This is a genomic window from Microbacterium sp. NPDC056044, from assembly GCF_042267145.1.
In the GTDB taxonomy this organism is placed as follows: domain Bacteria; phylum Actinomycetota; class Actinomycetes; order Actinomycetales; family Microbacteriaceae; genus Microbacterium.
Genome location: NZ_JBHJWZ010000002.1, coordinates 55,748 through 286,433, shown reverse-complemented (window position 1 = coordinate 286,433; position 230,686 = coordinate 55,748). Strand labels below are relative to the sequence as shown.

Annotated in this window: 195 protein-coding genes and 4 pseudogenes (2 of these 199 cut by a window edge); 104 read left to right on the top strand and 95 right to left on the bottom strand. The window is 70.3% G+C overall.

Features of this window, described 5'->3' with window-relative positions:
- Positions 1–866, bottom strand: the 5' portion of a protein-coding gene (locus ACFC1I_RS06370; RefSeq protein WP_376007134.1) for a uracil-xanthine permease family protein. Its footprint begins 481 nt before the window's first position; 866 of the gene's 1,347 nt are visible here — the first part of the coding sequence; its start codon is at positions 864–866; its stop codon lies beyond the left edge, outside the window.
- Between the two features lie 150 nt (positions 867–1,016).
- Here ACFC1I_RS06370 and ACFC1I_RS06365 point away from each other — a divergent pair, with 150 nt between their 5' ends.
- Positions 1,017–1,781, top strand: coding sequence for an ABC transporter ATP-binding protein (locus tag ACFC1I_RS06365; protein WP_376008005.1), 765 nt, complete (start codon positions 1,017–1,019; stop codon positions 1,779–1,781).
- Complete coding sequence (locus tag ACFC1I_RS06360) at positions 1,763–3,340, top strand: hypothetical protein (protein WP_376007132.1); 1,578 nt, start codon at positions 1,763–1,765, stop codon at positions 3,338–3,340. The genes ACFC1I_RS06365 and ACFC1I_RS06360 overlap by 19 nt, the downstream gene beginning before the upstream one ends.
- 314 nt (positions 3,341–3,654) lie before the next feature.
- On the opposite strand, the gene ACFC1I_RS06355 is transcribed toward ACFC1I_RS06360, so the two are convergent.
- Complete coding sequence (locus ACFC1I_RS06355) at positions 3,655–4,635, bottom strand: phosphoribosylaminoimidazolesuccinocarboxamide synthase (protein ID WP_376007130.1); 981 nt, start codon at positions 4,633–4,635, stop codon at positions 3,655–3,657.
- 39 nt (positions 4,636–4,674) lie between these two features.
- On the opposite strand from ACFC1I_RS06355, the gene ACFC1I_RS06350 reads away from it, so the two are divergent.
- Entirely contained in the window at positions 4,675–6,462 is a 1,788-nt protein-coding gene (locus ACFC1I_RS06350; RefSeq protein ID WP_376007128.1) for a BCCT family transporter, read from the top strand.
- A 6-nt stretch (positions 6,463–6,468) separates the two neighbouring features.
- Here ACFC1I_RS06350 and ACFC1I_RS06345 read toward each other — a convergent pair whose 3' ends face one another.
- On the bottom strand, positions 6,469–6,822 hold the full coding sequence (locus ACFC1I_RS06345; RefSeq protein ID WP_376007126.1) for a hypothetical protein: 354 nt from the start codon (positions 6,820–6,822) through the stop codon (positions 6,469–6,471).
- Positions 6,823–6,914: 92 nt separating this feature from the next.
- Here ACFC1I_RS06345 and ACFC1I_RS06340 point away from each other — a divergent pair, with 92 nt between their 5' ends.
- The 3 genes from ACFC1I_RS06340 (at position 6,915) to ACFC1I_RS06330 (ending at position 9,336) form a co-directional block, all read left to right on the top strand.
- Positions 6,915–7,544: a PadR family transcriptional regulator gene (locus tag ACFC1I_RS06340; protein WP_376007124.1), complete on the top strand. Its 630-nt coding sequence runs from the start codon at positions 6,915–6,917 to the stop codon at positions 7,542–7,544.
- Between the two features lie 149 nt (positions 7,545–7,693).
- Positions 7,694–9,115, top strand: a complete 1,422-nt coding sequence (locus ACFC1I_RS06335; protein ID WP_376008003.1) for a DHA2 family efflux MFS transporter permease subunit — start codon at positions 7,694–7,696, stop codon at positions 9,113–9,115.
- 62 nt (positions 9,116–9,177) lie between these two features.
- Positions 9,178–9,336: a hypothetical protein gene (locus ACFC1I_RS06330; protein ID WP_169583593.1), complete on the top strand. Its 159-nt coding sequence runs from the start codon at positions 9,178–9,180 to the stop codon at positions 9,334–9,336.
- A 176-nt stretch (positions 9,337–9,512) separates the two neighbouring features.
- Here the strand turns inward: ACFC1I_RS06330 and ACFC1I_RS06325 are convergent, their stop codons facing one another.
- The 6 genes from ACFC1I_RS06325 to purD form a co-directional block, all read right to left on the bottom strand.
- Entirely contained in the window at positions 9,513–10,166 is a 654-nt protein-coding gene (locus ACFC1I_RS06325) for a response regulator (protein ID WP_376007122.1), read from the bottom strand.
- Positions 10,163–11,293, bottom strand: coding sequence for a sensor histidine kinase (locus ACFC1I_RS06320; protein ID WP_376007119.1), 1,131 nt, complete (start codon positions 11,291–11,293; stop codon positions 10,163–10,165). The genes ACFC1I_RS06325 and ACFC1I_RS06320 overlap by 4 nt, the downstream gene beginning before the upstream one ends.
- Before the next feature lie 4 nt (positions 11,294–11,297).
- Positions 11,298–11,987 (bottom strand): DUF2306 domain-containing protein, encoded by a 690-nt coding sequence (locus ACFC1I_RS06315; protein WP_376007117.1) that lies wholly within the window; start codon positions 11,985–11,987, stop codon positions 11,298–11,300.
- 91 nt (positions 11,988–12,078) lie between these two features.
- Positions 12,079–13,287: an L-2-hydroxyglutarate oxidase gene (lhgO, locus tag ACFC1I_RS06310; protein ID WP_376007115.1), complete on the bottom strand. Its 1,209-nt coding sequence runs from the start codon at positions 13,285–13,287 to the stop codon at positions 12,079–12,081.
- A gap of 70 nt (positions 13,288–13,357) precedes the next feature.
- Positions 13,358–13,744 carry a hypothetical protein gene (locus ACFC1I_RS06305; protein WP_376007113.1) on the bottom strand — a complete coding sequence of 129 codons (387 nt, stop codon included), beginning with the start codon at positions 13,742–13,744 and terminating at the stop codon, positions 13,358–13,360.
- Between the two features lie 3 nt (positions 13,745–13,747).
- Positions 13,748–15,022, bottom strand: a complete 1,275-nt coding sequence (purD, locus tag ACFC1I_RS06300; protein WP_376007111.1) for a phosphoribosylamine--glycine ligase — start codon at positions 15,020–15,022, stop codon at positions 13,748–13,750.
- Positions 15,023–15,216: 194 nt separating this feature from the next.
- Here purD and ACFC1I_RS06295 point away from each other — a divergent pair, with 194 nt between their 5' ends.
- Positions 15,217–15,585, top strand: a complete 369-nt coding sequence (locus ACFC1I_RS06295; protein WP_376007109.1) for a sterol carrier family protein — start codon at positions 15,217–15,219, stop codon at positions 15,583–15,585.
- Between the two features lie 10 nt (positions 15,586–15,595).
- On the opposite strand, the gene ACFC1I_RS06290 is transcribed toward ACFC1I_RS06295, so the two are convergent.
- The 3 genes from ACFC1I_RS06290 to ACFC1I_RS06280 are packed head-to-tail and all read right to left on the bottom strand — an operon-like array spanning position 15,596 to position 18,701.
- Positions 15,596–16,411, bottom strand: coding sequence for a heme ABC transporter ATP-binding protein (locus ACFC1I_RS06290; RefSeq protein ID WP_376007107.1), 816 nt, complete (start codon positions 16,409–16,411; stop codon positions 15,596–15,598).
- 5 nt (positions 16,412–16,416) lie between these two features.
- On the bottom strand, positions 16,417–17,523 hold the full coding sequence (locus ACFC1I_RS06285) for a FecCD family ABC transporter permease (RefSeq protein ID WP_376007105.1): 1,107 nt from the start codon (positions 17,521–17,523) through the stop codon (positions 16,417–16,419).
- Positions 17,524–17,531: 8 nt separating this feature from the next.
- Positions 17,532–18,701 (bottom strand): hemin ABC transporter substrate-binding protein, encoded by a 1,170-nt coding sequence (locus ACFC1I_RS06280; protein WP_376007103.1) that lies wholly within the window; start codon positions 18,699–18,701, stop codon positions 17,532–17,534.
- Positions 18,702–18,867: 166 nt separating this feature from the next.
- Here ACFC1I_RS06280 and ACFC1I_RS06275 point away from each other — a divergent pair, with 166 nt between their 5' ends.
- Both ACFC1I_RS06275 and ACFC1I_RS06270 read left to right on the top strand, forming a co-directional pair.
- Positions 18,868–22,929 (top strand): HtaA domain-containing protein, encoded by a 4,062-nt coding sequence (locus ACFC1I_RS06275; protein WP_376007101.1) that lies wholly within the window; start codon positions 18,868–18,870, stop codon positions 22,927–22,929.
- Between the two features lie 134 nt (positions 22,930–23,063).
- On the top strand, positions 23,064–23,417 hold the full coding sequence (locus ACFC1I_RS06270; protein ID WP_376007099.1) for a potassium transporter Trk: 354 nt from the start codon (positions 23,064–23,066) through the stop codon (positions 23,415–23,417).
- Between the two features lie 42 nt (positions 23,418–23,459).
- Here ACFC1I_RS06270 and ACFC1I_RS06265 read toward each other — a convergent pair whose 3' ends face one another.
- Complete coding sequence (locus ACFC1I_RS06265) at positions 23,460–24,071, bottom strand: zinc-binding alcohol dehydrogenase (protein WP_376007097.1); 612 nt, start codon at positions 24,069–24,071, stop codon at positions 23,460–23,462.
- 297 nt (positions 24,072–24,368) lie between these two features.
- Between ACFC1I_RS06265 and ACFC1I_RS06260 the strand changes: the two genes are divergently transcribed.
- The 4 genes from ACFC1I_RS06260 (at position 24,369) to ACFC1I_RS06245 (ending at position 29,404) form a co-directional block, all read left to right on the top strand.
- A complete protein-coding gene (locus ACFC1I_RS06260) occupies positions 24,369–25,238 on the top strand; it encodes an endonuclease domain-containing protein (RefSeq protein ID WP_376007095.1) in 870 nt (289 codons plus the stop codon).
- Between the two features lie 225 nt (positions 25,239–25,463).
- Positions 25,464–26,615, top strand: coding sequence for a phosphoribosylformylglycinamidine cyclo-ligase (purM, locus tag ACFC1I_RS06255; RefSeq protein WP_376007093.1), 1,152 nt, complete (start codon positions 25,464–25,466; stop codon positions 26,613–26,615).
- A 36-nt stretch (positions 26,616–26,651) separates the two neighbouring features.
- The gene (gene purF / locus ACFC1I_RS06250) at positions 26,652–28,112 is read left to right on the top strand and encodes an amidophosphoribosyltransferase (protein WP_376007091.1); all 1,461 of its coding nucleotides are present in this window, start codon (positions 26,652–26,654) and stop codon (positions 28,110–28,112) included.
- Positions 28,113–28,165: 53 nt separating this feature from the next.
- On the top strand, positions 28,166–29,404 hold the full coding sequence (locus ACFC1I_RS06245; RefSeq protein ID WP_376007089.1) for a CynX/NimT family MFS transporter: 1,239 nt from the start codon (positions 28,166–28,168) through the stop codon (positions 29,402–29,404).
- 108 nt (positions 29,405–29,512) lie between these two features.
- On the opposite strand, the gene ACFC1I_RS06240 is transcribed toward ACFC1I_RS06245, so the two are convergent.
- Entirely contained in the window at positions 29,513–29,710 is a 198-nt protein-coding gene (locus ACFC1I_RS06240; RefSeq protein ID WP_018173852.1) for a DUF3073 family protein, read from the bottom strand.
- 168 nt (positions 29,711–29,878) lie between these two features.
- Between ACFC1I_RS06240 and ACFC1I_RS06235 the strand changes: the two genes are divergently transcribed.
- Positions 29,879–30,418 carry a universal stress protein gene (locus ACFC1I_RS06235; RefSeq protein WP_376007087.1) on the top strand — a complete coding sequence of 180 codons (540 nt, stop codon included), beginning with the start codon at positions 29,879–29,881 and terminating at the stop codon, positions 30,416–30,418.
- Positions 30,419–30,550: 132 nt separating this feature from the next.
- Here the strand turns inward: ACFC1I_RS06235 and ACFC1I_RS06230 are convergent, their stop codons facing one another.
- Together ACFC1I_RS06230 and ACFC1I_RS06225 are read right to left on the bottom strand one after the other, a co-directional pair.
- The gene (locus ACFC1I_RS06230) at positions 30,551–31,159 is read right to left on the bottom strand and encodes a PadR family transcriptional regulator (RefSeq protein ID WP_376007085.1); all 609 of its coding nucleotides are present in this window, start codon (positions 31,157–31,159) and stop codon (positions 30,551–30,553) included.
- Positions 31,160–31,163: 4 nt separating this feature from the next.
- Positions 31,164–32,096: a DUF4097 family beta strand repeat-containing protein gene (locus tag ACFC1I_RS06225; protein WP_376007083.1), complete on the bottom strand. Its 933-nt coding sequence runs from the start codon at positions 32,094–32,096 to the stop codon at positions 31,164–31,166.
- Between the two features lie 174 nt (positions 32,097–32,270).
- Here ACFC1I_RS06225 and ACFC1I_RS06220 point away from each other — a divergent pair, with 174 nt between their 5' ends.
- Complete coding sequence (locus ACFC1I_RS06220; protein WP_376007081.1) at positions 32,271–33,053, top strand: MerR family transcriptional regulator; 783 nt, start codon at positions 32,271–32,273, stop codon at positions 33,051–33,053.
- Between the two features lie 94 nt (positions 33,054–33,147).
- Here the strand turns inward: ACFC1I_RS06220 and ACFC1I_RS06215 are convergent, their stop codons facing one another.
- Positions 33,148–33,312 carry a hypothetical protein gene (locus ACFC1I_RS06215; protein ID WP_181911764.1) on the bottom strand — a complete coding sequence of 55 codons (165 nt, stop codon included), beginning with the start codon at positions 33,310–33,312 and terminating at the stop codon, positions 33,148–33,150.
- 213 nt (positions 33,313–33,525) lie between these two features.
- Between ACFC1I_RS06215 and ACFC1I_RS06210 the strand changes: the two genes are divergently transcribed.
- The 7 genes and pseudogenes from ACFC1I_RS06210 to ACFC1I_RS06180 all read left to right on the top strand — a co-directional run bounded on the left by ACFC1I_RS06210 (position 33,526) and on the right by ACFC1I_RS06180 (position 41,211).
- Positions 33,526–34,410, top strand: a complete 885-nt coding sequence (locus ACFC1I_RS06210) for an SDR family oxidoreductase (protein ID WP_376007079.1) — start codon at positions 33,526–33,528, stop codon at positions 34,408–34,410.
- A 36-nt stretch (positions 34,411–34,446) separates the two neighbouring features.
- A complete protein-coding gene (locus ACFC1I_RS06205; RefSeq protein ID WP_376007077.1) occupies positions 34,447–34,713 on the top strand; it encodes a Rho termination factor N-terminal domain-containing protein in 267 nt (88 codons plus the stop codon).
- Positions 34,714–34,785: 72 nt separating this feature from the next.
- Positions 34,786–35,754, top strand: coding sequence for a DNA topoisomerase IB (locus ACFC1I_RS06200; RefSeq protein WP_376007075.1), 969 nt, complete (start codon positions 34,786–34,788; stop codon positions 35,752–35,754).
- A 24-nt stretch (positions 35,755–35,778) separates the two neighbouring features.
- A complete protein-coding gene (locus ACFC1I_RS06195; RefSeq protein ID WP_376007073.1) occupies positions 35,779–36,192 on the top strand; it encodes a CrcB family protein in 414 nt (137 codons plus the stop codon).
- Positions 36,189–36,569 (top strand): fluoride efflux transporter CrcB, encoded by a 381-nt coding sequence (gene crcB, locus ACFC1I_RS06190; protein ID WP_376007071.1) that lies wholly within the window; start codon positions 36,189–36,191, stop codon positions 36,567–36,569. The genes ACFC1I_RS06195 and crcB overlap by 4 nt, the downstream gene beginning before the upstream one ends.
- A 77-nt stretch (positions 36,570–36,646) precedes the next feature.
- Positions 36,647–39,808: pseudogene (locus ACFC1I_RS06185) on the top strand (efflux RND transporter permease subunit); the annotation flags it as partial.
- Positions 39,809–40,899: 1,091 nt separating this feature from the next.
- Positions 40,900–41,211 carry a thioredoxin family protein gene (locus ACFC1I_RS06180; RefSeq protein WP_375992262.1) on the top strand — a complete coding sequence of 104 codons (312 nt, stop codon included), beginning with the start codon at positions 40,900–40,902 and terminating at the stop codon, positions 41,209–41,211.
- 296 nt (positions 41,212–41,507) lie between these two features.
- Here the strand turns inward: ACFC1I_RS06180 and ACFC1I_RS06175 are convergent, their stop codons facing one another.
- The 3 genes from ACFC1I_RS06175 to ACFC1I_RS06165 all read right to left on the bottom strand — a co-directional run bounded on the left by ACFC1I_RS06175 (position 41,508) and on the right by ACFC1I_RS06165 (position 43,977).
- Positions 41,508–42,149, bottom strand: a complete 642-nt coding sequence (locus ACFC1I_RS06175; protein ID WP_375992260.1) for a cation diffusion facilitator family transporter — start codon at positions 42,147–42,149, stop codon at positions 41,508–41,510.
- Positions 42,146–42,499 (bottom strand): ArsR/SmtB family transcription factor, encoded by a 354-nt coding sequence (locus ACFC1I_RS06170; RefSeq protein ID WP_375992258.1) that lies wholly within the window; start codon positions 42,497–42,499, stop codon positions 42,146–42,148. Before ACFC1I_RS06170 ends, ACFC1I_RS06175 begins: the two co-directional genes overlap by 4 nt.
- A gap of 143 nt (positions 42,500–42,642) precedes the next feature.
- A complete protein-coding gene (locus tag ACFC1I_RS06165) occupies positions 42,643–43,977 on the bottom strand; it encodes a hypothetical protein (RefSeq protein ID WP_375992256.1) in 1,335 nt (444 codons plus the stop codon).
- A 129-nt stretch (positions 43,978–44,106) separates the two neighbouring features.
- Here ACFC1I_RS06165 and ACFC1I_RS06160 point away from each other — a divergent pair, with 129 nt between their 5' ends.
- The 10 genes from ACFC1I_RS06160 (at position 44,107) to ACFC1I_RS06115 (ending at position 52,658) form a co-directional block, all read left to right on the top strand.
- A complete protein-coding gene (locus tag ACFC1I_RS06160; protein ID WP_375992253.1) occupies positions 44,107–44,958 on the top strand; it encodes a hypothetical protein in 852 nt (283 codons plus the stop codon).
- Between the two features lie 107 nt (positions 44,959–45,065).
- Positions 45,066–45,614, top strand: coding sequence for a hypothetical protein (locus ACFC1I_RS06155; protein ID WP_375992250.1), 549 nt, complete (start codon positions 45,066–45,068; stop codon positions 45,612–45,614).
- Between the two features lie 488 nt (positions 45,615–46,102).
- The gene (locus ACFC1I_RS06150; protein WP_318353149.1) at positions 46,103–46,384 is read left to right on the top strand and encodes a metal-sensitive transcriptional regulator; all 282 of its coding nucleotides are present in this window, start codon (positions 46,103–46,105) and stop codon (positions 46,382–46,384) included.
- Positions 46,385–46,416: 32 nt separating this feature from the next.
- Positions 46,417–46,746 (top strand): heavy-metal-associated domain-containing protein, encoded by a 330-nt coding sequence (locus ACFC1I_RS06145; RefSeq protein ID WP_375992247.1) that lies wholly within the window; start codon positions 46,417–46,419, stop codon positions 46,744–46,746.
- Between the two features lie 76 nt (positions 46,747–46,822).
- Entirely contained in the window at positions 46,823–49,000 is a 2,178-nt protein-coding gene (locus ACFC1I_RS06140) for a heavy metal translocating P-type ATPase (RefSeq protein WP_375992244.1), read from the top strand.
- A gap of 35 nt (positions 49,001–49,035) precedes the next feature.
- On the top strand, positions 49,036–49,473 hold the full coding sequence (locus ACFC1I_RS06135; RefSeq protein ID WP_376007069.1) for a DUF6153 family protein: 438 nt from the start codon (positions 49,036–49,038) through the stop codon (positions 49,471–49,473).
- Between the two features lie 97 nt (positions 49,474–49,570).
- Positions 49,571–50,182, top strand: coding sequence for a DUF305 domain-containing protein (locus ACFC1I_RS06130; protein WP_375992239.1), 612 nt, complete (start codon positions 49,571–49,573; stop codon positions 50,180–50,182).
- Between the two features lie 70 nt (positions 50,183–50,252).
- On the top strand, positions 50,253–51,134 hold the full coding sequence (locus ACFC1I_RS06125) for a F510_1955 family glycosylhydrolase (RefSeq protein ID WP_375992237.1): 882 nt from the start codon (positions 50,253–50,255) through the stop codon (positions 51,132–51,134).
- Between the two features lie 53 nt (positions 51,135–51,187).
- Positions 51,188–51,781 carry a DUF305 domain-containing protein gene (locus ACFC1I_RS06120; protein ID WP_376007067.1) on the top strand — a complete coding sequence of 198 codons (594 nt, stop codon included), beginning with the start codon at positions 51,188–51,190 and terminating at the stop codon, positions 51,779–51,781.
- A gap of 268 nt (positions 51,782–52,049) precedes the next feature.
- Positions 52,050–52,658 (top strand): recombinase family protein, encoded by a 609-nt coding sequence (locus ACFC1I_RS06115; RefSeq protein ID WP_376007065.1) that lies wholly within the window; start codon positions 52,050–52,052, stop codon positions 52,656–52,658.
- Positions 52,659–52,840: 182 nt separating this feature from the next.
- Here the strand turns inward: ACFC1I_RS06115 and ACFC1I_RS06110 are convergent, their stop codons facing one another.
- The 6 genes from ACFC1I_RS06110 to ACFC1I_RS06085 form a co-directional block, all read right to left on the bottom strand.
- Positions 52,841–53,248 (bottom strand): NAD(+)--rifampin ADP-ribosyltransferase, encoded by a 408-nt coding sequence (locus tag ACFC1I_RS06110; RefSeq protein ID WP_376007063.1) that lies wholly within the window; start codon positions 53,246–53,248, stop codon positions 52,841–52,843.
- Between the two features lie 142 nt (positions 53,249–53,390).
- Positions 53,391–54,074 (bottom strand): DUF1345 domain-containing protein, encoded by a 684-nt coding sequence (locus ACFC1I_RS06105; protein WP_376007061.1) that lies wholly within the window; start codon positions 54,072–54,074, stop codon positions 53,391–53,393.
- A gap of 154 nt (positions 54,075–54,228) precedes the next feature.
- On the bottom strand, positions 54,229–56,601 hold the full coding sequence (locus tag ACFC1I_RS06100; RefSeq protein WP_376007059.1) for an arylsulfatase: 2,373 nt from the start codon (positions 56,599–56,601) through the stop codon (positions 54,229–54,231).
- A 118-nt stretch (positions 56,602–56,719) separates the two neighbouring features.
- Entirely contained in the window at positions 56,720–57,268 is a 549-nt protein-coding gene (locus tag ACFC1I_RS06095) for a DUF5655 domain-containing protein (protein WP_376007057.1), read from the bottom strand.
- Between the two features lie 45 nt (positions 57,269–57,313).
- Positions 57,314–58,129 (bottom strand): helix-turn-helix domain-containing protein, encoded by an 816-nt coding sequence (locus tag ACFC1I_RS06090; RefSeq protein ID WP_376007055.1) that lies wholly within the window; start codon positions 58,127–58,129, stop codon positions 57,314–57,316.
- 897 nt (positions 58,130–59,026) lie between these two features.
- Complete coding sequence (locus tag ACFC1I_RS06085) at positions 59,027–59,275, bottom strand: hypothetical protein (RefSeq protein WP_376007053.1); 249 nt, start codon at positions 59,273–59,275, stop codon at positions 59,027–59,029.
- A gap of 19 nt (positions 59,276–59,294) precedes the next feature.
- Between ACFC1I_RS06085 and ACFC1I_RS06080 the strand changes: the two genes are divergently transcribed.
- On the top strand, positions 59,295–60,689 hold the full coding sequence (locus ACFC1I_RS06080) for a threonine/serine exporter ThrE family protein (protein WP_376007051.1): 1,395 nt from the start codon (positions 59,295–59,297) through the stop codon (positions 60,687–60,689).
- 13 nt (positions 60,690–60,702) lie between these two features.
- On the opposite strand, the gene ACFC1I_RS06075 is transcribed toward ACFC1I_RS06080, so the two are convergent.
- The 6 genes from ACFC1I_RS06075 to ACFC1I_RS06050 form a co-directional block, all read right to left on the bottom strand.
- Positions 60,703–62,052 carry a dipeptidase gene (locus ACFC1I_RS06075; protein ID WP_376007049.1) on the bottom strand — a complete coding sequence of 450 codons (1,350 nt, stop codon included), beginning with the start codon at positions 62,050–62,052 and terminating at the stop codon, positions 60,703–60,705.
- Positions 62,049–62,456 (bottom strand): hypothetical protein, encoded by a 408-nt coding sequence (locus tag ACFC1I_RS06070; RefSeq protein ID WP_376007047.1) that lies wholly within the window; start codon positions 62,454–62,456, stop codon positions 62,049–62,051. Before ACFC1I_RS06070 ends, ACFC1I_RS06075 begins: the two co-directional genes overlap by 4 nt.
- Before the next feature lie 38 nt (positions 62,457–62,494).
- The gene (locus ACFC1I_RS06065; RefSeq protein ID WP_376007045.1) at positions 62,495–63,958 is read right to left on the bottom strand and encodes an APC family permease; all 1,464 of its coding nucleotides are present in this window, start codon (positions 63,956–63,958) and stop codon (positions 62,495–62,497) included.
- 161 nt (positions 63,959–64,119) lie between these two features.
- Complete coding sequence (locus ACFC1I_RS06060; RefSeq protein ID WP_376007043.1) at positions 64,120–65,244, bottom strand: M24 family metallopeptidase; 1,125 nt, start codon at positions 65,242–65,244, stop codon at positions 64,120–64,122.
- A gap of 148 nt (positions 65,245–65,392) precedes the next feature.
- Positions 65,393–66,202 carry an SDR family NAD(P)-dependent oxidoreductase gene (locus ACFC1I_RS06055; RefSeq protein ID WP_376007041.1) on the bottom strand — a complete coding sequence of 270 codons (810 nt, stop codon included), beginning with the start codon at positions 66,200–66,202 and terminating at the stop codon, positions 65,393–65,395.
- Positions 66,199–67,242: a zinc-dependent alcohol dehydrogenase family protein gene (locus tag ACFC1I_RS06050; protein ID WP_376007039.1), complete on the bottom strand. Its 1,044-nt coding sequence runs from the start codon at positions 67,240–67,242 to the stop codon at positions 66,199–66,201. The genes ACFC1I_RS06055 and ACFC1I_RS06050 overlap by 4 nt, the downstream gene beginning before the upstream one ends.
- 125 nt (positions 67,243–67,367) lie before the next feature.
- Between ACFC1I_RS06050 and ACFC1I_RS06045 the strand changes: the two genes are divergently transcribed.
- The 4 genes from ACFC1I_RS06045 (at position 67,368) to ACFC1I_RS06030 (ending at position 70,183) form a co-directional block, all read left to right on the top strand.
- Positions 67,368–68,276: a helix-turn-helix transcriptional regulator gene (locus ACFC1I_RS06045; RefSeq protein ID WP_376007037.1), complete on the top strand. Its 909-nt coding sequence runs from the start codon at positions 67,368–67,370 to the stop codon at positions 68,274–68,276.
- Between the two features lie 62 nt (positions 68,277–68,338).
- Positions 68,339–69,040, top strand: coding sequence for a phosphatase PAP2 family protein (locus ACFC1I_RS06040; protein ID WP_376007035.1), 702 nt, complete (start codon positions 68,339–68,341; stop codon positions 69,038–69,040).
- 48 nt (positions 69,041–69,088) lie between these two features.
- Positions 69,089–69,526, top strand: coding sequence for a VOC family protein (locus ACFC1I_RS06035; protein WP_376007033.1), 438 nt, complete (start codon positions 69,089–69,091; stop codon positions 69,524–69,526).
- A 15-nt stretch (positions 69,527–69,541) separates the two neighbouring features.
- Complete coding sequence (locus ACFC1I_RS06030; protein WP_376007031.1) at positions 69,542–70,183, top strand: LON peptidase substrate-binding domain-containing protein; 642 nt, start codon at positions 69,542–69,544, stop codon at positions 70,181–70,183.
- Positions 70,184–70,207: 24 nt separating this feature from the next.
- Here ACFC1I_RS06030 and ACFC1I_RS06025 read toward each other — a convergent pair whose 3' ends face one another.
- A complete protein-coding gene (locus ACFC1I_RS06025) occupies positions 70,208–72,214 on the bottom strand; it encodes an ATP-dependent helicase (RefSeq protein WP_376007029.1) in 2,007 nt (668 codons plus the stop codon).
- A gap of 228 nt (positions 72,215–72,442) precedes the next feature.
- Here ACFC1I_RS06025 and ACFC1I_RS06020 point away from each other — a divergent pair, with 228 nt between their 5' ends.
- Complete coding sequence (locus ACFC1I_RS06020; protein WP_376007027.1) at positions 72,443–73,168, top strand: Type 1 glutamine amidotransferase-like domain-containing protein; 726 nt, start codon at positions 72,443–72,445, stop codon at positions 73,166–73,168.
- Between the two features lie 22 nt (positions 73,169–73,190).
- Here ACFC1I_RS06020 and ACFC1I_RS06015 read toward each other — a convergent pair whose 3' ends face one another.
- Complete coding sequence (locus ACFC1I_RS06015) at positions 73,191–73,928, bottom strand: Pr6Pr family membrane protein (RefSeq protein WP_376007025.1); 738 nt, start codon at positions 73,926–73,928, stop codon at positions 73,191–73,193.
- Positions 73,929–74,021: 93 nt separating this feature from the next.
- Here ACFC1I_RS06015 and ACFC1I_RS06010 point away from each other — a divergent pair, with 93 nt between their 5' ends.
- From ACFC1I_RS06010 to ACFC1I_RS06000, 3 genes are read left to right on the top strand one after another with little or no spacing between them, the layout of a single operon-like run.
- Positions 74,022–75,128, top strand: coding sequence for an outer membrane lipoprotein carrier protein LolA (locus ACFC1I_RS06010; RefSeq protein WP_376007023.1), 1,107 nt, complete (start codon positions 74,022–74,024; stop codon positions 75,126–75,128).
- Positions 75,129–75,135: 7 nt separating this feature from the next.
- Positions 75,136–76,077 carry an ATP-binding cassette domain-containing protein gene (locus ACFC1I_RS06005; protein ID WP_376007021.1) on the top strand — a complete coding sequence of 314 codons (942 nt, stop codon included), beginning with the start codon at positions 75,136–75,138 and terminating at the stop codon, positions 76,075–76,077.
- Positions 76,064–76,960: an ABC transporter permease gene (locus ACFC1I_RS06000; protein WP_376007019.1), complete on the top strand. Its 897-nt coding sequence runs from the start codon at positions 76,064–76,066 to the stop codon at positions 76,958–76,960. The genes ACFC1I_RS06005 and ACFC1I_RS06000 overlap by 14 nt, the downstream gene beginning before the upstream one ends.
- A gap of 19 nt (positions 76,961–76,979) precedes the next feature.
- On the opposite strand, the gene ACFC1I_RS05995 is transcribed toward ACFC1I_RS06000, so the two are convergent.
- Positions 76,980–77,552 carry a YdeI family protein gene (locus ACFC1I_RS05995; RefSeq protein ID WP_376007017.1) on the bottom strand — a complete coding sequence of 191 codons (573 nt, stop codon included), beginning with the start codon at positions 77,550–77,552 and terminating at the stop codon, positions 76,980–76,982.
- Between the two features lie 119 nt (positions 77,553–77,671).
- Here ACFC1I_RS05995 and ACFC1I_RS05990 point away from each other — a divergent pair, with 119 nt between their 5' ends.
- Together ACFC1I_RS05990 and ACFC1I_RS05985 are read left to right on the top strand one after the other, a co-directional pair.
- Positions 77,672–78,559: a hypothetical protein gene (locus ACFC1I_RS05990; protein WP_376007015.1), complete on the top strand. Its 888-nt coding sequence runs from the start codon at positions 77,672–77,674 to the stop codon at positions 78,557–78,559.
- Positions 78,560–78,773: 214 nt separating this feature from the next.
- Positions 78,774–79,433: a dihydrofolate reductase family protein gene (locus tag ACFC1I_RS05985; RefSeq protein WP_376007013.1), complete on the top strand. Its 660-nt coding sequence runs from the start codon at positions 78,774–78,776 to the stop codon at positions 79,431–79,433.
- Here ACFC1I_RS05985 and ACFC1I_RS05980 read toward each other — a convergent pair.
- Positions 79,411–80,043 carry a TetR/AcrR family transcriptional regulator gene (locus ACFC1I_RS05980; RefSeq protein ID WP_376007011.1) on the bottom strand — a complete coding sequence of 211 codons (633 nt, stop codon included), beginning with the start codon at positions 80,041–80,043 and terminating at the stop codon, positions 79,411–79,413. The genes ACFC1I_RS05985 and ACFC1I_RS05980 overlap by 23 nt on opposite strands.
- Positions 80,044–80,155: 112 nt before the next feature.
- Here ACFC1I_RS05980 and ACFC1I_RS05975 point away from each other — a divergent pair, with 112 nt between their 5' ends.
- Positions 80,156–80,980, top strand: coding sequence for a sugar phosphate isomerase/epimerase family protein (locus ACFC1I_RS05975; protein WP_376007009.1), 825 nt, complete (start codon positions 80,156–80,158; stop codon positions 80,978–80,980).
- Positions 80,977–82,101, top strand: a complete 1,125-nt coding sequence (locus tag ACFC1I_RS05970) for a Gfo/Idh/MocA family protein (protein WP_376007007.1) — start codon at positions 80,977–80,979, stop codon at positions 82,099–82,101. Before ACFC1I_RS05975 ends, ACFC1I_RS05970 begins: the two co-directional genes overlap by 4 nt.
- Positions 82,102–82,178: 77 nt before the next feature.
- Here ACFC1I_RS05970 and ACFC1I_RS05965 read toward each other — a convergent pair whose 3' ends face one another.
- The 9 genes from ACFC1I_RS05965 to ACFC1I_RS05925 form a co-directional block, all read right to left on the bottom strand.
- Entirely contained in the window at positions 82,179–82,811 is a 633-nt protein-coding gene (locus ACFC1I_RS05965; protein WP_376007005.1) for a TetR/AcrR family transcriptional regulator, read from the bottom strand.
- Positions 82,808–83,572, bottom strand: a complete 765-nt coding sequence (locus ACFC1I_RS05960; protein WP_376007003.1) for a tyrosine-protein phosphatase — start codon at positions 83,570–83,572, stop codon at positions 82,808–82,810. Before ACFC1I_RS05960 ends, ACFC1I_RS05965 begins: the two co-directional genes overlap by 4 nt.
- Positions 83,569–84,411, bottom strand: a complete 843-nt coding sequence (gene phnE / locus ACFC1I_RS05955; protein ID WP_376007001.1) for a phosphonate ABC transporter, permease protein PhnE — start codon at positions 84,409–84,411, stop codon at positions 83,569–83,571. The genes ACFC1I_RS05960 and phnE overlap by 4 nt, the downstream gene beginning before the upstream one ends.
- Positions 84,395–85,204 (bottom strand): phosphonate ABC transporter ATP-binding protein, encoded by an 810-nt coding sequence (gene phnC / locus ACFC1I_RS05950; RefSeq protein ID WP_376006999.1) that lies wholly within the window; start codon positions 85,202–85,204, stop codon positions 84,395–84,397. The genes phnE and phnC overlap by 17 nt, the downstream gene beginning before the upstream one ends.
- Positions 85,204–86,112: a phosphate/phosphite/phosphonate ABC transporter substrate-binding protein gene (gene phnD / locus ACFC1I_RS05945; protein ID WP_376006997.1), complete on the bottom strand. Its 909-nt coding sequence runs from the start codon at positions 86,110–86,112 to the stop codon at positions 85,204–85,206. Before phnD ends, phnC begins: the two co-directional genes overlap by 1 nt.
- A gap of 200 nt (positions 86,113–86,312) precedes the next feature.
- Positions 86,313–89,420: a M14 family zinc carboxypeptidase gene (locus ACFC1I_RS05940; RefSeq protein ID WP_376006995.1), complete on the bottom strand. Its 3,108-nt coding sequence runs from the start codon at positions 89,418–89,420 to the stop codon at positions 86,313–86,315.
- A gap of 216 nt (positions 89,421–89,636) precedes the next feature.
- Positions 89,637–90,518, bottom strand: a complete 882-nt coding sequence (locus tag ACFC1I_RS05935; protein WP_376006993.1) for an aldo/keto reductase — start codon at positions 90,516–90,518, stop codon at positions 89,637–89,639.
- Between the two features lie 61 nt (positions 90,519–90,579).
- Entirely contained in the window at positions 90,580–91,818 is a 1,239-nt protein-coding gene (locus tag ACFC1I_RS05930) for an MFS transporter (protein ID WP_376006991.1), read from the bottom strand.
- Between the two features lie 304 nt (positions 91,819–92,122).
- Positions 92,123–92,260, bottom strand: coding sequence for a hypothetical protein (locus tag ACFC1I_RS05925; protein WP_376006989.1), 138 nt, complete (start codon positions 92,258–92,260; stop codon positions 92,123–92,125).
- Positions 92,261–92,407: 147 nt separating this feature from the next.
- On the opposite strand from ACFC1I_RS05925, the gene ACFC1I_RS05920 reads away from it, so the two are divergent.
- Together ACFC1I_RS05920 and ACFC1I_RS05915 are read left to right on the top strand one after the other, a co-directional pair.
- Positions 92,408–92,611 (top strand): cold-shock protein, encoded by a 204-nt coding sequence (locus tag ACFC1I_RS05920; protein WP_159849084.1) that lies wholly within the window; start codon positions 92,408–92,410, stop codon positions 92,609–92,611.
- A gap of 100 nt (positions 92,612–92,711) precedes the next feature.
- A complete protein-coding gene (locus ACFC1I_RS05915) occupies positions 92,712–93,905 on the top strand; it encodes a fatty acid desaturase family protein (protein ID WP_376006986.1) in 1,194 nt (397 codons plus the stop codon).
- Here ACFC1I_RS05915 and ACFC1I_RS05910 read toward each other — a convergent pair.
- From ACFC1I_RS05910 to ACFC1I_RS05900, 3 genes are all read right to left on the bottom strand, one after another.
- On the bottom strand, positions 93,890–95,038 hold the full coding sequence (locus ACFC1I_RS05910; RefSeq protein WP_376006984.1) for an RNA polymerase sigma factor: 1,149 nt from the start codon (positions 95,036–95,038) through the stop codon (positions 93,890–93,892). The two genes, ACFC1I_RS05915 and ACFC1I_RS05910, sit on opposite strands and share 16 nt — an antisense overlap.
- Positions 95,035–95,442 carry a YciI family protein gene (locus tag ACFC1I_RS05905; RefSeq protein ID WP_376006982.1) on the bottom strand — a complete coding sequence of 136 codons (408 nt, stop codon included), beginning with the start codon at positions 95,440–95,442 and terminating at the stop codon, positions 95,035–95,037. Before ACFC1I_RS05905 ends, ACFC1I_RS05910 begins: the two co-directional genes overlap by 4 nt.
- A gap of 109 nt (positions 95,443–95,551) precedes the next feature.
- Entirely contained in the window at positions 95,552–96,103 is a 552-nt protein-coding gene (locus ACFC1I_RS05900) for a hypothetical protein (protein WP_376006981.1), read from the bottom strand.
- A gap of 86 nt (positions 96,104–96,189) precedes the next feature.
- On the opposite strand from ACFC1I_RS05900, the gene ACFC1I_RS05895 reads away from it, so the two are divergent.
- Positions 96,190–96,846: a hypothetical protein gene (locus ACFC1I_RS05895; RefSeq protein ID WP_376006979.1), complete on the top strand. Its 657-nt coding sequence runs from the start codon at positions 96,190–96,192 to the stop codon at positions 96,844–96,846.
- Here ACFC1I_RS05895 and ACFC1I_RS05890 read toward each other — a convergent pair.
- Positions 96,843–97,283 carry an SRPBCC family protein gene (locus tag ACFC1I_RS05890; protein ID WP_376006977.1) on the bottom strand — a complete coding sequence of 147 codons (441 nt, stop codon included), beginning with the start codon at positions 97,281–97,283 and terminating at the stop codon, positions 96,843–96,845. The two genes, ACFC1I_RS05895 and ACFC1I_RS05890, sit on opposite strands and share 4 nt — an antisense overlap.
- A gap of 113 nt (positions 97,284–97,396) precedes the next feature.
- On the opposite strand from ACFC1I_RS05890, the gene ACFC1I_RS05885 reads away from it, so the two are divergent.
- Positions 97,397–98,053, top strand: coding sequence for a hypothetical protein (locus tag ACFC1I_RS05885; protein WP_376006975.1), 657 nt, complete (start codon positions 97,397–97,399; stop codon positions 98,051–98,053).
- Between the two features lie 22 nt (positions 98,054–98,075).
- Here the strand turns inward: ACFC1I_RS05885 and ACFC1I_RS05880 are convergent, their stop codons facing one another.
- Positions 98,076–99,227 (bottom strand): hypothetical protein, encoded by a 1,152-nt coding sequence (locus ACFC1I_RS05880; protein WP_376006973.1) that lies wholly within the window; start codon positions 99,225–99,227, stop codon positions 98,076–98,078.
- 74 nt (positions 99,228–99,301) lie between these two features.
- On the opposite strand from ACFC1I_RS05880, the gene ACFC1I_RS05875 reads away from it, so the two are divergent.
- Positions 99,302–99,856, top strand: coding sequence for a GNAT family N-acetyltransferase (locus ACFC1I_RS05875; RefSeq protein WP_376006971.1), 555 nt, complete (start codon positions 99,302–99,304; stop codon positions 99,854–99,856).
- Between the two features lie 42 nt (positions 99,857–99,898).
- On the opposite strand, the gene ACFC1I_RS05870 is transcribed toward ACFC1I_RS05875, so the two are convergent.
- A complete protein-coding gene (locus ACFC1I_RS05870; protein WP_376006969.1) occupies positions 99,899–100,702 on the bottom strand; it encodes an MBL fold metallo-hydrolase in 804 nt (267 codons plus the stop codon).
- A gap of 189 nt (positions 100,703–100,891) precedes the next feature.
- Between ACFC1I_RS05870 and ACFC1I_RS05865 the strand changes: the two genes are divergently transcribed.
- Positions 100,892–101,626 (top strand): hypothetical protein, encoded by a 735-nt coding sequence (locus ACFC1I_RS05865; protein ID WP_376006967.1) that lies wholly within the window; start codon positions 100,892–100,894, stop codon positions 101,624–101,626.
- Here the strand turns inward: ACFC1I_RS05865 and ACFC1I_RS05860 are convergent.
- Complete coding sequence (locus tag ACFC1I_RS05860; RefSeq protein ID WP_376006965.1) at positions 101,623–101,988, bottom strand: GNAT family N-acetyltransferase; 366 nt, start codon at positions 101,986–101,988, stop codon at positions 101,623–101,625. The two genes, ACFC1I_RS05865 and ACFC1I_RS05860, sit on opposite strands and share 4 nt — an antisense overlap.
- A 132-nt stretch (positions 101,989–102,120) precedes the next feature.
- Positions 102,121–102,807 (bottom strand): sigma factor-like helix-turn-helix DNA-binding protein, encoded by a 687-nt coding sequence (locus ACFC1I_RS05855; RefSeq protein ID WP_376006963.1) that lies wholly within the window; start codon positions 102,805–102,807, stop codon positions 102,121–102,123.
- Positions 102,808–103,008: 201 nt separating this feature from the next.
- On the opposite strand from ACFC1I_RS05855, the pseudogene ACFC1I_RS05850 reads away from it, so the two are divergent.
- From ACFC1I_RS05850 to ACFC1I_RS05840, 3 genes and pseudogenes are all read left to right on the top strand, one after another.
- A pseudogene (locus tag ACFC1I_RS05850) lies at positions 103,009–104,307 on the top strand (alpha/beta fold hydrolase); the annotation flags it as partial.
- 931 nt (positions 104,308–105,238) lie between these two features.
- Positions 105,239–106,624 (top strand): LuxR C-terminal-related transcriptional regulator, encoded by a 1,386-nt coding sequence (locus ACFC1I_RS05845; protein ID WP_376006961.1) that lies wholly within the window; start codon positions 105,239–105,241, stop codon positions 106,622–106,624.
- Positions 106,625–106,692: 68 nt separating this feature from the next.
- Positions 106,693–107,496, top strand: a complete 804-nt coding sequence (locus tag ACFC1I_RS05840) for a hypothetical protein (RefSeq protein ID WP_376008045.1) — start codon at positions 106,693–106,695, stop codon at positions 107,494–107,496.
- 39 nt (positions 107,497–107,535) lie between these two features.
- On the opposite strand, the gene ACFC1I_RS05835 is transcribed toward ACFC1I_RS05840, so the two are convergent.
- The 3 genes and pseudogenes from ACFC1I_RS05835 to ACFC1I_RS05825 form a co-directional block, all read right to left on the bottom strand.
- On the bottom strand, positions 107,536–108,621 hold the full coding sequence (locus tag ACFC1I_RS05835) for a DUF998 domain-containing protein (protein WP_376006959.1): 1,086 nt from the start codon (positions 108,619–108,621) through the stop codon (positions 107,536–107,538).
- 91 nt (positions 108,622–108,712) lie between these two features.
- On the bottom strand, positions 108,713–109,333 hold the full coding sequence (locus ACFC1I_RS05830; protein WP_376006957.1) for an antibiotic biosynthesis monooxygenase: 621 nt from the start codon (positions 109,331–109,333) through the stop codon (positions 108,713–108,715).
- A 137-nt stretch (positions 109,334–109,470) separates the two neighbouring features.
- Positions 109,471–110,214: pseudogene (locus tag ACFC1I_RS05825) on the bottom strand (hypothetical protein); the annotation flags it as partial.
- Positions 110,215–110,489: 275 nt separating this feature from the next.
- Between ACFC1I_RS05825 and ACFC1I_RS05820 the strand changes: the two are divergent.
- A complete protein-coding gene (locus ACFC1I_RS05820) occupies positions 110,490–112,202 on the top strand; it encodes a DEAD/DEAH box helicase (RefSeq protein WP_376006955.1) in 1,713 nt (570 codons plus the stop codon).
- 183 nt (positions 112,203–112,385) lie between these two features.
- Here ACFC1I_RS05820 and ACFC1I_RS05815 read toward each other — a convergent pair whose 3' ends face one another.
- On the bottom strand, positions 112,386–113,048 hold the full coding sequence (locus tag ACFC1I_RS05815; protein ID WP_376006953.1) for a TetR/AcrR family transcriptional regulator: 663 nt from the start codon (positions 113,046–113,048) through the stop codon (positions 112,386–112,388).
- Between the two features lie 72 nt (positions 113,049–113,120).
- On the opposite strand from ACFC1I_RS05815, the gene ACFC1I_RS05810 reads away from it, so the two are divergent.
- On the top strand, positions 113,121–114,032 hold the full coding sequence (locus ACFC1I_RS05810) for an alpha/beta fold hydrolase (RefSeq protein WP_376006951.1): 912 nt from the start codon (positions 113,121–113,123) through the stop codon (positions 114,030–114,032).
- A gap of 34 nt (positions 114,033–114,066) precedes the next feature.
- Here the strand turns inward: ACFC1I_RS05810 and ACFC1I_RS05805 are convergent, their stop codons facing one another.
- Positions 114,067–116,235, bottom strand: a complete 2,169-nt coding sequence (locus tag ACFC1I_RS05805; RefSeq protein WP_376006949.1) for an intein-containing Rv2578c family radical SAM protein — start codon at positions 116,233–116,235, stop codon at positions 114,067–114,069.
- Positions 116,236–116,356: 121 nt separating this feature from the next.
- Here ACFC1I_RS05805 and ACFC1I_RS05800 point away from each other — a divergent pair, with 121 nt between their 5' ends.
- Both ACFC1I_RS05800 and ACFC1I_RS05795 read left to right on the top strand, forming a co-directional pair.
- Positions 116,357–117,763, top strand: coding sequence for a M15 family metallopeptidase (locus ACFC1I_RS05800; RefSeq protein WP_376006947.1), 1,407 nt, complete (start codon positions 116,357–116,359; stop codon positions 117,761–117,763).
- A gap of 143 nt (positions 117,764–117,906) precedes the next feature.
- Entirely contained in the window at positions 117,907–119,070 is a 1,164-nt protein-coding gene (locus ACFC1I_RS05795) for an acyl-CoA dehydrogenase family protein (RefSeq protein ID WP_376006945.1), read from the top strand.
- Positions 119,071–119,143: 73 nt separating this feature from the next.
- Here ACFC1I_RS05795 and ACFC1I_RS05790 read toward each other — a convergent pair whose 3' ends face one another.
- The 7 genes from ACFC1I_RS05790 to ACFC1I_RS05760 form a co-directional block, all read right to left on the bottom strand.
- Positions 119,144–119,764, bottom strand: a complete 621-nt coding sequence (locus tag ACFC1I_RS05790; protein ID WP_376006943.1) for an ECF transporter S component — start codon at positions 119,762–119,764, stop codon at positions 119,144–119,146.
- Entirely contained in the window at positions 119,761–120,633 is an 873-nt protein-coding gene (locus ACFC1I_RS05785; protein WP_376006941.1) for a siderophore-interacting protein, read from the bottom strand. Before ACFC1I_RS05785 ends, ACFC1I_RS05790 begins: the two co-directional genes overlap by 4 nt.
- Positions 120,634–120,666: 33 nt before the next feature.
- Positions 120,667–121,515 carry an energy-coupling factor transporter transmembrane component T gene (locus ACFC1I_RS05780; protein ID WP_376006939.1) on the bottom strand — a complete coding sequence of 283 codons (849 nt, stop codon included), beginning with the start codon at positions 121,513–121,515 and terminating at the stop codon, positions 120,667–120,669.
- Complete coding sequence (locus tag ACFC1I_RS05775; protein ID WP_376006937.1) at positions 121,512–123,464, bottom strand: ABC transporter ATP-binding protein; 1,953 nt, start codon at positions 123,462–123,464, stop codon at positions 121,512–121,514. Before ACFC1I_RS05775 ends, ACFC1I_RS05780 begins: the two co-directional genes overlap by 4 nt.
- 82 nt (positions 123,465–123,546) lie before the next feature.
- Positions 123,547–124,098 carry an ECF transporter S component gene (locus ACFC1I_RS05770; protein WP_376006935.1) on the bottom strand — a complete coding sequence of 184 codons (552 nt, stop codon included), beginning with the start codon at positions 124,096–124,098 and terminating at the stop codon, positions 123,547–123,549.
- Between the two features lie 138 nt (positions 124,099–124,236).
- Positions 124,237–125,223 carry a pirin family protein gene (locus ACFC1I_RS05765; RefSeq protein ID WP_376006933.1) on the bottom strand — a complete coding sequence of 329 codons (987 nt, stop codon included), beginning with the start codon at positions 125,221–125,223 and terminating at the stop codon, positions 124,237–124,239.
- 14 nt (positions 125,224–125,237) lie between these two features.
- Positions 125,238–125,558: a GNAT family N-acetyltransferase gene (locus tag ACFC1I_RS05760; protein WP_376006931.1), complete on the bottom strand. Its 321-nt coding sequence runs from the start codon at positions 125,556–125,558 to the stop codon at positions 125,238–125,240.
- Positions 125,559–125,729: 171 nt separating this feature from the next.
- Here ACFC1I_RS05760 and ACFC1I_RS05755 point away from each other — a divergent pair, with 171 nt between their 5' ends.
- On the top strand, positions 125,730–128,294 hold the full coding sequence (locus tag ACFC1I_RS05755) for a DEAD/DEAH box helicase (RefSeq protein WP_376006929.1): 2,565 nt from the start codon (positions 125,730–125,732) through the stop codon (positions 128,292–128,294).
- Positions 128,295–128,720: 426 nt separating this feature from the next.
- On the opposite strand, the gene ACFC1I_RS05750 is transcribed toward ACFC1I_RS05755, so the two are convergent.
- Complete coding sequence (locus ACFC1I_RS05750; RefSeq protein WP_376006927.1) at positions 128,721–129,599, bottom strand: SDR family oxidoreductase; 879 nt, start codon at positions 129,597–129,599, stop codon at positions 128,721–128,723.
- A 150-nt stretch (positions 129,600–129,749) separates the two neighbouring features.
- Between ACFC1I_RS05750 and ACFC1I_RS05745 the strand changes: the two genes are divergently transcribed.
- Positions 129,750–130,286: a DUF1697 domain-containing protein gene (locus ACFC1I_RS05745; protein WP_376006925.1), complete on the top strand. Its 537-nt coding sequence runs from the start codon at positions 129,750–129,752 to the stop codon at positions 130,284–130,286.
- 106 nt (positions 130,287–130,392) lie between these two features.
- On the top strand, positions 130,393–132,381 hold the full coding sequence (gene recQ / locus ACFC1I_RS05740) for a DNA helicase RecQ (RefSeq protein ID WP_376006923.1): 1,989 nt from the start codon (positions 130,393–130,395) through the stop codon (positions 132,379–132,381).
- A 39-nt stretch (positions 132,382–132,420) separates the two neighbouring features.
- Here recQ and ACFC1I_RS05735 read toward each other — a convergent pair whose 3' ends face one another.
- Complete coding sequence (locus tag ACFC1I_RS05735) at positions 132,421–133,695, bottom strand: TetR/AcrR family transcriptional regulator (RefSeq protein ID WP_376006921.1); 1,275 nt, start codon at positions 133,693–133,695, stop codon at positions 132,421–132,423.
- Between the two features lie 157 nt (positions 133,696–133,852).
- Here ACFC1I_RS05735 and ACFC1I_RS05730 point away from each other — a divergent pair, with 157 nt between their 5' ends.
- The 3 genes from ACFC1I_RS05730 (at position 133,853) to ACFC1I_RS05720 (ending at position 138,872) form a co-directional block, all read left to right on the top strand.
- Complete coding sequence (locus tag ACFC1I_RS05730; protein ID WP_376006919.1) at positions 133,853–135,157, top strand: MFS transporter; 1,305 nt, start codon at positions 133,853–133,855, stop codon at positions 135,155–135,157.
- Complete coding sequence (locus ACFC1I_RS05725; RefSeq protein WP_376006917.1) at positions 135,157–136,950, top strand: glycoside hydrolase family 3 protein; 1,794 nt, start codon at positions 135,157–135,159, stop codon at positions 136,948–136,950. The genes ACFC1I_RS05730 and ACFC1I_RS05725 overlap by 1 nt, the downstream gene beginning before the upstream one ends.
- Positions 136,951–137,174: 224 nt before the next feature.
- Positions 137,175–138,872 (top strand): formate--tetrahydrofolate ligase, encoded by a 1,698-nt coding sequence (locus tag ACFC1I_RS05720; protein WP_376006915.1) that lies wholly within the window; start codon positions 137,175–137,177, stop codon positions 138,870–138,872.
- A 269-nt stretch (positions 138,873–139,141) separates the two neighbouring features.
- Here the strand turns inward: ACFC1I_RS05720 and ACFC1I_RS05715 are convergent, their stop codons facing one another.
- Together ACFC1I_RS05715 and ACFC1I_RS05710 are read right to left on the bottom strand one after the other, a co-directional pair.
- Entirely contained in the window at positions 139,142–139,963 is an 822-nt protein-coding gene (locus tag ACFC1I_RS05715; protein WP_376006913.1) for a glycoside hydrolase family 16 protein, read from the bottom strand.
- Between the two features lie 10 nt (positions 139,964–139,973).
- On the bottom strand, positions 139,974–140,330 hold the full coding sequence (locus ACFC1I_RS05710) for a VOC family protein (protein WP_376006911.1): 357 nt from the start codon (positions 140,328–140,330) through the stop codon (positions 139,974–139,976).
- A gap of 219 nt (positions 140,331–140,549) precedes the next feature.
- Between ACFC1I_RS05710 and ACFC1I_RS05705 the strand changes: the two genes are divergently transcribed.
- Positions 140,550–142,655, top strand: a complete 2,106-nt coding sequence (locus ACFC1I_RS05705) for an acyl-CoA dehydrogenase (RefSeq protein WP_376006909.1) — start codon at positions 140,550–140,552, stop codon at positions 142,653–142,655.
- Between the two features lie 8 nt (positions 142,656–142,663).
- Here the strand turns inward: ACFC1I_RS05705 and ACFC1I_RS05700 are convergent, their stop codons facing one another.
- Positions 142,664–143,065, bottom strand: coding sequence for a glucose-6-phosphate dehydrogenase (locus ACFC1I_RS05700; protein ID WP_376006907.1), 402 nt, complete (start codon positions 143,063–143,065; stop codon positions 142,664–142,666).
- A gap of 145 nt (positions 143,066–143,210) precedes the next feature.
- Between ACFC1I_RS05700 and ACFC1I_RS05695 the strand changes: the two genes are divergently transcribed.
- From ACFC1I_RS05695 to ACFC1I_RS05630, 14 genes are all read left to right on the top strand, one after another.
- Positions 143,211–143,786: a DNA-3-methyladenine glycosylase I gene (locus ACFC1I_RS05695; RefSeq protein ID WP_376006905.1), complete on the top strand. Its 576-nt coding sequence runs from the start codon at positions 143,211–143,213 to the stop codon at positions 143,784–143,786.
- Positions 143,787–143,817: 31 nt separating this feature from the next.
- Positions 143,818–144,048, top strand: a complete 231-nt coding sequence (locus ACFC1I_RS05690) for a hypothetical protein (protein WP_376006903.1) — start codon at positions 143,818–143,820, stop codon at positions 144,046–144,048.
- Positions 144,045–144,473, top strand: a complete 429-nt coding sequence (locus tag ACFC1I_RS05685; RefSeq protein ID WP_376006901.1) for a TA system VapC family ribonuclease toxin — start codon at positions 144,045–144,047, stop codon at positions 144,471–144,473. Before ACFC1I_RS05690 ends, ACFC1I_RS05685 begins: the two co-directional genes overlap by 4 nt.
- A 75-nt stretch (positions 144,474–144,548) precedes the next feature.
- A complete protein-coding gene (locus ACFC1I_RS05680) occupies positions 144,549–146,792 on the top strand; it encodes an LLM class flavin-dependent oxidoreductase (RefSeq protein ID WP_376006899.1) in 2,244 nt (747 codons plus the stop codon).
- A gap of 252 nt (positions 146,793–147,044) precedes the next feature.
- Entirely contained in the window at positions 147,045–149,393 is a 2,349-nt protein-coding gene (locus ACFC1I_RS05675) for an ATP-binding cassette domain-containing protein (RefSeq protein WP_376006897.1), read from the top strand.
- 214 nt (positions 149,394–149,607) lie between these two features.
- A complete protein-coding gene (locus tag ACFC1I_RS05670; RefSeq protein WP_376006895.1) occupies positions 149,608–155,676 on the top strand; it encodes an Ig-like domain-containing protein in 6,069 nt (2,022 codons plus the stop codon).
- 45 nt (positions 155,677–155,721) lie between these two features.
- Positions 155,722–156,693 (top strand): AAA family ATPase, encoded by a 972-nt coding sequence (locus ACFC1I_RS05665; protein ID WP_376006893.1) that lies wholly within the window; start codon positions 155,722–155,724, stop codon positions 156,691–156,693.
- The gene (locus tag ACFC1I_RS05660) at positions 156,693–157,955 is read left to right on the top strand and encodes a DUF58 domain-containing protein (protein WP_376006891.1); all 1,263 of its coding nucleotides are present in this window, start codon (positions 156,693–156,695) and stop codon (positions 157,953–157,955) included. The genes ACFC1I_RS05665 and ACFC1I_RS05660 overlap by 1 nt, the downstream gene beginning before the upstream one ends.
- On the top strand, positions 157,952–160,531 hold the full coding sequence (locus ACFC1I_RS05655) for a transglutaminase family protein (protein ID WP_376006889.1): 2,580 nt from the start codon (positions 157,952–157,954) through the stop codon (positions 160,529–160,531). The genes ACFC1I_RS05660 and ACFC1I_RS05655 overlap by 4 nt, the downstream gene beginning before the upstream one ends.
- The gene (locus ACFC1I_RS05650; RefSeq protein ID WP_376006887.1) at positions 160,528–161,814 is read left to right on the top strand and encodes an RDD family protein; all 1,287 of its coding nucleotides are present in this window, start codon (positions 160,528–160,530) and stop codon (positions 161,812–161,814) included. The genes ACFC1I_RS05655 and ACFC1I_RS05650 overlap by 4 nt, the downstream gene beginning before the upstream one ends.
- The gene (locus ACFC1I_RS05645; protein WP_376006886.1) at positions 161,814–162,674 is read left to right on the top strand and encodes a PP2C family protein-serine/threonine phosphatase; all 861 of its coding nucleotides are present in this window, start codon (positions 161,814–161,816) and stop codon (positions 162,672–162,674) included. The genes ACFC1I_RS05650 and ACFC1I_RS05645 overlap by 1 nt, the downstream gene beginning before the upstream one ends.
- On the top strand, positions 162,674–164,179 hold the full coding sequence (locus ACFC1I_RS05640) for an FHA domain-containing protein (RefSeq protein WP_376006885.1): 1,506 nt from the start codon (positions 162,674–162,676) through the stop codon (positions 164,177–164,179). Before ACFC1I_RS05645 ends, ACFC1I_RS05640 begins: the two co-directional genes overlap by 1 nt.
- Positions 164,176–165,813 carry a serine/threonine-protein kinase gene (locus ACFC1I_RS05635; protein WP_376006884.1) on the top strand — a complete coding sequence of 546 codons (1,638 nt, stop codon included), beginning with the start codon at positions 164,176–164,178 and terminating at the stop codon, positions 165,811–165,813. Before ACFC1I_RS05640 ends, ACFC1I_RS05635 begins: the two co-directional genes overlap by 4 nt.
- Entirely contained in the window at positions 165,801–166,559 is a 759-nt protein-coding gene (locus tag ACFC1I_RS05630) for a hypothetical protein (protein ID WP_376006883.1), read from the top strand. The genes ACFC1I_RS05635 and ACFC1I_RS05630 overlap by 13 nt, the downstream gene beginning before the upstream one ends.
- A 54-nt stretch (positions 166,560–166,613) precedes the next feature.
- On the opposite strand, the gene ACFC1I_RS05625 is transcribed toward ACFC1I_RS05630, so the two are convergent.
- From ACFC1I_RS05625 to ACFC1I_RS05615, 3 genes are read right to left on the bottom strand one after another with little or no spacing between them, the layout of a single operon-like run.
- A complete protein-coding gene (locus ACFC1I_RS05625) occupies positions 166,614–167,105 on the bottom strand; it encodes a recombinase family protein (protein ID WP_376006882.1) in 492 nt (163 codons plus the stop codon).
- A 58-nt stretch (positions 167,106–167,163) separates the two neighbouring features.
- The gene (locus ACFC1I_RS05620) at positions 167,164–168,936 is read right to left on the bottom strand and encodes a cation:proton antiporter (protein WP_376006881.1); all 1,773 of its coding nucleotides are present in this window, start codon (positions 168,934–168,936) and stop codon (positions 167,164–167,166) included.
- Between the two features lie 50 nt (positions 168,937–168,986).
- Entirely contained in the window at positions 168,987–170,015 is a 1,029-nt protein-coding gene (locus ACFC1I_RS05615; protein ID WP_376006880.1) for a malate dehydrogenase, read from the bottom strand.
- A 94-nt stretch (positions 170,016–170,109) separates the two neighbouring features.
- Between ACFC1I_RS05615 and ACFC1I_RS05610 the strand changes: the two genes are divergently transcribed.
- The 3 genes and pseudogenes from ACFC1I_RS05610 to ACFC1I_RS05600 all read left to right on the top strand — a co-directional run bounded on the left by ACFC1I_RS05610 (position 170,110) and on the right by ACFC1I_RS05600 (position 174,240).
- Positions 170,110–170,979: a neutral zinc metallopeptidase gene (locus tag ACFC1I_RS05610; RefSeq protein ID WP_376006879.1), complete on the top strand. Its 870-nt coding sequence runs from the start codon at positions 170,110–170,112 to the stop codon at positions 170,977–170,979.
- Positions 170,976–171,941, top strand: a pseudogene (gene pip / locus ACFC1I_RS05605) (prolyl aminopeptidase); the annotation flags it as partial. The gene ACFC1I_RS05610 and the pseudogene pip, both read left to right, overlap by 4 nt.
- Before the next feature lie 709 nt (positions 171,942–172,650).
- A complete protein-coding gene (locus ACFC1I_RS05600; protein WP_376006878.1) occupies positions 172,651–174,240 on the top strand; it encodes a DEAD/DEAH box helicase in 1,590 nt (529 codons plus the stop codon).
- A 507-nt stretch (positions 174,241–174,747) separates the two neighbouring features.
- On the opposite strand, the gene ACFC1I_RS05595 is transcribed toward ACFC1I_RS05600, so the two are convergent.
- From ACFC1I_RS05595 to ACFC1I_RS05565, 7 genes are all read right to left on the bottom strand, one after another.
- Positions 174,748–176,397, bottom strand: coding sequence for a GMC family oxidoreductase (locus ACFC1I_RS05595; RefSeq protein WP_376006877.1), 1,650 nt, complete (start codon positions 176,395–176,397; stop codon positions 174,748–174,750).
- Positions 176,394–178,196: an aldehyde dehydrogenase family protein gene (locus ACFC1I_RS05590; RefSeq protein WP_376006876.1), complete on the bottom strand. Its 1,803-nt coding sequence runs from the start codon at positions 178,194–178,196 to the stop codon at positions 176,394–176,396. The genes ACFC1I_RS05595 and ACFC1I_RS05590 overlap by 4 nt, the downstream gene beginning before the upstream one ends.
- Positions 178,197–178,394: 198 nt before the next feature.
- Positions 178,395–179,948 carry an MFS transporter gene (locus ACFC1I_RS05585; RefSeq protein ID WP_376006875.1) on the bottom strand — a complete coding sequence of 518 codons (1,554 nt, stop codon included), beginning with the start codon at positions 179,946–179,948 and terminating at the stop codon, positions 178,395–178,397.
- 160 nt (positions 179,949–180,108) lie between these two features.
- The gene (locus ACFC1I_RS05580; RefSeq protein WP_376006874.1) at positions 180,109–181,434 is read right to left on the bottom strand and encodes a kynureninase; all 1,326 of its coding nucleotides are present in this window, start codon (positions 181,432–181,434) and stop codon (positions 180,109–180,111) included.
- A complete protein-coding gene (locus tag ACFC1I_RS05575) occupies positions 181,421–182,401 on the bottom strand; it encodes an amidohydrolase family protein (protein WP_376006873.1) in 981 nt (326 codons plus the stop codon). The genes ACFC1I_RS05580 and ACFC1I_RS05575 overlap by 14 nt, the downstream gene beginning before the upstream one ends.
- Positions 182,401–183,249 carry a tryptophan 2,3-dioxygenase gene (gene kynA, locus ACFC1I_RS05570; protein ID WP_376006872.1) on the bottom strand — a complete coding sequence of 283 codons (849 nt, stop codon included), beginning with the start codon at positions 183,247–183,249 and terminating at the stop codon, positions 182,401–182,403. The genes ACFC1I_RS05575 and kynA overlap by 1 nt, the downstream gene beginning before the upstream one ends.
- Before the next feature lie 72 nt (positions 183,250–183,321).
- Entirely contained in the window at positions 183,322–183,555 is a 234-nt protein-coding gene (locus tag ACFC1I_RS05565; protein ID WP_376008001.1) for a glutaredoxin domain-containing protein, read from the bottom strand.
- 205 nt (positions 183,556–183,760) lie between these two features.
- On the opposite strand from ACFC1I_RS05565, the gene ACFC1I_RS05560 reads away from it, so the two are divergent.
- Positions 183,761–184,909, top strand: a complete 1,149-nt coding sequence (locus ACFC1I_RS05560) for a glycosyltransferase (RefSeq protein ID WP_376006871.1) — start codon at positions 183,761–183,763, stop codon at positions 184,907–184,909.
- A 39-nt stretch (positions 184,910–184,948) separates the two neighbouring features.
- Here the strand turns inward: ACFC1I_RS05560 and ACFC1I_RS05555 are convergent, their stop codons facing one another.
- Positions 184,949–185,545, bottom strand: coding sequence for an acyltransferase (locus ACFC1I_RS05555; RefSeq protein WP_376006870.1), 597 nt, complete (start codon positions 185,543–185,545; stop codon positions 184,949–184,951).
- Positions 185,546–185,874: 329 nt separating this feature from the next.
- Between ACFC1I_RS05555 and ACFC1I_RS05550 the strand changes: the two genes are divergently transcribed.
- From ACFC1I_RS05550 to ACFC1I_RS05480, 15 genes are read left to right on the top strand one after another with little or no spacing between them, the layout of a single operon-like run.
- Entirely contained in the window at positions 185,875–192,429 is a 6,555-nt protein-coding gene (locus tag ACFC1I_RS05550; RefSeq protein ID WP_376006869.1) for a DUF4082 domain-containing protein, read from the top strand.
- A 53-nt stretch (positions 192,430–192,482) separates the two neighbouring features.
- Positions 192,483–193,559, top strand: coding sequence for a Gfo/Idh/MocA family protein (locus ACFC1I_RS05545; protein WP_376006868.1), 1,077 nt, complete (start codon positions 192,483–192,485; stop codon positions 193,557–193,559).
- Positions 193,556–194,551, top strand: coding sequence for an NAD-dependent epimerase/dehydratase family protein (locus ACFC1I_RS05540; protein WP_376006867.1), 996 nt, complete (start codon positions 193,556–193,558; stop codon positions 194,549–194,551). The genes ACFC1I_RS05545 and ACFC1I_RS05540 overlap by 4 nt, the downstream gene beginning before the upstream one ends.
- A complete protein-coding gene (locus tag ACFC1I_RS05535; RefSeq protein ID WP_376006866.1) occupies positions 194,548–195,690 on the top strand; it encodes a DegT/DnrJ/EryC1/StrS family aminotransferase in 1,143 nt (380 codons plus the stop codon). The genes ACFC1I_RS05540 and ACFC1I_RS05535 overlap by 4 nt, the downstream gene beginning before the upstream one ends.
- Positions 195,690–196,316 carry a NeuD/PglB/VioB family sugar acetyltransferase gene (locus ACFC1I_RS05530; protein WP_376006865.1) on the top strand — a complete coding sequence of 209 codons (627 nt, stop codon included), beginning with the start codon at positions 195,690–195,692 and terminating at the stop codon, positions 196,314–196,316. Before ACFC1I_RS05535 ends, ACFC1I_RS05530 begins: the two co-directional genes overlap by 1 nt.
- The gene (locus tag ACFC1I_RS05525; RefSeq protein WP_376006864.1) at positions 196,274–197,428 is read left to right on the top strand and encodes a DegT/DnrJ/EryC1/StrS family aminotransferase; all 1,155 of its coding nucleotides are present in this window, start codon (positions 196,274–196,276) and stop codon (positions 197,426–197,428) included. Before ACFC1I_RS05530 ends, ACFC1I_RS05525 begins: the two co-directional genes overlap by 43 nt.
- 26 nt (positions 197,429–197,454) lie before the next feature.
- Positions 197,455–198,651, top strand: coding sequence for a hypothetical protein (locus ACFC1I_RS05520; protein ID WP_376006863.1), 1,197 nt, complete (start codon positions 197,455–197,457; stop codon positions 198,649–198,651).
- Positions 198,648–200,237: a lipopolysaccharide biosynthesis protein gene (locus tag ACFC1I_RS05515; protein WP_376006862.1), complete on the top strand. Its 1,590-nt coding sequence runs from the start codon at positions 198,648–198,650 to the stop codon at positions 200,235–200,237. The genes ACFC1I_RS05520 and ACFC1I_RS05515 overlap by 4 nt, the downstream gene beginning before the upstream one ends.
- Positions 200,234–201,652: a glycosyltransferase gene (locus ACFC1I_RS05510; protein WP_376006861.1), complete on the top strand. Its 1,419-nt coding sequence runs from the start codon at positions 200,234–200,236 to the stop codon at positions 201,650–201,652. Before ACFC1I_RS05515 ends, ACFC1I_RS05510 begins: the two co-directional genes overlap by 4 nt.
- On the top strand, positions 201,649–202,860 hold the full coding sequence (locus tag ACFC1I_RS05505; RefSeq protein ID WP_376006860.1) for a glycosyltransferase family 1 protein: 1,212 nt from the start codon (positions 201,649–201,651) through the stop codon (positions 202,858–202,860). The genes ACFC1I_RS05510 and ACFC1I_RS05505 overlap by 4 nt, the downstream gene beginning before the upstream one ends.
- On the top strand, positions 202,857–204,179 hold the full coding sequence (locus ACFC1I_RS05500) for a glycosyltransferase family 4 protein (protein WP_376006859.1): 1,323 nt from the start codon (positions 202,857–202,859) through the stop codon (positions 204,177–204,179). Before ACFC1I_RS05505 ends, ACFC1I_RS05500 begins: the two co-directional genes overlap by 4 nt.
- Positions 204,176–205,735 carry an acyl-CoA ligase (AMP-forming), exosortase A system-associated gene (locus tag ACFC1I_RS05495; RefSeq protein ID WP_376006858.1) on the top strand — a complete coding sequence of 520 codons (1,560 nt, stop codon included), beginning with the start codon at positions 204,176–204,178 and terminating at the stop codon, positions 205,733–205,735. The genes ACFC1I_RS05500 and ACFC1I_RS05495 overlap by 4 nt, the downstream gene beginning before the upstream one ends.
- The gene (locus tag ACFC1I_RS05490) at positions 205,732–206,958 is read left to right on the top strand and encodes a pyridoxal-dependent decarboxylase, exosortase A system-associated (RefSeq protein ID WP_376006857.1); all 1,227 of its coding nucleotides are present in this window, start codon (positions 205,732–205,734) and stop codon (positions 206,956–206,958) included. The genes ACFC1I_RS05495 and ACFC1I_RS05490 overlap by 4 nt, the downstream gene beginning before the upstream one ends.
- Before the next feature lie 15 nt (positions 206,959–206,973).
- Positions 206,974–207,228 carry an acyl carrier protein gene (locus ACFC1I_RS05485; RefSeq protein WP_376006856.1) on the top strand — a complete coding sequence of 85 codons (255 nt, stop codon included), beginning with the start codon at positions 206,974–206,976 and terminating at the stop codon, positions 207,226–207,228.
- 17 nt (positions 207,229–207,245) lie between these two features.
- Positions 207,246–208,109 carry an aldo/keto reductase gene (locus ACFC1I_RS05480; RefSeq protein WP_376006855.1) on the top strand — a complete coding sequence of 288 codons (864 nt, stop codon included), beginning with the start codon at positions 207,246–207,248 and terminating at the stop codon, positions 208,107–208,109.
- Here ACFC1I_RS05480 and ACFC1I_RS05475 read toward each other — a convergent pair.
- A complete protein-coding gene (locus ACFC1I_RS05475) occupies positions 208,098–209,774 on the bottom strand; it encodes a GMC oxidoreductase (RefSeq protein WP_376006854.1) in 1,677 nt (558 codons plus the stop codon). The genes ACFC1I_RS05480 and ACFC1I_RS05475 overlap by 12 nt on opposite strands.
- A gap of 349 nt (positions 209,775–210,123) precedes the next feature.
- Between ACFC1I_RS05475 and ACFC1I_RS05470 the strand changes: the two genes are divergently transcribed.
- Positions 210,124–211,632 carry an asparagine synthase-related protein gene (locus ACFC1I_RS05470; protein ID WP_376006853.1) on the top strand — a complete coding sequence of 503 codons (1,509 nt, stop codon included), beginning with the start codon at positions 210,124–210,126 and terminating at the stop codon, positions 211,630–211,632.
- 3 nt (positions 211,633–211,635) lie between these two features.
- On the opposite strand, the gene ACFC1I_RS05465 is transcribed toward ACFC1I_RS05470, so the two are convergent.
- The 4 genes from ACFC1I_RS05465 to ACFC1I_RS05450 form a co-directional block, all read right to left on the bottom strand.
- Positions 211,636–212,844, bottom strand: a complete 1,209-nt coding sequence (locus tag ACFC1I_RS05465; RefSeq protein ID WP_376006852.1) for a glycosyltransferase family 4 protein — start codon at positions 212,842–212,844, stop codon at positions 211,636–211,638.
- 19 nt (positions 212,845–212,863) lie between these two features.
- Positions 212,864–213,763, bottom strand: a complete 900-nt coding sequence (locus ACFC1I_RS05460) for a glycosyltransferase family 2 protein (RefSeq protein ID WP_376006851.1) — start codon at positions 213,761–213,763, stop codon at positions 212,864–212,866.
- 4 nt (positions 213,764–213,767) lie between these two features.
- Complete coding sequence (locus ACFC1I_RS05455; protein WP_376006850.1) at positions 213,768–214,934, bottom strand: O-antigen ligase family protein; 1,167 nt, start codon at positions 214,932–214,934, stop codon at positions 213,768–213,770.
- Between the two features lie 137 nt (positions 214,935–215,071).
- On the bottom strand, positions 215,072–216,013 hold the full coding sequence (locus ACFC1I_RS05450; RefSeq protein WP_376006849.1) for a hypothetical protein: 942 nt from the start codon (positions 216,011–216,013) through the stop codon (positions 215,072–215,074).
- 70 nt (positions 216,014–216,083) lie between these two features.
- Between ACFC1I_RS05450 and ACFC1I_RS05445 the strand changes: the two genes are divergently transcribed.
- Positions 216,084–216,767, top strand: coding sequence for a hypothetical protein (locus tag ACFC1I_RS05445; RefSeq protein WP_376006848.1), 684 nt, complete (start codon positions 216,084–216,086; stop codon positions 216,765–216,767).
- On the top strand, positions 216,764–217,636 hold the full coding sequence (locus ACFC1I_RS05440; RefSeq protein WP_376006847.1) for a hypothetical protein: 873 nt from the start codon (positions 216,764–216,766) through the stop codon (positions 217,634–217,636). Before ACFC1I_RS05445 ends, ACFC1I_RS05440 begins: the two co-directional genes overlap by 4 nt.
- A gap of 36 nt (positions 217,637–217,672) precedes the next feature.
- Here ACFC1I_RS05440 and ACFC1I_RS05435 read toward each other — a convergent pair whose 3' ends face one another.
- Positions 217,673–219,199, bottom strand: a complete 1,527-nt coding sequence (locus ACFC1I_RS05435; protein ID WP_376006846.1) for a DUF4082 domain-containing protein — start codon at positions 219,197–219,199, stop codon at positions 217,673–217,675.
- Between the two features lie 321 nt (positions 219,200–219,520).
- On the opposite strand from ACFC1I_RS05435, the gene ACFC1I_RS05430 reads away from it, so the two are divergent.
- Entirely contained in the window at positions 219,521–219,955 is a 435-nt protein-coding gene (locus ACFC1I_RS05430) for a VanZ family protein (RefSeq protein ID WP_376006845.1), read from the top strand.
- On the opposite strand, the gene ACFC1I_RS05425 is transcribed toward ACFC1I_RS05430, so the two are convergent.
- The 7 genes from ACFC1I_RS05425 to ACFC1I_RS05395 all read right to left on the bottom strand — a co-directional run bounded on the left by ACFC1I_RS05425 (position 219,915) and on the right by ACFC1I_RS05395 (position 227,826).
- Positions 219,915–220,937 carry a TolB family protein gene (locus tag ACFC1I_RS05425; RefSeq protein WP_376006844.1) on the bottom strand — a complete coding sequence of 341 codons (1,023 nt, stop codon included), beginning with the start codon at positions 220,935–220,937 and terminating at the stop codon, positions 219,915–219,917. The two genes, ACFC1I_RS05430 and ACFC1I_RS05425, sit on opposite strands and share 41 nt — an antisense overlap.
- Positions 220,934–222,277: an MFS transporter gene (locus tag ACFC1I_RS05420; protein ID WP_376006843.1), complete on the bottom strand. Its 1,344-nt coding sequence runs from the start codon at positions 222,275–222,277 to the stop codon at positions 220,934–220,936. The genes ACFC1I_RS05425 and ACFC1I_RS05420 overlap by 4 nt, the downstream gene beginning before the upstream one ends.
- A 7-nt stretch (positions 222,278–222,284) precedes the next feature.
- On the bottom strand, positions 222,285–222,959 hold the full coding sequence (locus tag ACFC1I_RS05415; protein WP_376006842.1) for a hypothetical protein: 675 nt from the start codon (positions 222,957–222,959) through the stop codon (positions 222,285–222,287).
- A gap of 75 nt (positions 222,960–223,034) precedes the next feature.
- On the bottom strand, positions 223,035–223,688 hold the full coding sequence (locus ACFC1I_RS05410) for a polysaccharide deacetylase family protein (protein ID WP_376006841.1): 654 nt from the start codon (positions 223,686–223,688) through the stop codon (positions 223,035–223,037).
- The gene (locus ACFC1I_RS05405; protein ID WP_376006840.1) at positions 223,685–224,548 is read right to left on the bottom strand and encodes a glycosyltransferase; all 864 of its coding nucleotides are present in this window, start codon (positions 224,546–224,548) and stop codon (positions 223,685–223,687) included. Before ACFC1I_RS05405 ends, ACFC1I_RS05410 begins: the two co-directional genes overlap by 4 nt.
- Positions 224,549–224,781: 233 nt before the next feature.
- Positions 224,782–226,329, bottom strand: coding sequence for a sugar transferase (locus ACFC1I_RS05400; protein WP_376006839.1), 1,548 nt, complete (start codon positions 226,327–226,329; stop codon positions 224,782–224,784).
- A gap of 333 nt (positions 226,330–226,662) precedes the next feature.
- Entirely contained in the window at positions 226,663–227,826 is a 1,164-nt protein-coding gene (locus tag ACFC1I_RS05395) for a polysaccharide deacetylase family protein (protein ID WP_376006838.1), read from the bottom strand.
- A gap of 137 nt (positions 227,827–227,963) precedes the next feature.
- Here ACFC1I_RS05395 and ACFC1I_RS05390 point away from each other — a divergent pair, with 137 nt between their 5' ends.
- Positions 227,964–228,335 carry a hypothetical protein gene (locus tag ACFC1I_RS05390; protein WP_376006837.1) on the top strand — a complete coding sequence of 124 codons (372 nt, stop codon included), beginning with the start codon at positions 227,964–227,966 and terminating at the stop codon, positions 228,333–228,335.
- Positions 228,336–228,382: 47 nt separating this feature from the next.
- Positions 228,383–228,895 carry a glycine cleavage system protein R gene (locus ACFC1I_RS05385; RefSeq protein WP_376006836.1) on the top strand — a complete coding sequence of 171 codons (513 nt, stop codon included), beginning with the start codon at positions 228,383–228,385 and terminating at the stop codon, positions 228,893–228,895.
- 42 nt (positions 228,896–228,937) lie between these two features.
- On the opposite strand, the gene ACFC1I_RS05380 is transcribed toward ACFC1I_RS05385, so the two are convergent.
- On the bottom strand, positions 228,938–230,686 hold the final stretch of the coding sequence (locus tag ACFC1I_RS05380) for an SCO7613 C-terminal domain-containing membrane protein (RefSeq protein WP_376006835.1). 2,151 nt of this gene lie beyond the right edge of the window; only the last 1,749 of its 3,900 coding nucleotides appear in the window; the start codon falls outside the window, past its right edge; its stop codon occupies positions 228,938–228,940.

Genomic DNA, 230,686 nt, shown 5'->3' with positions numbered 1-230,686 from the left:
AACGAGCCCGCGAGCACGGTGGCCGCGCCGTCGGCGATGAGCGCCCGGCCGGTGTACTTGTTGACGGATGCCTCGGTCATCGTCGCGACGCCGCGCACGTGCCCGACGTTCTCGGCGATGAGCACGAGCACGACCGGCAGGAACATGGCGATGACGCTCCAGGTGCCGGGGTTGCCGAACGTCGGGAACTGGAACGTCGGGAGGCCCACCCACTGCCCGTTGGCGACGAGCTCGTTCACGGCGTCGAAGTTCACCTCGCCGCGCAGCAGCGCCACGATGTAGCCGACGATCACGCCGAGGAAGATCGAGATGCGGCCGAGGAAGCCGCGGAACAGCACGCTGCCGAGGATGACCGCCGCGAGCGTGATGGTCGCGGTGATCGGCGCCTGCTGGAAGTTCTGCCACGCGACCGGCGCGAGGTTGAAGCCGATGAGCGCGACGATGGCGCCGGCGACGACCGGCGGCATGAGCTTCTCGATCCAGCCGAGGCCTGCGAACTGGACGACGAAGCCGACGATCGCGAGCAGCACGCCGACGGCGACGATGCCGGCGAGGGCCGAGCCCATGCCCTGCGACGCGGTGGCGGCGGTGACCGGCGCGATGAAGGCGAACGACGAGCCGAGGTAGCTGGGGAGGCGGTTCTTCGTGACGAGGAGGAACAGCAGCGTCCCGATGCCCGAGAACAGCAGCGTCGTCGACACGGGGAAGCCGGTGAGCACCGGCACCAGGAACGTGGCGCCGAACATCGCGATGACGTGCTGCGCGCCGATCGCGATGGTCGCGGGCCAGTTCAGCCGCTCGTCGGGCTTCACGACCTTGCCGGGTTCGACGGTCCGGCCGTTGCCGTGAATGGTCCACAGAGGCATGCGCGCTCCTTGCGCTCGGGTGATGGTGCGAGCATCACCCTAGCGAGCGGGCGCGCGCGAGTTGCCTCGGCCACGCGGCATCCGAAAGGGTGGAGGGAGAACCGCCCGCACCCGACGCCGAATCGACGGAGGACCGTGACCGACCCCGCAATGCCGCCGACCCCGTCCGCGCTCGAGCTTCGAGGCCTCCACAAGCGGTTCGGCGACAAGCTCGCGGTGGCCGATGTCAGCCTGCGCGTGCCCACCGGATCGTTCTACGGATTGGTCGGCCCGAACGGCGCCGGCAAGACCACGACGCTCTCGATGGCGACGGGGCTCCTCATGCCCGACGCCGGTCAGGCGCTCGTGCACGGCGTCGACGTGTGGCGCGAGCCGGTGAAGGCGAAGGCGATGGTCGGCAACCTCGCCGACGGCGTCAAGCTGTTCGACCGCCTCACGGGCGAGCAGCTCGTCACCTACAACGGGCTGCTCTTCGGCCTGCCGCACGACGAGATCGCGCAGCGCACGGCGGATCTCCTCTCGCTGATGGATATGACGGATGCTGCGGGCACGATGGTCGTCGACTACTCGGCCGGCATGACCAAGAAGATCGCGCTGGCGTGCGCCCTGGTCCACGCCCCGCGGCTGCTCGTGCTCGACGAGCCCTTCGAGTCGGTCGACCCGGTGTCGGCCGCGAACATCGAGGACATCCTCGCCGGCTACGTTGCCGGCGGGGGCACCGTCATCGTCTCGAGCCACTCGATGGATCTCGTGCAGCGCATGTGCGACCACGTCGCGATCGTCGCGGCCGGACGCCTCCTCGTCGCCGGCACCGTCGACGACGTGCGTGCGGGCCAGTCGCTGCAGGACCGCTTCGTCGACCTCGTCGGCGGCCGCCGCCACACGGAAGGCCCGGAATGGTTGCGGCGCTCCTGAGGCTGCGGTTCCGCGTCCTCGGCAATCAGCTCGCGCGGAGCCCCTGGCAGCTGGTCGGGTTCATCCTCGGCGCGCTGTACGGCGTGGTGATCCTGCTGGGGATCGTCGCGGGCCTCGTCGCGCTGGGATTCGCGGACGTGCGGCTCGCGGGCATCGTGATCGTCGGCGCCGGATCGCTCGTCACGCTGGGGTGGGCGCTCATCCCTCTCGTGGCGTTCGGTGTCGACACGACGCTCGACCCCGACCGGCTCGTCGTGTTCCCCATGACGACGTCGCGCATGATGGTCGCGCTCACGCTCGCCGGGGTCTGCGGCATCCCGGGCATCGTCACGTCCGTCGCCGCCCTCGCCACGATCGCGACGTGGGCGCACTGGCCGGCGGCGATCGTCGCGTGGCTGGTGAGCACCCCCGTGGCGATCCTCACGGCGGTGGTCGCCTCGCGCGCCGTCGCCACCGTCGCCTCGGGCTTCGGCGGGGGTCGGCGCTTCCGCGAGGTCGCCGGCATCCTCGTCTTCATCCCGCTCATCCTGGCTGGACCGATCATCGCGGCGCTCGCGTCCGGCGTCTCGGTGAACGCCGCCACGCTCGCCGAGACGCTGCCCCTCCTCGGGTGGACGCCGCTCGGCGCTGCGTGGGCGGTGCCCGCCGACGCAGCCGCCGGCGATCTCGGCGCGGCCGCGGCGAAGCTGCTCATCGCGTTCGCCACCCTCGCGGCGCTGTGGCTGCTGTGGCGCGCGTCGCTGGCACGCTCCCTCGTGCGTCCTCGGGCGGCCTCCTCCGCTGCCGTGCGCGCGGGATCGATCGGGTGGTTCGGCCGCGTTCCGACGGGCGCCGCGGGCGCGGTGTTCGCGCGGGCGCTGACGTACTGGACGCGCGACCCGCGGTATCTGCGCCAGCTCATCGCGGTGCCGCTGGTGCCGGTGCTCCTCTGGTTCTACGCGCGGGACGGCGACCCGCTCGTGGCGCTGGCGTTCTCGGCGCCGATCATCGCGTTCGTCATCGGCATCGTGGTCTACGCCGACATCTCCTACGACGGCACGGCGTTCGGCACCGAGGTCGCGACGGGAGCGCGCGGCCGTGCGGACCGGCTCGGCCGCACCCTCGCCGCCGCCGCGGTGGCGGTGCCGCTCGTGCTCCTGGCCGCGATCCTGCCCCTGGCGCTGGCCGGCGACTGGACGCAGCTGCCCGGCATCCTCGGCATGGCGCTGGGAGTCCTCTTCACCAGCTACGGCGTGTGCGCCGTCACCTCCGCCCAGCTCGTCGTGCCGGTTCCCGGCTCGGGGGACAACCCGTTCAAGCGCGTTCCTGGCACGACGTTCCTGCAGGGCATGGCCTTCCTCGGCATCTGGCTCGTGGCGCTCGCGCTCTCGGCGCCCGCGATCATCGTGGGGCTCATCGGCTACTTCACCGAGAACCCGACCCTGAGCTGGATCGCCTTCGCCATCGGCATCGTATTCGGCACCGCGGTGCTCGTCGGCGGCATCCTGATCGGCGGCACCATGCTCGACCGCTCCGGCCCGATGCTTCTCGCCCGGTTGAAGGCGATGAAGAACGCGTGACGGATGCTGCACCCCTGACCACGCGTCGCAGCAGCAGCCGCCCACCCTCCTGAGCCCGCGCACCATCCTGAGCCCGCGCACCCTCCTGAGCCCGCCCAACCTCCTCGGGCTCCGTCCTGGCTAGCTCGCCTCGGCGCGAGGTGGCGAGACTGGGGGAATGCGTCGAGACACAGGGCGTCGTCCCCGGTCTCGTCGACGATCCCCGGTCCCGGCAAGCCCGAAGCAAACGCGCCGGACGCCGCACGCCGGACGCCCAGCCCAGGCGAGCGCGCCGGACGCCCAGACAGCGGGATGCGGGATGCCCCGCCGCGGTGTCAGGCGGCGGTGAGGCGCTCGAGCAGCTCGCGGTAGCGGGCGGTGGTGCGCTCGACGATGTCGGCGGGCAGCGCCGGCGGCTCGCCCTCGCGCGGCGCCGGCCAGTTCGCGGCGAGCCAGTCGCGCACGATCTGCTTGTCGAAGCTCGCCATGCGCTCTGCGGGAGTGGTGCCGGAGGCCCAGGCCGCAGCATCCCAATATCGTGACGAGTCGCTCGTGAGCACCTCGTCGGCCAGCGTCAGCACGCCGTTGGCGTCGAGGCCGAACTCGAACTTCGTGTCGGCCAGGATCACGCCGTGCGCCTCGGCCGTCGCGGCCGCGCGCGCGTAGATCTCGAGCGAGAGGTCGCGCAGCTCGGCCGCGCGCTCGGCGCCGACGAGCTCGACGGTGCGCTCGTACGAGATGTTCTCGTCGTGCTCGCCCAGCGGCGCCTTGTACGCGGGGGTGTAGATCGGCTCGGGCAGCCGGTCGCCGTTCGACAGACCCTCGGGCAGCGCGATGCCGCACACCGTGCCGTTCTCGCGGTACTCCGCCCAGCCCGACCCGGTGAGGTATCCGCGCACGACGCACTCGATCGGCAGCATGTCGAGGCTCTTCACGACCATCGCGCGCCCCGTGACGGCGTCGGGGATCAGGCTCTTCAGGTCGTCGGGGGTGTTGGCTTCGCCGTCGGCGCCGAGGGTGAGCGCGTGCGAGGCGGCGAGATGATTCGGGATGCTGCGGCCCCCGTCCGCGCCGGCGAGCCGGTCGAACCACCACAGGCTGAGGGTGGTGAGCAGCTCGCCCTTGCCCGCAATGCCCGGCGACAGCACGTGGTCGAACGCGCTGACGCGGTCGCTCGCCACGACGAGCATGCGCTCGGGCGTCGCCCCCTCGGGCGTGTCCGCCGGAACGTAGAGGTCGCGCACCTTGCCGGAGTAGGCGTGGCGCCAGCCGGCGAGCTCGGTCGTGGGGGTGGGGATAGCCGTCACCCGACCCATTATCCCGCCTGGACAGACGCCGCTCGCTAGCCTGGAACAGTGACCGAGGCATCCGATCAGTCCGAGCCCGCCACCGCCGCCGACCGCCGGCCGACGATCGAGCGCTGGGTGTTCTGGCCCGCCGCGGGTATCGCGATCGCCTTCATCGTGTTCGCGCTCGTCGTGCCGGAGACGGCGGAGCGGACGTTCGGCACCGTGCAGGCCGCGATCGTCGCCGGGTTCAACTGGTACTACGTGCTGATCGCTGCGCTGTTCGTCGCCTTCGCCCTCGTGATGGGCTTCGGCCGGTTCGGGTCGATCAAGCTCGGCGCCGACGACGACGAGCCGGAGTTCTCGGTGATGTCGTGGTTCTCGCTGCTGTTCGCCGCCGGCATGGGCATCGGACTCGTCTTCTACGGGGTGAGCGAGCCGCTGAGTCACTTCACGAGCCCGCGACCGGGCGTCGAGGGCACGCCCGCGCAGCTCGCACAGGCCGCGATGTCGCAGACCTACCTGCACTGGGGCGTGCACGCGTGGTCGATCTATGTCGTGGTGGGCCTCGCGCTCGCGTACGCCTTCCACCGCCGCAAGCGGCCGATGACGATCCGCTGGGCGCTCGAGCCCGTGCTCGGCGCCGATCGCGTCCGCGGCGGCTGGGGTCACGTCATCGATGCGGCGGCGCTCGTCGGCACGATCTTCGGCGTCGCGACCTCGCTCGGGCTGGGCGTCCTGCAGATCAGCGCCGGGCTCGAGGCGCTCGGCGTGATCGAGGCCACGCCGCTCGCGCAGACGATCATCATCGCGATCATCACGGCGATGGTGCTGTGGTCGGTGCTGTCGGGCGTCGCGCGAGGGATGAAGTGGCTCTCGAACTTCAACCTCATCCTCGCCGCCGCGCTGCTGGTGTACCTGCTCGCGACCGGGCCGACGGCCTTCCTGCTGCGGGAGTTCGTGCAGTCGATCGGCGCATACCTGCAGAACTTCATCGCGCTGTCGTTCAATCTCAACGCCTACACGGGTGCCGAGGGGCTCGCCTGGCAGGGCAACTGGACGACGTTCTATTGGGGCTGGTGGATCTCGTGGGCCCCCTTCGTCGGCGTCTTCATCGCGCGCGTCTCGCGCGGCCGGACCGTGCGCGAGTTCGTCACCGGAGTGATCCTCGTGCCGACGCTCGTGGGCATCCTCTGGTTCAGCGTGCTGGGCGGCACGGCCATCTGGCTCGAGCTCACCGGCCAGGCCGACCTCACCGGGGCGGACGGCGCCGTCCAGGTCGAGACCGCCCTGTTCTCGATGCTCGCCGAAGTGCCGGGCTCCGCCATCGTGACGGTCGGCGTGATCATCCTCATCGGCATCTTCTTCGTGACGTCGGCCGACTCCGGCTCGCTCGTCATGAGCATGCTCGCCACGGGCGGTCAGGCTGAGCCCAAGCGCTGGGTGCGCGTGTTCTTCACGCTCGCCACCGCGCTCATCGCGCTCACGCTGCTGTTCGCCGGCGGGCTTCAGGCATTGCAGACCGCGGCGATCAGCATCGCGCTGCCGTTCAGCCTCGTCATGATCGCGATCTGCTGGGCCACGGTCATCGCGTTCCGCCGCGAGATCCGCGCGTACGACAAGGCCGAGCGCGCGCAGTTCCGCGATCAGATCGGGCGCTACTACGGCCTCGAGGTCGAGGAGCCCACCCAGCGCGGGGTCTTCGGCCGCTGGCGCCCGCGCCGCCGGGGGCCGGATCCGTCGAGCGCGGCCGCTGCGGCATCCGTGTCGGCCGATCGCGCCGATCGCGCCGATCCTGCCGACACGACCCCGCTCGACGCCGCATCCGGCGACCCGCGCGACCCCGACACCCCCTGACGCGCCCTATGGCGTGATCTCGTCGACGTGCGCGAACGCCTCGGCGACGAGCGCAGGCCAGCGGGCCGCAGCATCCGTCCCCGCGGTCGCCCATTCGCGCATCGGTCTGCCGCGCATGACGGCCGGCTGGGCTTCACCCGCCTCGGCCAGTTCGCCGACGCGCTTCTCGGGGAGCTTCACCATCAGCTCGCCGTCGAACGTCACGAACGCGAACACCTTGCCCCGGACGTTCAGCCCCTCGGAGCCGAACATCGCGCCGAGCGCGACGTCGGGGCGGGTCGTCCACTCCGCCACGATCGGGTCGAAGATCGCGTAGGACGCGGGGAACTTCTCCCTGCGGGCGGCGCCCTTGTCTGCCATGACCCTCACCGTACGACGCCCCACCGACACCGCGCGAGAGGTGCACCTCGCGACGAAGAAGCGTATAGTCCACGTGGACTAATCGACTTGGAGTGATCACCGTGAAGGATGCCGTCGCCCGACTGACCCCGCTCGGGGTGGCCGTGCTCGCCCTGCTGAGCGAGGGGGACATGCACCCGTACGAGATGATCCGGCTGATGCACTTCCGCCGCGACGACCGGCTCGTGACGATCACCAACGGCACGGTCTACCACACCGTCGGCCGGCTCGAACGGGCGGGACTCATCGCCGAGGTCGGCGTCGACCGCGACGGCAACCGCCCCGAGCGCACCACCTATACGCAGACGGATGCCGGCGCCGCCGCGGTGCTCGAATGGGTGCGTCGCGAGCTGCCGCGCGTGGACCGGCCGGCCGAGTTCCGGGTCGCGCTCGCCGAGGTGCACGGACTGGATCGCGCCGAGGCGATCGAGCTGCTCGAGGCCCGGCGCGATGCGCTCGCCGCGGCGCTCGAGGCCCTCGCCGACGGCCTCGCGGTCGCCATGGAGAAGGGCGTTCCCGCGCAATACCTCATCGAGATCGACCGCGAGCTCGCGCTCCTCCGCGCCGAGCTGGCGTGGATGGACGAGATCATCCCGCGCATCACCGATCCCGAGTTCGCCTGGGGGCCCGCCCCGACCCCCTCGGAACGCTATCTCGCCCAGAGAAAGGCAGCACGACAGTGACCACCCCCGACGCCCCGGACTCCCGCCGCACGGCGGCCGCAGCATCCGGAACCGCCTCCGCGACCCACCCGCCCACCGGCGCCTATGCCGCCGGACACAAGCCGCACAGCCCGTGGCCCGCCCTCTGGGCGCTGGTCATCGGGTTCTTCATGATCCTCGTCGACACGACGATCGTCTCGGTCGCGAACCCCGCCATCAAGGCGGCGCTCGACCCGAACACCAACAACCTCGACAACGTCGTGTGGGTCACCTCGGCGTACCTGCTCGCGTACGCGGTGCCGCTGCTCATCACCGGACGCCTCGGCGACCGGTTCGGGCCGAAGAACATCTACCTGATCGGCCTCACGGTCTTCACGCTCGCGTCGCTGTGGTGCGGGCTGTCGGGCACGCTCGAGATGCTGATCATCGCCCGCGCGGTGCAGGGTCTCGGTGCGGCGCTCATGACGCCGCAGACGATGGCCGTGATCACGCGCACCTTCCCGCCGAACCGCCGTGGCGCGGCGATGGGTCTGTGGGGCGCGACCGCCGGTGTCGCGACCCTCGTCGGGCCGCTCGCCGGCGGGCTGCTGGTCGACGGCCTCGGCTGGGAGTGGATCTTCTTCATCAACATCCCGGTCGGCATCATCGCGTTCGTGATGGCGTGGATCCTGGTGCCCAAGCTCGAGACGCACCCGCACCGGTTCGACATCGTCGGGGTCGTGCTGAGCGCCGTCGGCCTCTTCCTCATCGTCTTCGGGCTGCAGGAGGGCGAGAAGTTCGACTGGGCGCCGTGGGTGTGGGCGATGATCGCGGGCGGTGTCGCCGTCATGGCGCTCTTCGTCTGGACGCAGGCACGCACCAAGAACGAGCCGCTCGTGCCGCTGCCGCTCTTCCGCGACCGCAACTTCTCGGTCTCGAACATGGGCATCGCGATCGTCGGGTTCACCGTGACGAGCATGTCGCTGCCGCTGATGTTCTTCATCCAGCTCGCGCGCGGGCTCACCCCGACGCAGTCGGCGCTGCTGCTCATCCCGATGGCCGTGCTCTCGGGCGTCGGCGCGCCGTTCGCCGGTCGCCTCCTCGACCGCACCGACCCGCGGTTCCTGCTGGTGCCCGGCCTGCTCATGGTCGCCGGCTCGCTGTTCTGGTACTCGTCGCTGATGAACGTCGACACCCCGATCTGGATGTTCCTGCTCCCGTCGGCGCTCATGGGCATCGGCAACGCCGGCATGTGGGGTCCGCTCGCGACCACCGCGACGCGCAACCTGCCGCCGCGGCAGGCCGGTGCCGGCGCGGGCATCTACAACACCACGCGGACCATCGGCTCGGTGATCGGCTCGGCCTCCATCGCCGCCTTCATGCAGGCGCGCCTCGAGGCGAACCTGCCCGGCGCGTCGGACGCCCCGGGCGGCTTCGGCGAGGGCACGCTCCCGCCGTTCGTCGTCGACGGGTTCAGCCAGGCGATGGCGCAGGCGATCCTGCTGCCGGCCGCGGTCATGCTCGTCGGTGTGGTCGTGGTGCTGTTCCTGCGCCGGCCGAAGACCACGTCCACCGAGGAGTGGCAGGCAGCCAGCGGCGTCGCTGCCGACTAACCCCGAATCGGCAGCTTGTCAAGAGGTTGGCCGGTGCGAGCGGCGCGTCCCACCATGGTCACATGACCGGACTCGCAGTGATCCTGCTCATCGTCGGAATCGTCCTGCTGCTGTTGGGCGTGTTCATCGAAGCAGCCAAGTTCTTGCTGTGGATCGGCCTCGTGATCATCGTCATCGCCGTGATCGCGTGGCTGATGCGCTTCATCCGCCGTCAGACCTGAGTCCCCCAGCTCAGGTCTCGCGACGCCTGCCGGGTCCTCCTCGATCCCGGGCGTCAGGACGCCGGCCCCGTTGTCCCCCAGCACACGGCGCCGGCGTCCTTCTCTGTGCGCTCGGCGTTCGGTGCGCGCGGCGCTCGGTCCGCTCGGTCCGCTCGGTCCGCTCGGTCGCTCGCGGCTCAGCGCCGGCCGCGGCCGCGTTCGTGAGCCCAGATCGCGAGCTCGACGCGGTTGCGGGCGTCGAGCTTGGTCATGATGCTCGCGAGATGGGTCTTCACGGTGCTCAGCGAGACGTGCAGCTCGTCGCCGATCTCGCTGTTGCCGAGGCCCCGGGCGACCCCGGCGAGCACTGCTTCCTCGCGTTCAGTGAGCGGGCTCGACGGCGGCGTCGGCGGCTGCGGCGCCGCCCCCGCGAAGGCCTCGATGAGCCGCACCGTGACGTTCGGATCGATGAGCGCATCGCCGCGGGCGGCCGCGCGCACGGCCTCGGCGAGCAGCACCGCGCCGGCGTCCTTGAGGAGGAAGCCCCGCGCGCCCGAGCGCAGCGCCTCGTAGACGTACTCGTCGAGGTCGAACGTCGTGATGACCACGACCGGGATCGGATCGGCGACGTCAGGCCCGGCGAGGGCGCGGGTCGCCGCGAGCCCGTCCATCACGGGCATCCTGATGTCGAGCAGGCACACGTCGGGCCGCAGACTCCGCGCGAGAGCGACCGCCTCGGCGCCGTCGGCGGCCTCGCCGACCACCTCGATGTCGGGCTGCGCGTCGAGGATCATCCGCAGCCCCGTGCGCACGAGGTCCTGGTCGTCGGCCACCAGCACGCGCACGGTCATGCGGTCCATCCTGCCCGGGGGAGCGTCGCCGCGACGACCCAGCCGCCGCCGGGCGCGGGGCCCGCGTCGCACGTCCCTCCGAGCAGCGCCGCGCGCTCCCGCATGCCGGTGATCCCGTAGCCGAACGACGGAGTGGATGCTGCGCCCCCGCCGTCGTCGCGCACCTCGAGTCTCACGCCGCCGGCGTCGACCTTGACGCCCACCTCGATCCGCGTGGCTCCGCGGGCATGACGTCGGGCGTTCGTCACGGCCTCCTGGGCGATGCGGAACACCGCGGCCGCGACGGCCTGCGGCACCGTGTCGAGGTCGCCGTCGAGGGTAACGACGACGGCCGGGGACGCAGCATCCACTCGCTCCAGAGAGCGGATCTCGGCGAGCCCGGGGGTCGGCGCGAGCGCGTCGTCGGGCGTACGCAGCACGCCCACCATCGCGCGCATCTCGCGGAGCGTGCGGGTCGCCTCGGCCTCGATCGCGTGCAGCACCCGCAGCGTCGCGCCCGGGTCGGTCGCGGCCACCGCGGTGCCCGCCTGCGCCTGGATCGCGATCGCCGACACGTGGTGGGCGACGGTGTCGTGCAGGTCGCGGGCGAGCTGCTCGCGCTCGAGCAGCCGCACCTGCTCGAGCTCGCGTGTGCGGGCCCGGCGCCGCCACCGCACCGCGAGGCCGAGCGTCGCCGTCGTCACCGCCACGGCCACGCCGCCGATGACGTCGGCGACCTCGGGCGGCGTCGCGACGAAGGTGAGCAGCATCCCGATCACGACGATCGCGCCGCCCGCGATCATGGCCCGTCCGGATCCCCACCGGAACACCGCGTACAGCAGGATCAGGAAGTACGCCGTCGTGAACAGCTGCGGGTCGCCCGCCGTCGCGAGGCCCACGGTGGTGCCGACGGCGAACGCGATCGCGAGCATCGTGAACGGGCGCGCCCGGCGCCACAGCAGCGTCGGGGCGAGCGCGGCGAGCACGATGGCCCACAGCCAGCGCCACGGAACGTCGGTGCGGACGGATGCCTCGACCACCGCCAGCGCCGGGATCACGCCGACGAGCACCCAGTCGCGCCAGACCCGCCGGGGCGGCGCCGGAACCGCCGCGGGCGCATCCCAGAGCGCGCGGACGGGGCTCGTCATGCCCTCATGATAGGCGGGCACCGGTCGCCGCCAGCGGGGCTCCGGTGCGGCGGCGCGCGGTGCGGGCGCGCCGCCGGATCACGACCTCGGCGACCGCGAGGTTGATCACCCAGCCGGCGCTCATGAGCAGCGTGTGCGTGAGGGGTGCGGGCGTGCCCGCGAGGAGCGTGTACGGCAGGAACACGAGCACCTGCGTGCCCGCGCCGAGGCCGATCGCGTAGGCGCGCGTCATCCACGCGCTGTGGGTGCGCACGTCCCCCCGGCGGATCGCGACGAACGCGAGCACGATCGCCGCGGCCATGGCCGTGCCGAGCACGATCCGCACGGCCGCGAGGCCCGGACCCGTGACGGCTGCCGGCATCTCATAGAACACGGTCATCCACAGGGCCGACAGGGCCGAGACCAGCCCTGCGGGAGCGACGACGCGGCCGGCGATGCGGTGCCAGCGCCGGCGGCGCAGCGAGGGCGCGAACTGCAGCGCGCCGAGCAGAAGGAACACGCTCGACCCGACGATGTGCGCGACCACCGGGATCGGCGAGTCGAAGAACCGGGCGTTCTCGGCGGTGACCGCGGCGCCGGTGGCGAGCTGCGTGAGCCGGGCCGAGCCGGCGATCATCGGCACGAGGCTCAGCGCGATCAGACCGGCGGGCACGAGCCATTCCGGCCGGGAGCCGCGCGAGGTGGTGGTTGTCATGTCGCCATGTTGGCGAGGACGGATGCTGCGCCGCTTCGCCCGCCCGGCTCGAAACGCCTCGTCCGATCGGCCGATCCTGCGGTGCCGGCGGTCAGCGCGGCGCGTCGAGGTAGTGCGCGATGACGTACTCGGCGATCGCGATCGAGCTGGTGGCGGCGGGCGAGGGGGCGTTGCGCAGCAGCGTGACCGGGCCGACCTGGTCGACCGCGAAGTCGTCGAGCAGCTCACCGGCGCGGCCCCACGCCTGCGCGCGCACCCCGGCGCCGTGCTTGTGCGACAGGTCCGACGCGCGCAGCTCGGGGATGAACCGGCGCGCCTTGCGGAAGTACAGCGGCTTGATCAGGGACCCCGAGATCTCGTCGACGCCCATCCGCCAGTGCTGCTTCGCGAGCGGCCATGCGCCCGGCCAGCGGAGCGACTCGATCGTGTCCTTCGCCGACCACTGCAGCCAGTTGTAGCCCTCGCGAGCCAGCGCGGGCACCGCGTTCGGGCCGACGTGCACGTTGTCGTACACGCCTCGGGTGAAATGCACGCCGAGGAACGGGAACCGCGGGTCCGGCACCGGGTAGATCATGCCCTTGACCAGGTCGGTGCGCTCGGGCGCGAGCTCCCAGTACTCGCCGCGGAAGGGCAGGATCTTCGGCGACGGATCGGCGCCCACGAACCGTGCGACCACGTCGGACTGCAGCCCGGCGCACACGATGACCCGGTCGAACACGTCCTCCGACACCGGCGTCACGACCCGCACCCGGCCGTTCTCGCGTGTCATCGCCGTGACCTCGTGGCCGAGCCGCACCTGCCCGCCGGCGGCGCGGACGTCCTGCGCCATCGCCTCGGTGATGCTGGCGTAGTCGACCACCGCGGTGTGCGGCGAATGCACCGCCGCGACCCCGGCGACGTGCGGCTCGATCTCGCGCAGCCGCTCCAGGTCGTCGATGCGGGTCAGATCGGGCACGCCGTTCTCGAGCGACCGCCGCTCGATCTCGGCCAGCGCGCCGAGCTCGGACTCGTCGACCGCCACGACGAGCTTGCCGACCTCCCGGTACGGCAGTCCCTTCGCCTCGCAGAACTCCCGGATCGACACCCGCCCCGCCGCGCACAGCGTCGCCTTCAGCGACCCCGGCTTGTAGTACAGGCCCGCGTGCACCACCCCGGAGTTGTGCCCCGTCTGGTGCTGCGACAGCCGCGATTCCTTCTCGAGCACCGTCACTTCGTCGCCGCGCGCACTCAACGCACGGGCCAGGGCGACCCCCACGATGCCGCCGCCGACGATCCCGGTCCGCCGGGTCGTGGGCGTCATCCGAGGATCCTCACGGGCACGGGACGGATCTCGTCGACGCCCCTCGCCGCGGCCGCGGGCAGCGCGCCGATCACGGCTCGCGGACGCATCCGCCGTCGGCGTTCACGCCACCGAGGTCGATCGAGACGGTGCCCGAGGCGCCGACCGAGCCGTACACGCACCCACCCGAGACCTCGGCGCCGAACAGCAGCGTGTCGCCGGCGACGCGGGTCTCGACCTCGGCGGCGCCGACCTTCTCGAGCGCATCGCGCACCGCGTCCTCGGTGACCGCGCCGCTCGCCTGCAGGGCCTGGAGCCCGGTCGTCGCGGCGGCCACGAGGGCCTCGTCGGCGACCTGGTGCGCCTGGTCCATCAGCTCGGTGCCCGGGGCGTCGATGTCGATGCCGCCCGCGCACCCGGTGACCACCCCGCCGACGAGCAGCAGGCCGATCGCGACGGTCCCCACGCGCCGGCGCATGCGTCAGAGCCCTTCTGCGACGCGCGCGGCGATGTCGGAGCGGTGCTGGCCGCCTTCGAGGCCGATCGCGCCCAAGGCCCGGTAGGCGCGCTCGCGGGCCTCGACGAAGGTGGTGCCGACGCCGACGACGTTGAGCACGCGGCCGCCGGTGGCGACGAGGCCTCCGTCGGTCTCGGCCGTGGCGGCGTGGGCGAGGTGCACCCCCTCGACCGCTTCGGCGTCGCGCAGGTTGGTCAGCGTGCGCCCGGTGAGCGGCGACGCGGGATAGCCCTCGCTCGCGAGCACGACCGTCACGGCGACGTCGTTGGCGAAGGCCGGGAGGGGGAGATCCTCGAGGTGACCGGAAGCTGCCGCCAGCAGCAGCTCCGACAGCGGGTCGACGAGCCGCGGCAGCACGACCTGGGTCTCGGGGTCGCCGAAGCGGGCGTTGAACTCGATGACCTTCACGCCGTCCTCCGTCAGGATGAGGCCTGCGTAGAGGAGTCCGATGAAAGGGGTGCCCTCAGCATCCAATTGACGGATCACGGGCTCGGCGATGTCGCGCGTGACGAGCTCCACGAACTCGCGCTCGCTGCCGAACCTGCCGTCGAGCCAGGGGAGCGGCGAGTACGCGCCCATGCCGCCGGTGTTGGGGCCCTCGTCGCCGTCGAGCAGGCGCTTGTAGTCCTGGGCGGGGCTGAGCGGCAGCACGTGGTCGCCGTCGCTGAGGAAGAAGAGCGAGACCTCGGGGCCGGCCAGGAACTCCTCGACGAGCACGGCGCCCGAGGGCAGGTACTCGTCGGCGTGCGCGAGGGCGGCGTCGCGGTCGCTCGTCACGATGACGCCCTTTCCGGCGGCGAGGCCGTCGGCCTTGACGACGTGCGGAGCGCCGAGCTGATCGAACGCGGCCTCGACCTCGGCGCGTGTGTGCGCGCGCACGGCGCGGCCGGTCGGAACCCCGGCGGCATCCATGATCCGCTTCGCGAACGTCTTCGATCCCTCGAGCTGCGCGGCCTCCTTGCCGGGCCCGAACGCCGGGATGCCGCGCGTGCGCACCGCATCGGCGACGCCCGCGACGAGCGGGGCCTCCGGGCCGATGATGACGAGCGCGATGTCGTTGTCGATCGCGAACTGGCTGACCGCCACGGGGTCGTTCTGGTCGAGGGCGACGAGTTGCGCATCCTGCCCGATCCCGGCGTTGCCGGGGGCCGCGAAGATCTCGTGTTCGGCCTCCTCCGACCGCAGCGCCAGGATGATGGCGTGCTCCCGCGCGCCCGAGCCGAGAACCAGGATCTTCACGTCGTCCAGACTACCGGCGGCCCTCGGCGTGGTTTCGGGTGGTCGGAGGTGCCGTTCGGGATTCAGTCCAGGAAAGCCGGGCGCTCCGTGGGTGCCGCGGAATCGCGCGCCCGGCGCGCCCGGCGCGCCCGGCGCGCTCGGCGCCGCTCGCGCAGACTGAATCCCGCACAGCGCGGGCGGCGTAGCCTGGCACGATGGCCCGCAAGATCTCGACCGACGACGGCCGTTCCGCCCTGAGCGCGGTCGCGGCGGCGGTGGAGGCATCCGTCCCGCCCGCCCGCACCGACAACGCGACGGCCGTGCGCTATCTGCTGCAGCTGCTGGCAGAGAAGGCGCCGGGCAACTCGGTCGAGGTGCGGGTGCCGCCGTTCGGCGCCGTGCAGGTCGTCGAGGGGCCCCGGCACACGCGCGGAACCCCGCCGAACGTCGTCGAGACCGACGCCGCGACCTGGATCGCGCTCGCCACGGGCAAGGAGCAGTGGACGGATGCCGCGGCCGCGGGCCGCATCGTCGCCTCCGGCACGCGTGCCGACATCTCGGACCTCCTGCCGCTGCGCCCCTGAGCGGGCCCGATCAGCGGCGGGGCATGACCACGGGAGTGCCCGACACCGGGTGCGGGAACACGTCGACCCGCTGCCCGTAGACCTCCTCGATCGCCTCCGACGTCAGCACCTCCGCGGGCGGGCCCGAGGCCACCACGCGGCCGCGCGACAGCAGGGTGACGCGGTCGGCGACGCCGAGCGCCGCGTTAAGGTCGTGCAGCACCACGGCCACGGCCGCACCCTCGCGGGCGCGATGCGCCGCGATGCGCAGCACGTCCTCCTGATGCTTGAGGTCGAGCGCCGCGGTCGGCTCGTCGAGCAGCAGCACGTCGCACGCCTGCGCGAGCACCCGGGCGAGAGCCGCCCGTGCACGCTCGCCGCCCGACAGCGACGTGACGCCGCGCCCGGCGAGCGGCACGAGGTCGGTCACCTCGAGCGCGCGCGCGACAGCGGCGTCGTCGTCGTCCTCGGCGGGCGTCCGCGCCCACGGCGCGCGGCCCATGCGCACGACCTGCTCCACCGTGAAGGGGAACGACACGGCGTTCTGCTGCAGCAGCACCGCGCGCTGCTGCGCGAGGAGGCGGGGACGGATGCTGCCCAGCCGCGTCCCGTCGAGGCTCACGTCGCCGGCATCCGGCGTCACATCGCCCGCGAGCACCCCGAACAGCGTCGACTTGCCGGCGCCGTTCGGGCCGACGAGGGCGTGGAGCTCACCCGCGCGGACGTCGATCCCCGCGTCGATCAGCACCGGCCGCGCCGCGCCCTGCGGGGTCACGGTCACGCCGCGGGCGCTGAGGCGCACGGCCCCCGAAGCCACAGCGACACGAGGGGCCGAGGCATCCACCATGGCGTTCATCCCCAGCCCCCCGCCTTGCGGCGTGTGCGCAGCAGCAGCCACAGGAAGAACGGGCCGCCGACGAGCGACGTGATCATGCCGATCGGCAGGTCGGCGAGCGGCACCGCCGTGCGGGCGATGAGGTCGGCGACGGCGATGAGCAGGGCGCCGCCCAGGGCGCTCGTGACCATGAGCGGCAGGTGCGCGGGTCCGATCGCCATGCGCATGAGGTGGGGGACGACGAGCCCGACGAAGCCGATGATCCCGGCGAACGCGACGGCGGCGCAGACGAGCAGCGCGACCATGACGATCACCACCACCCGCAGCAGCTCGACCCGCACGCCGAGGTGGCGCGCCGTGCGCTCGCCGAGGGCGAAGAGGTCGAGGCGGCGCGCGACGAACACCGCTGCGGCCACGCCGATCGCGACCAGCGGGGCGACGAGCGCGATGTTCTGCCACAGCGCGCCGTTGAGGCTGCCGAGCTGCCAGAACACGATCTGCTCGCGGGTCGAGGTCGTGCCGAGGAACGTGAGGAACGCCAGGCCTGCCCCCGCGATGGCGTTGATCGCGATGCCGGTGAGCAGCAGCGTCACGACCTCGGTGCGCCCGCCCGATCGGCTGACCAGGTACACCGCGAACACCGCGATGAGTCCGCCGACGAAGGCGAAGGCGGGGGTCGTCCACATGCCGAACACCGCGAGCCCGAACGTGAGGCTCGCGGCGGCGCCGAACGCCGCCCCCGACGACACGCCCACCACGGCGGCGTCGGCGAGCGGGTTGCCGAAGATCGCCTGCATGAGCACGCCCGACACGGCCAGAGCGGCCCCGACGAGGAGGCCCAGCACGATGCGGGGGAGCCGGATGTCGAGGATCACGCCCGCCGCGGTCGGCGCTTCGGGCGCCCACGTGTTGTCGATGCCGACGGCCTGCAGCAGCACGCCCAGCACCTGTGCCGGCGTGAGCCAGTACTGCCCGAGGCCGAGCGAGACGACCACCACGATCACGATCGCGACCGACAGCCCCGCGGTCATGAGCGCGAACCGGCGTCGGCGATGCGTCGTCGGCACCTCGGTCACGACCTCGGCCGTCCCGTCCTCCGCGGCCTCGACCTCGGAAGCGGTCATCGTGCCCGTCACGACGCGGGCCCCTCGCCCACGGCGGGCCCCTCGCCCGCGGCGGCCTCCGCACCGGTTCCCGGCGCATAGACCGCCCGCGCCAGCGCCCGGATGACCTCCGCCGTACGCGGTCCGAAGCTCAGGATCTCGGCATCCGCCATGTCGACGACACGGCGGTGCTCGCCCGCCGGCGTCTGCTGCAGCGCCGGGATGCGATCGAGCAGCCCGTCGACTCCGCCGACCGAGGCGAGCCCGTCGGTCATCATGACGACCACGTCGGGCTGCGCCGCGACGAGCGCCTCGGCGGTCATGGGCTTCATGCCCTCCCAGCCGATCTCGCTCGCGACGTCGACACCGCCGACCGCTTCGATGAGCGAGTCCGCCCCCGAGTCGCGGCCGAAGATGTAGTACACGTTCGCGTTGCCCCGCACGTACAGGAACAGCATGCGCGGACGATCGGATGCTGCCACCGGCGCGATCTCGGCCGCCTCGGCGCTCGCCGCCACGACGTCGGCGTCGAGCTGCTCCGCGAGCGCGTCGCCCCGGCCGGGCACGCCCAGCGCCGCCGCGATCTCGCCCACCAGGTCGGACACGGTGTCGGCGCGCCGCTCGCTCGAGACCACGACGACGGCGACGCCGGCGTCGCGCAGCTGCTGGCGCACCTCCTTCGGGCCGATCGAGGTGTCGGTCAGCATGACGGTCGGCGCGAGCTCGAGGATCGCCTCGGCGTTGAGCGTGTGGCCCGACTTGGTCACGACGGGGAGTTCCTCGGTGCCGTCGAACGAGGTCGACGAGTCGCGTCCGACGACCGCGTCGCCGAGCCCCAGCCCGAACACGGTCGCGGCGATCGTGCCCGAGATGTCGACCGGCAGGATGCGGCTGACATCGGTGATCTCGACCGCGCGGCCCTCAGCATCCGTCACCGTCACCGGCAGGTCGGGAGCGTCATCGGCCGCGATCGGCTCGATGGCGTGCGACGCCAGGCAGGCGGTGGACGGACCGGTCGCGGTGCGGGGGTTCTCGGCGAGATCCAGAGACGCCAGGGGGATGGATGCTGCGGGGCAGTCCGCGTCGATCGCTTCGGCGGCAGGCGCGGCACAGCCGGCGAGGGCGATGACGGCCGCGAGCAGTGCGATGCCGCCGGCGAGGCGCGTCGACACGCGGGGGGAGGAGTCGGTGCGAAACATTAGGAGAGCCTTACCTTAGGCTTGACGTCGGCTGGAAGAGTGCCCTACGTTCGAGTTCAACATTAGGTTAGCCAAACCTAATCACCCAACCCGAATCGCACTGATGCGCCGGTGCGCCTCGGCGTGCGCGGCGCCGGAGACACACCCCGTGAATACGCAGCCGTTCTTGGATCGCAGTCGCGCGAGCATCGCCGCGCTCCTCGCCTTCCTGCTCGTCGTGGCAGGAACCCTCACCGCCGTCCCGGCCTTCGCCGCCGGACCCGCCGTCTCGGCCCCGCAGGCCCCACGCGCGGGCGGCACGATCACCGTCACCGGCTCGGGCTTCTCGACCGAGGTCTCGGCCCCGACGGGCAAGGCTGTCGGCGTGTACCTGGGCGTCGGGCCGGTCGGCCTCGCGGGGTTCTATGAGGGCTCCGCGCAGATCGCCGACGTCGTGTGGATCGCGCCGGGCAACGCTGACAACGCCGCGGGTGGCCAGCGCACCGCGCCCATGACGGCCGACGGCGCCTTCAGCGTCCAGGTCACGGTCCCCGCTTTCGCCGAGGGCGCGCAGTACGCGATCTACACGTCGAAGGCGCACGGGCAGGGCATGGCCGACCGCAGCCAGAACACGAGCACCTCGCTGGCCTGGGAGCCGCTCCCCGCCGTCGCGACGACCACGACGCTGACCGTCGCCCCGGCCGCCTCGAGCCTGGCCGGAGCGGACTTCACGCTCGGCGCGACCGTCGAGCCCGCAGCATCCGGAACCGTCTCGTACTTCAACGGTGAGACGCAGCTCGGCTCCGCCGCCGTCGGCACGCCGATCACCGCGAGCATCGCCGCCGCGGGAACCGCGCAGCTGAAGGCGGTGTTCACCCCGGCCGACGCCGCTGCGTTCACCGGCTCGACCTCTGCGGTCGTCTCGTACCAGATCACCGCGCCGCCCGTGGAGCCTGAGATCCCGACGCCGACGGTGACGGTGTCGAAGACGACGGGTGTGAACCCTGAGGGGGAGACGATCACGGTCTCGGGGAGCGGGTTCGTTCCGAACGCGCCGGCGACGACGGGCACGCGTCCGCCGCTGGCAGGCAAGTTCGGCGGCTCGTATGTCGTGTTCGGCAAGTTCGCCGACGTGTGGCAGCCGTCGGCCGGCGCCGCCGGTTCGGCACGCAAGGTGCTGTCGCAGAAGATGGCCGTGCTCGAGGCCGACCTGGCCACGATCGGCGGTGCTGCCGCCGGCGGGATCGTCATCGCCGCGGACGGCACCTTCGAGACCACGCTGACCGTGTCGAAGACCGAAGCGTCCGAGCTGCTCGCGGGCAACTACGGTGTCTACACCTACCCGGCCAGCGGGGCGAGCTATGCCCCGTTCGAGACCTACACGCCGCTCACGTTCGCCACCCCGACCCCGACGCCGACGGTGACGGTGTCGAAGACGACGGGTGTGAACCCTGAGGGGGAGACGATCACGGTCTCGGGGAGCGGGTTCGTTCCGAACGCGCCGGCGACGACGGGCACGCGTCCGCCGCTGGCGGGCAAGTTCGGCGGCTCGTATGTCGTGTTCGGCAAGTTCGCCGACGTGTGGCAGCCGTCGGCCGGCGCCGCCGGTTCGGCGCGCAAGGTGCTGTCGCAGAAGATGGCCGTTCTCGAGGCCGACCTGGCCACGATCGGCGGTGCTGCCGCCGGCGGGATCGTCATCGCCGCGGACGGGACCTTCGAGACCACGCTGACCGTGTCGAAGACCGAAGCGTCCGAGCTGCTCGCGGGCAACTACGGTGTCTACACCTACCCGGCCAGCGGGGCGAGCTACGCACCGTTCGAGACCTACACGCCGCTCACGTTCGCCACCCCGACCCCGACCACCGACCCCGCCATCGGCGTGTCGGTGACGGATGCCTCGGCCACCGCCGGTGCGACCATCCGCGTCGTCGGCACCGAGTTCGGCGACATCACCGGCGCCTACGCCGCGGTCATCGAGAAGGGCACCGAGGCCGCCGTCAGCACCGGCGGAGGCTACGTTGCCTTCGGCTACTGGCTGACGCCCGGTGCGATCTCGGGAGGCGCCTTCGACAAGACACTGGTCGCAGCCGCCGCGAAGCTCGACCGCGCGAAGAAGTACGAGGTCATCGTCTGGGAGGGTCACACGACGCCGACCGCCGACACCATCTACGCGCGCGCCGACGTGCCGTTCACGTCCTCGAACTGGGCGGCGCTGTTCCCGACGGTGCCCACGCTGGACGTGTCGGTGAAGGATGCCTCGGCCGCCGCGGGTGCGAACATCCGCGTCGTGGGCACCAACCTCGGAGACGCACCCGGCGCCTATGCCGCGGTCATCGAGAAGGGAACCGAGTCCCAGCTGACGGGCTCGGGCGGCTACGTCGCCTTCGCGCTGCCGTTCCCTGTGATCACCGCCGGCAAGACGGCCTTCACGGTCGTCGCCCCCACGGCTGAGCTCGACCGCACGAAGCAGTACGAGGTGATCGTGTGGCGCCAGCACTCCACCCCCGGCCCCGACACGATCTACGCCCGCACAGATGTGCCGTTCACGGCGAGCGACTGGAAGAAGCTGTTCCCCGGAACCCAGCCGCCGGTCGATCCCCAGCCTCCCGTCGACCCCGAGCCTCAGCCCGAGCCCGAGACGCCGGTCGACCCCGGGACTCCCGGCACCCCGGTGACTCCGCCCGCGGCGGAGCACGGCGGCTCGCTCTCGTGGGCGATCTCGTCGAGCTTCGTGAGGTACATCACCGAGGGCGCGGCGCACGGCTCGATCTCGGTGTCGGGCGGCGCCACGCGCGCCGGCGGCCAGTTCCAGTTCGGCCAGGCGACCGGCAGCACGTATGACGCGGCGACCGGCACGGGCACCGTCTCGTACAACGGGTCGGTCCGCTTCACCGGTCACGGCGGCGTGCTCGACGTCACGATCGCGAACCCGCAGGTGCGGATCACCTCGGCGGACGCCGCGACCCTGCTGGTCACCAGCGGCGGCTCGCAGGTCGCGTTCGCGAACCTGGACCTCGGCTCCGCGGTGCGCGTCACCGCCAACGGCACGGTCTCGTACTCGCGGGTGCCGGCGACGCTGACCGCGGCCGGTCGCACCCAGGTGCTGCAGGGCTTCTCGACCGAGCTCGACCAGCTCGCGTTCACGATCGGCGTCCCGGCGGCCGCGCCCGCGGGCTCGACCGGCACGGTCGCCGCGGCTCCCGCGTCGACCACCCGCACGACGTCGCTGCCCGCCACGCCGCCGGCGTCGACGGGCATCGACCTCGACGACGCGACCCTCGCCGCGCTCCAGAAGGGCGAGCCGGTCACGGTGACGGCGTCGGGCTTCACCCCGAATGAGAAGGGCATCAAGGTCGTCGTCTACTCGACGCCGACGCTCCTCGGCGAGGTGTCGGCGGACGCCTCCGGCAACGCCACCTGGTCGGGTGCGCTGCCCGCCACCCTCGCCGACGGCGAGCACACCCTGACGTTCCAGGGATCCGTGGACCGCGGCATCCGTTTCACGCTCGCCCGTGCGGCGATCGCGGCCGGCTGCTTCGTCGAAGCCGCGAGCCTGAACTGGGGCTTCAAGGAGACCTTCCGCACCTACATCGAGGGCATCGCTGGCGGCGGCTGGGAGCTGACCGACGTCGCGTACGAGTACCCCGAGTTCGTCTGGAACGCGGGCACGGGAGCGGTGGATGCTGCGACCCGAGCCGGTCTCGTCACCTACGGCGGCAGCATCCGCTTCACGGGTCACCAGGGCGCGCTCGACACGACGCTGTCGAACGCGCGGGTGGAGCTGGCGGGCGACACCGGGTACCTGGTGTTCGACGTCATCGGCACCACGCAGGCGGGTGAGCCGGTGACGGCCGCCGGCGTGCGGTTCGCCGAGTTCGCCCTGCCCGACCTCGAGGTCACCGACGAGGGGCTCGTGCTCGACGCGCTGCCGGCGACCCTGACCGACGCCGGTGCGGCCGCCTTCGGCACGTACCCGGCGGGCGACGAGCTCGACCCGGTGTCGGCCGTGCTGCCGGTCGCCGCGGACTGCGCGGTGGCGGCGGCGACGCCCGCCGAGCCCGAGGTCGCGGTGGCCGAGGCCACCGAGGCTCAGGCAGAGACCCTCTCCGTCGACCAGACCTCGGCCCCCGTGTGGCCGTGGGCGCTCGTGGGGATCGCCCTGGCGCTCGGGATCGGCGCCGTGGTCTGGATCGTGGTCTCCCGCCGCCGCGCGACGGCCGGCGGCAACGGAGACCAGACGGCCGGCTGACCCCCGGCCCGTCACTCCGGCGGCGCCCCGCTCTCGGCTTCCGAGCGGGGCGTCGCCTCTTTTCGGCTCCGAGCCGCGCGCGGTTCCCCAGCCGCCGGGGAGCGAACCCGCGGCGACGGTGGGACAATGGGTGCATGCCCGAGCACAGCCAGGACCGCATCGAGACCGTGCGCGTGCGACGCGCACCGAAGATCTCGGTGTTCCTGATCGTCGGGGCGCTGGTCGGCGTCTTCGTCGCGATGATCCTCACGTTCGCCTTCAACGGCACCGCCGAAGTCAGCCCCAACACCGGGGTGCTGTACTCGCAGGGTCAGGTGTTCGGCTTCCTGGCGCTGATCTGCGCCCCCATCGGCCTGGTGCTGGGCGGCATCCTCGCGCTCATCCTCGACCGCCGTTCGCGCCGTCACACGCACGAGGTCGCCGTCGACCACGAGAGGGTGCACGTCGACCCGGAGCCCGGCACCAACGGCCACGGCCCCGCCCACTGAGCCGCCACCCCTGGGCCCGCCTGGGCCTCCTGAGCCGGCGCGCTACGCCAGCTCGGCGATGATCGGGTGGATCGCGGCGTCGAAGGCCGCGACATCCCCCCGCAGTCCGTCGGTGACGGCGATCGTGAGCGAGCCGATCCACCACACCCCGCGCTGATTCAGCGGCAGCACCTGCACGTTGAGCTCGAACGAGTGCGCCCGGCGGCCGACCTGCCGCTCGTGCTCGGCGATCGCCCCGGCGTAGGCGCGATACGCCGTGCCCGTGCTGTGCGACGCCTCTTTGCGGTACCGCGCGTTGGCCGACTGCGCGAACGCGAGCGCCTCCGCCGCGTGCGGTTCGAACGCCGCCCGCAGTTCGGCGCAGCCCTCTGTCGGCAGCGCCAGCGCCGTGTCGAAGCCCTCGACGAGATCGAGGGGGACCGGCGACGGGTGCGCCTGCGGCTCGACCGTCATCGCCCAGAACTCGCGCCACTGCCGTTCGAGCAGCGCCTGCGACTCTTCGGACCGGTCGTTCGCCCGGGGCGGGATACCGCGCAGGTGCGGCAGCTCCTCAGGAGAGCGGATGCCGAGCACCTGCCGCAGATAGAGCGCGAGAAGAACCGGCTGACCGGCGTCTTCGCGGATCAGCCACTCCGGAGCACCGGCGCCGCCCATGCGGCCATTGTAGATCCGGGCATCGACGTCGCGGCGGGCCCGGAACAGCATGGAGTGGATGTCGCCTCCCGTCGCCCGCCCGCAGTCCGCGCGTGATGTCGGGAGGAGATGTGGGGAAGGGAGGACCGGTCCACCCGCTCGCCTCCTCCGTTCCCCGCATCTCCTCCCTTCCTCACGGGCGAGGCGAGGCGGACCACGCCGGCGGAGCGTCCTCCCCAGCGGGTCCGCGCCGCGAGTTCTGCACAATGCGGTCATCTGCTCGATCCGTGCGGTCGGCGCGTCCGCATGATCAGGACGATGAAGCTGAAAGCCGAGCAGCGCACGCTCGCTCTCTTGTCCGCGGTGTCCGATCAGGGCGGAATCGTCCGTCGTGTCGCGATGGTGAAAGCCGGACATGCGCAGCGCACGATCGAGACGGCGATCGCCGGCGGGCTCCTTCGCGTCGTGCGGCGCGTCTGGGTCGCCGTTCCCAGCGTCGATCCCCTGATCCTCAACGCTGCGCGGGCAGGCGTCGTGATCTCGTGCGTCACCCGCGCACGTCGTCTGGGGCTGTGGATCGCCGCCGAGAGCCCGGACACGCACGTAGCCGCGCACCCTCATGCCGGCCGCGTCGCGCTGCGGCCGGGAGTACACCTCCATCGGGCTGCGCCGGTGATCCCACGAGACCCGGCGGCGCTCGAGGATTCCCTCGAGAACGCCCTCGCCCTGGTGTGCGCATGCCAGCCGTTCGAACCGGCGCTCGCAATCGTGGAGTCCGCACTCAACAAGGGCCTCGTGCAGAAGCCGGCACTCCTGCGGCTGCCCTTCACGCCGGGGGTGCGGAGGGTCATCGAAGTCGCCAGTCCCTACTCGGACTCCGGGCTCGAGACGTTCGTCGTACCGCGGCTCCGATGGATGAAGCTGCGCATCGTTGCGCAAGCCTGGATCGCGGGGCATCGGGTCGATTTCCTCATCGGCGAACGACTGGTGCTGCAGATCGACGGAGGCCACCACGTGGGACGGCAGCGCGCGAGCGACAACGCCCATGATGCGGTCCTCCGTCACATGGGGTACCACGTCATCCGGGTCGGGTTCATCCAGGTCACGGAGGACTGGCCCGGGGTGCAGGCCCTGATCATGCAGGCGGTCGCGCAGGGACTGCATCTCGCACCGACCGGTGACGCCTGACCCGTCGCGGCGGGAGGAGATGTGGCCGGCGGAGGACGTCTTGGCGCAGCATCCATCCTCCGCTCACCACATCTCCTCCGCTGGTCACGGGAGCCGCGGCGTCGGGGAGCAGAATCGTGGATGCTACGCCCCAGCGCATTGAGCACGCCTTCACTCCGCGGGGTGCGGCGTAACAGCGGAGGCCCCCGGCATCCGTCCAGGTGGGTCGCCGGTAGGCTGGTAGCCGTGGCCTCATCCGAACGCGATGCCCCTTCCCGCCCCGAGCAGCCTGTGAATCCCTACCAGGCTGCGGGTGTCGACACCGCAGCCGGCGACCTCGCCGTCGAGCTGATGAAGTCCGCGGTGCGACGCACGCACGGCCCCGAGGTGCTCGGGGGCGTCGGCGGCTTCGCCGGACTCTTCGACGCGAGCGCGTTCAAGGCCTACGACAAGCCGCTGCTCGCGACCAGCACCGACGGCGTCGGCACGAAGGTCGCGATCGCGCAGGCCATCGACAAGCACGACACGATCGGGCAGGACCTCGTCGGCATGGTCGTCGACGACATCGTCGTGGTCGGCGCGAAGCCGCTGTTCATGACCGACTACATCGCGTGCGGCAAGGTCTTCCCCGAGCGCATCGCCGACATCGTCCGCGGCATCGCCGAGGGCTGCTCGGCCACCGGCACGGCTCTCGTCGGCGGCGAGACCGCCGAGCACCCGGGTCTGCTCGGGGTGAACGACTACGACGTCGCGGGCGCCGCGACCGGCATCGTCGAGGCCTCGCGCGTGCTGGGAGCCGAGCGGGTGCGCGAGGGCGACGTCGTCCTCGCCCTCGCGTCGAGCGGCCTCCACTCCAACGGCTACTCGCTGGTGCGCCACATCGTGGCGGGCTCCGGCATCCAGTACGGCGACAACGCCGCCGACTTCGGCACGACGTGGGGCGAGGCCCTGCTCGAGCCGACGCGCCTCTACACGCTGCCGCTGCTGCGCCTCATCACCGAGACCGGCGACGCGGTGCACTCGCTCAGCCACGTCACCGGCGGCGGCATCGCCGCGAACCTCGCGCGCGTGCTCCCGCAGGGCACGTGGGTCGAGGTCGACCGCTCGACGTGGTCGCCCTCGCCGGTGTTCCGCGTCCTCGCCGACCTCGGCAACCTCGAGCTCGAGGCGACCGAGGGCACGTGGAATCTCGGCATCGGGTTCCTCGCGGTCGTGGCGGCCGACAAGGCCGAGGCCGCAGCATCCGCACTCTCCCGTGAAGGCATCGCGACGTGGCAGGTGGGTGTCGTGCACACCGGTGACCGCCCCGCCGACGGCCACTGGGAGCAGGGCGCCAAGGGCGTCGACGGCGGCGCGGTGCGCCTCGTCGGCACGTACGCAGACCACGCGGCTCGCTGAGCCGAGTCAGAAACACAGCAGGAGCAGGCAACACCCATGTGCGGAATCGTCGGAATGGTGGGCCGCGGGTCCGTCACCCAGGAGATCTACGACTCCCTCCTCCTCCTGCAGCACCGCGGTCAGGACTCCACGGGCATCGCGACCGCCGAGCGCCACGGCGTCGTGCACATGCACAAGGTCAAGGGGCAGGTGCGCGAGTCGTTCCGCACGCGCGACATGCGCGCGCTCCTCGGTGAGATCGGCCTGGGCCACGTGCGCTACGCGACCAAGGGCACGGCGTCGAACGAGGAAGAGGCGCAGCCGTTCTACGTGAACGCGCCGTACGGCATCGTGCTGGTGCACAACGGCAACCTCACGAACACGCGCGAGCTCACGCAGGAGCTGTTCCACAAGGACCGTCGCCACCTCAACACGTCGTCCGACACCGAGCTGCTGGTCAACGTTCTCGCGAACGAGCTGCAGTCCTCGATCTCGGGGCTCGAGCTCGACCCGGCGCAGGTGTTCCAGGCGGTCACCCGCGTGCACGAGCGCGTCGAGGGCTCGTACGCCGCCATCGCGCTGATCGCCGGCTACGGGCTGCTCGCGTTCCGCGACCCCTACGGCATCCGTCCCCTCATCCTCGGCACGCGCAAGAACGAGGACGGCCACCACGAGTGGGTCGTCACGAGCGAGTCGCTGGTGCTCGAGAACGGCGAGTTCGAGGTCGTGCGCGACGTCGACCCCGGCGAGGCCGTCTTCATCGACCTCGAGGGCAACCTGCACACGCAGCAGTGCGCGAGCGAGGCGCAGCTCGTGCCCTGCTCGTTCGAGTACGTGTACCTCGCGCGTCCCGACTCGGTCATGAACGGCATCTCGGTGTACGAGGCACGCCTGCGCATGGGCGACCGGCTCGCCGACACGATCGCCAAGTACACGCCGAAGGAAGCGATCGACGTCGTCATGCCGATCCCCGACTCGTCGCGGCCGGCCGCCATGCAGGTGGCCCGCAAGCTGGGCGTCGAGTACCGCGAGGGCTTCTACAAGAACCGCTACGTCGGCCGCACGTTCATCATGCCGGGGCAGGCGGCGCGCAAGCGCAGCGTGCGCCAGAAGCTCAACGCCATGTCGAGCGAGTTCAAGGGCAAGAACGTGCTCCTCATCGACGACTCCATCGTGCGCGGCACGACGTCGAAGGAGATCATCCAGATGGCACGGGATGCCGGGGCCAAGAGCGTCACGTTCGCCTCGGCTGCGCCGCCCGTGCGTTACCCGCACGTCTACGGCATCAACATGCCGTCGCGGCACGAACTCGTGGCCCATGGCCGCACCATCCCCGAGATCGCGGAAGAGCTCGGCGCCGACTTCGTCGTCTACCAGGAGGTCGAAGACCTGAAGGCGGCGATCCTCGAGGGCTCCGACGTCGAGGACCTCGACATGAGCTGCTTCGACGGCCGCTACATCACCGGAACCGTGACCGACGAGTACCTGGCGTGGGTCGAGGGCTCGCAGGAGTCCTGACCTTCGCGCCCACGCCGGGCCGAGGCATCCGTCACCGCCCGTAGGGTGGATAGGTGAAGTCGTCTCCTGCCCGTCCGATGTGGCAGGGGAGGACCCTCGCGCTCGTCGGGATCGTGCTGTTCGCGTTCTCGCTGCGCTCGGCGGTCGCCTCGCTGTCTCCCCTCTACGACCACATCGCCGCGGACTTCGCCGTCCCGCCGGCGGTCATCGGGCTCATCGGCACGGCGCCGCCGGTGTGCTTCGCGATCTTCGGCCTGCTGACGCCGGCGCTCGAGCGCCGGTTCGGGCTCGAACGCCTCGCCGTCGCTGCGATGGCGGTCGTGACCCTCGGCCTCGTGGCGCGCAGCTTCGCGCCGAGCTGGGGACTGCTGCTGGCGGGCACGGCGCTGGTGTTCGCCGCCGTCGGCACGGGCAACATCCTGCTGCCGCCGCTCGTGAAGCGCTACTTCCCCGATCGCATCGGGCTGATGACGACGCTGTTCTCGACCACGATGGCCGTCGCGACTTTCGTGCCGCCCCTCATCGCGGTTCCGGTGGCGGATGCTGCGGACTGGCACGTTTCGCTGGGCCTCTGGGCCGTCTTCGCCCTGGTGGCGATGATCCCGTGGATCCGCCTTGCGGTCCGCCACCGTGCCGCGCAGGCCGAGAAGGACGACGACGATCTCGAGGAGCCGAGCCCGCAGGCGTTCGGACGCATGTGGCGGCTCCCGCTCGCGTGGGCGCTGCTCGTCGCGTTCGCGGTGTCGAGCACCATCGCGTACACGTCGTTCGCGTGGCTGCCGCGGCTGCTCGTCGATGTGTCGGGCGTCAGCCCGGCCGCGGCCGGTGCGCTGCTGTCGCTCTTCGGATTCATGGGGCTTCCGGCATCCCTCGTGGTGCCGCTGCTCGTGACGCGCTGGAACGCCACCCGGCTGCTGTTCGGGATCGCCGTCGCGTGCGGCTTCGCCGGCATCGCGGGGTTCCTGTTCGCGCCGACCGCAGCGCCGTGGCTGTGGGTCGTGCTGCTCGGCCTCGCGCCGCTGCTGTTCCCGATGATCCTCGTGCTCCTGGGCCTCCGCACCCGCACGCACGAGGGCTCGGTCGCGCTGAGCGGGTTCGCGCAGAGCGGCGGCTACGCGATCGCGGCGCTGTTCCCGTTCGGCATCGGCCTGCTGCACGAGGCCACGGACTCGTGGACGGGTCCGCTCATCGTGCTGGCGATCGTCGTCGCCGCAGCGATCCCCGCAGGGGTCGTCGCCGCGCGCCCCCACACCGTCGAGGACGACTGGGAGCGGCGCCACGGCGCCTGGTGAGGCGGCCCCGAGCCCTGAGCACCCGGGCCGTAGAGGCTCCGGGTCTCCCGACTGCGGGGTCGGCGAACACCGGTCAGGCCGCCGGATCGGCGGCCTGCCTGCGAGGTGTTACGCCTGCGACGAAGAGAGCGGCGAGGTCTCGTCCTCGTCTTCGTCGCTGTACTGGTCGGCCCACTTGTCGACGTACTCGTCTTCACTGTGGTGACCGAGCTCGCGCTCGAGCGCCGAGTAGTTCACGCTGTACGTGTCGTACTTCAGCTCTCGGGCGATCTTGGTGTGCTTCGCCTTCTGACGGCCACGCCCCATGCGAGACCCCCTCATTTAGGATCGCGGGCTATTTTGCGGGCTCTCAGCCTCGCAAACCCGGGCATTCACGAATCCGGCTTCGAACCGGTAAGAGTAGCATTCAGGATAACACGGAGCCCCCGCACCCCGGCGGTTCCGACGCCACCGGTGGACGAGGAGTGCGGACATATGACCGACGAGGCATCCGAGCCGGAAGGCGCAGCGACGACCGATGAGGGTCTGCGCGGAGCGGTGGTCGCGGGTGTGATCCCCGACCAATCGCCGCGCGTCCTCAAGGAGGCGGCACGCTACGCGAAGCTCTTCCAGGCTCCGCTCGTGGTCGTGCACGTCGACGTCACGCGCTTCGTCACCTACGAAGATCCCGACGGTTACGTGCACTCCGCACCCATCGACATCAACATCGCCGCCGGCGAAGGCGAGCTGGCGAAGGTGCAGGAGGCCGCAGCATCCGTTCTCGGCAATACCGGGCCGACGTGGACGGTGCGCCAGCTCGTCGGCGACCCCGCGATGGCCATCAAGCAGTTCGCGGACAACATCGATGCCCGCCTGCTCGTGGTCGGCACCCGCAAGCGCGGATTCGGCGAGTCGGTCCGCGAGTTCTTCACCGGGTCGGTCGGCGCGCGCCTCGCGCACCGCCAGCACCGCCCGATCCTGATCGTGCCGCTCGGCGAGCCCGTCCCCGACGACGAGGAGATCTGGCCGGCCTGACCGGCCCACCGCGCGGGGCGCGGCCCCTCGACGCTCAAACGACAGACGGCGGACGAGACCCTGGGTGAACCCCGAGGTTTCGTCCGCCGCCTGTCGTCTCACCGGAGGTGAGGGGGGAGTGGATGCTGCGGCTCAGCCTCGCAGCGCGCGTGTCACGTCGCGGGCCACGCGGTCGAGCTCCGACGCGAGCTGGTCGACGACGGCGGCGGCGAGCTCGCCGCCGCGGGCGACGTGGACGCGGACGTCGCCGCGCACGTTCGCGCGGAACTCGTTCACGAGGGCGTCGACGCGCTGCACCTGCTCGCGGCTGCGCACGCGGGGGTCGTCCTCGCGGGAGGGCTGCGGGGTGGACTCGCGCTCGTCGCGGGACGCGGCCGCCAGGTCGGCGCGGAGGCTCTTCATCGCCTCGCGCACGCTCCCGCGCACCTCGTCGGCGATGAGCCGCACCGAGTCGGCGAGACCTGCCTCGATGCCCTCGAGCTCGCCGGCGCGCGACTGCACCTCGGCGTGGCCGGCCTCGGTGATCGCGTAGACGGTCTTGCGTCCGTCGACGGACTTGGTCACGAGGCCCTCCTCTTCGAGCTTCGCCAGGCGCGGATAGATGGTGCCGGCGCTGGGGGTGTAGGTGCCCCCGGTGCGGTCCGACAGGGCCTGCATGATGTCGTAGCCGTGGCGCGGCCCCTCATCGAGCAGGTTCAGCAGGTACAGGCGCAGGTCGCCGTGCGAGAAGACCGGGGCCATGGTTTCACCACTCCTCTTCATCGACGCCAGCGGCGGGGGCCGACGTCTCGGCGGGAGCCGAAGCCGGAGCAGACGCGGGCGCGTCGACGGACTCGTGGGGCGCAGCATCCGTCACCGACGTCGCCGCGCGACGCAGCACCGTGATGTCGCCCGAGACGCTGTGCGCGCGCACGTCGGCGAAGCTGCCCGAGAGCTCGCCGACCGAGCCGGAGTAGTTCGTGGTCGGGCCGGTGCCGCTGCCGGAGCGCACGACGCCGTCGATCTGCACGCGGCCGCTCACGCTGCGGACGACGTAGTTGGCCGGGTGGCCCTCGTCGAGGCGCACCGTCGAGGTGCCGCTGACGGTGTTGAGCCCGGCCGTCAGGAGGTCGCCCGTCGAGTCGACGAGCAGCGAGCCCGAGACCGTGTCGATGGTGGCCTTGCGGATGGTGCCGGTGGCGGCGACGTCGCCCGAGACGCTGTTGGCGTTGAGCGAGCCGACGAGCTCGCGCACCTGCACGTCGCCCGAGACGGCGTTGACCGAGAGGTCGCCGGTGAGGCCGTCGACGATGATGTCGCCCGACACGGTGTTGAGCGAGGCGCCGTTCTTGAGGCCCGAGACGAGGGCGCTGGCGCTGACGACGCCGAGGGTGAGGGCGACGTCGCGGGGGACTGCGACGCTGATCTCGGCCTTGGGGCCGGTGTTGCCGAAGTTGCGGAACACCTCGAGGAAGTTGTCCCAGCGCAGCTGCGGGTGGTCGATCTCGACGTGGTCGTCGGCGACCTCGATGCGGAGGTCCTTGACGGTGACGTCGTGGACTTCGATGCGGATGCCGGGCTCGTCGTGGGCGATCACGTCGACCTGGCCGCCGACGAGTCCGATCTTGAGCGTGCGCACGGTCTCGATGTCGATGACGCGCGTCTCGCCCGGGTGGATGATCCACTTCTCCAGGGTCATGACTGCTTCTCCTGCGGTATCTAGGGGTGATCCATATCGCGATATATCGCGTGACACGAGAGTAACACGATATATCGCGTCTGTGTCAAGAAACTCAGTCGACCGCCCTTGACCTTGACGCAACGTCAACCTTTAACGTGGTCAGCGACGACGAACGAGAGAGAGGAGGTCGTCATGGAGGACGAGCAGGAGTGGTCGATCCAGCAGATCGCGAAGCTCGCCGGCACCACCAGCCGGACGCTGCGTCACTACGACGACATCGGGCTGCTCGCGCCGTCGAGCACGGGCCACAACGGCTACCGCTATTACGACCAGGCCGCGCTCGTGCGGCTGCAGCGCATCTTGCTGCTGCGCGAGCTGGGACTCGGGCTGCCGCAGGTCGCGGCGGTCATCGAGCGCGAGACCGGCGAGGTGCCGGCCCTCGAGGCGCACCTCGCGTGGCTCCGGCAGGAACAGGACAGGCTGGCGCGGCAGATCGCGTCGGTCGAGAACACGATCAACGCAGTGAGAGGAGGTGAACGACTGATGGCAGAGAACATGTTCGACGGCTTCGACCACACGCAGTACAAGGATGAGGTCGAAGAGCGCTGGGGCAAGAAGGCCTACGCCGACAGCGACCGCTGGTGGCGCTCGATGAGCGCCGACGAGAAGGCCGCGTGGCAGCAGCGCGTCTCGGACCTCGGCCGTGACTGGATCGCGGCCGCGGAATCCGGCATCGCCCCCGACAGCGCCGAGGCGCAGGCGGTCGCGAAGCGGCACGTCGAGTGGCTGACCGGCATTCCCGGGACCCCCGCGGCGGTGCCCGGCGGCGACGTGAAGGCATACGTGATCGGCCTCGGTGAGATGTACGTCGCCGACCCGCGGTTCGGCGCGAACTACGCGACGACCCAGGGCGGCACGCACGGCGCCGAGTTCGTGCGCGACGCGCTCCGCGTCTACGCCGACGCGAACCTCTGAGTCCGAGCGCCACCTCGACCACGAGAAGACGGACGGATGCCGCGGCCACCTGTGGCCGCGGCATCCATCCGTCAACTGTCCTGAGGTGCAGGGATCAGGTGCCCCGTCCGCCGCTGATCACGCGGAACAGGAAGGCGATCAGGGCGATGACGCCGACGATGATGGCCACCCACAGCAGCCAGCTCAGCGCCGAATTGAGGCCGCCGACGATCGCGAGGATGATCGCGACGACGATGATGATGATCAGGGCGAGGTTCATAGGAGCTCTCCTTCTTCGTCGTCGATGCATGTGATGCATCGCGTGCCTCGTGGGCACATCTCGACAGTGGCACCGGCCCCGCGGCGTCCGTAGGGGGTTGACGACGCCGGTTTTCCGGTGATACGCCGGGCCCACCGGCGCTGTGCGTAGAGCCGCTCCGAGGGGAAGTCAACCCCTGTGCGACGTCGGCGGCCCGACCGTAGCTTCGCGGGTATGAGCACATCCGCGACCGATCCGACGACCGCTCACCACGAGGACGGCTTCCCGGCGCAGCATCAGGAGCAGCCGGGCCTCACCGACGAGACGCGCCCCGAACCCGACCACGGCGAACGCGCGTACCAAGGCGCGCTGCGCCTGTCGCAGCGCCGGGCGCTCATCACCGGCGGCGACTCCGGTATCGGCCGCGCAGCAGCGATCGCCTTCGCCCGCGAGGGCGCGGATGTCGCGCTCACCTACATGCCCGAGGAGAAGGAAGACGCCGACGACACCGCCCGCTGGATCACCGAGAGCGGCGCGAAGGCGCTGCCGCTCGAGGGCGACCTCCGGGACGAGGACTTCTGCGGCGAGATCGTCGAGCGCACCGTCGCCGAGTTCGGCGGCCTCGACCTTCTCGTGCTGAACGCCGCGTACCAGAAGGACCGCGACAGCCTCGCGACGCTCGAGACCGAGGAGCTGGACCGCGTCTTCCGCACCAACCTCTACGCGCAGATGTTCACCGCGCGCGCCGCGATCCCGCACCTGCAGCCCGGGTCGTCGATCATCGTCACGACGTCGATCCAGGCGTTCAACCCGTCGCCGTCGCTCATCGACTACGCGATGACCAAGGCTGCGCAGGTCGCGTTCATCAAGGCGCTCGCCGAAGAGCTCGGGCCGAAGGGCATCCGCGTGAACGGCGTCGCGCCGGGACCGATCTGGACGCCCCTCATTCCCGCGACGGGATGGGATGCTGAGCGCCTCGCCACGTTCGGACAGGACACGCCGCTCGGCCGGGCGGGGCAGCCCGCCGAGCTCGCCGGCGCGTACGTGTACCTCGCGAGCGACGACGCGTCGTTCACGTCGGGCGCGATCCTGCCGGTGACCGGAGGCAAGGGCCTGTGAAACCCGCCCCCGCGGCGGTGGACGAAGGAGGAAGCCATGCCCGGAAAGCGTGGAGCGAGCCTGAAGGACCGCGACATGTACGAGGAGCTCCGCAAGGACGGCGCCTCGAAGGAGAAGGCCGCGCGCATCTCGAACGCCGCGGCGGCGCAGGGCCGCAAGACGGTGGGCAAGCGCGGCGGCAACGCCGAGGACTACGAGGACCGCACGGTGCCCGAGCTGCGCAAGCGCGCGAAGGAGCTCGGACTGAGCGGCTACTCGGGCAAGAAGAAGTCCGAGCTCATCTCGATGATCCGCAACCACTGACGTCGCGTGTGACCCGGCCGGCGGGTCACCCGAGTCCGTCGGCCGACACGACGACCCCGGTAGCGTGAACGGATGCCGAAGCTCGCGCGCGTCCGCCCCTACGAGGACCCCGGCTTCCGTCGGCTGCGGGCCGGGTCGGGCTTCCGGTATCTCGACGCGAAGGGCCGCACACCCGCGCCCCGGCACCTGGACCGGATCCACGCGCTGGTGATCCCGCCCGCGTGGCAGGACGTATGGATCAGCACACGACCCGACGGGCACATCCAGGCCGTGGGCGTCGACGACGCCGGCCGCCGGCAGTACGTCTACCACCCGGACTGGACCTCGGGCCGCGACCGCGGCAAGTTCGCACGCTCGCTGGCGCTCGCCGAGGCGCTGCCCCGCGCGCGGGCCCGGGTCACCACGTCGATCCGTCGTGCGGACCTCGATCGCGAGCGGGTGCTCGCTGTGGCGTTCCGGCTCCTCGACGACGCCGCACCGCGTATCGGCTCGGAGCGGTACCTCGCCGCGCACGGCAGCCGGGGCCTCACGACGCTGCAGCGACGGGATGTCTCGGTCGAGGCATCCGTCGTCTCCTTCGAGTTCCCGGGCAAGAGCGGCAAGCACCAGGTGCTCGAGCTCGAAGACGCCGACCTCGCAGCCGTGATGGAGCTGCTGGCCGCGGGCCGGCCGCGGTCGCCGCTGCTCGCGTGGCAGCGGGGCGGGCGGCGCGTGGCGCTGACGCCGGCCGAGGTGAACGCGTACGTGCGGGCGCTGACGGGCGGGAAGTTCACCGCGAAGGACTTCCGGACGCTCCGGGGCACGATCCTCGCGGCCGAGGCGCTCGCGCGCATCGGCACCGTCGACACCAAGACCGACCGCAAGCGCGCCGAGGTGCTGGCGGTGAAGGCGACGGCCGAGGCGCTCGGCAACACCCCCGCGGTGGCGCGTGGCTCATACATCGACCCGCGTGTGTTCACGCGCTACCGCGAGGGGAACGTGCTCGACCTCTCGATCACGCCGGAGTCCGCGATCCGCGGGCTGCTGAAGCCGGGGCGGTGACGGCGGCGGGAGTAGCGTGAGGGGATGCCGCAGCCCGTCGATCCCCGGATCCTCGGGGTGACGGTGGCCGGTGGGGCGATCGGCGTCCTCGCCCGCGCGCTCGTGCTCGACCCGGTGACCGATCCGACGGCGGTGCCGTGGGTCACCCTCGGGATCAACGTCGCCGGATCCCTCATCCTCGGGGTCGTCGTCGGCTGGCTCGACGACCGGCGCCCGCTGCTCCGCTCCTTCCTCGGCACGGGAACCATGGGCGGGTTCACCACGTACAGCGCGTTCGCGGTGGCCACAGCCCTCTGGGTCACGACCCCGTGGCTCGCGGCGGGGCTGGCCGCAGCATCCGTCATCGCGGGTGTCTTCGGCGCGATCGTCGGACTGTTCATCGGACGCCGGATCGCCGACCGGCCGGGCGAGATCGAGTACCCGGAGGACGCCGCGTGAACCCCTGGCTGCTCGTCGCCGCGCTCGCGGGCGGTGTCGGCGCGGGGCTCAGGTACCTCGTCGACCGGTGGCTCACGCCCGCCGCGGGCGGGCGGTTCCCCGTCGGGATCCTCGTGGTCAACGTGTCGGGCTCGTTCGTGCTCGGCGTGATCACCGGGCTCGGCACCGCCATCGCGCCCGAGCTGTCGCTCGTGCTCGGACTCGGGCTGCTGGGCGGCTACACGACCTTCAGCACCGTCTCGGTCGAGACCGTGCTGCTCGCGCAGCGGGGGCGCTGGCGCCACGCCGCGCTCAACCTCTTCGGCACGCTCGCGCTCGCCGCCGTCGCCGCCGGGCTCGGGCTGCTGCTCGGGAGCGGTTTCATGAGAGCCGCATGAAATACTGAAACGCGATACATCTCCGTATCGATCGGGCTCCCGCCCTCCCCCTGCACCACTCCAGCGAAGGCCTCCTCGTGTCGAACCTCGCCGTTCTGAGTCTCAAGAACCGTGCGCTCATCGCGCTCATCACGATCGTCGCCGCCATCTTCGGCGGGCTCGCGCTCACCAACCTCAAGCAGGAACTGATCCCCTCGATCGAGTTCCCCGCGCTGATCGTCGTGTCGACGTACCCGGGCGCGTCGCCCGAGGTCGTGAGCAACGACGTGTCGGTGCCCATCGAGACCGCCGTCCAGGGCGTGCCGGGGCTCGAGTCGACGAGTGCGACGAGCACGACCAACGCCTCGATCGTGCAGGCGTCGTTCACCTACGGCACCGACCTCGCGACCGCCGAGCAGAAGATGACGCAGGCGATCAACCGCATCAAGTCGCAGCTGCCGAGCGGGGTCGAGCCCAACGTCATCTCGGCGAGCATCGACGACTTCCCCGTCATTCAGCTCGCTGTGACCGGCTACGACGACGAGGCGACGATCCAGGCTCAGCTCGAGGCATCCGTCATCCCGGATCTCGAGGAGGTCGACGGCGTCAACGCGGCGCAGATCGTCGGCGGTGTGGGCCAGCGCGTCACGATCACGCCCGACCAGGCCGCCCTCGCGGAGGCCGGCTACACGCAGCAGGCCATCCGCGATGCGCTCGACCAGAACGGCGTGCTGTTCCCGGGTGGGCAGATCACCGAGGGCGACGAGACGCTCACGGTGCAGACCGGGTCGAAGATCGGGTCGGTCGACGAGATCGCGGCGCTCCCGCTCGTGCCGTCGACCGCCGACCAGTTCATCGCCGGCCAGAAGACCGTCGGCGACGTCGCGACCGTGGCCGAAGAGGCCGACCCCGTCACGACCATCTCGCGCGTGAACGGCGAGCCGGCGCTCACGATCGCCGTCACGAAGCTGCCCGCCGCGAACACCGTCGACGTGTCGCGCGGCGTGCTCGAGGTGCTGCCCGACCTCGAGGACAAGCTCGACGGCGCCGAGTTCACGGTCGTCTTCGACCAGGCCCCGTACATCCAGGAGTCGATCGACACCCTCGCGAAGGAGGGTCTGCTCGGCCTGCTGTTCGCGGTGCTGGTGATCTTCGTCTTCCTGCTGTCGGTGCGTTCGACGCTCGTCGCGGCGATCTCGATCCCGACGAGCATCCTCATCACGTTCATCGGTCTGCAGGCGTTCGGCTACTCGCTCAACATCCTGACCCTCGGTGCGATCACGATCGCGATCGGGCGCGTGGTCGACGACTCCATCGTCGTGATCGAGAACATCAAGAGGCATTACGTCGGCGATGCCGACAAGGGCGACTCGATCCGCCGCGCGGTGCGCGAGGTGGCCGCGGCCATCACGGCGTCGACGATCGTGACCGTCGCGGTGTTCCTGCCGATCGCGTTCGTGGGCGACATCACGGGCGAGCTGTTCCGTCCGTTCGCGATGACGGTGACGATCGCCATGACCGCGTCGCTGTTCGTGGCGCTCACGATCGTGCCGGTGCTCGCGTACTGGTTCCTCAAGCCGGGCAAGCCGCTCCTCGGCGCCGACGGCGTCGCGGTCGACCCCGAAGACGCGTCCGCGCCGCCCAGCCGCCTGCAGAAGTCGTACCTGCCGATCCTCCGCTGGACGCTCAAGCACTCGTGGGTCACGCTGGCCCTCGCCGTGCTGGTGCTCGTCGGCACGATCGCCGCCGCGCCGCTCATGAAGGTCAACTTCCTCGGCGACTCGGGGCAGAACACGTTCACGATGACGCAGAGCATCGGCGCCGCTCCCTCGCTCGAGGCCGAGAGCGCCGCCGCCGAGCAGGTCGAAGAGGCACTGCTCGACATCGACGGCATCGAGACGGTGCAGGTCTCGATCGGCTCGAGCGGCTCGGCCCTGCGCGACGCCTTCTCGGGCGGCGGCAGCGGCATCACGTACTCGATCACGACCGACCCGGGCGTCGACCAGGTGGCCCTGCGCGAAGAGGTGCAGGCGGCGGTCGCCGAACTCGACGACGCCGGCGAGATCACCGTCAGCGCGGGCGGCGGCGGCTTCGGCTCGACCGACATCGCGATCGACGTCACGGCTCCCGACTCCTCGACGCTGCAAGAGGCGACGGATGCTGTCATCTCGGCCGTCGACGGAGCCGAAGGCGTGGGCCAGGTCTCGAGCAACCTGTCGGCCTCGCTGCCGTACATCGCCGTGACCGTGGACCGTGACAAGGCCGCGGAGCTCGGCCTCTCGGAGGTCGCGGTCGGCGCGCTGGTGTCGAACACGATGCAGCCGCAGTCGATCGGCACGGTCGAGATCGACGACACGTCGCTCACCGTGTACCTCGCGGCGTCCGAGACGCCGGCGTCGCTCGACGACCTGCGCCAGCTGCAGGTGCCGAGCGCCACCGGGCCCATCCCGCTCGAGCAGGTCGCGACGGTCGAAGAGAGCGAGGGCCCGACCTCGATCACCACCGAGGGCGGCCAGCGCACGTCGACCGTGACGATCACCCCGTCGACCGACGACCTCCAGGTCGCGACGGCCTCGGTCACGACGGCCCTCGACGATGCCGACCTGCCGTCGTCGGCCGACGCCACGCTCGGCGGCGTCGTGACCCAGCAGCAGGACGCCTTCTCGCAGCTCGGCCTGGCCCTGCTCGCGGCGATCCTGATCGTCTACATCGTGATGGTCGCGACCTTCAAGTCGCTGCGCCAGCCGCTGCTGCTGCTCGTGTCGGTGCCGTTCGCGGCGACCGGCGCCATCTTGCTGCAGATCATCACCGGCGTGCCGCTCGGCGTCGCGTCGCTCATCGGCGTGCTGATGCTCATCGGCATCGTCGTGACGAACGCGATCGTGCTCGTCGACCTGGTGAACCAGTACCGCGAGAAGGGCCTCTCGGCGCACGACGCCACCATGGCCGGTGGCTCGCGACGCCTCCGCCCGATCCTCATGACGGCGCTCGCCACGATCTTCGCGCTGACGCCCATGGCGCTCGGCATCACCGGCCAGGGCGGCTTCATCTCGCAGCCCCTCGCGATCGTCGTGATCGGCGGCCTGGTGTCGTCGACGGTGCTGACGCTGCTCGTGCTGCCGACGCTGTACAACCTCGTCGAGGGTGCCAAGGAGCGGCGGGCTGAGAAGCGGCGCCGTCGCGACGAGGGCGACGGTGGCGGCGACGGTTCGGGTCCCGAGGGCGATGGGCCTGAGGGCGGAATGGATGCTGCGGCCGCAGGCGTGCTCGTGGGCGCCGGTGTCGGCGCGGGCGCTGGTGCGGCGGGGGCCGCGGCTTCGGGTGAGGTCGCGGGTTCGGACGCTGTGGGTGGTGCCGGTGCCGCGGGTGCTGTGGGTGCTGTGGGCGCTGCGGCGTTCGAGACCCGCCGGCAGCGGAGGCAGCGTGAAGGCGGTGGTTCGGCCGTCGGCGAGACCTCGGAGGTCGCGGTGCCCGTGATCGAGGAAGGCCCCGACGTCGAGGTGTCGGACTCTACGCCGGCACCCGTCGAGGCTGAGGCTGCGCCGCAGCCCGTCGACGCGGGTGAGCCCGAGGCGGACGCCGCTGAGGTCCCGCCTGTGGAGACCGTTGTGCCTGAGCCCGAGGCTGGTTCGGAGTCGGACGAAGTCGCCCTCGCTGAGGCAGATGTCGCCGGCGAGACCGAGGTGGTCACGGACGCAGCCGCTCACGATGAGCCGGCGGCTGAGGCCGAGGAAGCAGAGCCAACGCCGGCTCCGGCCGATGAGGCCGAGCAGACGGACAACACCGAGCGAGCAGACGACTCAGTGCCGGTCGCCGACGCGGAACCCGGACAGCCGGGCGAGCCGGAGGTCGAAGAGCTTTCCGAGGCCGAAGACGCGACAGGCTCTGAGGAGCCCGACGCAGACCCGCAGCCCCACGAATCCGAGGACGCGCCCGACCCCGCCGAGCAGACGGAGGATCTCCCCGCCGAGGACGGTGATGGCTCGGCCGGGGCCGATCGGGCCGAGGGCACTGCGGATGAGGTGCCGCAAGCGGCGGACGAGCACAATGGTGCGCCCGAAGGCGAAGCGAGCTCGCTCGACGAGGGTTCAGACGAGCCCGCGAATGGCGAGGATCGTCCGCGCGACGGCCACTGACCCAGCTCTCGCGTCGCAACACGACATTGCTGCGACGATCCCGTGTGGCCGCGCGAATAGCGCGGCCACACGGGCATCTTCACCGGGCTGGGTAAACGGGCACTCCCGCTGAAGTTCCCGCCGGCGCTCCGAGTCCGCGTTTCGGTTGCGCGATGAAGGACCCGCAATCGGGCTTGGTGTCACCATGAGCCACAGTTCGGGCGGAGAATGGGGCGATGAACATCGAGGTCCTGCATATCGACGAGTGCCCGAGTTGGGTCGAAGCCGGGAACCGCCTCCGCGATGCACTGAATGAAGCCGGGTTCAGTGAGACGGCAATCATCTATCGGTTGATCAGCACGCCCGAAGATGCAGCCCAGTTTTCCTTCGCGGGTTCGCCCACCATCACGATCGACGGCCAGGATCTCTTCCCGAGCGGTGGGCGCACTACCGACCTCGCCTGCAGGGTCTATCCGACTCCCACTGGTTTGGCTGGCCTCCCCACAGCCGAACAGCTCGTCGACGCGATCGCCGCCTATGGACACTGACGCGGCGGTCCAGTGTTCCTGCTGCGGCCGAACCCTGCCCCGCCGCCGAGTGCACGCATTGCACGGCACCGCCGCCTACGTGTGCCGACGCTGTGGTTTGTGGATCGCGTTGCGGCCGCACAAACGATAGACGCGGATGACTGAGCACTGACATTGAGCGCTATCCGAACGCCGCCACCAAGCGCAAAGCTCCACGGGCCGGGGCCGGCGAGGCCGAGCCTGCGATCGCCCGGCCAATTCCATGAGACGTCGCATAAGGCATGGGTTACGAGGCAGGAGGCTGGTGGTGGTGGCGCCTATTCGTCCTTCATCTCGGTGAGCACCTCGAAGGGTGATTCGACGTCGCCGCGCCATGCTTCGATGCCTTCACGGACGGCGAGGGCGGCGACGATGAGGGCGGCGACGGAGTCTGCCCACCACCATCCGAAGAGGCTGTTGAGGATGAGGCCCACGAATACGGCTCCGGACAGGTAGACGCAGAGCAGCAGTTGGCGTGCGTCGGCGAGAACACTCTTGGATCCGAGTTCGCGGCCGGTGCGGGTCTCAAACCAGGCGAGCAAAGGCATCACGAGCAGGCTGAGTGCGGTGATTCCGATCCCTAGCGGGCTGTGCTCTGGGCCTTCTTGCGAGATGAGACTGACGATGGCGTCGATGCTGACGTAGGCGGCAAGGGCGAAGAACGCGAGTCCAATCGCCCGGACGGTCGCTTTCTCCCAACGCTCTGGGTCCTTTCGCGTGAACTGCCAGGCGACCGCGACTGCGGAGAGGACCTCCACGACGGAGTCCAGGCCGAAGCCGATCAGTGCCGCTGAGGATGCCAGCACACCCGCGGTGATCGCGACGACTGCTTCGATCACGTTGTAGGTGATGGTGAACGCCACGATGAAACGGACGCGGCGGTGCAGCCGCTCCCGGCGTTCGGTCGTCAACGCGGTCACGATGCAACCTCACAGCAACCGGGAACGGTGCACGCGGCGTCCAGGCACGGGGCATCCTCATCGACGGCCAGGGCGACATCAACGAGCGCAGTGAGGGCAGCAGTGAGATGCGGGTCGGAGATCTCGTAGCGGGTCTGCCGGCCTTCCGGTTCCGCAACAACGATCCCGCAATCGCGAAGGCATGTCAGATGATTCGAGACATTCGAGCGAGTCAGGTCGAGATCGCGAGCCAGCACGGCCGGGTAACTTGGCCCCTCCAGCAGGGTCATCAGAATCCGTGATCGGGACGCGTCGGCCATGGCGCGGCCGAGGCGGTTCATCACGTCCAGACGAGTCGTTATGGTCAGCATTCGCTGATCATACAGTCTCCGCTGTATTGACGGGCGGGAGATGCTCCCTACTCCGAGCACAGCTCGCTGGAGGATCCCGACGATCGGGACACTTGGGGGTAACGTGGCCGTCGATGTTCCGCACAGGCCATGGAGAAGGCCATCTATGAATCGCCTGCCCAAGGGATTGTGGCCCACTGAATACCGTTCCACGTATCCCGCAGTTCTGCATCGGATTTCGGAAGAGCAAGGGCTCGCAGATCTGCCAACTGCGCGGCAGCCCAACGGGCATCGCGGAGCAACGAGCGAGATCCTCCCAGCTCCGCCAGAGCCCTTGACGCACCACCCCCGTGCGCAATCGCATTGCGGACGCCGTAAACCTGGTCGTATCGCTTGAACCGCTCCTCACGTAGAGCGGGGTTGCGTTCGAGAAGCGCGAAACGCCCCTTGCTGACGGCGCCGGGGGCAGCGTCTTTCCCAGTCAGTATCGAGTCGAGCGCGACGCAGACAGCCAGCGCCGCGTCATCCTCGGACGATGCCCAGAAGGCGCGCGCGTACCATCTCGCTGCCACGCGGAGCCGTTGCGCAAGGGCATCGTCCGCCTGAAGCAACTCTGCGATCACACGTTGCTCATCGCCCGCGAGCAGCTTGTCGATGGGCATCGGGTCAGCGCTGAACCAATGGAATCCGTTTCGGCTTCCGAAGCCGCCAATAGACAGAACGCGTGCACCCAGCTCGCCCGCTCCCCTTTCGGTGAGCAAACTTCCTAGCGCGCTCCTGTCCAGCGTGACCCCACGGACACCGGGACGATTGGTGGCACCTCGTCCGGAATGAATCCCGTGACTCTCGAGGTGCCTTGAGTACATCAGCGTCAACCCCACCAGGTCCTCAAGCGAGCGCTCGAAATCGTTGTACGCGAGACGCTCTTGTCGGTTGCTCGCCGCCGTCGCCACTACATACGATCCGAACTCGCGCGTGAGCTGTGCCGTGTGGTGCCTGAGAGCGTCGGTTGATGGTGCGTCAAGTTTCAACACCCCGGCCAGTCGTCTCGCGTCTTCCTCCGATGCCAAGTGAGCGAGCGTAAGCCCTCCGATCGTCTGGGGCTCAGAGTGCCATGTCACGTTGGCAAGGGCAGCCACCACACGAACCGACTGAGGCTTCAGTATCCGGTCGACCGCGGACTCCAGATCAGTCTGGGGGTTTACCGCGATATGAGCGAGCAACTGGAGAACGACCGTCCAGACATCTTCATCGCGCCAGACTTCGCGCACTTGGGGCATCCGAAGGAGGCTTTCGACCGCGTCGGTAAGGGTTGCAATGCCCGCATCATCGACGGTCATCGACCCATCGGGCCCTGTAAAGGCCCTGAGGGGTGATGCACGGTAGTCGGGGTCGACCCATGCCCATCCGATGCGTGGGTCAGCATCAGTGCTGCGCACCGTGGCTCGCGCCCGCTCCAGCCCCGCGATGATTGATGCCTTCTGGTCCTTGACCTTCATTGCATCTTCCTTTGCGCTCCGCGACCACACGGCTGGCCTCGATGAATCCGGGTGGATCGAGCACGAACTGCTCAGTGCAGTTGTGGCGCCGATTGCATCACCGGGATCTCGTCAACATATCTTTACTCCATGACGCTCATCGCCGCCGTCGCCCACGACTCCGGGATATCCATCGCTGCCGATACAAAGGTGACGTACGAGGATGATGCCATCGCGTCCGCGCGGGTCTTCGATCTCGCGCTCCCCAAGATAGTCCTCCTACGGGATGAACTTGCCGTAGCTATCTCGGGCGCCCGCCCGACCGCGCTGATTCGACAGTTGATTGACCGCCGTGATCAGGAGCTGGGCGAGATCATCGAACACCTTCGTGGCGTTGAGGATGCAGGTTTCATCGTCGCCTCGCTTGGTGGACCATCTATCTGGACCGTTAGCGACGGAGCCGTAGAAAGTGTGGCAGCCGGCGAGCTGGCACTAGAAGGCGATGACACGGCCTTCGATGATTTCGCCATGCTCTTCGAGGACTCGCGGCGTGCTTGCGGAGCAGGGCACGGCCTATACATGGCCATGGACAGTCTCGCGGGCCCGGGGCCGTGGGGTCGACACCCAAGCGTCGGCGGCTACAGTCTTGTGGCAGTGACTAGCGGCGACGGCTTCCGATTTGCTAGCCGTCCGACGACCATCGCACCCCGCGCAGAGCAGCCGGCCCAAGTATCGTCCCGTGATTCCGATCTTCGCGTCAGAATTCCGCTACCAAGTGGGAACTCGTCCTGGTACCAGTCGTTGGTGTTCGGTGGCCGAGGCCGAACGCCCGGCGCGGTGGGCATCTATGTGCTTCAGGCTCAGGCGGGTCGGCTGTTCACCCACGCCCGCCCCTACGAAGGCATGACGCTCTCCGCGTCTGACGCCGATGACTTCGGAAGGCTCGCACTCGAGCATGGTCAGGAGTTGCACCTCATCCAAAGTCCCCTGCCGCCGTTGTGAACGAGGTGTTACAACCTCAGTAGGCTCGAGCCCGAACCGACGACATCACAGCGTGGCTACCGCTCGCCACTGCAACGACCGCCCCTGGCCCTGCTTACGATCGACGCATGGATCGCGACCCGGTAGCCATCAGGAAACGACTGGTCTCACACATTTGCTCGCGACCTCCGGCGCCTGTGAGCCCAGGCAAGCCAAGGCCGCGGGACGACTCCGAACAGCAAGACCTCATCCTCACGGAAGTCAGTCGTCAGTTACAGGACGTCATGGCGCGGCAGACGAATGCCGTCACTCGGGGCTCGATCGTAGTGGGCGCTGCCGCCGCGACGTCGATCGCGCTGACGGCGACTGCTGAGTCGCCATGGGCGCTGATCCCGATCGTCATCGGCGCAATCGCCGCAGTTTATGGGTTCTTGTCACTCTGGCTATGGAAGACGCACGCAGCAATGCTCACGCCGGATGTCGCAAAGATCTACCAAGCCGCACCTGCGGCAGCGCTTCGCAACTCGTTCATAAGCGACCTGTTGACTGAGCTACGCAGTGCTCGCGCCGACCTGAATCGCAAGAATCGCCACATCCGACGCGCGATGATTATCGCAGCAGTGTCGTGGGCCTCTGCGATAATCGTGACCATCCTCGATGTATTGGGAGCTCTGTAGGGAGTTGGATATGGGCAACGAGTCATCGACTGGCGACACGCACTCCGTTCCTGCGGCAGCCCCCATGCTTCCGAGCATGGTCGGTGAGACTCTCACGGCATCCGGCAACCCGCCGATCGTCCATCGCCCCGGGCCGCGTCACGAACACCGCTAATTCTCCTGGAGACTGCGCAGGCGACTGGGGTTGACCAGAGCCTCCACCCGAGCGTCCTGCGCGATCGGCGTCCCTGGTCGTGCGCATGCCCGCTTAGGGATGGCAACCGCACGCGCCCTCGGCCCCCCATAGTCTCCCCCTTGCGGGCGATGCGCGTTTACGGATCGCCCTTCACACCGCAGGCGACACGGAGAACCCGTTCGGACTCACGGGATTTGGATGCCGCCCACTCAACTGTCGTGCTTTGCGAGACATCCCCTGCGCCTCACGGCTGGAGGGCGCGACGATGCGATAAGAGTTGCCCTGAATACCATAGGGGGGTATGGTATTTGCCATGAACGGCTATACGGCGAGCAAGGATGACCTGCTGAAGCGGCTGCGACGCGCGGAGGGTCAGGTTCGTGGGATCGCGCGGATGGTGGAGGAGGACAAGTACTGCATCGACGTCCTCACGCAGGTCTCCGCGGCGACGAAGGCACTCGAGTCTGTCGCGCTGTCACTGCTGGGTGACCATCTCTCGCACTGCGTTGCCGAAGCAAGCGCCGAGGGTGGTGCCGTCGCGGAACAGAAGATCCGCGAAGCCAACGATGCAATCGCCCGTCTGGTCCGTTCCTAGCCCGCCTGCCCACGCACTATGAGGAGACGATGATGAACACTGAGAACCGCAACGACCTGGGCTTGAAGGACGCAGGCGCCGGCTGTGCGTGCTGCGCGACCGCATCGACGCCCGAGACCGTGGGTGAGGTCACGGCGGCGGTGACGTCCGAGGTGCTGGTGACGGGGATGACCTGCTCGCACTGCGTGGCGAGCGTCACCGAGGAATTGTCCGCGATCGACGGGGTAGATGGTGTGTCGGTTGACTTGAACGCGGGCGGTGCGTCGCGGGTGACGATCCGCAGCTCGACGCCGATCCCTGCTATCGCTGTGGAGGCGGCGGTGGCGGAGGCTGGTTACGCCTTGGCCAGCAGCCCGTCATGAAAACGGTCGATGTCGAGCTCGACATCACCGGGATGACCCGCATCCGTCGAATGCGAACAGTGGAAGGAAGCTCATCATGAGCCAGCACGACCACCACGCACACCACCGCTCGGCGCCGACCCAGGCGGGCGATGACGACGCCGTTCAGGGCGCCCGAGCCGCGGTCGTAGAGCCCGAGACCGCTGGCGACCTCCACGCACACCACACATCCGCGCAGCACAGCACCGATGAGCGACACGGCGGCGTCCACGAGGGGATGCAGCACGGTGGGCACGCCGGGCATGGTGCGGACCATGTCGCACGGTTCCGTCGATTGTTCTGGATCAACCTGGTCCTCGCTGTCCCGGTGGTGGCGTTCTCGGGCATGTTCTCGATGCTGCTCGGGTATCCGCTGCCCGACGCGGCATGGGTGGGCTGGATTTCCCCGGTCCTCGGCACTGTCATGTACGTGTGGGGTGGCGCCCCGTTCCTGACCGGTGCGGTCAGCGAATTGCGGGCCCGCAAGCCCGGCATGATGCTGCTGATCGGGCTGGCGATCACCGTCGCGGTCGTCGCGTCGTGGGGCGCGAGCCTCGGGCTGCTGGATCACGAACTGGACTTCTGGTGGGAGCTGGCGCTGCTGATCGTCATCATGCTCCTGGGGCACTGGATCGAGATGCGCTCGCTCGCGCAGACCACCTCCGCCCTGGATTCCCTTGCCGCTCTCCTCCCGGACGAGGCGGAGAAGGTGGACGGGGATACCATCGTCACGGTCGCGCCGGCGGATCTGCAGGTCGGTGACGTCGTGGTGGTTCGCCCGGGTGGACGAGTCCCCGCTGACGGCCGGGTGGTGCAGGGTTCGGCGAGCATGGACGAGTCGATGATCTCCGGCGAGTCCAAGCCTGTCCGCCGAAGCGACGGGGACGCGGTCGTGGCCGGCACCGTTGCCACCGACTCCGGCATCCGTGTCGAGATCAGCGCGGTCGGGGAGGACACCGCCCTCGCCGGCATCCAACGCCTGGTCACCGAGGCGCAGAACTCCTCGTCGAAAGCGCAGCGCCTCGCTGATCGTGCCGCCGGGTGGTTGTTCTGGTTCGCACTGACCGCCGCAGCGATCACCGCCGTGGTGTGGACCCTGGTTGGGCTTCCTGATGACGCGGTGATCCGCACCATCACCGTGCTGGTGATCGCCTGCCCCCACGCTCTCGGCCTGGCGATCCCGCTGGTGGTGTCCATCGCCACCGAGCGCGCAGCCCGCGGCGGGGTGCTGATCAAGGACCGTCTCGCGTTGGAGAGCATGCGCACCGTGAACACGGTGCTGTTCGACAAGACCGGCACCCTCACCAAGGGCGCCCCCGCCGTCACCGCTATCGAACCGGCAGACGGGATCGACGCCGACCGGCTGATTACCCTCGCGGCCGCCGCGGAGGCCGATTCCGAGCACCCGTTGGCTCGAGCCATCGTCGCCGCCGCGCGGGAGAAGAGTCTGTCCGTGCCGGGTTCGACGGACTTCGAGTCGTCACCCGCGGTCGGGGTTCGCGCCACGGTCGACGGCCAGGTGGTGCAGGTCGGTGGCCCGTACCTGCTCGAGCAGACCGACACGCAGGAGCTGCCCATCGCCGACACCTGGCGTGGCGAGGGGGCGATCATCCTGCATGTCCTCATCGACAGGAAGGTCGCCGGTGCGCTGCGCCTGGCCGATGAGATCCGACCCGAGTCCCGGCAGGCGATCGACGCGCTCCACGCCCGCGACGTGCAGGTCGTGATGATCACCGGAGACGCCGAAGCTGTCGCCGCATCGGTGGCCGCGAAACTGGGCATCGACCGGTTCTTCGCCGGTGTGCGGCCGGAGGACAAAGCCTCGAAGGTGAAGCAGCTGCAGGATGAAGGGCGCAAGGTCGCGATGGTCGGCGATGGGGTGAACGACGCGCCCGCTCTCGCGCAGGCTGATGTCGGGATCGCCATCGGCGCCGGCACGGATGTCGCGATCGCCTCTGCCGGGGTGATCCTGGCCAGCGACGACCCCCGATCGGTGCTGTCCGTGATCGAGTTGTCCCGCGCCAGCTACCGGAAGATGAAGCAGAACCTGTGGTGGGCTGCCGGGTACAACCTGATCTCGGTGCCGCTGGCCGCCGGCGTCCTCGCCCCGATCGGTTTCGTGCTGCCGATGTCGGTGGGCGCGATCCTCATGTCCCTCTCCACGATCGTCGTTGCCCTCAACGCCCAACTGCTGCGCCGACTCGATCTCACCCCCGACGCGGTCATCCGACGCTGACGGGTGTGACGTACCGTGGAAGAGAGGGAGGTGACATGTCGCTGATCGCACTGACGGACCGGCTTCGTACCGGCCGGACGGTGGCCCGCAGGCTGCTGCTGCTCATCGCGGTCACCGGCGCGATCATCGTGGGTCTGCTGGCCATGCACTCCCTCAACGCCCACACCGCCACCGACACCGGTCACCAGGCCACCGTCACCGCGTCAGCGGCTGCAGGTGCCGGTGACCACCACTCCGGCACCACCGCCACCGACGAGCCGTGCGCGGAGTGCGGCAGCGGACACTCCGACATGCTCGCGATGGCGTGCGTGCTGGCGCTGTTGGCGACCGTGCTGCTGCTGATGCGGCCCGGCGCCGTCGTGCGGTGGTTGTCGATCCTCCCGCGACCGAAACCCTCGGTCCTGACGGCACTGCTCACCAGGCCGGCCCTGCGTCCACCTTCACTCACCGTTCTCTGCCTCAGCCTTACGTGATGCACCCGAGCCGCACCCTCGTGTCCGGCTCCCGCACCCGCACGCCCGTCACCCTGACCGGCGCTGCTTTCACGTACCCCTGTATTGGAGAACCCTGATGAAGATCCGTACCACCGCAACCGCCGCAATTACCCTCGCTGCCGCCCTCACCCTCGCCGGCTGCGCCGGCGGCACCGGCTCAGAGTCCATGCCCGGCATGGACCACGGCAACAGCTCCGCCCCGTCCTCCTCGTCCGCGGGCACAGCGGACGTCAACGACGCGGATGTGATGTTCGCGCAGATGATGATCCCGCACCACGAACAGGCCGTCGAGATGTCCGACATGATCCTGGACAAGGAAGGCATCGACCCGGCCGTTCTTACCCTGGCGTCCGAGATCAAAGCTGCCCAGCAGCCCGAGATCGACCAGCTGCACTTGTGGCTGGACGAATGGGGCGCTGACAGCGACACCGGCGCCGTGGGCGGCATGGACCACGGCGGCGGCATGATGAGCGACGACGACATGGCGACCCTCGATGCGGCTACCGGCGCGGAGGCGTCGCGACTGTTCCTCGAGCAGATGACGATGCACCACGAAGGCGCCATCACCATGGCGCACGACGAAGTCGACAACGGCCAGAACCCGGACGCGATCGCGATGGCGCAGACCATCATCGACACGCAGACCACGGAGATCGCCACCATGCAGGAGCTGCTCGGGAGCCTCTGACCCGTTGCGTGCGGGTCGGTGCAGTTGCAGTGCGCCGACCGCACGCGATCGACTCAGAAAGCAACACCATATGCTTCTTCATCGCACTCTGACATCGCCCCTGCGCCATCACCATGCGCGTCGCAGCATCCTCGCTGCGGGCGCGCTCGCCGCGCTCATCTTCATCGCCGGTTGCGCTGCCCAAACGCCCTCCACCGGCGACGACCACACCGCGTCCACGATCGAACACGCGCATAACGTCGTCGCCGACCCGTCCGGGTCGGGGTTCCTGATCGGTACGCACGACGGCATCTACACCGCAACCGACGACGGCAAACTCGGCCCCCGAGTCGACGGTCCCCGCTTCGACGCCATGGGCCTCACCGCCGTCGGCGACATCCTGCTCGCCTCGGGACACCCTGGCCGCACCACCCCTCCCGGGCTCGGCGACCCACACCTGGGCATCATCCGCAGCACCGACACCGGTCGTAGTTGGACTCCGGTCGCGTTCACGGGGGAGAAGGACTTCCACGTCCTCGCGACCGCCCCCGACGGCACGGTGTACGGGGTTCCCACCGACTCCTCGGATGTCTTGGTGAGCACCGACGAAGGAGACACCTGGACACCTACGGGCGGCTCCATACCTGCCTTCAACCTGGTCGCGGACGCCACCGGCAGAGTCATCGCGTCGACACCCGACGGGCTACAGGTCAGTACTGACGGCGCAGCATCGTTCGGCCCGTGGGCGGATACGCCGCTCATCGCACTGCTAGGCGTCTCACCGGATCATCAACGAATCGTCGGAGTAGCCAGCGGCGGGAAGATCTGGACGACTACCGCCGGAGCCCCCTCCTGGAGCGAAGCAGGAACCGTGCATGGTCAAGCCCAAGCGATCGCCATCACCAACACTGGCGACCTGCTCGTCGTCGACGACAGCGGCCTCACGCTGCTCCCATCACCCCCTTCGCCCTAGCAGCCCCCACCACCCACGATCCTTCGCCACCCCACGAAACAAGGAGACAACCGATGTCCCACCACGACGAGCACTCCGGCACTCACCAGGAAGAGCAGCAGAAGCACGGGTCCGTCAGCATGTACATCCGCTTCGGCGCGATGATCCTCACCGCTGTCGTCATCATGTACTTCGTGATGTTCGCCGGCTCCTGGGAATGGAGCCACATCCGCCTCAGCGAAAGCCGCATCTTCATGGCCCTCACGATGGGCGGCACGATGGTCCTCATCATGCTCGGCTGGATGCTCAACATGTACAAGAACACCAAGGCGAACATCGCGATCATCATTGCGGGTGTGGTCCTCATCGGCGGAGGGATCGCCCTCGACCGCAGTCAGATCACAGTCGACGACACCGCCTTCATGCAGGGAATGATCCCGCACCACTCGCTCGCCATCACCCGCTCAGAGCGTGCACAGATCCAGGACTATCGCGTGTGCCAACTCGCCGTCGACATCAGCGAAGCGCAGAAGCGCGAGATCCACGAGATGGACTGGCTCATCAACGACATCGCAGAGAATGGCATTGCTGCGACGGCCGAGCAGGCCGCAGACCGCCCCGTGCCCACCTACGACGACACTGCGGATCGCACCTGCCCGCCAGAATGACGCCGTTGCCCCAGACGACTCGTTGAGACTCGACGAGCGGCGACGAGGCGAATGCACGCTGCCCTCCGCTCAGCGTGCATTGCCCGCTAGGGGATGCCAAACGCACGCGCCCTGGCCCGCTCGCAACCGACCTCGTGCGAGCAATGCCCGGTCAGGGATGGATACGGAACGCGCTCAGACCCGCACGCAACCAACGACTACCGAGCGCTGCCCGGATAGGGATCCATCCCTGGTGCGCGTGCGCACTACGGGTAGCACGCTCGGCCGCATGAACGGAATACAGATTGGCTATGCACGAGTCTCCACCGCCGATCAGGACCTCACCTCACAGCGGAATGCGCTACTGCGACTCGGGGTCCTCGATTCGAACATCTACGTCGATCACGGACTGACCGGCACCAACCGTGCCAGACCCGGACTGCGCGAGGCACTTGCCGCCGTCCGGCAAGGCGACACCCTCGTCGTCACCAAACTCGATCGGCTCGCCCGTTCGTTGCGGGACGCGCGTGACATCGCCGACGAACTGACGACGAAGGGCGTAGCGCTCAGCCTCGGCGGCAGCAGGTACGACCCCACCGACCCGGTAGGGCGGCTGCTGTTCAACGTGCTCGCCATGGTGGCCGAGTTCGAGCGCGACCTGATCAGCATGCGCACGAAAGAAGGGATGGCGGTCGCCCGCGCGAAAGGACATCTCAAGGGCAAGCAACCCAAGCTGTCGACCACGCAGCGCAAACTGCTGTTCGAGGTGCAGGACCGAGGCGAATACACCCAAACTGAGATCGCCGAGCTGTTCAGCGTGTCTCGCGCCACCGTCTACCGCGAACTCCAGCGCCGCCGCGCGGCGTTCCTCGCCACCTGCGAAGCACACATCTTCTGACACTCGCCAATGCCGCAGCCACCCGCTGCTGCCCCGCGCGCGACTCGTGGCTGCGGCGACGGCTCTATCCGGAGAGGTCCCGCACAGCGCATAACCTCGCTGCCGACAAGGAACCGCCCTCGGGCGGTGCCCGAACACGAATCGTCGGGGCGACACTCGACCAAGCATCGAAATGCGCGGTGCTAGTTGATGATCTCGGCGTCGCTCTCGCGCAGCGCAGCCAGCCGAACGCGCCATGACTCGAGGGCCTCCGGTGTCAGCCGGGTCCATTCCGGGATTTCCTCGACGACGATCATGGGCGCGCTAGTCCGGTAAGAACGCGTCGGGTTGCCCGGGAACTTCTTGTCGGTGACATTCGGGTCGTTCTCGAAGTGTCCGGTCGGCTCGACCAGGTAGACGTGCGGCTCTGCTTCGGCGGGTCCCAGCATCGCCGCGATCTCGGCGGCCAGGCCCGCGCCGTCTCGGAGGGCCGTGAAGTAGACGTGGTTCATGACGACCTCGGGCCTGTAGTTCGACCGATGCCCGGCGACGAGGTTCGCACGCGTGCCGTGAAAGAACGGGCCGTCGTCGAGTGAAGCAGTGCCGCTCATCGCGCTATTGTCGCACCCACCCCGAGCAGGCCTGAGGATCGCGGCTGCGCGGGTGCGTCCCCTCCATGAGCGCCGCGCGCATGGGGATCCGGGGGCGACGTGACTGCAGCGACCCCGGAGTCTATTCGCTGCCTGCCGTGCGTCAGTTGGTGAGGAAGAGGACGCTGATGAGTAGCGCGATGATGAAGGTGCTGAAGGCGAAAGCGATGTACGTCTGTCCGGTGACGATCGATCGAGCGCGGGTCGTGAGTACGTTGATGTCGGCGGACGAGAAGGTCGTCGCGATCTGCGCGGCCAGGTAGTAGTAGTCCGCGAAGACCGGGCCGTCGGCCCGCTTGCCGGGCAGTTCGAACGACTCCTCCTGGGCGTCCAGTCGGGCGTAGTGCATGGCGTACGCCGTGACGGTCACCAGCCAGCCCGCTATCACCACGACGAAGCCGAGCGCATTGGCGAGCACGCTGTCGAGCAGCCCGGGCAGGATGAGCACGAGGATCACTGCCACGAGGGCGAGCACCGCCCACTGCACCGCACTCGCCGGGAGTGCGAGGCTGCGGCTTCGCGAGTTCGTCGCCGACAACCAGGCCCGCAGCGTGCGCGCATCCGCACGGCCGAACGTGTACTGGGTGAGGATCAGGAACGACAACGAGTAGGCGATCCAGAACACGAAGATGGTCAGAACCACGGCGTCGGTGGTGAACCGGACCGGCCACAGCGCGTTGAAGACGAGCAGGGCCACGACCGCCACGACGGCGGCGATGCCGAGCGACACGAGATTTCGGCGTCCCTCACCCGCCAAGGCCGGTGTCGGGCGCTCTTGCGCCTGCATGGCGCGATCGTACTCGGCGAATTGAGGCCGATGTGGCCATCGTTCGTTATTTCAGGGCACGCCCGCAAAGCGCCGAAAGAACGATGGGCCGTCCTCCTCGTACGTGCGCCCGCGGGGATCCGGCTGGGCGCTCGCTGCTACTGAGCGGTCGAGTTCAGTGCCTCCGCATTGCGACGTGGTAGACGTGCTCGGGGTCGATGAGGTGGTCGTGGCTGTCGTCGCCGACATCGAGCCGCACCCAGGCGATCTTCCCGGTGAACTTCGATCCCCGGGCGTCGTAGTCGCCCGAGACAGTCGTGGCCGTCTCGGCGCCGACGTCGGTGGTCTCGTCGCCGGAGAAGATGAACGGATGCGTCGCTCCGACGCGTCCGGTCGCCATCTGCTGGCCGTCGACGAAGAGCGTCACGGTGCCGCCCTTGCCGAGGCCACCGCCGTCGTAGGCGAACTCCGACCGGACCTGGTGGATGCCTGCGGAGAGCTTCGCATCGGCGCGGACCGGGTACCAGTCGACACCGAGCACGTTGTAGCAGAAGCACAGCGAGTTCTCGAGGGCGTACAGCGCCCACCCGCCGAACCGGCCGCCCTGCGCGACGATCGTGCCGTTCACCCCCGCCTCGGGCACGGTGATCTCTGCGGTCACCGAGAACGACCGGTTCTTGATGTTGAGCACCGTGTTCTCGGGCAGCCGCCGCATCGAGGGGAACAGCGTCTGCGTTGTGCCGGTCACGAGCTCCGGACGGCCGGCGATCGTCGCATTGAGCCGCTCTGCCTTGCGGTCATCGAGGGGGAAGACGTTGTAGCGGTCGGCTTGCAGCAGGAACAGCCGCTGCAGCTCGGCGAGCTTCTCGGGATGCTGCGCCGCCACGTCGTGCGCCTGTGACCAGTCCGTGGCGCCGTCGTACAGCTCCCAGCGGTCCTCGTCGAAGCCCTGGGTCATCTGGGTGATGCCGGGCAGCCCCGGGTAGCGGTGGATCGTGACCGCCGACCACCCCTTGTGATAGATCCCCCGGTTGCCGAGCAGCTCGAAGTACTGCGTCTCGTGCTGCTCCGCAGCATCCGTGTCGTCGAAGGTGTAGACCATCGACGTGCCGTGCAGGGGCTCCTGGGTCACGCCGTTGACGGTCGACGGCTCCGGGATCCCGGTCGCTTCGAGCACGGTGGCCGCGACATCCGTGATGTACGTGAACTGCTCACGGATGCCGCCACCCTGCGTCACCCGCGACGGCCAGTGCACGATCGCGGGATTGCGGGTGCCACCCCAGTGCGAGGCGATCTGCTTCGTCCACTGCAGCGGCGTGCACATCGCGTGCGCCCAGCCGAGCGCGTAGTGGTTGTACGCGTCGGGGCCGCCGAGGTCGTCGAGCTTCGACGCGAGGAACTCGGGGCTCTCGATGTCGCCGCGATAGTTGATCGAGATGAGCTCGCTGAACGTGCCCTGCAGGGTGCCCTCGGGCGAGGCGCCGTTGTCGCCGATGATGTAGTAGATCAGCGTGTCGTCGAGGATGCCGAGCTGCTCGAGCGAATCCACCAGCTTGCCGACATAGAAGTCGGCGTACTCGAGGTATCCGGCGTACACCTCCATCTGCCGGCGCAGCACCGGGAGGAGATCCTCGGGCATGTCGTCCCACGCCGGCATCACAGCATCCCGTGCCGTCATATCGGTGCCCTCCGGAATGATGCCCATCGCCTTCTGACGCTCGAACGTGCGCTCTCGCAGCGCGTCCCACCCGTCATCGAAGGCGCCCTTGTACTTGTCGGCCCACTCCTTCGGCACGTGGTGCGGGGCGTGGGTGGCGCCGGGCGCGAAGTAGACGAAGAACGGCTTGTCGGGCGTCATGGCCTGCTCGGTCTGGATCCAGCCGATCGCGCGCTCGGTCATGTCGTCCATGAAGTGGTAGCCCTCTTCGGGCGTGCGGTCGGGCTCGATCGGGATCGTGTTCTCGTAGATCGCCGGGTAGTACTGATTCGTCTCGGCGCCGAGGAAGCCGTAGAAGTACTCGAACCCGCCGCCCGGGCTCGGCCAGTGGTCGAACGGGCCGGTCGGCCCTGTCTCCCACACCGGCACTTCGTGACATTTGCCGAACTGCGCCGTCGAGAAACCGTTGAGCTTCAGGACCTCGGCCAGCGGCGCACACGTGTTGGGACGGATGGACGTCGTGCCCGGCGCCGAGGTCGCCATCTCGGTGATCCCACCCATGCCCACCGTCTGGTGGTTGCGGCCCGACAGCAGCGCTGCCCGCGTCGGCGAGCACATTGCCGTGGTGTGGAATCGCGTGTACTTGAGGCCGGCGGCGGCTAGCCGCTCGGCGGTCGGCATCGCGACCGGCCCGCCGAAGGCGCTGGATGCCCCGAACCCGACGTCGTCGAGCATGATCACGAGCACGTTCGGGGCACCCGCCGGCGGCCGCAGCGGCGTGATCGGCGGGAACGCGGTGTCGGGGTCCTTCGCGTCGAAAGTGGTCGTGGTCGTCGCCCGCTGATCGGGAATCGGAAGGATGGATCGCTGGATGTCGCGTGCCCCGGTCATTCTCGCCCTCTCATCGGCTACCCCGCCCACGCTACGGCCCGGCCGGCCGCGGCCGCCACAGCGACATCAAGGGGTCGGGCCAGTCGACCGTCTAGATAAACGGCAGAGGATCGTTAGGTCAGGCGCGCTGGTAGGCGGCCCGCAGGAGGCGGGCGAGTTCGTCATCGACCTCGTCGACTGATGAGATCCGCACCCTGTGTGAGCACATGCCAGTCGTCTGCTCGAGCCGACCGTCCGCGGGTGCGTCGCCGAGGTTGAGCCCGACGTCGATGCGCGTGCGCGTCGCGGGCGTGAGCACCGCGAACTGCTTCGAACGGCGCAGTGACACGCTCGTCTTCTTCGGCGACACCTCGACGTCGTCGCCCAGCGACGCGGCCAACGTCACGAGCCGATCGTAGAGCGGCCGCAGCGACTCCTTCCCGCCGGCGTACTGAGCCGCGACGAGGTCGACGGGCTCGACCTCTCCGTCGGCCGCCGACGCGAGCGCGAGTGCGTTCGCGTTGCCGTGCGTCAGTCCGTGCTCGCTCTTGAGCCAGGCCACGAGCTGACCGCGCTTCAGCCCTTCGGCCCGGCGACCCTCGATGAGTGCGAACCAGTCGGCAAGCGGGGTGCCCGTCGACTGCTCGATGTTGCGCAGCTGCGTTCTGCGTGCCTCGTCAACGTCCATACCCTCAGGATGAGGGCTCACGGTGCCACGTGCCTTGTACCGAGTTCACCCCTGTGAGGCGAGGAACCGCGGATCGTCGTACCGTGTGGCCGCCAGCGCATCTCGATACTCGCGCGGTGAGATGCCCACGAGCCGCCGGAACGAGCGGATGAAATGCGACTGATCGACGAATGGACTGTCGGCGATCATCTGCGTCCACGACGGCATGGTGCCCGTCGTCGGCACCGCCCGAACGATGGCATCCACCATCACCAGACGCGACAGCTGCGACGGCGTGACACCGGTGACGCGCCGGAACCGAGAGATGAGCGTCTTGTGGGTCACGCCCAGTTCGTCGGCGATCCCCGCGATCTCACGGGCGGGATCGGCGACCAGCGCGTCGGCGGCCTGGCGCACGGTGCGCTCCGCGTCCGTCTCGGGCCGCACGTGACGTTCCAGCAGTCCGAGTACCTCGCAGGCAGCATCGGTCACATCCGAGTCCCGCGCGGAGTGCAGGGCGGAGGCGAGGGCTGCCAGGTCCGCGCCGAGCGCTCCGGGCACGGGTGCCGGTGCTGCCGACGGAGGGACGCCGAACCGTGCGGGACCGTACGCGGGTAGCCGCACCGCCACGTGCCGCAGCGTCGGCGGGTCTTCGAACCGCACCACGCCATGCCGAATCCCCGTCCCGAAGACCGCCGGCGTCTCCCAGATCGCCCCGCCGGGCGTGTGCACGCGATAAGGCCCCGAGAGATTGACGATGATCTCCGTCGTCGGCATCGGCAGAACCTGCTCGCCCTCGTGCTGACGCGGCATGTCGAGCGCCCAGACTTCAAGCACGACACCCGACAGCACGTCCGGCAAGGGCACGGGCTCTGGTCTCATGACTTGAGCGTATGACGGGCTCACCTGCGGCAGACGAGCAGGCAGCCAACAAATCGCGGCTCCTGTGCATCGTGCTCATCGAGGTGTCTGGCGCCGCCTCCTAGAGTGGTCGGGTGCGCCACCGCCTTACCTTCGCCGCATCGGTTCTGGCCGCCCTCGCCCTGACCGGATGTGCGACCGGTCAGACACCTGCGGGCGCGCCCGCCCCGGCAGCCGCGACCACGCCCGAGTCGACACCACCTCCCTCTGGTGTCATCGCGTCTGGAAGCGGCGACGAGCAGGCACAGGCGCAGGCCCAGGCATGGCTCGACGACATCTCCCTTCCGCCCGGTACGACCGCCGCCACTTCGACTGTCGCCTCGTTCATGTCCTACACGGGCTGGCCGTGCGGGCCAGTATCCGAGCTTGAGGCGTTCTGGCTAGTACCCGACGCCACACTCAGCGATACCGCCGATTGGCTCGACCAACACCCCGCCCCTGGTCTCGTCTCCGTATGGGGAGACCATCGCCCCGACGGCACGAACAGTGACGGGATGTCCCTCGGGTACATCCCGGAACCGGGCGCTCAGGAAGGAATCGTGTACACCCTCCGAGTCGTGCCGGACGGCGTCGCTGTGCGTGCCGAGATCGCAGCCCAGACCGCTGACGCTTCTTGCCCGGAACTGCCGGATGGAGCCCAGTATGGGGCGCCCGGCATGGGGTGAGCTCCCGCATCCGGACGGGAGCTCTCGCTTGGGCGGCGCGCTATCGCCTTGCTGCGTCGCAGTGCCAACATGAGTGATTGATGACGTGGACGCACACGAAACCGAGGCGCCGGTGGCGCACGATTCTCGCGTGCGCCACCGCTACCGCGGCGATCCTTCTCTTGGTGAGCACCGCAGTCCTCGTCTCGATCGTTCACGCATCCGCAACCACTCCGGCGAACGTCTCGCCTCTGGTTCCCGCTGCGCCGGCGGAGTCACCGTCGCCGACTCTTGACCCGACAGCGACACCGACACCGACACCGACGGCCTCACCGTCGCCGTCGCCCACCGTCACGCCCACGTCCACCCCCGAGCCGACGGCCTCGCCCGACGCGACCCCGACGCCCACCGCCACCCCGACGCCCGAGCCGACCGCCACTCCGGTGCCGACAGCAACACCCATTCCGGCCATCCCGCCCGCGGTGACGGAATCGACCACCACGCTGCCGACGGTGCTGCTGGCACTCGGCGTGCTCGTCGCGGCGGGCGTGCTGCTGTGGCTGCTCGCACCTCGCGGGCCTGCGCGTGAGGCCACCAACTCGATCACTGGTGTGGCCGGCAGCCAGTCAGCGTCCGCCGTGCTGGACGCGATGGCATCCTTGGGCACCGCGATGATCGACAGCGGCTACCCGGTAGGACAGGTCCGCAGCGCCCTGGACGACATGGCGAAGGTGAACGGTCTGACCTCCGCCGAAGCCGTCGTGTTCCCGACATCCATCCTCGTCTCGTCGGGAGATGCCGGTGCTGTGCAGACGAGGGCGGTGACCGCCGGCGACAGCACCGCGCTGCTCTACCAGGTCGATGCCGTGGATCGCATCGCGGGCGTGGCGCGCACCCGACCGAACAGCGCGAGCTGGGTGCGTCGGCAGCTCCCGCGCGTTGACGGTCTGCCCCAGCCATTCACGAAGTGGCAGCGGATCGGTGCATACGGGCTGCTGTCTGCAGCGCTCAGTGTGCTGCTCGGCTCATCCTGGCCCGGTGTGATCGCTGCGGGTGTGCTGGGCGTCGGCGTCGGCGCGCTGCTGCTCGGGACGGAGCGCCTGCAAGCGGCGTACCAGGCTCTGGTGGTGGTGGCGGCATCATTCGGGGTCGGTGTGGTCATGCTCGGGGTCGCGCATCTCGTCGATCCGGGTGTGCTGCCGGCGATCGTCGCCCCGTTGATCATGCTGCTGCCTGGCGGGCTCCTGACGATCGGCGTGATCGAACTCGCGACGGGACACATCGTCTCGGGCGCTGCACGCGTCGCCGCCGGAGCTATCCGGTTACTCCTGCTCGCGACCGGCATCGTCGCGGCTGCCGCGCTCATCGGTGTTCCCTCGATCACCGCGACGCATTGGCCGTTGGGCCCCATCGCGCCGTGGGTGGCCGTCGCGGTCTTCGGCGTGGGCATCAGCGTCTACCAATGTGCGCGCCCCTCGTCCATGGGCTGGATCCTGGTTGTGCTGTACGTCGCCTACGGCGCCCAGGTGCTCGGTGATGTGTTCTTCGACGGCGTCCTCTCGGCGCTCGTGGGCGCTGCGGCGATGACGCCGGTCGCCGTGGTCGTGGCGCGCCAGCGCACCGGGCCGCCGGCACTGGTGAGCTTCCTGCCGGCGTTCTGGCTGCTCGTGCCCGGCGCGCTCGGCCTCATCGGCGTCGCGACCGCGCTGGACGGGGAGTCGTCGGGCACCAACGCCATCATCACCACGATCGCCACGATGGTGTCGATCGCGCTGGGCGTGCTGCTGGGGCTGGTGGCGTCAGGCTCCGCGCGAGGATTCCGCAGCGCTCCCGCCGCGGACTGGATGGACGACGACACCCCCGTCGAGTCGCGCTGACTTCGTCGCTCGGTCAGACCGTCTTCGCGTAGGACCGGAGGAAGAGCGCCTCGGCCACCGCCAGGTTCTCGATCTCTGTCGGATCGACGCTCTCGTTGGGCGCGTGGATGAGCGCCAGCGGCTCTTCGACGCCCATGAGGATGATCTCGGCTCTCGGGTAGGTGTCGGCGAAGACATTGCAGAGCGGAATCGATCCGCCCTGCCCCAGCCTCGTCAGTTCGATCCCGTACGCCGAGTGCATCGCGGCGGCGAACGCGCGGAACGCGGGTCCTTCGGTGGAAGCGCGGAACGGTTCTCCGACCGCCTCGGTCTCGACGTCGATCCGCACGCCCCACGGAGCATGGTTCCGAAGGTGCGCCGCCAGCGCGTCGTGCGCGTCCTGTGCGTGCACGCCGGGCGGGATCCGCAGGTTCAGACGGGCCGCGGCGCGCGGGACGATGGATGCTGATGAGCCGACCACCGGCGGACAGTCGATGCCCAGCACGGTGAGCGCCGGCCGCGCCCAGAGTTCGTCCGCCACGGTCCCGTCGCCCAGAAGGCTGACCCCGTCGAGCACGCCGGCGTCGGTGCGGAACTGCCCGGCGTCATAGGGCTCACCGACCCAGGTTCCGTCCTTGCTGAGGCCGTCGATCGTCGTCGCACCGTCGTCGTCGCGCAACGAGGCGAGCACAGCGACAAGCGCGGCAAGCGCATCGGGCGCCGGGCCGCCGAACATGCCGGAATGGATCTCCGACGCGAGCGCTTCGACCCGCACGACGACGTTCGCGAAACCACGCAGCGAAACGGTCGCCGCAGGGCGCCCGACCGCGGCGTTCCCTGTGTCGCATACGAGGATCACGTCGGCGGAGAGGACATCGGGGTTCTCCTCGACGTAGCGTTCGAGCCCGCCCGTGCCCTGTTCCTCGCTGCCCTCGACGACGAGCTTCAGGTGGACGGGGATCTCGTCCTGCAGGGCGCGCAGCGCCAGCAGGTGCATCAGGATGTTGCCCTTGCAGTCCGCGGCCCCGCGGCCCGCCCAGCGGCCGTCGACGTCGGTGAGCACGAACGGCGGCGTCCGCCACGCGGACTCCTGGAGGGGAGGCTGCACGTCGTAGTGGGCATACAGCAGGACCGTCGGCGCGTCCGGGTCAGCTGCTTGCCGGCTCCCGACGACGGCGTCACTGCCATCGGGTGTGCGCTCCAGCCGGGCGTCATCGAAACCGAGCGCAGCGAATCGTCCGCGTACCCACTCGGCCGCTTTGGCGCATTCCTCCCGTGGGTATTGGCGCGGGTCGGCGACGGAGGGAATGGCGACGAGCTCGGCGAGCTCGCCGCGGGCGGCGGGCATCATCGCGCTGATCCGCGCGCGGATCTCGTCACTCACGAGCCGTCGCCGCCGACCGTGTTGAGGCTGTCCACGAACTCCTGGAACTCTTTGGCCTCATCGGGGCAGTACGTCTGGATGATCAGCAGCTGGCCCTGTAGGAGCCTGGATTCCACCAAGGTCGGGCGCAGGCCTGGCCCACCGGCGCCGTTCGAGAGCGCGGCGAGCAGCGTCGACCGCGCGAGCGCGGAGTTCGGGTCGGCGCAGGTCGCGCCTCCGTCGTCGCCGAGCACCGATGCGACCTGCTCCGGTGTGAAGCTGACCGCGATTCCCGCGTCGGCGAACGCGTCGAGCAGTTCCTGTGCCTTGTCGACATCCTTGGCCTGCTGCCGGGCCCCGACGAACATGACGGTCGCGATCACTGCGAGCGCGACCAGCACGACGATGGCGACGGTGGCGATCACCGAGCGTTCTCGTTTGCTCTGGGTCTCAGCATCCGTGCTCATGATTCACCTCCGGGTGCCGCGGCCGGCTGCTTCCAGGAGGGCTTGCGGAACCGGTAGAAGAGGAACGGCACGAGCAGCCCGAGTCCGAGCGCGCCCCCACCCACGATCACGAGATAAATCCACGGGCTTTGGTCGCCGAACTGCGACGGCGGGATGAAACCGACGAGGAGTGCGGCGAGCGACGCGGCGAAGCCGACCCCGCAGAGCGCGACCAGCATCGGGGCGCGGTATCCGCGCGGGTGATCGGGATGCAGCCGGCGCAAGCGGACCGCGGCGACGAACATGAGCAGGTACATGATCAGGTAGACCTGCGTCGTGATCACGGAGAAGATCCAGTACGCGCTGGACACGTTCGGGATGAGCGCGTATCCCAGCGCGATGACCGAGGTGACGATGCCCTGGGTGACCAGGAGGTTCTGCTGCACGCCGTTCTTGTTGAGCTTCTGCAGGAATGGCGGGAGGTAGCCCTCTTCCCGCGAGATGAGCAGCAGGCCCTTCGACGGACCCGCCAGCCACGTGAGCATGCCACCCAGGGACGCCGCGACGAGCATGATCCCGACGATCGGGGTCAGCCACGAGATGTCGAAGGTGGCGAACACGGCCTCGAACGCCTGCATGATGCCGGCCGTCAGCGAGATCTGCTCGGCCGGGACGACCCAGCTGATCGCGAGCGCGGGGAGGATGAAGATCAGCAGCACGAGCCCCATGGCCAGGAAGATCGCCTTCGGGTACTCCTTACCCGGGTTCTTCAGCGACGACACGTGCACCGCGTTCATCTCCATGCCGCTGTAGGAGAGGAAGTTGTTCACGATGAGCACGAGGCTGGCAAGGCCGGCCCACTGCGGGAGCAGGTTGTCGACGGTCATCGGCGCGGCCGACGGGTTGCCCTGCCCGAGGAAGAGCGCGCCGAGGATCACCAGCACCGCGCCGGGGATGAGCGTGCCGATGATCAGACCCCAGCTCGCGAGGCCCGCCACGCCCTTGGTTCCTCGCGACGACACGAAGACACCGGCCCAGTAGCAGACCATGATCACGAGCGCCGTCCACACGCCATTCGATGCCAGCGCCGGGTTGATGACGTACGCGAGAGTGGATGCTACGAACCCGAGCAGCGTCGGATAGTAGAAGATCGTCATCGCGAACTGGCACCAGATGGCCAGGAACCCCATGGGCTTCGAGATGCCCTCGGACACCCACTTGTAGACGCCGCCCTTCCAGCCGGAGGCAAGCTCCGCGGCCACCAATGACGTGGGCAGCAGGAAGACGACCGCCGGGACCAGGTAGAGGAAGACCGCCGCCAGCCCGTACACGGCCATCGTCGGCGCCGGCCGCAAGCTGGCGACCGAGCTGGTCGTCATGAGCGCGAGGGCGATCCACGAGATCCACACCGGTGCGGGCACGGCCGCGGCACGCGCACGGACCGTGTCGCGTCGGCGGCTTGACGATTCCGCGCCGCTCATCGCGCGCCAACTCGAAAATCAGGCGAGTGAAGCATCGGACGTCCCTTTCCGCGTGGCGAGGTACCGAAACAGAAGCCGATCAGTGCTGAAGATAGCGCTGAGGGGGGCCCGACGGTAGAGCACCACCGATGCATGCGCCCAGCGGCGCCATCGGGTGCCGATCACTCGACGATGGTGAGCCCGTGGTCGGTGTCGTTGAAGCGACGCCCGCCGTCCTCGGTCACGGTGACGATGTCCTCGATCCGGACGCCGAAGCGGCCCGCGAGGTAGATGCCCGGCTCGATCGAGAAGCACATTCCCGGCACCGTCGGCCGCCACTCACCCTCGACCATGTACGGCGGCTCGTGGGTCGTCATCCCGATCCCGTGCCCGGTGCGATGGATGAACTCGTCGCCGTACCCGGCCTCGGTGATGACCCGACGAGCGACGCGGTCGACCTCCTGGCAGGCGATGCCCGGGCGCACGGCTTCGAACGCCGTCTGCTGAGCGGCGCGCACGACGTCGTGGACTTCCCGCATCTCCGCGGTCGGCTCACCCACGCACACCGTCCGGGTCGTGTCGGAGCCGTACCCGTGCATCAGCCCGCCGAAGTCCAGCACGACCATGTCTCCGGCAAGGATCGTGCGATCGCCCGCCTCGTGGTGCGGGTTGGCGCCGTTCGGCCCCGACCCGACGACGGTGAAGTCGACCTGTTCGTGCCCGAACTCACGGAGCAGCCGCGCAAGATCGGCGGCGACGTCGGTCTCTTTGCGCCCCACGAACGGCACCTTCACGATCTCACGGAAGGTGGCGTCCGCAGCCGCGCCCGCGGCCTCCAACCTGGCCAGTTCCGCGGGGTCCTTCACCGCCCGCAGCATGGGCAGTCGTTCCGTGACCGACGAGTATCTGGTCTTCGGTGCGCGTGCCTGCAGACCCAGAAGGTGCATCGCCCACGCCGAGTCCGATATCGCGTACTCGCCATCGGATCGGAGCAACGGCGTTGCCGCGGTGTACGGGTCCGTGCCGTCTCGCCAATCCGTGATGGTCACGGCGCCCGCACCGGCTGCTGACTCGGCATCCGGACGTTCCAGAATCGGCACCAACAGCTGCGGCTCGGCATCCTCGCGGAGCACGAGCAACGTCAGCCGCTCGGTGATGGCCGTCGGTTGATACCCGGTGAGCCAGAGAAGATCCGGGCCGGGCGTGACGAGCAGCCCGTCGAGACCTTCCGCCGCGGCGGCCTGCGCCGCCCCCTTCATGCGTGCTCGGTAGTCATCCGTCGTGAACGGCACCGACACGGCATCCATGGGTGTCTCCTCAACCCGAACGAGGCGCGCAAATCGACACCATTTTGACCGCGGAGGAATCGGTCCACAAGGCCCGCCCAGGTACGCCCACGGGCGCGGGCAACTCCTGGCGAGCAAGGCGCCACCGCTCGCGCGAAGGGCGCGCCGATCAGTGGGTGGTGAACCCGCCGTCGACCGGCAGTGCGACGCCGACCACGAAGCTTGCGCCGGGGCTGCACAGCCACAGGACGGCGGCGGCGATCTCGTCGGCCGTGCCGAGTCGGCCGATCGGCTGCTGCTGCACGATCGCGGCCATCGCCTCGGCCTGACCCTCGAGCATGTCGGAGACCATCGGGGTCTCGATGACTCCGGGGCAGATCGCGTTGATGCGGATTCCCCGGGGCGCGTACTCGACGGCGGCGCTCTTGGTGAGGCCGATGACCCCGTGCTTGGAGGCGTGATACGCGGCGCGCTCGGGCAGCCCGACAATGCCGCCCAGCGACGAGTTGTTGACGATGGCACCGGACCCCTGCGTGCGCATGTGCCGCAGTTCGTGCTTCTGGGCGGCCCACACTCCGCGGAGGTTGACGGCGTTGACCCGGTCGAAGTTCTCGGCGGTCTCGTCGGCCGCGTCCGAGGGCGGGGCCTGAATGCCCGCGTTGTTGAAGGCCATGTCCAGCCGGCCGAAGGCCGCCACCGCCGTGTCGACCATCGCGGCAGCCTGCGCCTCGTCGGCGACGTCGCACGCGACGCCGATCGCCCGGTAGCCGGCATCCACCAGCGACTGCGCAGCGAGATCCACGGCGTCCTGGTTCAGGTCGGCGAGGACCACGGCCGCGCCGTTCTCGGCGAAGGCGCGCGCCGCGGCCAACCCCATGCCGGACGCGGCGCCGGTGACCAGGGCGACCTGGCCGGTGAAATCGTACTGAGGGTTCTTGATCGACATGTTCGTCTCGCTGTCTGTGGGGGCGGTGGTCACGGGGTGACGAGGACCTTGAGCGCGGTGCGCTGATCCATGTCGCGGTAGCCGGCCGGGACGCCGTCGAGGCCGGTCGTGGCGTCGAACACCTTGCCGGGGTTGATCTTCCCGTCGAGGATGTCGGGCATCAGCTCGTCGATGTAGGCCCGCACGGGGGCGGGGCCGCCGGCGAGGCGGATGTTGTGGCGGAACAGGCTTGCGAAACCGATCGGTGCGTCCTCGTACTGGGGCACGCCGACGCGGCTGATCACGCCGCCGCGACGGACGACGCCGAGCGCCTGCTCGTACGCGGACATGTACCCGACGGCTTCGAGCACGACGTGGGTGCCGTGTCCGCCGGTGAGGTCGCGCACCTGGGCGATGCCCTCGTCGCCGCGCGCCGAGACCACATCGGTCGCGCCGAATTCCCGGCCGAGGCCGGTGCGCACCTGATGGCGGCCCATGAGGATGATCCGCTCGGCGCCGAGGCGCTTCGCCGACAGCACGCCGAGCAGTCCGACAGCGCCGTCGCCGATCACGGTGACGGACGAGCCGGTCTTCACGCCGCCGGCGACGGCTGCGTGGTAGCCGGTGCCGAACACGTCCGACAGGGTGAGCAGTGATGGGAGGAGTGCGGAGTCGGCCGCGACGGGCAGCTTGACGAGGGTGCCGTCGGCGAGCGGCACGCGGATGGCCTCGGCCTGTCCGCCCTCGTCGGGGATGCCGTCCCAGAAGCCGGCCACATGGTGCAGGCAGGAGGTCTGCAGGTTCTCCCTGCAGATCTCGCAGACGTTGTCGGAGATGGCGAACGGCGAGACGACGAGGTCGCCCTTCTTCACGGTCACGACGTCGGATCCGACCTCTTCCACGACCCCGATGAACTCGTGACCCATGCGGGCAGGTGCGGCCGCAGCATCCATCGAGTGATAGGGGTGCAGGTCGGACCCGCAGATGCAGGATGCGGTGATCCGCACGAGCGCGTCGGTGGGGTTCTTGATGCGGGAATCGGGGACGTTTTCGATCCGGACGTCGCCGGGACCGTACATGAGGGTGGCACGCATGATGAGTTCCTTCGGGGGTTGACAGCATCCATCACATCCCGTCCCTCGTAGGCGCGGGAGGTCGCGTCTATAGGGGGTACAGGCTCCACCCCCTCAGCCGTGACGCCCGGGGTTACCGTGGGGGAATGGAGAGCCCGAGCAACCGCGATGACATCCGGGACTTCCTGGTGAGCCGGCGCGGACGCATCTCCCCCGAGCAGGTCGGCCTGCCCGCCGGCAGCCGCCGGCGCGTGCCGGGCCTGCGTCGCGAGGAAGTCGCGGTGCTGTCCGGGGTGAGCACAGAGTGGTACACCCGCCTGGAGAAGGGGCACATCACGGGCGTCTCGGAAGAGGTGCTCGGCGCCGTGGCGCGCGCGCTCGAGCTCAACGACGACGAACGCGAGTACCTCTTCGATCTCGCCAAGGCGGCCCGTCCCACGGTGCGGCGCGCGCCTCGTCCCAAGGACGGTGCCCTGGATGGTCCGGTGCGCTGGCTGATCGACTCCGTGACGCTGTCGGCGGTGTTCCTCCGCAACGGGCGGCTCGATGTGCTCGCGACCAACGCGCTGGCGCGCGCCCTGCACGCGCCGATGTTCGACAGTCCCACCACGATCGGCGATCGGGCGAACTTCGCCCGCTTCCACTTCCTCGACCCTGCCGCACGCGACTTCTTCGTCGACTGGGAGGGCGGAGCATCCGCCACGGTTGCCCTGCTCCGCGCCGAAGCGGGACGCGAACCCGACGACCGGGCACTTCGAGAGCTCATCGGGGAGCTCTCCACCCGCAGCCATGACTTCACCCGGCTCTGGTCCTCCCACGATGTGCGCAGTCGTCACGAGGGTGTGAAGCGCCTCCGCCATCCCGTCGTGGGGCACCTCGAACTCACGTACCAGTCGGCCGAGCTCGCCAACCCGAACCGCGCGGCACGGACACTGAACCTCTACACCGCCGAGCCGGGCAGCCCTCACGAGGACCGGATCAAACTCCTCACCAGCTGGGCCGCGACACACGCACCGAGCGACGCCGGGCACCTCGCCGACGACCTCCCCGGGTAGTCAGGCACGTGCCCGCGCGCTCCGACGTGTTCCCTTGCAAGCCGCGCCACTAGCCTGTGGGCATGGCGTTGCTCCGAACCGTCGTCCTCCCGGGCCTCGGCGCGATCGCGGTGTTGGCCGCGGCGGGGTGGGCGGTGCGGCTCCTCGGCGGCGACGACCCACGGGAGGATCAGGCCGTGCGCGGGCTCCAGGGCGCGTTCGGCCACCGACCGGACGACGGCGAAGCCGCGATCGCGACCGACCCAGCAGACCCGACCTCGCCGCCCGACCCGACCTCGCCGCGCGAGCCGATCGACCGGGTCACCGCACCGCTGTCGTGGTACTCCGGCGTGCCACAGACCATCGCGAACGGGGCGATCTGGTGCGGCATCACCTGGTTCCTGACGCGCGACCGGCGCTCAGCGGTCGCCCCCGCCGCGGTGCTGGCCCTCGAGACCGCGTGCTTCGTCGCATCCGCGGCGCTCGTGGGGCGGCCGCGGCCCACAGGGCTGTGGCGCCCGGAGCAGCCGCACGCGACGTCGTCGTTCCCGTCCGGGCACACGGCGGCAGCCTTCGCGCTCCACGGCACGCTCGCCGACCTGCTCGATCGCCACGGCGCCCGCGGTGCGCGGCTGCTCGGTCCCCTGCTCCGGTACGGGATTCCCGGAGCGATCGCGTTCTCGCGGGTCTATCGCGGCCAGCACCACATCTCGGACACCGTCGCGGGCATCGTGCTGGGACGGTGGAGCGCCGCCGTCGTGCGGCGGGAGCTGATGTCGCCGTAGGCAGAGGGGACGCGGAGCGCGTCAGCCCTGCTGAGTAGCATGCAACGCATGCGCATCACGCTGGAGAATGTCGGCATCGCCGTTCGTGACCTCGAAGCGACCATCGCGTTCTTCACCGACCTCGGACTCACCGTCCTCGGCCGTGACACCGTGAGCGGAGAGTGGGCCGACACCGCGGTCGGGCTCGACGGGAACCACGCCAAGATCGCGGTGCTCCAGACGCCGGACGGCCACGGCCAGTTAGAGCTCTTCGAGTACATCCACCCCGACGCGATCGAGACCGAGCCCACTCTGCCCAACGAGATCGGCATGCACCGCGTCGCCTTCTCCGTCGACGACATCGATGAGGCCCTCGAGATCGCGGCGCGGCATGGGTGTCATCCGCTTCGCGGAGTCGCGAACTATCAAGGTGTCTACAAACTCACGTACCTACGCGGTCCGAGCGGCATCCTCGTGATGTTCGCCCAGGACCTCACGAAGAGCTGACGAACGCCAGAGCTCATGGACGCCGTCCTGATGTTCCCGCTGGGCAGCGTTCTGCTGCCCTACACGCCGCTGATGCTGAGGGTGTTCGAGCCGCGCTACCTCACCATGATGGGTCGCCTGCTCGACGTGGAGGATCCGGAGTTCGGGGTCGTCCTCATCGAGCGTGGGTTCGAAGCGGGCGGTGGGGATCAGCGCGCCTCCATCGGCACGATGGCGCGCATCCTGCAGATCGAGGCGGGTGCGGCGGACCTGTACGTGGTCGCCGTGGGCGGGGAGCGGATCACCGTCGACCGATGGGGCGAGGACGACCCGCACCCGGTGGCCGACGTGACGACGATGGCCCCGCTCGTCTGGGACGAGGCGCTCGCGCCGCTCCACCGCGAGGCCGAGCAGATCGTCCGCCGCCTCGCGACGCTCGCCTCCGTTCTGGATGAGGCTCGATGGGATCCCGGGACGGACCTTTCGGAGGATCCGGTGGAGTCGTCCTGGCAGCTCGCCGCGATCGCTCCGCTGGGCGAGTACGACCGGTTCCGCCTGCTGAGCTCGACCACGCTCGGAGGCCTGCTCCGCGGCATCATCGACCTCTGCCTCGAGGAGGAGCCGGTGCTCGTTGCCCGCGTCGCCGATGCGCGGGGTGACGGAGACGACGACCTCTGAGGCTGCGAGACGAGCCGATGCCGATCAGGCGAAGAGTTCGTCGAACGCGTCCGTGCGCACGCGCGGCACCGCGGCGGCCCGTGCGATCGCCGGCTCGGGGGTGATGGCGGCGGTGCGGACCGATTCCATCAGAGCGCGAGCAGCCTCGGTCAGGAACCTGCTGGGTTTGGCGGCGACGTGCTTGGCCAGGAACGCGGTGGGATGGGTGGGCAGCTGCGAGGGCACGTACACGTCGAGGGTGTCGCGTGCGCGGGTGAGTGCGACGTAGAAGAGGCGCTGCTCCTCGGCGAGGCCGGCGCGCGAGGTGAGGGCCATGTCGGAGGGCATCGCGCCGTCGTTGGCCCGCATCAGATGCACCGTGTCCCACTCCAGGCCCTTCGCGGAGTGGATCGTCGACAGGGTCAGCCAGTCCTCGTCGAGGTGCGGCTGTTTCGCCCAGTCGCCGGCGACGTTCACGGGGTCGATCGCCTGCTCGCTCACGAACGTGCGCAGATCGCTCTGCCCGGCGGCGGCTTGTGCGATGCCGTCGACTTCGGTCACCCGACGGTGCCAATCCGGGTAATGCGCGCGCAGGAGCGGATCCACCGCGCCCCGGCAGGCCTCGACCAGCTCGGGCACAGCGGTCGTGGAGTCGACGCCGCCGAGGAGCGACAGCGTCGACGCGAGCCCGGTGCGCGCCTTCGCCGGGGCGGCGGCGATCGCGTCGGCCGCGCGATCGACGCCGCCGTCCGCGAGGATCGCCGCGAGCCCGCGCGCGCTCGCCTTGCCGATCGCACGGTGCCGGGTGAGCAGGCGGTACCACGACACCTCGTCGGCCGGGTTGAGCACGACTCGAAAGCCGGCGAGCAGGTCGCGCACATGCGACGTCTCGAGGTAGCCGATGCCGCCGAACTTGTGAAACGGGATGCCTCGTACCTTGAGCTCGACCTCGAGCTGCGCGCTGTGGGACCCGGTGCGCATCAGCACGGCCTGCGAACGCAGCGGCGTGCCATCGACGTGCGCGGCGAGGATGCGATCCGCGATGGTGCGGGCCTCGTCGTCGGCGTTGCGGCAGGTGACCAGCGTCGGCCGGGCGCCCTGCTGCGCGCGGTCGGCGACCAGCCGCAGCTTCAGCTCGCCCGGGCGCACGTCGTTCGCGAGGTCGAGGATCGGCTGCGTGGAACGGAAGTTGCGCTCCAGGCGCACCAGCGTCGCGTCGGGGTACGCCTCGACGAGGTCGAGCAGGTGCCCGGCGCTCGCTCCCCGGAACGCGTAGATCGCCTGCGCATCGTCGCCGACGACGGTGAGCCCGCGGCCGTCGGGACGGAGCCCCCGCACGATGTCGACCTGAAGCTGGTTGACATCCTGGTATTCGTCGACCAGCACCCAGTCCCAGCGCGCCCGCAGCCTCGACCCGACATCGGGATCAGCGACCAGCGCCCGCCAGGCGATGAGCAGATCGTCCAGATCGAGCAGGCCGCGCGCGCGTTTGCGGTCACGGTAATGGCGCAGCAAGCCGGCGATGGTGTCGGCCTGCTCGAGCGCCCAGGGGAACTGCTCTTCGATCACCGCGCGGACCGGGGTCGCGGTGTTGACCACGCGAGACCCGATGTCGGCGATGGTGCGTGTCGTGGGCAGTCGCACCTCGGTGCCGTCGAGTCCGTGCTCCGCGCGCAGCAGGTCGATGAGGTCGATGACGTCGTCGGGATCGATGACGGTCACGTCCTCCAACCCCAGATGCTGCGCGTGCTCGGCGACGATGCGGTGCGCGACGGCATGGAATGTTCCGCCGGCGATGCGCTGCGCAGCCTGCGCGTCGCCGCACAGCGCTGCGGCACGGGAGAGCATCGCGGACGCGGCACGCCGCGTGAACGTCAGCAGCAGGATCCGCTCCGGCACGACCCCCGCCTCGAGCAGTCGCGCCACCCGTGCGGTCAGCACCCGCGTCTTTCCGGTGCCCGCTCCCGCCGCAACCACCAACGGTCCATCGCCGTGCTCGACCGCCTCCAGCTGCGTCGGGTCCAGCCCGGCCAACGCGTCACCCACTGCCACGCAGGCGACGGTAGCCAGACCCTCAGACATTCACCGCGCATGCGGGGGACCCGCTCAGACGCCGGGACCGACCCGGCGACCGTGCGGGCACCGCCCGCACTCCGCCCGCACTCCGCCCGCACTCCAGTCCGCGTAGGCTCCTCGGATGAGCTTCGATGCGAACGACGCGGATACCGGCGTCGACGGAATCCGCCGCGGGATCCTCGTTCTCGACGGGAATGGTGCCGCGTGAGCGTGCACCTCATCGGGGGCGGCGCGACCACGGCAGCGGATGCCTCGCTCTACGCGCCGTTCGTCGCTGAAGCGGCGAAGCGAGCCGCCGACGCGGGGCGCGCGCGGCCGCGCATCGCCGTGATCTCGCTGCACCCCGAAGCCCAGGAGAAGGCGGTGGCGCTCGGCGAGCTTCTGGCCGAGGCCGGGGCGGGACTCGCGATCGAGGCGCACCTGACCGCGGGGCGGCCCGGCGAGCCGATCGGGCTCGATGCGATCGCGGACGTCGACGGCATCGCGGTGGGCGGCGGTGTCGTCGAGGACGTGCGCGCCGGGCTCGAGCCGGTGTTCAGCGAGTTGCGCCGACTGGTCGCCGGCGGCGTTCCCTACCTCGGCGTCTCGGCCGGCGCGATGATCGCGGCGGAGGGCTCGCTCGGAGGCGGCTCGCGCATCGGCGGCGTAGTCGTCTCACCTGAGGACCCCGACGAACCGGGCGACGAGCTGGAGATCGAGGCCGGCATCGGCCTCGTCGACGTGGCCATCGAGGTGCACGTCGCCCAGCGCGGCATGCTCTCCCGGATGGTCGCCGCCGTCGAGTCCGGGCTGATCGCGGGTGGGCTCGGCATCGACGAGCGCACGGCGCTGATCGTGGGCGATGGCGCGCTCCGGGTCGAGGGCGCGGGCAGCGTCTGGCGGGTCCTCCCGATCGAGGGCGGCGTGCTGGTCTCCACGATCGGCACCTGAGCCCCGCACTGCCGCGATCCGGTCACCGCGCCTTCGGGGGAGGGCTGTCCCGCACGAGGGAGGGGAGGTGGTGGTCGAGCAGAGTCAGCACGACGGCGATGAGAACGCCGCCGGCGAGGATCACGGCCGAATTGCGGACGGCGTCGGCGAACCCGATCATCGTCACGTCGACGAACGGATACGGGTACCACCCGGTGATCGCTCCATTGACGAACGTGCCGACGAGGTACGCCACCGGCCAGATGAACGCCAACGCGGTGGTGGCCCACGTCATGCGGGGGCGAGGCCCGAAGATGAGCCAGCCGATGAGCGTCGCCCACGGGGAGATGTAGTGGAAGCCGATCGTCGCGGCCAGCGCCCACCCCTCGGGGTGGATGAGCTGCGCGAGGATCGTCTCGTAGACGGCCCCGGTGATGATGATGCCGAGCAGCGCATCGAGTCGCAGGACCCGCCAGAGCTTGCCGTCGCGGTGGATGTTCAGCGCGAGTGCCAACGAGGTGAACATCACGAACAGGTTGCTCTGGATCGTGAAGAAGCTGAACAGCCTCACCAGCCGTGTGGGAAGGCTCTCGCCGGCGGTGTCCTGAAACGAGTTGACGTCCTGGCCGCCTGAGAAGACGAGGACCAGCTGGATGGTCAGCGCGATCGCCACCACGACGGCGATCCCGCCGTACCAGACGCGCCCCACACGTTCGCGAACACCGCTCGCAGGCTTCGTCGATACCGCTGTGTCCATCTCGTCCCCCCGGATGATGGGCATCAGCGCCCGCGCTCATGCTATCGAGACGGGCAGTCGCATGGACGTCATTTCGGGACGGTGGCCGCTGTCGGCGCCCGGGCGTACCCTTGCCCCATGGATAGGCGGCACCCGCGCCGGTCACCCGTTCGTTGGCTCTCGATCGCCGGCGCCTTCGTCGCGGTCGCGGCCGTCGCCGCAGCCGTGGTCATCCCGACCGCGGCCGATGCCCAGGTGAATCTCCCCGACAAGACGCCAGCCCAGCTGATCGAATTCGCCGCCGCGAGCGATGTCACCGCGATGACCGGCACGATCGAGCAGACCTCGGATCTCGGCCTGCCCGACCTCTCCAGCCTCATGGGCACGTCGGGCAAGACGGGGGCAAGCCCCTCCGACGCCATCGACCTCCTCACCGGTTCGCACACCGCGAACGTCTACCTCGACGGCGACAAGTCGCGACTGCAGGTGCTCGACCGCCTCGCCGAGCGCGACGTGTACGTCGACCGGTCGGCGCGCGAGGGCTGGTTCGTCGACTCCGAGACCCAGACCGCGACGCACTACACGGCCGCCGGCGACACCACCGCTCCGCAGCAGCAGCCCGACACGGGGCAAACCCCGCAGCAGATGCTCGACGACGCTCTCGCGAAGCTCGGCGAGTCGACCGATATCTCGGTCGGCATCGACGGGCGCGTCGCCGGACGTGACGTGTACGAACTCGTGCTCGAGCCGAAAGACGATGCCGGTCTCGTCGGCGAGGTGCGCTTCGCCATTGACGGCGAGACGGGCGCTGCGCTCGCAGCATCCATCACCGCCCGCGAAGCCGACCAGCCCGCGTTCGCCGTCACGTTCACCGACGTCTCGTACACGGCGCCTGACGCCGCGACGCTCACCTACACCCCCGCACCGGGCTACACCGTCGAGAACAAGACCTTGCCGGATCACCCGGCGTCGCCCGGCACGCACGATTCGGGGACGGATGCTGCGACCCAGCCGATCGTTCACGGCCAAGGCTGGGCCGCGGTCGTCGAGCTGCCGCCGCCCGACACCAGCACGTCGGGTGCGACGAGCGAGCAGCAGGCGCAGCTCAAGAGCCTGACGCGACCTGTCGCGGGCGGACGCGTGCTCGAGACGGCGCTCGTGACGGTGTACTTCGCCGACGACGGACGTGTCTTCGCGGGCGCCGTCAGCGCCGATCACCTCGCACGCGTGGCGGCCGGCGACTGAGCCTGCGGTGGCCGACCTCGCGATCGAGACCTCCGGTCTGACCAAGCGGTTCGGCGCGCAGACGGCCGTGGATGCGGTCGCACTCGAGGTCCCGCACGGTTCGGTGTTCGGGTTCCTCGGCCCCAACGGGTCGGGCAAGACCACGACGATCCGCATGCTTCTCGGCCTCATCCGTCCGACGGCGGGCGAGGCCCGCGTCCTCGGGCGGCCGATCCCCGAAGCCCTTCGCGCCGTGCTGCCACAGGTGGGCGCACTCGTCGAAGGCCCCGCTTTCGCCCCGTTTCTCACTGGCCGGCAAAATCTGCACCGGTTCGACGCGGCGGGCCGGCACGCAGCATCCATCACCCGCCGTCGACGCGTCGACGAGGCGCTTGAGCGTGTCGGCCTGACGACGGCAGCCGACAAGAAGGTGCACGCCTACTCGCTCGGCATGAAGCAGCGTCTCGGCATCGCGGGCGCGCTGCTCACGCCCCGCGAGCTGCTCGTGCTGGACGAGCCGACGAACGGGCTCGACCCGCAGGGCACGCGCGAAGTGCGCGGACTCATCCGCTCCCTGGCCGGCGAGGGGGCGACCGTGTTCGTCTCGAGTCACCTGCTCGCCGAGGTCGAGCAGGTGTGCACGCACGCCGGGATCATGAGCGCGGGGCGGCTCGTCGCGGCGGGCACGCTCGACGAGCTGCGCAGCGGCGACGGCACAGCCCGCCTGCAGCTGCAGACTCCCGACGTCGCGCGGGCGCGAGAGGTGCTCGCACACGCGGGGATCGAGGCGATGGATGCTGCGCCCTTCACGCTCGTCGGCACGCTCCGTGCGAACGGGCCTGAACCGGAAGACATCGTCGCGGCCCTCGTGCGTGCAGACGTGCGCGTACGAGGCATCACCGTCGAGCGGACGAGCCTCGAGGACCGATTCGTGGAGCTGACGGGGCGGGGCTTCGATGTCGTCGCGTGATGCCGCCTCTCGCCCGGCCGACGCGGCGTCGGCGCCGTCGCCCTCGGCCCCGGGCGCGGCACGGGGGAGCGGAATCCCGGGTCTTCTCGGAAGCGAGCTGGCGACGCTCTTCCGCCGCCTGCGCACGTGGATGCTCCTCGGAGCCCTGATTGTCATCCCCGTTCTGCTCGGCGTCGCGGTGCGGATCGCGGGCGGCACCCGTGCCGGTCGCGGGCCGGCGTTCCTCGACCAGATCACCGACAACGGCGTCTTCGTCGGCCTCGCCGCGCTGGCGATCGCGATCCCGCTCTTCCTTCCGCTCACGATCAGCGTCGTCGCGGGCGACACGATCGCCGGCGAGGCGAGCCTCGGCACCCTCCGCTACCTGCTCGTCGCACCTTCGGGGCGCGTGGCGCTGCTCGCGGTGAAGTACATCGCCGCCGCGGTGTTCTGCATCATCGCGACCTTCGTCGTGGTCGCGGTGGGGGTGGTCGTCGGGGCGATCCTCTTCGGCGCCGGCCCGCTGACGCTGCTGAGCGGGACGCAGGTGAGCCTCGCCGAGGGACTGGTGCGGTGCCTTGCCGTCGTCGCCTACGTGTCGGTGTCGATGCTGGGGCTCGCCGCGATCGGGGTGCTGCTCTCGACCCTCACGACGGTGCCGGTCGGCGCCATGGCCGCGACTGCGATCCTCGCGGTCGCGGCGCAGATCGTCGGACAGATCCCCCAGCTGTCGGCGCTTCACCCCTACCTGTTCACCGATCGCTGGCTCGACTTCGGCGATCTGCTGCGCTCGCCGATCTCATGGGATTCGTTCGTCGGCAACGCGCTCCTTCAGATGGTCTGGATCGCCATCGCGGCAGCGCTCGCCGTCTGGCGGTTCACGACCCGCGACGTGCTCACGTAGCTCGCGCTGCGCCGCGTCGTCAGTGCAGGGTCTCGCCCCGCTTCAGCATCTCGACGTACTCGGCGACCCGCGCCGCGCGCGACGCGGGCCGTTTCAGGTTGGCCACGCGGAAGGCCATCGCGAACCGGTTCTGGGCGGTCTGCGCCGCGAAGGCTCGAGCGAGCGTCGGGTCTGCGTCGAGCGCCTCCTGCAGCTCGGCGGGGAGGTCGCCGTCACTCTGCCGATACGCGCGGTCCCATCGCCCGTCGGCCTTCGCGCGGTCGATCTCGCGCTGACCCGCCGGCCGCATGCGGCCCTCCTCGATCAGTCGGGTCACGTGGCCGATGTTGACCTTCGACCAGATGCTCCGCGCCCTGCGGGGCGTGAACGTCTGCAGGAAGTAGTCGGCGTCGAGGGAGTGCTTCTGCCCGTCGATCCATCCGAAGCACAGCGCGACATCGAGCGCCTCGGCGTACGTGATCCCGGGTCGGGTTGTCGCCGCCTTCCGCAGGCGCAGCCGGATCCCGTTCGGGTCGGGGTCGGCGTCCAGCCAGGTCTCCCACTCCGCGACGGTATCGACGTGAAGTTCGGGCTTGTTCACGCGGTCGACCATGGCGGCAGAGTAGCGCCGACCCCCGACGCGGCAGATCTTGCGCGCGCGTCCTGCCGGGTGCATCATCACGACGGACCGGTCCTCGCCCTGCGGGCATCGTGTCCATGGGGAGGTCGGCCATGAATGACACCTCGAGGTGGAACCGATCGCGCGCGCGGCTCCTCGCGGCCGTCATCGCCGCGCCGGCGCTGCTGCTCACGGCATGTACGGCAGGCGCCACGGCGACATCTGCTGCGCAGCCCGCTTCTTCGGCGTCTGGCACGGCGACAGCCGTTGCCGGCTGGCCGTCCGCCATCGCGGCGATCGGGCACTCGGGGCTGACCGGATACGACAGCGGCCAGCCGCAGGTCGACGCGAGGGCCAACTCGTGGGCGACGGGCGACAACCCTGCAGTCGACAGCGTGTACCAGCGGATCCTTGCGAAGAACCCGGCCATCGAGGGTCATGCGACGAACCTGGCTGTCGACGGGTCAGGGGTCGTCGACCTGCTCAGCCAGGCGAAGGCGCTCGCCTCGACGACGCCGAAGCCCGACCTCATCGTCGTTCAGTCGATCGACAACGACATGCAATGCGACGGCACCGATGCGGAGCACCTGCCTGTCTACCGCGAGGGACTCGTGGAGGTGATGGAGGCGCTCACCGAGGGCGTTCCGGACGCCACAGTGTTCTTCGTCTCGCAATGGGGGACAGTCGAGATCTACGACGCCGCCGTCTCGCAGATCGACCCGTCCCACGTCGCAGGCACGGGACCGTGCGACACCGTTGATCCCGCGACGCTCGAGGTCGTCCCGGAGAAGGAAGCGGGGGAGCAGGCGATCGTGGACGACTACTTCGCCACGATCGTGGATGTCTGCTCGGCGTACGAGAACTGCCGCACTGACGAAGGGGCGATGCAGAGCATGGCGATCGATCCGGAGGATCTGACGCCCGACCTGAACCATTTGATGGCGACAGGGCACGCCAAGATGGCCGCCATCGCGTGGGCAGCGCTGTACCCCGACACGTAGATCGCGTCGCAACCCCGAGCCGGTGCCCAGCCGAGCGCTCGCCACCTTTCCCCGACTGTCGTTCCGCTGCTGCACAGGAAGCTCTTGACGCCGAGCCTCCGTGACAGCGAGCATGCTGGGGGTCTGCAACGCGGGGCGCAGCGCACCTCTGCGTCACGCCGTACCGAATGGCGCAGCATCCACCCCCTCCGCTCGCTCGCAAAGGAGACCTGACATGTCCCGCGTTCGCATCGATCTCTTCTCGTCGCTCGACGGGTACACCGCGGCGCCCGAACCCGGCGACGACAACCCGATGGGCGAGGACTGGGGGCCGCTGACGGCCGCGTACGCGGCGACGCGGACGTTCCGCCGCATGGTGTTCGGCGACACCAGCGGCGAGGGGACGACCGGCGTCGACGAGGACTTCGCGGCCGAGTTCTTCACCGGGGTGGGCGCCGAGATCATGGGCGCGGCGATGTTCGGCCTGCACGCCTACCCCGACGACCCCGACTGGAAGGGCTGGTGGGGTGAGCGGCCGCCGTTCGGGTCGCCCGTCTACGTGCTCACGAACTCGGCGCCCCGGCCGTCGATCCCGATGGACGGTGGCACGACGTTCCACTTCCGCAGCGGCGACATCCGCGAGGTGCTCGCCGAGGCGACCGCCGCGGCCGGCGGCCTCGACGTGCGCGTCGGTGGCGGCGTCCGCACCGCTCAGGAGTTCCTGCGCGCGGGGCTCGTCGACGAGCTGCACGTCGCGATCGCCCCCATCGTGCTCGGGCGCGGCACGAAGGTCTGGGACGACCTGCGCGGTCTCGAGCACACCCACACGGTCGCGACGAAGGTCGCCGAGAGCGGCACGATCCACGTCACCTTCACCCGCGAGGGCGGTCGCTGACGGCGAGAAGCCTCTCGAGGAGCATCAGGGACTCGTCCTGCGGCGCCTCGGCGTCGAGCAGCCATTGGGTCTGCAGGCCGTCGGATGCTGCGATCACGAGTGCGGCGACGGCTTCGGGGCCGACGTCGGCCCGCACGCGTCCCGCCTGCTGGCTGCGAACGACCCGGTCGACCAGATCCGCGCGCACGCGGGCGAAGCGCTGGGTGGCGAAGTCCCGCGCGGCGGGCCGCCCCTCTTCGAGCGCCGCCGCGACGAGCGTCGAGTACAGCTGCACCAGCCCCGCGATCTCGCGGTTGGTCCGCGCGGACTCGCGCATCACCCCGACGGGCGTCGCGTCGGGGTCATCGGGGTGGCGAATATCGCCCTGGCGCTCCGACTCGCGGTAGACCTCGACCAGCAGCTCCTCGAGCGAGCCGAAGTAGTGCCGCAGCGCCGCGTGCGTGACGCCGACCTCCTCCGCGATCGCGCGCAGGCTCGTGCGGTCGGCTCCGCGCCGGGCGAACACCTCGATGGCCCGGTCGAGGATCTGCTGCCGCCGCGCGACGCCCTTGGCGTACGAGCCGCGAGACACCGGCCTGCGCGCAGGGGCGACGGGGGTCTCATCGGTCACTCGGTCATCCTAGGGCCGCGAAAGGAACAAAACCTCCACATGGAGGTTTTGTGCTAACCTGCCTGGGCACGATGCCGTCGATCCGCACGAAGAAGTACGAAAGGGGTCCGAAGTGACTCGACCCGAGAGCTCGGTGCAGCTCTACACCCTGGCCGCCGCCTTCTCCGCCGACATGTCCGGCTCGCTGGACAAGCTCGCGGCGATCGGTCTCAAGAACGTCGAAGCGTTCGACTTCGTCCGCCGCCCGCAGGAGATCCGCGCGGCGCTGGACGCGGCCGGGCTCGCGTCGCCGACCGGTCACGCCCCGCTGCTGTCGGACGAGCTGTGGACCCCCGACGGCTCGATCCCCACGCCCGCCCCGGAGGTCGTCTTCGAGGCCGCGGCGACGATCGGCGCGAGCGTCGTCATCGACCCGATGGTGCCCACCGACCGCTGGCTGACCGAGGAAGGCGTCGCCGACACGGCCCGGCGCCTCAACGACCTCGTCGGCACCGCCGCCGGATTCGGCCTCACGGTCGGCTATCACAACCACGCGCAGGAGTTCCTGGCCTCGTTCGACGGCAAGACCGCGTTCGAGCGCTTCCTCGAGCTGACCGACGACCGCGTCGCGATCGAGCTCGACCTGTACTGGGCCGCCGTCGGCGGACAGGACGTCACGGCGCTGACCCGTGCCATCGGCGACCGTCTCGTCGCGCTCCACATCAAGGACGGGCTGGTGCCCGACACCAACCCGTTCGCTCCCGACGCGCCCGCCTTCACGTCGAAGAGCCTGCAGCAGACCCGCCCCGGTGAGGGTGTCGTGGCGCTCGCCGACGCGCTGAACGCCGCCCCCGCGGTCAAGTACGCGGTCATCGAGTACGACAACGCGCCGGGCGACGTCTTCGCCGACATCGCGGCGTCGTTCGAGTTCCTGCGCGACGGTGGGTTCGTCCGATGACCCGCGTGGGAGTCGGCGTCATCGGCGCCGGTGTCATCAGCGACACGTATCTGCAGAACCTGACGTCGTTCGCCGACGTCGAGGTCGTGGCCGTGGGCGACCTGCTGCCCGACCGCGCGAAGGAGAAGGCCGAGCAGTACGGCGTGCCGGTGTTCGGCGACGCCGCCGCGGTGCTGGAGCACCCGGACGTCCAGGTGGTCGTGAACCTCACCATCCCGGCGGCGCACGTCGCCGTCTCGGAGGCTGCGATCGACGCCGGCAAGCACGTGTGGACCGAGAAGCCGATCGGCCTCGACCCCGCCGACGTCTCGCGCATCCTGGACGCCGCCGCTGCCGCCGGGCTGCGCGTCGGGTCGGCGCCCGACACGATCCTCGGCCCGGGCTTCCAGACCGCGAAGCGCGCGATCGCGGAAGGCGTGATCGGCGAGCCGCTGTTCGCGCAGACCGCGTTCCAGACGCAGGGCCCCGACCTGTGGCATCCGGATCCCGCGTTCCTCTTCAGCACGGGCGCCGGCCCGCTGCTCGACATGGGTCCGTACTACATCAGCGGCCTCGTGAGCCTGCTCGGACCGGTGGCCCGCGTCTTCGCGGCGGGTCTGCGTGCTCGCAACGAGCGCACGGTTCACCTTGGCCCCATCGCCGGCACCAACTTCACCGTCGAGGTGCCGACGACGGTGCAGCTGACGACGGTGTTCGAGGCGGGCCAGCAGGCGCAGAGCCTGCTGAGCTTCGACTCCGCACTCGAGCGCCACGGCATCTTCGAGGTGCACGGCACCGAAGGCACGATCGTGCTGCCGGACCCCAACCAGTTCGAGGGTCGCATCGCCTACGTGAAGCCGCTCGGCGTGCTGCGCGACGGTGCGAAGTTCGAGCAGGAGTGGATCGACGTGCCCCAGCAGGGCGCCGTCGTCGGTCGTGGCCTGGGACTCCTCGACATGGTGCGCGCCATCGCCGAGGACCGCCCGCACGTCGCCAGCGGCCAGCTCGGCCTGCACGTGCTCGACGTCATGCTCTCCGCCGAGCGTTCCGTCGAGTCCGGCCAGTCCGTCGAGATCGCGACCACCGTCGACCCCGTGCCGTCGGTGCCCGCGGACTTCGACCCTTTCGCCGCGACGCTCTGACGCCGCATCCGCATCCGCGCACGAGGCCGCGTCGTCCCTTCGGGACGGCGCGGCCTCGTCGCTGCGGTGAGCGCCCGTCAGCCGCGGTCGGCGAGCATCCCGCGCCAGGCGATGTCGAAGGCGTCCTGGCAGCGCCGCCATACGAGCGGGTCCGACATCTCCTCGCCGCGGACCACCAGCTGGTAGTAGACGACCCCGGCGAGCAGATCGCAGCAGGTCGTGGGGTCGAGTTCGGGGCGAAGGATGCCGCGCTCGATGCCGTGTGCGATCGCACGCTCCAAGGGCACGCGTCGTCGTGACACGTGCGAGGCCCAGTACGCCGTCTGCAGTTCGCGATCGCCCATCGCCAGGCGGATGCGCTGGCGGAACCGCTCTTCCGAGTAGCCCGCGGCGCTGACGCTCCGACCGCCCACCAGCGTTCCCATCACCGCGTCGCGCAGGTCCCCGTCGTCGAGCGCGATGTCCGGGGGGACGGTTCGTCCGACGTCCAGCGCCGCAGCCACGAGCGTCGTCATCGACGGCCAGCGGCGGTAGATCGCGGCGCGGCTCACGCCGCTGCGCTCCACGAGCCGGCGCACGGTGACGGGCTCGCCCTCGTCGATCAGCGCGAGCGCGCCGGTGAGGATCTGCTCTTCGAGATCCTCGTCGCGCGGCCGACCGGGGCCGCGGCGAACCGCGTCCCCGGTCTGCTGGAGGGCAGCGATGCTCACGCGGCGACCGCGCGGGCCCGCAATCGGGCGACGATGTCGTCCGACAGGCCGGCCGCACGGACCGGGGCCAGCGCGTCGCCGTGGCGCTCACGGAGCCGGGCGAGCATGGTGCGCATCGAGATGTCCATGGGTTCGGCATCCGTCAGCATGGTCATCTCGTCGAGGTCGAACCCGAGCCGCTCGAGCAGCACCCCCATGACCGGCTTCATGCGCGCCTGGATGGCCGGCATGTTGGCGTCGGTGCGGGCGTAGTCGGCGACGATGTCGTCGTCCGACGCGCCCAGCGCGAGCAGCAGCATCGCGGCGAGCACGCCGGTGCGGTCGCGTCCGGCCGCGCAGTGGAACGCCGTGGCGCCCGGCGCGAGAGCGATCACCGACAGCGCGGTCGCGAGCTGCGGCGCCGAGTTCTCGACCATGTGCGCGTACATCTCGCCCATCGACACGTGGTCGAACGAGACCCGCCCGCCCCGCGGCATCCCCGCTCCGATGCTCGCCATGAGCGGGAGGTGGTGGTACGCGACGGGCTGCTCGGCCAGCGGCCCGCGGCCGGTGAGGGCCGCCTCGTCGTTCGTGCGCAGGTCGATGACCGCGACCAGGCCGCGATCGACCAGTTCGCGGGCGTCCTGCTCGGTGACCACGGCCAGATCGTCGGCACGCACGGCCACGCCCTCGCGCAGCGTGCCGCCGGCCACCGGGATCCCGCCCAGGTCGCGCAGGTTGACGGGGGCGCTGAGCTCCAGATCGATGAGGGCGGTGGTCATGTGATTCTCCTTCTGATGAATGCGCTGCCCTGGTCGATGGCGGTGACCAGGACGATGATGCAGATGACGATCGCGCACAGGTGCCCGTAGTCGTACATGCGCATCGCGGTGGTGAGCTCGAGCCCGATGCCGCCGGCACCGACGAGCCCGAGGATGGTCGCACCGCGCACGTTGCCCTCGAAGAGCAGCAGCGTGTACGACACGAGCAGCGGTGCCGCCTGGGGCAGCACGCCGTACTGGATGACCTGTCGCTTCGAGGCGCCGACGGCCTCCATCGCGACGAGCGGTCCGCGGTCGACGGACTCCATCGCCTCGGCGAACACCTTGCCGATGGAGCCGACCGAGCCGAGCGTCATCGCCAGGATGCCCGCGAACGGGCCGAGCCCGACGCCCGACACGAACATGAGCGCGAACACGAGGTCTGGCACCGACCGGATGATGTTCATCAGCCAGCGGCACGGGTAGTAGACCCATTTCGGAGCGAGATTGGATGCTGCGCCGAAAGCGACGAGCAGGGCGAAGACCGCGCCGAGCACGGTGCCGACGATCGCCATCTGCAGCGTCTCGATCAGGAGCGCCACGATCGTGCCGAAGTCCGAGAAGTCGGGCGGGAAGAGGCGGCCGAGGAACTCGGTCATGTTGACCGCGCCGTCGGCGAGCTTCGCGAAGTTGAACTCCGCGCCCTGGAACGACCACACCAGCACCGCGAACGCGGCGATCAGGCCGAGCCCGAACCGGGCGCGCGGGATCCGGAAGGAGTGCTCCAGGCGTTCCCGCTCGTGAGGGTCGAGCTGCGGTGCTGTCTTCTGCGGGCGCGTGCGCTCAGCGGTCGTGCTCATCGGATTCCTCCTCGTCGTCGTAGACGACGGCCAGGGCGTCGGCATCGAGCTCGGAGGTCGGGGCTGAGACGACCACTTCGCCGTGCTTGAGGCCGACGATGCGGTCGCTGTGCGCGAGCGCAAGCGGCAGCACGTGCAGGCTGACCAGCACGGGGATGCCGTCCTGGCGGGCGATGCCCTGCAACAGGGTCAGCACCGAGTCGGCCAGCTTCGGGTCGAGCGAGGCGACCGGCTCGTCGGCCAGGATCACCCGCGGCCGCTGCATCAGGGCCCGAGCGATCGCGACGCGCTGCTGCTGCCCGCCGCTCAGCGACCGCGCCGGCGCCGTCGCCTTGTGGGCGATGCCGACGCGGTCGAGCAGGTCGAGGGCGCGGGTGCGCTGCTCCCGCGTGAAGCCTCCGACGAGGTTGAACGGTCCCGCGTGGTGCAGGGCACCCGTCAGCACGTTGGTCAGCACACTCAGCCGGGGGATCAGGTTGAACTGCTGGAACACCTGCCCCACCTGCGCCCGCAGGGCACGCAGCTCACTCGGTCGCATCGCGGCGACCTCCTGGCCCGCGACCTTCACGCTGCCCCCGGTGATCGGCGCGAACCCCGTGAGGCTGCGCATCAGCGTGGACTTCCCCGAGCCGGAGGCGCCGAGCAGCGCCACCGTCTCACCCGGCCGCAGGTCGAGGTCGACCCCCCTCAGCACGGGAGTGGTGTCGTAGGCGACGGCGAGGTCGCGCACCGACACGACAGCGGGCACGGATGCCGCGACCGCCGCCGCATCCGTCGTCATGGTCAGCGTCATCAGCGCAGGTCGTCGAGCTTCACGCCCGCGACGGCGGCGATGTCGACGAAGCCCTGGAACAGCTCGGGGTCGGGCGCGATCACCGTCTCGTGGCCGATGAAGCCCTCGCCCAGTGCGCCGAGAGCTTCGGCGTTGTCCTCGGAGAACACCGCCGGCAGCGACTTCTCGAGGAGCGCACGCGTCTCGGCGTCGAGCGATTGGCGCGCGAGCACCGTGCCTGCGACCGGCATCGACGGGCTCTCGCCGACGCCGCGCCACTCGCCGTCGGCGAACGGGAAGTAGGGCTCGCCCATCTGGGTCAGCATGATCGCGGTGCACGCGGCATCGACCTGCCCCTGCGCGAGCGCGGCGAAGCTGCCTTCGTGGCCGCCGGCGAAGATCGACTCGTAGTCCTCGCCCTGCTCGAGGCCCGCCTCGTGGAGCATGAACACCGGCATGAAGTAGCCCGAGCTCGACGCCTGGTCGGCGAACGCGACAGTCTTGCCCTTCAGGTCCTCGACGTCCTGGATGGGGGAGTCCTTCAGCACGACGCACGTGGAGACGGGCGTGTCGTCGCCCTTCCACGCGAGGAGCGCGTCGACCTCGCCGGTGTTCACCGCGAGTGCCGACGGGAAGCCGCTCATGATGCCGATGTCGACGTGATCGGCGCGGATGGCCTCGACCACGCTCAGGTAGTCGGGCACGTCCGTCACCTCGACGGTGCGGCCGGTCGCCTCCTCCAGCAGCGCGGCGAACGCCTCGACGGGGTTCTCGGCCGACGGGTCGTCGCCGAGCGGGATGGTGGCGATCGTGATCGGGGCGTCGGCGGCAGCATCCGCGTCAGAAGCGGATGCGGTGCCGCCGCAGCCCGTGAGGGCGAGAGCGGCGATGCCGAGAAGGCCGAGGGCGGGGAGTGCGGCGCGGCGCATGAGTGTTCCTTCCGGAGTTTCGGGGGATTTCGAGAACACCGGTATGCAAACTCCGCGAGGTGACCGCGAATTACGAGACCGCTGGACTCCGAATGGAACAGAAGATGAACAGCTGGCGGTGCGATCGATCGCACCGCGCAGGGATCGACGGATGCTGCGCCCCGGGGTGAGACCCCGGGCCGCAGCATCCGTCTCCCGGACTATCCCGCGAAGTGGGCCAGCATCCTGGCCACGACGTCGGCGCGAGCGGCGTCGGACTCGAGTTGCTCGAGACCGAAGCCGAAGAGCAGCGTGTCGGGCGTCGCCGTCACCGCCACCACGTCGCCGAGGCCGTCGGCGATCTCGAAGTCGCTGACGTTCGCCGGGCTTCCCTCGGGCTGGCCGAGCACCGACCAGGCGCCGAAGCCTGCTTCGAAGCCCTCCGCCTGGGTGAGCGCTCCCCTGACGACGAGCTTGGTGTCGTCGACGATGAGCCCCGCACCGCCGGTGGACGGGTCGGTGACGTAGCTCACGACCACCTCGATGTTCTTGCCGGCGTACGCGCTGAGATCGAACGCGACGGGAACCCAGCCGCCGGACGAGCCGGTGAACGCGTTCCAGGCGCCGGTCGTGCCCGTGGGTTGGCAGGGGTCGCCGAAGGTGAGGTAGTGCGCGAGCTGCGCGTGCTCTCCCATGTAGAAGCCGGCCTCGCACTCCGCCGGAACCGCGGTCGAGGTGCGGCCGTTGAGGTCGGGCAGGGTCGTCCAGTCCTCCGACCCGACCTGGTGCACCTCGACGATCACGTTGTCGTAGCCCTCTTCGGTGTCGTACGCGATCTGCGCCTCGAACCGCGGGGCGTCGGCGGCGGTGATGCCGGTCAGATCGAACGTCCTCCCCAACCGCTGGTAGCTGTCGTCGACATGGGTCGCTGCGGCCGCCAGGGCTCCCTCCACCGCGACGATCCTGCCCGTCACCTCCGTGTAGTCCGCGGCTGCCCAGCTCTCGAACTGCGGGAACTCCGCGACCGGGAGCCGCTCGCTCGTCGGCGTGAAGGCGCCGACCTCGTCGATCGGGTTGTCGACCGTGGCCGGTCCGCCGAAGAGCGCCTGGAAACCGTCGAGCGGTTCAGCGGTTCCCATTACGCCCGCAGCCGACAGGGGAGCGCGGTCGTACGCGCCCATCCAGTACTGGGTGAAGTCGTCGGCCAGCAGCAGGCAGTCGCCGCCGGGATCCGTGGTGACCACGCACTCCTGATCGGGATGCCCGTTCAGGCCGTAGTAGATGCCGCCGAACGTGCTGCCGCCGAGGCCGTAGTACGCCGTCGTCTCGCCCGAGTAGGCGACCTTGCCGCCCTCGTTCAGGTAGTCCCGCACCGCCATCGTCAGGTACTGCTGACGTTCGGCCACCGCGAGGTCGGGGAGCTGCGCCGAACCGTACTGCGTGAGCTCGTCTTCGGGATCCTGCGTCAGCCTGTTGTCGCCGAGGTACCAGAGCACCGCGTCGTAGTGATCCAGCACGGCGAGGTCGTGCGGGACACCCTGCGCGTCGACGTCCCACACGTCGGGGGTGACGCCGTTGGCGCGAAGCGCGTCGACGTAGTCGCCGACGTACTTCGGTGCATTCGTGCCCGCCGGGTAGGTCGGGTTCACGCCGGTGTAGTCCTCGTTCGCGATGATCAGCACCGAGTTTCCGGTGTCCTGCGCCACGGTGTAGGTGAAGTGCGCGCTCTCGAGGGGGCCGGCACCCTGCTGGCCCTTCGGCGTGTCCTTGCCCGTGGCCGTGCCGGTGAACCACACCTCGACGCTGTCGCCCGGTTTCGCGCCCGTCACGACACCGCGGTACTCGGCGTAGTAGTCGGTGTTCTCGGCCCCGTAGCGCTCGCCGCCGGCCCACTCGGTGACGTCGACCTTCTTGGGCCGTGCGCCGTTGATCGAGTACAGCATCTTCTTGGCCTTCAGCGCCTTCTTCGCCCAGACCGCGACGGTCTGCGGGTCGCCGTACGAGACCGCGAACGAGTCGACACGGAAGTCCTCCGCGTCGCGACCCACGACCGAGACCGGGTCGTCGGGGTCGATCGCCGACTCGGCGACGGCCAGCGCGAAGGGGACGTTCTTCTCGAACTCCGCCTGGATCAGCGCCTCGTCGTCGGGGAAGTCGAAGCCGAGGTACTGGCAGTCGTCTTCGGTCCAGTCGTCGTCGGGCACCGAGTTCACCGCGTCCTCGCACGTCGACATCTCGGGGGTGAATCCCAGCGTGCCGTGTGCCTCCTGCATGTGCGAGTCGAGGTCGCCGTTCGTGGTGTACAGCTCCGCCGAGATGTCGGGGTCGTAGCCGGGGACCGCGGGGTTCTCGTCATTGCCCACCATCGCCTCGTAGATCACGTCATCGGGGGAGGGCGTCGAGACCTGCCAGCCGATGCCGTGCAGCAGCAGTTCGGCGGCGGAGTGGTAGTTGATCATGAACTGGGGCGTGATGGCGCCGAACAGTCCATCGATCGCCTGGGTCTCTGGTTCGGACGCCGGCGACGGTCCGCGGTAGGTCTCGCTGGCCGGGTTCGGAGAGGAACCCTCGTTGTCGTAACCCCACCGGGTCGCCGAGTTGCGGTTCAGGTCGACGCCGTCGCCGACGGTGATCTCACCGTTGCCGTCGTTGTCGCGCAGGTTCTTGCGCCACAGCCGCTGTCCGTCCTGGAACGTGAAGTCGTAGCCGTCCGGGTTCGCCACGGGAACGAACCACAGCTCGGTGTCGTCGATCAGGTCCGTGATGCGATCGTCGGTGCCGTACCCGGCCAGATAGAGATCGAGCAACCGGCGCACCATCTCGGGGGTGATCCACTCGCGGGCGTGCTGGGCGGCGACGTATACGGTGGTCGGCTTCTTGCCGTCCTTCGTCTTCGTGACGTTCTTCGTGACCCGCACGGCGCCGATCGGCTGGCCCTGGACCGTTTCGCCGAGGACACGGAACTCGGCGATCTTGGGGTTCGCGGCGGCCTGTGCCATGAGCTCGTCCAGGATGCCGCCGTCGCCGCTGTACATCCGGAAGACGCCGTCCGTCTGCTGCAAGGATCGCCGCTGACGGGCTGGGTCGGCCTGGACCTGCAGGTCGGTGCCTTGCGCCGCGAGCGCCTCGACCTGGCCGCCGCTCAGGATGACCTGCACGTCGATGAGCCCGGATCCGCCGGCGCTCGGCACCGTGACCATCTCGCCGCGGTCGACGCCGAGCTCCACGATGGCGGCGAGGCCGTCGGCATCGACAGTCCCCGAGTACACCGCGAGGCGATCGTCGCCGCTCGATGTCGGCGGACTCGCGACGCTGGGGGCGGCAGCCAATCCTGTGAGAACAACGGCGGACACAACGGCGACAGCGATCTTGCGGAACATCTCTACTCCCTCGTAGCTGACGTTTCCGACCTGGGAGATTCCCGGGGAGATCGGCGCAAAGAACCCCCACGCGGCCGAACGGTCCCCATCTTGGACCCGCTTTCGGGGGCGGTCAACAGCATGTCCGGCGAGCGTCAGTCGCTGACGCTCGCCGGACAGCTGCGATCACGCCTCCGGGATGACCCGGCCGAAGGCCTCGAGCGTGATCGCCTCCGGCTCGGGGCCGCCTCGCTTGCCGGTGTCGAGCGCGTCGATCTCGGCGAGCTCGTCCGCGGCGAGGTCGAAGTCGAACACGTCGAAGTTCTCGGCGATGCGCTCGGGCTTGGTCGACTTGGGAATGACATGGATGCCCTTCTGGATGTGCCAGCGGAGCATGACCTGCGCGGCCGACTTTCCGTACTTCTCGCCGATCGCGAGCAGCGCCGGCTCGTCGAAGCTGCGACGGTCGGAGTCGCGATAGGACGTGATCCCGCCGATCGGCGACCAGGCCTGCGTGAGGATGCCGTGCTCCGCGTCGAGCGTCTGCACCTGCTTCTGCTGGAAGTAGGGGTGCACCTCGATCTGGTTCACCGCGGGCACCACCTCTGTCTGCGCGAGCAGTTCGGCGAGGTGCTCCGGCATGAAGTTGCTCACGCCGATCGCGCGCACCTTCCCGTCGGCAAGCAGCGTCTCGAGCGCCTTGTACGCGGCGATGGTCGTGTCGAACGCGGAGGGCAACGCCTGGTGCAGGATGAGCAGGTCGATCTGGTCGACGCCGAGCTTGCCGGCGCTCTTGTCGAAGGCGTGCAGCGTCTGGTCGTAGCCGTAGTCGCTGATCCACACCTTGGTCTCGATGAAGACGTCCTCGCGGGCGACGCCGGATTCACGGATGCCTCGACCCACCTCCCGCTCATTGCCGTAGGCCGCGGCGGTGTCGATGTGGCGGTAGCCGGTGCGAAGGGCTGCGGTCACCGCGTCGACGGTCTCGTCCGGGGGAGTCTGGAAGACCCCGAGTCCGATGACGGGGATCTCGACGCCGTTGTTCAGGGTGAAGTTCGGAACGCTCATGCTTCCACGGTAGGCACGGGGTCCGCGCCGTGGGAGGCCCTGCCACTCACCCCGTCCGGGCCTACTCAGGGATCTGAGGGGTGACCTCGCGGGCGGTGTCGGCGGCGGGCTTCTGCGCACGGCTCAGCAGCACGAAGGGGACGGCGACTGCGGAGAAGACGCCGCTCCAGACGAGCGAGGCGCCGTACCCGCCGACGTCCGCCACGCGGCCCAGCACGGGCTGAACGACGACGCCGCCCGCAGAACCCATCAGCGAGTCGAACGAGAGCACGGTCGCACGCTGCTTCGACGGGATCATGTCGTTGAGGTACGCGCGATGCACGGGGTCGTCGATCGCCGACGCGATGCCCCACAGCGCGACGAGCACGACGGCGACCCAGAAGTTGCGCACCAGCCCGATCCCGACCAGCACGACCGCGCTGGTTACCGTCGCCAGCAGGATCGTCGAGGTGCGCCGGCGGAAGAGCTTGCGCACCCACGGGGCGATGGCGCCGCCGATGATCGCGGTGCCCGAGACCAGCGCGGCCGCGAGTCCGGCGACGGTGTAAGCCTCTTCGTCGCCCCAGAGTTCGAGCAGGTACGGCTGCAGCGCGTAGAACACGTAGATGCCGACCCCCGCCGTGAACGGGCTCGCGAGCATCAGCCACCGCACGGGCGGGTCGCCCAGCCCGTACCGGATCGAGGCGCGCAGCACGGTGCGCGTCGCGCGCAGCGGATTCTCGCTCCTGTCGGGTGTGAAGCCGAGGTCGCGCATCAGCAGCGCCGCGACCACGAACATCAGCAGCAGGATGGCGCCTCGAAGGAGGAACGGCACGCCGAGGTTCGTCACCTGGGCGATGACACCGCCGAGCACCGAACCCGACAGCATCGCGACCCCGCCCACGATCTGCGCCCGGCCGAACACCGTCTCGAGGCTGCCCTGATACGACGTCGCCTTCAGCGCATCGACGAGCCACGCATCGACCGCCCCCGAGAAGAACGTGAAGCCGAGCCCGAGCAGCATCGAGACGATCGCCCACGCCCAGAAGGGCGACTGCCAGAGCCACAGCATCCAATACAGCACCGTCGTGACCGCCAGCGTGACCGTGCCGAGCAGATACGACGCCCGGCGGCCCACGGTGTCGGCGACGACACCCGTGGGGATCTCGAAGATCAGCATCCCGGCGCTGAAGAAGGCGTTCGCGGCGAACGCCTCGAGGTTGGAGAGTCCGGCGTCGAGGAGGAACAGCGTGTTGACGCCCCAGATCAGCGACGCGGCGAGGGTGTTGCCGAGCATGAGCGTGTAGTACGTGCCCTGCACCCTGCGGGGACTCGGCAGGGTGGACGTGGATGTCCTGGAGATGGCGCCACCGCCTCTGTGCACCGGAATCAGACGACACCGCGACCGTATCCCTCACGCGCTCACCCGGCTACCCCGGTTTCGGTATTCCGCGGAACGCATGATAGAGTTGCGAGTTCCCTACCGGGAACCCAGCGTTCACCTCTCTGCCTCAACGTAGAGACGCAGCTCTGAACGCCTCATCCTTCCCGCGGCTTCTGCACGCCGCCGCGCGAACGCCTTCATCGCTTCGCGCCAGAACGAAAAACTGATCATGCACTCCCCTTCACCGGCAATCGCCTGGCGACAGGCCGACGCCGATGTCTATGTCGCAACCCGCGCTGACGAATACGCTGGGTTCATCGACACGACGCCGCGCGGATTCCGCGCGCACGGACCCCGCGGTGAGGACCTCGGTCTTCACGCCACGCAGGATCACGCGCGCGCGGCGGTCGCAGCATCCGTCTCCACACCGCTGTCGGCACCGGCACCGGTCACCGATCGTCCGCACCGCATTCGTCGGCGCGGCACCCCCGGTCGCTCCGGCGGCCCGAAGAATAGGAAAGACACGATGGCCACTGGCACCGTGAAATGGTTCAACTCCGAGAAGGGCTACGGCTTCATCGCTCCCGATGACGGCTCGGCCGATCTCTTCGCACACTTCAGCGCGATCGCAGGCAGCGGTTTCAAGGAGCTCCGCGAAGACCAGAAGGTGGAGTTCGACGCCGAGCAGGGCCCCAAGGGCATGCAGGCGGCGAACATCCGCCCGCTCTGACGCTCCCGCGTTCACAGGCGCCCGCTCCGGCTTCGGCCGGGGCGGGCGTTTTGTTCACCTGAGGGTCACCCTGGAAGACGGGAGGTATTCCCTGAGCCACATGTGGGCCGACGTAGCCTGGGGGCAGCGATGGGCAACCGCCTCTGGCTTCACCCGGCCGAACGGTCCCCACCGGAACTGGTGCATCATCTCCTCCACCACTGTCGAGTCCCGGCTCGGTCCCATCCGCCAGACGTACGCCGGCACCGCTGAGTTCCCGCCGATGACGCGCGCGTACACCGAGGTGTCGCAGGTCGTCCGTGAGACGGGCCTGCTCCGCCGTGCCGAGTGGTTCTACGCCCTCGTCGGCTTCGTCCTTCTTCTGGGGTTCGGCGGTGTCATCACCGGCTTCGTCCTGCTCGGCCAGACCTGGTACCAGCTCCTGATGGCCGGAGCCCTCGGAATCCTCTTCACGCAGGTCGCGTTCCTCGCACACGAGGCGGCGCACAAGCAGATCCTCGCCTCCGGCCCCGCGAACGACCGGCTCGCCCGGTTCCTCGCCGCCGGCATCGTGGGCATCAGCCTCTCCTGGTGGAACAACAAGCACAACCGCCACCACGCGAACCCCAACCGGGTGGGCAAGGATCCCGACATCGAGATCGACACGATCTCTTTTCTGGAGACGGATGCCGCGTCCGCAGGTCGCTGGCGCGCTCTGGTGACGCGCAAGCAGGGGTGGCTCTTCTTCCCGCTGCTCACGCTCGAGGGCCTGAACCTGCACGCGCACGCGTTCCGGCACCTGTTCTCGCGTGAAGGCGTCAAGGACCGCTGGATCGAGCTCTCGCTCATCGCCGTGCGCTTCGCCGTGATCCTGACGCCGGTGTTCATCTTCCTGCCGGTGGGCATGGCGTTCGCGTTCCTCGGCGTGCAGCTGGCCGTGTTCGGCGTGTACATGGGCGCCTCGTTCGCGCCGAACCACAAGGGCATGGCGATCATCGCCAAGGACGCGAAGCTCGACTTCTTCAGCAAGCAGGTGCGCACCTCGCGCAACATCAGCGGCGGCTGGTGGGCGTCCCTGCTGATGGGCGGGCTCAACTACCAGATCGAGCACCACCTGTTCCCCAACATGCCCCGCCCGCACCTCGCGCGCGCTCGCGAGATCGTGATGGACCAGTGCCGCGCCCTCGGCGTGCCCTACACCGAGACGACGCTGTGGCGCTCGTACGGCATCGTCATCGCCTACCTCAACCGCGTCGGCCTCGCCGCACGCGACCCGTTCGACTGCCCGATGGTGCGCGCCTACCGCGGCGTCTGACGCAGGCGCTCCGCCTGGCGGAGCAGGTGCTGCTGTTCCAGCGTGCTGGTCGCACGGCGGGCTGCTTCCGCGTATTCGGCGGCCGCAGCATCCGTCTCGCCCTCCCGTTCGTGGAGATAGGCGAGCGCGGCGTGGTACCGCGGCACGTCTTCGCCGACGGTGTCGAGGGCGACGAGGCCCGCGCGCGGACCGTCGGCCTCGCCCACGGCGACCGCGCGATTCAGACGGATGACCGGCGAGTCGCCCAAGGCGAGCAGCTCGTCGTACCACTCCACGATCTGCACCCAGTCGGTCTCGTCGGCCGCCGGGGCATCGGCGTGCAGCGCCGCGATCGCGGCCTGGGCCTGGTACTGCCCGAGGCAATCGCGGGCCAGAGCCGGCTGCAGGATGGCGACGCCCTCGGTGATCGCGTCGACGTCCCAGAGGGCGCGGTCCTGCTCGGCGAGCGGCACCAGACGCCCGCCGACCACGCGGGCCGGCTGTCGCGCATGGTGCAGCAGCATGAGTGCGAGAAGGCCGGCCACCTCGGGTTCGTCGGTGAGCGCGGCGAGCTGCCGCGTCACCCGGATCGCCTCGGCGGCGATGTCGATCTCGCCGGAGTAGCCCTCGTTGAAGAGCAGGTAGAGCACGCGCATCACGCGGGACAGATCGCCCGGCTGGTCGAGCGGGATGCCCGCGAGCCGCTGCTTCGCGCGACTGATGCGCTGCGCCATCGTCGCCTCCGGCACGAGGAACGCATCCGCGATCTGCCGGGTCGTGAGTCCTGCGACCGCCCGCAGCGTGAGCGCGATCGCCGAGGTCTGCGTCAGCGCCGGGTGGGTGCAGAGGAAGTAGAGCCCGAGCGTGTCGTCGTGTTGCGGCACGGGTCCCGGTTCGGGCTCCTGCGCGAGCCGGTCCTCGCGGGCGGTGCGGGCCGTGTCGCTGCGCACCTGATCGAGGAACGCGCGCCACGCGACGGTGACGAGCCACGCACGGATGTCGCGGACTCCCTCGATCGCGGGTCGCTCGAGCGCACGCACCAGGGCGTTCTGCACGGCGTCCTCGGCCGACGCGAAATCTGCGCCGCGCCGGACGAGGATGCCGACGACCTCGGGGATCGCGCGGCGGAGGGCCGCAGCATCCGTCTCGGTCATCCGACCTCGGCGGGCGGCGCGCTCATCACCTCGCGAAGCTCGAGCCACTCGCCGAGTGGAGTGCCACCGGCCCACGGCGCCGCCGACAGCTCGGAGGCGAGGTCGAGCGCGCGCTGGTAGGAGTCGACCTCGATCATCATCCAGCCGGCGATGAGGTCCTTCGTCTCGGCGAACGGGCCGTCGACGACCGGCGGGCGCCCTTCGCCGTCGAAGCGTACCCACGCCCCATCCATCGAGAGTCCCTCGGACGAGACCAGCTCGCCCGACGCGATGAGGCGCTGCTCCATGTCTTGCATGTACTGCACGTGGGCGGCCCATTCCTCGGGGGTGAGCTGGTCCATCGGCACCGAGTTCACCGAGGTGCGACCGCTCCGGTAGTGCTTGAGCATCAGATACTTGGCCATGAGAGTCTCCCGTTCAGTGCGGCCCATTCTGGCCGCTTCAGATAGGAGACGGAACCGAATCGTCGTTCTCTACATCGGCGCCGAAATTCGGTGAGGTGCGGCGCCAGGGTCAGCCCACCGTGATCACGGAGTGCTCGTTGGTGGCGGTGTCGCACGTCGTGATCCGCCACGCCGGCGAGCCGTGGTCCATGACACGGGACATCTCGATGATGAGAGGGCTCGGCCACTGCTCGCCAGAGAGCTGGGCGGCCGCGAAGGCGCTGGTTCCCGGCATCCTTTGTTCCGCCTCGGTGAGTTCTATGTCATGACTGGCGCGGACTTCCAACGTCCTGACGTCGACGATCGACTCTTTGCCGTAGCTCGGATCGTCGACGCGGTCGCCGGCCAGATCCTCCCTGGTGGCGGCGCTCCGAAGACGCCATACCCACGCGGAATCGACGTACTCGAGGCGCAGACCGACGATGGTGCCGCCGATCGCAGGGGATTCGCCGGCCAGCCCGTCCAGGAAGTCGGTGGGCCACGAGAGCTCGCCCGGCATGCATGTGCCGGGGTAGTTCTCGCCGAGCGCGTCGGGTGGCTCGGGAACGGTGGAGCATCCGGCGACCGCGACGGTCGCGAGCAGCAGGACAACCCCCGCATGCAGGCGCTGTCGCCTCTTCATCGCACACCTCTCGTCCTCGGCCGGCATCCGGAGCCTACCCCGCGTCCCGTCGCGGTCCCGACGGCGGCTCCCGATAGCGTGTGAACGTGCAGGGACGCAGAACGACGTGGCGGGTCGGCGGGATCGGACTCATCGCGTGCGGCGTCATCGGGATCATTCGCGGCTCGATGCTCGGGATGCCGGGAGGCGGCGCGCTGACCCTCGTCGCGGACCTGCTCTGGGCGGCCGCGGTGCTCGTGTTCGCGATAGGCGCCAGCCGCGACGCGAGCGTCGTCGCGCGCAAGCCGCTGGGCCTGGCCGCGATGGCGATCGTCGCCGTGTGGCCACCGATCCACACGGTCGTCGGCCTGATCGCACCGGGGCCGCAGACCCTGGCGGAGGCGAACGACTGGCTGTTCTGGTGGTACCTGTCGCTGGCGCTCCCGGTCATCGCCGGGCTGATCGCCGCGGTGCAGATCGGCCGGGCGGGAACCGTCCCGAGGCCGTGGAACTGGGCGCCCCTGTGGGTGCTCGCCGGCCAGGTGGTGCTGTGGGTCGTGCCCCAGGTCGTGGGGATCGCCGCTCCCGAGGCGTTGCTGCAGGCGCCGGGGCTGCTCGCCGCCACCGGGACCCTTGGCTTCCTGGCGGGCACGCTGGGGCTCGGCATTCTCGCGGTCGTCGTCGCGGCTCGTGCTCCCGCCGGGACCGTCGAGATCTTCCGCTCCGCCGCCAGCGGAACGTACGACGAGAACGCCGCGAGCTAGCGAGTCGCGAGAAGGTGGGCGTTCCGCCTCGCGATGAGTCTGCGAAGGTACGGGACGAGCACGACTCGTTCAGCGAGGGCGCCGAAGATGGGCGAGGCGACGGTGATGGTGTCGGTCATGCGGCACCCGCTCGCGATCGATTCGAACCGGTGCTCGTGGACGAACTTCTTGAACGGTCCGCGCACTTGCTCATCGACGAAACGCGTTGGTCTGTCGAGTGCCGTGATCTGCGACGTCGTCGTCCACCAGATCCCGAAGTGGCGGGCTCGCCACGTCACCGTCTCACCGAGACCGATCCGGCCCGTCACGATGCCGTCCACCGCCCGCTCGGCTGACTGAGACATCGACGCGACGTGCGCGTCGATGTCGAGCGACAGATCGAAGATGGCCTCCGCCGAGAGCGGCGTCTCGGTCACCAGGATGAAGGTCGAAGGCACGCTCCCATCTTGGCGCGGACCCGTGCGGTTACGCGCGGTCCGCCGTCGCGCCGGGGCGCCGCTCGCGAGCGCGCCCCTTGCGAAATCGCCCTCGGTGGGTGGTGAATGGGCGCATGGACGCTGGGGTGCGTCGGTCCTTCGCGGACCGGACGAGGTGGTGGCGACTGGCGCTGGCGGTGGTGGGCGGTGTCTGGGCCGCTCTGACCTTGCCGCTGGTTGCGACGGCGTTCGGCTCCCCGGCGTATGTCTGGGTTCTTCGAAGTCGCGTCTACTTCGCCGCGAATCAGTGGGCAGACGACCCGTACATCACCTACGGGACACTCGCGGGATTCTCGTTCCTGGCCATCGGCCTCGCTCTGCTCCCCGACCTCCGTCGTGCGGGATGGGGTGGCACGGTCATGGCGTGGCTCATCATCGCCGGTGGGCCGCTCTGCGCCGTGAGCTATCTGAGTACCCCGCGCTCGGCGCCCTTGCACTTCTTGTGGGGCGCCGAGGGCGTGCTCCTCTTCGTGGCATGCGCGTTCGGCGTGGCGGCGGCGGCCACGGCGGGTCCGAGATGGCGGCTCGGGCTCCGCACCCTTCTGGGCTTCACGTTCATCCTCGTCGCGATCGGCACGATCGCCCTGGGCTATTGGCCCCACGGGAGCCTCGTCGTCCTCGCGATGGAAGCCGTCGTGATCATCGCCGTGGCGCCGAGGGACGCGGCCTTCGAAGCTGAACCCGCGCTCACTGCTGCGCCGGGTGTCGCAGAGCCACCCGTGTCGCCCTGAGCGGGTCGTGATTCCGGCCGAGTCAGGCCGCAGCATCCGTCTCCGCCGCCGCCGAATCGGCGCGCTCGGCCGTCGCGAGGGTGCGCGTGAACAGCAGCAGCCACCCGACCACCAGGCCGGCGCAGACCATCTCGTGGGTGGCGAGGGTGTAGTAGCCGACCCAGAACAGGCTCGCCGAGAAGAAGATGCCCGCCGCCACCGCGAGCGCCAGGGCGATGATCGGCCAGCGCAGGCACGGCAGCACCCACCGGAGGCCGAGCAGGAAGGCGCCGAAGACGACGGCCATGCCGATCGCGAAGATGTTGTGCCCCACCTGGCTGAAGGTGACGGGCACCAGCGCCGCGCCGATGAAGCACGCCGCGAGCGTGAGGAACACGCCGTAGACGATGAGCGCGCTGGCGCGCGTCACCCGCGACTCGGTGCGCGCCCACGCCTCGAGGCTCGTCAGGAGGTACATCGCGAGCAGCGCCGTCACGCCGCCCGCGAGGATCAGCGTCACGTTGAAGACCGCCGACGTGACCCCGCCACGGCCGCCGAGTTCGCTGAAGTTGAGCCGGTACCACTCGTCGTCCTGGGTGGTTGCGACGCTCACGGTGAATCCGGTCGCCACCACGGCGAACAGCAGCAGCACGAGCCGGGTCGCCGTGACATGGGCCGCGAGCGCGAACGCCGTGTACCCGCTCGCACCGGCGACCAGCGCCACGATCATCGACGCCGTCATCGTGTCGACCAGGGCGCCCGGCCAGATGAGCGACGCCGCGTGGAACAGCATCCATTGCGCCAGCCCGAACACCGCCGCGAGCGAGATCGCCAGCGCCGCCGTCATCCACCGCCGTCGCGAGCGTGCGACGCCGTTCAGCCACGCCTGCCGCGGATCGCGCGCGGCGAGCCGGTAGCTCACCGACGCGGCGGCGAGGGTGACGGATGCTGCGACCACGATGCCCGCAGCCCCGACCGAGGCCCCCGCCCACACGGGTGCGGCGCGACCCCAGAACCCGAGGGCTCCGCCGGCGAGCCCGATACCGAAGGCGAGAGCGGCGACGACGATCGCGCGCGCCTCGGTGCGCACCGCGAAGCGTCGCGCTTCGACCACCCCGTCACGATGCAGCCGCCGCTCGACTCGCATCGCGGCAGCTTCGAAACGTGCCCCCTGGGTCCACGTGACGCGTCCCATGGCTTGATTGTGCACCCGCCGAGCGCGGTCTGGGGCCGTGTCGCGCTGCGCGGTCCGGTCGGTAGCCTGAACCGGTGTCGATCGCCGAAGTCCTCGCCGCCCAGCCCGTTCTGCGCACGCCGCGACTGACCCTCGTGCAGCACGGCCCCGAATACCTCGACGACGTGATGGTCGCCTTGCAGGACGCGGAGGCGATGAAGCTCACGGGCACCCGCACGGAGTTCATCCGCGAGCAGGTGCTCGCACACCTCGAGCGGCTCGTCGGCGCCGACGACCGCGCGGACTTCGCCATCCTCGACGCGTCGGGCGCCTACCTCGGCGAGATCGTGCTCAACGACCTCGACCACGACAACCTCGCGATGAACTACCGCATCGGGCTCGCCTCGAGCGGTGTGCGCGGGCAGGGCTACGGCACGGAGGCCGGCCGGGCCGTCGTCGAGTGGGGGTTCGACGCCGTGGGCCTGCACCGCATCTCGCTCGACGTCTTCAGCTTCAACCCCGGCGCGCAGCGCTCGTACGAGAAGATCGGCTTCGTCGTCGAAGGCCGGGCCCGCGATGCGATGCTGTGGGACGGCGAATGGGTCGACTCGATCCTGATGTCGATGCTCGCCACCGACCCGCGACCCTGACGCCATCCGGGCTCGGACGCCGGGTGCTCAGGGTCGAAGCTGTCAGCGCCGCTCGGCGATCGCCTGCACCTGCCAGTCGTGGACGTCGACGAGCCAGTCCAGCGGGGCGTTCGGGCCGATGCGCGGATCGTCGGGAGTGCGGCCATCGCGCATGGCCTCGACGTAGGCGCGATCCTGGGCGATGCGGGGACGCAGCCGGCCGGGGCCGCCGACCGATCCGTGACCCGGGATCACGGCGACGACGTCGTCAGCGACGCTCTCGAACAGGTCGAGCGCGGCGAGGTAGTCGCCGATCGGGTCGTCCGCCTGCAGATCGAGGAACGGCATCAGGATGTCGGAGAGCATGTCGCCCGCGATGAGGACCCCGCTTTCTTCGACGAGCAGCGCGGCGTGCCCGGGCGCATGCGCGCGGTGCTCGAGGATGCGCACCGCCGGACCGTCCCACGGGAGATGCGTGGTCCCCGCTGGAAGGCCGGTGATGTGGCCGAGCAGCTCCATCGGGATGTCGTCGGCGTACTCCGGCGGTAGCCCTTCGGCGATCTGCTCCTTCCAGTCCGGCATCGAGAGCAGTTCGCGGATGGATGCTGCGCCCCGGGCGGTGCCGTAACGCGGCGCTTCTCCGAAGCCCGGGTGCCACAGCACGTGGTCCCAGTCGGGGTGGGTCGAGAAGGCCGCCACGACCGGCCGGCCGAGCTCGTCGAGATCGTGCGCGAGGTCCGCGAGCTCGGCGTGCGTGATCCCGGGGTCGACCAGGAGGACCCCGTCGCGCCCGTGCACGACGGTCGTCTGGGTCTGGATGAACTCGCTCTCGTGGGTGAGAACGCCCTCGGCGACGTCGTTCAGCATCGGATGCCTCCGCAGGTGTGTGGGATCGCTCGAGCAAGACGCTAGTCCCGCGCCTCACCCGCGATCCAGCCTGGCGCCCTCGGCGTCGCACGTGACGAGATCGCACTCGCGAGACAGGGATGCTGCGGGCCGCAGCATCCGTTCCAGCGACGACGCCCTTTTCACCGCGCGCGGGGGTACGTTGAGGCCGTGGATGGAAGGTCGTCCGCACCGGGCCCCGATCCCGAATCGCCCGGACTCACGGAAGGAAGCCCGCGCCCGTCAGACACCGAACGCGAGCTGGCCGCGCTGCGCGCACGCGCGTACGGCCCCGACGCCGACATCGCGACGGATCCGGCGGCGATGGTGCGGCTGGCCGAGCTCGAGGCCGTTCATCTCGAAGCCGCTCACCATGCGACCGCCGCCGCGCGGGCCCGTTCGATCGAGGCCAATGCCGACGCTGCCGCGGCGGCGAGCGAGCCGCTGCAGAACGCCACGCGGAGGCGTCCGGTGCGGGCGTGGATCGTCGCGGGAGCGGTGGTCGTCGCCGGCATCGCCATCGCGGCCGCCGAGTGGAGCCTCGCGGCGCGTCCCGACGTGACGCTGCGGCAGGTCGGTGACGGGGCCGGCAGCGACATCACCCGCGTGCTGAACGCGCAGGGGATGGGCGTGGACGTCTCCACGCTCCGCGAGTTCGAGCGGTATCACGATGTCGCGGTGTGGTCTGCCGTGAACAGCGCGGGCAGGGTCTGCTTCACCGTGTGGGACCTCGCCGCGAGCGGCAGGTTCTCGAGCAAGTGCGCGCCGCCGGGCAAGGAGGTCTCACTGACCCTCAGCGTCGACTCGGAGGGGGACGACTTCGGCCGTTGGCTGCCCGACGGGAGCAGCGTCGACTTCCGGTTCCACGACGACACGGTGGAGGTGTTCGAGCAGCCGCCGCCCTAGAAGTCGGGTCGTTCGGGGTCGAGCATCTCCTGGTACTCGTCGTGCATCGCGACGAAGGCGCGCACCACCGGGCAGAGCACCGTGATGCGTGCTCCCCGATCCCGGAGGTCGTCGAGCACGTAGCCGATGAGCTCATCGCCGATGCCTCGTCCGCGGAACGCGGGAACGACCGTCGTGGTGAGCAGCACCACGCGCCCCTCCGCCTCGGTGTACTGGACGGTGGCCACCTCGACGTCGGACTCGAGGGCGAGGTACTCGTGCCGCGCTTCATCGCGGTGCACGGCGATCTCGAAGTCCGCTTCCGCGGACGGCTCGTCGGCGAGCGCGATGTCTTCGGGCCCGGTGGGTGGTGCGGTGCTCATCTTCGTGCTCCCATCCTTCGCGATCAGAGCTCCTTGCCCGTCCGGAGGCGTCCCGGGCGGGCAAGGAGCGGCCTGCATCAGTGTTGACCGGATACGCGTGACGTCTGTGACACGTTCCGGTGGCGAATGTCGTCAGCCGGCGTGGCTGACGCCCTTCGTCAGGAGGTCCTCCAGGCGGCTGAAGTCGCCGGCGCGGGCGGCGAGGAGGAACGCCTCGACCAGCTGCCGGGGCGCGCTCGCGACGACCGGCCGGTCACGTGGCCCGACGATGTGCGCCTGCGCGCGGCGGATGAGCTGTCGCGCGTTGGGCACGCTGGTGCGCAGCAGGCGGGCGATGTCGGCGTACGCGTAGTCGAACCCCTTGCGCAGCACGTAGGCGGTGAGTTGGGCGGGCGAGAGCCGCGCCATCAGCACGCTCAGGACCTCGGCGGCGACGACGCCCTGCTCGGCCTGGACGGCGGGGTCATGGGAATCGTCGACGAGGGTGTCGGGCAGGGAGTCAGACGGAGTCTCGTGTCGGTGCCGCGCGGTCTGGATGAGGTTGATGGCGATGTGGGTGACCGTCGTGGCGAGGAACGCCGGCGCATTCTCGATGCCGCTGCGGTCTGCGAGCTGCCACCGCAGCCATGCCTCCTGCACGCAGTCCTCGGCCCGGGCGAAGTCGCGGGTGATCCCGCAGGCGATGCGCAGCAGCCGAGCGCGCTGGCTCAGGAACACCTCGAGCGCGCACCACTCGTCCTCGAGGGCGAGCGGCGCCGCGTCGTCGTCGTCGGTCTTCGACGTGGATGGAGGGGGAGCCTCGACGCCGGATGACAGCATGACCTTCCTCCTCGGATGGCTGGGTGATGTCGGCATCAGCCTCTTCCCGGCGCTGTGGGCATCGCGCCACGTGGTCACGTAGTCGAGAGGGTCGTCCCACGTGGGGTACGCGGGGCCACCCCGGGGCGCACGGGGTGTCACGCCCTCGGCCGCGATCTGGTCGTCCTCGTAGGGGCAGCAATCAAACGAACGGAGATCATCATGTCCACCACCTCCACCCCGTCGCCGCAGAGCGATGCACGGCCCACGATCGTCCTCGTCCACGGCTCGTGGGCGGACGCCTCGAGCTGGACGAAAGTCGCGGCGCGGCTCCAGCAGGACGGCTTCGTCGTCCGCGGCGTGCCGAACGAGCTGCGGTCGCTCGCGGGCGACGCTGCCGTCGTGCGCGCGTTCCTCGAGACGGTCGACGGCCCCGTGGTGCTCGTCGCCCATTCCTACGGCGGCGCCGTGATCACCAACGCCGCGACCGGGCTCGCGAACGTGACGGCGCTCGTCTACGTCAACGCCTTCGCGCCCGACGAGGGCGAGTCCGCGTTCCAGCTGGCCGGTCGGGACTCGGCGCTCGCGGCGCCGGACCCGACGACGGTCTTCGACCTCGTGCCGCCGCAGCTGCCGCCGGTGCCCGACAGCGCGGTGTACCTCAAGGAGTCGGCGGTGGCCGGTCCGTTCGCCGCCGGCCTCAGCGCCGAGGAGAAGGCGCTCGTCTACGCGACACAGCGGCCCGCCGCGTTCGGGGCACTCGTCGAGGGTTCGCGCGAGCCCGCGTGGAAGTCGATCCCCTCCTGGTATCTGCTCGGGCTGAAGGACCAGATCATCCCGCCCAGCGCGCAGCGGGCGATGGCCGAGCGCGCCGGATCGACCATCTCGGAGTACGACGCCGGCCACCTCGGCCTGCTGTCGGAGTCGTCGATGGTCGTCCATGTCATCGAAGTCGCCGCCGAGGCGAGCCTCGTGCGGCAGTCGAGGCCCCCTCGCCCGGCCGGCCGCGCGGCGCCGGCCGGGCGCAGCGCCGCGGTGGCGGCCGGAACGGCGGGTGTAGGCTCCCGCCGGGAGGCCACGGTGACTCTTGGCGGTTCAGGCGTCGAACTGCTCGGGCGAGAGCGAGAGTGTCAGGTCCTTGACGACCTGCTGGCGGGTGTCAAGGCGGGGACGAGTGCGGCCATGGTGCTGCGGGGCGAGGCCGGGATCGGCAAGACCGCCCTACTGGAACACGTGCAGTCGAATGCCGATGGATGCCGCGTCCTCAGGGTCGCCGGAGTGCAATCCGAGATGGAGCTCTCATACGCCGGACTGCACCTGCTGTGCGGACCGCTCCTCGGCGGCATCGACGCCCTCCCGGAGCCGCAGCAGGAGGCGCTCGCACGGGCCTTCGGCCTGCGTTCGGGCGGGGCGCCCGACCGGTTCATGGTGGGGCTCGCCGCGCTCAGCCTGCTCGCCGATTCGGCGCAGCAGCAGCCGCTCGTCTGCATCGTCGACGATCTGCAGTGGCTCGATCAGGCGTCGGCCCTGACTCTCGCGTTCGTCGCGCGCCGGCTCCAGGCCGAGGCGGTGCTGCTCGTCTTCGCGGTCCGCGAGCCGGCGGAGGCGGTGGTTCTGAGCGATCTGCCCGACCTGCTCGTCGGTGGCCTGTCGGACGACGCCGCGAGGGAGCTGCTCGGCTCCGTGGTGCCCGGCCGGATCGACGAGTCCGTGCGCGACCGCATCCTCTCCGAGGCGGCCGGCAACCCTCTCGCGCTGCTCGAGCTCCCGCGAGGCCTCACCCCTCCGGAGCTGGCGAGCGGCTTCATCGGGCTCGACGCCCGCCCGGTGCCGAGCCAGGTGGAGGACGACTTCCTGCGCCGCGTGCACGCGCTGCCCGACGACACCCGCCGGGTGCTCGTCGTCGCGGCGGCCGACCCGTCGGGCGACGTCCGGCTGCTCGGCCGTGCCGCGCGCCGGCTCGGGATCGACGCGAACGTCGTCCTTTCGCAGGGCGACGCGGCCGAGCTCCTCTCCATCGACACCCGCGTGCGCTTCCGGCACCCCCTCGTGCGGTCGGCCACCTACCGTGCCGCGTCGCATGCCGACCGCGTCGACGCGCACCGCGCACTCGCCGAGTCGATCGACGTCGCCGTCGACCCCGACCGCCGGGCCTGGCATCGCGCGCAGGCGACGACCGTCCCGGAGGAGGACGTCGCGCGGGAGCTGCTGCGGTCGGCCGAGACCGCTCAGGAGCGCGGCGGCGTCGCGGCGGTCGCCGCCTTCCTGGACCGCGCGGCGGCGCTGACCCCCGACCCCGCGCTGCGATCGCAGCGGGCACTGGACGCCGCGCAGGCGAAGCTCCTCTCGGGCGCCTTCGATCAGGCGGCCGGCCTGGTAGCGATGGCGGAGGTCGGCCCGTCCGACGACCTGGGGCGCACGGACCGATCTGCTCAACGCCCAGATCGCGTTCGTGCAGAACCGGGGCGGCGAGGCGACGCCGCTCCTCCTCTCCGCCGCACGCCGCCTCGAGGGCGTCGACGCGTCGCTCGCCCGCCAGACCTACCTCGACGCGATCGGTGCGGCACTGTTCGCCTCGCACCTCGCGCAGGGTGCGGGACTGCGCGAGGTCGGTGCGGCCGCCCACGCGGCTCCGTCCGTCGACGAGCCCCAGCTGGCCGACCGCCTGCTGGAGGCGCTCGCGGTGCGGCTGACGCGCGGCTACATCGACGCCGTTCCCGCGATGACGGCCATCCTCGACGAGCTCGTCGGCGACGAGATCTCGGCCGCAGACACCCTCCGCTGGCTGTGGTTCGGGTCGGTGCTCGGCTCAGAGCTGTGGGACTACGAGCCCTGGCTCGCCGCCACTACCAGGCACGTGCTCGCGGTGCGCGAGGCCGGCGCACTGAGCGAGCTGCCCACCGCGATCGACTCGCTGACCACAGTGCACCTCTTCGCCGGAGATCTCTCGACCGCGGCGGCGCTCGCCGAAGAGGCCAAGACGATCTGCGACGCCATCGCCAGCCCGCAGGCTCGCATGGGTCCGCTGGGCCTCGCCGTCTTCCGCGGGCAGGAGAGTCTCGCCCGCGCCCTCATCGAGGAGCACATGAGGGACGCCACGGCGCGTGGTCAGGGCGCGGCCGTCATCGTCACGGACTGGTGCCACGCCCTGCTCTGCAACAGCCTGGGCCAGTACGCCGAAGCGCTCGCCGCCGCCCAGCGCGTGACCGCGCACGAGGCGTTCACCACGCCGCGGTGGGGCCTTGTCGAGCTGATCGAAGCCGCGGCGAGAACCGGCGAGGACGCCATCGCCGCGTCGGCGCTCAAGACGCTGTCGGCGCAGCTGTCGGCGACCGGCGCGGAGTGGGCGCTCGGCGTCGAGGCCCGCTCGCGGGCGCTGGTGAGCACCGGAGCCGAAGCCGAGGGGCTGTACCTGCGCGCGATCGAACTCCTGTCGGCGACGCGGGTGCGCACCGACCTCGCGAGGGCCCACCTGCTGTACGGCGAGTGGCTCCGCCGCGAGAACCGCCGCGTCGACGCGCGCGAGCAGCTGCGCACCGCCCACCGGCTGCTGAACGACCTCGGGCTCCATGGCTTCGCCGAGCGCGCCCGCCGCGAACTTCAGGCCACTGGGGCGGTCGTCCGCCCGCGCGCCGCACCGACCCCGACGACGCTCACGGCCCAGGAGGAGCAGATCGCCCGCATGGCCGGCGAGGGCCTCACCAACCCGGAGATCGGCGCGCGCCTGTTCCTCAGCCCGCACACCGTCGACTGGCACCTGCGCAAGGTCTTCTCCAAGCTCGGCATCGGCTCGCGCCGCGAGATCCCGGCACTGCTCACCACCTCGGCCCCCGTCTGACCCATCGGCCGTCCCCGGTCGGGATCCGCTCTCCAGCCCTCGGCCGTCCGCGTGAGACGATGCACGAGATGGATGCCGCGACCCTCGACGAGCTGCGCACGCTGCGCGCTCGCGCCTATGGCCCCTCCGCCGACATCGACCAGGACCCTGCAGCGCTGCAGCGGCTCCACGAGCTGGAGGCTCGCAGCAGCGCGCCCGATGCCCCGGCGTCGGAGGAAGCGGACCTCGTCGTCTCCGCCGAGCCCGCGCCGATCCAGGCCCGGCCGGGGGAGACCCCGGTGCCCCGCGGCGCCGAGGACGTGCTCGTGTCCGACGAAGCGAGCAGCACGGAGAAGGAGGCCGCGCCCGCCCGTACCCGGAAGCCCCGGCGAATCTCCGGTCGGTCCGTCGCGCTCTGGACGCTCTCCGTCGTCGGGGCAGCGGCCCTCGCCGCCGGGCTCACCTACTCGCTGACCGCGGTGTCGCCGGTCGACGCCACCACCGGCGTCACCCAGATCGACACGCTCGAGCCCGATCCTTTCGTCGAACTCCCCTCGGGCTGGTTCGGCGCCGGTCCGAGTTCGGTCGCCTTCGAGTACTACGGCCTCACCCTGTTCGAGAGCGCCGGCGGCTACAGCGGCTACGGCACCGACTGCTTCAGCGTGGTCGGCAGCGAGCAGCTGCCGGAGCCGGGCGCCGACACGAACTCGTGGACGATGTCGGGCGTCATTTACAGCGGCTGCCGCGCGGGCGCGTTCCCGGCGACGGTCCAGTTCGTCGTCGACAGCAACGCCCCGCAGCAGCTCCGCGACCGCTTCCCCGCCGACAGCGCGCTGCAGTTCATCTTCGACGGCAGCCGCATCGGCGTCTTCCTCGCGCCCGGCGACTCGTGATGATGATGGATGCTGCGGGCCGCGGCATCCACCATCCCGTCAGTCCTTCCGGCCGGCGACGCCGAGGAAGCGGATGAACACGGCGATCCACCCGAAGATCAGCGCGAAGACGATGATCTCGAACGCGGTCAGCGAGAAGTACCCGACCGCGGGGATGAAGAGGACGACCGAGACGACCATCGCGGCGAGGAACGTCCACGACGCGACGAAGTAGGTGCGCGGCATGCCGCGGAAGAAGCGGGGGCCGCCGATGAGCAGCACCAGGTACATCACGGCCATGCCCGACGCCGACAGGTTGTGCGCCGGCATGTTCACGTCGACGGGGAAGATGCCGACGCACGCGAGCATGATGCCCATGATGACGAAGAGCACGGGCACCGTCCGCGCGCCGCGGGGGTTCTGCAGCACGCCCTGCTCGGTGAGTGCGCGCATGTCGTTGGCGACGTAGACGGCGAACGTCGTCACGAGGAGGCCCGCCGCGATGAGGGTGCCGTTGAAGACCCAGCTCGAGAGGTCGTCCTCGAACGTGCCGAGCTGGCTGAAGTGGAGCTTCCACCAGGTCGGGTCGGGCGTGGTCACCATCGCGGTGAGCGTGCCGATCGCGATGAACGTCAGTAGCAGGGACGACATTCGCTGCGTGGTCATCGCCGACACCGACAGGTAGACGAACCAGGTCGTGAGGCCGAGCGTGATCGCCATCAGCACGACCGCCCAGAACGTGATGATCGGCAGCCCGATGAACCCCATCGCGAGCACCCGCCCCAGCGCGTACACAGCGACGAACGCCAGCGCCGCGTGCACGATCACGACCGAGACCGTGTTGACGATGTACTTCCACGACGGCAGCGACTGCCGCCACTCCTGGCCGGGTCGGTTGCGGGAGCGCCAGTACTCGACCGTGGAGGCGACGGCGGCCACGACCGCGGCCCCGCACGCGGCCCAGAACGCGAGCGAATCGGCCTGGCTGCCCAGCTGGATGTCGGGGGCGAGGATCCCCACGAAGAAGCCGTAGATCGCGCCGACGACACCGGCGGCGAACGCGGCGTAGACCGCCTCGGATTCGGCCTTGCGGCCGGGCGACGGGGGCGCCGCGTCCGGCAGCGGCGAGGTGTTCACAGTGCTCACGAGGTCAGAGTACGACCGCGAGGCCTGCCCGAGGGCGATCGCCGCAAGACGATTCGGTGACGGATGCCGTCACCTCCGGCTTCTCGCCGGGTCAGGCGCCGCGCTGGAGCCAGGGGCGCAGCATCCGTGTGATCCAGGGAAGAACCGCGTACGTCATGACCGGAGTGAGCAGCACCGTCGAGAGGAGGACGCGGGCGATCAGCGGCCACTCCGCGAAGCCCGGGACGAAGCCCAGGAGCCACGACGCGAGGAGGTTCGTGGGGAAGAAGCCGAGCCAGATCGTGACGGCCTGCTTCCAGCGCGGCGGGGCGACCGGAATGGGCTGCTGTACCGGGCCGGTGACCGGTGCAGCCGCATCGCCCGGATGCCGCGGCTCGACGTGCGTGGCGAACGGGGCGTCGAACCATCCCTCGATGCCGGTGCGTCGCTCGATCCGGACCTCGCTCGCGAAGGCGCGACCGGAGTCGAGCCACCATGACCGCTGCGGCGAGTCCTCCCAAGCCTCGAGGGTCGGGATGTCGCGGAAGCGGTAGAGCATGTACCAGAGATCGCTGCCCTCGCCCGCGCGGACCCAGCCGGAGCCGAGGAAGCCCGCGAAGCCCGCGGCGAGATCGGTGCCGGCTTGCATCCAGCTCGTGGCTTCGACGGTGCGAGAGGGATCGATGCGCCGTTCGATCGCGACGGTGATGGGGTGGGCCACGGGTTCTGCCATGGCATCCATTCTGCGGAAGCCGCCGCCGGAGCGGGGTGCGGCGTCGCTGCGGGCGCGTAGGCGAGGGCCTTGGGCAGCGACAGCAGCCAGAGGCCCATCGTGACGAACGCGACGAACTCGAAGAGCGCGAGGGTGATGAACCCGGCGGTGAGCACGCCCATGCCCGTGGCCAGCAGCGCGACGCAGAGCATGGTGACGGTGCGGAATCGCTTGCTGCGACCGGGAATTGCAAGTCCCGTCGCGACGGTCGAGACGAAGGACAGCCCGAGCGCGGTGGCGATGAGGTCGTGGCCCACCGGGCTCACCGGGATCGGCACGAGCCCGACGCCGGTGAGGAAGAGGCCGGCCGACACGAGCGATCCGCGGAATGCGCGCGAGGCACGACGACGGATGCCGCTGGGCAGCGCCACCGCGATCAGCACCCCGTACACCGCGAGGAAGAAGCCGGAGAAGATGGTGATGGTGTTGAAGGTGCGGCCCGAGAAGTCGGAGTGCGTGCCCAGCTGCGAGAAGTGGAGCTGCCACCACGTCGCGTCGTGCGTGGTGAGGATCGCGATCGCGACGCCGACCGGGAGCGACAGCACGGCGAGGCGCCCGATGCGGTGGGCGATGTAGCCGTTGTCGGTCTTGCGGGTCGCGGGTGCCGGCACCGTGGCGACCGTGGTGGTCGTGGTGGCTGTGGCGGTGGCCGCGGCGGCGGTCGTGGTCGTCGCCGAGGGGGTCGCTGCATCGGTCGCGGTGCTCGTCGTCACAGGCGAGAGCACCTGTGGCACGGCGGTTTTCGGGTCGACGCGGGTGAGCGTCGGCGCGCTTATGGCGACCGTTGCGCGCGACGGCGAGACGGTGACCTGCGGAGCGTCGGAAAGGGTCGTGGGAGGCATTCGACTCACGATCGGTTCTGTACGGCGTGCCGGAAGCCGGACATCCTCCCAAAGAACCCCCGGTCCGGGGCTCGTTGGTCAAGACGGTAGATCCCCAGTTCAGCGGCGAACCGCTTACCGAAACTGTATCCCGATGAACCGGGAAAGCGCTGGTCGATGGTATATGGCGAGTCCGTGGTGGACATATTTCGCCGGGTACGCTGGACGGGCCGGTTCACGCGACGCGCCACGTGGAGTGCGCGCGGGTGCCGCGAACCCGCACCTGGAGGAGCCGGATGCCCAAGAACAAGAAGCCCGGCGGCGGCCGCGCGGCGAAGAACTTCGACCCCCGTTACAACCCGAAATACCGCTCGGGCGGCGAGAGCCGCGACGGCCAGGACGGCAAGCGCCGGCCCGGCGAATCGTCGGCGGGAAAGCCCGGCAGCCGCAGCGCCGGACACCGCGGACATCGCGCCGAGACGCCGGACTCGGGTGCGGGGGCGCCGAAGCGCCGCTGGACCGCGCAGGAGCGCGCGGGCCGGGACGAGGCGCGGGGGATCCGCACGCACGCACGGGACGACCGCGGGCGGCCGGGGCGGGACCGGGACGAGCGCCGGGATGCCGGACGCGACGACAGGACGCGCCGGGAAGGCGGTGCGCGTCGGGAGGTCGAGCCGCGGGCCGGTGCGGGTCCGCGGCGGGACGTCGCGCCGCGCCGCGAGGCGGCGCCGCGCCGCGAGGCGGGTGCCCGCCGCGACGCTGCGCCGCGCCGGGATGCGCCGGCTCACCGCGACGTCGTGCACGAGCGGCTCGAGGCCGACGCCGTCGCACCCGCCGCGCTCGAGGGTGCGACGTTCGCCGATCTCGGTCTGGGCCAGAACATCGTCAAGACCATCGCGGAGCTGGGGGCGCAGCATCCGTTCCCCATCCAGGCCGCGACGATCCCCGCGATCCTCCACGGGCGCGATGTGCTCGCGCGCGGGCGCACCGGATCCGGCAAGACCATCGCGTTCGGCGCGCCGCTCGTCGAGAGCGTGCTGCGCTCGCAGGCGCGGGAGAAGCGGGAGTTCGGTCGTCCGCCCCGTGCGCTGATCCTCGCGCCCACGCGCGAGCTCGCGCTGCAGATCGACGCGACGATCCAGCCCATCGCCCGCAGCGTCGGACTCTTCACGACGCAGATCTACGGCGGGGTGCCGAAGGCGCGTCAGCTCGGCGCGCTGAAGCGAGGCATCGACATCGTGATCGGCACGCCGGGGCGCATCGAAGACCTCGTCGAGTCGCGAGCCCTCGACCTCTCGCAGGTGCGCATCGCCGTGCTCGACGAGGCCGACCACATGTGCGACCTGGGCTTCCTGGAGCCGGTGCAGCGCATCATGCGCCGCACGTCCCGCGACGCGCAGCGCCTGCTGTTCTCCGCGACGCTCGACGGGGAGGTGTCGTCGCTGGTGAAGGAGTTCCTGAGCGAGCCCGCCGTGTACGAGGTCGCCGGCGAGACGCAGCACACGGGCACCATCGAGCATCGGGTGCTCGTGGTCGACCATCGCGACAAGCGCGACATCCTGCGCACGCTGGTCGACCGCCCGGGCAAGACCCTGGTGTTCACGCGCACGCGGGCGTTCGCGGAGATGCTCGCCGATCAGCTGGACGACGTGGGCATCCGCGCGCTCGCCCTCCACGGCGACCTCGACCAGGCCCGGCGCACGCGCAACCTCGAGAAGCTCACGTCGGGTCGCATCGACGTGCTGGTGGCGACGGATGTCGCGGCCCGAGGCATCCACGTCGACGACATCGACCTCGTGGTGCAGGCCGACGCGCCAGACGAGTACAAGACGTACCTGCACCGGTCGGGTCGCACGGGCCGCGCCGGCCGCCCGGGAACCGTCGTCACGCTGGTGACGCGCTCTCGCCGCGAGCGGCTGGCCGACCTGCTCGATCGTGCCGACATCGAGGCGCCGTTCGACGAGGTGCGCCCGGGCGACGACCTGCTGGATGAGCTCGCCGGCAACTGACCCTACGTCGGTCACCGCCCCGGGGGTGAGCCTCGGTGGCGCGGACAGTCTCCCCATTGAGACATCCTGTCTCAAGCCGGGAGGGCGCGCCAGGGGGTTGTGTGCGCGGCAGTCGGGACTTCCCCGGGAGGGGCTTTCGGCGGGGCATCGCCCGGGACTGCGGTCCCGTCGGGTCGACGCGAGTCACGCAGCCGGCGCGGCGCCGATCGTGGCGACGAGCCCGGGGTCAGCGCCCAGGGATGTGAGGCGCGCGCGCAGCGCGGCCTCGGCGCGGCGGTAGGGCTCGTCGCTGGTGTGGAGCAGCGAGCGCGTGTTCGCGGCCTCGAGGAACGACACCATCTCGAAGGTGAGCTGGCGCGCATCGTCGAGCAGGGGCAGCTCGCCCGCGGCCATCGCGTGCTCGATGCTCACGGTGAGGTAGTCCTCCCACTCGCTCGAGGCCGCGACGATCGCGTTGCGGACGACGCCGGGCCTCGCGTCGAACTCCACGGAGGTCGCGGCGAAGAAGCACCCGCCGCGGAACACGCGATCGCGCGAGTAGTCCAGCCAGTCGCTCAGCAGCGTGCACACGCGCACGAGGCCCCGGGGCGTGCGGGCGCGGGCGGGCGCGACGACGCGCTCGATGAAGACCTCACGGGCGGCGGCGACGACCGCGAGCTGCAACTGCTCCTTCGAGCCGAAGAGCGTCGCGATGCCGCTCTTGCTGTGGCCCGAGGCATCCGCCAGTCGTCCGATCGTGAGGCCGTCGAGACCGTCGACCGTCGCGGTGTCGACCGCGTGCGTCAACACGGCGCGGCGCGACTCGTCGCCTCGGAGGCGGCGCCGATCAACGGGGGCTTGTGTCACACCCCGAGGTTACCGTACGATCGTTCGTATTCATAAGTACGACCGTTCGCATTCTTCTGATCGGAGTCACCCATGGATCTCGCACTCGCTTCCGCGGCCGTATCGGTGCGCGTGACGGCCGCCGTCTCGCCGCGGTGGGGAGCCGCCGTGGCCATGCCGCTCTTCGGGTATGTCGCCACGCCTCGGCCCGTGCACGTCGACGACGAGCCCACTATGCTGCGGGCCCGCCTGCGCACCGTGCGCATCCCCGGGATCGACCGCCGTGGCGTCGACGTCGACACCTACGAGTGGGGGCGCGGCCCGCGCACCGTCGTGCTCTCGCACGGCTGGAACGGACGCGCGAGCCAGTTCTCGGTGCTCGTGCGGGAGCTCGTCGCCGAGGAGTATCGGGTGGTCTCGTTCGACGCGCCGGCCCACGGGGCATCGGGCGGCCGTCGCACCTACCTCGTCGACTGGCTCGACGTGTTCGCCGCGCTGCAGGAGCGCCACGGATCGTTCGACGCCATGGTCGGCCACTCGTTCGGCGGGCTTGCCACGCTGGTCGGCGTCGCCGGCGGCGTCGATGCGGCGCGCGTGGTGACGATCGCGGCGCCGGCCGATGCCGACCTGCTGCTGAGCCAGTTCCAGGCCATGCTCGGCTATCCCGATACGGTCGCGGCCCGCATGCGCGAACTCTTCGCGACCCGGTACTTCCCCGGGCAGCCCGACCCGTTCGCGTGGCTGTCGGGCGTTCGGCGCCCGCTCCCGCCCGGGATTCCACTCCTCGTCGCCCACGACCACGGCGACCGGGTCGTGCCCTTCGGCGAGTCGGGCAGGATCGTGGACGCGAACCCCGGCGCGAAGCTGCTCGCGACGAAAGGCCTCGGGCACAACCGCATCCTCGTCGACGATGTGGTGCTCGACGCCGTGCTGGACCACGTTCGCGCCCCGCTTGCCGAGGTCGCACCGGTCGCCGCCGAGGAGTTCGGGGCGGTCGCCGCGTAGCGCCACCGCGACGCAGACTGCTCGTGGGGGCGGCTCAGAAGAGCCGGGCGGATGCCTCGGCCCCGGGTGCCGACCGGGTCGATGCCGCTCGCAGCGAGGTCGCGGCGGCGCGTCCGCGCGAGGTCACGATGATCGGCGGCGCGCTGCGCGCGTCGGCACGGTCGGCGAGTCCCGGGACGGGCCCGCCGCGCGGATTCTCCTCCTCGGCGTGGCCGTCCAGGCCGTGAACGCGCAGCAGCGGGCGCACGCGCTTGGCGAGCCATGAGCGGTAGGCCTTCGGCGCGTACGCAGTCGCGCCGGGATACAGCCCGCGGTACGACGACACGAGTTCGGGGTGCCGCTCGGCGAGCCACTCGAGGAACCACTGCTTCGCGCCGGGCCTGAGATGCAGCGCGCCGTAGACGACCCGCACCGCTCCCGCCGCCTTGATGCGGCTGAGCGCATGGTCGATCGCCGCGATCGAGTCGGTGAGGTGCGGGATGATCGGCATCAGGAACACCGTGACCCGGAAGCCTGCCTCGGTGGCCGCGCGCACCGTCTCGAGGCGTGCGGTCGCGTTGGGCGTGCCGGGTTCGATGAGGTGCTGCAGCTCGTCGTCGAAGACCGCGATCGACATCGCGAGCGTCACTCGCACGTGGGACGCGGCATCCGTCAACAGCGGCAGATCCCTCCGCATCAGCGTGCCCTTCGTGAGGATCGAGAACGGCGTCCCCGACTCGGTGAGGGCCGAGACGATGCCCGGCATCAGCTTGTAGCGCCCCTCGGCACGCTGATACGGATCGGTGTTCGTGCCGAGCATGACCGGCTCGTGCTGCCAGCTGCCCCGCCGCAGCTCCTTCTCGAGCACCTCGGCCACGTTGACCTTCACCACGACCTGCGTATCGAAGTCGCGCCCCGCATCGAGCTCGAGGTACTCGTGCGTCCCCCGGGCGAAGCAGTTGTGGCTGACAACCCCGTTCGCAATGAAGTCGCCGGTCGACGTCGTGATGTCGACCATGTCGATCGTCTCGCCCAGATCCTCGATCGAGACGACGCGGAGTGGCGCATCCGACGTGACCGCATCGCCGAGAAGGCTCAGCTTCCGCGTAATGGCGGGTTGCGTGAGTTCGAAGAATCTCCTTCGCGCCGGAAGGCCTCCCAGCAGCCGAACGCAGCTGACTCCATTCGGTCGAGGCGGCTCCTGCACGAATGCAAATCCATGGGCTCGGAGGGAAGACCCGATCGCCTCAAGGATCTCGTTGTCCCCGTTGCTGATCCGCAGGACCCCGCGACTGCAGCTGCCTTCGGCGTCGAAGATCCCTGCAAGGAATCCCCTCGACCACTCCGGCGTCGGCAGTTCGGGCCACCGGATGATCGTGCTGATGGCTTCGAAGTCCGCCGCCTCGGACGTGAAGATGGCGTCGATCCTTCTTCGTTCGGCTGTCGCGGCGGTGAATTGGCGAAGCGTGGTGTCCACGCCTGCGGTGCGCAAGAAGTCGCGCGATCGCTCGAGTGCCTCCGCGTCGGCAAGCGCGAGACGGAATCGGTGCGCCACAAAGATCCCTCTGCCGTTCGACCGCGGATGCGGGGGTTTCAGCATCATGCCGTCACCGCGAACCATCCCGCAGAGATATCCCTGGCGGTACGCGTCGGTTTCTGCCGTGGTCGCCGTCGACCCCCCGGTGCCGAAGCCCATCAGCTTGTTGTTGGTCGTCAGGTGGGGCCGCTGGGCCGAGCCCGCTGGAGCCGACTGGACGTACTTCCAGCCGCGCTCGGTGAGGAATCTGTGGTCGCCACTGGCCACGAGCTCAGTGCCATCGGCGAGCGTCACGCGATAGGCGCGCTTGCGGGTACCCCACTGGGCGGAAACGGTCGCTCGCACGTAGCGCCGATACGCGCCCTCGCGCTGGGTGCCGACCACTTCGTCGCCGGCGCGGATGTCGCCGATCCGCTTACTTCGACCATCGGCCATCAACACCTGAGTGTCCGGATGCACGCAGTACACGCATGCATGAGAGCATCCGCGATACGGGTTGACGGTCCAGTCGAAGGGCATCGCGGAGGCGCCCGGCACGTGGTTGAGAGCGGACTTGCAGAGCACCTCGTGGAACGTCACGCCCGCGAACTCGGGTGTCGTCACCGAGCGCACGAGACCGTTCAGCTGTTCGAGGCCAGGCAGGGCCGCAGCATCCGCCACTCCGAGTTCCTGACCCTGCCACCGCATGCATCCATGAGAACAAAGGTTCGAAGTTAAGTCAAGATGTGCCGCAGCCTGTCTAGAACATCGCCGGGATGGACGCCGCCTGCCTGGCCAAAACCGGCCGTCACGGGTCAGAATGGCAGACGTGACGGAGCCTGGCCGGCTCGCTACCCCCCGAGCCGCCCCCGAGACTCGTCGTGCCGCCCGAGCGATGCGCGAAGAGGCTGCGAGGCGTGCCCGCGCCGAGGAATCCGCCCCGGCCATCGCGCCCGCCCCGGTCGCGACGCCTGCCCCGGCCGCCGCCCAGCCTCCGGTCGCGACGCCCGTGCCGGCTCCCGTGGCCTCCGCCCCCGCCGACGGCTTCCTGGCGTCCGACCTGCCTAGCGACGACTTCGCGCCCGGGTCGATCTCGGCGGGTGCTCCGTCGACGCTGCCGATGGACTTCCGGCCGACCGGCGCGCCCGCACCTCTCTCCGGCGATTCGACGCCGCACGGCATCCCCGAAGCGCGGGTTCGTGGCCGCCGCCGCGCCGTGCGATCGCCGCGGCCGGTCGTCAGTGAGCGTCGCGCGGCCCGCGCCGACGAGCTGCTCGCCGACGACGAGGCGCAGCCGGTGCGCCATGCGCGGCCTCGCCGGCTGACCAAGCGCCTGATCGTGGTGGCGGGTCTCGCGACCGGCGCGGCGCTGCTGCTGGGTTCGGCGGCGATGACCGCGATGATGCTGCCGTCCACCCCCGAGGCGAGCGACGAGGCGGCCGCGACGATGGCGCTGGTTCCACCTGAGGTCGAGCAGCTCCCGGTTCCCGCCGTCGAAGAGGCGCCGCCGGCGGCGGACATCTGCGCGCTCCCCGAGGTCGCCTCCGCGGTGCAGCGCGGCGACGACGAAGCCGCGATCGTCGCAGCCGGCGGCGGCGAGGCGTTCCGCGCCGCCGTCGTCGACGGCCGCGCTCCGTGCGTGGACCTCGGCGACTCCGCCCGCATCTGGACCGTCATGGACAAGATCCGCCCGGCCGATCCGATCGACTACCGCCCGGACGCGCTCGTGCTCCCCGACGGGGTGCGCAACATCGAGGGCGGTGCACTGCGTGCGGACGCAGCATCCGCTCTCGCCTCTCTCGTCACGGCCGCCCGCAACGCCCAGGTCGGCGAGATCGCGCTCGAGAGCGGCTTCCGCTCGTACCAGACGCAGCAGCAGACGTACGGGCGTCACTTCGCCGAGAAGGGCGAGCGTGCCGACCAGGTGAGCGCGCGGCCCGGGTACAGCGAGCACCAGCTCGGCCTCAGCGCCGACGTCGTCGCGTGCGCGGGAGGGTGTGGCACGCTCGACCAGCTGGCGGCGACGCCGCAGGGGCAGTTCGTCGCCGGGCACTCGTGGGAGCACGGGTGGATCGTCCGCTACGCCGAGGGAGCCACGCCGGTGACCGGCTACCTCCCCGAGCCGTGGCACCTGCGCTACATCGGCCCCGAGCTCGCGAAGGCCTATCACGACGGCGGCTGGAACTCGCTCGAGGAGTTCTTCGCCCTCGACCCGGCGCCCGACTACCTCGGCTGACGTCGGGCGGTCGCAGTACTCTGCGGATCATGGATGCCTCGGCTCACAGCATCCGCATTCTGAAACTGAGTACCATTGCATGTGAGATGCAATTCCACCGGGGCGCATCTCGCACAGACTCGAGGATGAGAGGAAGGCGCACCATGGAGCGCGAGATCTACGACGAGGACCACGAGGCGTTCCGCGACGTCGTCAAGGAGTTCGTCAAGCGCTACGCGTCGGACGAGAAGCGCAAGCAGTGGGACGCAGACGGCGAGATCGACCGCGCGACCATGCTGGCCGCGGGCGAGGCGGGCATCATCGGCCTGTCGGTGCCCGAGGAGTTCGGCGGCGCAGGCATGCTGCAGGACTACCGCTTCCGCTCGATCGTGCTCGAAGAGACGATCGGCGCCGGCCTCGGCTCGCTCGCCGGTGCGCTCGGCATCCAGGACGACCTCGCCGTGCCGTACATCGTGCACATGGGCACGCAGGAGCAGAAGGAGAAGTGGCTCCCCGGCATGGCGACCGGCGAGATCCTCGGCGCCCTCGCGATGACCGAGCCCGGCGCGGGCAGCGACCTCCGCGGCATCAAGACCACCGCCAAGCGGGTCGAGGGCGGCTACATCGTCAACGGCGCGAAGACGTTCATCTCGTCGGGCAAGACCGCCGACATCGTCGTGACGTTCGTGAAGACAGGCGAGGGCAACCGTCCCGACGCGTTCAGCCTGCTGATCCTCGAGGACGGCATGCAGGGCTTCGACCACAGCAAGAAGCTCGAGAAGATGGGCTTCCACGGGTGGGACACCGCCGAGCTCTCGTTCACCGACGTGTTCGTGCCGGAAGAGAACCTCATCGGCGGCAAGGAGGGGCTCGGCTTCATCCAGCTCATGATGAACCTCCCCCTCGAGCGTCTGTCGATCGGTGTCGCCGCGGCGGCAGCCGGCGAGGCCGCGTTCGCCTGGACCCGCGACTACGTTCTCAGCCGCGAGGCGTTCGGCGAGCGCATCGCCGACTTCCAGAACACCCGCTTCAAGCTCGCCGACATGGCGACGACCGTCGACGTGATGTGGGCCTACGTCGACCGCGCGATGCTGCTGTACAAGGACCAGAAGCTCACGGCCGAAGAGGCCGCGAAGGTCAAGTTCTGGACCACCGACCGCGAGGCCGAGCTCCTCGACGTCGGCGTGCAGCTGCACGGCGGCTACGGCTACATCACCGAGTACCCGATCGCCCGCGCCTACCTCGATGCCCGTGTCCACCGCATCTACGGCGGCACGAACGAGATCATGCGCGACCTGGTGTCGCGCCAGATCGTCGGCAAGCGCTGACGCTCACTCGACAACGGATGCCGCGACCCGGTGCCTCTGCGGAGGCACGGGGTCGCGGCATCCGTCGTTCAGGTCAGTGCTGGCCGGCGGGGCCGGCGCCCCGGCCGAGCCCACGCGAGGCCAGACCGCGGCGGCGGGCGAGCTTCGCGACCCCGGCCTTGCGGAGGCGGTCGGCCACGAGGATGCCGAGGGCGACACCCGCGACGCAGCTGGCGATCGTGAGGGCGAAGAAGGTCATGAGGGCCCACGGCTCCATCGCCCACAGGTTGAACGAGGCGGCCGCGAGCACGGGGTAGATCGCGCCGACGAAGACGGCTCCGGCGTAGTACTGCCACGTGCGCCACGACCGGTAGAGCGTCACGAGGAATGCCAGCTCGGCGAAGAACGCCCACCAGATCGCCGCCCCGAGGAACGGGAAGACGACCAGGCCCGAGATCACGCCGACGAGGATGCCGGCGAACGGCCGCTCGAGCAGGCGCAGCGCGACCGTGGCGGGCAGCAGCCAGAGACCCGCGATCGCGACCGAGACGAACGGCACGGTCGCGAAGAGCACGGTCGAGACCCAGCCGGCACCCCACAGCATCACGCCGCCGGCGACGCCGATCGCGGCGCACGTCAGCAGGTACGCCGTGGTGACGCGGCCACGAGTGCTGCGCAGGGGAGCGTTGGGGGACGGAGTGGGCGCGCCGCTCACGAGTGGGCCTCGGCCGTCGCGCGCTGGGACTTCGGGGCGGGCGAGGCGGCGCCGACGCGCCAGTAGCCGGTGAAGCTCACGAGGTCCTTCGAGACGCCGCGCTCGCTGACCAGGTGCCGGCGGCCCTCGGTCGCGAGGGCCTGCTCGCCGACGACGTACGCGTGGGACGCAGCATCCGGAATCGAAGCTTCGCGGAGCGCCGCGAGGGCCAGGGTCCCGGGCTTCACGTCGTGCGGGCGGACGATCCAGTCCACCGTGACGCCGGCGGGGTGAGGGAAGTCGAGCGCGTCCTCCGTCGAGGGGACCTCGACGATCGCGAGCCCCGTCGCGTGGGCCGGCAGCGCGGCGCAGATGCCGGCGACCGCGGGGAGGCCGGTCTCGTCGGCCACGAGCACGACGCGCTCGGTGCCCCGGTCGGGGTTGAACGTGAGACCCTCGTCGATGACCACGACGCTCTCGCCGGCGCGGCACGACTCGGCCCAGCGCGAGGCCGGCCCTGCCGTGCCGTCGGCCGCGGAGCCGTGCAGCACGAAGTCGACGTCGATCTCGGCGCCCGCGGTCTCGGTCGCGGGACGGAACGCGCGCACCGTGTAGTTGCGCATCACCGGCCGCACGCCGTCGGGGATGCGGAGGTATTTGAGGTATCCGAACAGCTTGTTCGCCTTCGCGGGCAGGCGCTCGAGGCCCGCGTCGCCGCCGAGCGGCAGGAACAGCCGGAACCACTGGTCGTAGCCCATCGGGCGGAAGCGGTCGATCTCGCCGCCGCCGAGGGTCACGCGCATCCAGTGCGGCGACAGGCGCTCGGTGCGCAGCACGGTGAGGTGCACGAGACCCTGGGTCTCGGGCTTGACCAGTCGGGGGTGAGCCATGCGGTGCTCCTTTTCGGCGAGGGGGCGAGGGGGTCAGTGGCCCCAGGGGAAGAAGGCGACGAACAGCGCGGCCGAGACGGCCCAGAACGCGAGCACGAACACGGTGTCGCGGACGCGCCACGGCACGAGGTACCGCTCGGTGCGGTCGGGGTGGGCGCCGAAGGCGCGGGCGTCCATCGCGAGGGCGACGCGCTCGGCGTGGCGGATCGCGCCGGCCATGAGCGGCACGACGTACCCGAACCAGCGGGCGATCGCCGAGAACGGACCGCGCCCGCCGTGGGCGCCGCGCACGCGGTGCGCCTGGCGGATGACGTCGAGCTCGTGCCCGAACCGCGGCACGAAGCGGAACGCCGCGAGCGCCGTGTACCCGATCCGGTACGGCACGCGCAGCTGCTGCACGGCCGCGCGCACCAGGTCGGGTCCGGTCGTCGAGAGGCCCGCGATGAGCGTGAGGGCGAGGATCGACGCCAGGCGCAGACCCGTCGCGAAGCCCACTTCGAGCGCGCCGCCGTACATCGTCCAGCCGCCGAGCTGCCACACCACGACCGACTGGTCGACCTTCGAGGCGTCGGTCCACAGCGAGAACCCGAAGCCGACGATGAGGGCGCTGAGCGGAAGCGCCAGGAACAGGATCGCCGCGAGCCGCCGCGTGAAAGACACCCCCACCAGCAGCACGACGTACGCCAGCGCGAGGAACGCGGCGGGCGTCGCGAGATCCCGCACGAACACCAGCAGCGCCATGGCGGGCAGCGGCGCGGCGAGCTTCGCGAGCGGGTTCATCCCATAGAGGAAACGGACAGTGGATGCCTCGACCCGCCGCGCGTACGGATCGAACGTCGAGTGCGCGGCCGTCGCCGCGGTGAGCGGGCCGGTGTCGGTCACGCAGCACCTCCCGTAGCCTGCGGGGCCGGGGTGGCGTGCGGGTCGGCGGTCGCGGGTGTCGCGAACTCCGGAGTTTCTGCGACCGAAGCCGCGGAACGGGCGATTTCGCGCGATTCTGCGGCGGTTCTCCGGAGTTCCGAACGCGTCGAGGAGCCGGGCAGGTCCGCGAGGCGGGTGACGCGGGACAGCTCGGGATGCTGCTGCACACCCTGGAGCGCACGGCGCAGCGGCGGCGGGCGCAGACCCGCGCGGGCGATGAGCTGGTCGTCGGCGAAGAGGTCGGCGGTCGGGCCGTCGGCGAGCACGCGGCCGTCGGCCAGGATCACCGCACGGTCGGCGTAGTCGGTCACGAGCTGCATGTCGTGGGTGACCACGATGATGGTGGTGCCCTCGGCGTTGAGCTCCGACAGGAGGGAGAGCAGCTCGTCGGCGCGGGCGCGGTCCTGACCGAAGGTCGGCTCGTCGAGCACGAGCACGGGGGCACCGGCCACGAGCGCGGTGCCCACCGAGAGGCGGCGCTTCTGGCCGCCCGACAGCAGGAACGGGTGGCTCTCGGCCTTGGCCGCGAGTCCGAAGCGCGCGAGCAGAGCCTCGGTGCGGGCGCGCACCTCGGTATCGGGGAGGTGCTGCCGGCGCAGTCCGTGCGCGATCTCGTCGTACACGGTGTGCGCGATGAACTGGTGCTCGGGGTTCTGGAACACGAACCCGATGCGCGAGCTCAGGGTGCGGGCATCGGCGCGGCCGACGTCGAGCCCGTCGACGTGCACCGTGCCCTTCGGCGGCGAGACGACGCCCGCGAGCGCCTGGATGAGGCTCGTCTTGCCCGCGCCGTTCGCGCCGACCACCGCGACGAAGGCGCCGCGGGGGATGTCGAGGTCGACGTCGTGCAGCACCTCGGTGCGCCCGCGGCGGAGGCTGAGGCCGCGCACCCGGATCAGCGGCGGCTCTCCACCGGTCTTCGCGGGTCCGGAATTCGGAGATTCTCCGGCGTTCCGGACTGCGGAGGCCGCAGCATCCGGAATCGATGCGATCGTCCGGAATTCGGATGCTGCGGGGAGGGGCGCGTGCGCGAGCCCGGCGGGGGCGGGCTCGGCGTCGAGCGCGGCGCGAAGCTCGTCGGGCGTCAGCGGCAGCGGGTCGAGGTGGAAGCCGGCGCGGCGCAGCCGCAGGGCCGCGATCGTCGACACCGGCAGCCATACCCCCATCGCGTGCAGGTCTTCGGCGCGCTCGCGCAGCACGTGGTCCACCGGGCCGTCGGCCGCGAGGAACCCGTCGTGGTCGAGCACGACGACGCGGTCGACGAAGCCCACGGCGGCATCGAGGTTGTGCTCCACCAGGAGGATCGCCCGGTCGCCGGCGGCGACCAGCTCGGCGAGGGCCGCGTAGACCTCTTCGATGCCGGCCGGGTCGAGATTCGCGGTGGGTTCGTCGAGAACGAGGAGGGGCGATCCCATCGCGAGCGCGCACGCGATCGCGAGACGCTGGCGTCCGCCCCCCGACAGACGGTCGGGGTTCTCGCGCCGGCGCTCCCACAGGCCCACCCGACGGAGGGCCTCCTCGGCGCGGGCGAGCACCTCGGCCACCGGCATGCGGAGGTTCTCGGGGCCGAAGGCGACCTCGTCGAGGAGGGTTCCGGTCACGAGCTGCGCGTCGGGGTCCTGGAAGACCATGCCGACGCGCGTGCTGAGCTCGGCGACCGGCGTGGTCTGCGTGTCGCGCCCGTCGACCTCGACAGACCCGGTGACGGTCGCCGGCACCGCCTGCGGCAGCAGCCCGTTGAGTGCGAGCGTGAGCGTCGACTTGCCCGAACCGCTCGGGCCGAGCAGCAGCACGACCTCGCCCGGGGCGACGTCGAACGAGACGGATGCCGGCGCCGGCGTGGTCTCACCGTCGTGGGTCACGCCGAGCTCGCGCACGCGCAGCAGCGGCACCGCAGAGGACACGGGCATCCGATCGTCGAGGGAAACTTAGCCTTCCCTAACTTACCGGCCCACGCGGCGGTGGCGAAACGTCACCGGAGGGACGGATGCCTCAGAGCTGGCTGCGTCGGGCGACCCCGGCCCGGCGCAGCGCCGAGCCGATCGCGAGGCCCACCGCGGTCCACGCGACGGGACCCAGGATGAACAGCGCGACGTAGACGATCTGCCCCCACAGGGGGAAGCGCGTGACGTCGGCCGCGAACCAGATCGCGACGGCGATGACCGCGCCGACGATGACGGCCGAGAGGAAGAAGCGCCAGGGTTCCCAGCGCTTGTAGCGGGAGATCGCCGCGATGAGTTCTTGAAGGCCGCCGATGAGGAGGGCCGTGCCGATGTAGCGGCCGATCCAGAGCGGCACGACCGCACTCGCCACGAGCGCGGCGACCATGTGCGTGATCAGCGCCACCCACGGGCGGCGGAGCAGCTCCTGCGCGACGACGCCGGGAAGCACGTGCACGCCGAGCACGAGCCCGTAGAGGATCGGTGCACCCGCTGAGACGAACCCGCTGATCGCTCCCGCGCCCGCCTGCAGCACGCCGGTCGCGACGCCGATGGCGGCGCAGGTGAGCAGAACGCTCGTCGAAATCCGGGTACGGGCAGCCACCTGCCCAGAGTAGTCGGGACCAGGCGTCCCGGTTCTCACCGAGCTCTCATTCGCTGGGAATCTCCTGGCGGTTACGTTGGAGAGTGCTGCGCCCCAACGATGTGGCGCAGCGACTAACTCTCCGCGACGACTCGCCCGTCAGAGCCGGCGGCGCCGGCGGGTGAGACGTACGGCGGGCATCGGCGGAGCGGGGATGCGCTCGTCGCCATGGCCGACGACGTGCCCGAAGCGGTCGGAGTCCGACTCCCAGGCCTCGCGCGCCTCGACGATCTCTTCGTGGGTGCGGCCGACGAAGTTCCACCACATGACGACGTCGTCCTCGAACGGCTCGCCGCCGAGGAGGAACAGCGTCGCGCCCGCAGGGCTCGAGATCACGACGTCGTCGCGGTGCGTGCCGAGGTAGAGGAGGTGCGCGGCGTCGACCACGACGTCGTCGCCGGCGTCCGCCGCGACGACGGCCTGGCCGTAGACGGCGACGAGCGCGTGCTCCCACTCGGGGTCGAGCGGCACCGTCACGGTCGAGCCCGCGGGGATCCGCAACTCGGCGCCGACGATCGGCGTGTAGACGGTGGCGGGCGACGCGACGCCGGCCAGCTCGCCGAGCACGACCGTCGCCGAACCCGCGTCGCCGGTGACGGGCGCGAGCTCCAGCTCGGGCAGCACCGCGTGCTGCTCGAACGCCGGACCGCCGTGACGTCGCGACTCGGGCAGGGCGACCCAGAGCTGCAGCGCGTCGAGGGGTGCAGCATCCTCTCCCACCGAGTACTCGGAGTGGGCGATGCCCGCGCCGCTCGTCATGAGGTTGAGTGCGCCGCGACGCACCACGACGTCGCTGCCGACGGTGTCGCGGTGGCGCACATCGCCGAGGTACGGCCACGTGACGGTCTGCAGGCCGATGTGCGGGTGGGGCTCGACGCGCATCCGCGTCTCCTGCGGGCCGAACCGGTCGAGGAAGCACCACGCCCCGACGAGGGGAAGCTCACGCTGGGGCAGTGCGCGGTGCACCGACATCGCGCGCACGCCGCCGAGCGGCACCTCGCGGGCCTCGAGCAGCAGCGTGCGCGGGCCCGCGCACTCGACCGCGGATTCGGTGGCGACCGCGTCGTCGGCGTCCAGTCGGGTCATGTCGCCGGCTCCGATCACTCCGGGTGCGGCTGGTCGGGCCACTCGACGGTGAGCCCGGGCACGTCGTGCTCGCGGAGGTACTTGGCCACGACCGGGCAGTGCGGCACGACCGTCTCGCCCCGGCGCGCGGCATCCGCCATCGCCTCCGCGACGACGATCTGCGCGAGGCCACGACCGCGGAACGCCGGGTCGACCTCGGTGTGCGGGAAGTGCAGCCGGCCCTTCGGGTCGATGCGGAAGACGGTGAAGCCGGCGAGCACGTCGTCGACGTGCACCTCGTAGCGGCGGTCCTCGTCGTTGCGGGTCACGATCGTCTGCGCTTGCGTCTCGGTCACGTCAGTCCTCTTCCGTCGTCCTTCTCAACGTACGGTGCCGCCGCGCGATTCCGCCACCGCGCTCGCCCGCGCAGATCACCGATGCCCCGGATGCTGCGGCCCGGCCGCTGCGCCGGGCCGCGGCATCCATCACCCTTCGGGGTCTGCCGGGCGACCTGGCAGACTCGGACGGTGACGCTTCTCGAGACCATCGCGGCCGCGACCGAGGCATCCGGATCGCCCGCAGGGGCGCCCGATGCGGACGCGCTGTACGACGCGTTCGTCGAGTGGGCGGGGGATCAGGGCTTCGCGCTGTATCCCGCGCAGGACGAGGCGGTCATCGAGATCGTGTCGGGCTCGCATGTGATCCTGTCGACGCCGACGGGCACGGGCAAATCGCTCGTGGCGGTCGCGGCGCACGCGGCGTGCGTCGCGCGCGGCGGGCGCACCTACTACACCGCGCCGATCAAGGCGCTGGTGAGCGAGAAGTTCTTCGCACTCGTCGAGATCTTCGGCGCCGCTAACGTGGGCATGGTCACCGGCGACTCGTCGGTGAATCCGGATGCCCCGATCGTGTGCTGCACCGCCGAGATCCTCGCGAACCTCGCCCTGCGCCAGGGCGCCGACGCCGCCGTCGACCAGGTGGTGATGGACGAGTTCCACTACTACGGCGACCCCGACCGGGGCTGGGCGTGGCAGGTGCCGCTGCTGCTTCTGCCGCGAGCGCAGTTCGTGCTCATGTCGGCGACCCTGGGCGACGTCGCCGACATCGCTTCGGACGTGGAGCGGCGCACCGGCCGCCCCGTCTCGCGCATCACCGGCGTCGAGCGCCCGGTGCCGCTGCACTTCTCCTACGCACGCACGCCCGTGCACGAAACGGTCGAGGAGCTGCTGCAGACCGGCGAGGCGCCGGTGTACATCGTGCACTTCTCGCAGGCGGCCGCGATGGAGCGCGCGCAGGCGCTGTCGTCGATCAAGATCGTCTCGCGTGAGCAGCGGGACGCGATCGCCGAGGCGATCGGCGGCTTCCGCTTCACGACCGCCTTCGGCCGCACCCTCTCGCGTTACGTGCGCGCGGGCATCGGCGTGCACCACGCCGGCATGCTGCCCCGCTACCGGAGGCTCGTCGAGACGCTCGCCCAGCGGGGGCTCCTGCGCGTGATCTGCGGCACCGACACCCTCGGCGTCGGCATCAACGTGCCGATCCGCACCGTGCTGATCACGGCGCTGTCGAAGTTCGACGGCACGAAGATGCGGCAGCTCTCGGCCCGTGAGTTCCACCAGGTCGCGGGCCGCGCCGGCCGCGCCGGCTACGACACCTCGGGCACCGTCGTCGTGATGGCGCCGGAGTGGGAGATCGAGAACGAGGCCGCGCTCCGCAAGGCCGGCGACGACCCTGCGAAGCGCAAGAAGATCGTGCGCAAGAAGGCGCCGACCGGCGTCGTCAACTGGGGCCTGGGGTCGTTCGAGCGCCTCGTCGAGGCCGAGCCCGAACCCCTCGTGCCCCAGCTGCAGCTCACCGCCGCGATGCTCATCAACGTCATCGCTCGCGGCGGCGACGTGTTCGAGAACGTGCGGTCGCTGGTCTTCGACAACCACGAGCCCCGCGCCCGGCGGTACGAGCTCGCGCGCCGCGCGATCGCCATCTTCCGCACGCTGCTGGCCGCCGATGTCGTCGAGATCGACCGGAGCGGGCCGGATGCCTCGGGCCGAGGCATCCGGAATCACATCCGTCTCACCGTCGATCTGCAGCCGAACTTCGCACTCAACCAGCCCCTCTCGCCGTTCGCTCTCGCCGCGATCGAGCTGCTCGACCCGGACGACACTGCGGGTGCGGCGGGCACGGGGCATTACGCGCTCGACGTCGTGAGCGTGATCGAGGCGACACTCGACGACCCGCGGCCGATCCTCGCGCAGCAGGAGTTCAAGGCGCGCGGCGAGGCCGTCGCCGCGATGAAGGCCGACGGCATCGAGTACGACGAGCGCATGGCGCTCCTCGAAGAGGTGACGTACCCGAAGCCGCTCGAGGAGCTGCTCGCGCAGTCGTACGAGGTGTTCGCGTCGAGCCAGCCGTGGGTGCGCGACTTCGAGCTGTCGCCGAAGTCCGTCGTGCGCGACATGTTCGAACGCGCGCTGTCGTTCTCGGAGCTCATCTCGCTGTACCAGCTCGCCCGCAGCGAGGGGCTGGTGCTGCGGTACCTCTCCGACGCGTACCGCGCGGTGCGCCAGACGGTTCCCGCCGAGGCGCAGACCTCCGAGGTGGTCGATCTCGTCGAGTGGCTCGGCGAGGTCGTGCGCCAGGTCGACTCGAGCCTCGTCGACGAGTGGGAGGCGCTGGTCAACCCCGCTGCCGACCCCGGCGCGCCGGTGGTGCCGCCCGCGCCGCCGTCGGTGCTCACGAACCGGCGCGCGTTCGGCGTGCTGGTGCGCAACGAGCTGTTCCGGCGGGTGCAGCTGGCCGCGCTGCAGCGCGACGAGGAACTCGTCGAGCTCGACCCCGACGTCGACTGGCCGGCCGCCCTCGACGCCTACTTCGACGACCACGACGAGATCCTCACGGGCGGGGCCGCGCGGTCGCCGCGCCTCGTGACCGTGGACGAGACGGATGCTGCGGCCACGGGGCTCTGGCGCGTGGAGCAGACGATCGACGACCCGGCGGGCGACCACGACTGGCGCATCCGCGGTGTCGTCGACCTCGCCGAGTCGGAGGAGGCGGGCACCGCTGTGGTGCGCGTGACGGAGGTCGTGCGGCTGTAGGTGCCGCCGCGCGGGTTCTGCGCGCTGCCGCGTGCTGATGCAGCCATCCGCCGGGTGCGAAGTCCGGACTTCGCAGGGTGCGGCCTGCGGTTGGGGACCGAAGTCCGGACTTCGCAGGGGACCGCCCGCGGATGGCGGCCGAAGTCCGGACTTCGCAGGATGCCGCGTGTGGATGATGGCCGAAGTCCGGACTTCGCAGGGGACCGCCCGCGGAGGGCGACCGAAGTCCGGACTGCGCATGGTGTCGCAGGCGGACGGCGGCCGAAGTCCGGACTTTGCAGGTGCCGCCTGCGGTTGGGGGCCGAAGTCCGGACTTCGCAGGGTGTGGCCTGCGGTTAGGGGCCGAAGTCCGGACTTCGCAGGGCACCCGCCCGCGGAACGCGGCGAAGTCCGGACAAGCCTGTGGGGCGCGGCGAGGGGAGGCCCTCAGCCGAGGCCGAGGCCGCCGTCGGTCGACAGCACCTGACCCACGACCCACGCGCCGTCGGGTGTCGCGAGCCAGCCGATGAGGCGCGCGGGGTCGGCGGGCTCGCCGTAGCGGCCGAACGGGGTCGCGCGCATCCACTCCTGGATCTCCTCGAGCGGCCGGTCGGTCGTCTCGGGGTCGAGGTACCCGGTGTTGACAGGCCCCGGATCGATCGTGTTGAGGATGATCCCGAGGTCGAGCAGCTCGGCCGCCACCGTCTTCGTGACGCCCGCGAGCGCCGCCTTGCTCGCCGCGTACGCGACCTCGCCGCGCATCGCGCCGTGGATCTGACCCGACGTCATCCAGAACACCCGGCCCGTCGGCTCGGCGAACGGACCGCGTCGCTCGACGCGCTCGCCGGGTCGTGCCGCAGGGTCGAGCGGACCCGCGTGCAGCGCCGCGAACTCCCGCGTCAGCAGCAGCGTCGACCGCGTGTTCGTCTGCCAGAACGCGTCGAGCCGCTCGGCCGTCATGTCGAGGATCGACCCGTCGTCCCCCGACTGCGCGTGGTTGCACACCAGGATGTCGAGCCGCCCCGTCAGCGCCCGTGCGGCCTCGATGACGAGGGGGACGGATGCTGCGTCCCGCAGGTCCGCTTCGAGGTCGCCGAGCTGCGCGCCCGGCGCGAGCTCGGCGCGCAGCGCCTCACGCACGGCGTCGAGGTCGTCGCCGCCCCACGGCAGACGCGTGTCGTGCGGGCGGTAGTGGTGGAGGAAGACGTCGGCGCCGAGGCGGGCGAACTGCGTGGCGACGGCGAAGCCGATGCCCCGGCGGCGGGATACGCCGGTGACGAGGGCGGTCTTGCCGGCGAGCGGCAGGGACGACGATGAGGGGAACATGCGATGCCTTTCGGGAGGACGCTGAGGCGCAGCATCCATTCAGAGTCCGCGCGAAAGAGGCGGACGGGGTGGTGACGAAGGCAGGTCACAGGCATTGCATGACGGCGACGCTACCGCATGGGGGTCGGAGGTATCGGGGATGATGGCGTCATGCCGACCTATGTGGCGTTCCTGCGGGCGATCAATCTCGGGGCGAAGCGGAAGTTCCCGAAGGGCGACATCGTGAGGGTGGTCGAAGGCGTCGGGTTCACCGACGTCGAGACGCACATCAACACGGGGAACGTGCGGTTCACGACGCCGATGCGCTCGCGGGCGAAGATCGAGACGACGCTCGAGGACGCGTTCGCCGCGGATCGCGGGTTCGAGGTGCCGGCGATCGTGTTCACCACCGCGGAGCTGAAGGCGATCGCGGCGGAGGCCTCCGCGCTCTCGGCGAAGAACCCGGGGCTGGAGCGGCACTACGTCTACCTGCTCAAGGACGAGCCGCCGCAGGCCGCGGTCGCGCGCATCGCGGAGACGGCGACGGAGGCGGGCGAGATGCTCGTGCGCGGACGGGCAGGGCACGCCCTGCTCGGGCCGGGTTATCAGGCCGGCAACGTCGATCCGCTGAACGCCGCGAAGCTGCTCGGGATCGCGACGAGCCGCAACGTCAACGTGATCATGACGCTCGCCGACAAGTGGTGCTGAGCGGCCCCTCCTCCCCAGCCGCGCGGGGGCAGGTGTTCGCGCGGGGTTGTGCACGAGGTCGGGGACGCGGGGGAGGGCGTCGGATGCCGCGGCTACCCTGGGACGGGTGACAATCCCCCAGGGCGACCCGTACGCCGACCTCGCGTGGGAGGCCGAGTTCGCGCCTCCGCCCGACGACTCGTGGGCGCCGCCGGAGGACGGATGGATGCCTCCGCCCGACCCCGCTGCGGGCGGCTCGACATCGATCGACCCGTTCGAGGGCGCGGGCCCGCGCCGGGACTTCACCGGCGCCGACGCGCGCACGGTGCTCAGCGAGGTGTACGGGTACGACGCGTTCCGCGGTGAACAGGGCGCGATCGTCGACCACGTCATCGCCGGCGGCGACGCCGTCGTGCTGATGCCGACCGGCGGCGGCAAGAGCGTCTGCTACCAGGTGCCCGCTCTCGTGCGACCGGGCACGGGTCTCGTCGTGAGCCCGCTCATCGCGCTGATGCACGACCAGGTCGACGCGCTCGTCGCCAACGGCGTGCGCGCCGCGTACCTCAACTCCACCCAGGCGCCGCCCGAGCGCGCGGCCGTCGAGCGTGCGTACCTCGCCGGCGAGCTCGACCTCCTCTACGTCGCCCCCGAGCGGCTCAACACCGAGACGACGCTGCGCTTCCTCGCGAAGGGGACGCTCAGCGTCATCGCGATCGACGAGGCGCACTGCGTGTCGCAGTGGGGACACGACTTCCGGCCCGACTACCTCGCTCTGGGCGCCCTCGCCGAGCGGTTCCCCGGCGTGCCGCGTCTCGCGCTCACCGCGACGGCGACGCCGGCGACGCACCGCGAGATGACCGAGCGGCTGCACCTGCCGAGCGCGCGGCACTTCGTGTCGAGCTTCGACCGGCCCAACATCCAGTACCGCATCGAGGCGAAGTCCGACCCGCGGCGCCAGCTCGTCGCGTTCATCCGATCGCAGGGGTCCGGGGCGGCCGGCATCGTCTACGCGCTGAGCCGCAAGTCGGTCGAGCAGACCGCGGAGTTCCTCTCCGCCCAGGGCGTCGACGCCCTGCCGTACCACGCGGGTCTTCCCGCCGAGACGCGGGCGGCGAACCAGTCCCGGTTCCTCCGCGAGGACGGCGTCGTCATGGTCGCGACGATCGCCTTCGGCATGGGCATCGACAAGCCCGACGTCCGCTTCGTCGCGCACATCGATCTGCCGAAGTCCGTCGAGGGGTACTACCAGGAGACCGGTCGAGCGGGCCGCGACGGCGAGGCATCCGTCGCCTGGATGGCCTACGGACTCGGCGACGTCGTGCAGCAGCGCCGCATGATCGACCAGTCGCCCGGCGACCGCGCCTTCAAGACTCGTCTCGGCCAGCACCTCGACGCCATGCTGGGTCTCTGCGAGACGGTCGGATGCCGCCGCCAGAACCTGCTCGGCTACTTCGGCGAGGCGTCCCGCCCGTGCGGCAACTGCGACACCTGTCTCGAGGCGCCCGACACGTGGGACGGGCTCGTCCCGGCGCAGAAGCTGCTGTCGACGATCGTGCGACTGCAGCGCGAGCGTGGCCAGGCGTTCGGCGCCGGCCACCTCGTAGACATCCTCCGCGGCGCCTCGACCGACCGCATCCGCCAGCAGGGCCACGACCAGCTCTCGACGTACGGACTCGGCGCCGACCTCAGCGACCAGGACTGGCGCAGTGTGATCCGGCAGCTGCTGGCCCGCGGCATCCTCGTCGCCCGCGGCGAGTACGGCACGCTCGCGCTCGGCGAGTCCGCGGCGGGCGTGCTGCGCGGCGAGACGCCGGTGCCGCTGCGCCGCGACGTGATGGGCCGCTCGGGCGGGGTCGCGCGCGTGCGCAAGTCCGCCGCACCCGCGAACCTCGACCCGGCGAACGCCGGCCTGTTCGAGGCGCTGCGCGCCTGGCGCGCCGGCGTCGCGAAGGAGCTCGGCGTGCCGGCCTACATCGTGTTCGGCGACGCGACGCTGCGCGCGCTCGCCGAGCGCCGCCCCGAGAGCCTCGCCGACCTCGACGGCGTCTCGGGCATCGGCGCCAAGAAGCGCGAGGCCTACGGCGAGGCCGTGCTCGCGGTGGTCGCCGCCGCCTGAACCCGCGCTGCTGACCCGGAGCGTCGTCCCCGAGCGAACTCAGCCCCGCGGCAGCACGTCGTCGAGGTGCGCCGTGAGCTGGGCCGCGACATCCACGGACGAGCGGTCGTAGAGCCACTGGTACTGCAGGCCGTCCCAGAGCGCGGTGAGCCAGAGGGCCTCGAACTCGGGGTCGCGGTGAGAGGGGAGGTCGCCGTCCTCCTGGGCGGCGCGGAACAGCGCGGCGAAGTGGTCGACCACGCTGCGGAAGCGCGCCTCGAAGTACGCGTGCGCCGGGTGGTCGGCGGGCACCGCCTCCGACGACAGCACCGCGTACACCTCGATGAGGCCCGGAGCCGTCGCCGCGTTGACGGTGGCGCCCCGGGGCAGGCCCCGCAGCTCGTCTGCCGCGCGATCGGCGGGGACGTAGTCCGCTCGCGACTCGATCTGCTGGTCGCGGTGGCTCAGCACCGTGCTCAGCAGCCCCTCCTTCGACCCGAAGTAGTGCAGCAGCGTCGACTTCGAGACCCCGACGCGCGCGGCGATGTCGCGCAGGCTGGTGTCGCCGTAGCCCTCCTCGGCGAAGAGCGCGGTGGCACCGTCGACGATGAGCGCGCGGCGCTCGCGACCCACGCGATAGCCCGAGGGCGCAGCATCCGTTGACGCGAAGGTGGGCATCGGTGGCACCGCTGCCGCCGTCGACGATGGTGGGGGCTCGCCGGCGTCGCGCCAGCCCAGGGGCAGGGCGAGCGACGCCTCGTACGTCTCGAGGGTCTCGGCGATGTCGACGTGCTCGGGGAGGTACTGCGCGAGCAGCTGCAGCCCGTCCCACGCGGCGGCGATGCGCACCGCCTCGCCCGCCGGGTCGCGGTCGGCCGCGACGATGTCCTGCGTGATCGCCTCGTCGATCGCGTCGATCGACAGCTCGCGGAGGCGCGCGTATCGGTCGCGCATGATCTCGTGCGCGGGATGACGGGGAGTGGATGCCTCGCCCGTGAGCGCGGCGAAGAGGGCGAGGTAGCCGGGTACGGTCTCGTTGCGGCGGGCGAGCTCGCTGTAGGCGAGCGTGCCGGGGTCTTCGGCCGCGAGGCGCTCGAGCATCTCGGTCTCGTTGTCGCGCTCGAAGAGGTCGACGACCGCGGCGAGCACCTCGTCCTTGGTGGCGTAATGCCGGAGCAGCCCGGGATGACTGATGCCCGCTGCGGCGGCGATGTCGCGCAGCGACGTGGCGCGATAGCCGCGGGTGACGAACGCATCGTGCGCGGCCGCGACGATCGCGGCCCGCGTCTGTTCGGTGCGGGCGGAGCGCACGGAGCCCGCTGTGACTGTCGTCACGGATCACCCGCCTCTCTGCGCTCACCCTGCGCGCCCATCCTATCTTCGTCGATTACCACGCGGTCGAATTTCAGTTACCAAACGGTCGAGTTTCATGTACGCTCGTGCCTGGACGCGCGTCGGAGTCGACCCGCGTCGCACCCGAGAAAGGACTCCGATGACAGAGTTGTCACCCGCCGCGACCGCTGCGGCCGCCGGCACGACCGGCTTCAAGGCCCCGGGCACCACGCCTGGGAAGACGCCCCGCGGCTACACCCCCGGCCTCGCCGCGGTGAACTTCGGCGTCTATCTCGCGCTGCTGACCCCGGTCATGGTGTCGATGGCCTTCAAGATCCAGCACATCTCGGCGACGCCCGAGGAAGCGACCGGCAACCTCGGCCTCGTGCTCGGGGTGGGTGCCCTCTTCGCACTCATCGCCAACCCGCTTGCGGGTCGCCTCTCCGACCGCACCACCTCACGGTGGGGCATGCGCCGCCCGTGGATCCTCGGTGGCACGCTCGTCGGACTCGGTGGGTTCGCCCTCATCGGCGTCACCGAGTCGCTGTGGGTCGTGCTCGTCGCGTGGTGCGTCGTGCAGGCCGCGATGAACGCCGTGCTCGCCGCGGCCAACGCGACCCTTCCCGACCAGGTGCCGCAGCAGAGCCGTGGCAAGGTGTCGGGCATCATCGGCATCACCACGCCGCTCGGCATCCTCGGCGGCAACTTCCTGGTGACCTTCCTCTCCGACGACTTCGCCCGCTTCGTGGTGCCGGCGGCAATCGCGACGGTGCTCTCGGTGCTGTTCGTGCTCGTCCTCAAGGACCGCCGCCTCGAGCACAAGCCGACGCAGCGCTTCACGGTCGGCCAGTTCTTCGGCTCGTTCGTCTTCAATCCCGTCAAGCACCCCGACTTCGGCTGGACGTGGCTCACCAAGTTCTTCGTGATGTTCGGCTACGCCGGCGTCGCCACCTTCCTGCCCTTCTATCTCACCGAGAAGTTCCAGCTCGACGAGCAGGCCGCCATCACCACGATCCTGGTCGCGAACCTCGCGTCGATGGCCGCCATGATGATCTCGGCCCCGCTCGGCGGAATCCTGTCCGACAAGATCGGCAAGCGCCGCCCGTTCGTCGCGATCGCCGGCGGCATCATGGTGGTCGGCCTCGCTCTCCTCGCGGTCGCACCCGACATCACGACGCTCATCGTCGCGCAGGCGATCATCGGCCTCGGCGCCGGGTCGTTCCTCTCGGTCGACCTCGCCCTCGCGACGCAGGTGCTGCCGAACCCCGACGACACCGCCAAGGACCTCGGCGTCCTCAACATCGCCAACGCGCTGCCGCAGTCGATCGCCCCCGCAATCGCCCCGGCCATCATCGCGGTCGGCGCGGCCACGCCGCTCGGCGGCTACACCACGTGGTACCTCTTCGGCGCGCTCGTCGCCCTCGCCGGCGCCGTGCTCGTCTACCGCATCAAAGGAGTGAAGTGATGACAGACGTTCTGACAACGGTCCCCACGCCGCCGGCCTCGCCCGAAGACCGGCCCTGGCTCGACACGAGCCTGTCCGTCGACGCGCGCGTCGAGCTGCTCCTCGCCGAGATGACGGTGGAGGAGAAGGCCGGTCTCTTCTTCCAGACGATGATCGTGATGGGCGAGGGCGGCGAGCTCTCCGAGGGCGACTCCGCGTTCGGCATCCCGGCCAACCGCGAGTACGTGGTCGGCCGCCACATGAACCACTTCAATCTGCTGGGCGTCGCGCCCAAGGCCAGTGACATCGCAGCCTGGCACAACAAGCTGCAGGGGCTCGCAGCATCCACTCGCCTGGGCATCCCGGTGTCGATCTCGACCGATCCGCGCCACTCGTTCAGCGACAACCCCGGCGCGGCGATGTTCGCCGGCCCCTTCTCGCAGTGGCCCGAGCCGCTCGGTCTCGCGGCGACGCGTGACGCCGAGCTCGTCGAGCGGTTCGGCGACATCGCACGCCAGGAGTACACCGCCGTCGGCATCCGCGTGGCCCTCCACCCGCAGGTCGACCTCGCGACCGAGTCGCGGTGGGCGCGCCAGCTGCAGACGTTCGGCGAGGACGCTGCTCTCGCCGGCGAGCTGGGCGCGGCGTACGTGCGCGGCTTCCAGGGGTCGGCCTTCGGCCCGGGCTCGGTGAGCACGATGACCAAGCACTTCCCCGGCGGCGGCCCGCAGAAGGACGGCGAGGACCCGCACTTCGACTACGGCCGCGAGCAGGTCTACCCCGGCGGGCAGTTCGAGCTGCACCTGAAGCCCTTCGAGGAGATCTTCGCCGCGGGCGGCCGCCAGATCATGCCGTACTACGGCATGCCGGTCGGCACCGAGTACGAAGAGGTCGGCTTCGGGTTCAACAAGGGCGTGCTCACGGGCCTGCTGCGCGAGCGCTTCGGCTTCGACGGCATCGTGTGCACCGACTGGGGCCTGGTCACCGACCAGCCGATCATGGGCACGGACTTCGCCGCCCGCGCATGGGGGGTGGAGCACCTGACCCCCGCCGAGCGCATGGTCAAGATCCTCGACGCCGGCGCCGACCAGTTCGGCGGCGAGCACGACCCGTCGCTGCTCCTCGGCCTCGTGCGCGACGGCCGCGTGAGTGAGGAGCGCCTCGACGTCTCGGCCCGACGCCTGCTGCGCGAGAAGTTCGAGCTGGGACTGTTCGAGAACCCGTACGTCGACGTCGAGGCGGCCGACGCCATCGTCGGCTCGGCGGAGTTCCGCGCCGCGGGCGAGGCCGCGCAGCGCGCCTCGATCGCCGTGCTGTCCAACGACGGCGCCCTGCCGCTGCGACGCGGCCTGAAGCTCTACGTCGAGGGCATCGCGCCCGAAGCGGTGGCTCACCACGGCGAGGCCGTCGGGACGCCGGAGGAAGCGGATGCTGCGATCCTGCGCCTGCAGGCGCCGTACGAGCAGCGCGCCTCGATGTTCGAGAACTTCTTCCACGCGGGCTCGCTCGACTTCCCCGAGGACGTCGTCGCCCATGTCCGCGCGGTGTCTTCGGTGGTGCCGACGGTGGTGGACGTGTTCCTCGATCGCCCCGCGATCCTCGGCCCGATCGTCGAGGCCGCCTCCGCGGTCACGGCGAACTGGGGCGCGAACGCCGACGCGCTGCTCGACGTGCTGACCGGCGGCTCGCCGGCGACCGGAAAGCTCCCGTTCGACGTGCCGTCGTCGATGGCGGCGGTCGAGGCCTCGCGCCCCGACGTGCCTTTCGACACCGCCGACCCGCTGTTCCGCTTCGGCCACGGTCTCTCGCTCTGACCCGCTGACACCCGGATGCTGCGCCGCGACCTCGCGGCGCAGCATCCGTGCATCTTCCCTTCTGCTGTTCACATCACGTGTTCTCGCCGAGAACACCCGTCGTGCGCGTGCCTGACGGGTGTTCTCGGTGAGAGCACACGATGTGGACGGAGCGTCCCGCGGCGAGGTGCCCCCGCATAGGCTGGCGGGAGCGGGCGACGAGGCCCGCCGACGGGGAGCGACGCGTGGCCACGAGCAACATCGAGATCGCACAGCAGGCCGAACTCTGGCCGATCACCCGGATCGCCGAGGGGCTCGGCATCCCTGACGAGGAGCTCGAGCCGTACGGCCGCTTCAAGGCGAAGGTGTCGCTGCGGCACCTGCGGACGCTCCAGGAGAAGCCCCGCGGACGGCTCGTGCTGATGACCGCGGTCTCGCCGACTCCGGCCGGCGAGGGCAAGACCACGACCACCGTGGGCCTCGGCGACGCGCTCACCCGCATCGGAGAGCGGGCCATGATCTGCCTGCGCGAGCCCGCCCTCGGGCCGGTGTTCGGCATGAAGGGCGGCGCCGCGGGTGGCGGGTACGCGCAGGTCGTGCCGATGGAAGACATCAACCTCCACTTCACCGGCGACTTCTCGGCGATCGCGATCGCGACGAACCTGCTCGCAGCCCTCATCGACAACCACGTGCACCACGGCAACGCGCTCGGCATCGACGTGCGCCGCGTCATGTGGCGGCGCGTGCTCGACGTCAACGACCGGGCGCTCCGCGACGCGGTGATCGGGCTCGGCGGTCCGTCGAACGGGTACCCCCGCGAGGACGGCTTCGACATCGTCGTGGCGAGCGAGGTGATGGCGATCTTCTGCCTCGCGACCGACCTCGCCGACCTGAAGGAGCGCCTCGGCGAGATCGTCGTCGCCTACACCCGCGACCGCACGCCGATCCGCGCCCGTGACCTGCAGGCGCATGGCGCGATGGCCGCGATCCTGCGCGACGCGCTCGCGCCCAACCTCGTGCAGACGCTCGAGCACACGCCCGCGTTCGTGCACGGCGGCCCGTTCGCGAACATCGCCCACGGCTGCAACTCGTACCTCGCGACCGACTCCGCTCTGCGGATGGCCGACTACGTCGTCACCGAGGCGGGCTTCGGCGCCGACCTCGGTGCCGAGAAGTTCGTCGACATCCTGTGCCGCACCACGGGCCTCCGCCCCGACGTCGCGGTGGTGGTCGCGACGGTGCGCGCCATGAAGTTCCACGGCGGCGTCGAGGTCGCCGACCTCCCGCACGAGAACGTCACCGCCCTCGAGCGCGGCACCGCCAACCTCCTGCGCCACCTGAAGACCCTGCGCGAGACGTGGGCGATCTCGACGGTGGTCGCGATCAACCATCGCGAGGAGGACACGGATGCTGAGACCCAGGCGCTCGTCGCGGCGGCCGAGTCCGTCGGGGTCACGGCCGTGGTCGCGAAGCACTTCGCCGAGGGCGGCGCGGGTGCGGAGGAACTCGCGCGCGAGGTCGTGCGGCTGTGCGAGGAGCGGGCCGCAGAGCCTGGGGACGCGGCATCCACTCTGCACTTCACCTACCCGGATGACGCGACGCTGTGGCACAAGATGAGCGCGATCGCGACGCGAATCTACGGGGCGTCCGAGATCACCGCGTCGACCGCGGTGCGCGGGCAGATCAAGCGCCTGCAGGACGAGGGGTACGGCGACTACCCCGTGTGCGTCGCGAAGACGCAGTACTCGTTCTCGACCGACCCGAAGCTGCGCGGGGCGCCGACGGGGCACGTCGTCGACATCCGCGAGGTGCGCCTGGCGGCCGGCGCGCGCTTCGTCGTGATGATCTGCGGCGACATCATGACGATGCCCGGGCTGCCGGCGTCGCCCGCCGCGAACTCGATCGACGTCGACGACGACGGCCGGATCGTCGGCCTCTTCTGAGGCCGGCGCGCGCCGTCCCGAGCGCGCGGCCCGGGTCCGTCCCGCGCCCGCGGCCCGCGCCGTCCCGCGCCCGCGGCCGCCCGCCTCCGCCCGCGTCCCGCCCCCGCCGCGCGCCGTCCCGGCCACGCCTCAGGCCGCGAGAGTACAGCTGGTGGACGAGAGGTAGGGAACCAACCCGCATCTCGTCCACCAGCTGTACTCTCGGCGAAAGTCGGGCGGGCGGACGGACGGGCGCGCGGGGGCGGGCGGGTCGACGACGGCGGCCGGGGTCAGCGCGGCGGGAAGGTGCGCACGCGCTCGACGCGGAGCGTGTGGGGGAGCGCGGCGAGGTCGCGGGTGCCGTCGCTGCGCGGCAGCTCGTAGAGGTCGAGCATGAGCTGCACGGGGTAGTCGATGCTCTGGTGCACGGTCTTCACCCAGCGGTGGTCGATGAAGAAGCGGATCGCCTCGGGCGTCCACTCGACGGCGTAGTCGTGCATCTCGGTCAGGTCGCCGTCGACCCGGACCTTCTCGAAGTCGTCGAGCAGGCGAGGGTCGTGCTGGGCCTTGACGCCGACGCCGACCCAGCCGCCCTCGTCGTCGAGCTCGCTGCCGAAGATCTCGGCGATGCAGATCTCGCCGGAGTCATCGGGCCGGCCCTCGAAGCCGATCGGCCAGAACGCGACCATCGCGTCGGGGTGGCGCACCGCGGCCATCCGCACCTCGATCACGCCGAATCGCGGGAGGTGGAGCCGGCGCTCCGGCTGCTCCTCGCGCACCACCAGACCATCGCGGAAGCGGTGCTGACCGATCGCGCTGCCCTGCTCTCCGGAGAACTGGCCGGTCTGCACGTGGGAGACGCGGTTCTCGCCGTCGAACTCCGGCGACCACGGCGCGGTGCCGGCGTCGATGAAGAGCTCGAGCGCGTCGGGGGCCACGGTGTACCGCGCCGCGGTGCGCTCGCGCGACGACCAGTGCGGGAGATAGTGCGGCCACCACACCTTCTCGTCGAGCACCCCTTGGCCGAAGCGCTCGTCGAGGTCGGGCTCGCGGCCGTCGAGGTCGAGCGGCGACGTGTCGAGCGGCCCGGTGCGGTGAGTCAGATCGGCCATCGAGCCCCCGTCAGCGGTCCGTGACGAGGATCGTGTTCCCGTCGGGGTCGGTGGCCGTGAAGAACAGGCAGCGGTCGGGGTCTCCGAGCTCGTCCCCGGGGTGCGCCCCGAGCCGCACGAGACGTTCGTGCACCGACCCGAGGTCGTCGACGCGGAAGTTGCAGGTCGCCCACGGCAGGCCGGGCTCGACGTGGATGCCGCTCTTCGGCCCCATCAGCGTCACCTGGCCGTGCGAGCCGGCGAGCACGCTGGAGGCATCGGTCTCTTCCACCACGCCGAGGCCGAACGCGTCGGCGTACCAGTGCGCGCTCGCGCGCGGGTCGTGCACGGGGATGAACGCGGTCGTGATCGCCGTCGGCGGGCTCATGCCCTGAGCCTAGGCCTCGCCGCGGGCGTTCGTGAGGGCCTCCGCGAGCGGCACCGGCTGCCCGTTGAGGCCACCCCGCCTGTGCGTCCCGCACAACGGGACCGCGACCCGTCTCGCGCTAGCTTTGTGGAGATTCGCCAGAGGCTTTGGGGTGAGGTTGTGGGAGTCCTACGGTCGAAATCAACTTGATCCTTCCCCTCGCACCGAGAGGCGATGCACATGGCCGACGCCGCCGTCCGCACCAAGAAGCCTTCCGTCCACAAGAACATCCCCGCCGGCGGAGCCCCCACCGCCCCGCACACGGCGGCCGAGGCATCCGATCCCCGCATCGATGTCGACGCTGTCACCGACCTGCTGCTCGGCACGTGGGGCGAGACGCGCCGCGAGGCGCGCGAGATGATCAAGGACCCCGCGTTCTGGCGCATCGAGGGGCAGCCGATGCCCGAGCACCGGGAGCGCGTACTGACGCAGCTGCACCTGCTCGTCGAGCACGGCGGCTCGCGCCGCGCGTTCCCGCACGAGTACGGCGGGCTGAACGACAACGGCGCCAACCTCGCCGGCTTCCAGGAGCTCGTGCTCGCCGACCCCAGCCTGCAGATCAAGTCGGGCGTCCAGTGGGGGCTGTTCGGCTCCGCGATCTTCCAGCTCGGCACCCAGAAGCACCACGAGGAGTGGCTGTCGGGCGTCATCGACCTGAGCCTCCCGGGCGCGTTCGCGATGACCGAGACCGGACACGGATCGGATGTCGCGGCCATCGGCACGACCGCGACCTACGACGCCGAGACCGAGGAATTCGTGATCCACACGCCGTTCCGCGGCGCGTACAAGGACTACCTCGGCAACGCGGCGCTGCACGGCAAGGCCGCGACGGTGTTCGCGCAGCTCATCACCGGCGGCGTGAACTACGGCGTGCACTGCTTCTTCGTGCCGATCCGCGACGACGAGGGTGCGATGCTCCCCGGCATCATCAGCGAGGACGACGGCGTCAAGGGCGGCCTCAACGGCATCGACAACGGCCGTCTCGCGTTCGACCAGGTGCGCGTGCCGCGCTTCAACCTGCTCGACCGCTACGGCCAGGTCGCCGCCGACGGCTCGTACACGTCCGACATCCCGAGCCCCGGTCGCCGCTTCTTCACGATGCTCGGCGCCCTCGTACAGGGCCGCGTGTCGCTGGACGGCGCCGCGACCACCGGCACCGCGCTCGCCCTGCACATCGCGCTCACCTATGCGAACCAGCGCCGCCAGTTCGACTCCGGCGCGGGCACCGAAGAGGTCGTGCTGCTCGACTACGGCAAGCACCAGCGGCGCCTGCTGCCGCTCCTCGCCCAGAACTACGCGCAGTTCTTCAGCCACGACGAACTGCTCAAGAAGTTCGACGCCGTCTTCTCGGGCCGCACCGACACCCCCGAGGAGCGCGAGGACCTCGAGACCCTCGCCGCCGCCCTCAAGCCGCTCAGCACCTGGAACGCGCTGAGCACGATCCAGGAGGCCCGCGAGGCCTGCGGCGGCTCGGGCTTCCTCGCCGAGAACCGCATGGTCGGCCTCCACCAGGACCTCGACGTCTACGTCACCTTCGAGGGCGACAACAACGTCCTGCTCCAGCTGGTCGGCAAGCGCCTGCTGTCGGACTACGCCAAGCAGTTCAAGGGAGCGGATGCTGCGAAGCTGGCGCGGTTCGCCGCCAGGCAGACGGCGGGCAAGCTGTTCCACGGTGCCGGCCTGCGCCAGCTCGGCCAGGCGGTCGCCGACCTCGGCTCGACCGCCCGCTCGATCGAGCTGGGCCTGCGCACCGACCAGCAGCACGAGCTGCTCGCCGGCCGCGTGCAGCAGATGGTGGCCGACGTCGCGGCCGCGCTGCGCCCCGCGTCCAAGCTCTCGCCCGCCGAGGCCGCCGCCCTGTTCAACAGCCACCAGGCGGAGCTCATCGAGGCCGCCCGCGCCCACGGCGAGCTGCTCCAGTGGGAGGCGTTCACCGACGGCGTGAACCGTGTCTCGGACGAGGGCACCAAGCAGGTGCTGACGTGGCTGCGCGACCTCTTCGGTCTGCACCTCATCGAGAAGCACCTCGCGTGGTACATCATCAACGGCCGGCTCTCGACCCAGCGCGCGGCGTCCGTGACCCGTTACATCGACCGGCTCGCGGCGCGGCTGCGTCCGCACGCGCAGGATCTCGTCGACGCCTACGGGTTCGCTCCTGAGCACGTGCGCGCGCCCATCGCGTCGGGTGCCGAGCGGCAGCGACAGGACGAGGCGCGCGAGTACTACCGCGCGCTCGCCGCGTCGGGCGACGCCCCCGTGTCGGAGAAGTCGCTCAAGAAGAAGTGAGCGTCAGGTCAGTTCGCGTTCCAGCCGCACATGCCGCACTCGCCCGTCGCCGACACCTCGACGAAGCAGTTCGGGCACATGGCGCGCAGGCGCTCGGGGACGACGGGCTTGGAGACGCGGCGCTCGGCTGCCGGGCGCGACGACTTGGCGCGGGTGGCCGGCGCGGCCGCCGCCGGCTGCGGGACGATCGCCGCGGCGGGCACGTGGTACGCGCAGTAGAAGCGCACGAAGCCGTCGTGGTTCTTGGGGTGCCGGTGCTTGTACGCCCACAGCTCGGTGCGGGGGAGGAGCTCCGACTCGGGGCCGCACGTGAAGCAGCGCGTCGGCTCGCCCGGGATCACATCCGCGACCAGGACCGGGTTCTCGAAGGGGACCGAGTCCCGCCAATCTGCCGACGCGACGATCTTCATGGTCCTGCCTCCCAGCTGCCGAGGCTCGAACAGCCCGACATTCCAAGGTAAGCGACGCGGGCGGCATCCGGGAATCGGGCCGGTGAAGGGGCGTTGAACACCGCGCATGGGGGCCGGCGTCGGAGGCCGCCCCTAGGCTGGCGCGATGAGCCTCGACGTCCGCGTCGGCGCCGACGGCCGCGCGCGGTGCGCGTGGGTCGGCGACGACACCGAGTACGCCCGCTACCACGACGAGGAATGGGGCGTCGCGCTGCACGGCGACCGCGCGCTCTTCGAGAAGATGAGCCTGGAGGGGTTCCAGGCCGGGCTCTCGTGGATCACGATCCTGCGCAAGCGCCCGCGGTTCCGCGAGGTGTTCGCAGGCTTCGACCCCGAGGCGGTGGCGGCGTTCGGCGACGACGACGTCGAGCGGCTGATGACCGATGCCGGCATCATCCGCAACCGCGCCAAGATCCTGGCCACGATCTCGAACGCGCGGCTCGTCCTCGACCTCGAGCCGGGAGAGCTCGATGCCTTCATGTGGTCGTTCGCCCCGGCATCCCATCGGCGTCCTTCGACCTTCGCCGAGGTGCCCGCCATCACCGTCGAGGCCGAGGCGATGAGCAAGGCCCTGCGCAAGCGAGGCTTCCGCTTCGTGGGCCCGACCACGATGTACGCGCTCATGCAGTCCGCGGGCATGGTCGACGACCACGTGGACGGGTGCTGGCGCGTCGGACATTGACCGCTGATGCGTGATGCGTGATGATCGATGCATGCGCACCACGCTCACGATCGACGACGACGTGCTCGCCGCCGCGAAGCAGTTCGCCGACGCGCGCGGCATCACCCTCGGCGAGGCGGTGTCGCAGCTGGCGCGCGCGACGCTGACCGAGCGTCAGCGGCACGGCGGCACCCGCAACGGCATCGTTCTGCTGCCCGCACCGCCCGACGCGCAGCGCGCGACCCTCGACGACGTCACCGCCCTCCGGGACGACCTCGCGTGAGCCGTCATCTGCTCGACGTGAACGCGGTCATCGCGCTCATCGACCCGCTGCACGTGCACCACGAGCGCGCGCACCGCTGGTTCGCGTCCCGCGGCGACGAGCCGTGGCACACCTGCCCGATCGTGCAGAACGGCGTCGTGCGCGTGGTGAGCCACCCGAACTACGCCAACAGCCAGCCCGCGCCCATCGTGCTGGCGAGCCTCGCGAGCCTGGCCGCGCACGCGGGACACGTCTTCCTGCCCGACGCGGTGAGCCTCCTCGACAGCTCGGTGCACACCGAGCGGCTGCTCGCGAGCTCGCAGGTCACCGACACGTATCTGCTGCACCTGGCCGCCTCGAACGACGCGCTGCTGGCCACGTTCGACACCCGCATCGTCACGTCGGCCGTGCCGTCCGGCGCGACGGTCCTCTTCCCCATCCCGTAGGCCCGCAGGCGCGCCGCAGACGTATGCGGCGGAATGAACCGCGGATGCTGCGGGTTCAGGTGTGCGGAGGCATTCATGGATTACGGACACGCGCTCGAGTTCGGTGCGTTCATCACGCCCACCGCGGCGAGCCCAGAGGCGCCGGTGCTGCTGTCGCAGGTGGCCGAGGCATCCGGTCTCGATCTCGTCACCTTCCAGGACCACCCCTACCAGCCCGCGTTCCTCGACACGTGGACCCTCATGTCGTTCGTGGCCGCGCGCACCGAGAGCATCCGCATCGCGCCCAACGTGCTGAACGTGCCGCTGCGCCCGCCCGCCGTCGTGGCGCGCGCGGCGGCCAGCCTCGACCTCCTCTCGGGTGGGCGTTTCGACCTCGGCCTCGGCGCCGGCGGCTTCTGGGACGCCATCGAGGCGATGGGCGGCACGCGGCTCACCCCGGGTCAGGCCGTCACGGCGCTGGGCGAGGCGATCGACGTCATCCGCGAACTGTGGCGCACCGACGAGCGCGGGGGCGTCTTCCGCGACGGGAAGTACCACGCGGTGCACGGCGCGAAGCGCGGGCCGCGGCCCGCGCACGACATCCCCCTCCACATCGGCGCGTACAAGCCGCGCATGCTCGCGCTCACCGGGCGCAAGGGCGACGGGTGGCTGCCCTCGCTCGGCTACATGAAGCCGGGGGACCTCGGCCGCGGCAACGACGCCATCGACGAGGCGGCCACCGGCGCCGGCCGCGACCCGCGCGAGATCCGGCGTCTCCTCAACATCGGCCAGCTCGCCGCCGACCCGCGCGAGTTCGCCGACCGCCTCGCGCAGCTCGCGCTCGAGGACGGCATCGGCACGTTCATCATCGCGGCCGACGACCCGAACCTGCTCCAGCGCTTCGGTGAAGACGTCGCGCCCGCCGTGCGCGAGCTCGTCGCCGCCGAGCGCGGCCGGCGAGGCACGGCCGCAGCATCCGTCCGCTCCGCCGCCGCGCTCGCCGCGCGCCGCGACGGCATCGCGTACGACGACGTGCCCGTCGGCCTTCGCGCGATCGAGCCCGGCGACTTCGACTACGGCGACGTGCGCGCCACCTACATGCGCGGTGGGCGCCCCGGTCTCGTGCTGCAGCCCTCGTCGCCCGCGCAGGTCGCCGAGGCGCTGGCGTTCGCGCGGCGGCACCCCGAGCTTCCGCTCGCGGTGCGCAGCGGCGGCCACGGCATCAGCGGCCGCTCGACGAACGACGGCGGCATCGTCATCGACCTCCGCAGCCTCGACGAGATCGAGGTGCTCGATGCCGGTCGCCGGCTCGTGCGCATCGGCCCGGGCGCGCGCTGGGCGCAGGTCGCGCAGGCGCTCGGCGAGCACGGCTGGGCGCTCAGCTCGGGCGACTACGGCGGCGTGGGCGTCGGCGGCCTCGCGACGGCGGGCGGCATCGGCCTGCTCGCCCGCGAGCACGGCCTCACCATCGACCATCTGCGCGCCGCCGAGGTGGTGCTCGCCGACGGTTCGATCGTGCGGACGGATGCCTCGGCCCACCCCGATCTCTTCTGGGCGATCCGCGGGGCCGGCGCCAACGTCGGCATCGTCACGGCCTTCGAGTTCGAGGTCGACGAGGTCGGCCAGGTGGGCTACGCGCAGCTCGCATTCCAGGTGGACGACGTCGCCGAGTTCCTCGAGGGCTACGGCCGGATCGTGGAGGCGTCGCCGCGCGACACCACGCTGTTCCTGCTGACCGGCGGACCGCGACCCGGCCAGCCGCAGATCGTCCAGCTGTACGGCATCGTCGACTCCGACGACCCCGACACGATCATCGCGCGCCTGCAGCCGTTCGCCGAGCTCGCGCCGCTCGTGCAGCAGTCGGTGCAGCTCACGACGTACGCGCAGGTCATGGCCAACGCCGACCTCGGCCCGCAGCACGGCGCGGGCGAGCCGCACTCCCGCTCGGCGCTCATCGAGCACGTCACGCCCGGCTTCGCGGCGGCGGTGGAACGGATGCTGCAGACCGGCGCCGTGCCGTTCTTCCAGCTGCGCGCGGTCGGCGGGGCAGTGGCCGACGTCGCCGAGGACGCGACCGCGTACGCGCACCGGTCGGCGAACTTCTCGGTCGCCGCTCTCGGCTCGCACCCCGACCGCCTCGACGCCCACTGGCGCACCCTCGCGGACCACGTCGACGGCATGTACCTGAGCTTCGACTCCTCCGAGCGGCCGGAGCGGATCGCCGAGGCCTTCCCGCCCCGGACGCTGGAGCGCCTGCGCCGCGTGAAGGCCGCCTACGACCCGGCGTCGGTCTTCCGCGACAACTTCGCGGTCGAGCCCGCGGAGTCCGACGCAGCCTGAGCCGCGGCATCCAACCTCTTCTTCCGGGTTTGGGGCGTATTCCGTCCCTTGGGGCGCAGATTCTCCGCCCCAACGGAGGAATCGCGCCCCAAACCCGGAGCAACCCGGGAGCACACGGCGGGCGGCAGGGGAGCAACCCGGAATATGACCGGGGAGCAACCCGGAACATGACCGGGGAGAAACGCGGGGGCGGCAGGGATCGAGCAGGCTTCAGGAAGCGCGGTGTCCGGGTTGACCGGCATACTCGTGCGCATGGCATCCGAGTCCCACATCGCTGATTCGCACGAGGTCATCCGCGTCGTCGGCGCCCGCGAGAACAACCTCAAAGACGTCTCCGTCGACATCCCGAAGCGGCGGCTCACCGTCTTCACCGGGGTCAGCGGGTCGGGCAAGTCGTCGCTCGTCTTCGGCACCATCGCCAACGAGTCGCAGCGCCTCATCAATGAGACCTACCCGACGTTCGTGCAGCAGTTCATGGGGCAGCTGAGCCGCCCCGAGGTCGACGCGCTCGAGAACGTGAGCCCGGCGATCATCGTCGACCAGGAGCGCATGGGCTCGAACGCGCGGTCCACGGTCGGCACCGCGACCGACGCGCACGCGATGCTGCGCCTGCTGTTCAGCCGCATCGGGCAGCCGCACGTGGGGTCGCCGCAGGCGTTCTCGTTCAACATCCCGTCGGTCTCGGGTGCGGGCGCGATCACGCTCGAGAAGGGCGGCAAGAAGGTCAAGGAGCGTCGCTCGTTCGAGATCACCGGCGGCATGTGCCCGCGCTGCGAGGGCCTCGGCGAGGTGAGCGACGTCGACCTCGACGAGCTCTACGACAAGACGAAGTCGCTCGCCGAAGGCGCGCTGACGGTGCCCGGCTACAACGTCGACGGCTGGATGGTGAAGGGGTTCACCGAGTCCGGCTTTGTCGACCCGAACAAACCCATCCAGGACTACACCGACCAGGAGCGGGACGACTTCCTCTACAAGGAGCCGACCAAGGTCAAGATCAATGGCATCAACATGACCTACGAGGGTCTCGTGCCGAAGATCACGAAATCGTTCCTCCAGAAGGACCGCGAGGCGCTGCAGCCGCACGTGCGCGCCTTCGTCGACCGCGCGGTGAAGTTCATGCCGTGCCCCGACTGCGGCGGCACGCGGCTCAACGAGGGCGCGCGGTCGTCGAAGATCAACGGGACGAGCATCGCGGATGCTGCGGCCATGCAGATCACGGATCTCGCGGCGTGGCTCGACACGGTGGACGACCCCTCCGTCGCACCGCTCATGGTGGGTCTGCGTCAGACGATCGCGTCGTTCATCGACATCGGACTGGGCTACCTGTCGCTGGATCGCGCGTCGGGCACGCTGTCGGGCGGCGAGGCGCAGCGCACGAAGATGATCCGCCACCTGGGGTCGGCGCTCACCGACGTCAGCTACGTCTTCGACGAGCCGACGGCGGGGCTGCACCCCCACGACATCCAGCGCATGAACCGGCTGCTGCAGCTGCTGCGCGACAAGGGCAACACCGTGCTGGTCGTCGAGCACAAGCCCGAGGTGATCGAGATCGCCGACCACATCGTCGACCTCGGACCGGGCGCCGGACGCGCCGGCGGCGAGGTCCAGTACGAGGGGAGCGTCGAGGGCCTGCGCGCCTCGGGCACCATCACCGGCCGCCACCTCGGCGACCGCGCCCGCATCAAGGAGTCGACGCGCGCCGCGAAGGGGGCCCTCGAGATCCGCGGCGCCACCCAGCACAACCTCAAAGAGGTCGACGTCGATGTGCCCCTCGGCATCCTCACCGTCGTCACCGGCGTCGCGGGTTCGGGCAAGTCCTCGCTCATCCACGGCAATGTGCCGGGCTTCGACGACGTGGTCGTCGTCGACCAGTCCCCGATCAAGGGCAACCGCCGCTCGAGCCCGGCGACGTACACCGGCATCCTCGACACCATCCGCTCCGCGTTCGCGAAGGCCAACGGCGTGAAGCCCGCCCTCTTCAGCGCGAACTCCGAGGGGGCGTGCCCCGCGTGCCGCGGCCTCGGCGTGATCATCACGAACCTCGGCTTCACGCAGACCGTCGAGACCCTGTGCGAGCTGTGCGAGGGATCGGGCTTCAGCGACGAGGTGCTCGAGTACACCCTCGACGGGAAGAACATCGCCGAGGTGCTCGCGATGTCGGCGGCCGAGGCATCCGCCTTCTTCACGAAGGGCCCGGCGCACACCACCCTGATGCGCATGATCGACGTCGGCCTCGGCTACATCACGCTCGGCCAGGCACTCAACACGCTGTCGGGCGGCGAGCGCCAGCGCCTCAAGCTCGCGATCTCGATGGCGAAGAAGGGTGCGATCTACGTGCTCGACGAGCCGACCACCGGCCTGCACCTCGCCGATGTCGAGAACATGCTCGGGATGCTGGACCGCCTCGTCGAGGCCGGCAACAGCGTGATCGTGATCGAGCACCACCAGGCCGTGATGGCGCACGCCGACTGGATCATCGACATCGGTCCGGGTGCCGGTCACGACGGCGGAGCCATCGTCTTCGAGGGCACGCCCGCCGATCTCGTCGCGGGTGCCGAGACGCTGACGGCCCAGCATCTGCGGGAGTACGTGGGCGCCTGAGGCCCGCGCCCACGGGGATGGGTGATTGTCCCCATCGATCGCCTCTGATCAGGCGGAATACGATCTCCTTCGTTGACATTTCCCATCCCATCGCCGGCCGTGCGCCGGGTTAGGCTGGAGTGTTCCCCCAGGTCCTCTGTGAGCGCCCGACGCCCCACGTCGGTTCCCGACGCCACGTAGAGACGCACGACACCCCGGAGGAGGCCGAGGTTCGATGAGGTCTTTCGCATGGCTGCGATCGCGCCCCCGCGCTGTCGCGTCGGCAGGCGCGGTGACCGCTGCCGCGGTCACGATCACGACGCTCGCGTTCGTGTATCAAGGCGTTCCCACGACCGAGGTCGACCTCCACGACGGCGGCGTCTGGGTGACGAAGCAGTCGAGCCTGCTCGTCGGCCACTTCAACCACGAGTCGCAGGTGCTCGACGGGGCCCTGCGCACCACGAGCGACGACTACGACATCCTCCAGTCGGGCAGCACCGTCCTCCTCGTCGACGACTCGAGCTCATCGGTGAGCGTCATCGACCCGGCGATGGTCGCACTCTCGGGCGCGGCGGGCGTCCCCGGCGACGCCGACGTGACGCTCGGCGGCGACACCGTGGCGATCCTCGACCGCGCATCGGGCGACCTGTGGGTCGTGCCGAGCGCAAGCGTCGGCTCGTTCCAGATCGAAGGCACCGATCCGACCGCCAACGTCGGCCGGGGCGCGGATGTCGCGGTCGGCCTCGATGGGGTCGTCTACGCCGCCTCGCCCGAGACCTCCGAGCTCGTGACGATCCGCGTCGGCGCGGACGGCGCACCCGAGGAGCCGAGCCGGACCGGCCTTCCCGACATCGGCGACGACGCGGAGCTCTCGGTCACCGTGGTCGGCGACAAGCCCGCCGTGCTCGACACCGCCACCGGCACCGTGATCGTGGACGGCCGCGCGACCGAGGTCGACGGCGGACGCGATGCGGTCCTCCAGCAGCCGTCCGCAGCATCCGATGCCGTCTCGCTCTCGACGGCCTCCGCGTTCGTGCGCGTGCCGTTCGACGGCTCGGAGCCGACGACGGTCAGGGCAGGATCCGACGGCGCCCCCGCCGCACCGGTGTGGCTCGAGGGCTGCGGCTATGCCGCCTGGACGGGCTCTGGCCGGTTCGTGCGCGACTGCGCGGGCGAGGCCGACGACCTCGCGGTCGCAGTCGACGGCATCGAGCCGACGTCGCTCTTGACGTTCCGCGTCAACCGCGACGTCGTCGTGCTCAACGACGTGGTCAGCGGCGCCACCTGGATGGCCGTCGACGAGCTGCAGCGGGTCGACAACTGGGACGAGATGACGCCGCCCGAGGGCGAGACCGAGGACGACGAGCAGACCACCGAGGAGACGACCGAGACGGTCCTCCCGGAGCGGTCGGAGATCAACACGCCGCCCGTCGCCAACGACGACGACCTGGGCGTGCGTCCGGGCCGCACCACGATCCTCCCCATCCTCGACAACGACAGCGACGCCGACGGCGATGTGCTGACGACGCGCGTCGTCGACGGCGGGCCGTCGATCGGCGAGGTGCAGTCGATCGACAACGGCCGGTCGCTGCAGATCGCGGTCCCGGAGGACGCCGAGGGGTCGACCTCTTTCACCTATGAGGTCTCGGACGGCCGCGGCGGCACCGACACCGCCAAGGTGTCGCTGGCGGTGCACGGCTGGGACGTGAACTCGCCGCCGAAGCAGAGCCGCGTGACGACGGTCGCCGTCGAGGCCGGCGGCACCATCACCTACAACGTGCTGCCCGACTGGATCGACCCCGACGGCGACGACGTCTTCCTCGGGTCTGTGCAGCCCGCCGAGGGCGACGAAGCCGACTACACGTCCGACGGCCGCATCACGTATCGCGCCGTCGGCGGCGCGCAGGGCCGCAAAGACGTCGAGATCACGGTCTCGGACGGCACCGACGTGGCGGTCGGCACGGTGCGGTTCGATGTGCGACCCGTCGGGTCCATCGACCCGGTGACCAACGCCGACTACATCGCCGTGCGCACCGGACAGACCGCGACGGTCTCGCCGCTCGCGAACGACGTCGGCGCAGGACGCGAGCCGCTGCGCCTCGCTCGCGTCGACCCGGTGACCGGCGCCGACATCGTGCCCGACTACGCGAACAAGACCTTCACGTTCCGTTCGGCGATGCCGGGCACCTACTACGTGCAGTACATGGTGGCCGCCGGCGCCGCGGGCGTGCCCGGCATCGTGCGCGTCGACGTGCTGCCCGAGGGCGAGACCGATCTGCCGCCCGTCGCCGTGCGCGACGTGGCGCTGCTGCCGAGCGGCGGCGAGGTGCTCGTCAACGTGCTCACCAACGACTCCGATCCCTCCGGCGGCATCCTCGTGGTGCAGTCCGTGACCGTCGAGCCCAACTCGGGCGTCGCGGTGGCCGTGCTCAACCACGAGACGCTCCGGATCAGCGACCAGGCGGCGCTGTCCGAGCAGGTGCGCATCTCGTACCGCATCTCGAACGGCTCGCAGTCGGCCGAGGGCGACGTCATCGTCATCCCGATCCCGGCCCCGGCCCAGCTGCGGCCGCCCGTCGCGAACGACGACCAGGTCGTGGTGCGCGCGGGCGACGTCGTGACGATCCCGGTGCTCGACAACGACTACCACCCGAACGGCGACACGATCCACGTCGCGCCCGCGCTCGTGCCGCCGCTGATCAAGCCCGAGAACGGCGAGATCTTCGTCTCGCAGGACACCGTGCGCTTCCGCGCGTCCGACGCGCCCGGCACGGTGTACGCCACGTACGAGGCCGTCGACAGCACGGGACAGAAGGATGCCGGCTACATCACCATCCAGGTGCTGCCGGTCAACGCCGACACCAATGCCGCCCCGAGGCCCCGCGACCTCACCGCGCGCGTGCTGGCCGGCAGCCGCGTCCGCATCGGGGTGCCGCTGGACGGCATCGACTCCGACGGCGACTCGGTCGAGCTCGTGGGGCTCGCGTCCTCGCCCGGCAAGGGCCGGATCTCGGAGACCGGATCCGACCACCTCGTCTACGAGGCGTTCGACGACACCGCGGGCGTCGACACCTTCACGTACCGCGTGCGCGACCGGCTGGGGGCCGAGGCCACCGCGACGATCCGCGTGGGCGTCGCACCCGCCGAGGGCGTGAACCAGGCGCCGTACGCCGTCAAGGACTCCGTCATCATGCGGCCGGACCGCTCGGTCGCGGTGCCTGTGCTCGCCAACGACTCCGACCCCGACGGCGACGAGTTCGGCATCGTCAAGAACGGCCTGATCCTTCCCGACGTGCCGGGCCTCAAGGCGAAGGTCGACGGCAACCGCGTCGTCGTGACCTCTCCCTCACAGCCCGTCGAGACCTCGCTGCAGTACACGATCCGCGACGCGCGCGGCGCCGAGGCGAAGGCCGTGCTGCAGATCACGGTCGCCGACGACGTGCCGCTGCAGAAGCCGATCGCGCGCGACGACTACGTGCGCGCCGCCGACGTCGAGGACGGCGTCGTCGACCTCGAGGTGCTCGCGAACGACGAGGACCCCGACGGCACGGTCGACGACCTCGAATTGAAGGTCGCCGATGCGGACTCCCGCGTGCTCGCGGACGGCAAGGTGCGGGTCACGCTCGGCGACACCGGGCGGCTCGTGACGTACACGATCACCGATCGCGACGGGAACGAGGCATCCGCGTTCATCCACGTCCCGTCGCTGTCGTCGCTGCCGCCGACCCTCGTCTCGACCGAGCCGATCGAGGTCAAGAGCGGCGAGACGGTCGAGCTGGCGCTGTCGACGTACGTGCGCGCGGCGGGCGGTGGCAAGGCCATCGTCACCGAGGCCGCCAAGGTCACCGCCGCCCACAACGACGGCTCGTCGCTCGTCAAGGACCAGACGACCCTCGTCTACACCTCGGCCGCGGGTTACTTCGGTCCCGACGCGATCACGTTCGAGGTCACCGACGGCACGGGGCCCGACGACCCCGAGGGGCGCACGGCGACGCTGACCCTGCCCATCACCGTGCTGCCGCCCGAGAACCAGCAGCCGACGTTCGTGAACGGACAGATGGATGTCGCGCCCGGCGAGGACGCGACGACGCTCGACCTCGGCGGGCTCACGACCGACCCCGATCCCGAGGACGCGGGCCGCATCGCGTACCAGATCGTGGGCGGATCGCCCGAGGGCATGACCGCCACGATCGACGGCGACGAACTGAAGGTCAGCGCGGCGACCGAGACGAAGAAGGGCACCGCGGCCACGATCCGTCTGAAGATCGACGACGGCACCACCGAGCCGATCGACGGCGTGGTCAACGTGCGTGTGATCGCGTCGACGCGGGAGCTGCCGACCGCCAACGACGACATCGTGCCGGAGGCCCACCAGGGCAAGAAGATCACCGTGCCCGTGCTGGACAACGATGTGAACCCCTTCCCCGGCGAGCCGCTGAAGGTCACGACGGCGCTCACCGAGACGGGCCAGGGCGAGGTCGCCGTGGTCGGAGACCAGGTCGAGGTCACCCCTGACGCCGAGTTCTTCGGCACCATGGTGGTCCGCTATCGCGTGCAGGATGCCACGGGCGACGCCGACCGCGAGGTCGAGGGTCGCATCCGCCTGACCGTGCAGGGCAAGCCCGACGCGCCGGGCACGCCGATCGTCTCGAGCGTGCAGGACCGCACCGTCGTGCTGTCCTGGACGCCGCCGGCCAACAACGGCGCCGACATCGAGCGCTACCTGGTCACCTCGACCGTCGGCGGCTACGAGAAGGTCTGCCTCGCGACCACGTGCACGCTCGACCAGCTGACGAACAACGTCGAGTACAACTTCACGGTCGTGGCCGAGAACCGCGTCGGTCCGTCCGACGCCTCGGCGCCGTCCGAGACGGCACGTCCCGACGCGCGCCCGGACACCCCGGCCGCGCCGACTCTGAAGTTCGGCGACCGCAGCCTCAGCGTCTCGTGGGTGACGCCCTCGACGCCGGGGTCGCCCGTCGAGAAGTACACGCTCGAGATCTCGCCCGCTCCAGCGTCGGGCCTCGGCCAGAAGACCGAGGTGACGGGGAACTCCCTCGTGTGGGACGGGCTGGAGAACGGCGTCGCGTACCAGGTGCGCGTGCAGGCGCACAACCGTGCGCCCGACCCGTCCAGCTTCAGCCCCTGGTCCGTGAGCGAGATCCCGGCTCGCGCGCCGGAGAGCCCCGCCGCCCCCTCGGTGAACCGGCTCGACCCGGTGGGCGACCAGGCCCAGCTCGAGGTGGTGTGGGGTGCGCCCGCCGACAACGGCGACGCGATCTCGGGCTACGAGGTGCAGGTGATGCAGGGGTCCTCGGCGGTGACGACGGTCACCGGCATCCCGGGGAGTCAGACCAGTCAGGCCATCAACGTCGCGACCTCGACGAGCGACTACACGTTCCGCGTGCGCGCTTCGAACAAGGCGGGTTGGGGCGAGTGGGGCGCCGCGTCCGCGCCGCGCCGCGCGTTCGGCGTGCCGGGTGCCCCGACGGGCGTGAGCGCGTCGACGCCGAGCGGCGACAGCACGATCCACGTCGCCTACACCGCAGCCTCGGGCAACGGCGCAAGCGCCGGCGAGGTCGCGTACGAGTACTCGCTCAACGGCGGGAACTGGCAGGCGCTGAACAGCACGACGATCGGTGGTCTGAACAACGGCACCACCTACACCGTCCGGCTGCGGGCGTACACGGCTTTGGACGGCGTCCGTTACAACGGCGACCCGTCGGCGGCATCGAACGGGGCGATCCCTTACGGACCGGTGCGCACGCCGGGCGCGACCGCCGCCCGGAGTGGAACGAGCATCACCTACACGTGGACCATGCCGTCGACCAACGGTCGTGCGATCGCACGGCTCGAGACGAGCATCGATGGAGGCGGCTGGGTCAATCGCGGTGCCCAGACGGGTAGCCAGACGATCGGATATGGGCACAGCGAGACGCACTCGATCCGCGTCCGCGCCGTCGACGTCGAGGGTCAGGTCTCTGCGATCGCGAGCGATTCCGCCACGACGGTCGCGCCGCCGCAGCCGCGCGCGTGGACCAGCAAGGGGTCGAGCGCCCAAGGCCAGGACGGTTGCACGAGCGCGGGTTGCGCGTACATGGTGCTGAACGTCGAGAACTGGGTCGCGGGCACCTACACACTCAAGTGCAACGACACCCGGGGCCAGTGGGGCAACCGCACCTACAACGTGCCGCAGAACGGCAGCGTGCAGCTGAGCTGCTACACGGGCTACACCGGCTACACCAGCTGGGTGAGCTACAGCGGCCCCGGCGGCTCCGGCAACGCCCAGTCGATGGTCTGGTAACAGGCCCGGCGAACACGACAAGAACACGAAGAGAACGAGACACTCATGACGATGACCCCCGAACAGGCGGCCTGGTTCCAGGGCACCTTCGCGCGACTGGTCGACAACGTCGATCAGGCCCTCATGGGCAAGCGCGAGGTCGTGGGCCTGGTGCTGTCGGCGATGCTCGCCGAAGGCCACGTGCTGCTGGAGGATGCCCCGGGCACGGGCAAGACGAGCCTGGCCAAGGCCCTCGCCGCCACCGTGCAGGGCACGTCGAGCCGCATCCAGTTCACACCCGACCTGCTCCCGTCGGACGTGACCGGTGTCACGATCTACGACCAGGCGTCGCACCGCTTCGAGTTCCACCGCGGCCCGGTGTTCGCCTCGATCGTGCTGGCCGACGAGATCAACCGCGCCTCCCCCAAGACGCAGTCGGCGCTGCTCGAGGTCATGGAGGAGTCCCGGATCACGGTCGACGGCATCACGCATGACGTCGGACGCCCGTTCCTCGTCATCGCGACGCAGAACCCCATCGAGCAGGCGGGCACCTACAAGCTGCCCGAGGCGCAGCTCGACCGCTTCCTCGTGAAGACGTCGATCGGCTACCCCGACCTCGCGGTGGCCGAGCGCATCCTCGCCGGTGCCGCCGACCGCAACCCGTCCGCGCACCTGCCGGCGATCATCACGACCGGCGCCGTCGCCGACATGGCCGACCTCGCGGGCACCGTGCACGTCGACCCCGCGGTGCTCCGCTACACTGCGCAGCTCGCCGAGGCGACCCGCAACGACCCGGCCACGCGCCTGGGCGTCTCGGTGCGCGGCTCGCTCGCGATGATCCGCATCGCCAAGGTCTACGCCGCCGCACAGGGCCGCCACTTCGTGCTGCCCGACGACGTCAAGGCGCTCGTCGCACCGGTGTGGACGCACCGCATCGTGCTCGACCCCGAGGCCGAGTTCGCCGGCACCTCGGCCGAGACCGTCATCGGGCGCGTCCTCGAGTCGGTCGCCGCACCCCAGGCGAGGTCCGCGGCCTGATGACGACGGAAGCACTCGGGCAGACGGCGGCCGCCGACGACCGCCGCGCCTGGTACGGGCAGCTGATGCTCGGCGCGCTCCGGCGCACCGGCACGGTGCTCGGCCGCGTGCTCGGGGTCGTGCGCCCCGTCGCCTGGGTGCTCATCGCCGGCGCGCTCACGCTGTGGATCGCCGGCCGGTCGCTCGGCTGGTGGGAGCTCACGGTCGCGGCGATCTCGATCACCGTCGTGCTGGCGCTGTGCCTGCTGTTCCTCATCGGCCGCACCGCCTATGACGTGTCGCTCGACCTCAACCGCACGCGCGTCGTCGTGGGGGAGCGCGCCGTCGGCGCCCTGACCCTTGCGAACACCGGCCCGCGCGCCATCCTGCCCTCCCGCGTGATGCTGCCGGTCGGCGGCGGCCGCGGCGTGTTCGACGTGAACCGGCTCGCGGCCGGTGAGTCCGCCGAGGAGCTCTTCGCGATCCCGACGTCGCGTCGGGCGGTCGTCAAGGTCGGACCGGTGAGCGTCGTGCGCGGCGACCCGCTCGGCCTCTTCGAACGCGTGCACCGCCGCGACGAGCCGGTCGACCTGTTCGTGCACCCGCGCACCGTGCTGTTCGACGGCCAGTCCCTCGGGTTCCTCCGCGACCTCGAGGGCCTTCCCGCGACCGACCTGTCGCCCGACGACGTCTCGTTCCACGCGCTGCGCGAGTACCAGCCCGGCGACGACCTGCGTCACGTCCACTGGAAGTCGACGGCGCGCACCGGCCACATGATGGTGCGCCAGTACGAAGAGACGCGTCGCTCCCACTTCGTGATCGGCTTGTCGACCAGCCCCGGCGACTACCGCGACGACGACGAGTTCGAGCTCGCGATCTCGGCCGCCGGCTCCCTCGGCCTCCGGGCCCTCCGCGACTCGCAGCGCGTCGAGGTGCGCGTGCAGGAGCGCGCGCTGCCGTCCGGCACCGGAAAGCAGTTCCTCGACTCGCTCTCGGCGCTCGTCCCCTCGAAGCCGAAGGCGGGCTCCGTCGTGGAGCTCGCCGGCGTCGTCGCCGCGACGCTGCCGCTGGCGAGCGTCGTCGTGCTGGTGTGCGGCAGCAAGGTCGATTCCAACGATCTGCGCACCGCGTGCAGCCGTCTGCCGTTCGGCGCGCGCGTGCTGGCGGTCGTCGCCTCGCCGGGCGAGCCCACGCCGTCGCTGCGCAGGATCGGGGACGCGGATGTCGTGACCCTCGGCGCGCTCGACCAGCTCCCGAACGCCCTGCGCAAGGTCCTCGCATGAGCGCGCCCGTCACGCCGCTCCCGACGCGCGCCGAGTCGTCCGCACCGGCCCGGGTCGCAGCATCCACTGTCCGCATTCCACGGGTCGACGCGCTCCCGACCCGCCGCTGGATCCTCGATCTCAGCGCCGTCGCGCTGCTCCTGCTCATCCCCGTCGTCGGGTTCGCGCCGACGTTCGACGGGGCGAGCTACCTCGTCGCCGCGCTCGGCGGGCTCGTCACCGGCATGGGGCTGGGGGTGCTCGGCCGCCTCTTCCGCTGGGGCATCCTGCTCGTCACCGCCGCGACCATCGGCGCGTACTTCCTCTTCGGCGGAGCGCTCGCGCTGCCGCAGACGACGGTCGCGGGCGTCATCCCCACGATCGAGACGCTGCGCCAGCTCGCCCTCGGCGTCGTCATGTCGTGGAAGCAGCTCCTCACCACCATCGCCCCCGTGGCGACCGGTGACGGCCACCTGATCGTGCCCTTCCTGCTGACGCTCGTCGCCGCGGTGCTGACGACGTCGCTCGCGCTGCGGCTGCGCAGCGCCGGCTGGGCGCTGCTTCCCGCCGCCGCGTTCCTCGCCGTCGCGATCGCGCTGGGCACCTCCGAGCCCTTCGTGCCGGTGGCGCAGGGCATCGCGTTCGGACTCGTCGCCGTGGTGTGGCTGGCCCTCCGACAGGCGTGGCAGCCGCAGGCGGCCGCCGTGTCGGTCGGCGAAGGGACCGCGAAGTCGGGTGCGGGCACGCGGCGCGTGCTGACGGGTGCGGCTGTGGTCGCGATCGCCGCCGTCGTCGGCGTCGCCATGAGCGGGTTCGCGGCACCGTCGTCGCCGCGGTACGTGCTGCGCGACGTCGTGATCCCGCCGTTCGACATCCGCGAGTTCGCGAGCCCGCTGCAGTCGTTCCGCGCGTACGTGCGCGACCACCCCGAAGATGCGCTCTTCACGGTCAGCGGGCTGCCCGAAGGCGCTCGCGTGCGCCTGGCGACGATGGACGCGTACAACGGCACGGTGTACAACGTGTCTGACGACGGCAGCGGTTCGTCCAGCGCCTTCGCGCCAGCACGCACCAACATGTCGGCCTACGCCGAGGGCACGCCCGCGACGGTGCATGTCGAGATCGGCGAGCTCGAGAGCGTGTGGATGCCGGATGCCGGCGCCGTCCGCAGCGTCACGTTCGCCGGCGACCGTGCCGACGACCTGCGTCGCACCGCGCACTACAACGAGGCCACCGAGACCGGAGTGGTCACCCTGGGACTCGAGAAGGGCGACGCGTACACCCTCGATGCCGTGATCCCCGCGGTGCCGGGCGATGAGGCGCTCGCCGACCAGAAGTTCGCGCCGCTGAAGATGCCGAAGCAGACCGGCGTCCCCGAATCCCTGGCCGACATCGCCTCGAAGACGGTGGCCGAGGCCGAGACGCCCGTCGAGCAGGTGCGCGCGCTCGAGCAGATGCTGTCGGAGGGCGGCTACTTCAGCCACGGCCTCGCCGGCCAGCCGCTCTCCCGCGCCGGCCACGGCGCCGAGCGCATCGCGACGCTGCTCGGCTCGGAGCAGATGGTGGGCGACGACGAGCAGTACGCGACCGCCATGGCGCTGCTCGCCGCCCAGGTCGGTATTCCGGCGCGCGTCGTCATGGGGTTCTACCCCGATGAGGAAGCCGCCGCCGAGCCCGTCTACACCGCGACGGGCGAGACGCTGCACGCCTGGGTCGAGGTCGCGTTCGACGGCGCCGGGTGGGTGCCGTTCGACCCGACGCCGCCCGAGGACCAGGTTCCGAGCGACCAGACCACGAAGCCGAAGGCCGACCCCAAGCCGCAGGTGCTGCAGCCGCCGCCCCCGCCGGCGGAGGCGGTCGACCTGCCGCCGACCGTCGCCGACGACCGCGGCTCGGAAGACGAGAACCCCTTCGACGCGGGCCTGCTGTGGACGATCGTCTCGATCGGCGTGGGCCTCCTGGGCCTTCTCGCCGTGCTGCTCGCGCCCTTCATCGTGATCGGCGCGCTGAAGGCCACGCGCCGCCGCAAGCGCCGCGAGGCCGAGCGCGCGTCGGATCGCATCAGCGGCGGGTGGGACGAGCTCGTCGACCGCGCCTCCGACTTCGGCGCACCCGTGCGCCCGGGAGCGACCCGCCAGGAGGACGCCGGTGTGCTCACCGCGGCGTTCGCCGAGCCGCGCGTCGCGACCCTGGCCTCCCGCGCCGACCTCGAGGTGTTCGGTCCGGCCGACCCGTCGCCCGACGACATCGAGGCCTTCTGGACCCAGGTCGACGAGATCGTCGGCGGCATGGGGAAGGGGCGCTCGGTGTGGCAGCGTCTCGGTGCGAGGCTCAGCATCCGGACCCTCCTCGAGGGCACGCGATTCGCGCTGCCGGCGCGGCCGACGCGCGTGGCACGCCCCGCGCGTGCTCCGCGGGCGACACCGACGCCGGCCACGACGGCCACGACGCCCGTGACACCGGCACCGACACCGACACCCGGCGGCGCGGCCACGTCGGCCGACGCCGCGTCGAGCCCTTCGACCCGGCGCTCGCGCCGCGGCGGCAAGACCCGGAGCGCACCCGAGCGCTCCGCCCACCCCCCACAGGAGAACGAATGACCGTGAGCCCGCCAGGCGCCGCCCCCGCGGCGACCATCGGACGCCGTGTGGGGGCGTTCGCGATCGACATCGGCGTCGCCTGGGTGATCACCATCGTGCTGGTCGGCATCATCCTGGGCATCGTCCTCGGCGCGGGCCCGGCCGGACAGCGCGACACCCTGGCGGCCACGATCCTGCTCGGCTACGCCGCGATCGGCCTGCTCCTGTTCGCCTGGTGGCTCGTCTACTCCGCGATGCAGGGCAGCCACGGCGGCTCGATCGGGCAGCGGATCCTCGGCCTCCGCCTGCACGACGCCGCCTCCGCCGGACCCATCGGCTTCTGGCGCGCGATCCTGCGCAACCTCGTGTTCAACCTCGCCGCGTCGGTCGTGGTCGGCTACTTCACGCCCCTCTTCGACGCGAGCGGCCGCCGCCAGGGCTGGCACGACATGGCCGCGCGGGCGGTCGTCGTCGACATCCGGAAAGTGGATGCTGCGCCCCCGGCGCCCGCGACGGCCGCCATGGCGAACCCGTACCTGGCGCGGCCGACCGCCGTCGCCGCACCGCTCCCGTCGGCGGCTCCTCCGCTGCCCGTTGCGGCCCCGCCGCTGCCGCCCGCGCCCGCGGCTCCCGCGCCCGGCTACGCGCCTGCATACGCCGCAGCGCCCGCCGCCACGCGCCCGGCGGCCGCACCGGCGCCGACCGGCGTGATCGCCGATGTGCCGTGGATCACGCATGAGCCACCCGTCGTGCGGCCGCCGCAGCAGGCCGACGCGTTCCCCAGCGTCACCATGCCGTTCCCCGCCGCGACGACGACCGAGCCGTTCGGCGCCACCGCCACCGTGGCACCCGCCGCGGCTGCACCCGCCGCAGCGCCCGGGGGCGCAGCATCCATCGCCCCTCCGGTCCTCGAGGACGACGTCGAGTCCACGCGCATCGTCGTGCCACCGCCGGCGGAGCGCGCCGCGCTGTTCGACGGCGCGCCGGTGATCGCCGTGCTGACGTGGGACGACGGCACGCGCATGGCGGTGTACGGCCGCACCCTGTACGGCCGCAATCCGGCGGGCGAGGCGGGCGCGGTCGCGATCCCGGTGCGCGACGAGACGCTCTCGCTGTCGAAGACGCACTTCGAGGTCGGCGGCGATGCCACCGGCGCGTGGATCTCGGACCGCCACTCGACGAACGGCACGACGCTCGTGCGCGACGGCGGGCGCCTACCGCTCACGCCGGGGGTGCGCACGAATCTGCGCGACGCCGACACGCTCGAGTTCGGCGACCGGCGCGTGACGGTGGGGCTCTCGTGATGACCTCCGCCCCGCCCATCGCTGTCGCGTTCGGTGCCGCGACGGATGCGGGCCTTCGCCGCCGCATCAACGAGGACTCGTTCCTCGCGGTGCCGCCGCTGTTCCTCGTGGCCGACGGCATGGGCGGCCACAACGCCGGCGAGATCGCCAGCGCTACGGTGATCGACCAGTTCGCGGGCCTCGCGGGTCGCGAGAGCCTGACCATCGACGACGTGCAGGCGGGGGTCGTCGCCGCGCGCCGCCGCGTCGCGGCGCTGCCGCCCGGCGCCGGTGCGGGTGCCGGCACGACGCTCGCGGGCGTCGTGATCGCCGACGTCGAGGGCGAGGGCTACTGGCTCGCGCTCAACCTGGGCGACTCGCGCACCTACCGCCTGAGCGAGGGCCATTTCGAGCAGGTGAGCGTCGACCACTCGGTCGTGCAGGAGCTCGTCGACAGCGGGCAGCTCGCCGCCGACGCGGCCCACCGCGACTCCCGCCGCAACGTGATCACGCGCGCGATCGGGGCGGGCAGCGACGCCGAGCCCGACTACTGGCTGATCCCCGCCGAGGACGGCGACCGCATCCTGGTGTGCTCCGACGGGCTGTCGGGCGAGCTCGAGCAGGACGCGATCCACGGCATCCTCCTCGCCGAGGCCGACCCGCAGGCTGCCGCGACGCGCCTGGTGCACGAGGCGATGGTGCGCGGCGGTCGCGACAACATCACGGCGATCGTCGTCGACGCCCTCGCGGTCCGCACGCGGGCGCACCGCACCTACGAGCGCGACACCGTGCCGGTCAGCCCGGCCGCCGTCGACGACACCGACGACGCCGACATCGACGAAGACACGCTGCCGCGCGCGGTGTTCGCGGGAGGATCCTGATGCCCACGCACTACGCCCCCGGAACCACGCCGGTCGCCGTCACCCCGCACGGGTTCGCCGTGCTCGAACCCGGCGCCTCCGCGGCGCTCCTCGCCCGCGTGCGGTCGGTGCTCGCCGACGGCCGCGGCCTCGGCGGGGTGATCGAGGCGCTCACCGGCGCGTACGGGGCGTCGCTGACCGCGATCCCCGCGTTCGCGGTCGCCCTCGCCGACGCCGACGGCGTCCGGGTCGCCGTCCGCGGCGGCTTCGCCTTCGATGTGGATGCCGCCGCCTCCGAGCGCGTGTCGGGCGCCGGCGTCACGACGTGGACAGAGCGCGTGATCCCGGGTGCGCTGCGCGTGGCGCTCACGACGGCGGGCTCCGACGCGCCCGCCGAGTTCGAGATCGCCGACGGCATCGTGCTGGCGAGCCGGATCGAATGGGATGCTGCGCCCGCCGGTGCGTCGCCGGCCGCCGCGCCCGCGCGGGCCGCGGCCGCCCCGGCCCGGGCCGCCGCGTCCGAGCCCGGTCGGTCCGGTGTTGCCCCGGCCGAGCCCGCCCCCGGTCCCCGGCGGCGAGAGGCGCCGTCCGTCCCCGGGGCGTCGTCCGTCCCCGGGGCACCGTCCGTACCGGGGGTCCCGTCCGTTCCCGGGGTCTCGTCCGTTCCTGAGGTCCCGTCCGTTCCCGGAGTCCCCGTCCTTGCCGAAACACGGGTCGGTCACGACGACACGCCGGAGACGGATGCCCCGGCCCGGCGTGTCGGGCGACCGACCCGTGTTTCGGCGGCTGAACGGGGGGCCGAACCGGCCCTGGAGCCCGCAGTCACGGGGCTCATCGACTCGAACTCCGTGCCGTCGGTCGTCGACGCCGAGACCCTGCTCCCGCTCGACTCGGCGCTCGCGCCGCCCGCGACGACCGTCGTGCCGCTGCCTCCGGCCGGCCCGGCGTCGCCCGGCGAAGACGAGTCCGGCGCGGGCTTCGACGACGTCTGGGGCGCCACCGTCATCCGCTCCGCCGACGACGCCCCCGCCGCGCCGACCGCGCTCGCCGGCGACCACGACGGTGCGACGATCTCGCTGGCCCAGGCCCGCGCACTGCGTGAGGCGGCGGGACAGCCCGGAGCGGAAGCATCCGGGATCTCCGTCGACTCGGCCCCCGCACCGCTCGCGCCGCCGCGTCCGCCCGCCCCGGGACGCGTCCGCGTCTCGACGGGGCAGGTGCTGCAGCTCGACCGCACGATCGTGATCGGCCGGCGCCCGCGCTCGACGCGCGTGAGCGGCACCGACCTGCCGCACCTCGTGGCCGTCGACAGTCCTCAGCAGGACATCTCGCGCAGCCACGTCGAGCTGCGGGTCGAGGGTGAGAGCATCGTGGCGACCGACCTGCGCACGACGAACGGCACGACGCTGCTGCGGCCGGGAGTCGACCCGGTGCGGCTGCATCCGGGGGAGGGCACGGTCGTCATCCCCGGCGACGTGCTGGATCTCGGCGACGGCATCACGGTCGCCATCGAGGCCCTGTCGTGAGCGCCAAGCGCGCGCCCATGGCGCCGCCGGATCTGCCCGGCTTCACCTACGTCGACCTGCTCGGCTCGGGCGGCTTCGCCGACGTGTTCCTGTACGAGCAGCAGCTGCCCAAGCGCCGCGTCGCGGTGAAGGTGCTGCTCACCGACCGCATGTCGAGCGGCTCCGTCGAGGAGTTCACCGCCGAGGCGAACGTCATGGCGATGCTGTCGACGCACCCGGCGATCGTCACGATCTACCAGGCCGGCGTCGCGAGGGACGGCCGCCCCTACCTCGTGATGGAGTACTGCCCGCGGCCGAACCTGCAGGTCAGGTACCGGCGCGAGCCCTTCTCGATCGCCGAGTCGCTGCGCGTCGGCGTGCAGGTCGCGGCCGCCGTCGAGACCGCCCACCGCGCGGGCGTGCTGCACCGTGACATCAAGCCGGCGAACATCCTCGTCACCGAGTACAACCGGCCCGCCCTCACCGACTTCGGCATCGCGTCGACCACGAACGCGGCCGCCGAGTCGGCAGGGCTGTCGATCCCGTGGTCGCCGCCGGAGTCGTTCGCCGACGTGCCACGCAGCGACCCGCGCTCCGACGTGTACGCGCTGGGCGCGACGGTCTACACGCTCCTCGCCGGCCGCTCGCCGTTCGAGCTGCCCGGTCAGCGCAACGGCGCAGCCGAGCTCATCCACCGCATCGAGTCGCTGCCGCTTCCCGCTCTCGGTCGCGCCGACGTCCCCGCGTCGCTGCAGCGCGTGCTCGAGCGCGCGATGGCGAAGTCGCCCGCCGACCGCTACGAGAGCGCGCTCGCCTTCGCCCGGGCGCTGCAGACGGTGCAGATCGAGCTGTCGCACTCGGTCACCCCGATCGACATCCTCGACGACCACGTCCCCGAAGACATCGAGGAGGACGAGGACGACGGCCTCACCCGCGTCCGCGGCGTCGTCAGCATCAACCCCGACACGACGCCCGCGGCCGGCATGACCCGCCCGTCGGCCACGACCGCGCCGAGCGCGGGGGCGGCCACGCCGCGGTTCGAGCCCGCTCCCGCCGAGACCGAGACCGAGACCGTCGTCCGGCAGGCGCCGGCGATCCCGCCGTCGGCGTACGAGCAGACGGTGCGGCGTGAGCAGGCCGGCCTGCCGGCGTCGCTCGACGAGACGATCATCCGCACCCCCGCCTTCGACGCGGCCCCTTCGCAGGACCAGGATCCGGATGCTGCGCCCCCGCGTCGCCGCCGCACAGGACTGTGGATCGGGCTCGGTGCCGCCGTACTCGTGATCGTCGCGGTCGTCGTGGGGGTGTCGCTGCCCGGCATACTCTCGGGCACGGCCGGCGAGCAGCCGAAGCCGACGGAGTCGTCGAAGCCGCAGGACGTCATCGGGTCCACCGTCCCCGCGGTCACCGACGTCGTCGGAACGCCGGTCGACGGCGGCGTGGCGTTCCTCTGGAAGAACCCCGATCCGCAGGACGGCGACTTCTACATCGTCGAGGCGGTGTCGCTGACCGACAGCACCGGCGAGTCGGAGCCCGTCGAGGTGCCCGAGATCGTCGTGCCCGCCGCGGCGGCGGGGCAGACCTGCATCGACGTCACCCTGGTGCGCGCCAACGGCACGCAGCAGCCGAACCCCACGCGGGGGTGCACGCCGTGACCGCCGCGGAGGTCGACGAGCTCAGGATCGAGTTCGCGGGCGAGGAGTTCTCGGTCGCGCCCGGCACCGTCTTCACCGTCGGCCGCGAGGGCGACCTCGCGATCGACGACAACCTGTTCCTGCACCGCAACTTCCTCACGATCCAGAACCTCGAGGGGCTCTGGCTGCTCTCGAACGTGGGCTCCCGCCTGTCGGCCACGGTCACCGACTCGGGCGGACGCGTGCAGGCCTGGCTCGCACCGGGTGCGCGCCTGCCGCTCGTCTTCGCCGCGACATCCGTCATCTTCAGCGCCGGCCCCACGACGTACGAGCTCACGATCCACGCGGCCGAGCCGACGTTCCGCGACACGCAGCCGCCCGCCGACGACGACGGCCTGTCGACGATCGGCGAGGTGCCGCTCACCCACAGCCAGCGCGTCATGATCCTCGCGCTCGCCGAGCCCGTGCTGCGGCGTGAGGGCACCGGCATGAGCGAGCTGCCGACGTCGGCGCAGGCCGCCGAGCGCCTCGGCTGGACGCTCACGCGCTTCAACCGCAAGCTCGACAACGTCTGCGACAAGCTCGACCGCGCCGGCGTGCCCGGCATGCGCGGCGGGGTGCGCTCGTACGCGACCAACCGCCGGGTGCGGCTCGTCGAGCACGCGATCGCGGCACGTCTCGTCACACGAGACGACCTCCCCCTGCTCGATGTCGAGCGCGAGAGCTCGCTCAGCGGCGAGAACGCGCTCGGCGACGACGAGGGCTGACGCCCGCACCCGCGTCGGGCGGGACCCGCGGGTCGGGGTGAGGGCGGCTCCGCGTCAGCGGCCGGCGTCGTAGAGGTGGCGGCCGCCGTGGCTGACGACCTTGACCACCACGCCTCGGCGGTGCAGCTCGGTGACGGTGCGCGTCTCCTCGTCGATGTCGCGACCGAGGGCGTGCACGTTGGCGACGACGAGCACGTCGCCACGGCCGAGGGTGCCGAAGAGGCGCACGAGGCGGTCCTCCCACGACTCGAGGGTCTCGGGTGCCGGGTGACGGAAGCCTTCGATCGGCACGCCGAAACGCGTGAGGTCATTGCGCTGCTCGACGACGGACGGCATGTCGTCGCGGGCGATCACGAGCCCCACGAGGCGTGAGCCGGCGGGCTGGGCGAGCCACCAGTTGCGGTTCTGCTGCAGCTCGGTGAAGCACTTCGGGCACTCGGCCGCCTGGTGCGGCAGATGCAGCGGCGCCGTGTCGGCCGCGACGGATCCCGCAGTCGGAACCGCGTGCGTGTGCGCGGCATCCGGCGTCTTCGTCGTCTCGCTCATGTGAGGCCCCCTCGCTCGGTCCCCATTCTCTCACCCGGCGCCCGCGGCCTCGTCGAACTCAGTCGTCCTCGTCGTCCAGTCGCAGCTCGAGGCTGAGCTGGTCGGCGTCGAGCTCGGCCAGCGCGTGGCGCAGAGCCGGCGTGCTGTACTCGCCTCCCGAGGACAGCTCGTTCAGGCGCCCGCGCATCGCCTCGATCATCGCGAGCCGGAGCTCGAGCAGGTCGCGCGTCGCCAGCCCCTCGGCGTCGTCGGGCGGGTCGACCATGCGGTTGCCGACGAGCGAGACGAGCTCGTCGGCGAACTCCGAGCCGTCCCGTCGGCGCAGGGCCGGATCCGACAGCGCGCCGATCGCCGCGTCGCGCAGCTCGTCGTCGAGCGCCGACTGCTCCGCCTTGTCGAGGCTGTCGTCGCCCGGCCGCTCGAGCCGCAGGGCCTTGACCACCCACGGCAGCGTGAAGCCCTGCAGCATGAGGCTGCCGACCGCCACCGCGAACGCGATGAACACCAGCAGCGCGCGGTCGTCGGTGACGTCGCTCGAGATCGTCTGGGCCGCGGCGAGCGTCACCACGCCGCGCATGCCCGCCCACACGATGATGGCGCCGTGCTTCCAGCCGAGCGGCGACGCCTGGTAGTAGTCGAGGTCGCTGAGCGCCCGCGAGACGCGCGTGCGCATGGACGAGAGCCGCCGCTGCGCGCGGGGATCGTCGAACGACACCTCGCCGCGCCGGCCGCGGTAGCGCGGATCGGGCGCCACCGTGCGGTCGGCGATCTGGTCGAGCCGCGTGTTCATCGCCTCGAGCCGGGTGCGCTGCCGCCCGCGGGCGCGCCGGCTCTGCAGCCAGACGAGCAGCGACACGTAAGCCGCGCGCGCGGCGATGATGATCGCCAGCGCCCCGAGGGCGATGCCGAGACCCGTGCCGAGGCCGTTGTGCTGCTCAACGTTCTGCTCGACGATGTCGCTGAGCTCGAGTCCCATGATCAGGAAGACGGCGCCTTCGAGGACGAGCTCGATCGTGTGCCAGTTGTGCTCGTCCGAGCGTCGCTGCTCGGGTGTGAACCACCGTGCGGCCCCTTGGCCGGTGACGATGCCCGCGACGACCGCCGCGACGAGGCCGGACCCGCCCAGCTCCTCGGTGGGGATGTACGCGATGAAGGGCACGACGAAGCCGATCGCCGTGTTGGCGGCGGAGTTGCGGATGAGCGACCGCAGCCGGAGGTTGAGCCAGCCCACGAGCGCGCCGACCACGACCGCGACCACCACGCCCCACGCGAACGCCGGGATGAACCCGAACCCGATGCGGGTGTCGCCGCTCACGCCTGTCGCGAGTCCGACCGAGGCGATCATCGTCCGCAGCAGCACGAGCGCCGTCGCGTCGTTGAGCAGGCTCTCGCCCTCGAGCATCGTCACCACGCGCCGCGACACGCCCAGGCGCTTCACGATGGAGGTGGCCACAGCATCCGTGGGACTGAGGATCGCCCCGAGCGCCACCGCGACCGCCGGATGGATGCCGGGGATCACGGCCATGAAGAAGAAGCCGAGCAGCACCGAGCTGATGATGACGAGCAGGAACGACAGGCCCGCGATGGGCCCGAAGTCTCGGCGGAACTCGATCGCGGGGAGCGAGACGGCCGCCGAGTAGAGCAGCGGCGGGAGCACGCCGACGAGGATGAACTCGGGGTTGATCTCGGGGATCTCGACGAACGGCAAGAGGCTCACCGCGCCGCCGACGAGCACGAGGATCAGGGGCCCCGCGATGCCGAGCTTCGGGGCGACCGCCGTGGCGAGCGCGATGACCACGATCGCGATGATGACGACGACCAGGGCTTCCACGACTCAGAGCCTATTGCCGGGCGGTGCCGACCCCGCCGACGGCAGGGGGGTCAGAGAACGCCGAGCGCCCGGACCGCGTCGCGCTCGCCGACGAGTTCATCGACGGATGCTGCGATCCTGGCGCGCGACCGGTCGTCGAGGTCGAGTCCCTCCACGACCTCGTACCCGTGCTCGTGGCCGCGCGATCTCACGGGGAACGAGCACACCAGCCCCTCGGGAACGCCGTACTCGCCGCGCGAGACGACGGCCGCCGAGGTCCACGTGCGGCGGGGCGTGCCGAGCTGTTCGTCGCGCACGTGGTCGATCGCGGCGTTCGCCGCCGACGCGACCGACGACGAACCGCGCACGTCGATGATCTCGGCGCCGCGCTTGGCGACGCGCGGGATGAAGACGTCGTCGAGCCATGCCGTCGCGGCTTCGTGCCCGCCGAGCCGCTCGGCGAGCACGTCGATCACCATCGTGTCGCCCGAGCCGACGACGGCGTGCGTCACGTCGGGGAACTGCGATGCCGAGTGGTTGCCCCAGATGGCGACGCCCTCGATCTGGTCGGCACCGACTCCGAGCTTCTCGGTGAGCTGGCCGACGGCGCGGTTGTGGTCGAGGCGCGTCAGAGCCGTGAAGCGCTCGGCGGGGATGTCGGGAGAAGCGGATGCTGCGGCGATGAGCGCGTTCGTGTTCGCGGGGTTGCCCACCACGACGACGCGCACGCCGTCGTCGGCGACCGCGCCGATCGCGTCCCCCTGCGGCCCGAAGATGCCCGCGTTCGCGGCGAGCAGGTCGCCGCGCTCCATGCCGGCCGTGCGCGGCCGTGCACCGACGAGCATCGCGATGCGGGTGCCGTTGAAGGCGGTGAGCGGATCGTCGGTGACGTCGACGTCGGTGAGCAGCGGGAACGCGCAGTCCTGCAGCTCGAGCGCCGCGCCTTCGGCCGCCCGCATGCCCTGGGGGATCTCGAGCAGCCGCAGGCGAACCGGACGATCCGGGCCGAGCATGTCGCCCGCAGCGATGCGGAACATCAAGGCGTAGCCGATCTGGCCTCCGCCGCCGGTGATGGTCACGGTCGTGGGTTCGGTCGCCATGCTCCCGAGCTTAGGCCCGCGGCATTGTACTCATTCCCGGCGATTCGGGAATGGTTCCTGCTGTGCATCGGTGTGTCGGGGTACCGTGACAGGCATGACGTTCAATGAGAACGCCAACGTCGGGGGGAATACGGCGCGGCGTCGAGGGGCGGGCGTGGCGGTCGCCGGCGGCGGCATCGCCGGCCTCGGCGCGATCGCCGTGATCCTGTTCCAGCTGTTCACCGGACAGGACCTGTCGAGCGTCATCCCCACGCAGCCGCAGGTCGGCTCCGGCGGCGAGTCCGAGATCCAGCAGTGCGAGACGGGCGCCGACGCGAACAGCAACGACGAGTGCCGCCTCGCTGCCGGCAGCGTGGTGCTCGACCAGTACTGGGCGACACAGGTGCAGGGCTACCGCGCGCCGCATCTGATCATCGTCGACCAGCAGACCGGCACCGCGTGCGGCACGGCATCCAATCAGACGGGTCCGTTCTACTGCCCGCCCGAAGAGAACGTCTACATCGACCCGACGTTCTTCGGACTGCTGCGCCAGCAGTTCGATGCCTCCGCCGGCGACCTGGCGCAGCTCTACGTGCTCGCCCACGAATACGGGCACCACGTGCAGAGCATCACCGGCATCATGAACGAGCACCCGAACAACGGCACCGGCGCCGACAGCAACAGCGTCAGAACCGAGCTGCAGGCCGACTGCTTCGCCGGCGCGTGGGTGGGCGACATGACCGACCAGCGTGACGAGAACGGCGTACCGTATCTCAAGGAGCCCACCGAGCAGCAGATCGCGGACGCGATCAACGCGGCCGGGGCGGTGGGCGACGATCACATCCAGCAGGAGTCCGGGGGTTTCGTGAACCCCGAGTCCTGGACGCACGGTTCGAGCGAGCAGCGACAGCGCTGGTTCGCCACCGGCTACCAGAACGGCCCCTCCGCCTGCGACACTTTCGGCGTTCCGGGGGGAAGCCTATGAACGAACACCTCGACGACATCCTCTATCCGCCTCTCGAGCCCTACGACACCGGCACGCTCATCGCCGGCGAGGGCAACCGCATCGCGTACGAGCAGAGCGGCAACCCCGAGGGCAAGCCGGTGGTGTTCCTCCACGGGGGTCCGGGCGCCGGGACGTCGCCCTGGCACCGTCGCTTCTTCGACCCCGACAAGTACCGCATCATCCTGCTCGACCAGCGAGGCTGCGGCCGTTCCACCCCGCACGCGAGCGAGCCCGACGCCGACCTCCGCCACAACACCACGTGGCACCTCGTCGCCGACATCGAGCTCCTCCGCAAGAACCTCGGCATCGAGAAGTGGCAGGTCTTCGGCGGCTCGTGGGGGAGCGCGCTCGCCCTCGCCTACGCCGAGTCCCACCCGTACGCGGTCAGCGAGATCGTGCTGCGCGGCATCTTCACGCTGCGCCGCCACGAGCTGGAATGGTTCTACGAGGGGGGCGCAGCATCCATCGTCCCGGATCTGTGGGAGGTCTTCATCGCTCCCATCCCGATCCTCGAGCGCTCCCAGCTCATGGAGGCGTACCACCGCCGCCTCGCCGATCCCGACCCCGCCGTGCACGTGCCGGCGGCCGTCGCATGGTCGCGTTGGGAGGCCGCGAACCTGACGCTGCTTCCCGATCCGGCGCTCATCGAGGCGATGACCGAGCCGCGCGCCGCCGTCGCCTTCGCGCGCATCGAGAACCACTACTTCCTGCACGGCGGCTGGTTCACGCCGGACCAGCTGATCGCTCAGGTCGACAGCATCCGTCACATCCCCGCCGTCATCGTCCAGGGTCGCTACGACGTCTGCACCCCCGCCATGACCGCGTGGGATCTGCACCGCGCGTGGCCCGAGGCCGACTTCGTCATGATTGCGGATGCTGCGCACGCGGCGTCCGAGCCGGGCATCGCGTCCGCGCTCCGCGCCGCGACGGACCGCTTCGCGGAGGCGGGTGGGGCCCCGGTCGAGGAGCCGGGAACGGAGCCGTGGGGCTCGGAGACGGTGGAGCCGGGTGAGGCCCCGGCGGCGGCCGAGGCGACGCCGGGCGAGGAGTCCGGCGCGGCCGAGGCGGAGGATCCCGAGGACGCGGAGGCGGAGGCGGAGTCGGAGGCGGAGGCGGAGGCGGAGGCGGAGTCGGGGCCGGAGTCGGAGCCGGAGGCCGAGGCCGAGCGCGAGTCGGAGGCCGAGGCTGAGACGGAGCCGGTGGACGCTCCAGAGGAGTCCGAGGTGGAGCCGGAGGATTGGTCCGAGCCAGAGCCCGACCTCGAGCCCGCGGCGGGAGAGGCCGGGCGCACGTCTGCTGCCGAGCCCGTGCTTCGTCGCGAGCGCAACGGCAAGCGGTCTCAGAAGCGCAAGGACACCGTCGACCTCTGACCCCAGCCGCCCGCTCTCTCCCGCGCGTGGAGCGAGCGAGTCGAGACGCCCGCGCCCGGAGCGCCCGTCTGCCCCGCCGGGGGAACGCCCAGTCGTCCACTGGTAGGGTGGGAATCCTTGCAGCGCATCTCTGCGCTTCTCGCGTCGTAGAACGCTTCCCTCGCGCCGGCATCCGGACCCCGATCCGAAGAACCGCGCTGACATCTTTCGTACGGCGACCCGTGGGCGAAATCCGCCCCGGCCACCGACAGAGCACTCGCGTGCCCGGAGAACACCCCTCATGACCGAAACCTCGTTCGGCGCGCTCGGCGTGCCGCAGCCCCTTGTCGACGCGCTCGCCGCGGGCGGCAAGACCACCGCGTTCCCGATCCAGGTCGACACGCTCCCCGACACGCTCGCCGGCCGCGACGTGCTGGGCCGCGGAAAGACCGGCTCGGGCAAGACCCTCGCCTTCTCGATCCCGATGGCCGCGCGCCTGGGCGGCAAGCTCGCCGGCGGCAACCGCCGCAAGGGCCGCCCGCTCGGCCTCGTGCTCGCGCCGACGCGCGAGCTCGCGACGCAGATCGACGCGACCCTCGCCCCGCTCGCCAAGGCCTACGGTCTCACCACCACCACGATCTTCGGCGGCGTCAACCAGAACCGCCAGGTGAACGCGCTCAACGCCGGCGTCGACATCATCGTCGCGTGCCCCGGCCGCCTCGAGGACCTCATGAAGCAGGGCTTCGTGCACCTCGACGCCGTCGAGATCACCGTCATCGACGAGGCCGACCACATGGCAGACCTCGGCTTCCTCCCGGGGGTCACGCGCATCCTGAACGCGACGCCATCGGGCGGCCAGCGTCTCCTGTTCAGCGCGACCCTCGACAACGGGGTCGACAAGCTCGTGAACCGCTTCCTGCAGAACGAGGTGCTGCACTCCGTCGACGAGGCCCACTCGCCCGTCGCCGCGATGACGCACCACGTCTTCACGCTCGCCGACGCCGACGCCAAGAAGGACGTCGTCAAGGCGCTCGCGTCGGGCGTGGGTCGCCGCATCCTGTTCATGCGCACCAAGCACCAGGCGAAGAAGCTCGCGAAGCAGCTCACCGGTCAGGGCATCCCTGCCGTCGACCTGCACGGCAACCTGTCGCAGGCGGCGCGCGACCGCAACCTCGCGGCGTTCTCGTCGGGCGCCGTCAAGGTGCTCGTGGCGACGGATGTCGCGGCCCGTGGCGTGCATGTCGACGACGTCGAGCTCGTCATCCACGTCGACCCGCCGATGGAGCACAAGGCGTACCTGCACCGCTCGGGCCGCACGGCCCGCGCGGGGGCGGAGGGTGCCGTGGTCACGCTCGTGCTCCCCGAGCAGCGCCGCGACGTGTCGCAGCTGCTGCGCAAGGCCGCCATCTCGGTCGAGCCGGTCGCGGTCACCGCGACCTCGCCCGAGGTCGTCGAGCTCGTCGGCCAGGTCGCCCCGTACGTCAAGCCGGTCCCCGTGGCCGAGACGCCGCGCGGCACCAGCCAGGGCGCGAACGCCCAGCGCAAGCGCGCCGCGCGTGATGCCCGCGAGACCGAGGCCGCCGCGGGCGCCGGTCGCTCCGGCGGCGGTCGTCGTCGCCGCGGTTCGGGCCAGGGCGGTTCGGCGCAGGCTGGTTCGGCTCAGGGCAACGGCCGTCAGCAGGCCGCTGGAGGCCAGCGCCGCGACGCCGCCACCGCGCACGACAAGGCCTCGCACCAGCGTCACGACCAGAGCGCGGGCCACTCGCGTTCGGCTCAGCCCGCCGGCAACCCCCGCACCCCGGGCCGTCGCGCCTCGTCGGGCGGCACCGGCAAGCTCATGGTCGGCTCGGTCGTCCGCCCCAACGGCACCAACCGCCGCGGCGGCCGCTGACGCGGACTCCTCGTCGAACCCCCTCTGCCCTCACCCGGGGACGGAGGGGGTTCGTCGTTCCCGCCGGCGTCCGTCGCCGTGGCCCGCGGCGCGGCACCCGCCGTCCACGTCGAGCCTGCGAAGTCCGGACTCCGCAGGTCTCGCGCCTCCCGTGCCGGCGAAGTCCGGACTTTGCAGGGTCTTTGGGCCCGAGACGGTGCGGAATCTGCACGGGTGCGGCCGCGCTGGCCGCCGCAAGCCCGGCGGTGTCCGGACTTCGCAGGTCTGGCGCCTGATATGCCCGGCGATGTCCGGACTTCGCAGGTGCCGGGCCGGCGTGCGGGCGAAGTCCGGACTTCGCAGGTCTTGCGCCTGGGGTGGCGGCGAAGTCCGGACTTTGCAGCGTCTGCGCGGACGGCGCTGTTCACCTGTCACGATGTGTCGCGCGGGGCAGCAGTTCGTGACAGGCGAGCAGCGAGCCCGACGAGACGTCGGCGGGGTGGATGCTGCTGCCCGGGCCGGCGCGAATCAGGCGCGGCGGCCGAGCACGAGGTCGGCGGCGACCTCGCCGATCACGATCGACGGGGCGTTCGTGTGGCCGCGGATCACCGTGGGCATGACGGATGCGTCGGCCACCCGAAGGCCCCGAACGCCGCGGACGCGGAGCTCCGGGTCGACAACGGATGCAGCATCCGTCCCCATCCGTGCCGTGCCGACGGGGTGATAGAGGGTGTGCGAGTAGCGGCGGAGCGACAGCTCCGCGCGCTCGGCGGGCGTCATGCGCTCGCCGTGCTCGGGCAGCACCCACCCGCCGGTCGTGATCGCGCGCAGCGCGTCGGTGTCGAGGAGGCGCTCGCACTCGGCGAGGCCCGCGCGCAGCGTCGTCGCGTCGATGTCGCCGGGGTCGGACAGGTAGGCCGGGTCGATCAGCGGCGGGGTGGACGGATCGGCCGACGCGAGGCGGATCGTGCCCCGGCTCACCGGCCGCAGGAGGATCGCCGCGACCGTCAGCCCGTGCGCGGGCATCGGCACGAGCCCTTCGCCGACGTACGGTCCGGGCACGAAGATGATCTCGATGTCGGGGAGCCCCTCGGGCACGCCGGCCGCATCCGCCGCCGCCGTGCGCACGAACCCGTACGCCTCGGCCGCGTTCGACGTCAGCATCCCCTTGCGCGCCGCCAGGTACTTCACGAGCTCGGCGGGCTTCGTCGCGTCGTACAGCGTTCCGCCCGTCGCCGCAGGAGCGAGCCCCGCGACGAGGTGGTCCTGCAGGTTCGCGCCGACGCCCGGAGCGTCGACCAGCACGTCGATGCCGTGCTCGGCGAGGTGCTCGGCCGGACCGATACCGCTCAGCATGAGCACCTGCGGCGTGTTGACCGCGCCGCCCGACAGCACCACCTCGCGCCGCGCGCGCACGTGCCGCGTGATCCCGCCGATCTCGACGTACACGCCGGTCGCGCGCGGCTCGACGCCCTCGCCCGCGGCCGCCTCGAAGGTCACGCGCCGCACCAGCGCGCCCGTCACGACGCGCAGATTGCGCCGCTTCTTCGCGGGTCGCAGGTACGCGTCGGCGGTCGAGGCGCGGGCGCCGCGGCGCTGGCTCACCATCGTCTGCGAGAACCCCTGCCCCGCGGGCAGATTCGGCGGAGTCAACGGATGCCCCGCCTCTTTCGCCGCCGCCAGGAACGCGGTCGTGTGGGGCCGGGGGTCGCGCTGGTGCTCCACCGACTGCGGCCCGTCCACGCCGTGCGTCGGGTCGGCGGGGTCGGACGTGCGCTCCACACGCCGGAAGTAGGGGACCAGGGCATCCCACGACCACGCGGGGCCCGCAGCATCCGCCCATTCGTCGTAGTCTGCGGCGAAACCGCGGATCCACATCAGGGCATTGAGCGACGACGACCCGCCCAGGGTCTTGCCGCGCGGCCAGTACACGGTGCGGCCCTCGAGCTGGGGCTGCGGCACGGTGTCGTAGTTCCAGTCGTACGCGCCGCGGAACAGCGTCGAGAAGGCCGCGGGCACATGCAGCGCGGTCGCCGTGTCGGGCGCGCCCGCCTCGAGCAGCAGCACCGAGACGTCGGGGTCCTCGCTCAGCCGGGCCGCGAGCGCCGCGCCAGCAGAGCCCGCGCCGACCACGACGACGTCGGCCTCGAGCCCGTCGCCGCCGAAACCCGCGGTCACGCCTGCATGGCCTTGGTCAGCGTCTTCACGAGTCCGGGGAGCTTGCCGTCGACGAGGTACCGCGTGAGTCCCGCACAGACCTCGGCGCCGGTGCGCGAGCTCACGAACCACGGCGGCGTCGGCAGGATCGTGAACACGCCGCCCTTGCCGACCGACCGCGGGAACGGACGGAACGGCCCGCGCGCGATCGACCGCTCGACCCGGTCGAGCAGCAACGCGTTGTGCACGACGCCGATGCCGCTCGACACGTCGGCCAGCGTCGCGCCCGGGAACCCGCCCCACGTGAGGCGCGCCGTCAGGAAGTTGAACGCCGTCCACGTGTTGATCGCGATGTCGCCGTAGCGGAGGTCCGCGATCGCCCGCTCGAACCCGTCGCCCAGCGCCGCTTCGGTCGCCGGGTCGATGATCACGTTCGCGCCGAGCGTGCCGGTGAGCCGGTCGTTCGCGTGCGCGACCGCGGCGTCGAGGAACTCCTGGCCGGTCCCGCCGACCTCGACCACCCCGAGGATCGGCGCGAAGTACTCGACCGTCTCGACCGGGTCATCGCCTTCGCCGGCGCCGACTTCGACGATCGCGCGGGTGCGGTCGGCGTTCCACACGGCATCCGGATAGACGGATGCTGCGGCCTCCAGCCGCTCGTCGCTCCGGGGATACCAGACCGGGCGCTCGGGAGCCGCCGCGTACGCCGCGTGCAGCTCGCGCAGGAACTCCGCGCGCTGCGGCCAGTCCGAGCTCACGATCACGACCTGGCCCGCAATGCAGTTGTGGCCGGCGTTCACGAGGCGCATCGTCGCGACGTGCTCGGCCTGGTACTTCAGGTCGGCCGCGGTCCAGCGTCCGGGGACCACGATGATGGGCGAGACGCCGCCGAGTTCGGCCGTGATCGGCACCTGCAGCTTCGGGGTTCCGGCGTCGCGTGCTGTCGCAGCATCCACTCCCGTCCCCCACACGATCGCGTCGAACGTGGGCGCGGAACCTGTGATGTGCACGTGCGCGAAGCGCGGGTGCGACGTGAGGTAGGCGCCGGTCGCGGCGCCGCCGCGCACGATGCGCACGAAGCCGGGCTCGATCAGCGGCGCGAGGGCGCGCTCGAACACGGGCACGAGGGCGTCCTGCGTCGGGTTGACCTTGAGCAGCGCCACCCGGTTGTGCGCGAACAGCTCGTAGAGCACGTCGGCGACGGGGATCGAGGTCACGTTGCCCGCGCCGAGGACGAGCCCGATGCCGCCCGACGCGGTCGGGGTCAGCTGGCCCAGGCCCGCCGCGCGCCGCGCGTCGAGCGCCGAGATGCCCGGCTCGAACCACACCTCGCCGGTGAAGCCCGAAAGCAGGAACCTCTCGGTGCCGTTGAGCGGGAAGGTGCGCGCGCGCAGGCGCCCGCCCGGCGCCTCGTCGAGCGTCACGTCGTCGAGCGGGCTCCGCCCCTTCGCGAGCGCCTCGAGCGTCTCGCGCAGGGCGTCGAGCAGTCCGATGACGGCATAGGGTCCGCCGAGCCACTCCTCTCCGGAGAGTGGATGCCCCGGCTCGAGGCCTTTCGACATCGTCGCGGCGTCGGCCCACTCCTGGGCGACCGCGCCGACCGCGTCGCGCACGCGGCCGAGCAGGCGCGCCCGCTGGTCGAGCGTGAGGGCGACCCACACCTTCGCGCCCTGCTCGAGCCTGTCGAGGTCGGCGTCGAGCGCTGCGACCTCGTCGGCGGGGAGGGCAGATGCCGCGGGCTTCTTCGCCCGCGGCTTCGCGGGGGTCTTCGCGGGGCCCGTCGCCGGGGTCTTCGCGGCGGCCGACGACGTGGGTGACATGCTGCTCTCCTTCGAACTCGCGTCCCGCAACCCGGTTCGGGCGAGTCCGTCACCGGGCATCCTACGTCACCCGGCCCGGCACCCGATGTCAGTGTTCGTGCGACTCGATGCCACGGCGCGGGGCACGGAATCGCCCGGCCTTGCCGACCGGCCGGGCGGCGGCATCCGTTCCTCCGCGTGCCGGGCTCGACGGCTGCTTCAGCCGTGGTCGATGTCGGCGCGGCGCAGCGGGTAGCGGGCCAGCGTGAGGAGGCTGAGGCCGATCAGCACGGCCGGCGCGAGGCTGAAGCTGACGACGATGCCTGTGATCGCGGCATCCGGCTGCTCCACGACCTGCGTGCCGGTCGACGAGATGTAGCCCGTCACCGCGAGGATCACCGCGAGCGTCGTCGCGCCGAGCGCGAAGCCCACGGTCTCGCCGGCGGTCCACACGCCGCTGAACGAGCCCGCGCGACCGGGGCCGTGGGTGCGCTCGTCGTGCGAGATGACGTCGGGGAGCATCGCCATCGGCAGCGACTGCATGCCCGCGTACGCGATGCCGGCGACGCCGACCGGCAGGTAGATCCACTCGCCGGGCGCCCACAGCATGCCGAGGATCGACAGCGCCGCCACCGCGAACACGACGCTCGCGATGGTGAAGGTGCGCTCCTTGCCGATGCGCCGCGCGACCGCGCCCCACGCGGGGGCCGCGAGCAGCGCCGGCGCGATGAGCGCGACGAACAGCAGCTCGACCGCGGCCTGCGAGTGCAGCACCCACGTCGCGACGTACTGCGCGCCCGCGAGCATGAGCCCCGTGGCGAGGGCCTGCAGCACGAAGGTGGCGAGCAGCATCCGGAAGGCCCGGCTGCGCCGGAGCGCCCCGACCCCCGCCGCGAAGTGCTCCCGGATGCCCGGGGCCGCAGCATCCGTCGCCCCGCCCGCCGTCGCCCCGCGCGCCGTCGTCCCGGCCGCCGTCGCCCCGCTCGCCGTCGCCCCGCCTGCCGTCGCCCCGTCGTCCCGCGAGAGTACAGCTGGTCGCCGAGATGCTGGTTCGTTCCCTACCTCTCGGCGACCAGCTGTACTCTCGGCGATCGGCGGAGGGGGGACGGATGCTGCGCGCCGGGCGACGCCGGTGGCCACCAGCATCCCGATCCCGATGACGACGCCGCACACCACACCCATGACGAGGTACTGGATGAACGGGTCGTCCGACACGCGCCGGAGTGCGGGACCGCCGGCGCCGAACAGCAGGATCGCAAGGGTCAGCACGACCACGCGCCACGTCAGCAGGCGCGTGCGCTCGTCGTAGCGCGGCGTCAGCTCGGCGGGGAGCGCGATGTACGGCACCTGGAAGAGGCTGAACGCCGTCGCCGTCGCGGTGAATGCGAGGAGTACCCAGATGCCGGCGACCACCGGTCCGAGTGACGGCGGCACCGCGAACGTCAGCGCGAACAGCACCGGCAGCGCGATAGCGCCGATCAGCATCAGGCGCCGGCGGCTGCCGTGGCGGGCGAGGTCGCGGTCGGTGAGGGCGCCGATGACCGGGTCGATGACGACGTCCCACACCTTGGCGACCGTGATGACGGCGCCGGCCGCGAGCGCCGCGACCCCGAGCGAGTCGGTCAGGTAGTAGGTCAGCACCAGCCCGGGCAGGGTCGCGAACCCGCCCGTGCCGAGCGACCCGGTCGCGTAGCGCGCGATGGTGCCGCGCGAGAGTCGGGCCAGGACGGTGGATGCCGGAACCCCAGTCGCCGGCGGAGCCTCATTGCTCATCGCGCCAGTGTAGGTCAGCGGCGCCGTTCGGCCGGTTGAGCCTGTGGACGCCGCTGCGTCCTGCCCGTGCCACCCTCCGCTGTGCGCGAGCCGACGCGTGTGGTCGCCTGCGAGGTCGAGGCCCGGCCGTATGCGTCGAGTCGGTGCTCCCGACTCGGCGTCAGGACTCGGCGCGGACCGCGGCCTCGACGGCGCGGAGCCCGGCGAGGGTCTCGGCGAACGACGTCGACAGCGGGGAGAGGCCGATGCGGAGGCCGCCGGGGTCGCGGTAGTCGGGGATGACGTCCTGGGTCCAGAGCCGCGCCGTCACGGCGCGCATCGCCGGATGCGACAGCGTCACGTGGCCGCCGCGCTCGGCAGGATCGCGGGGCGACGCGACAGTGACCCCGAGGGGTGCCAGCAGTTCGTCGGCCACCCGCACGGCGAACTCGGTGAGCGCCACCGACTTCGCGCGGACTGCCTCGATGCCGACCTCCTCGAGCAGGTCGAGGGTGTCCTGCATCGCGAGCATGCCGACGATCGGCGGCGTGCCCGACAGGAAACGTCGCATGCCGTCGGCCGGGCGATACGACGGTCCCATCGCGAAGACGTCCGCCGTGCCCATCCACCCCTGGATGGGCTGGGCCAGCCGATCCTGCAACCGCGAGGCGACGTACGCGAACGCCGGCGAGCCGGGTCCGCCGTTGAGGTACTTGTAGGTGCATCCGACCGCGAGGTCGAAGTCCCACGCGTCGGCCTGGACCGGCACGGAGCCTGCCGAGTGGCAGAGGTCCCACACGATGAGTGCGCCCGCGTCGTGCGCGATGCGGGTGAGGGCCGCGGCATCCGTCAGATATCCCGATCGGTACGCGACGTGCGACAGCAGCACGACCGCCGTCTCGCTCCCGACAGCGGAGCGCAACGCCGAAGCCGACACCCCGCCCGCGAGATCCACTGGGCCCACGCGCCCAGAGGCTCCGCGCGACGCGCCAGCGGCGTGTGGAGAGGGCGTGGGGACGATCCAGCGCACGCGCCCGCCGCGCTCGGCGGCGATGCCCTCGACGAGGTAGCGGTCGGTGGGGAAGTTGTCGCGGTCCACGACGATCTCGACGCGCGCCGGGTCGGCGGCGACGGCGGCGTCGAACGCCGCGCGCACGAGCTTGTACAGCAGCACCGTCGTGGAATCGCCGATGACGGTCTGCCCCGCGGAAGCGCCGATCGCGGCGCGCCCCACGGCATCGCCGATGTCGAAGGGCAGCTGCATCCACGACTCGTCCCACCCGCGGATGAGGCGCCCGCCCCACTCGTCGCGCGCGAACGCGGCGAGCCGCTCGACGCTCGCCCGCAGCGGACGCCCGAGCGAGTTGCCGTCGAAGTAGACGAGCGACGTCTCGGCTCCCACGAACGCGTCACGGTGGGCGCGTAGCGGGTCGGCCGCGTCGAGAGCGGATGCTGCGTCCTCGAGCGATCCCGTCGCCACGGCCTCGGTCGGGTCAGTGGTCGTCATGGATGAGCTCCTCGGCGGGGACGACGGTCGCGCCGCTGAGCCACTCGGCGATCTCGTCGAGCGCGGCGGGCGGCGTCCCGGGGATGAAGGTGCAGACGCCCGAGGGCGGATCCGTCAGCGGCCACGGATCGGCCAGCGCCGCGATGAGCGCCGCCCCGCGGATGCCCGCGCGGTCGAGAGCCGCGACCTCGTCGGGGTTGACGCCCACCGGCTGGTCGCCGTTGCCGAGGTCGGTGCCGTAGAGCACGCGTCCGCCCGCGGCTGCGAAGCCCGCGAGGTTGACCCGGGCGCACTCGGCCGCCTCAGGGTCGCCCTGGTGGATCGCGAGCGTCGAGATCCACACCTGGCCGGCCCTGACGGCGTGGGCGGTGAAGGTGCGTCCGACGTACTCGGTGAACGGCGTGTGGGCGAACCCGTCGACGCCCGCGTCCAGCGCGAGCTGCGGCATCCCGTCGCCCTCCGCGTGCGCGACGACGGGCAGGCCGCGCTCGCGTGCGACCTCGACGATCGCGGCCAGCGCCTCGGCGTCGAGCACCGGTCCCGCGGCGCTGTTGAGGGAGGCCTTGATGACGGATGCCCCGAACGACGCCTGCTCGTCGACCGCGGTGGCCGCGCCGCCGGCGACGCCCGGATGGGTCGACGCGTCGGCGATCTCGCGGGAGATCTCGGCCGGCGCCCACGGGCGTCCGACCGGGTAGCCGCCGACCGCCGTGAGGAAAGCGCCGGCGTATGCCACGCGCGGAATGCTGTGGTTCCCCCGCCGTGCGAGCGCCACCGGATCGCCGCCGAGGTCGACCACACCGGCGATCCCGCCGGCGGCCAGTGCGGTCTCGTCGATGAGGTGCAGGTGCACGTGGTGGTCGGTGAAGGCCGGGAGCGAGACGCCGTGCTCGCCGGTGAGGGCGCGGCGGCACAGCGCGGCCTCCTGGCCGAGGAGTTCGCGCAGCGCGTCGGGGTCGTTCGACATCACAGCTCCGTCCGCACGGCGTACAGCTCGGGGAAGAAGGTGAGATCGAGCGCTCTCTGCAGGAACGGCACGCCGCTCGAGCCGCCGGTGCCGGTCTTGAAGCCGATGATGCGCTCGACCGTCTTGAGGTGCCGGAAGCGCCAGAGCTGGAAGTTGTCCTCGAGGTCGACGAGCTCCTCGCACGTCTCGTAGGCCGCCCAGTGGGCTTCGGGGTCGCGGTAGATCTCGGTGAAGATCGGCACGAGCTCGGCGGTGTAAGTCCACGCCTGCGTGACGTCGCGTTCGAGCACCTCGGCGGGGATCGGGTAGCCCGAGCGCGCGAGCATCTCCAGGAATTCGTCGTACAGGCTCGGTGCCTCGAGCGCCGCCCCGACGAGCGCGTGGGCGGCGGGATCGGAGGCGAACACCTGCAGCATCGCGGCGTTCTTGTTGCCGAGGGTGAACTCGACGGCGCGGTACTGCGCCGACTGGAAGCCGCTCGCGTTGCCCAGCACGCCGCGGAACTGCCCGTACTCGGCCGGGGTGAGCGTCGCCAGCACCGACCACTGCTCGGTGAGCGTCTTCTGGATGTGCTTGACGCGGGCGATGCACTTGAGCGCCGGCGCGAGCTGGTCCTCGCGCAGCAGACGGCAGGCGGCGCCGAGCTCGTGCAGCACGAGCTTCAGCCACAGCTCCGTGGTCTGATGCTGCACGATGAACAGCAGCTCGTCGTGGTGCTCGGGGTCGCTGAGCGGCCGCTGCGCCGACAGCAGGGTGGCGAGATCGAGGTAGCCGCCGTAACTCATGCGGTCTTCGAAGTCGGTGACGACCGATCCCTCGATCGCCCGGGTATTGCGTTCGACGCTCACGGCCTCAGCCTAATTCGGACGGATGCCGCGGCGTCAGGCCCGACCTCGAACCCGTGCCCGCGAGGGGCGGCGTCAGATGAGGGAGAGTTCCCGCAGCTTCGACTCGACGTCGGCGTTCGACGGCTCGACGTGGTGCGAGGCGTCCGGGTACACCACGACGGGGATGTTGGTGCGGCCCGAGATGTCGCGGGCGACGTCGGCGGCCGCCGGGTCGGCGACGAGATCCACGTAGGTGTACGAGATGCCGAGGTCGTCGAGCTGCTTCTTGGTGCGGACGCAGTCGCGGCACCAGTCGGCGCCGAACATCGTGATGGTGGAGGGGGATGCGGAGAAAGTCACCGTTCCATTCTCCGCGATGGATCCTGGCAGGGCGCCGCACGCGGCGGCCCGCGGCGCCGAGCACCGGCCCACTCCTGCGCCTGCCCTGCTCCCGTGCGTTGACCGAGGGTCTCCCATGGGTCTGCTGAACCCATAGAGCCCGATTCGCCGCTGCGTGGGAGGATAGCCCGCGATGCAGTTGTCCATCGTGGTCCCGACGTACAACGAGGCTCCCAACATCGCGGAGCTCGTCCGGCGTATCGCCGGCGCGGTGCAGACCCGCCTCGACGCCGAGATCGTCTTCGTCGACGACAGCACGGACGGCACCCCCGACGTGATCCGCGAGGTCGCCGCATCCGCGTCCCTCCCCGTCCGCCTGATCCATCGCGACCGGCCTGTCGGCGGACTCGGGGGAGCGGTGATGGAGGGCTTCGCCGCGGCAGAAGCGGACGCGTGCCTGGTCATGGACGCCGATCTGCAGCATCCACCCGAAGAGATCCCCGAGATTTGGCACCGGTATTCGCGCGGTGACGTCGATCTCGTGATCGCGTCGCGCTACGCCGGCGGCGGCACCGCCGAAGGGCTCGCCGACCGCACCCGCGTGATGGTGTCGAAGGGGTCGACCGCCGTGACGCGCGCGATGTTCCCGATCCGGCTGAAGGACGTCTCGGACCCGATGACCGGGTTCTTCCTCATCGACCGGCGCACGATCGACTCGGAGCAGCTGCGGCCGCGCGGCTTCAAGATCCTGCTCGAGATCCTCGCGCGCCGCCCGATGCGCGTCGCCGAGGTGCCGTTCGACTTCGCCGACCGCCACGCGGGCGAGTCGAAGGCGTCGGTGCGGCAGGGGCTGCACTTCCTTACGCAGCTGACCGCGCTGCGCTTCGGCAAGATGTCGCTGTTCGCCGTCATCGGCGGACTCGGCGCCATCGCGAACATCGGCATCGTCTGGGCGCTCACCCACCTCGGCGTGGACTACATCGTCGCGGCGATCGTCGCCGCCGAGGTCACGATCATCGGCAACTTCCTGCTGCAGGAGCGCTTCGTCTTCCAGGACATGCGCGAGAGCGCCGCGGGAGTGTGGCTGCGCTTCGCGAAGTCGTTCACGTTCAACAACGCCGAGGCGGTGATCCGCATCCCGATCGTCGCCATGATGGTCTCGACCGGCCATATCTCCGCCGTGCTGGCGACGGCGATCACGCTGGTGGTCGCGTTCTTCGTGCGCTTCCTCTTCCACTCCCTCGTCGTGTACGCGCCGCGCAAGGCCGGCGCCCAGGTGAGCCCCGCCCGCCGCTTCGTCGAGGAGCTGGACCGCGAGGCCGTGCAGCCCGGCGAGCTGTAGGGAAGTGGATGCCTCGCCCCGAGGCATCCGTCGGATCGCTCAGCCCGCGGGGCGCAGCGTCTCACCGTCCTGCACATAGCGTTCACCGGACTCGGGGCACACCCAGATGTCGCCGTTCTGGACGAGCGGCTTGCCGACGCGCCCCACCCAACCGATGCGTCGCGCCGGTACGCCGACGACGAGCGCGTACGCGGCGACGTCCTTGGTGACGACCGCCCCCGCGGCGACCAGCGCCCACTCGCCGATGGTCACGGGTGCGATACAGACCGCCCGCGCCCCGATGGAGGCCCCGTTTCCGATTGTGACGCCGACCGGGTGCCAGTCGTCGGCGCTCTTGAGCGAGAGATCCGGGTTGGCGGCACGGGGGAACTCGTCGTTGGTGAGCACCGCCGCCGGCCCGATGAAAACACCGTCGCCCAGGCGTGCGGGCTCGTACACGAGCGCGTAGTTCTGCAGTTTGCAGCTGTCGCCGATGACGACGTCGGGGCCGACGTACGCGCCCCGCCCGATGTTGCAGTCGGCGCCGATCCTCGCACCCTCGCGCACCTGCGCGAGGTGCCAGACGCGGGTGCGTGTGCCGAGCTCGGCGCTGTCGGCCACATCGGCGGTGGCCTGGACCACGGGTGCGTCTGACATGTGTTTTCTGATCCCTTGCGTCGCGGAACTCCCACCCGGTACCGGCAGATGTATCACCCGGCGGGCCCGGCGCTCCCTCAAGAGCGGGTAAAGGTATGCCGAACCACCCCTCCACGGAGGGACGGCATGAGGATATACTGCCCGCGGGGAGACCCGAATCGTTGTGCCATGGGGATTTTCGGCGCGCGATCCGGAGCTCGCGTCGCGACGGGGGTCGCGGCGTTCGATGGCCGCGACGTCGGCGGGGACTGGGGATCATGACGAATTCAGCTGTGGGGACGGTCGGAGTTCGTCGACGGTGGTCTCGCGGTGCGCGGATCAGCACGTTCGTGGCCGTGGTCGCACTCGTCGCAACGGCGTTCGTCGCCTTCGAGCCGACGCCGGCGGCGCAGGCCGCGGGAAGCCCGTGCGGGGCGACCATCAACCCGGTCGTCTGCGAGAACCAGAAGCCGGGCACCGATCCGGAGGTGTGGGACATCTCCGGTGCCGGCGACTCGAGCATCCAGGGGTTCGCGACCGACATCTCCGTCAACGTCGGCCAGAAGATCGACTTCAAGGTCGACACCAACGCCCGCTCCTACTCCATCGACATCTACCGCACCGGCTGGTACCAGGGGCTCGGTGCGCGGTTCATCACTTCGGTCCCCGTGACCGCGACGCTGCCGCAGACCCAGCCGCAGTGCATCTCGGATCTCGCGACCGAGCTGTACGACTGCGGCACCTGGAAGGTCTCTGCGTCCTGGAACGTTCCTTCCGACGCTGTGTCGGGCGTCTATATCGCCCTGCTGACGCGCAGCGACACCGGCGGGCAGAGCCACATCACGTTCATCGTCCGCAAGGACGGGAACACGTCCGACGTCGTGTTCCAGACCTCTGACCCCACTTGGCACGCGTACAACACCTACGGCGGGTCCGACTTCTATCAGGGCGGCGACAACGGCCGCTCGTACAAGATCAGCTACAACCGTCCGTTCGCCACGCGCGGCCACGTCGACGGCCGGGACTTCTACTTCTCGTCGGAGTACGCGACGGTCCGCTTCCTCGAGCGCAACGGCTACGACATGAGCTACATCGCAGGCGTCGACACCGCCCGCCGCGGCGGCGAGCTGCTCAACCACAAGGTGTTCCTCTCCGTGGGACACGACGAGTACTGGTCGGGGGCCCAGCGAGCGAACATCGAGGCCGCGCGCGACGCCGGGGTGAACCTCCAGTTCCTCACGGGCAACGAGGGCTACTGGCGCACCAGGTACGAGGCGGCCGTCGACGGTTCCAACACCGCCTACCGGACCCTCGTCTCGTACAAGGAAACCTGGGGCAACGCGGCCAACCGCGGGGGCGCGAAGATCGATGTGTCGAGTGCCGAGTGGACGGGCACCTCGCGTGACCCGCGCTTCGCGACCGCGGCACAGGGCGCCCACTCGCCCGAGAACGCTCTGACCGGCACCATGTACATGGTCAACGACGGCGATCTGCCCGTGACGGTGTCCAGCGACGAGGGGAAGCTTCGTCTCTGGCGGAACACGAACCTCACCTCTCTGGCGTCGGGCACCACCGCCGCTCTCGCGCCGCACACCGTCGGGTACGAGTCGAACGAGGACGTCGACAACGGCTTCCGTCCCGATGGACTGATCCGTCTGTCCACGACCACCGGGGCGATCCCGCAGTATCTGGTCGACTACGGGAACGTGGTCGTTCCCGGGACGACCACGCACCATCTCACGTTGTACCGCGCCGCCAGCGGAGCGCTGGTGTTCTCGGCGGGCAGCATCCAGTGGGGATGGGGCTTGGACGAGACGCATGACGGCGACGGTGCGCCCGCCGACAGCCGCATGCAGCAGGCGCAGGTGAACCTGCTCGCCGACATGGGCGCACAGCCCGGTTCGCTCATGTCGGGCCTCGTGGCAGCGACGAAGAGCACCGACACCACCGCGCCGACGACGAACATCACCAGCCCTGCCTCGGGTCAGTCGATCGCCCACGGCACCAGCGTCACCCTCACCGGCACCGCATCCGACGTCGGCGGCCGCGTGGCCGGTGTCGAGGTCTCGACGGACGGCGGCGAGACGTGGCACGCCGCGCAGGGGACGACGAACTGGACTTACACGTACGTCCAGCAGGGCATGGACGCGGTCACTGTGAAGGCTCGGGCGATCGACGACAGCGCGAACTACTCGTCCGTCGGCGCTTCACGCTCGTTCACCGTCACCGGACCATTCACCGCCTTCGCGAATGCCGTCCCTGCCATCGCGTCCGCCGACGACAACCAGGCCGTCGAACTCGGGCTCCGCTTCACACCGGAGGTCGACGGGTTCGTTGCCGGAGTCCGCTTCTACAAGGGAGCCGCCAACACGGGTCAGCACACCGGTTCGCTGTGGGACGCCGCGGGGACGAAGCTCGCCAGCGTCGTCTTCAACGGCGAGACGGCGACCGGATGGCAGACCGGACAGTTCACTTCGCCGGTCCAGGTCATCGCCGGCCAGCAGTACACCGTTTCATACACGGCACCCAATGGCGGGTATTCCATGGAGGCGCTGTACTGGCCGTACACCCCCAAGACATCGCCGATCTCCGTCGACCCCGCCGTGGGCGCGAACGCGGCCGGCGTGTACGGCTCGCCCGGCCTGCGCCCCACCGACACGTGGACCGAGTCGAACTACTTCGTCGATGTGCTGTTCACGAAGTCCGACACCTCTCCGCTGCGGATCCTGACGCGTACGCCGGGCGCGGGCTACTCCGGTGTCTCGACCACCACAGATGTTCGCGCGACGTTCACGCGTGCCGCGAACCCGGCCACCGTCAGCGTCTCGGTGACGGCAGGCGGCCAGGCCGTCACCGGCACCACCACATACGACGCCGGCACGCGCACGGCGATCTTCACGCCGGCCCAGGCGCTCGCGCCGAACACGACCTACACCGTGAACCCGGCGGCTTCGGACACCAACGGCGTGGCGCTCGATGCGGCTTCGAGCTGGAGCTTCACCACCCAGGACGTCGACCGTCCCGAGGGTGAATGCCCGTGTTCGCTGTTCCCATGGAGCCATGTTCCGTCCGTGACCTCGGCCTCCGACAATGACAGCGTCACCCTGGGCGTGAAGTTCACCCCCGCGACGGCCGGCACCGTCTCCGCGATCAAGTTCTACAAGGGTCTCGGCAACGTCGGCTCGCACACCGGTGCCATCTGGAGTGCGGACGGGCAGCGCCTGGCGACGGCGAATTTCGTCAATGAGTCCGCGCAGGGATGGCAGACGGCCACGCTCGACACGCCCGTCACGGTCCAGGCCGGGGTCACGTATGTCGCGTCGTATGTGGCGCCCCAAGGCGGGTACGCGGCTACGGCGGGCGGATTCTCGGCCGCATACACCCGCGGACCGCTCACGGTGCCGGCCGGTGGCGCGGTCTATACCTACGCGGGCGGATTCCCGTCGTCGTCGTCCTCGACCGACTACGGCGTGGACGTCGTGTTCTCGCCCCCGACCGACGTGCCGACCATCGTTTCGCGCACGCCCGCCGTGGACGCGGTCGGCGTGGCCGTCGACAGCACGATCTCGGCGACCTTCGCTCAGGCTATCCAGTCGACCGTGACGGGCACCGTCCTCGCCGATGGCGTGGAGATCGACGGGGCATGGACGGTCGGCGGCTCGCAGAAGACCGCGACCTTCACCCCCGATGAGGACTTCACCGCAGGCGCGCACGTCGTCGTGACGATCACCAGCGTCCGGAGCACGTCCGGCACTGTGGCGCCCACCTTCTCGTGGGGGTTCACCGTCGGTGGCGGCACCGCCGCGGTGAGCCTGTTCAGCACCGCGGCCCCCTCCGCTGTGGACTCCGACTCGTCGTCGGTCGAGCTCGGCATGGCGTTCACCTCGACCGAGGCGGGAACGGTGCGCGCACTGCGGTACTACAAGCCCGCCGGCACGACTGGCGCGCACACCGGGTCGCTGTGGGGGCCCAATGGACAGCGCCTGGCACAGGTCACGTTCGTCAGCGAGTCGGCCTCGGGATGGCAGCGCGCCGTCCTCGCCACGCCGGTGGCCATCATGCCCAACGCGGTCTATACGGTGTCCTACCTCGCGCCGAACGGCCGTTACGCGTATACCCCGCAGACGTTCGCCTCGCCGGTGGTCAACGGTCCGCTCACTGCGATCAGCCCCGACAACGGTCGCTACCGCTACGGCAGCGGTGGAGCGGTGCCGACCTCGTCGTGGAACTCGACCAACTATTTCGCCGACGTCGAGTTCGTCTCGGACACCGGGCCGGCGGTCTCCGTCCAGAGCGCCTCTCCGGAGAAGGACGCGGTCGACGTGGCCACCACCGCCAACGTCGAGGTCACGCTCGTCGACGACCCCGGCAGTCGAGCGGTCGCGGTGACGCTCGTCGGCCCCGACGGCGCGGTGGCGGGGACATCGACGTACGACGCCCCGTCGCGTCGCGTCACCTTCGATCCGCAGGCGCGCCTGAAGAGCACCACGAAGTACACCGTCACGGTGACCTCGGATGGCGCGGCGGTAGACACCTGGTCGCTCACGACGGCGGCGACGATCCAGACGATCTTCGGCACGACGGCGCCGCAATGGACGGTGGCAGACACCGACCCCGTCGAGGTGGGCACGGTGTTCACCGTGTCCGAGCCCGGCGAGGTGACGGCGATCCGCTTCCACAAGGCAGCTGGAGTGACCGGAGTCCATCGCGGCACCCTGTGGGGAGGCGACGGTGAGATCCTGGCGCGGGTCGACTTCGTGGACGAAACGGAGTCGGGCTGGCAGCGAGCGGTGCTCGACGATCCCGTGGAGATCGTTCCGGGCACGACCTACACCGTCTCGTACTTCGCCCCGGGCGGACGCTACTCGTACACCAGCGCCTACTTCGCGCAGACGAAGACCGTGGGTTTCATCACGGCACCGGCGGGCGAAAACGGCCGCTTCGTCTACGGCCCGGAGGGAGGACTGCCGACCTCCTCGTGGAACGCGACCGCGTACTTCGTCGACGCCGAGATCGACTTCGACGCCGGTTCTACCCCGCCGCCCGCGCCGGCATTGACGAGCTTCGCGCCGGCGAACGGCGCGACCGGGGTCGATCCCGCGACCGCCGTCGTCTCTGCGAACGTATCGAATGCGCAGTCGGCCTCCATCGCCGTCACCCAGGCCGGGGCGAGCGTCGCGGGGACGTCGGCGTTCGACGCCTCGACCGGCGCGGTCGTCTTCACGCCGACGGTGGCTCTGGAGCGCGGGAAGGCGTACTCGGTGGCGGTCTCGGCGAACGGCCAGGCCGTCACGGGCGGCACTTGGTCGTTCTCCACGAAGGCGCCCGTCTCGGTCTCGTCCACCTCACCGGCGTCGGGTGCGACGAACGTCTCGCCCACCGACACCGTGTCGGCCACGCTGGCGAACGCCTCTTCCGCGTCCCTCGCGCTGGCGACCGGCGGCACTCCTGTGCCTGGAACGTCCAGCTTCGTCGCGGCCGACGGAGTCGTCACGTTCACGCCGTCGGTACAGCTCGAGCGTGGAAAGACGTACACGGCGACGCTCACGGGCGACGGTGGTGCGGTCGGCGCCGGCTGGAGCTTCACCACCCTGCCGTCGGCATCGGTCAGCGCGCGCACCCCGGCGGCTGACGCCACCAACGTCGACCCGGCGACGGCGGTCATCTCGGTGACGCTGGCCAACGCTCTGGCGGGTGCGATCACGGTCGCGTCGGGCGGCACGGCTGTGGCGGGCACGTCCAGCTTCAGCGCTTCGACCGGTGTGGTCACGTTCACCCCGACGTCGGCGCTGCAGCGAGCGAGGACGTACACGGTGACGGCGACCGCGGATGGTGCCGCGGTGTCGGGAGGAACGTGGTCGTTCACGACACTGCCCAACCCCGCGATAACGGCGCGGGCGCCTGCCTCCTCGGCGACCGGGGTCCTGGTGAACGCACCGATCACGGCGACGGTCTCGAATGCGTCATCGGCCGCCATCACGGTGACGACCGGCGGCGCCGCGGTCGCGGGCACGTCGAGCTTCAACGCGACGACGGGAGTCGTCACCTTCACGCCGGCGGCCGCGTTGGGATATTCACGGACGTACGCAGTGACCGCCACCGCGAACGGAGCCGCGCTCACCGGGGGTACGTGGTCGTTCACCACGATCGCACAGGCGACGCGATCTTCGAGTTCTCCCGCAGCCAACGCGACCAATGTCAACCCGACCGGACTGACCATCACGGCGACGCTGTCCAGCGGCGCCCAGGCCGGGGCGATGACCCTCGCACAGGGTGCGACGAATGTCGCCGGAACCTCGACGTACAACGCCACGACCCGGGTGGTGAGCTTCGTCCCCACGGCCACCCTTGACTGGACGAAGACCTATACCGCGACCGTGACCGCCAACGGCGGCGCGGTGAACAGTGGCGCGTGGTCGTTCACGACGATGGCCAAGCCGGACCAGGTCAGCCTGTTCGCCACCGGCACCCCCACCAACTCGAATGCGAGCGCCGGCGTCGCCTACCAGGTGGGAACACGTTTCACCACAAGCGCTCCTGGCGTCGTCACCACGATCCGCTACTACAAGGGCATCCTCAACTCGGGCACACACACGGGGTATCTTCGCGACGCCTCGGGCACGGTCCTGGCGCAGGTCAGCTTCCAGAACGAGACAGCGATCGGGTGGCAGACGGCTGTACTGTCGACGCCTACTCGCCTGACGGTCGGCGCGGAGTACCGCGTGACGTTGTACAGCTCCTCGGGGCGCTATTCGATAACGAACGGCGCACTGGCCTCTTCCGTAACAGTCGGACCGTTGTCTACGCTCCCCAATGGGGGCGTGGCGGGTGCCGGCACGGCCAGCCCGACGACGACCAACAGCAACAAGTACTGGGTCGATGTCGTGTTCGATCCGGACAACTGACCGCGACGCGCAACGATGTGATTTACTCCGGTTCGGGGACTGGAGTGGAAGGAATGGGGGTGGTCGGCGTGTCTGAACGACTGAACGTCGCTGTGATCGGTGCTGGGTATTGGGGGCCGAATCTGGCCCGCAACTTCCGCGCCTCGGCAGGGTGGAACCTGGCAGCGATCTGCGACCTCGATCTGGTGCGCGCGCAGCGCGTCGCCGACGGCGTGGGCGGCGTGCCCGTGACGACGAGCCTGGAGGATGTGCTCGCCGACAGCACGATCGACGCGGTGGCGATCGCCACGCCGGCGCGCACGCATCATCCGATCGTGCTGTCGGCGCTGGAAGCAGGCAAGCACGTGATCGTGGAGAAGCCGCTCGCGGACACCCGCGAGCGGGGGGTCGAGATGGTGGAGCGGGCGCGCGAGAACGGTCTGGTCCTGATGGCCGACCACACCTACTGCTACACGCCCGCTGTGCTCAAGATCCGCGAGCTCATCGAGGAGGGTGCGCTCGGCGACATCCTCTTTGTCGACAGCGTCCGCATCAATCTCGGACTCATCCAGCCTGATGTCGACGTCTTCTGGGACCTTGCCCCCCACGACCTGTCGATCATGGACTTCATCCTCCCCGGGGGCCTGGACGTCACCTCGGTGTCGGCGCACGGCTCGGATCCTCTCAGCACCGGCAAGGCGTGCATCGGGTATCTCGCGATGCCCCTCACGAGCGGCGGAATCGCCCACGTTCATGTCAACTGGCTCAGCCCGACCAAGATCCGCCAGATGGTGATCGGCGGCACCAAGCGCACACTCGTCTGGGACGACCTCAACCCCCAGCAGCGGGTGAGCGTGTACGACCGCGGTGTCGATCTCGCGCTCCAATCGAAGGAGACCGCCGACACGCGGGCCGCGAACATCTCGTATCGGCTCGGTGATACGTGGGCGCCCGCACTGCCCGAGCGGGAGGCGCTTGCGAACGTGGCCGGTGAGTTCGCCGCCGCCATCCGTGAGCAGCGCCCGGCGCGCACCAGCGGCGAATCCGGCCTCCGCGTGCTCTCCGTCCTCGAAGCCGCCTCCGCAAGCCTCGGCGCATCCGGCGCGCCGAACCTCGTCGCGTCTCACATTAAGGAAGTGCAGGAAGCATGACCACCCTCGAAGGCACCCGCGTCCTCGTTACCGGCGGCGCTGGGACGATCGGCTCCACCCTCGTCGATCAGCTGCTGGATGCAGGAGTCGAACATATCGACGTGCTCGACAATCTCGTCCGCGGCCGCCGCGCCAACCTCGACGGAGCGCGAGCGTCCGGGCGCGTCGAGCTCATCGACGGCGACATCCGTGATGCGAATCTCGTCGATGACCTGACGGCCGACAAGGACGTGGTCTTCCACCAGGCAGCCATCCGCATCACGCAGTGCGCGGAAGAGCCGCGGCTGGCTCTGGAAGTACTCGTCGACGGGACGTTCAACGTCGTGGAGGCTGCGGCCAAGCATCGCGTGAAGAAGCTCATCGCCGCCTCGAGCGCGTCCGTCTACGGGATGGCGGAGGAGTTCCCGACGACGGAGCGCCACCACCACGAGAACAACGACACCCTGTACGGGGCGGCGAAGACCTTCAACGAGGGTCTGATCCGCAGCTTCCGTGCCATGGAGGGACTCGACTACGTCCTGCTGCGGTACTTCAACGTGTACGGCCCCCGCATGGATGTGCACGGCCTGTATACCGAGGTGCTCGTGCGGTGGATGGAGCGCATCGCCGACGGCAAGCCGCCGCTCATCTTCGGCGACGGCCGGCAGACGATGGATTTCGTGTGCGTGCCTGACATCGCGCGAGCCAACGTGCTCGCGGCGCAGAGCGACATCGTCGACGGCACCTACAACATCGCCAGCGGCACGGAGACCAGCCTGCTCGAGCTCGCCGAGGCGCTGCTGCGCGTGATGGGCTCCGACCTCGGCGTCGAGCATGGGCCCGAGCGCGCTGTCAACGGCGTCGTGCGTCGTCTCGCCGACACGTCCGCGGCGAAGCGTGACCTGGGATTCGAGGCGACCATCGGCATCGACGAGGGGCTCCGCCAGCTCGTGGAGTGGTGGCAGCCGCTGCGCGAGGAGATCGCCGCTGGACGGGTGGGCGTCGGTTCATGAGCGGGCGCATCAATGTGATGGTCCCCTGGCTCGGCCAGGAAGAAGCGGATGCCGTCGCCGCCGCGATCGCCAGCGGCTGGGTCGCGCAGGGCCCGCGGGTCGCACGCTTCGAGGAGGAGTTCGCGAGCACGATGCAGGCACGCTACGCCGTCGCGACCAGCAGCTGCACGACGGCCCTGCACCTCGCCCTCATCGTGGCGGGAGTCGGCCCGGGGGATGATGTCGTAGTCCCGTCGTTCTCGTTCATCGCGACCACGAACGCGGTCAAGTACGTCGGCGCGAACCCGGTGTTCGCCGAGGTCGATCCGGTCACAGGAAACGTCACGGGTCATACCGTCGCTGAAGCGCTCACCCCGCAGACGCGCGCTGTGATCGCCGTTGATCAGGGTGGCGTCCCCGTCGACATCGACGACATCCGCTCGTTCACCGATCAGCTCAACATCGTGGTGATCGAGGATGCCGCGTGCGGCGCCGGTTCAACTTACAAAGGGCGTCCGGTCGGCGCCGGCGCCGAGATCGCGGCGTGGTCCTTCCATCCCCGCAAGCTCCTCACGACGGGTGAGGGCGGCATGATCACGACGTCGAACCCCGACTGGGCAGATCGTGCGCGGCACCTCCGCGAGCACGCGATGAGCGTGTCCGCGGCCGACCGGCACACGTCGGTGCTACCGCCGGCGGAGGAGTACACCGAGGTCGGTTTCAACTTCCGCATGACCGATCTGCAGGCGGCGGTCGGACTCGTGCAGCTGGGCCGGCTGCCCGAGATCGTCGCTCGGCGCCGGGCGATCGCCGACCGGTACCAGCGCGCAATCGGCGATGTCGCCGGTCTTCGCGCAGTGACCGACCCCGAGTACGGCACCGGCAACTTCCAATCGTTCTGGGTGGAGGTGGGCGACGAGTATCCGACGGATCGCGACGGCTTGCTCGAGGCACTCGCGAACGCCGACATCTCGGCACGCCGCGGCATCATGGCGTCCCATCGTCAGCCCCCGTATCGTGCCTTGACGCCAGAGGGCGGTCTGCCCGTCACCGAGCGACTCAACGAGAACACCCTGATCCTCCCGGTCTTCCACCAGTTGACCGAAGAGGACCAGGACCGCGTGATCGCCGTCCTGCGCGCGCCGATCGAGGCGGCGTAGTGGCGGGGGGTCTCCTCCTCGTCGGTGCGAGCGGCCTCGCGCGCGAGGTCATCGCCGCGGGGATCACCGGCGTGGTCGGCGTCTTGGACGACAATGTCGACCTGCATGAGACTGAGATCGGCGGCATTCCCGTCGTCGGGTCCGTGGTGGATGCCGTCTCCCGGACCGAGTCCCTGCTGGTGTGCGTCGGCCCGAGTCAGAGTCGTCGCAACGTCGTGCGTCGATTCCGCAAGTTCGGGATCGACGAGGATCGGTACGCGACCTTCGTCGCCCGCTCGGCCCGGATCGGCCGTTCGAGCGACGTCGGGCCAGGCAGCATCCTGCTGGACAACGTGGTCGTGACGGCCGACGCCGCACTCGGCCGTCACGTGGTGGTGATGCCGAACTGCACGATCACACACGACGATGTCCTCGAAGACTTCGTCACTCTGGCGGCGGGCGTGTCGCTCGGGGGCACCGTCACGGTGGGCGAAGCGGCGTACCTCGGAATGAATGCGTCTGTTCGTCAGGGCCTGGCGATAGGCTCCGAGTCCACGGTGGGAATGGGGGCGGTCGTGCTGCAGGATGTCCCCGCGGAGGCGACGTGGGCCGGCGTGCCTGCTCGCGAGATCGGAGCACGCGCGTGAGCCCCAAAGTCCCCTTCCTCGATCTCGCCGCCCAGCAGGCGGAGATCGCCCAAGAGGTGCTCCCGGTCTGGCGCGAGCAGCTCACCTCGGCGTCATTCATCGGTGGGCCTGAGGTCGATGCGTTTGAGCACGAGTACGCCGAGTATGTCGGAGTCGGACACGTGGTCGGCGTCTCCAATGGCACCGACGCGCTCGAACTCGCGTATCGCGCGGTCGGCATCGGCTCCGGCGACGAGATCATCATGCCGGCGAACACGTTCATCGCGACCGCCGAGGCGGCCTCACGCATCGGCGCCGTGCCGGTCTTCGTGGACGTCGACGACGAGTACCTCCTGATCGATCCCGACGCGATCGAAGCGGCGATCACGCCCCGCACCAGGGCCATAGCGCCGGTGCACCTGTTCGGTCAGACAGCTCCCATGGAGCTGATCACGCCCCTCGCCGAGAAGCACGGTCTGGTCGTCGTGGAAGATGCGGCGCAGTCCCAGGGCGCGTCGGGTCCGGCCGGCCGCGCCGGCGCGCTGAGCCGCGTCGCGGCCACCAGTTTCTACCCGGGGAAGAACCTCGGAGCCGCCGGCGACGCCGGCGCGGTCCTGACCGATGATGCGGGAATCGCCGCGCTCATCCGCAACCTGGCCGCCCATGGCAGCTCGGTCAAGTACGTGCACGACCACATCGGGATGAACGCTCGCTTGGACGCCGTCCAGGCCACGGTGCTGCGCGCGAAGCTCCGCCGACTCGACGGCTGGAACGCCGCGCGGCGCGCGGCGGCGGCCCGCTATGGCGACCTGCTCGCGCAGATCGACGATGTTCGGCTTCCCGCGGTGCGTCCAGGCAACGAAGACGTCTGGCACCTGTACGTCGTGCGCGTCGACGAGAGGGATCGCGTCATGGCCGAACTCGGTGCCGCCGGCATCGGCGTCGGCATCCATTACCCCACGGCGGTGCACCTGACCGAGGCCTACGAGGGGCTCGGTTACCGCCGGGGCCAGTTCCCCGTCGCCGAGCGGGCGGCGGACAGCATCCTCTCCTTGCCGATGTTCCCCCACCTCACCGAAGTGCAGCAGACCACTGTGGCCGATCGGCTGCGGGACGCGGTGCCGCCGAGATGACTCCGCGCCGGAGGACGGTCGAGCGGGTGCTCGTCCACCTCAACAGCCTTGAGCTGGGAGGGACGCAGATCAACGCCGTGGATCTGGCCGTGCAGGTCCGCGAGAACGGCATCGAGTCAGTGCTCGTCGGTGCGCGCGATACCCTTCCGGAAGGCCCGTCTCTGCTCGACATCGCGCGGGATCGCGGTATCGGCATCGAGCTGTACGATCCCGAGGCATCCATCCTCGCGCGGGGACGGCAGCTCACGGGCCTTGCGCGACGTCACCGCGCAGACCTGGTGCACGTCTACGGCTCATGGGGCGGGGGAGCGCGCCCCACCTACTGGGGGTTCTCCCGTTTCGGCCGCCGACCCTGGGTTCAGACGGTGTACGAGATGGAGGTGTCGCCCAAGATCAAGCTGCAGATGCCGCTGATCGTGGGCACCGGGTATCTCGTAGACGACATGCGGACCCGCCCCGGCCGCACGATCCTGATCAGTCCGCCCGTCGACACCGATGCCGATCGTCCTGATGCGGCCGCGGCGGCCGCGTTCCGGTCGGAACACGACATCGACGGCACCCTGCTGGTGATCGTGAGCCGACTGGACGCGAGCATGAAGGCGATGCCCATCGGCGTCGCGATCGAGTCGATGCGCGACCTCGCCTCCGATGCGACTCTCGCTATCGTCGGTGCCGGCGATGACGCGTCGCGCCTGCGGGCCATCGGCGCACAGGTCAACGAATCCGTCGGTCGCGAAGCTGTCCGCTTCATCGGCCCGATGGCCAATCCCCGTCCGGCGTACGCCGCGGCTGACATCATGCTCGGCATGGGAGGCTCCGCCGCTCGCTCCCTCTCCTTTGCGAAGCCGCTCGTGGTGCAGGGCGAAGCGGGCTGGTCGCAACTGTTCGAGGAGAGCACCGCCCCCTCGCTTGCGCGCAACAGCTACTGGAGCCCCGACCCCGACCCGAGCCCTCGCGCTCGTCTGACGGGGATCCTGCAGCCGCTCATCGCAGACCAGGCCTGGCGATCGGAACTCGGCGCGTTCGGCCGGCGATTCGCGATCGAGCGGTTCGGGCTGACCGCGATGGCGGCGAAACTTGCGGGGTTCTACCGCGAGTCTGCCACCTCGTACGACCTGCGGAAGTGGAGTGCCGACCTGCCTCCGGAAGTGGCCATCCTCGCGAGGAAGGTCGGCCGGCGCGCCGGCCTGCGCCTGCCTTCCGACGACGAGGTCGAACCGTGAGCGACGAACGGTCCGAGAGCAACCGCGCCGTCGCGCAGGGCGCGGATGTCCCCGAGCTCGACGTCGTCGCCTCGATCGACCCGAACGCGGCCCAGCCGCCGCAGGCCGCAGTCGGGCGGAGCGCGACCGGCGGGGTGATCTGGCTCACGGCGCAGAAGTGGGTCATCCGCATCTTCAGCTTCGTGACGATAGCGCTGCTCACCCGCCTGCTCAGCCCGGAAGATTTCGGCACGCTGGCTGCGGCGTCGACGATCCTGCCCTTCTTCTACCTGCTCGCCGATCTGGGCTTCGCGGCCTACATCGTGCAGGTGGCAAGAACCACAGAGCGCATGCTGAGCACCGCCTTCTGGTTCTCGCTCTCTGCCGGCGTGGTGCTCTGCGGGCTGCTGTGGGCCATCGCCCCGCTGATGGGCGGGGTTTTCGGTAACTCCGACGTCGTTCCGGTCCTTCGCGCGCTGTCGCTGTGGGTCATCGTGACGGCGATCGGTTCGGTCCCGATGGCGATCATGAGGCGCGAGATGCGGTTCGGCGTCATAGCCGGACAGGGCGCCGCGGCGGCCGTCGTCGCGCAGATCGTGGCACTCGTGATGGCTTTCACGGGATTCGGGGTGTGGGCACTCGTGGCGCAGACGCTCGTCGCTCCTGTGATCTCGACGATCCTGATCTGGATCAGCGCCCGCTGGCGGCCGCACTGGGCGTTCGACCGGACGGCGTTCGGAGGGATGTTCCGCTTCGGAGGGCAGGTGCTCGGCGTCGAGTTCGTTGCGATGCTCCGTGCGTGGGGTGAGGCGGCGGTCACGTCTGCGACCCTCGGCGCTGCGGCCCTGGGCTATATGAGCGTGGCGCAGCGGCTCGTGCAGATCGTGCAGGACCTCACCGGCAGCGCGATCGTTCCGGTGACGAACGTGGCGTTCGCGAAGATCCGCGAGTCGGCCGAGCGGCTTCAGGCCGCGTATCTGCGCGCCCTTCGACTCGTGTACGTCGTGCTGTCGATGCCGTTGACGATCGTTGCCGTCGGTGCGCCGCTCCTGGTTCCGATCTTGTTCGGCGACGGGTGGGAGCAGAGCGTGCCAGTGGCTCAGGTCTTGGCGCTGGCCGGCACGTTGTCGGTCGCGGCCTGGCTCGACCATGGCCTGTTCTACGGCATCGGCAAGCCCGGCACGTGGTTCGTATACGCCCTGATCACGGATGCGGTCACCTTGCTCACCACCATCGTCACGGCACGATGGGGGCTCGTCGCGATCGCCTGGGGATTCCTCGGAGTCGCCGTCTGCGCAACCGTCGCGCGGTGGTTCCTCGTCCGCCGGGTCCTGCGAGCGCGTCTCGGCTCGATCGTGCGGCCGGCGGGCTACCTCATCGTGGTCGTCGCGGTTTCCGGTGCCGGCGGCTGGGGCGTCCTGCTCCTCACCGCTGCACTCCCCACGATCCTGTCGCTGGGCCTGGTCGCCGCGACGGTCGCCGTCCTGCACTTCGCCGTCAGCCTGCTGCTGGCGAGGTCCGCGCTCGTCGACGCGGCAGCCATGGCGGCAGGCACGGGCCTCGGTGCACGCCTGCCGTTCCTGTCGCGGATCGGAGGAGTCAAATGAGCGCGCGGGCGTCACGGCGCTACATCCGTGCGCGCACGGCGGCCGCGTTCTTTGCGGCGTTAGTCGGGATCACAGACGCGCTGCCGCCTCGGATCCGGTACGGCTACGTGCACCGACTGACCGGGCTCCTGTGGCGACGGCCGCTCCCTGCGCTCACCTTCTCGCCTGCCAGGCCCGCAGTCGAAGGACCGAGCTCCTCTGACCTCGGCGAGGACGCGATCGTCTGCGCGCTGCTCACGGGCGCGATGGACGTCGGCGGCATCGGCTCGGTCGTCGAAGTGCTGGCGACCTCACTGCCGCGTGCCGGGGTGCGCCCCGTCGTGGTCTGCACCGAGGACGGCACGCGGGCGAACCGCCTCCGCGCCGCGGGGGTAGACGTGCGGGTGGCCGTTGCCGAGGACGACGCGCAGCGCGTCTTCGCCGAGCTCGCACCCCAGGTCGCGCAGCTGCACGCGGCACCCGAGCACCTTGTCTCTGCCGCTCAGCGACGAGGGATCCCCGTCGTCCCGGTCCTGCACAACACCGAGATCCACTATTCCCGCGCGCGCTGGCGCCGCTTCGCGGAGCTCCTCCAATCCTCCGCCGCGGCCATCGCGGTGAGCGAACTCGTGAGGGACTACCACGCGCGGCACGTCCCCGCGTCGACGGTCGAGCTGATCCGGGTCGTTCCGAATGCGATCCCGGCGCAGGCTCCCGTCACCGCGGACGAACGACGCAACTCCCGGGATGCCCTGGCCACGGTTCTCGGCGCTGACCTCGGGGACGACATCGTTTTCGTCTGCCTCGCACGCTACGACTCGCAGAAGAACATCGCGGGTCTGGTCGCCGCGTTCGGGAAGGAGGTGACGGATGTCTCGGCCCGCCTGGTCGTCGCCGGTGAACCGTCCGACTGGGTCGAGCTGCGCCGCGCGGACGCAATCCGGCGCAGCGCGCCCGGCGCCGACCGGATCGCCCTGCTCGGCGCATCGGACGCGCGCGCGCTCCTCGCCGCCGCGGACGCCTTCGTCCTCGATTCGTTCTTCGAGGGATGGCCGGTTGCCGCGACCGAGGCGGCGGCGTTCGCCCTTCCCCTCGTGCTGGCGGACTTCGGTGGTGCGCGGGAACTGGTCGCCCGGGACGTCGGCGCCTCCGTGCTCGTCGCCAATGCCACCGGCCCAGCCGCCCTGGTCTCCGACCGGCGAGTTGCGCGCGCGCGGCGGGGTGTGCGTCGACAGCCGAACGCTGCGGCCGTCGGCGTGGCGGTCGACAACGTCGCCTCACGGGTGCGTACCGGCGCGAGACCGCGGGTTCTGTCGTCCTCGGAGTTGATAGACGCGATGACCGATGGGCACGCCGCCGTGCTGCGTTCGGTCGCCGCAGGCCGAGACGGTACCGTCGGGGGCGCACGTGATGCGTTCGGGGGGATTTCGCGATGAACTGGTTTGCCGGTGTCCTTTCGAAGGCTCAGCGCGCGCGGCGTGTGGGCGTCGTCGGGGTCGCCCAGCGCGTCGCCCAGCGGATGTACCTGCGGACCGGTGCCGCCGAGTTGTGGTTCAACCTCGCGTTCGACGACATCCTCCCCGACGTGCCCGGTGAACTTCCCGTGCCTGCGTCGCCGCCCGACCGCGCGGACCGACTCACGATCGGGTGGGTATCGACACCGCCTGCCCCCGGGTCAGGCGGGCATACCACCCTCTTCCGGATGGTGGAGGCGCTGGAGTCGAGGGGGCACCGCTGCGTCGTCTACCTTTACGACAAGCACGGGCTCGACGTCGATCGGGCTACGCACACGATCAGGCGCCACTGGCCGCACATCCAAGCGGAGGTGCGCGACATCACCGCAGGGGTGCGGGGTGTGGATGCGATCGTCGCCTCCGGATGGGAGTCCGCCCACCTCATCGTGCGCTACGGTACGGAGCCGGTGCGGCGGCTCTACTTCATCCAGGACTACGAGCCGTTCTTCTACGGGCACGGGGCCGAGCACGAGCTCGCAGCGATGACCTACCGCATGCCGTTCCGCCGTATCGCTCTCGGGCAGATGCTCGACCGGATGATCCGCGAAGAGACTGGACTCTCGAGCGATGTCGTCCCGTTCGGGTGCGACTCGGCGGTGTACCGACCCCCCGCTCCCGCAAAGAGACGGTCGGGCATCGTGTTCTTCTCGCGCCCCGACTTCGCCCGCCGCGGATACCAAATCGCCGTCGTCGCCCTGCGGCTGTTCCACGAGCGGCACCCCGAGCAGCAGATCCACGTGTATGGGGCGCCGCCACGCGGGCTCGGCATCCCCCACACCTTCCACGGCAGGCTGACCACTGCCGAGCTCAACGACCTGTACGGGCGCACCATCGCAGGGCTCGCCATGTCGTTCACCAACATCACGTTGGTGGCGGAGGAGATGCTCGCGGCGGGGAACATCCCCATCGTGAACGACATCGCCTCCGCGCACGATGTTCTCCCGAACCGGCACGTTCGCTGGGCGCGCCCGACGGGGGCCGCCCTCGCCGAACAGCTGAGCATCGCTGTCAGCGCCACCGACGTCGATACCCGAGCCGCCGAGGCGGCAGCCTCCGTCGTAGGCCGTTCCTGGGAACCCACGAAGGAGGCCGTGGTGCGCATCATCGAGGAAGAGGTCTACGGCTCATGACGTCACCCCATGTCCTGATCATCGTTCAGAATCTGCCTGTGCCGCTCGACAGGCGGGTCTGGCTGGAATGCCAGGCGCTCATCGCCCGGGGCTACCGGGTGAGCGTGATCTGCCCGAAGGGGCCCGGCGATCCCGGGCGTCAGCACATCGACGGTGTCGACATCTTCAAGTACGCTCCCGCTCCCGAGGCGGAGGGGCTCCTCGGGTTCGCTTGGGAGTTCGCGTACAGCTGGGTCCGCACCGCCTGGCTCTCGCTCGCGGCGTGGCGCAACCGTCGCTTCGACATCATCCAGGCCTGCAATCCGCCGGATACGTACTGGCTACTCGCGCTGCTGTGGCGAGTGCGCGGGGTGAGGTTCGTCTTCGACCACCACGACCTGAACCCGGAGCTGTTCATTTCGCGCTTCGGCCGTCCCACCGGAATCCTCAAGCGTCTGGAGTATCGGGCGTTGCGGTGGCTGGAGCGCCGGACATTCCGCGCGGCCGATCGCATCATTTCGACCAACGAGTCCTACAAGGCTGTCGCAGTCCGTCGCGGTGACCGTCGACCGGGCCACATCACCGTTGTCAGAAGCGGGCCGGACACCGAGCAGATGCGACCCATCTACCCCGCCGACCCTCGCCCGGCGGACAGCATCGAGCTGGTCTATCTCGGCATCATGGGTCCGCAGGACGGCGTCGATCAGGTGCTCCTCGTCGTTGACGAACTGGTCAATGGGCGAGGCCGCACAGAGGTCACCGCAACCCTGCTGGGGTTCGGAGATTGTCTCGAGGATCTCAAAGCACAGTCTGCTCGACTGGGGCTCGACGATCGCGTGACGTTCACCGGGCGGGTCGATCGCGTGGCGATCGCGGAGTATCTGAGCCGTGCCGACATCGGGCTGTGCCCCGACCTCAAGACGCCCCTGAACGACCTCTCGACAATGAACAAGACGATGGAGTACATGTCGTACGGGCTGCCCGCGGTCTCGTTCGACCTTGTGGAGACCCGTGTGTCGGGAGCCGACGCGCTGCTGTACGCGCCCTCGGGAGACATCGCGTCTTTCGCGGACCGTATCGAGCAGCTCATCGACGACCCGGCGCTGCGCGTAGAACTCGGCCGCAAGGCGCGTGCCCGGGTGTCGACCGAGCTCGACTGGCGGCCGCAGGCCGAGGCTTACGTCGCCGTTTTCGACGAGGTCTCCGGTTTCTCTCAGCCGGGACCCGCGGTGCCGGAGGGCAACGGCGCATGTGACGCTGACGCCCAGGGCCGCCGCTACGTCGATCTGGACGACGACGTCGAGTTCGATCGCTTCCTCATGGAGAGGCGCGCCCCGTGATCCGCACGAACTTCCACCACCTCCTCGCAGGGACGGCCGCGGCGTCCCCGGACGATCCCGCGCTCAGCTACAAAGGCACGACAGTGAGCTACGCGGCGGCCTGGGCGGTCGCTCAGGCGGTGGCCACGACGCTGCTCGAGCTCGGGCTGGAACGTGGCGACAGGGTCGCCATCTACCTCGAGAAGCGGATCGAGACGGTGCTCGGGCTGTTCGGCGCCTCGGCGGCGGGAGGCATGTTCGTTCCCGTGAACCATGTCCTCAAGGCCCCGCAGGTGGGCCACATTCTGGCCGACAGTGGCGCGCGGTACCTGATCACGTCGGCAGACCGCCTCGCGCAACTGACCGATACGCTGTCCGGCGTCGCCGTCGAGCACGTGATCCTCGTGGGGGCGAGCGACGTGGCGGCGCCTGTGGCCGGCGTCCACGCCTGGCCCGACGCCGCAGCTGCCGGGGCATCCGTCCGTCTCCCGGCCGTGCTCGACATCGATCCGGCAGCGATCCTGTACACGTCGGGGAGCACCGGAAAGCCGAAGGGAGTGGTGCTGAGCCACCGCAACCTCATCGTCGGTGCCGAGAGCGTGAGCACCTACCTCGGCAACACCGCCGACGACGTCATCCTCAGTGTCCTCCCGCTCAGTTTCGACGCCGGGCTCAGCCAAGTGACGACCGCCTTCGCGGTCGGGGCGCACTGCGTCCTGATGAACTACCTGCTCCCGCGTGACGTCCCCAAGCTGTGTGCGCAATACGGCGTGACCGGGCTGACGTGCGTGCCGCCGCTGTGGATCCAGTTGGCAGAGGCTCCCTGGCCGGCCGAAGCGGCCGAACGCTTGCGTTACTTCGCCAACACGGGAGGACGGATGCCGCGGGCCACGCTCGACAAGCTCCGGGACACCTTCTCTCAGGCTGATCCGTATCTGATGTACGGGCTGACCGAGGCGTTCCGGTCGACCTACCTGGATCCGGCGGAGGTGGACAGGCGGCCCGACTCCATCGGCAAGGCGATACCGAATGCCGAGATCCTCGTCCTGCGCCCCGACGGCACAGTGTGCGAGCCGGGGGAGGAGGGTGAGCTGGTCCACCGGGGCGCGCTTGTCGGACTCGGGTACTGGAAGGACCCGGTGCGCACTCGTGAGAGGTACAAGCCGATCGACCGTCCCGGAGACGAATGGCGCACCCCCGAGCTGGCAGTCTGGTCCGGAGACACCGTCACCGCGGACGAGGACGGCTTCCTGTATTTCGTCGGCCGCAAGGATGACATGATCAAGACGTCCGGATACCGTGTGAGCCCCACCGAGATCGAAGAGGCGGCCTACAGTACGGGACTGGTGCGCGACGCGGTGGCAGTCGGCGTCGAGGACGCGACGCTGGGGCAGCGGGTGGTTCTGGTCGCGACCCCGGTGAACGGCAACCTCGACGTTGCAGGGCTCACCGTGGCACTGCGTCAACGGCTGCCGCTGTACATGGTGCCCACGTATGTGGAGGCGAGGGACGAGCTGCCCCGGTCTCCGAACGGCAAGTTCGATCGCAATCTGATCAAGGCGGAGGTATCCGGATGAAGCCGGCCGAGCATGTCGAGGCGTTCGGGACCGTCGATGGCGAACTGCAGGTGGGCGGCATGCCGCTGAGCAGGTTGGCGGCGCGGGTCGGCTCGACCCCGTTCTTCGCATACGACCGCGGCCTGCTGGATGCGCGGGTCGACCTGTTGCGCGCAGCTCTGCCGAAGCGGGTCGAGCTCAGCTTCGCGATGAAGGCGAACCCGATGCCCGCGATCGTTCAGCATCTCGCCCGACGGGTCGACCGGATCGACGTCGCGTCAGGCCTCGAGATGCAGGCAGCTCTCGACACCGAGATCAGGCCTGACCGAGTCAGCTTCGCCGGTCCCGGCAAGACGCCGGCGGAGATCCGGCAGGCGGTCGCGGCAGGGATCATCGTCGAGATCGAATCGACGACGGAGCTGCGAAGGGTCATCGCGGCCGGGGACGATCTGGGGCTCACGCCACGGGTCGCGATCCGCGTGAATCCCGACTTCGCGGTCAAAGGGTCCGGTATGCGGATGGGCGGTGGGCCCCAGCAGTTCGGCATCGACGCGGAGCAGATCCCTGAGGTACTCCGCGAATATTCCGGGACGGGCATAGATCTGCTCGGCTTTCATGTCTTCGCCGGCTCGCAGAACCTGAACGCCGAGATCATCTCCGAGGCCCAGCGTCGCACGGTCGATCTGGTCGCGGTGCTCGCCGACGGACTGGCCGGTCCGTTGCGATACCTCAACCTCGGTGGCGGGTTCGGGATCCCCTACACCGACCGAGATCAGCCACTCGACCTTCCCGCTGTGGCGGCGAACCTCCACGAACTCGTGGAGGGCCCGATCGCTGAGCGATTCCCCGACGCGAGCCCGGTGATCGAACTGGGCCGCTACCTCGTCGGCGAATCCGGGGTCTACGTCACGCGGGTCGTCGATCGCAAGATCAGCCGCGGCAAGACGTTCCTGGTCGTCGACGGTGGAATGCACCACCAGCTCGCGGCCTCTGGCAATTTCGGGCAGGCGATCCGCCGCAACTACCCACTCGTCGTCGGCAACCGGGCGGACTCGGCCGGAGACGTGGGCGTCAACGTCGTCGGTTGCCTCTGCACCCCCCTCGATCTCCTGGGCGACGACGTCGTGCTGCCGCCCGCAGAGATCGATGACCTGATCGTCATCTTCCAGGCCGGAGCATACGGTCTCACGGCCAGTCCCACCGCTTTCCTGGGGCACCCGGCCCCAGCCGAAGTCCTCGTCTGAACCTAAGGAGCACACATGACCGCCACCATCGACGCCGTCCGAGGCGTACTCATCGAGACGCTCGAGCTGCAGCAGTCGCCGAACGAGCTCACCGAGGAGACCGCGCTGTTCGGTGCTCTTCCCGAGCTCGATTCGTTCGGCGTCGTCGCGCTCGTCGGCGCGCTCGAGGATCGCTTCGACATCATCATCGACGACGACGAATTCGGCGCCGAGCTGTTCGAGACCGTCGGCACGCTCACGCAGTTCGTCGACTCCAAGCTTCCGGCCTGAGCCCAGGCCGCGCCGAAATGGAGCGACGTAACGTCGGAGGCTTTGATGTCTCCGTTCTGGGGCTGGGGACGTCACGCCTGGCATCGATGGGCTCGGGGCGATCCAAGTCGGATGCGAAGACTCTGCTGGCGGCGGCGCGCGACTGCGGGATCACCCTGATAGACACCGCCGACACCTACGGCTCGACCGCATCGGAGAGATGGATCGGTGAACTGACGCAGGCGGATCGCGACGACTGGGTCGTCGTGACCAAGACCGGTCTTCCTACCGTCGACCTGCCGGGCCCGCTGCGGGCGCTCAATCAGCCGGCCAAGAAGCTGAAGCAGGCGCGCAACGGGGGGTCGTTCGAACTCGACCGCACATCGCTCATGCGCAGGATCGAGCGGAGTCTGCAGCGGCTGCGGCGCGAGCGCATCGAGATATTCCTGCTGCATCTGCCGCCTGCCACGATCGTCGACGATGAGCAGCTGCGCGACATACTGCAAGAGGCTCAGCGTGAGGGCAAGATCGCGCAGTTCGGGGTGTCCACCGACGAGCTGCCGACGATCGACGCGATCGGGCGTACGTGGGGCTGCACCGTCGCGGAAACCGCGGTGAATCGCTGGAACGGCGTGCAAGGGGTTGCCGGTGTCGCGCGCGATATGGACATCATCGCGAACCATGCCATGGGCTCGCCCGCCCAGCGACGGGAGCTTCTCGCCCGGGAGAGCGCGTCATCGACTCCGCACCCGGCGTCGCCGCTCGGCCGACGCCTCCTACGGCATGCCGCCGCAGTCCCGGGCGTGAAGGTCGTGCTGACGGGAACGAGCGATCCTGCGCACCTGAGGGAGAACGCCCGGGCGTTCGACACACCCGTCTCGGCGGACGACCTAGGAGCGTGATGGTTTCTGATCCGTGGCCAGGTGGTCGGCGAGACGGAGGGCCAGAGCGACGATCGTGAGCGTAGGGTTGGCATGTCCAGATGTCGGCATCACCGAGGAGCCGACGACATAGAGATTGTCCACGCCGTGGACTCGGCAGTCGCGATCGACCACGCCGTCTGACGGGTCGCGCGACATCCGCGTGGTTCCGATGTGATGGGCGCCGGAGTTGACCTGCCGTGTCGACGCCTCGACCGCGTCGCGCAGCTCGTTCTCATCGAATTGCAGGTGTCCGAGACCCGTCGTGCGAAGTCGCTCGTCGAGGAGATGATGACAGCCGACGACGCTGTCGACATCGAGCTGCGTCGCACCCGGCGTCACCACGATCCGCCGCATGCCCATCGCGTCACGTTCGTCGCTCAAGGTCAGCCGCGCATCGGGATGGGGTACCTGCTCCGCCTGGAATTGCAGGTGGTAACTGGTCGAGCCGTCCGGGGGAAGGACCGCGGGCAGGCGGCGCTTCCCCACGTACCGTCCGACGATCGCGCGGTAGATCTCGGGGACGGCGCTCGGGAGGTGCCGGAAGAAGACGCCCAGGTGATTGGCGATCGCCTGACGCTCTTCCCGGAGATGGGACAGCGCGCGCGTGGGACGCCGGACCGCCGCGATGAGGGTCTTGAAGAGGAACACGCCGGAGAACAAGGCGCTGCGATGTCCGGTCGCGCCGGTGGGGGGCCGGACCGGGAAGAACACCGTGTTCAGGAGCGAGTGCTGCTGTTGCGCGTCCGGGGCGATCCAGATCCTGCGGCGGCAGTAGACGCCGTGGGCATCCCGGTCGAAGGCGACGTGGGCGGGCGGCGCATCGGCCGAGAGCTCCATCGTGGCGAGACATCCGAACAGGTGTGTCTGGTAGTAGCGTCCGAGCTTGCCGGAGTGATTGCCGATTCCGTCCAGCGCGACGTCGCACGAGTGCATCAGAATTCGTGCGTTCTCCAAGCCTCCTGCGGCGAGGACGAATGTGCCGGCGTCGATCCTGCGCGATACGCCCGTCGGACTCGTGACGATGATATGAGCCACTGAACGGCCGTCGGATGCGAGCTGGACGTGGGTGCATGTCGCATTGCGCACGGCGACGACTCGGGACGAAGCGGCCAAGCGGCGTCCGTAGCGCTTGCCGAAATGCGTGGGCGGGCTCCAGCGCTCGAGCTGATACGTGGTCACGCCGTCACCGTCCAGGCCGCGGAGGAGCCCGGGAGTGTCGGGAAGCGCCTGTCGTGCGTCGAACGACATCTCGCCCGCCTCGCACAGCTCCATGGCGATCTCGTAGTGCGAGTCGAGTTCCGATCGCGGAAAGGGCCAACCGCTCTCGGGCACCCACTCGCGACGCTCGAAGTCGAGCGCGTCGAATGGGATGCAGCGGCCTCCCCAGACCGCCGATGCCCCACCCCACTGACGTCGGCGGTTCTCCTCGAGCGGTTCGTGGCTGCCGACCGGATCCGCCGAACCGCGGTTCAAATCGCGCGCGGGCTCGGTCTCGCGGACGCCGCCGGATTCGATGAGCAGGACCGAGTGACCGAGCTCCTCGAGACGCAGAGCGAGGGAGATGCCCGCGGGCCCCGCGCCTACCACGCACACATCGGCGGTCGGCAGCTCGACAGGCATTCGCCGACGCGCATCGATGATCACTGCCGCATCCTTTCACCCAGCCTCCACGGGCCGTGGCGCTTATAGTACTGATACGCACTGGCCCCGAAGCGTGCCCAGGCCCATCCGTCCGCCGAACTCGAATCCGATCGCTGAGGTGCCGATGCTCACGACCGCGCTCCTTCCCGGACTTCTGGCGATGCGGGGAGTCGGTGCCCCCGAGGTCGCCCTTCCGCCCGGTGCTGCCACGTCGACCTTCGACAGCGTGGTGCTGAGTCATTGGGGCCTCGACGCTGTGAAGGGGGTCCCGGTCGACGCTCCCGCTTTCATCCTGAGCCGGATCGCGCGGCGCACGGGCGGGAACGTGCCTCCGCGAGAGCTCGTCGAGTCGTTGCGCAACGAACCCGGCGGACTGGTCGATCTGCTGCCACCCTTCGCGGCCGCGATGGTCTCTCGGCACGAACTCCGGGTGGTGGCCGATTCCATGGGGTTCCAGCACGTCTTCCATTCCGCTCCCGGAGCCGGAGACTCAGGGCTGGTCGCCAGCTCGCTGCTGCTCGCCGGACGCGCTACCGAGGCGTCTCTGGATCGCGTCTCCGTAGGAATTCAGTCGCTCCTCGGCTGGCAGATGGGAGACCGCACCCTGTTCGAGGGGCTGCGAAAGCTGGCGCCAGGAGCGGTGGCCACCCTGTCCCGAGACGGACTGGTCGTCGCCGACGCCGCACCGATCCGATCGGAACCCATCGACTCCGCCGATGCGGTCGCAGCAGCCGCCGCCCTTCTGCGAACCTCGTTGAACGCGATCCTCGACGACTACCCGGAGGCGGTGCTGCAGCTCACCGGCGGCATGGACTCACGGGTCCTCTTGAGTGCGATTCCCCCGCGACGCCGCCGTGGGCTGCGGGCGATGACGCTCGACGTGCCGGGGCGCGGCGACACAGCCATAGCGCACATGATTTCTGAGCGGTACGGGATCCAGCACGAGGTGCGCGGTCTCACCGACGTCTCCGGTGTCGACCCCGCCGAAGCATGGGAGCTCTGCCGAGCGGAATCGACGCGGCTGGACGGCATGGCGGATCCCGTAGCACTCGCCGCCCAGCGGATCGCCGAGCGGGCGTTCGACCAGGGCGTGCGGATCTCGGGGCTCGGCGGCGAGGTCGCGCGGGGGTTCTACTACGTCGGGCGCGTCAGCGACAGGACGTTCGATCGGAATGACTCCGCTCGGCTCGCAGCGTGGCGGATGTTCGTCAACGATTCGGTGGAGCCCGGACTCCTGAACGACGAGTTCGCGTCTTGGGCCCAGGACGTCGCGGCGGCGCACGTGCACAGCGCGCTCGTAGCCGGCGGGAGCGAGTGGTTCCGAGCGACAGACGAGCTGTACCTGCGGCATCGGATGCAGCGATGGGCAGGCGCCACCGACATCGCCGTGAGCAACGAACGGACCGTCATCAATCCGATGCTCGACCATGCCTTCCTCGATCTGGCGCGCCGGCTCACGCCGCAGGACAAGGCGAACTCGCGCTTCCTCGGCTCCCTTCAGATGGCTCTCGACCCCGAACTGGGCGTGATCCCCCTGGACGGGCGTCCGGCTCCGGCCGCGTACGCCAATCCCTCCCGGTGGGAGCCGGTGATGGACGCGTTGAGCACAGGGAAGCGCTTTGCGCGCAAGGCGGTCCAGCGGCTTCAGCGGGGTAACCGCCCTCCTGCCGGAGGCACGGTCCTCGCCGCGAAAGTGGTCGAGCATTGGCGCGCGAGACCGGCCACGCTGAGCGCCGTCGAGGATCTGGACTTCGTCGACGGAGACTGGGTCGCTCGGATGCTCGAGGGCTCGCTGGAACCGCGACCGTCGAGCGTGGCGTTCCTCACCAACTTGATCGTTGCGACGGACGACGACGGCTGACGGTCAGTCGGAGGCGATTGCCAGGGCGTCGTACAGCGCGTCCATGCGGGCGAGGCGCTCCGACCACAGGTGAGTGCTCTCGACGCGGCGGCGTCCGGCCTCGCCCATCCGCAGTCGAAGCTCCGGGTCTTCGACGAGCGTTCGGACCGCCCTCGCGCAGTCGGCGGCGAGCTGGACCGGCGTCACAGCGTCCAACAGGACCGCGCAGGACTCGTCGACGTTGGCACCGGGCCCACCGCGTCTGCAGACCACGACGGGCAGACCCCACGACATCGCCTCGAGGCTGACGTTCCCGCCCGGCTCGCGATAGCTCGGGAACACGAAAACGTCCGCGGCGCGGTAGTACTCGTCGACGACGTGTCGCGGTACTGAGCCGTGGAGAGTGATCCGATCCTCGAGACGCAGTTCGGTGATGAGCGCCTCACAGGCCGCGCGGTCGTGTCCGTCACCCAGCACGTCCAGGACCACGTCCAGGTCGCGCAGCGAATCCATCGCGCGGATGACGTCGCGCAGGCCCTTCGTGCGCACGATGCGTCCGACGTGCAGCAAGCGCACCGGCCCCGGGCGCCCTGCGCGGGCCACCGGCGCATGCACGCTTTCCACGGCCGTCTCGCTCATGATCTCGAATCGTCGCAGGTTCAACCCCGCGAGGAAGTCCCGCACGTAGTCGGCGACACCCACCACGCAGTCCGCTCGCTCGTAGGAGCCCCGCAGTAAGGGGTCATGACGTATGCGCCATCCGTCCAGAGCCCGCAGTCGCTGGTACCAGGGCGTCGCGCCCTCCTCCTCGACGAACGCGGGAGGTGAGTCGAGGCTGCCGCCCACGGGCCCGATGAGGAAGGGGATGCCCAGGCCCACAGCGGGCGAGGGGTAGCGCATCGCGACGGGGACGACCTGGTGGGCGATGTCGAAGTGCTCGCCCTCGGCCAGGCGTCGGCGGATCCAACGCCGCGCGCGGCGGTAGAACGGGAGATAGCCTGGCTGCATCAGACTGTTGAGCCGCTCGAGTCTGCCTACCCCCGGAGGCTCCTGCCATTCGATCACGCGTGCTGACGGCAGCTGCCTGGCCATCGGGGTGTGGCCACGCTTGTAGGTCGACAGAAGCGTGAGATCGTGCTGTTCGGCGAGACGAAATGCCCACTGGGCCGCGACCCACGCCTCGCCGACATCCTCCCCGTCGCAAGCGGGGGCGACCATGAGGACTTTCTTCATCGGGTGGCGATCTCCTACATCAGCGGGGCAGGACGCTGTCGCTCGCGTTGAGCGCAGGGGGACGACGGGACGGTCGCAGCAGCGCCCGCACGGTGGGCCAGGACTTGTCGTGGCCGAGCAAAGCGCGCCGCACCTCTATCAGCACCGTCATGACGTAGTACACCCAGGTGCGAAGAGTTCCTGCCCTCCGGCGGTAGAGGCGGATGCGGTTGAGCTGCTTCATCGTATGCGTGGTCGCGCTCTCGCCGGAACCACCGCCGATATGCATGGCGCCGGCCGCCGGAGTGTAGACCGTCGTCCATCCGGCGTCCTTCGCGCGGAGACTGAAGTCGGTCTCCTCGGAGTAGAGGAAGTAGCTCTCATCCATCCCGCCGAGCCGCGCATACAGTCCGCCGTCGACGAGCAGGATCGCGCCGACCGCCCAGTCCACCTCGTGCTCGGTCTCATATGCCGCGGGCTCTTCGATGCGCTCAGTGAACGCCGGCCAACCCGTGAAGCTCAGACCGCCGACCCGGCCTATGGTCGGGCCCCGGCGAAGAGTGGGGGACAGACTGCCGTCGGCTTCGCGGACGCGGGGTGCGACGACGCCCACGGCGGGCTTGCGGAGCACCTCGAGCATCGCCGGGACAGCGCCGGCGTCGAGCGTGGCGTCGGGATTGAGAATGAGCACGGCCTCGGCGGGCTCGGAGGCGCGGACGGCCCGATTCATGCCCGCGGCGTATCCATCGTTCGTGGAGCGGACTGTGGCGCAATCCGAACGCGTGGCCAGCACATCGAGGGTGGCATCGGAGGAGCCGTTGTCGACGACGACGAGCGAGTACGTCAGCGCGCCCATCGCCGAGGGGATGCTGTCGAGGAGCTCGATGATGTGGTCGGCGCTGTTGTAGGTCACGACCACCGCTGCGACGTCTACGGGCACGGTGTCATCTTAGGAGAGCGGCAAGGCCCGCTTTGGCATCCTCGACCCGCCTCAGCGCCCCGGCGAGCCCCAGGATCAGGAACAGGGTGCCCATCGTCATCGGGAAGGCGAAAGCGTCGAACATGAAGAGGCAGCTGAACCCCGCGCAGATCGCAGCGGTGAGCGTCATCGCGAGATCGCGGGACGAGTCGTCGCGAAGCCGCCGGCGCAGACGAATGGTGGTGACCGCGGCCGTGACCCCGAGTGCGAGGAAAGCGACGGTGCCGACGATGCCGATGGTCACGAGCAGCAACAGGTACTGGTTGTCGAAGATGCGGTACTTCGGAAGGAAAGTTCCCAGGCCCCGACCGAACCACGGGTTCCGCTCGATGAACTCGAGGGCCAGCGCGAAGCTGTCGGTGCGCGAGGTGATACTCGGGTCCTCGCTGGCGCCGGTGAACAGGCCGATGATCGAGCTCAGGAAGTTCGGGGCGAGCACCGTCATCGCGAGCAGTCCGACGACAGCCACTCCGATCACTCGGAGCCTTCGCTCTCTCGTCCAGCCGATCAGGCAGATCACGAGGGCGATGAGGGCTCCGAGGTATGCGGAGCGCGAGGAGGTCAGCGGAAGAATCACCGCGACGGCCGTCGCGGGCGCCCAGCGGACCAGGGTCCGCCGGTGCGTGTGCTGGAATGCGACGTGCAGCGTGATGGGGAGGATCATCGCGAGGATGACCCCATACTCGATGGGGTGGATGGCCGTCCCCGCGGGGCGAGGATAGCCGCCGCGCGAACTCAGTCCGTATCCCGACGTGCTCGTGAGCCCTGGTATCGAAAGCTGATCCACCCACAGCTGGCGCGTGACCACCTGCACGATGCCCAGCAGTGCGATCAGGCCGCCGCACACCGCAAAGCGCCAGATCAGCGTATCGAGGCGGCCTCGGTCACTGATGCCGTCGTGGGTGAGCAACAGTGTTCCGGCCCACGAGGCGAGCGCGAGAAGCGCAACATCCCCGGGGCTGGCCTCGTCCGGAATCAGCGGACTCGACATCGCCATCACGTAGCTGACGCCCACGCAGAACAGGAAGATGCCGAGGGCGATGCGGATGGGCTGCGCTTCGGTCGCCGCGCGGCGGGCGGCACCGAGAAATGAGAACAGCCAGAGCAGCAGGCTCCCGAGCCCGAACAGCATCGACGGTGCGCCTGCGCTCCCGAGGGGCCCGAAGATGAGGCGCGATGGGATGAAGAGGAGGAGGCCGAGATAGATCGTCAGCCAGGCGACGGCATCGATCCAGCGGGTTCGGCGTGCGATGCCGAGGGACGAGATCGTCAACGATGGCGTCCGGCACGTGCGCCGAGATGTTTGTCGGCGGGAGCAGGCGGCTCGCTGTCGGGATTGCTGGCACGGATGCGAGCCGAGCGCGACGCGCCGGGCCTGGCGCTTCGGTGGCCCTTGTCTTCCCCGCCTTCTGTGATGCTCGTGTCCGCGTCGGCGTCGGTCTCGCCATCGACGCCGGTCTCATCGCCGATGATGTCGTGGATGTCGAGGTCGGCGTTCAGGGGTGGGTCCAGGCCGAGATCGTGCTCGGCATCCTGCGGCGCATCGAGCGGATCGTCCTCTGGAGAGGGCGCCGCAATCGAGCCGAACCGTTCGTCGGCACGCGCCTTGCGGCGACTCCGTCGCCGCATGAGGACGCCGTCCAGGGCGAAGGTCGCGGCGCCTGTGGCGACGATGCCGACGGCCAACGCGGCGATGGTGATGCGGATGGTCCCGGAGTTGTCGGCCTCGGGTTCGGCATCGATCACCAGCGGCATCGAGGTGATGACGGAGGATGCAGGAGCCCCCACCTCGCTCTGCAGTCGCTCCAGCTCCTGCGGAACACGCTCCGTGAGGTAGTCGAGGGTGTCGATCGTGCCTTGCTCGGACGTGTCGGTGACCTCTACGGCGATGACGGGCCCGCGCGTCGAGGCGTCGAGCTGAACCGAGAAATCGGCTGTCCCGGACACCTCGGCGACCTCGGTCTGCGCGGCTGTGCTGGCGAAGTAGGCGACGACGATGCTCGCGGGCTGTTCGAGACCGCTCAGCGCGAGGAAAGGGTTGCCGCCCTCGGCGACCGCGTTGGCGCCCGGCAGGAGCAGCACGAGTCCGCGTGCCTTGTACTCGGGGGGCGTCGCCTGATAGGCGGCCCAAGCCAGGCCGAATGTCAGCAAAAGCCCGATCAGCACGATGTACCATCGTCGTGCCATCGCGCGCAATACGTCGAGTATCACTGCTGACTCTCCCCCCACTGAGATGGCGGATGGCCACCGGTGCGAGGTTTATTCTAAGGAGGGGGAACTTATGACTTTCTGGGAGTTGCTGGCTGCCCTCCTCCGAAGGTGGCCGATCCTGCTGGTGGGCGCGCTGTGCACCGCACTTGCAGGATATGCGGTCGTGAGCGACAAAGGCGTCTACTTCACGCGAACGGAGCTCGTTTTTCTTGCACCGACGAGTTCTGCGTACCCCAACGCACTGCGTACGCAATCCGAGGACATCATCGATCTCGCCGGTGTGGTCGCTAAACGGCTCATCGGCCCGGGAGAGGTGACGAAGTTCGCATCTCCGGATGTGATGCTCGCCGGGCTCGGCGTGCGCGACGGCTGGTCTCTCGGTCTCCCCGACACCGGCGGGCAGTGGGGATCCAACTTCGCGACCCAGGAGCTGGTGCTCGATATCGTCGCACCGACGCGTGAGCGGGTAGAGGAGCGTCAGGAAGAGCTTGTCGGGCAGATCATGGCCGAGTTGCATGAACTGCAGCGTGAGCGGGGAGTGGACCCTATCAACGAGGTGACGGCGATCGTGGCGCCCCAGACGACGATAATCCACCACATCGGGGGCAGCAGGCCGCGCGCTTTGGCGATGACCTCCGTCCTCGGCGCGGGCGTGACGATCGGCGTGGTGATCCTGCTTGAACATCGCCGACGCCGGGCGATGTGGGAACGAGACTCCGCCCGGGGCCTGTCGCGCATCGGTGCGGCGGCGTGACCGACGCGCCCGCAGCGGCTCGGCCGACGGTCGCGCCGATCGGCGATGACGATGCCGAGGCTGTCGCGGAGTTCTTCCACCGACACCTCAATTCACAGGTGGGCGCTGACCGCTGGCTCGCCGTCGTCCGGCCGCCGTGGTCGGCGGGGCCCAACCGCGGCTTCCGACTCATCGTCGACGATGTCGTCGTCGGAGCATATGCGGCTGTCTACTCCTCGCGCGAAACCCCCGAGGGCGCGCTGCAGGTCTGCAATCTCGCGGCCTTCTGCGTCCTGCCTGAGTATCGGGCTCACTCGCTGCGACTCGTGCGTGCTCTGCTCGGCCAGAAGGGGTACCTCTTCACCGATCTCTCGCCGAGCGGGAACGTCCCCGCGATGAACGAGCGGCTGGGCTTCGCACGGCTCGACACCGCGACGCGACTGGCCGTCAACGTACCAGGACGCGCCGGCCGTCACGTCGAGGTCATCGAGGACCTCGACGAGATCGCGGATGCCCTCGGCGGCTTCGACGCGAAAGTCTTCACGGATCACCGAGACGCCCCAGCCGCGCGGCATCTGCTCGTCCGCTCCGCGGGGGGCCACGCCTACCTCATGTACCGGCGCGACCGTCGAAAGCAACTGCCGGTGTTCGCAACGCCCCTGTTCGTCGGGGGCGATCCCGGAGTCCTCGCTGAGGCCTGGCATGCGGTGGCGTCGAGACTGCTTCGCCGCGGCTTTGCCATGACCCTCGCCGAGCGGCGGGTCTTGGGGTTCTCTCCTCGCGGCGCCGGGCGCGAACTCCGCTCACCTCGTCCGCGGATGTACAAGGGCGCCGGCGGGCCGGGCGACGTCGACTACATCTACAGCGAACTGACACTGCTGGAGTGGTGACCGACGTATCGGTCACCACTCCAGCAGTTCGTCACCTCAGTTCGCAGGGGCGACGGTGGTTCCGTCGTCGTAGAGGTTGTTGGTCCACACCGCGCCTGGAGCCTTCGTGTCGAAGGACGTGATCGGACCCCAGAAACCGCACACATATCCTCGGCCGCCGTCACCCATCTCGGTGCCGCGCTGCCAGATGTTGTTCGTGTACTTCACATTGGCGGTCTGACCCGAGAACGGCTTGCCGGTCGTCGAGCCTCCGTAGGCGCAGTAGCCACCGGAACCGGCCATGATGAGGTTCCCGTCGATGGTCACGTTGCGGACCGGATCGAAGTCGGGGTAGCCGGTGATCGCTGCCGAGCATCCGGCGTCCGGCGGGAAGTCCGGAGCGTCGCACGCGATCGTGTTGCCGATCAGAGTGCTGTTGGTGTTGAACCGGATTCCGGACTCGTGGTGAACGCCCGACCGGTCAGCGAACTGGCCGTGGACGTAGGAGTCACGGACAGTGCAGTTGGCATAGCAGTTGATCGAGCGCGTGCCGCCGATGACCTCGACTCGGGTCGCCGTGAAGTAGGCGTCGCCGATGCCGGTGCCGGCGCCTTGGCCCGCGTCGACTTCACTGTCGGTGATCGTGAAGGAGCCGACGTTGTCGTTGTAGTCGGCATAGACACCGCCGTTGATCTTGGAATTCTTGATCACGACGTCCTTGGCGAGGATGCGCAGGAAGCAGTCGACCTGCTTGCCGTCGATGACGTAGCCTGCCGTCTGGATCGTGCAGGGACCCGTGTACTTGGTCAGAGCGACACCCGCAGGCACACCTGTCGTGGCAGCATTCGGGAACGTCCTGCCGAGCACCTTGATGCCGCCCGAACTCGTCGGCGGAGGCGTCGGCGTGGTGGTGGGCTTCGGGGTGGGGGTGGGCGTCGCCGTCGGCGTCGGCGTCGGCGTTGCTGTGGGCTTGGGCGTCGCTGTGGGGGTCGGCGTTGCGGTGGGCTTCGGCGTTGCGGTGGGCTTCGGCGTTGCGGTGGGCTTCGGCGTCGCGGTGGGCTTCGGCGTCGCGGTCGCGGTGGGGCTGGGCGACGCGGTGGTCGACGGCTTGTAGACGATGTCGACGAGATAGTTCGAGCCCGAGTACGTCGAGGTCGGAACCTTGCTCGTCGGGCCGTAACGGTAGACCCCCGCGCCGGACTTGAGCGTGAACCCGTTCTGCACCTTCGTGCGGGTGAGGTCGTTCTCGGTCACCGCGTAGCCGCCGCTCGGCGCTTGATACGACGCCACGTAGGACGTGCCCGCGGTCAGACTGACCGGCTTGCTCAGGGATACGGTGCGCCACCCGACCGTGCTCGAGGCCTTGAACGACACCTGCGCCAGCACCTTGCCGTCGGACGACCAGAGCGTCGCCATCGTGACGTTCTTGGCGCCCTTGCCCTGGTAGTACTGGAGCCCGGTCACGGTGCCGGACTTGGTGGGTGCGAACTTCACTCCGAGTTCGACGGCGGTCCGGTCTGAGTCGACCGCGATCTTGGGCTTGAGGTCGTCGGCGAAGATGCCGGTGGTCGTGGGCGCGGCCATGGCGGGGACGACGGCGAATCCTGCCGCGACCAAGACACCCGCGACAAGTGCCGTGAGTCCGATGTTGGCGCGGCGTATCCGGGTACGTAGGCGTAGGCGAGCGCGTAGTGCTTTTCGTGACATAAGAATTCCGGTCGGGGGATGACGTATGCGAGGTAATGGAAGTATCACCTACGCCTAGGCCGTCCCTCAACGGATGAGAGAACACTCATGTACACTTCCCGCTCCTGTAATCTGCCAGGAGCCGGGCCGTCCTGGCGTCCGATCACCCTGAAGACAGGAGCCGTCGTGGCTGAAGGTGGGGCTTCTCGTCGACGCTGGGTGATAACGGGGCTGGCCGTCTACGCGCTGGTTGTCGGGCTCGTCCTGCTGCTGCCGCTCTCGTACTCCGGCATCGTCAACAAGATCGGCGATTGGCTGAGCGACACGTTCGGGCTGGACTGGTTCGGCACCGGCTGGATCGAGTTCGGTGCGAACATTCTCATGTTCGTGCCCCTCGGATTCCTCCTGACACTGCTCTTCCGCCACCCCTGGTACGGCGTCGCGCTCGCGCTGGCGCTGTCGGCCGCGGCAGAGCTCGCACAGGTCGTCATTCCGTCGCGACAGCCGACGCTGCGGGACATCCTCGCCAATACGCTCGGCGCGGCGCTGGGAGCTGCGTTGGCGTGGGTCATCGTCCTTCGCGCGCAGCACAAGCGCGCGCGGGAAGCGGACGTCAGCGACGCACCACCGACGGTGACCAGGCGTGCTCGATGAGGATCTCGGGGTCGCCTGAGCCGTCGGCGGAGAGCGCCCAGACGTCGTAATCACCCGCTTGTCCCTCGCGCGGCATCCCGTAAAGGATCGTGTCGTCGCCGAGCCATTCGATCTGATCGTCGACGTTGCGGGACTCCGGGAGCAGCTCGACCTCGCCGGTCGCGAGATCCATGACCGCGGGTGTCCAGTGGACGGTGGGGCCGGCCCCTGCCGTCACAGATTTGAACGCGATCCGCGTGCCGTCGGGCGATAGCGACGGGCACTCGACGTCCTCGGCGATCGTGGTCAGTGTTCGCGAAGGAGTGTCGCCCTTGACGAGGTAGGTCTTCCCCGAGTTCGTCATCCCTGCGGTGGCATAGAACGTGTCGTCGTCGATGAAGGTCACACCCCAGAAGTTCCGGTCTACGGGTGCGCTGGGCGCGCCGTCGACGACGAACGTCCACTCCTCGAAGTTTCCGAAGTCGCCACCGGTGTCATCGTGGATCACCGTCTCGGTCGAGAAGCCGATGGTGGCGTACGAGTGCCCCGTGACGAACGAGGTCGTCGAGATCCGCGTCCCGTCGTCGGAGATCCGCGTGCGGCTGGGAATTCCGGGCAACGGCCAGGTCTGCTGCACGATGCCGTTGTTCGAGTACAGCGATGCGCTATAGGAAGGGACCACCCCGCGCTCGGTGCGAAGGCAGGAGAACTCGTCGGGTGTCGCGTCGACGCGGTCGCACGCGATATCCGTGAGCGCGCGCGCTCCCGAAGGATCCGCAAGAGGCACGCTCGCGACGAGGCCGTAGCCCTCTCCCAGCGCGGTGTTGCGGAAGACGACCCGGTCACCGTCCGCCCACTCGCCGGGCGCGGCGGTCTCCGCCGCGCTGGGCGCATCCTGCCTGTCCTGGTACTGCTGCCACGCTGTCACGCCGACGGCGGCGGTGGCGACGAGGGCGACGACAGAGACACCGGCGACGACCAGCCACTTGATGCGGTTGTTCACTGGCCGGAGACCTCCGTGGACGCGCTCAGATCGGTGTCGGGATAGAGGGGTCGCGTCGTGGCGAGGTACGGGCGCAGCAGCAGCGCGACCAGCGGGATGGCGATCGCCAGCAGAACCCCCACGACGATCATTGCGGACTCGGGGCCGATGGCGTACCACAGGAAGCCGAAGCCCGTCGCTGAGACGAATCGTGTCAGAGCCACGACCGTCTGGGCGGCGGCGATCCCCGTGCCGCGCGTCTCGGGCGGTGTCAGCTGGCTGGCGAGCGCCGCCAGCACTCCGTCCGTCGAGGCGTAGAACGCGCCCAGAAGCAGGAGGCAGAGGATCGTCGCGGCGATGTCGGTGATCGGCATCGCCGCCACGACGTACGCCGCGACGAGTGCGACGTGTCCGAAGACGAACACCCGGCCGCGCCCCACGCGATCCGAGAGGCGTCCGAGGGGAACTGCGAACGCCAGGAACGCCAGGTTGGTGCCCACATACATGAGCGGGAACCATTGGGCCGCGAAGTCGCTCCGGTTCTGGAGCACGAGGTAGATGAAGCCGTCCCCGATCGTCAGGATGCCGAGGATGCCCGCGGCTATCAGGACGCGGCGCATCGGTCCCTTGGTCACGGCCGCCCAGTCGAACCTCTTGCGCTGCGGCGCGGGAGCCACCGGCACGCCCTCGCGCTGTTCAGGGGAGCCCTCTCGCGGGCGGGTGCGCACGTTCGGCACGACCAGACCCAGGATCAGCACGCCGATCAGCGCGAATGCGAGGGACGCGACGAAGATCGTGTGGAATCCGTCCGGGATCAGCAGCAGGATGAAGAAGGCGATCAGTGGTCCGACTGCCGCGCCGATGTTGTCGAGCGTGCGGTGGACGCCGAACGACTTGCCCAGGTTCTCGGGCTCCGACGTCGCCGTGATCAGGGCGTCGCGGGGGGCGGTGCGGATGCCCTTGCCGATCCGGTCAGCCGTGATGACCGCCGTGATCGCGGCGAACCCCGAGGCGAAGAGCAGCCCGATGCGGGCCACCGCGGCCAGCGCGTAGCCGACGAACGCCACCCACTTGGGCTGGTCGGAGCGGTCCGACACGTAGCCGCCGCCGATGCGCACCAGCGCGCTGACTCCCTGATACACGCCGTCAAGGAAGCCGAACGCGATCGTCGACAGTCCCAGCACACCTGTGACGTAAAGGGGGAGGATCGCGGCGACCGACTCGGAAGAGATGTCGGTGAGCAGCGACACGATGCCGAGCGTGATGACCGTGGAGGAGACCGTCCGGGTTCCCCGTGGGGTGCGCGTCGCGTCGCCGGTCTTGTCCTCCGGCTCGGGCGTGTTGGAGAAAGAGATGTACAAGCGTGCCTCAGCTCGTTCGGAAGACGCCGTAGACCATATATACGGTGCCGGTCCCGGAAGACGTCGAGAAGGCGAGCGAGATCGACGAGAACGCGTCGGAATACGTCACCGATCCATCGCCGCTGCTCGTGTCGGTGAGGCCGAGGCCTGCCCAGAGCGTGCGGTAGTGCTCCCGAACGTCATCGGCCGTGGCATCCGTGCGCGCCACCAGACTGACCTGCATCGTCGAGCCCTCCGTCGAGATCGAGCTCTCGAGGACTTGCGACTCCGGCGCGGGTCCCATCAGATCTGCAGGGAATCCCTTGACGAGTTCGCCGGATGCCGAGCCGGAGGCGGGAAGGGGGTCGCTGACGAGCGGGGTCGAGGTCGTCAATGGCGGAAGCCGGTCGATCGGCGCAGCGGTCTCATCCGGCTCCTGCACCTCGCTCCCCGTCGTCGGCGTCGCGCCAGGAATCGGTCCCTGGGTCACCGTCGGGCTGGGGCTCGCGCTGGGCTCGGGGTCCGCAGAGGCGCCAGAGCCCGGTCCGGCGGTGAGCAGCCAGACGGCGACGGCGATGCCGAGCACCGCCACCCCACCCACGATCCACAGCACCGCGCGCATCGCGGGGGTGAGCCCTCGGGTCGCGGCATCCACCTGCTCTTCGGATCGCCCGTCCGCAGGCGCTTCCTTTTCTTCCCCCATGTCGCGTCCCCCAAGACGGCGATCAGGCATCCCTGAAGGATGCGGCTCTTCTCAATGGTGCGGGTGCCCCGAAGGCTAACGCATCCGCTTCACGGCGCTGGCCAGCAGGTTCCTCGCTTCGTGGAGGCCTGGCCTGCCTCGAACGATACGTGTCACCGTTTCCACGGTGTCGGCAGAAGTCACGCTGTAGCGCGCCTGCAGCCACGAACGCGGTCGTGCCCGGAACCGGTCGCTCGTATACACAGTGCGGTATCCGGCCGACTTCAGCCGGCGCAGCGCCGACCGGTCGTACCGCCCGAGCGGGAACGCCGCCTCGGTGATCTCCGCGTCGGCGGCCTCCGCGAGCGTGGTCCGCGCTGCCACGAACTCACGATCTGCATCAGCCGGCGACAAGCCCCGCCACGGGACGTGGTCCCAACCGTGCGAGCCGATGGACATGCCGGCTCCCTTCAGCGCGCGAAGATCCCCGGCGCCGAGACTGGCAGCGTCGTCCAGTCGGCCGGCGAGCGGGAAGAAGGTGGCGGTGAGGCCTCTCTCTCGCAGAGCCGGCAAGGCGATATCGGCATCGGAGCGATTTCCGTCGTCGAAGCTCAAGCGCACGTCGGGTCGATCGGCCACGCTGTCGAGCACCCTGAGGAAGACGTCCTCTTTCATCCAGTACCGCGCCTCACCCGGCTCCCGCTCCTGGGCGCATTCACCGATCCCGTGAAAGCAGATATTGACGATCACGCCGGGGCTCCGTCCTGCGCTGACGTCGCGACGCGCGTGCTGTCGTCGCGACCCCATCCGCCGTCGATGGCTGCGGGCCGTCGCGCGCGACGCGCCGCCGTGAGCGTGATGATCACGTAGGGGATGGCCGCGAACACGAGATGCGGATGCCGCAGCACCACGTCGCGCAGCCACGACCAGCGGTCGGACTCCCGGATCGCGACCTCGACCTCGCCCGTGGCCGAGGCGGATCGCATCTCCGCGTTGCCCCTCCGCACGCGTACGAGCCGGTTCAGCAGCGCATTCGTCGTGCGCGGAGCCTCCACCACGACTTCGACGTCGTCGGCCTCGGCCTTCTCCGCGGCGGAGAACTGCGAGTCGAGGAACAGGTCGTCGGCGATCATGGCGGGAAAAGCATCGAACCGCCAGCGTCCGGTCTCGGACACCGCGATCATCCCGCGCCCGAACAGCCCGTCACGGAACACCGGGAGCCGCTCGTTGATCGCGAAGTACGCCTTCACCGTGAGGGGGCGACCGGAGGTGTCCACACGACGGCGCGGTACGGCAGCCAGCGCGCCTGCGTCCAGCAACTCGGCGAGCGCCCGAACGCCGTCGGCGGGTACAAGGATGTCGGCATCCAGGTACACCCGAGGGAACCGCGTCGCCACGCCGTCCGCGGCATTGAGCGCCCCCGGCTTCCCGGCCTCGGGACGGTCGATCACCAGCGCCCCGCGATCTCGGGCGATCTCCGCCGTGCGATCGGTGCAGCCGTTCGCGCTGACGATGATCTCCGCATCCGCCTCCACCGAACGTCGAACGGCGTCGAGGCACGCACCGATCACGCCTTCTTCATTGTGCGCTGCAATGACGACACTCACCATGCGCGGCCCCCAAGCCGTATCAGCGACCCACCCCCGTCGGTCGCCTTCCCAACGTACCCCGTCCCCACCCGAGAACGGATCCCAGGGACCCGCGGCCACGCCCCCTTGGGGGAAGGGCACCGTCTCGGGTGGCCGCCAGTGCGCACTGGCGGGGCTCGACGGAGTGGTGACCGCGGATCCGGCTCAAGTCGGCCGACGACGCCGTTGTCGTCGACCGAGTGCTGTGCGGGCCATCAGTAGGCACCCGCTCCCGACGGAGCGAGCATCACCTTGGCGGTGCGCCACATGATCATCAGGTCGCTCGTGATCGACCAGTTCTCCACGTAGCGGAGGTCGAGGCGAACGCTCTCCTCCCACGAGAGGTCGCTGCGGCCGCTCACCTGCCAGAGCCCCGTGATGCCGGGCTTGATGAAGAGGCGGCGGTAGACCTTGCCGTCGTACTCGCGCACCTCCTTGGGCAGCGGCGGGCGCGGGCCGACGACGCTCATGTCGCCGATGAGGACGTTCCAGAACTGCGGCAGCTCGTCGATCGAGAACTTCCGCAGGATCGCCCCGACGCGCGTGATGCGCGGGTCGTCCTTCATCTTGAAGAGCACGCCGTTTCCGTCGCTCTGCGCCTCCAGCTCGGCGAGACGCTCCTCGGCGTCGGTGCGCATGGTGCGGAACTTCAGGATGCCGAACTCCTGGCCATCGCGGCCGATGCGGGTCTGCCGGAAGAACACCGGGCCGCCGTCGTCGAGCTTGATGATCAGCGCGATCACCGGCATCACGAGCAGCGACAGCGGGATCATCACGAGGGACGAGAACACGATGTCCACGGCCCGCTTGAGCGCGTGCTTGCCGCCTTCGAACTCCGGGATCTTCACGTGGATCAGCGGCAGCCCGTCGACCGGGCGCAACGAGATCCGCGGGCCGGCGACATCCGCGACACGGCTCGAGATGATCAGTTCGGATGCCGTGCCCTCGAGCTCCCAGCTCAGGCGCTTGATGAAGTCGGGGTCGTCCTCGGGTCGCGTGGCGACGATGATCGTGTCGGCTTCCAGCGTGCGGGCGTGCATCGCGACGGATCCCATGGTTCCGATCACTTCGTGGACGCGCCCGTCGACGATGATCGGGTCGGTGCTCTGATCCGACGGGGCGGCACCCACGGTGACGTAGCCGGATCCACGCTCGTCGAGCGTGCGCAGCACGTACTCGATGTCGTCGCGGGTGCCGGTCACGATCGCGCGCGACGCGTAGTGGCCGTAGTTGCGCTGCCGCAGAAGCCACTTGCGCCACAGCCAGCGACCGACGAGGAGCGCGAACAGGCCCGCCGGCAGTGCGGCGATCAGCTGAAGGCGCACGCCGTGCCACTGGAACAGCACGAAGATCATCGCGATGATGCCGAAGGCGAAGCCCGTGGCGTGGATCACGCGCTTGTACTCGGTGGCGCCGGAGCCGCTGATCGATGCGGCGCGGCTCTGCACGAGTGCAAGGCAGAGCAGCCAGACGATGGCCGTCAGCACCGCGACGCGGGCGACGGCGAATGCGCCCGTCGACCAGACCGACGTATCGATCACGGCGGTGAGAACGGTTGCGCTCACGACCACGGCGGCATCGGTGGCGCGCAGGCGGCGCGCGTAGCGGTGCTCCCAGAGCCGTCGACGCTCGAGCGCGGGCTCGGTTCGAGGCACCAGCGTCGTGATCGGCTTGGTGGTGGATGCTCGGGGGGTGAGTATCGGCTGGAACGCGGGCGCGTCCAGCGCAGACACGGTCTGTACGCCGGCGTCGATGGCAGTCATCGTGCAACCCCCACGCACGACAACCGCACGGCATCTGCAAATGCCATTGCGAAAATATCCCCAGTTTGTGCGGTGGCCGGGTAACCAGCCGCGTTATCCCCAGTGCGCGCATCGGATCCCCATCCGGTGCAGGCATCGGATCCCAAACCCGATGCCCATTGAGGCCCCGAAGGGCCTCACGCAGTCGTAACTTTACATGCGGCGATCCGACTTCGGAAGCACCGATTCCTCAGCCTTTCCTCTATTTCGCATCGCCTGCTGAACATTCAGGAGACTGCGTCATCGACCCTGATACACGCGGTGCGAACGAGCGGCGCGGGGTCGCGGCATCCGTCAGCCGATCAGATTGATCAGCGCGTCCAGTCCCATGCCGTAGTTGATGCGCACGGTCGGCAGGGCGAGCTTGTCGGTGCCGATCGTGACGTAGCCGGGTTCGATGGTGCGCGCCATCTCCCAGCCGGCCTGTCGGAGGCCTTCCATCGCGGTGTCGTTGTAGTGCCCGAAGGGGTAGGCCATGATCTCCTTGACCCCGAGCACGCCGTACGACGCCTCCATGTCGGCGACGATCTCAGGCACCGAGAGGTTCGTGATGAGTCCGTCGCCGTTCGCACCTGCCCGGTGCATGTCGTGGGTGTGCGAGCGCCGCAGCACGTAGATGTTCGGCGGCGGATCCTGCCGGTAGGCCGTGATCATGAACGAGGTGGTGAGCACCTTGTACTTGTCGACGACGGGCGCGGCGAGGTCGAACCAGGTCTGGTCGGCGTCGTCGTCGGTGACGATCACCGAGTGGTTCGGCAGGAACAGCCGTCCGTCGATGAAGGCCGACAGTTCGTCCCACGTCGGCAGGTAGAAGCCCGTCGTCGCGATGTGGCTCATGTGCGCGTCGAAGTCGCCGATATAGGCGTAGTTGCCACGCAGCCAGCCGCTCTCGCCCTCGGGCTTCGACGTGAACTGGTGGTACATGAGGATCGGGATGCGGGCGTCCTCGGCCGTGTTCTGCTCGGGGCTCATCCACGCGCCGTGGAGCGTCACGCGCTGATCGGTGCAGACGACAGGTTCGGAGCCGTTGACGCGTCCGGGGATCGCGAGGGCCGCGGCATCCTCCGGTGTCGCGTACCACCCCGCGAAGACGAGCCCGTCGCGCGCGGGGATCGGAAGACCCGCGTACAGCGCTCCCTGCGTCTGCAGCAACGGGGCGTCGGCGATGCCGTCGCCGGTGAAGCTCACCGCGCACGCCGCCGGGTCTGTGGTCGACGCGAGCAGCTGCTCCTCGGGCGTCAGCGGCGTCGGGGCGGGTGCCGGCGTGGGCGACGCGCCGGCGGAGGGCGCAGCATCCGTCATCCCTTCATCGGCGCCCGCGCGCGCGAAGCCGATCGCCGCAACCGTGCCGCCGATCGCGGCGAGCAGCACGACGGCTCCCGCGACGCCCGCGAACAGGCGTCGCCGTCGCACCCGCGCCGACGGCCGTCGGGCGGGGGGTGTGCCGAAGCTGGCCATACGACTCCCCGAGTCCGGACCGCGCATCCCCACGTGCGATCTCTGGGGGGATGCTACTCCGGATGCTGCGGCCCGCCGTCCGACCGGCGCGCGGGTTGTGGATGATCGGGGCCGCCCGACGGGTACGCTCGGATCCCATGCTGCCTCCGGACTGGATCGAACACCGCCGCGGCGACGGCGAGATCCTGGGATGGATGCTCGCCGCGGGCGATGGGTTCCGCGTCTTCGACCTGCTCGGCCGCGAGCGCACGCCCGAGGGCGCCGGCGCGGTCGAATGGCTCGCCGCCGAGGAGCTCCTCGAGGGGCTCGGCATCGGCTACCTCGCCGACCAGTGGATCCTGCGCCTGCCCGACGGCACCGAGCGGCCGGTGCGGATCGCCGAGGCCAGCGCCCGCGGCGTCACCGTCGTGGCCGACGAGTACGGCGCGGCCTCCGCCGTCGGCGCCGATCCCGAACGCTTCCGCCTCCCGTTCCCGGTGACCTCCGAGCTCGCCGAGCGGCAGCGCTGACCCGATCTCTCCTGGGTGGCGCCACCCTCGATCGGTACAGTGAGCCCATGACGACGCTCGTGCTCACCGTGGTCGGAGACGACCGGTCCGGACTCGTCGCGGCGGTCGCCGACGTCGTGGGAAACCATGGCGGCAACTGGGAGAACAGTCAGCTCGCCGAGCTGTCGGGCGCGTTCGCCGGGATCATCGAGGTCTCGATCGCGCCCGAGCGCGCCGGCGAGCTGCGCGAGGCTCTCGCGGTCCTTGACGGTCTGCTGAAGGTGACGGTGCACGCCGGCGCCGAAGAGCCGCCGATGGGCACGGCTCGCCCCCTTCACCTCCAGGTGATGGGCAACGACCACCCCGGCATCGTGCGCGACATCTCGACCGTGCTGCGCGCGCACGACGTGAGCATCGACCACCTCACGACACGCACGACCGAGGCCGCGATGTACGGCGGGCGGCTCTTCGAGGCGACCGTCGTCGCCCGAGTGCCGGCGTCCGTCGACCTCGAGGCCCTCACTGACGAGCTCGAGCGCCTCGCCACCGAGATCCAGGTCGACGTCACGCTCGAGCCCTGAGCGCCCGACCCGGCCCGCCTTCGCGCCCGGACCGGGACGAGGTCAGGCGAGGTCGCGGAGTCGTGCCGCGAGGCCGGTGCCCTCTCCGGCCCGCCGCTCGTAGCCGACGGCGATGATGAGCAGCACGGCGCCGACCACCGACAGCGTGATCCACCACGGCATCGCCTCGATGCCGCGGCCGATCTGCACCATGAACGCGAGCACGTTCTCGACCGGCAGCACGATGATCCCGATGAGGAACGGCGCGGCGAGCTGCCGCGTGGCGCCCACCAGGATCGCGGCCAGCGCGATCGCCATCACGAGGATCGCGCGCCACGTGCGCGGGTCGGTGTAGGTCGCGGCGACCGACGCGCTCAGCATCACGACGAGCCCGGGTGCGAGGAGCGGCCACGACCCGGTCCGGCCCGCCGGCCAGGCCTCGATTGACCGCGTGCGCGCGAAGGGCGCCGGCCGGCGCAGCGCGAGCGCACCCGCCGCGAGGAGGAAGAGGCCGAGCGGCAGCGAGAACCACTCCACGCGCAGGTCGCGCGGGCTCCACGCGACCACCGCGGTCGTGAACGACACCGCGAACAGGAACCACACCGGCGGAAGCGCCGTCGGCGCATGCAGTCCGCGCGCCGCAACGGTCACCATGAGCACGAGGAACGCCAGCAGCAGTGCCCACATCGTCCAGATGACGGACCACTCGCGCTCGATCGCCGGCCAGACCGCGATGCCCAGGATCAGCACCGCCGGGGCGCCGAGCCAGCGCGTCTCGGCGAGCAGGGTGCCGGGCGCGGCCGTCCGGTGCAGCACCCGCGCGGCGCTCGCCGCGGCCCCGGCGCCGGCGAGTCCGAACACCAGCCCCGCGATGATCGGCGGATCCGTCGGCGCGACATCCAGCCCCGTGCCCCATCGCACACCCTGCACCGCGGCGGCCGCGGCGGCGATGATCGCGACGGCGAGCGTGGGTGTGGTCAGCGCCCGCAGGCGCCGCAGGCGTGGAGCGGACGCACGGCGGACGAGGATGGATGCTGCGACCAGCGCCCATGCCGCACCCACGAGCGCGTACGCCCGGGCGGGGAAGCCCGCGCCGACCCCGAGCGCTGGGATCGCAGCATCCGTCCCATCCAGGGCGAGTGCGATCAGCACCGGCACCACCGCGACGGCGACTCCGACGGTGTAGAGGCCGACGGCCGGGCGGCCGCGAGCGGTGAGCCAGACGGCGACGACCGCGACGCCGAGGGCCGGGGGCAGCAGGTACGGCTCGAGGCCGGTGACGCCCGCGATGCCCCACGCGCTCCACAGCGCGCCGGTGAACGCGGCGCCCGCGAGCGGCCACGCGTAGCGACGCGGCGAGAACAGGGCCGTCGCGACGAACCCGATGCCGAGGACCACGAGCACGACGAGCGTCGTCGGCAGCCCCGCCGACGTGCGCACGAGCGACAGCGCGACGGCGATCACGGCGGTGAGGAGAGCGGATGCCTCGACCGCGAGCCCTGCGGCCCGCACGTGCGCCGCGGGCAGGCGTCGCGACAGTGCGGCGGCGAGGAGGTCCGCCGACGCCAGCGTGCCGGCGACGATCCCCGCGATGACGGGGAGCACGACGGGCGATCCGCTCATCGGCAGCAGCTGCGCGCCGAGGCACACCGCGACCACCGCGACCGCGGGCACGAGGGTGGCGGCGGCGAGCGTGCGCACGACGATGCCGAGTCCCGGGCGAGTCGTCGTCACGAGCGTGAGGGCGAGGCCGAAGATGACAGCCGTCGACAGGGCGGTCCAGCCGCTGCGCTCGAACACGACCTGCAGCAC

What these genes read in the sequence shown, in the direction of transcription:
- ACFC1I_RS06000 (WP_376007019.1), top strand. Translation starts at nt 76,064, where the DNA reads ATGTCGTCGCGTGATGCCGCCTCTCGCCCGGCCGACGCGGCGTCGGCG.
- ACFC1I_RS06225 (WP_376007083.1), bottom strand. Translation starts at nt 32,096, where the DNA reads ATGACCCTGGAGAAGTGGATCATCCACCCGGGCGAGACGCGCGTCATC.
- ACFC1I_RS06050 (WP_376007039.1), bottom strand. Translation starts at nt 67,242, where the DNA reads ATGCGTGCCACCCTCATGTACGGTCCCGGCGACGTCCGGATCGAAAAC.
- ACFC1I_RS05700 (WP_376006907.1), bottom strand. Translation starts at nt 143,065, where the DNA reads ATGAAGATCGTCGCGTCGGCAGATTGGCGGGACTCGGTCCCCTTCGAG.
- ACFC1I_RS06220 (WP_376007081.1), top strand. Translation starts at nt 32,271, where the DNA reads ATGGAGGACGAGCAGGAGTGGTCGATCCAGCAGATCGCGAAGCTCGCC.
- ACFC1I_RS06115 (WP_376007065.1), top strand. Translation starts at nt 52,050, where the DNA reads ATGAACGGAATACAGATTGGCTATGCACGAGTCTCCACCGCCGATCAG.
- ACFC1I_RS05885 (WP_376006975.1), top strand. Translation starts at nt 97,397, where the DNA reads ATGGACGCTGGGGTGCGTCGGTCCTTCGCGGACCGGACGAGGTGGTGG.
- ACFC1I_RS05880 (WP_376006973.1), bottom strand. Translation starts at nt 99,227, where the DNA reads ATGGGACGCGTCACGTGGACCCAGGGGGCACGTTTCGAAGCTGCCGCG.
- ACFC1I_RS05750 (WP_376006927.1), bottom strand. Translation starts at nt 129,599, where the DNA reads ATGTTCCCCTCATCGTCGTCCCTGCCGCTCGCCGGCAAGACCGCCCTC.
- ACFC1I_RS05830 (WP_376006957.1), bottom strand. Translation starts at nt 109,333, where the DNA reads ATGGCAGAACCCGTGGCCCACCCCATCACCGTCGCGATCGAACGGCGC.
- ACFC1I_RS05670 (WP_376006895.1), top strand. Translation starts at nt 149,608, where the DNA reads ATGAGGTCTTTCGCATGGCTGCGATCGCGCCCCCGCGCTGTCGCGTCG.
- ACFC1I_RS06065 (WP_376007045.1), bottom strand. Translation starts at nt 63,958, where the DNA reads ATGAGCGGCGCGGAATCGTCAAGCCGCCGACGCGACACGGTCCGTGCG.
- ACFC1I_RS05645 (WP_376006886.1), top strand. Translation starts at nt 161,814, where the DNA reads ATGACCTCCGCCCCGCCCATCGCTGTCGCGTTCGGTGCCGCGACGGAT.
- ACFC1I_RS05545 (WP_376006868.1), top strand. Translation starts at nt 192,483, where the DNA reads ATGGGGGTGGTCGGCGTGTCTGAACGACTGAACGTCGCTGTGATCGGT.
- ACFC1I_RS06295 (WP_376007109.1), top strand. Translation starts at nt 15,217, where the DNA reads ATGGCCCGCAAGATCTCGACCGACGACGGCCGTTCCGCCCTGAGCGCG.
- ACFC1I_RS05860 (WP_376006965.1), bottom strand. Translation starts at nt 101,988, where the DNA reads ATGAGCACCGCACCACCCACCGGGCCCGAAGACATCGCGCTCGCCGAC.
- ACFC1I_RS05730 (WP_376006919.1), top strand. Translation starts at nt 133,853, where the DNA reads ATGACAGAGTTGTCACCCGCCGCGACCGCTGCGGCCGCCGGCACGACC.
- ACFC1I_RS05610 (WP_376006879.1), top strand. Translation starts at nt 170,110, where the DNA reads ATGACGTTCAATGAGAACGCCAACGTCGGGGGGAATACGGCGCGGCGT.
- ACFC1I_RS06365 (WP_376008005.1), top strand. Translation starts at nt 1,017, where the DNA reads ATGCCGCCGACCCCGTCCGCGCTCGAGCTTCGAGGCCTCCACAAGCGG.
- ACFC1I_RS06160 (WP_375992253.1), top strand. Translation starts at nt 44,107, where the DNA reads ATGACGCTCATCGCCGCCGTCGCCCACGACTCCGGGATATCCATCGCT.
- ACFC1I_RS06200 (WP_376007075.1), top strand. Translation starts at nt 34,786, where the DNA reads ATGCCGAAGCTCGCGCGCGTCCGCCCCTACGAGGACCCCGGCTTCCGT.
- ACFC1I_RS05575 (WP_376006873.1), bottom strand. Translation starts at nt 182,401, where the DNA reads ATGTCGAACGACCCCGACGCGCTGCGCGAACTCCTCGGCCAGGAGGCC.
- ACFC1I_RS05390 (WP_376006837.1), top strand. Translation starts at nt 227,964, where the DNA reads ATGCTGCCTCCGGACTGGATCGAACACCGCCGCGGCGACGGCGAGATC.
- ACFC1I_RS06320 (WP_376007119.1), bottom strand. Translation starts at nt 11,293, where the DNA reads ATGACGAGCCCCGTCCGCGCGCTCTGGGATGCGCCCGCGGCGGTTCCG.
- ACFC1I_RS06285 (WP_376007105.1), bottom strand. Translation starts at nt 17,523, where the DNA reads ATGACCGCTTCCGAGGTCGAGGCCGCGGAGGACGGGACGGCCGAGGTC.
- ACFC1I_RS05935 (WP_376006993.1), bottom strand. Translation starts at nt 90,518, where the DNA reads ATGAGCGTTCCGAACTTCACCCTGAACAACGGCGTCGAGATCCCCGTC.
- ACFC1I_RS05435 (WP_376006846.1), bottom strand. Translation starts at nt 219,199, where the DNA reads ATGGCCGCGCCCACGACCACCGGCATCTTCGCCGACGACCTCAAGCCC.
- ACFC1I_RS05500 (WP_376006859.1), top strand. Translation starts at nt 202,857, where the DNA reads ATGACGTCACCCCATGTCCTGATCATCGTTCAGAATCTGCCTGTGCCG.
- ACFC1I_RS06170 (WP_375992258.1), bottom strand. Translation starts at nt 42,499, where the DNA reads ATGCTGACCATAACGACTCGTCTGGACGTGATGAACCGCCTCGGCCGC.
- ACFC1I_RS05775 (WP_376006937.1), bottom strand. Translation starts at nt 123,464, where the DNA reads ATGCCCGTGTCCTCTGCGGTGCCGCTGCTGCGCGTGCGCGAGCTCGGC.
- ACFC1I_RS05820 (WP_376006955.1), top strand. Translation starts at nt 110,490, where the DNA reads ATGCCCAAGAACAAGAAGCCCGGCGGCGGCCGCGCGGCGAAGAACTTC.
- ACFC1I_RS06105 (WP_376007061.1), bottom strand. Translation starts at nt 54,074, where the DNA reads ATGCAGGCGCAAGAGCGCCCGACACCGGCCTTGGCGGGTGAGGGACGC.
- ACFC1I_RS05485 (WP_376006856.1), top strand. Translation starts at nt 206,974, where the DNA reads ATGACCGCCACCATCGACGCCGTCCGAGGCGTACTCATCGAGACGCTC.
- lhgO (WP_376007115.1), bottom strand. Translation starts at nt 13,287, where the DNA reads ATGACGCCCACGACCCGGCGGACCGGGATCGTCGGCGGCGGCATCGTG.
- ACFC1I_RS05690 (WP_376006903.1), top strand. Translation starts at nt 143,818, where the DNA reads ATGCGCACCACGCTCACGATCGACGACGACGTGCTCGCCGCCGCGAAG.
- ACFC1I_RS05870 (WP_376006969.1), bottom strand. Translation starts at nt 100,702, where the DNA reads ATGCTGAACGACGTCGCCGAGGGCGTTCTCACCCACGAGAGCGAGTTC.
- ACFC1I_RS06035 (WP_376007033.1), top strand. Translation starts at nt 69,089, where the DNA reads ATGCGCATCACGCTGGAGAATGTCGGCATCGCCGTTCGTGACCTCGAA.
- ACFC1I_RS06360 (WP_376007132.1), top strand. Translation starts at nt 1,763, where the DNA reads ATGGTTGCGGCGCTCCTGAGGCTGCGGTTCCGCGTCCTCGGCAATCAG.
- ACFC1I_RS06060 (WP_376007043.1), bottom strand. Translation starts at nt 65,244, where the DNA reads ATGGATGCCGTGTCGGTGCCGTTCACGACGGATGACTACCGAGCACGC.
- ACFC1I_RS06015 (WP_376007025.1), bottom strand. Translation starts at nt 73,928, where the DNA reads ATGCCCATCATCCGGGGGGACGAGATGGACACAGCGGTATCGACGAAG.
- ACFC1I_RS05675 (WP_376006897.1), top strand. Translation starts at nt 147,045, where the DNA reads ATGGCATCCGAGTCCCACATCGCTGATTCGCACGAGGTCATCCGCGTC.
- ACFC1I_RS05695 (WP_376006905.1), top strand. Translation starts at nt 143,211, where the DNA reads ATGAGCCTCGACGTCCGCGTCGGCGCCGACGGCCGCGCGCGGTGCGCG.
- ACFC1I_RS05655 (WP_376006889.1), top strand. Translation starts at nt 157,952, where the DNA reads ATGAGCGCGCCCGTCACGCCGCTCCCGACGCGCGCCGAGTCGTCCGCA.
- ACFC1I_RS06315 (WP_376007117.1), bottom strand. Translation starts at nt 11,987, where the DNA reads ATGACAACCACCACCTCGCGCGGCTCCCGGCCGGAATGGCTCGTGCCC.
- ACFC1I_RS05985 (WP_376007013.1), top strand. Translation starts at nt 78,774, where the DNA reads ATGTCCCGCGTTCGCATCGATCTCTTCTCGTCGCTCGACGGGTACACC.
- ACFC1I_RS06095 (WP_376007057.1), bottom strand. Translation starts at nt 57,268, where the DNA reads ATGGACGTTGACGAGGCACGCAGAACGCAGCTGCGCAACATCGAGCAG.
- ACFC1I_RS06090 (WP_376007055.1), bottom strand. Translation starts at nt 58,129, where the DNA reads ATGAGACCAGAGCCCGTGCCCTTGCCGGACGTGCTGTCGGGTGTCGTG.
- ACFC1I_RS05505 (WP_376006860.1), top strand. Translation starts at nt 201,649, where the DNA reads ATGAACTGGTTTGCCGGTGTCCTTTCGAAGGCTCAGCGCGCGCGGCGT.
- ACFC1I_RS06205 (WP_376007077.1), top strand. Translation starts at nt 34,447, where the DNA reads ATGCCCGGAAAGCGTGGAGCGAGCCTGAAGGACCGCGACATGTACGAG.
- ACFC1I_RS05960 (WP_376007003.1), bottom strand. Translation starts at nt 83,572, where the DNA reads ATGACCACCGCCCTCATCGATCTGGAGCTCAGCGCCCCCGTCAACCTG.
- ACFC1I_RS05590 (WP_376006876.1), bottom strand. Translation starts at nt 178,196, where the DNA reads ATGTCACCCACGTCGTCGGCCGCCGCGAAGACCCCGGCGACGGGCCCC.
- ACFC1I_RS06215 (WP_181911764.1), bottom strand. Translation starts at nt 33,312, where the DNA reads ATGAACCTCGCCCTGATCATCATCATCGTCGTCGCGATCATCCTCGCG.
- ACFC1I_RS05560 (WP_376006871.1), top strand. Translation starts at nt 183,761, where the DNA reads ATGCAGTTGTCCATCGTGGTCCCGACGTACAACGAGGCTCCCAACATC.
- ACFC1I_RS06290 (WP_376007107.1), bottom strand. Translation starts at nt 16,411, where the DNA reads ATGGTGGATGCCTCGGCCCCTCGTGTCGCTGTGGCTTCGGGGGCCGTG.
- ACFC1I_RS05405 (WP_376006840.1), bottom strand. Translation starts at nt 224,548, where the DNA reads ATGGTGAGTGTCGTCATTGCAGCGCACAATGAAGAAGGCGTGATCGGT.
- ACFC1I_RS06265 (WP_376007097.1), bottom strand. Translation starts at nt 24,071, where the DNA reads ATGGGCGGCGCCGGTGCTCCGGAGTGGCTGATCCGCGAAGACGCCGGT.
- ACFC1I_RS05490 (WP_376006857.1), top strand. Translation starts at nt 205,732, where the DNA reads ATGAAGCCGGCCGAGCATGTCGAGGCGTTCGGGACCGTCGATGGCGAA.
- ACFC1I_RS06120 (WP_376007067.1), top strand. Translation starts at nt 51,188, where the DNA reads ATGTCCCACCACGACGAGCACTCCGGCACTCACCAGGAAGAGCAGCAG.
- ACFC1I_RS05640 (WP_376006885.1), top strand. Translation starts at nt 162,674, where the DNA reads ATGCCCACGCACTACGCCCCCGGAACCACGCCGGTCGCCGTCACCCCG.
- ACFC1I_RS06195 (WP_376007073.1), top strand. Translation starts at nt 35,779, where the DNA reads ATGCCGCAGCCCGTCGATCCCCGGATCCTCGGGGTGACGGTGGCCGGT.
- ACFC1I_RS06030 (WP_376007031.1), top strand. Translation starts at nt 69,542, where the DNA reads ATGGACGCCGTCCTGATGTTCCCGCTGGGCAGCGTTCTGCTGCCCTAC.
- ACFC1I_RS05715 (WP_376006913.1), bottom strand. Translation starts at nt 139,963, where the DNA reads ATGGCCGATCTGACTCACCGCACCGGGCCGCTCGACACGTCGCCGCTC.
- ACFC1I_RS05920 (WP_159849084.1), top strand. Translation starts at nt 92,408, where the DNA reads ATGGCCACTGGCACCGTGAAATGGTTCAACTCCGAGAAGGGCTACGGC.
- ACFC1I_RS06150 (WP_318353149.1), top strand. Translation starts at nt 46,103, where the DNA reads ATGAACGGCTATACGGCGAGCAAGGATGACCTGCTGAAGCGGCTGCGA.
- ACFC1I_RS06230 (WP_376007085.1), bottom strand. Translation starts at nt 31,159, where the DNA reads ATGGCCCCGGTCTTCTCGCACGGCGACCTGCGCCTGTACCTGCTGAAC.
- ACFC1I_RS06305 (WP_376007113.1), bottom strand. Translation starts at nt 13,744, where the DNA reads ATGCGCCGGCGCGTGGGGACCGTCGCGATCGGCCTGCTGCTCGTCGGC.
- ACFC1I_RS05480 (WP_376006855.1), top strand. Translation starts at nt 207,246, where the DNA reads ATGGAGCGACGTAACGTCGGAGGCTTTGATGTCTCCGTTCTGGGGCTG.
- ACFC1I_RS05665 (WP_376006893.1), top strand. Translation starts at nt 155,722, where the DNA reads ATGACGATGACCCCCGAACAGGCGGCCTGGTTCCAGGGCACCTTCGCG.
- ACFC1I_RS05785 (WP_376006941.1), bottom strand. Translation starts at nt 120,633, where the DNA reads ATGGCTCACCCCCGACTGGTCAAGCCCGAGACCCAGGGTCTCGTGCAC.
- ACFC1I_RS06135 (WP_376007069.1), top strand. Translation starts at nt 49,036, where the DNA reads ATGTCGCTGATCGCACTGACGGACCGGCTTCGTACCGGCCGGACGGTG.
- ACFC1I_RS06140 (WP_375992244.1), top strand. Translation starts at nt 46,823, where the DNA reads ATGAGCCAGCACGACCACCACGCACACCACCGCTCGGCGCCGACCCAG.
- ACFC1I_RS05910 (WP_376006984.1), bottom strand. Translation starts at nt 95,038, where the DNA reads ATGACCGAGACGGATGCTGCGGCCCTCCGCCGCGCGATCCCCGAGGTC.
- ACFC1I_RS05680 (WP_376006899.1), top strand. Translation starts at nt 144,549, where the DNA reads ATGGATTACGGACACGCGCTCGAGTTCGGTGCGTTCATCACGCCCACC.
- ACFC1I_RS06240 (WP_018173852.1), bottom strand. Translation starts at nt 29,710, where the DNA reads ATGGGGCGTGGCCGTCAGAAGGCGAAGCACACCAAGATCGCCCGAGAG.
- ACFC1I_RS05465 (WP_376006852.1), bottom strand. Translation starts at nt 212,844, where the DNA reads ATGAAGAAAGTCCTCATGGTCGCCCCCGCTTGCGACGGGGAGGATGTC.
- phnD (WP_376006997.1), bottom strand. Translation starts at nt 86,112, where the DNA reads ATGCGCCGCGCCGCACTCCCCGCCCTCGGCCTTCTCGGCATCGCCGCT.
- ACFC1I_RS05990 (WP_376007015.1), top strand. Translation starts at nt 77,672, where the DNA reads ATGAATGACACCTCGAGGTGGAACCGATCGCGCGCGCGGCTCCTCGCG.
- ACFC1I_RS06235 (WP_376007087.1), top strand. Translation starts at nt 29,879, where the DNA reads ATGACCGACGAGGCATCCGAGCCGGAAGGCGCAGCGACGACCGATGAG.
- ACFC1I_RS05995 (WP_376007017.1), bottom strand. Translation starts at nt 77,552, where the DNA reads ATGGTCGACCGCGTGAACAAGCCCGAACTTCACGTCGATACCGTCGCG.
- ACFC1I_RS06355 (WP_376007130.1), bottom strand. Translation starts at nt 4,635, where the DNA reads ATGGGTCGGGTGACGGCTATCCCCACCCCCACGACCGAGCTCGCCGGC.
- ACFC1I_RS06110 (WP_376007063.1), bottom strand. Translation starts at nt 53,248, where the DNA reads ATGAGCGGCACTGCTTCACTCGACGACGGCCCGTTCTTTCACGGCACG.
- ACFC1I_RS05555 (WP_376006870.1), bottom strand. Translation starts at nt 185,545, where the DNA reads ATGTCAGACGCACCCGTGGTCCAGGCCACCGCCGATGTGGCCGACAGC.
- ACFC1I_RS05705 (WP_376006909.1), top strand. Translation starts at nt 140,550, where the DNA reads ATGGCCGACGCCGCCGTCCGCACCAAGAAGCCTTCCGTCCACAAGAAC.
- ACFC1I_RS06100 (WP_376007059.1), bottom strand. Translation starts at nt 56,601, where the DNA reads ATGACCGGGGCACGCGACATCCAGCGATCCATCCTTCCGATTCCCGAT.
- ACFC1I_RS06270 (WP_376007099.1), top strand. Translation starts at nt 23,064, where the DNA reads ATGCCCGAGCACAGCCAGGACCGCATCGAGACCGTGCGCGTGCGACGC.
- ACFC1I_RS05915 (WP_376006986.1), top strand. Translation starts at nt 92,712, where the DNA reads ATGTGGGCCGACGTAGCCTGGGGGCAGCGATGGGCAACCGCCTCTGGC.
- ACFC1I_RS05565 (WP_376008001.1), bottom strand. Translation starts at nt 183,555, where the DNA reads ATGTTCGGCGCCGACTGGTGCCGCGACTGCGTCCGCACCAAGAAGCAG.
- ACFC1I_RS06165 (WP_375992256.1), bottom strand. Translation starts at nt 43,977, where the DNA reads ATGAAGGTCAAGGACCAGAAGGCATCAATCATCGCGGGGCTGGAGCGG.
- ACFC1I_RS05395 (WP_376006838.1), bottom strand. Translation starts at nt 227,826, where the DNA reads ATGGCCAGCTTCGGCACACCCCCCGCCCGACGGCCGTCGGCGCGGGTG.
- purF (WP_376007091.1), top strand. Translation starts at nt 26,652, where the DNA reads ATGTGCGGAATCGTCGGAATGGTGGGCCGCGGGTCCGTCACCCAGGAG.
- ACFC1I_RS05710 (WP_376006911.1), bottom strand. Translation starts at nt 140,330, where the DNA reads ATGAGCCCGCCGACGGCGATCACGACCGCGTTCATCCCCGTGCACGAC.
- ACFC1I_RS05415 (WP_376006842.1), bottom strand. Translation starts at nt 222,959, where the DNA reads ATGGGGGAAGAAAAGGAAGCGCCTGCGGACGGGCGATCCGAAGAGCAG.
- ACFC1I_RS06125 (WP_375992237.1), top strand. Translation starts at nt 50,253, where the DNA reads ATGCTTCTTCATCGCACTCTGACATCGCCCCTGCGCCATCACCATGCG.
- ACFC1I_RS05600 (WP_376006878.1), top strand. Translation starts at nt 172,651, where the DNA reads ATGACCGAAACCTCGTTCGGCGCGCTCGGCGTGCCGCAGCCCCTTGTC.
- ACFC1I_RS05905 (WP_376006982.1), bottom strand. Translation starts at nt 95,442, where the DNA reads ATGGCCAAGTATCTGATGCTCAAGCACTACCGGAGCGGTCGCACCTCG.
- ACFC1I_RS06045 (WP_376007037.1), top strand. Translation starts at nt 67,368, where the DNA reads ATGGAGAGCCCGAGCAACCGCGATGACATCCGGGACTTCCTGGTGAGC.
- ACFC1I_RS06010 (WP_376007023.1), top strand. Translation starts at nt 74,022, where the DNA reads ATGGATAGGCGGCACCCGCGCCGGTCACCCGTTCGTTGGCTCTCGATC.
- ACFC1I_RS06130 (WP_375992239.1), top strand. Translation starts at nt 49,571, where the DNA reads ATGAAGATCCGTACCACCGCAACCGCCGCAATTACCCTCGCTGCCGCC.
- ACFC1I_RS05855 (WP_376006963.1), bottom strand. Translation starts at nt 102,807, where the DNA reads ATGCTGTCATCCGGCGTCGAGGCTCCCCCTCCATCCACGTCGAAGACC.
- ACFC1I_RS05580 (WP_376006874.1), bottom strand. Translation starts at nt 181,434, where the DNA reads ATGACGACCACTGACCCGACCGAGGCCGTGGCGACGGGATCGCTCGAG.
- ACFC1I_RS06345 (WP_376007126.1), bottom strand. Translation starts at nt 6,822, where the DNA reads ATGGCAGACAAGGGCGCCGCCCGCAGGGAGAAGTTCCCCGCGTCCTAC.
- ACFC1I_RS05810 (WP_376006951.1), top strand. Translation starts at nt 113,121, where the DNA reads ATGGATCTCGCACTCGCTTCCGCGGCCGTATCGGTGCGCGTGACGGCC.
- ACFC1I_RS05625 (WP_376006882.1), bottom strand. Translation starts at nt 167,105, where the DNA reads ATGAGCGAGACGACGAAGACGCCGGATGCCGCGCACACGCACGCGGTT.
- ACFC1I_RS06335 (WP_376008003.1), top strand. Translation starts at nt 7,694, where the DNA reads ATGATCCTCGTCGACACGACGATCGTCTCGGTCGCGAACCCCGCCATC.
- ACFC1I_RS06155 (WP_375992250.1), top strand. Translation starts at nt 45,066, where the DNA reads ATGGATCGCGACCCGGTAGCCATCAGGAAACGACTGGTCTCACACATT.
- ACFC1I_RS06325 (WP_376007122.1), bottom strand. Translation starts at nt 10,166, where the DNA reads ATGACCGTGCGCGTGCTGGTGGCCGACGACCAGGACCTCGTGCGCACG.
- ACFC1I_RS05455 (WP_376006850.1), bottom strand. Translation starts at nt 214,934, where the DNA reads ATGCTGTTCGGGCTCGGGAGCCTGCTGCTCTGGCTGTTCTCATTTCTC.
- ACFC1I_RS05970 (WP_376007007.1), top strand. Translation starts at nt 80,977, where the DNA reads ATGACCCGCGTGGGAGTCGGCGTCATCGGCGCCGGTGTCATCAGCGAC.
- ACFC1I_RS05445 (WP_376006848.1), top strand. Translation starts at nt 216,084, where the DNA reads ATGACTTTCTGGGAGTTGCTGGCTGCCCTCCTCCGAAGGTGGCCGATC.
- ACFC1I_RS05650 (WP_376006887.1), top strand. Translation starts at nt 160,528, where the DNA reads ATGACCGTGAGCCCGCCAGGCGCCGCCCCCGCGGCGACCATCGGACGC.
- ACFC1I_RS05765 (WP_376006933.1), bottom strand. Translation starts at nt 125,223, where the DNA reads ATGACCCGACTGGACGCCGACGACGCGGTCGCCACCGAATCCGCGGTC.
- ACFC1I_RS05805 (WP_376006949.1), bottom strand. Translation starts at nt 116,235, where the DNA reads ATGCGGTGGCAGGGTCAGGAACTCGGAGTGGCGGATGCTGCGGCCCTG.
- phnE (WP_376007001.1), bottom strand. Translation starts at nt 84,411, where the DNA reads ATGAGCACGACCGCTGAGCGCACGCGCCCGCAGAAGACAGCACCGCAG.
- ACFC1I_RS06280 (WP_376007103.1), bottom strand. Translation starts at nt 18,701, where the DNA reads ATGTTTCGCACCGACTCCTCCCCCCGCGTGTCGACGCGCCTCGCCGGC.
- ACFC1I_RS05540 (WP_376006867.1), top strand. Translation starts at nt 193,556, where the DNA reads ATGACCACCCTCGAAGGCACCCGCGTCCTCGTTACCGGCGGCGCTGGG.
- ACFC1I_RS05510 (WP_376006861.1), top strand. Translation starts at nt 200,234, where the DNA reads ATGAGCGCGCGGGCGTCACGGCGCTACATCCGTGCGCGCACGGCGGCC.
- ACFC1I_RS06040 (WP_376007035.1), top strand. Translation starts at nt 68,339, where the DNA reads ATGGCGTTGCTCCGAACCGTCGTCCTCCCGGGCCTCGGCGCGATCGCG.
- ACFC1I_RS05535 (WP_376006866.1), top strand. Translation starts at nt 194,548, where the DNA reads ATGAGCGGGCGCATCAATGTGATGGTCCCCTGGCTCGGCCAGGAAGAA.
- ACFC1I_RS06260 (WP_376007095.1), top strand. Translation starts at nt 24,369, where the DNA reads ATGAAGCTGAAAGCCGAGCAGCGCACGCTCGCTCTCTTGTCCGCGGTG.
- ACFC1I_RS06145 (WP_375992247.1), top strand. Translation starts at nt 46,417, where the DNA reads ATGAACACTGAGAACCGCAACGACCTGGGCTTGAAGGACGCAGGCGCC.
- ACFC1I_RS05745 (WP_376006925.1), top strand. Translation starts at nt 129,750, where the DNA reads ATGCCGACCTATGTGGCGTTCCTGCGGGCGATCAATCTCGGGGCGAAG.
- ACFC1I_RS05400 (WP_376006839.1), bottom strand. Translation starts at nt 226,329, where the DNA reads ATGACTGCCATCGACGCCGGCGTACAGACCGTGTCTGCGCTGGACGCG.
- ACFC1I_RS05900 (WP_376006981.1), bottom strand. Translation starts at nt 96,103, where the DNA reads ATGAAGAGGCGACAGCGCCTGCATGCGGGGGTTGTCCTGCTGCTCGCG.
- ACFC1I_RS05660 (WP_376006891.1), top strand. Translation starts at nt 156,693, where the DNA reads ATGACGACGGAAGCACTCGGGCAGACGGCGGCCGCCGACGACCGCCGC.
- ACFC1I_RS05585 (WP_376006875.1), bottom strand. Translation starts at nt 179,948, where the DNA reads ATGAGCAATGAGGCTCCGCCGGCGACTGGGGTTCCGGCATCCACCGTC.
- ACFC1I_RS05795 (WP_376006945.1), top strand. Translation starts at nt 117,907, where the DNA reads ATGGAGCGCGAGATCTACGACGAGGACCACGAGGCGTTCCGCGACGTC.
- ACFC1I_RS06085 (WP_376007053.1), bottom strand. Translation starts at nt 59,275, where the DNA reads ATGGGTGTTGCTGTCGGCACCGGAGTGGCGGTCGGCTCGGGCGTCGGG.
- ACFC1I_RS06210 (WP_376007079.1), top strand. Translation starts at nt 33,526, where the DNA reads ATGAGCACATCCGCGACCGATCCGACGACCGCTCACCACGAGGACGGC.
- ACFC1I_RS05725 (WP_376006917.1), top strand. Translation starts at nt 135,157, where the DNA reads ATGACAGACGTTCTGACAACGGTCCCCACGCCGCCGGCCTCGCCCGAA.
- ACFC1I_RS05840 (WP_376008045.1), top strand. Translation starts at nt 106,693, where the DNA reads ATGGATGCCGCGACCCTCGACGAGCTGCGCACGCTGCGCGCTCGCGCC.
- ACFC1I_RS05615 (WP_376006880.1), bottom strand. Translation starts at nt 170,015, where the DNA reads ATGGCGACCGAACCCACGACCGTGACCATCACCGGCGGCGGAGGCCAG.
- ACFC1I_RS06330 (WP_169583593.1), top strand. Translation starts at nt 9,178, where the DNA reads ATGACCGGACTCGCAGTGATCCTGCTCATCGTCGGAATCGTCCTGCTG.
- ACFC1I_RS06180 (WP_375992262.1), top strand. Translation starts at nt 40,900, where the DNA reads ATGAACATCGAGGTCCTGCATATCGACGAGTGCCCGAGTTGGGTCGAA.
- phnC (WP_376006999.1), bottom strand. Translation starts at nt 85,204, where the DNA reads ATGACGCTGACCATGACGACGGATGCGGCGGCGGTCGCGGCATCCGTG.
- ACFC1I_RS05385 (WP_376006836.1), top strand. Translation starts at nt 228,383, where the DNA reads ATGACGACGCTCGTGCTCACCGTGGTCGGAGACGACCGGTCCGGACTC.